Here is a 230,686-nt window from a genome sequence, read left to right as displayed (position 1 = left end):
AACAGGTTCATGGAAACATGTTGCTGCCATGACTGCATATCTGTTCGGTTTGGCTTATTTGGCATCGTTTGTTACCTATCAAATTGCTTCCCACTATTGGGGTTAAAGCAAGAAAGGAGGTTGTATATGATTCAATATCTGATTATTGCGGTTGTAGTGAGTTGGAGTGCGGTTGTTGTTTTTAAGAAAGTATTTCCAAAAACAGCAAATTCAGTCTTTTCATCACTCTCTGTATTTTGTGAAAAGCAGGGTTGGACAACTTTGGCAAAATGGCTTAAACCAAAAATGACCTTTGGTTGTGCTGGTGGTTGTGGTTGTTCAAGCGAAGATAAACCTACCAATACTGTTCAAGAAATTAAGCCGATTAAATGGCAATAAATTTAGTATTTCCTGTTTCGTTTAAAAAGCCATCATATTGATGGCTTTTTTACGCACTGACACAAAAAAAGATGAATAAAGTTCAAACTGAAAAAGCATTCAAAACAGCAAAGTGCTAACATTTTTGCCATTCTGTCGATTGATAAATTGTGGGGCAAAAATGTTAATACAACGTGGTGGATTAAAAGTTGTCGCAGGCTTAGGAATATCAGGTGTATCTGCTGTTAATTTCCTGCATGAACAAGGCTACCAAGTTGCAGTAACGGACTCTCGTCCAACCCCTCCTGGTCATGACCAGATTCCAGCTGGCGTTAAAACCAGTTTTGGTCAACTTGACCAAGAATTATTATTACAAGCAGAAGAAATTATTTTAAGCCCAGGCCTTGCACCACAATTACCAGAAATTCAGGCAGCTATTGCTCAAGGGATTTCAGTAGTAGGCGACATTCAACTATTACGCCGTGCGACCGAAGTGCCTATTGTGGCTATTACGGGTTCTAATGCCAAAAGTACCGTAACGACTCTAATTGGTTTAATGGCTAAAGATGCGGGTAAAAAAGTTGCTGTGGGTGGAAACCTAGGACGCCCAGCTTTAGACTTGCTAAAAGACCAACCAGAGTTGCTTGTACTTGAGCTATCAAGTTTTCAGTTGGAAACCACCTCACATTTAAATGCTGAGGTTGCTGTGGTTCTTAACATGAGTGAAGATCACTTAGATCGTCATGGCGATATGTGGGGTTATCACCAAGCAAAACACCGTATTTTCCAAGGCGTTAAAAAAGTTATATTTAACCGTGATGATGCTTTAAGTCGCCCTCTTGTTCCAGATACAACTCCAATGCAAAGCTTTGGTCTAAATGCACCAGACTTAAATCAATATGGTGTTTTAAGAGAGGGTGATGGCACGCTTTGGCTTGCACGTGGTTTGCAGCGTTTAATTAAAAGCTCAGATTTATATATTCAAGGCATGCACAACGTAGCCAATGCTTTAGCTTGTTTGGCATTAGGTGAAGCAATTGGTTTGCCAATGGAATCTATGCTTGAAACCTTAAAACAATTTAAAGGATTAGAGCACCGCTGTGAGTATGTGAGAACAGTACATGATGTACGTTATTATAATGACTCTAAAGGGACTAACGTTGGTGCTACACTTGCAGCAATTGATGGTTTAGGGGCTGCAATTGAGGTTAAAAAAGGTAAGGTTGCCTTGATTTTAGGTGGGCAGGGTAAAGGTCAGGATTTTGCTCCATTACGTTCTTCTATCGAAAAATATGCCAAAGTTGTGGTATTGATTGGTGAGGATGCACCTGTTATCGAACAGGCTATTCAAGGCGCAACCAAAATTTTGCATGCAGCAACACTTAAAGAAGCTGTAGAGCTGTGTCAACGTGAAACACAAGCTGAAGATGTGGTGTTGTTATCACCAGCCTGTGCAAGTTTTGATATGTTTAAAAGTTATAATGACCGTGGTCAGCAGTTTGTTGCCTGTGTCAATTCGTTGGTTTAAAGAAAACATGATTAGGAATGTAGTATGGCAGGCTTAGCTCAGACCACAATCCAGAAAATCAATCATTGGTATGAACGGATATTGCCTAAATGGCCAGCGGAAGTGACGCCACGTAATGTCTTGATTTTCTGTGTCGTTGCATTGTTGTGTATCGGTTCAGTGATGGTGGCGTCTGCTTCGATGCCCTATGCTGAATATATGCATGAAAACCCGTTTCACTATGTGATTCGTCATGGTATTTCGATTGTCGCTGCGGCTGTGGTGGCATATTTGACCTATCGAATATCACTCAATACGTGGTTTAAAAATACTTTCCCGCTGTGGTTGTTGACCATGGTTCTGTTACTTGCTGCTTTGGTGGTAGGTTCAGAAGTGAACGGTTCTACACGTTGGATTAAGATCGGTGGCTTTACTTTACAGCCAACCGAGGTTGCCAAAGTCATGATGGCAATCTTTACCGCAGACTACGTTGTGCGCCGTGCCAAAGAAGTTCGTACTCATTGGAAAGGCTTATTACGTTTAAGTGGGGTTATGGCAATTACGGTTGGTTTGATTATTGCTGAGCCTGACTTGGGTGCTACGATCGTAATTGTATTGATGATGGTCGGGGTATTCTTTTTAGCTGGTGCACCGCCAACACAGTTCTTAATTATGTTAGGTGCGATTGTAACCGGTATTGTCTTTTTGATTTTGTTTGAACCATATCGTTTCCAGCGTTTGATTTCATTTACTGACCCATGGGCAGATCCATTAGGGGTAGGATACCAGTTATCAAATGCATTAATGGCCTTTGGTCGTGGTGAATGGTTTGGTACAGGCCTAGGACATAGTGTCCAAAAGCTATCTTATTTACCTGAAGCGCATACTGACTTTATGTTGGCGGTGTTAGGTGAAGAGTTTGGTTTCTTTGGTATTTCAATTGTCATTGGTTTGTCTTTCTTGATGTTGGCATGCTGTATCAAAATTGGTCATCGTGCATTGAAACATCATTATCTTCGTGCAGGTTATCTGGCTTACGGTATCAGTATTATTTTCTTGCTCCAGATCTTGGTAAATGCGGGCATGAATATGGGGTTGATGCCGACTAAAGGTTTGACTCTGCCATTTATTAGTTATGGTGGTACATCTTTAATGATGTGTGCTGCGATGATTAGCTTGATCTTAAAGATTGATGCTTCAACCCAAGAAGTAAACCCAGAAAGGGAAGAATCAAACTTTTAGTTGAACATTAGGCATGAGAAAACCCGATTTGATATCGGGTTTTTTTATTTATAGATAGGTTCCGCTGAGCTCTTGTCCATGTGGAATTAAATCAACATTCCACTGTGCTACAGCTTGCTTGAGCATCACTTTAGGCTGGTCTAAATCAACATGAGGTTGTCCCAATGCTCGTACTGCTTGTTGTAGTAATTGAGGCGCTTTAGATAAATCGAGTGCTTGAGCAAGGTTTTGTTTAGAGAGCTTTTGCCCTTGATCATTCATGGCGAGAGGGAGGTGCATATAGCTCAGTTTAGGGTATCCTAAGAGCTCGCCAAGCCAGATCTGACGTTCAGTGTTATCTAATAGGTCTGAGCCTCGAACGACATGGGTGATGCCTTGCAGATAATCATCCACGACGACAGCAAGTTGATAGTTAATAATCCCATCACGGCGTTTAAGAACAAAGTCTCCAAGGTCATGTTGTAGATTAGAACAATGAAGTCCTTGCAGTCGGTCATCAAAACAGATTGGTTGATCTTTAACTTTTACCCGAATTGCTTGGTCTTTAAAATCAAGATTAAGATTGCGGCATGTGCCCGCATAGATTGCATTTGAACCCAGCATTTTGCGTGTACATTGACAAGCATAGATTAGACCCTCTTTTTTAAGTTGATCTAATACACTCTCGTAAATGTCTAAACGGTTTTTTTGAAAGATGATTTCTGCATCGGGTTCGAACTGGAAGGCTTCCAGTGAGGTGAGGATATGCTCTTCACTGCCCGGATAAATACGAGGGATATCTGTGTCTTCGACACGAACCAGCCATTTGCCTCGGTGAGCTTTAGCATCACAATAACTGGCGACGGCGGTAATGAGTGATCCAAAATGCAAAGGGCCGGTTGGCGAGGGCGCAAACCGACCTGAGTATGAAAAGCTAGGCTTTTCTTGAGTAGCTACAGCGGTCATATTAACCGTTATTTTGCTTCTCTTTAATTTCTGCCAAAGTTTTGCAGTCAATACATAACGTTGCAGTTGGACGTGCTTCTAAACGACGTAAACCGATTTCGATACCACATGTTTCACAGAAACCGTAGTCTTCGTTTTTAATTGCTTCCATAGATTGTTCGATTTTACGAATCAACTTACGTTCACGGTCACGTGTACGCAATTCAATTGCAAACTCTTCTTCTTGGGTAGCACGGTCATTTACATCTGGCAATGCAGTTGATTCGTCTTGCATCGTATTCAACGTACGATCAACTTCAGACATTAATTCAGCTTTCCATGCTTGCAGAATTTGTCGGAAATGCTCGAGCTGTCCTTCAGACATGTACTCTTCATTTTTCTTAGGTTGATAAGGTGCAATACCAAATAAACTTGCAGTTGTGCCTATGTCAGAAGTTTTAGGTTTCACTTTACGTGCACGTTTTGCAGAAGCTTTGTCACCTTCCACTACAACTTCTGTATGTTCATCCAAAACTTGGTTGTGGTTGTCATTCGCCATAATAGGGCATTCCTCATCATACACGTATTATCTATACGCAAAAAATATGGTGATATGCAAGTGTTTTTATAGAAAACCATCGATGGGATTTTCCCATCGGGTCGTCATCATATAGATTTTTCCTGCAAGATGATAGTCATTCCGTCCCGTAAATATTTTCAAAACGTGTTTACCCTAGTCATAATTGCATATAAGCATATATGAAATAGAGCTAATAGCCTGAAATATTGGTATTTATAAGGCCTTGAAAATTTTCAAGACGGAAGACTTCTGTTTCAAAACTACCATCGTTTTTTAGACGAATGTAACGGTAGCCGGGAGCATTTTGGTCTAGGGCAAACTCATTACTAAACGGTTTAAACTGAACGCTTGTTGAGGGGGTCGAGAAAAATTCGATCCCTTGCCAAGTGTTTAGTGAGTCTTGGTGAACGTGCCCGCAGATTAAAGCTTTTACATTCTTAAATGGAGCTAATGTGGTAAGCAAAGCATTAGAATTTTGTAACTTGTGATGATCAATCCATTTAGATTTCATTGCAAAAGGATGATGATGACAAGCCAATAAAACAGGGTTATCTGAAAATTCTTCGAGTAATGTCGCTAAATTTTGTAGTTGTTCTGGCGACAGGTGCCCATTAATCTGACCTTTTACTGCACTATTTAATAAAATAACGCGCCAGTTTCCTAAACAAATGACCACAGGTTCCTGATGATTTTCTTTATGTAATGGAAAATGATCAACGTTATCATGATTGCCCAGTGTCTGAAAAAATGGCAGACCTAACGTTTGCATATATTGAATATAACGTTTGTAGGTATTAGGCGTTGGTGCTTGAGCCAAATCTCCAGTGTGGATAATGGCATCAGCTTCAGGATGTTTTTTCAGGATCTGTTGAATAATGGCATGAAAACTTTCTTCAGGATTCATCCCCACAAATTCTAAGTGTGGATACTCCAATAAGTGGGTATCGGTAATTTGTATAATGACATGGTCTTTTTGTGAAAGTGTTGAGACTTGAAAAGTCACCGTCCTACCTCGTCGGATTTTATTATCGTTGTGATGTGTTGAGATAGCCATTGTAACGCCATAATGACAGGGGCATTTCTCAAACGTCCTTGACTCAATAATGTTGATATTTCGCTGTAGTCAAACAGGTGTAAAAGAATATTTTCACCTTCATCAGGCATGCCAAAAACCCCACCTTTTGATGGTAAGTTTGTTTCAGCAGCATATAAGTGAAATAGTTCTGAACACGCCCCAGCAGATGGATAAAAGCTAAATAGATGATGTAAATGATTAACTGTGCATCCTGACTCTTCAAGTGTTTCACGGCGAATACAGCTCTCTGGCGTTTCATCTCCATCCAATACACCAGCAATTACTTCCAATTGCCACGGTGAATCGGGATCATTAATTGCACCTACACGAAATTGTTCAATCAGCGCAAACTGTTGTCTTTGATCGTTGTAGAGTAGAACGCCAGCCGCTTCAGGCCGATGAATCAGTTCACGTTGTAATACATGAGTATATTCAGTTTGATTAAATAGACGATGTCGAAGGCTGACTTTTTCAACTTGAATAAAACCACGGAATAGAGATTCACGTGATGTTACTTCGACATCTTTAGATGTATAACTTGGACGTTCAACAATACTCATGATTCGATCAGGACGAAATCTATTTATTTCATCCTAACCGAGAATCATGGCTAGGCAAGTGTTTTTTTTGAATATTTACACTTTATGATACAGTTTTTGACCTTGCTCTTGATAAACCTCTTTCATGGCTTTGAGGCCTTCTTCAACCTCTGAATTGCTATTAGTGAGGTTGTTGGCATAGTCACGAACATTCTGGGTGATTTTCATCGAACAGAATTTTGGTCCACACATTGAACAGAAGTGAGCAGATTTATGAGCCTCTTTTGGTAAGGTTTCATCATGCATGCTACGTGCTGTGTCAGGGTCTAGACTTAAGTTGAATTGATCATCCCAACGGAATTCAAAACGTGCTTTTGACAAAGCATTATCGCGAACTTGAGCACCCGGATGTCCTTTCGCAAGGTCAGCAGCATGTGCCGCAAGCTTGTAGGTAATAATTCCGTCTTTAACATCTTTTTTGTTTGGTAAACCTAAGTGTTCTTTTGGTGTCACATAACAAAGCATCGCTGTGCCGTACCAACCAATCATGGCTGCGCCAATTGCAGAAGTGATGTGGTCATAACCCGGAGCGATATCAGTCGTTAATGGCCCAAGTGTATAGAATGGTGCTTCTTTACACACTTCTAGCTGAAGGTCCATGTTTTCTTTAATCATGTGCATTGGTACATGACCAGGGCCTTCAATCATGACTTGAACATCATGTTCCCATGCACGGTGTGTAAGTTCACCTAGGGTTTTAAGTTCGCTGAACTGTGCTTCGTCATTCGCATCTTGAATACAACCCGGACGTAAGCCATCACCTAAGCTAAATGAAACGTCATAGGCTTTCATGATTTCACAGATTTCATCGAAATGAGTGTATAAGAAGTTTTCTTCATGATGTGCTAGACACCACTGCGCCATGATTGAACCACCACGAGACACAATACCTGTTAAACGGTTTGCTGTAAGTGGCACATAACGAAGCAATACACCTGCGTGAATCGTGAAGTAGTCAACACCTTGCTCAGCTTGTTCAATCAGTGTGTCTTTGAAGATTTCCCATGTTAGATCTTCTGCAACACCATCAACTTTTTCAAGCGCTTGATAAATAGGTACGGTACCGATTGGAACAGGTGAATTACGAATAATCCATTCACGTGTTTCATGAATGTTTTTACCTGTCGACAAATCCATAATGGTGTCGGCACCCCAACGCGTTGCCCACGTCATTTTGGCAACTTCTTCGTCAATTGAAGAACCCAGCGCTGAGTTACCAATGTTGGCATTAATTTTAACCAAGAAATTACGGCCAATAATCATTGGCTCAAGTTCTGGGTGGTTAATGTTGGCAGGAATGATCGCACGACCTTCAGCAACTTCTTGTCGAACAAATTCAGGTGTAATTTCTTTTAAGTTTTTTGCACCAAAATTTTGTCCAGCATGTTGACGCATATCAACACCTTCACGCTGGCGTTGATTCTCACGAATTGCAATATATTCCATTTCAGGTGTGATAATACCTTGCTTGGCATAGTGCATTTGAGTGACATTTTTGCCAGCTTTAGCGCGGCGTGGGTTTTGAATATGAGCAAAACGAATGTCAGCGGTGCGAATGTCTTTTAAACGTTCTTGACCAAAAGTTGAAGTTAAACCAGAAAGTACATCAGTATCGTTACGTTCTTCAATCCAGTTTTGGCGAACTGAAGGTAAACCTTTGTCTAAATCAATTTGAACATTTGGATCTGTATAAACACCTGAAGTGTCATAGACCATAACAGGGGGATTATGTTCACCGCCCAGACCAGTAGGGGTATCTGTTAAAGAAATTTCTCGCATTGGAACCTGAATATCAGGACGAGAGCCTTCAATATAAACTTTTTTAGAAGCGGGTAAGATGCGGGTTAAATCTTTTGCATCTTGTTCATGTTGCGCTGAAATTTCAGCAGAAGAGAGATTCGTTAACTGGTTCATTACATGATCCTTATGAATAACATCAACGAATCAAGCACGACCAAAAACGATGGCGGATTTATCTTTACTAGATAAATTTAAGGCTTAAGTTTTCAGATGGCTTGATTCCTACGCAGGTCTTAACCTGATCAGGTTCAACGGTACTCATGTTCAAACTTGTGTTGCGATAACACGAAATTTACACAATCTCAGCGAGTTATTACTCGCGCTCCGTCAAGCGATTTACAGACTAACATGTTTTAGGTTGGGTGGCATTGTCAATTTGTATCTATACAAACCGCATCCATATGGCAGTCACGATACACTTCAGTGTTCCATGGGGAGTCTAATTTTAATAGCTGCTCAAGTTGTTCATGAGTCATCTGATAATTTGATTTTTTATTGCCATTCTTATCAGTTAAATCTATTTTAAATTGCTTATTACGCTCCTCTACAGGTGTGGCAATAAACTTAAGAAATAGTTGAGCAGGTTTGGCTAAACTCGACTGATTCTGTGTAGACAGAAATTGAATTTGTTGAAGCGCATCTTTATCAAACCATGTGTTTGGTGCATATTCATCTGACACAGGCGTGTTATCGAGACCAAAGAAAATAAAATAGCGATATTCGTTAAAGAGTAGTTTTGCATCACTAATAAAATGGCTTTTTGGATACTTTTGAATAAATTTTTCCCAAAATAATGCACGTTCAGTGAGCTCTTTCCAAGAAATAGCCAACGCACCATCGTTATAAAAAATATTTTGATTGTCTTTCGCCATACGAGTTAAAAAATCTTTTTGGTCAGCAGGTAAGGCTTTAGAAAAAACATCAACTAAATAGTTTGGCTGACGTCGATAGGTAAACATGCCTTCGCCTTGATAGAGTAGTTCAATATAGGCTTGACCTTCATGTTGAAGTAAATATTGATCACGTGGGCTCAGTTGGCCGAAGAGTTTTTTCTGACTTTGAATGACCTTTTTAAGGTCTTGTTGTTTATGTTCTAAAACAGCATAGCCAAAAGCTTCAAACGCTCTACCTGTTTTTTCAGTGTAGTCTTGTTTTAGGAAACGCTGATACATGGCTGTTGATGCATCAATCAGCTTAAGCTGTTCATCATTTTTTAAAGACGGAACACAGGTTTTAAGCTTTTCATTAATTTGATTTAAGTCTTCTATTTTGCTGTTTTGATTAATCGTGTGCATAGCTACCATAATTTGTAAGCAGCTACTGTCTTGTTTTTGAGTGGCCTTTTGCTCAGTTGATTTTTGCTCTTTAGATATAGTCTGATCTTGCTCTGATGTTTTATTACATCCAGCTAAAAGTAGTGCGCTGCACATACTCATCATTAGAACTTTTTTCATCATTGTATTTTTATCAAAGTGAATATTGCTCAAATTATAACTCGGAAAAAGATTGCATCATTGTTAGAAATCTTTATTATTAGGTAGGTCGGTCTACTTAAGTTAAAGCTATGAATGATAAAACAGCAAGACAGAAAATTCTCGATGCCGCTTCAACTTTGTTTTATAACGATGGCATTACTGCAACTGGAATTAACTCGGTTACGGCTAAAGCAGATGTTGCTAAGATGTCGCTTTATAATAATTTTTCTTCAAAAGGTGAGCTTGTCGATGCCTACATTGCTGCACGCCATCAAGAGTGGCTTGATCTCTACCAAAAGCGTTTAGAAAAAATAAAAACAGCTAAAGAAGCCATTTTGGCCGTATTTGATGCCTATCAAGACCATGCGGAATTTGCCTATGAAAAAGGCTTTCGAGGTTGCGGGTTATTGAATGCTGCGGCTGAGTTTCCTGCAAATAGTGCAGGGCGAAGTTCGGTAAGACAGCATAAAGAAGAAGTCGAGGCTATTGTTGCTGAACATTTAAAAAAATTGATATCAGACTCACAGCGGATTAGCTATGTGGCTACGCAACTTTCTTTTCTTTTAGAAGGTTCTATGGCACGAGCAGGCTTAGAAGGCAACAGTCGTCAACTTCTATTAGCAAAACAAATGGCAGAAGATATTTTAAATAGAGAATGCCCACATGATTAGCCTCATTAAAAATAGTAGTTATGGAGGCACAATTGCGATTTTAGTTGCCTCTGTTTTGTGGGGAACAACAGGTACTGCGGCCGCATTTGCTCCGACACTTGGTCCACTTGCTATTGGCGCCGTAGCGATGGGTGGAGGAGGTCTTTTACAAGCTTTGGTTGCATCACGAGCGATACGTGAAAACCGACAATTTATAAGAGAAAATCTTTTAATACTGCTTTTAGGTGTAGCGGCGGTTGGTATTTATCCTTTGGCTTTTTATTCCTCAATGCATTATGCAGGCATTACGATTGGCACCGTGGTTTCAATTGGTTCGGCTCCACTGATTGCAGCCATTTTAGAGCGATTCTTTGATCGCAAAGCTTTGTCTGCCATCTGGTTTCTAAGTTTTATTTGCGGTGTGCTTGGCGTAACAATGTTGTCGATGGGTGAAAGTCATGCAGTTCTAGACGGTACAAATCAATGGAATAAATACTTCGGTATTTTTCTTGGTCTTGTCGCAGCTACAACTTATTCGCTTTATTCATGGGCTGCAAAAAGATTAATAGATCGGGGTGTTGCCTCTAAAGCTGCAATGGGCATGATTATGGGTGGTGGGGCAGTTGTTTTGCTTCCTACTTTGTTGGTTACAGGTGGTGGGTTACTACAAAGCTCAACCAATCTACTTGTGGCTGGTTATATGATGCTAATTCCTATGTTTTTGGGTTATTTACTTTTTGGATTTGGTCTAAAAACAGTAAATGCCAGCAAAGCGACCACCTTAACTTTATTTGAACCTTTAGTTGCTGCGATTTTTGCCATTGTGTTGGTGGGTGAGCATGTTTCATGGTTGGGTTGGATAGGCATGCTTTTGATTTTTATTTGTATTTTAATATTGTCAAAAACTGAGAACGCTTAAAAAAACTAAAACTTTTAATGGCTTGAGTTTGATTCGAATTTTTCTTAGTCTAAAAGGCAAGTTTTATCGTTGATTTGAACAATGAAAATAAAATTAATGGTCGCTGTTGGCCTTTGGAGTTTTGCATCTTCGAGTTTTGCTCTAGATTTGGTTGAGACTTATGAGCGCGCAAAACAAAATGATCCGACATGGCAAGCCAATCAACAACAATTTGAAGCAGATCAACTTAATTTAGGCTTGGCAACGGGAGCGTTATTACCTACCGTTACACTGTCTGGAAACATTACTCGTAATCGACAAACTGTAAAGCGTTCAAACTTTCCAGGTGTTGACCAAGAAGGACTTTCTGATGCTTTGGTGAGTAATACCTCAACGACTCGGCAAGCGACCTTAACAGCACGTCAGCCATTGTTTCGAATGGATGCTTGGGAAGGTTATAAACAAGTTAAAACTTCGGTTGCCTTAAGTGAAATTACCTTAAGGCTGCAAAAACAAGACCATGTTTTAAATGTAGCAGAAGCCTATTTTAATGTGTTGCGTCAGCAGGCATTGAGTGTTGCATACCTACAAGAAGAAAAAGCTTTGCTTGAGCAGCTTAATATGATGAATGCCAAACTCAAAGAAGGTTTGGTGGCGCGTAGTGATGTGAGTGAAGCAAATGCTCAATATCAAAATGCCAGAGCCAATCGTATTTCAACCAATGTTCAATTACTTTTAGCCCAAGAACAGCTGTCTGAATATATTGGTTCTTATCAAGATAAGCTTGCTGTATTACGAAGTGACTTTAGTTTTCAAAAGCCTTATCCAGCAGAACTTAATGACTGGCTTTCTTTGGCCCAGCAAAAAAATCTAAAGATCCAGCAAGCCCGTTTACAGCAACAATATAGTGAAGATCAGCGCCGTGTAGAAAAAGCCGCGCTTTATCCTCAAATAGATGCTGTGGCGAGCTATGGTTATACCAAACAGACCCCAGAGACTCTTATTTCGACGGACGGAAAATTTGATCAGGTTGGGGTAGAAATGAACTGGAATTTATTTAATGGCGGGCGTACTCGAACATCCATTAAAAAAGCGACTGTAGAAGCCAGTAAAGCCCAAGCTCAACTTGATGCGGCCATCCGCCGTGCCAATGTCGATGTGAAAAGTGCATTTATGCAGGTTGATACAGACCAAGCCAAACTCGAAGCAAGAAAAGCTGCAATGGATTCATCTTCTTTAGTTTCGCAAGCCTCGAAAGCGAGCTATAACGAAGGCTTAAAAAGTATGGTTGATGTTTTATTGGCCCAGCGTAATGCTTTTTCTGCAAAACAGGATTATCTTAATGCTCAATATGACTATTTATTGAATGTGCTTCGTTTAAAAGCTGCGATAGGCCAGCTCGGTGAAAAAGATCTGGTTGAGCTTAATAGCTGGTTAACTTATCAGTAATAAAATGCTTTTATCTGAAATTTAATTTTGTCATAAAAACTTAATGATTGCTGTGTTTTAATGCTCAATCATTTTATTCCTGCGCCATCATGTTGGAGGCTTCCCTTGAGTCCAAGTAATCCGGTGTTAACCCATCATATTTCTTCTCAATTTAATGAAGATTTGCAAGATGTAAACACAAAGTTTATGACCATGGGTGGCTTGGTCGAACAACAGGTCGCAAATGCAATTCATTCTTTGCTTGATACAGACGCAAATTTAGCGATTGATGTTCAATTTAAAGATAATGCAGTCAATCAATATGAACGTGATATTGATGAAGGCTTGACGTTAATTTTGGCGCGTCGTCATCCAGCAGCGATTGACTTGCGTATGGTTATTGCCATGAGTAAAGCCAATACTGACCTTGAGCGTATTGGTGACGAAGCTGCAAAAATTGCCCGTATTGCACAGAACCTTTGTGAAGAGGGTGGTTCGCCTCGTGGCTACATGGAAACACGTCATATTGGTAACCAAGTTCGTGTCATGATTCATGATGCACTTGATGCTTTTGCACGTTTAGATGCAGATCAAGCTTTACGTGTACTTTTAGCCGATGCTGACATCGACCGTGAATATCAGTCAGCAACACGTACATTAATGACCTATATGATTGAAGATCCGCGTCATATTGCTCGTGTTATTAATGTTATGTGGGTTCTACGTTCTTTGGAGCGTATTGGTGACCATGCACGTAACATTGCTGAGCAAGTTATTTATATGGCAAAAGGCTTTGATGCTCGTCATACTAAAATTGAAGAAATTGAAGCTAAAGTCCACGAAAAGTAATTTTGAGCTGAAATATTGAAAGGCCTTGTTTGAAACAAGGCCTTTTTTATTTGTTTAAAAATAATAGATAAAAAAATGTCCCGAACTTTGGGGGGAAGTTCAGGACAGAAAATCAAGTGCATAAACACGACAGGGATCGTGTTCTTCTTGCTATGAATTGATATTAAGTTCTTTACTTTTTGATGTCATGTAGAGTCCTGTTCGCTCTATGTAAGGCTTTTTATGCTTGTGTAAGTTTCACGTAAAAAAAGGCAGGTCTATGTGTATAGGACCCGCCTTTTTAAATAATGAAGAAGCTAAAACAAACCGATTATTCTGGTTTCCAGCCTTCAGCTTTTTCTACGCTTTCATCATTGTTAAAGAACTTCTCACGTTGTTCTTCAAGGAACTTCTTCGCATCTGGTTCAAACACGTTTAAGCGTTTTTCATTAATCAGCGTAGTTTGGTGTTTTAACCATTCTTGCCATGCTTGCTTAGAAACATTTTCAAAAAAATCTTGGCCTTTAGCACCTGGGAAAGGAGCGAAGTCTAAACCTTCCATTTCCTTTTGATATTTACGGCAAAATACTTGTCGACTCATGGTTTATCCTTAAGCGTATAACTGTTCTAAACGTGTATGGGCACGAGCAATCGCAGCTTCAACCTGTTTTGGTGAAGTTCCGCCAATATGATCACGTGCATTTACAGAAGCTTCTAGTGTTAAGGCTTTATCAAACACATCTGCTGTAATTAAGTCAGAGAATTGTTGTAATTGCTCAAGTGTTAACTCAGATAAATCTTTTTCTTCAGCAACACCTAATGCAACAGCTTTACCTACAATTTCATGAGCATCACGGAAAGCAACGCCTTTTTTCACTAGGTAGTCAGCAAGATCGGTTGCTGTTGAGAATCCACGAAGTGCAGCTTCACGCATAATTTCAATATTTGGAACTAATGCAGGAATCATATCTGCGAAAGCCATGAGTGAACCACGAACCGTATCGATTGCATCAAATAAAGGTTCTTTGTCTTCTTGGTTGTCTTTGTTGTACGCCAATGGTTGACCTTTCATGAGCGTAAGCAAGCTAATTAAGTCACCAAATACACGGCCAGATTTACCACGAATAAGCTCTGGAACATCTGGGTTTTTCTTCTGCGGCATAATTGAAGAACCAGTACAGAAGCGGTCAGGAATGTTCACAAATTTGAACTGTGCAGAAGTCCAAAGAATCAGTTCTTCTGACATGCGTGATAAATGCATCATGATTAAAGATGCAGCTGCATTAAATTCAATAGCAAAGTCACGGTCAGATACAGCATCGAGAGAGTTTTCAGATACAGCTTCAAAACCTAAAAGTTCTGCTGTGTAAGCACGGTCAATCGGGTAAGTAGTACCTGCAAGAGCCGCAGAACCAAGTGGCATACGGTTAACGCGCTTACGACAATCTTGAAGACGTTCAGAGTCACGAATCAACATTTCAAACCATGCTAACAAGTGATGACCAAAAGTCACAGGCTGAGCAGTTTGTAGGTGTGTAAAGCCCGGCATAATGGTATTTACATTTTTGGCAGCCAAGCCTAACAAGCCTTTTTGTAAACGTTCTAATAATTTTAAAATATCATCAATTTCGTCGCGTAGGTAAAGACGAATATCAGTTGCAACCTGATCGTTACGGCTACGACCTGTATGTAATTTTTTACCTGTAATGCCAATACGTTGAGTCAAACGTGATTCAATGTTCATGTGAACATCTTCAAGATCGATGCGCCACTCAAAGTTTCCAGCCTCAATTTCTGAGCGAATGGTGCTTAAACCTTCAATAATGTCATCGCGTTCTGCTTCTGTGAGTACGCCAACTTTCGCAAGCATGGTAGCATGCGCAATCGAACCAGCGATGTCTTGCTTATAAAAACGTTGGTCAAACTGAACAGAGGCGGTAAATTCGGCTACAAAAGCGTCCGTCGCTTCAGAAAAACGACCACCCCACATACCTGAGGTTTGGTCTGGGGTTACTGAATTAGGGGGATTTGAAGATGTGGTCATGGTGGCTCAGTAAAATAAAAAAGAGTATATCACTTGCCGAAGCTCAACAAACAAAGTTGTTTCCTACAGCATATCGAAATCAAAATTCCTCCTATTTTTTTACGAAAAACGGGCGTTGGCAACACTTATTCGAATTAATTATCGCAAGTAATGTTTTGGCTCTGGTCTTAGCATTGGCTGAAGCACAGTCTTGGCAAGCCTTGAGCGGGGGAAGGCTTTTTCAATACATCGTTTTTATTAACTGGGTAATATTGTCCTTTTTTGCCTTGGTTGAGCGTTTTCAAGCTTTTTTTAACACTTTACGTCAAGAATTTGCCTTGGCTATTGGCTTTATCATGTTGCAAGGTATTGTTGTTTTAACCACCTTAATGAGTAATTTTTTTCAGTTTGGTCTTTTAAATAAACATGCTTCTTTAACGCAGGGATGGAGCATTTATTTTACCAATGTGCCTTTATATCTAAGCTATGGAATATTACTCGGGGCTTTCTGCCTACGTTATTTATATGTCAGAGAACAGTGGTTACATCAGCAATATGCAGAATTAAATGCCCGTATTCAGGCCATGCAAGCGCGAATTCATCCTCATTTTTTATTTAATAGTCTAAATAATGTAGTCAGTTTAATTGCGATAGATCCAGATAAAGCAGAAAGCATGCTTATTAGTCTGTCACGTTTATTTCGTGCCAGCTTTCAAGAATTGAAATTGGTGAGTCTGTATGAAGAAATCGAGCTAAGTAAACAATATTTAATGATTGAACAGGTCCGTTTGGGGGAGCGTTTAAAAGTAGATTGGAAAGTCGAGCTTTCACCTGTGCAACTCAAACAGATCACCATTCCTTTATTGACATTACAACCTTTGTTAGAGAATAGTATTTTTCATGGGGTAGAACCAATGATGGGTAAGGCAACCATAGGGGTATTGGTTGAAATATTGCAAAATCAGGTCAGTATAGTCATTACCAACCCATATACAGACGATACAATAAATTCAAGGAAAGGGCATGGAATCGCGCTTGAAAATGTTAAGCAGCGCCTGAAAGCATATTATGGGAGTTCCGTAAGATTTCAGGTTTATAAAGGTGAAACCTTATATACCACCGTTATGAGCTATCAATATCAAACAAAATAATAAGTTAGTCAGAGTTAACCATAAAAAAATGGATCAAGTTAACGGTGACAAGGAGGATGAATGAAGGTGCTGATTTGTGATGACGAACCACTTGCAGTGGAGCGATTATCACGTTTAGTTTCAAAGATGGGACATGAAGTTGTATCAACGGCTCATCATGGACAAGAAGCCTTGGAACAGGCGCGGCTTCATCAACCGGATGTAATTTTACTTGATATTCAAATGCCAGGTATGAATGGTCTTGTCTGTGCGGAACAGATAAGTCAGCTCAATCCTCGACCTGCGATTGTATTTTGTACGGCCTATGACCAACATGCATTGGAAGCATTTAAGTCTCAAGCTCAAGCTTATCTTCTTAAACCCATTGATTCTCAAGAACTTGAACAAGTTTTTAGTCAATTGACTCAGCTTACTCAAGCACAACTAAATGCTTTACCACAACATGATTTTTTACATGATCTAAAAACAAAGAGACACCAAATTGCTGCAAAAACCTATCGTGGGGTTGAGCTAATTCCAGTTGAAAATATTTATTATTTTTTAGCCGATCAGAAATATGTCACGGTGCGTCATCAAAATGGCAGTGTATTAATTGATGAAACTTTAAAAGAGCTTGAAACCGAATTTGCAGATCAATTCATTCGTATTCATCGAAATGCATTGGTTGCAATTGCATATTTAGATGGACTGGAGCTCGTTAGCTCTGGGCAATATCAGGTTCGTTTACGTGGACTAGATGAGCGACTTTCTGTGAGTCGTCGACATTTATCTATGCTTAGAGAGCGGATCCATCAGCTCTAAAGTTAAAAAGAGTTATCTTGGGCGTGCGAGATTTTACTTGCAATTTTAAGGGATCAAGTTAAGTTTAGGGTGTATCGTTTGACCAGCCCATGCTTGAATTTATGAAAACCTTGAAAATTGCTACACGACAAAGCCCACTTGCTCTTTGGCAGGCAGAATATATTCGTGCCCGATTACAGGAGCTTCACCCAGATTTAACGGTGGAGTTGGTTAAATTTGTCACTCAGGGCGATAAAATCTTAGATACGCCTTTAGCAAAAATTGGTGGGAAAGGGCTATTTGTTAAAGAGTTAGAAGCAGCACTTTTAGATGGGCGTGCAGATTTAGCTGTACATTCAATGAAAGATGTTCCGATGGCTTTGCCAGAAGGTCTAAGCTTGGCAGTAATTTGTGAACGTGAAGATCCATTAGATGCTTTTGTTTCAAATACTTTTGAAAAATTTGCTGACCTACCTCAAGGTGCAAAAGTGGGCACATCAAGTTTACGCCGTAAATCCCAAATTTTAAAACAACGTCCTGATTTGCAAATTATTGACTTGCGTGGAAATGTTGGCACACGTTTAGCGAAACTAGATGATGGTCAATATGACGCTATTATTTTAGCTAGCGCTGGTTTGAAACGTTTAGGTTTGTCAGAACGCATTCGTCATTGTTTAACACCAGACATTAGTTTGCCTGCGGTGGGTCAAGGTGCGTTGGGCTTGGAATGCCGTGCAGCTGACCAAGATGTATTAGCTTTAATTCAACCACTATTGCACGAAAAAACAGATGTTTGTGTACGTGCTGAGCGTGCTTTTAATGCCTATCTTGAAGGTGGTTGTCAGGTTCCAATTGCAGGTTATGCCACACTACAAAATGGACAAATCCATATTGAAGGTCGTGTCGGAAGTCCTGATGGGCAAACATTATTACGTGCTGAACTGACAGATGAAGCTAGCAATGCTCATCAACTGGGTGAAAACCTTGCTCGAAACTTACTTGATCAAGGTGCGGGTGAGCTATTAAAGGCTCTTTACTAAACCATGTTGTTTATTAATACTCGACCTGATTCTCGTGCAGCTGAATTAACAGATGCTTTGCAAAATGAAGGTTATCAAGTTGAGTCTTTACCTCTTTTAGAACTTGTTGCCAAACCCTTTTCCGAACATTTATTTCAGCTTTACCAACAATTAGTTAAAGCACAAGCTATTGTTGTGGTCAGCCCAACTGCTGTTGATGTAGGGGTGCAGTACTTAATACAAAGTGGTTTAAAGCTAGATAACTTAAAACATATTCAGTGGATTGCGGTCGGGCAGGCTACTGCTAATCGCCTTCATGAATATGGCGTTGACGCACATATTCCAGATGTGGAAACTTCTGAGGGAATGTTAAACCTGCCGATTCTTCATAATATGAATCAGGCTGGTAGTGTCGCTTTCTGGCGAGGAGAGGGTGGACGTCAATTTATGATGGAAACTTTGCAGCAGCAAGGTATTCAGATTTTAAATTTCATTTTATATCATCGGCAATGCCCAGAAACCTCATGTTCTACATTCAAACATCTGACACAGAATTCAAATTATAATTTAGAAAAATGGCTGGTCTTAATTACCAGTGAGGCCAGCTGGAAATATTGGTTAGAGCTTTGTTTAAAAAATAATGTACAACCTGATTGTGTATATTTGGTTTTAGGTCCACGTCTTTTCCAAATTGTTAAAGAATATCGCGATCAACAACAGGCTCATTTTCACATTATTCAACTTGAAAATTTATCGCCTTCGGGGATGATTCATCACATTCAGGCATTATAAGGATTCGTATGAGAAAACTTGTTTCTATCATCATTTTACTGGGCATGGCTTGGTTGGCTAAGCTCAGTTACGATATGTGGCAAATTTCTCGTACTGTTCCCGAGCTTAAGCAAAGTCTGCTTCAATCAGAACAGCACTATGCCAATCTAAATGATCAATTGGTTGCTTTACAGCGACAACTACAGAATCAACCTGTAAATACAGGCGATAAACTAAGTTCAGTAGCTCACCCAGATGCTCCACCGACAGGTATTGCTCCTACAGTTTTAATTAAACAAAAGTTAGATTTAATTCAATTTGCAATTGATCAGCAGCAATTGATTTATGCAGTTGATCAATTAAATCAGTTGCAGCTATCTCTCGTGCACTATGAAATTGCTCCAGCATTGCAACATAGTTTGAACCAATCGCTTGAGCAGGATAAGCAAGCAGTTCAACAATTCACTTTGGCTCAAAATCAGCGCCATCAATTGATCGATGATTTATTGCAGACGATTGATAAAAATATTCAGCAAGCTTTAGCTCAGCCTAAGCTTGAGATGGATCAATCCGAGTCTGTGTCTTGGTGGAAAAAATGGTTCCGCATAGAAAAAGTAGAAACGCCGTCTATTAATTTAATGAATCGAAGTGTGGTACTCAAAGAAGTACAATTAAGACTATTAATTGCTGAACAGGCACTCAATCAAGGCAAAATGACAGAGTACCAAAACGAGTTGCAATCTGTGATGCAAAAGCTAGATGAAATGCCTGATGCAACGAGTCAACAGTTAAAAAAACGTATTGCTAAAGTGGCACATTTATCTATCGTGCCTGTTCCTAAATTATCTACACTTGGTCTAATTGGCTCATAAGGAGGAGATATGAAACACCTCCTGTCGGTTTATTTCGTAATTAGTTTAATACTCTTTGCCGCTTTAGCTTTATTGAGTTATGGCTATGGAATGGGGTATGTCTACATCTACTGGCGACAATTGCAGTTGCAAACAAATGTTTGGGGATTAACCCTTGCTTTTGTGGTAATGAGCTTTATTGCTCAATTTATATGGCTTTGGGTTAAACGCTATTCCTCTCGTGAGCAGAGGAAAAGTGAAAATATCTTCCAGTTTAAAAACCTTCATCCCTATGAACAATTAGGTATTGTCTGGTTATTAGAGGCCGCCGAAGATCAACGTGTATTTATTGAACGTGTTTTTACTCAGTCAGCGCTTTTAAAAAATATTATTGATGCCAAATTTCTGGTTTTAAGTGGAGACTATCCAAAAGCATTGGCTGCTTTAGATCAATCACCACCTATGGCATTTGAATTGGCAGAGTTAGAACGAATCGAAATCTTTTTAGCCCAAAACGAAGCTGAACGTGCATTAACTCATCTTGAGTTTTTATACCAGCATCAGTTATCGCCTTGGCTTGAAGAAATAGAAACAGCCTACCAGCAAAGATTAACTGCCTTATGGGGGCAATTGGCGTTGCAACACCCATGGGTGTATTTACGGTCAATGAAGTATGGTTTGCTAGATGCTGAGCACCGTGATTTATGGTTACAGCAACTCCTTCAGCAGTTTGATGAAGCTTCTGTTGATGATCTGCATGCTTTGCAACAACGTTATCTAGATTTAGAGTCTGAAATTCAAACTCGACCTTATAGCAGTAAGTTGTTATGGCTCAAACTATTGGCGCGTATGCCTGATATGAGCATGCAGCACGCAGCCTTAACACTACACTTATTAAAAGAACAGTTCGATCCAGAAGTTTTTTATCTGTGGTTTCAGCAACAACTGCTTAAACAGGTTCCAGACTATGCAGATGTCGAAGAAAAAATTATCGAGTTTGAAAATCAATATATGAATTTGCCTGTTTTAACTTTTGCAAAATGGCATGTCTATATGGCAACTGGACGTCAAGCAGAGGCTGAAACATTATTATCATTATATCCAGATAATATTTTAATGAGCTATTTACGTATTAAGTCTACGCTTAATGAAGATGAAGTATTAATCAAACAGTTAAACCTAATCTTTGAAAATGATGCGAATTTTTTAAAATTTAAAATATGAGGCAAAAATGAAAGAACTGTCTGTCTACCCGATAATATATGAACAGAAAGTCGCATGGGGAGATATGGATGCTTTCGGTCATGTCAATAATGTACAATATTATCGATATATTGAAAGCTCACGTATTTTATATATGGAAGCTATAAATATATTAACCCCACAATTATATACCGTTGTAGCCTCAAGTCAGTGTAAATATTTAAAGCCAGTTTTTTATCCAGATGTACTGAAAGTCGGTGTTCGCGTGGAAGAGCTCCGTAATAGTGCATTCCGTATGGCTTATATATTGTGGAGCGAGACACAACAACAAATCGTGGCTACTGGTGAAGCGGTTATGGTCTGCGTAGATAAATTAACAGAACGAAAATGTGAAATACCTCAGGAAATAAAACAAAAAATTATTGAGCTAGAAAAATCTGTTGGGCATGACTTAATACATTTATCTTAAATAAATATTAATAAAATATATTTCATTTATAATTGATAATGTAATTAAAAGGTAATTTTTTTAGTTATTCTGATGAACACGGCTTTCAAACTATTGCTTATTGAATAGATTATAAATAATATTGGTCTTGATTTTATGTTTTTAAATTTTGTCTGTATTATTTTGAATTGTCTGTAAGACTGGAGTATTTATTAATGAAACCGGATATCAGTGAATTATCTGTTGAAGAGTTAAAACGCTTACAAGAAGAAGCGGAAGCTTTAATTGCAAGTAAAAAAGATCAAGCAATCGAAGATGCTTATAATCAAATTATCGAGATCGCTGAAAATGTAGGTTTTAGTGTTGAACAACTTCTTGAGTTTGGTGCTCAAAAACGTAAGAAAACAACACGTAAATCTGTTGAGCCACGTTACCGCAACAAAAACAATTCTGAAGAGACTTGGACTGGCCGTGGTAAACAACCACGCTGGTTAGTTGCTGAAATTGAAAAAGGCGCAAAACTTGAAGATTTCTTAATCTAATTGTATTGCCGATTTAAAAAGCCAGGCAGATTTGCCTGGTTTTTTTATGCATAAAAATATCTAAAGTGTGTTTTGAAAATTATTTAAGAAATTGGGTGTTTAAATTCATCTTTAAATAGATTGTTGAGATCAAATTTGCATTTAGTTCTTTTAGCACTCGGTTTTCATGATTTTGTCATACGTTCAACTTATAGTCTTAATACCGAAGCCAAGCCCGATTGCTTGGTTTTTTTATATGAAGTGAATTGGCGATGTTGAAAAAGTATGCATAATGTCAGACTAGGGAGCTACTCTCAAAATAAGGACGATAATTTGCATGTTGGTAAGGCTGAATGAAGAAAAAGTCTAAGCAATGGAAGTGGTGGTTATTTGCACTCATTGCATTTTTAATTTTTATTATTTTACAGATCCCGGCGACGTGGCTAATTTCTAAATTTTCAAAGAATAATCAAACTCTACACAATGTAAGTGGAAATATCTGGCAAGGCCAAGCAGATTGGCGGCGTGGTACTTTGAGAGGCTCGATTCATTGGAAAACTAGACCTCTTGACCTGTTTTTATTACGGTTCGCTGCTGATGTAGATATCCATAGTGGAAATACCCAATTATCTGGGGTAATGGGCTATGGCGTGGGTAAAAAAGTAATTGTAAAAGCTATGAATGGTCAGGTTGCACCTGAAACATTAAAACAAATTGTGAACTGGCAATGGCCTGTGAATAGTATCCAGTTAAAAGATATTAATTTTAATTATAAAAAAGAGCAGGGTTTCGCCGCAGTTGATGGTCAATTGCATTGGGGTGGCGGTGCTTTGATTTATAATATTGGTGATCGTCAAGACCGGATGAATATGCCTTCTTTAAATGGGCAACTAACGGATCAAAACGGTCAATTACAAGTTGATATACGTGATCAACGCAGTCAAAAAATGGCGAATCTTTTATTAGATGCCAACATGATGCTTGATGTGCAGCTTACGCAAAGATTATTACTGAATATTCCATCTTATGATGGAAAAGCTGGTTTAGATACATTTGTCATTAGTTCTCGTCAGCCCTTAATACAAGGGGGTAACTAATGAAAGTGTGGATTGAGAAATTACAGCATCTACAATGGCAAAAATTAGATCGGTTAAGTGTGGTTGTATTTGCCGTTTTAATTCTATGGCTGTGCTGGAAATTGGCTTCATTATTTTGGTGGGTGATTGCACCTCCTCAAATGATGCAGTTTGATCGGGTAGAGTTAGGATCACAGCAACCACAAATTCCTAACATTAGTACTTTTTCGCTTTTTAATGAACCTTCAGCTAATGCAGCTCAGGAAAATGTCAACCTAGAATTACAAGGCGTGATGTTGGGTTATCCGAACCGTTTTTCTTCGGCTGTTATTAAGCTTGATAATACTGCTGACAGGTATCGGGTGGGAGAAACAATAGGGTCTACCTCTTATCAGTTGGCAGAAGTTTATTGGGATCACGTGATATTGCGTCAAGGTAATGGAAGTACGCGTGAGCTTCAGTTTAAAGGTTTGCCAAACGGTTTATATCAACCTATGACGCCAGATGCCTCACAACCAACTGCAACTGCGCCTCAGTCGTCGGCACCTGTTAATACGACTCAAGAGGCGTTAGGGCAGGCTATTCAGCAAATGCAGGGGAACCGTGAACAATATCTACGTGATATGGGTGTAAGCGGGAACTCAAGCGAAGGTTTTGAAGTTACAGAACGTACACCCACTGCGCTTAGAAATAAGTTAGGTTTAAGGCCGGGTGACCGGATTGTTTCCTTAAACGGTCAAACGGTTGGGCAAGGGCAAACGGATGTGCAGTTGCTTGAACAGGCTCGTCGAGCTGGGCAAGTGAAATTAGAAATAAAACGTGGTGATCAAGTGATGACCATACAACAAAATTTTTAGTGATAACACGTCACCATAAGAGTTAGGAATTATCGCAAGTTATGGCTTTATTGAATCATCAACGTCCACTTTGGGCATTACTTGCAGCAGCTCCATTGATTGCGACAGTGAGCAGCAGCGTCTATGCCCAGACATGGAAGATCAATTTACGTGATGCTGACTTAACTGCATTTATTAATGAAGTTGCAGACATTACGGGGAAAAACTTTGCAGTAGATCCGCGAGTGCGTGGCAATGTCACAGTAATATCGAATAAACCCCTTAATAAAGATGAAGTTTATGATCTATTTCTTGGGGTGTTAAATGTAAATGGGGTGGTGGCAATTCCTTCAGGGAACACCATCAAGCTTGTGCCAGATAGTAATGTTAAGAATTCGGGAATCCCTTACGATTCTAGAAATAGACTGCGTGGTGATCAAATTGTCACTCGAGTCATTTGGCTTGAAAATACAAATCCAAATGATTTAATTCCAGCACTTCGTCCTTTAATGCCACAATTTGCACATATGGCTGCGATAGCAGGCACTAATGCGCTAATTGTTTCGGACCGAGCTGCAAATATCTATCAACTTGAAAATATCATTCGTAACCTCGACGGTACGGGGCAAAATGATATTGAGGCAATAAGTCTCCAATCGAGCCAAGCGGAAGAAATCATTACTCAACTTGAGGCAATGAGCGCTACGGGGGCATCTAAAGATTTTAACGGAGCCCGTATCCGTATTATTGCAGACAACCGAACGAATCGTATTTTAGTAAAGGGCGATCCTGAAACACGTAAACGTATTCGCCACATGATCGAAATGCTGGATGTGCCTTCAGCAGACCGTTTAGGCGGTTTAAAAGTTTTTCGATTAAAATATGCTAGTGCAAAAAACTTATCTGAGATTTTACAAGGCCTCGTAACAGGACAAGCTGTTTCTTCGTCAAATAGCAATAATTCTTCTAACTCATCGAATCCGATCAATAATTTGATGGGTAATAACCAAAATTCCAGTTCAAATACCTCTGGTTCAAATGGTAGCTCAATTTCTACGCCATCTATTAACCTAAATGGTAATTCAAATAATAGTAATCAGAACAGTATCTCTAGCTTTAGTCAAAATGGTGTGAGCATTATCGCGGATAATGCCCAAAACTCGTTAGTGGTTAAAGCTGATCCTCAATTAATGCGCGAAATTGAATCTGCTATTCAGCAGCTTGATGTTCGCCGTCAGCAAGTTTTGATTGAAGCTGCAATTATTGAAGTTTCAGGGGATGATGCGGATCAACTTGGAATCCAATGGGCGCTAGGTGATTTATCTAGTGGGATTGGTTTGCTTAGCTTTAGTAATGTTGGTGCTAGTTTATCTTCTATTGCTGCTGGTTATTTATCGGGTGGCTCGGCTGGAGCAGCGTCTGCTATTGCTGGTGGAGCCAATAAAGGTAACGGTGCAACTTTGGCTTTGGGTAATTTTGAGAATTCCCGTAAGGCTTACGGTGCCTTGATTCAAGCACTCAAAAGCAACACTAAATCAAACTTATTGTCGACCCCATCTATTGTGACGATGGATAATGAAGAGGCTTATATCGTTGTCGGTCAGAACGTTCCCTTTGTAACAGGATCGGTCACTACAAACAGTACAGGTATCAATCCATATACAACTGTTGAACGTAAAGATGTGGGTGTGACATTAAAAGTTGTTCCACATATCGGTGAAGGCGGTACGGTTCGTCTTGAAGTAGAGCAAGAAGTTTCGAATGTTCAGACTAGTAAAGGGCAAGCGGCCGATTTAATTACCAATAAACGTGCGATTAAAACTGCTGTATTGGCCGAACATGGACAAACAGTGGTTTTAGGTGGTTTGGTGTCTGATGATGTTGAGCTTAGTCGTCAAGGCATTCCTGGGTTAAGCAGTATTCCATATGTAGGCAGATTATTCCGATCAGACAGTAGAAGTAATACGAAGCGTAATCTTCTCGTCTTTATTCATCCAACAATTGTGGGTGATGCGAATGATGTGCGTCGTTTGTCTCAGCAGCGCTACAACCAGCTTTACAGCTTGCAATTGGCGATGGATAGAAATGGTAACTTTGCCAAACTGCCCGAACAGGTTGATGATGTCTATAATCAAAAAATGACTCCGCCAAACATTACCTCTCAGCCAAAAAATTATCAGCAGGTTCCTTCAGGTGGCAAAAGCTCGACAGTAATAACACCTGTGGCTGTAGAGCCATCGGTTCAAAGACAAACATTACAGTTGCCTGAACCTGAAGTTAATCGTACTAAAAATACCGTAACAACAACGACACTGCGTCCAAGCACAGCACCGTAGTAGCATGTTATGATTGATAAAAAATGAATAGGACATACGCATGACTTGGAAATTACAAGCAATTACTGGCGAGATTACTGGCCAAGAAATTAGTGTTGATCGTGATATGTTAGTCGGGCGCCATCAAGATGCTGATGTATTGTTGCAAGCCGCTGAAATTTCACGTCGCCACGCTGCATTACTTTTAAAAGATCAATTGCTATGGGTGCAAGACCTTAATTCATCAAATGGTACATTCATAAACGATATTCGTATTGAGCAAGAAAAGCAGCTGCATGATGGTGATATTGTTCAATTTGCTAGCTTTAAATTTTCTGTATTAGCGCCTGCGAAAGAAATATTAGATTTACCTGAAATCGAAGCAGAACCAGTGCAAACTGCTGCACTAACACAAGACTTAAGTGATCAAGGAATGCCAAGTCTTGCGGAGCGTGCTGCAGAAACAGAAGTTCGTCGTGATGGTATGCCACAGAATGTTTCTATACCAAAGCCTGCACCTATTCCAGAGGGTGTGGATGTCAATGTAAAACAACCATCACCTGTTGCCTTTGAGGAGCCTGTTTCTCGTGTTGCTGAAGAAAAAGAGCAACAGAAGAATGCCTCAGTTGGTTTAATCACTATTATTATTTTAGTAATTTTAGCTTTATTAGCATGGTTATTCTTTAAATAATCCGTTGCTGCTTTTACAATCAAGGCATGCTAAAAGCATGCCTTTTTAATTTTGAGAAGAAAAAGATGTCTGTTGCACAACTGAGTAAGCGCGATTTAATTTTATTTGATCTAGATGGAACACTGGTTGATTCTGCTGCTGATTTGTATCGGTCTATGAATTTAAGTTTAGAAGCGCTCAGTTGGCCTTTGGTAACAGAAGCTCAGATTCGAGAGTGGGTGGGTAAGGGAGCTTCAAAACTCTGTGAAAGTGTTCTTTTACATATTTTTGGAAAATTAGATGCTGAACAGCATAAAGTCCTCTTGCAGAAGTTTGTTGACATATACGGTGCTGAACTTTGTGTGAATACTCATATTTATCCTGGTGTAACTGAGTTTTTAAAGCATTGTAAAACTTTGAATATACATATGGCATGTGTTACCAATAAGCCTGTGCAACTTGCTCAAGGGTTACTTGATGCATTAGAACTTTCTTCTTATTTTCAAGTTGTACTTGGAGGCGATAGCTTGCCAGAGAGAAAGCCACACCCATTGCCTTTGTTGCATTGCATGCAAAGTCTAAAAATATCTGCATCACAATCATTAATGATTGGCGATTCAAGCAATGATATTGAGGCTGCGCGTCGTGCGGGAATTGATTGTATTGTGGTTAGCTATGGCTATAATCATGGAGAAAATATCTATGATTGCAAGCCTCAGCAAGTGGTTGATAGTTTGGCTGAGTTAATTATCTAATGAGTGAAATGGAGATCAGCATGAATAAGCGTATGGTTTTTCGATGGCGTGTCTAAATCGAAACTAGAAAAACACACTTTTAAATCGAAACCATATTAGAGAAAAATTCATGACTACTTTAGCGCAATTTGAACAGCTTAAAGCATCAGGTTACAACACTATTCCAGTTTATCGTCAGCGTTTAGCAGATACGGAAACACCTTTATCTGTTTTTGCTCGTTTTAAGGAGCAAAAACAAGCTTATTTATTTGAGTCGGTTGAAGGTGGTGAAAACTGGGCGCGTTACTCCATGATTGGTTTGGGTGAATCGACAGTTTTTTCATGCAATGCAGGCGTTTTATCTATACAGCATGCTGATGGTTCGATCACACAAGAAGATTGTCTAGATCCATTTGAATATATTCGTGAATTCCAGAAGCAATTTACAGTTCCACCAGCTGAGCTTTTACCAGACTTACCAAGTTTTACTGGCGGGCTGGTTGGTTATTTAGGCTATGATGCGGTTCGCTACATAGAGCCACGTTTAAAAAATGTTCCTGCGGCTGATCCAATTACATTGCCGGATTTATGGTTAATGCTCTCAAAAACGGTCATTGTCTTTGATAACCTTAAAGATACTCTTTTTTTAATTGTTCATGCTGATACAGCACAGCCAAATGCTTATGAAGATGCGCAGCAAAAGTTAGATCAATTGGAACAGTTGTTGGCTACACCAGTTAGTTTGCAAGCTAAGCCGCATACACCCCCACATTTTGAATCGATTACGGGTAAAGCGAAATTTCTTGAGACCATAGAAAAGGTTAAAGAATATATTCGTGCGGGTGATGTTATGCAGGTTGTTCCTGGTCAACGTATGGTTTCCGACTTTGATGGAGAGGCTTTACAGGTTTACCGTGCTTTACGCCATTTAAATCCTTCGCCTTATTTGTTCTTAGTACAAGGTCAAACAATTACGGATCAAAAACCATTCCATATTGTAGGGTCATCACCTGAAATTCTCTCTCGTCTTGAAAATGGTATTGCGACAGTTCGCCCGTTGGCTGGTACGAGACCGCGCGGAAAAACTAAAGAAGAAGATGTCGCTTTAGAAAAAGACTTACTTTCTGATGAGAAAGAAATCGCAGAGCATTTAATGTTGATTGACCTTGGTCGAAATGATGTTGGGCGAGTTTCTAAAATTGGTAAGGTCAAAGTGACTGATCAGATGGTCATTGAGCGCTATTCGCATGTCATGCACATCGTTTCAAATGTACAAGGTGAAGTGCGTGATGATATCGATGCACTAGACGTATTTAAGGCAACTTTTCCAGCAGGTACTTTGTCTGGCGCACCGAAAATTCGTGCAATGGAAATTATTGACGAAGTAGAGCCTGTGAAAAGAGGTGTTTTTGGTGGGGCAGTGGGGTATTTAGGATGGCATGGTGAAATGGATATGTCGATTGCAATCCGTACGTGTGTAATCCGTGATAAAAAAGTGTATGTACAGGCTGGAGCGGGCTTAGTTGCTGACTCAAATCCTGAATCAGAATGGAATGAAACCCAAATAAAAGCTCGCGCAGTGATCAAAGCGGTTGAATTATCGTCAAACGGATTGATTTTATGAGTTTTTAGCAGTTTTTTTTAAAAAACTGCTTGCATCGTTTGGAAGTTTTGCTAAACTGCACACCGTTCCGATACGAAACGTACGAAACACTAAGAAGCGCCGGCATAGCTCAGTTGGTAGAGCAACTGACTTGTAATCAGTAGGTCCACAGTTCGAATCCGTGTGCCGGCACCATCTAAAGTGTGAAGTTGTTAAGTGTAGGATAACACTGAAATAAGTGTGATATGGTGAGATTCCCGAGCGGTCAAAGGGGGCGGACTGTAACTCCGCTACGAAAGTTTCGAAGGTTCGAATCCTTCTCTCACCACCATTAACTTCGATTGAAGTGCTAAGTATACCAGCATCGTGCGGGAGTAGCTCAGTTGGTAGAGCGGCAGCCTTCCAAGCTGCATGTCGCGAGTTCGACCCTCGTCTCCCGCTCCATCGAAGGATAATCGCTCTTATAGCTCAGTGGTAGAGCACTCCCTTGGTAAGGGAGAGGTCTCGAGTTCAAATCTCGATAAGAGCTCCAGATACAGTTTAGTAGATTTTCTACAAAGATTTAAAAAGCAGGCTTATTAGTCTGCTTTTCAAGTATTGGGTGTTTGATTTTTTAGGCGATATGTCGATGCTGAGTCTTGCTCAGAATTGTGTTCGACGTAAACGAGGACTATAAACATGGCTAAGGCTAAGTTTGAACGTAATAAGCCACACGTAAACGTGGGCACAATTGGTCACGTTGACCATGGTAAAACAACTTTAACTGCTGCGATTGCAACTATTTGTGCAAAAACTTACGGCGGTGAAGCGAAAGATTACTCACAAATCGACTCAGCACCTGAAGAAAAAGCACGTGGTATTACAATTAATACTTCACACGTAGAATACGATTCTCCAATCCGTCACTACGCTCACGTAGACTGCCCGGGCCACGCCGATTATGTTAAAAACATGATTACTGGTGCTGCTCAGATGGACGGCGCGATCCTTGTATGTGCTGCGACTGATGGTCCAATGCCACAAACTCGTGAACACATCCTTCTTTCTCGTCAGGTTGGTGTACCTTACATCATCGTATTCTTGAACAAGTGTGACCTTGTTGATGATGAAGAATTACTTGAATTAGTAGAAATGGAAGTTCGTGAACTTCTTTCTACTTATGACTTCCCAGGTGATGACACTCCTGTTATCCGTGGTTCAGCTCTTGCTGCTCTTAACGGTGATGCTGGTCAATATGGCGAGTCTTCAGTTCTTGCTCTTGTTGAAGCGCTTGACTCTTACATTCCAGAACCAGAACGTGCTATCGACAAAGCATTCTTAATGCCAATCGAAGACGTATTCTCAATTTCTGGTCGTGGTACTGTAGTAACAGGCCGTGTAGAAGCTGGTATCGTTAAAGTTGGTGAAGAAGTAGAGATCGTTGGTATTAAAGATACAGTTAAAACAACTGTAACTGGCGTAGAAATGTTCCGTAAACTTCTTGACGAAGGTCGTGCGGGCGAGAACTGTGGTGTTCTTTTACGTGGTACTAAGCGTGAAGACGTACAACGTGGTCAAGTACTTGCTAAACCAGGTACAATCAAGCCGCACACTAAATTCGATGCAGAAGTATACGTACTTTCTAAAGAAGAAGGTGGTCGTCATACTCCATTCCTTAACGGTTACCGTCCACAGTTCTACTTCCGTACAACTGACGTAACTGGCGCAATCCAATTACAAGACGGCGTTGAAATGGTTATGCCAGGTGACAACGTTGAAATGTCAGTAGAATTAATCCACCCAATCGCAATGGACCCAGGTCTACGTTTTGCGATCCGTGAAGGTGGTCGTACTGTAGGTGCTGGTGTTGTTGCGAAAGTAACTGCATAAGCATAATATAGTGACGGATTACGTCTCAGGTTGAGGGCTTTGGCTCTCAACTTGCATTATAGGTCAGTAGTTCAATTGGTAGAGCGTCGGTCTCCAAAACCGAATGTTGGGGGTTCGAGTCCCTCCTGACCTGCCATATTTTGAAATAAAAAGCTTGATGCTGGCTTAGTTGTTCATATAATAAGTCGCGAGTTCTACGACGAGTACAAAAATGTCGAATGATAAATCGCGTGACGCATTGAGCGACGCGCCAATTCCTCAAAGAAATAATTCTGCTGAAGTTGTTCGTTCTGGTTCGCCTCTAGATATTGTTCTATGGGTGATTGCAATTGCATTCTTGCTTTTAGCTACTATGGTGAATCAGTATTTACCAGCGTATTGGGCACCTGCAAATAATATTTGGGTGCGCGTTGGGGCAATTTTTGCTTGTATCGTTGTGGCTTTAGGTTTATTATACGCCACCCATCAAGGTAAAGGCTTCGTTCGTTTGCTAAAAGATGCACGAGTCGAATTGCGTCGAGTAACTTGGCCAACAAAACAAGAAACAGTCACTACATCGTGGCAGGTTCTATTGGTTGTAGTTGTTGCATCATTGGTTTTATGGTGCTTTGACTATGGTTTGGGTTGGTTAATTAAGTTGATTATCGGGTAAAAGAGCTATGAAACGTTGGTACATTATTCATGCCTACTCTGGCTATGAAAAACAAGTGTTGCGTTCGCTTACAGAACGAATCCAGCGTAGCGCTGTTGCTGATAGCTTTGGTGATGTCCTTGTTCCTACCGAAGAAGTGGTAGAAATGAAGGATGGTAAGAAACGTAAATCTGAGCGTAAATTCTTTCCTGGCTATGTATTAGTCGAAATGGAAATGAATGATGATACTTGGCATATCGTTAAAGAATGTCCAAAGGTTCTAGGTTTCATTGGTGGTACACCTGAAAAACCAGCACCAATCACTCAGCGCGAAGCAGATGCGATTCTTGCGCGTGTACGTAATACAGGTGAAGCACCACGTCCTAAGACGATGTTTGAGCCTGGTGAAGAATTACTTGTTATTGACGGTCCATTCACAGACTTTAAAGGTGTGGTGGAAGAAGTTCAATACGAAAAGTCACGTTTAACGTTGACTATTAATGTATTTAATCGACCAACTCAGGTTGAACTCGAATTTCGCCAAGTCGAAAAAACGATTTAATCTTAATTGGTTGAAAAGCGCCCGATTTTATCGGGCATTGTTGTTGTAACAGTAGTGTTGCGTAAAGATTGGGGAGCCTAGCGGCGTTCGTACCCAGAGGTATTTTAAAATGGCTAAGAAGATTGACGGCTATATCAAGCTGCAAGTTCCAGCTGGTAAAGCAAATCCATCTCCACCAATTGGTCCTGCATTAGGTCAACGTGGTGTAAACATCATGGCATTCTGTAAAGAATTCAATGCTGCTACACAAAAAGTTGAACCAGGCCTTCCAATTCCTGTAGTGATTACTGTGTACAACGACAAGTCGTTCACATTCATCATGAAAACTCCTCCAGCTTCTATTCTTCTTAAGAAAGCTGCTGGTATCCAAAAGGGTTCATCTGTACCAAACAAAACTAAAGTTGGTAAGTTGACTCGTGCTCAGTTAGAAGAAATTGCGACTACTAAAGAACCAGATTTAACTGGTGCTGATTTAGACGCACGTGTACGTACCATTGCTGGTTCTGCGCGTTCTATGGGCTTGGAAGTGGAGCTATAAGACATGGCAAAGTTAACTAAACGTCAAAAAGCCATTGCTGCTGCTGTTGACGCAAACAAAGTTTACACTTTGGAAGAAGCAGTGCAAGTTCTTAACAGCCTACCTGCTGCGAAATTCAAAGAATCTTTGGATGTAGCTGTAAATCTTGGTGTAGACCCACGTAAATCTGATCAGGTTGTTCGTGGTGCGACTACATTACCTGCTGGTACTGGTAAAACTGTACGTGTAGCTGTATTTGCTCAAGGCGCGCAAGCAGAAGCTGCTAAAGAAGCTGGTGCTGATGTTGTAGGTTTTGATGACCTTGCTGAAAGCATCCAAGGTGGAAACCTTGACTTTGATGTTGTAATCGCTGCTCCTGACGCTATGCGTGTTGTTGGTAAGCTCGGTACAATTCTTGGTCCACGTGGTTTAATGCCAAACCCTAAAGTTGGTACTGTAACTCCTGACGTAGCGAATGCTGTTAAAAACGCTAAATCTGGTCAGGCTCGTTACCGTGTAGACAAAGCGGGTATTATCCATGCTGCGATCGGTCAATTAGGCTTTGAAGCTGCTGCTATCCGTCAAAACGTTGAAACCTTAGTTGCTGACTTGAAAAAGTTAAAACCTGCAACTTCTAAAGGTGTATACATCAAAAAGATCACTTTGAGCTCAACTATGGGTCCTGGTCTTACTGTTGATGTAAGCAACGTTTCTAACTAAGTTTAAAACTTGGTCAAGAATTTTAAAGTCCTGATTGAGGGCAGGGTATAAAAATCATAGGTTTTTATACCCATTCAAAGTATTGCTTTGTTTCCTCACTCATCAGGCGGACTTTGAATTGATAAATGTAAATTTATCAGCGTCAAAGACCACAGGCGAAGAGACTTCTTTTGAATATCTTCTTAATAACCCAGCCTGCGTAGACGCGGTGGTGTGATTTATTCCTCCTCCGCGTGCAAGTCAAATCCTTATTGACTTGCGAATTGGGAGTGTACTTTTTTGAGTACATAAATCACCGTTAGGAGGTTTTACAATGGCTCTTCTTATTGAAAGCAAAAAACAGATCGTTGCTGAAGTGGCTCAAACTGCTTCTACAGCGTTCGCTGCCGTTGTTGCTGACTATCAAGGTTTAACCGTTGAGCAATTAACTACTCTTCGTGTTGAAGCTCGTAAACTAGGTGTTGCTACACGTGTTGTACGTAACACTTTGGCTAAGCGTGCTCTTCAAGATACGCAATTTGCAATCTTGAATGACAACCTTGTTGGCCCAACAATCTTAGCATTCTCAACTTCTGAAGACGATATGGGTGCAGCTGCACGCTTGTTTGAAGAATTTGCTAAAACTAACAAAGCATTTGAATTAAAAGCTGCTGCATTTGACGGCAAACTTTATCAAGGTGCTGATGTTAGCGTTATCGCAAATCTTCCAAACCAAGAAAAAGCGCTTACTATGCTCGCATCTGTTCTTCAAGCTCCTATTTCGAAATTGGGTCGCTTACTTACAGCGCTTCAAGAGAAAAACGAGTCAGAAGCTGCTTAAGCTTAAATCTACTTCCACACCATTCAATACCCATTTGGAGTTAATCTCATGGCTTTAACAAACGAAGAAATCCTAAACGCAGTTGCTGAAAAAACTGTTCTTGAACTTGTTGAACTTATTTCTGCTTTTGAAGAAAAATTCAACGTATCTGCTGCTGCTGTAGCTGTAGCTGCTGCTCCTGCTGCTGCTGCTGCTGAAGAACAATCTGAATTCAACGTTGAGTTGACTTCTTTTGGTGCTAACAAAGTAGCTGTAATTAAGGCAGTTCGTGAAGCAACTGGCCTTGGTCTTAAAGAAGCTAAAGACCTAGTTGAAGGTGCTCCACAAGTTCTTAAAGAAGGCGTTTCTAAAGAAGAAGGCGAAGAACTTAAGAAGAAACTTGAAGAAGCTGGTGCTACAGTTACACTTAAGTAATTGTAAAAGGAGTCGGTTTTTAAATCGGCTCCATAAAATGGCTGATGGCTCTTGGGTCATCAGCCTTTTTGCGTTACAATAATCGGCTCGATTTTTGTTTGTTCTGTACAATAACTGTTATATTTCAGAAGAATCAAAGTAATTTCAAATGCTTACCAATATTTTTCTTTTTAAAAAATATTGTTAAGCGTTTTAATACCACTAAAAATTGCAGCATTTGTAAACAGTGGTGGCCATATCGGCCTGTGTAATTCCTTCTGAGCCCGTTCTGCAGGCGGGCTTGGTTTACTTTCCGAGGACTCCAGATGGCATACTCATATACCGAAAAGAAACGGATCCGTAAGAATTTTGGTAAATTGCCCCAAGTAATGGAAGCACCGTACTTACTTTCGATTCAGGTCGATTCGTATAGAACGTTCTTGCAAGGTGGCAAATCTCCAAAAAACCGCGAAGATATCGGTCTCCAAGCCGCATTTCGTTCAGTTTTTCCTATAGAAAGTTATTCTGGCAATGCTGCTTTAGAATTTGTTGAGTATAGCCTTGGTAAGCCTGAGTTTGATGTGCGTGAATGTATTTTACGTGGTTCGACTTATGCGGCACCAATGCGCGTAAAAATTCGTTTGATTATTAAAGATCGCGAAACTAAATCTATTAAAGACGTACGTGAACAAGAAGTCTACATGGGTGAAATGCCACTCATGACAGACAATGGTACCTTTGTTATCAATGGTACTGAGCGTGTAATTGTATCTCAATTACATCGTTCACCTGGTGTGTTCTTCGATCACGATAAAGGCAAAACACATTCAAGTGGTAAAGTACTTTATTCTGCACGTATTATTCCTTACCGTGGTTCATGGTTAGATTTCGAATTTGATGCTAAAGATTTAGTTTACGTACGTATTGACCGTCGTCGTAAATTATTAGCAACTGTTGTGTTGCGTGCATTAGGTTATAACAATGAACAAATCTTGAATTTGTTCTATGAGAAAGTGCCTGTATATCTTGATATGGGTAGCTATCAAATTGACCTCGTTCCAGATCGTCTGCGTGGCGAAATGGCGCAATTTGATATTGCTGACAATGACGGTAAAATCATTGTTGAACAAGGTAAACGTATTAATGCACGTCACGTACGTCAAATGGAAGCTTCTGGTTTAGCTAAGCTATCAGTTCCTGATGAGTACTTGTATGAGCGTATCACTGCTGAAGACATTACTTTACGTAATGGTGATGTGATTGCTGCAAATACATTGTTAAGCCATGAAGTTATGGTGAAACTGGCAGAAGGCGGCGTTAAACAATTCAATATCTTGTTTACGAACGATATTGACCGTGGTTCATTTGTTGCTGACTCATTACGTGCTGACACAACATCTGGTCGTGAAGAAGCATTAGTTGAAATCTATAAAGTAATGCGTCCAGGCGAGCCACCAACAAAAGAAGCTGCTGAAAACTTATTTAATAACTTATTCTTCTCTTCTGAACGTTATGACTTATCTCCAGTAGGTCGTATGAAGTTCAACCGTCGTTTGGGTCGTCCATACGAAGTTGGTACTGACCAGAAGTCACGTGAAGTAGAAGGTATTTTATCGCACGAAGATATCATCGATGTATTACGTACATTAGTTGAAATCCGTAACGGTAAAGGTGAAGTCGACGATATCGATCACTTAGGTAACCGTCGTGTACGTTCTGTTGGTGAAATGACTGAAAACCAATTCCGTGTTGGTTTAGTTCGTGTTGAGCGTGCTGTTAAAGAACGTTTAAGCCAAGCAGAAACAGATAATTTGTCTCCGCAAGATCTCATTAACGCAAAACCAGTTGCAGCTGCAATCAAAGAATTCTTTGGTTCAAGCCAATTGTCTCAGTTTATGGATCAAAACAACCCATTATCTGAAATTACACATAAACGTCGTGTTTCAGCGCTTGGACCTGGTGGTTTAACGCGTGAACGTGCGGGCTTTGAAGTACGTGACGTACATCAAACTCACTATGGTCGTGTATGTCCAATTGAAACGCCTGAAGGTCCAAACATTGGTTTGATCAACTCGCTTTCTGTTTATGCAAAAGCAAATGATTTTGGTTTCTTGGAAACACCTTACCGTAAAGTGGTAGATGGCCGAGTAACTGATGCTGTTGAATATCTTTCTGCTATTGAAGAAGTAGGTACTGTTATTGCACAGGCCGATTCTGCTGTAGATAAAGATGGTAACTTAACAGAAGAGTTTGTTTCTGTTCGTCATCAAGGTGAATTCGTACGTATTCCACCTGAAAAAGTGACGCATATGGATGTATCTGCACAGCAGGTTGTATCTGTAGCTGCATCGCTTATTCCATTCCTTGAACACGATGACGCGAACCGTGCATTAATGGGTTCAAACATGCAACGTCAGGCCGTTCCTACTCTACGTGCGGATAAACCGCTTGTAGGTACAGGTATGGAAGCGAACGTAGCACGTGACTCTGGGGTATGTGTGATCGCAAACCGTGGTGGTGCGATTGAATATGTAGATGCTTCTCGTATCGTTATTCGTGTAAACGAAGATGAAATGATTGCAGGTGAGGCTGGTGTAGATATTTACAACCTCATTAAATATACACGTTCTAACCAAAACACTTGTATTAACCAAAATATTATCGTGAATTTGGGCGACAAAGTTGCTCGCGGTGACATTTTGGCAGACGGTCCGTCAACAGATATGGGTGAGCTTGCGCTTGGTCAAAACATGCGTGTAGCGTTCATGACGTGGAATGGTTACAACTACGAAGACTCGATCTTGTTATCTGAGCGTGTACTTCAGGAAGACCGTTTAACTTCTATTCATATTCAAGAATTATCATGTGTAGCGCGTGATACTAAGTTAGGTGCAGAAGAAATTACTGCCGATATTCCTAACGTAGGTGAAGCTGCACTTTCTAAACTTGATGAATCAGGTATCGTTTATATCGGTGCTGAAGTTACTGCTGGTGACATCCTTGTTGGTAAAGTAACGCCTAAAGGTGAAACTCAGTTAACTCCTGAAGAAAAATTGCTTCGTGCAATCTTCGGTGAGAAAGCAGCTGACGTTAAAGACTCATCTTTACGTGTTCCATCTGGTACTAAAGGTACAGTTATCGATGTTCAAGTCTTCACTCGTGATGGCTTAGAGAAAGATGACCGTGCGTTAGCAATTGAAAAAGCACAGCTTGACTCTTACCGTAAAGACTTGAAAGAAGAATACAAGATCTTTGAAGAAGCAGCTCGTGAGCGTGTAATTCGTTTGCTTAAAGGCCAAGAATCTAACGGTGGTGGTTCGACTAAACGTGGCGACAAACTTGTTGAAGATATGTTGTCTGGTTTAGAGCTTGTTGACTTACTTGAAATCCAACCTACAGACGAAGCAATTGCTGAACGTTTATCTCAAATTCAAGTGTTCTTGAAAGAGAAGAGCGCAGAAATTGATGAGAAGTTTGCAGAGAAGAAACGTAAGCTTTCGACTGGTGATGAGTTAACAACAGGCGTTCTGAAAGTTGTTAAAGTTTACCTAGCAGTTAAACGTCGCATTCAGCCTGGTGATAAAATGGCTGGTCGTCACGGTAACAAAGGTGTTGTATCTAACATTTTACCTGTTGAAGACATGCCACACGATGCGAACGGTGTACCAGTAGATATCGTATTGAACCCATTGGGTGTACCATCTCGTATGAACGTGGGTCAGATTCTTGAGACTCACTTGGGTATGGCGGCTAAAGGGCTTGGCGATAAAATCGAAAAAATGTTGAAAGAACAGCGTACAGTTTTAGAACTTCGCGAATTCTTAGACAAGATTTATAACAAAGTTGGTGGCGAGCAAGAAGATCTTGATAGCTTAACTGATGCTGAAGTTTTAGCTCTTTCTGGCAACTTGCGTGCTGGTGTGCCTTTAGCTACTCCTGTATTTGATGGTGCTGAAGAAAGCCAAATTAAAGACTTACTTGAATTAGCTGACATTTCACGTACTGGTCAAACAGTATTGTTTGATGGTCGTACGGGTGAACAGTTTGATCGTCCTGTAACTGTAGGTTACATGTACATGCTCAAATTGAACCACTTGGTTGATGACAAAATGCATGCGCGTTCAACTGGTTCTTACTCACTTGTTACACAACAACCGCTTGGTGGTAAAGCACAGTTCGGTGGTCAGCGTTTCGGTGAGATGGAGGTCTGGGCACTTGAAGCTTACGGCGCAGCATATACTCTTCAAGAGATGTTAACTGTTAAGTCGGATGACGTTGAAGGTCGTACACGCATCTATAAGAATATTGTAGATGGTAACCATTATATGGATCCGGGTATGCCTGAATCGTTCAACGTATTGACCAAAGAGATCCGTTCTTTAGGTATCAACATTGAACTGAAAAATGGTGACTAAGTCGTAAGACTCACGATTTTTTAGGAAAAAACAATATTTGTGACCCAGTCGGGTAAGCGTTGCTTCCCGACACACGGAGAAAAAAATTGAAAGACTTGCTCGATATCATGCGTAAGAAAACGGACTCAGATGGTCATGCACCAATTGAGTTTGACCGTATCCGTATTGGTCTTGCGTCACCAGAAATGATTAAGTCATGGTCTCATGGTGAAGTTAAAAAACCTGAGACAATTAACTACCGTACTTTTAAACCAGAACGTGACGGTTTGTTCTGTGCCAAAATTTTTGGTCCAGTAAAAGATTACGAATGCTTGTGTGGTAAATACAAGCGTATGAAATACAAAGGCGTCATTTGTGAAAAATGTGGCGTTGAAGTAACTACAGCGAAAGTTCGTCGTGAACGTATGGGTCACATTGAACTCGCTTCTCCAGTTGCACATATCTGGTTCTTAAAATCGTTACCATCTCGTATCGGTTTATTACTTGATATGACGCTTCGTGATATCGAACGCGTATTGTATTTCGAATCATACGTTGTAACTGATCCTGGTATGACTCCGTTTGAAAAGTATCAACTTTTAACAGACGAAGAATACTTCAATGCACTTGAAGAGCACGGTGATGAATTCACTGCGAAAATGGGTGCAGAAGCGATTCAGGACTTATTAAAAGATATCGATCTTGAAGCTGAAATCGCACGTTTACGTGAAGAAATTCCTCAGACAACTTCTGAAACGAAGTTGAAAAAAGCGTCTAAACGCTTGAAATTGATGGAAGCATTCAACGATTCAAACAACAAGCCAGAATGGATGGTGATGAATGTACTTCCTGTACTTCCACCTGATTTACGTCCATTGGTTCCACTTGAAGGTGGTCGTTTCGCGACTTCTGACTTGAACGATTTATATCGTCGTGTCATTAACCGTAACAACCGTTTGAAGCGTCTTCTTGATCTTGCAGCACCAGACATTATCGTACGTAACGAAAAACGTATGTTACAAGAGTCTGTAGATGCATTGCTTGATAACGGTCGTCGTGGTCGTGCAATTACCGGTTCTAACAAACGTCCATTAAAATCTTTGGCAGATATGATCAAAGGTAAACAAGGTCGTTTCCGTCAGAACTTACTTGGTAAGCGTGTTGACTATTCTGGTCGTTCGGTAATTACTGTAGGTCCTACTTTACGTCTTCACCAATGTGGTCTTCCGAAGAAAATGGCACTTGAATTATTCAAGCCATTTATTTTTGCGAAACTACAAGCTTCAGGTCAAGCAACAACCATTAAAGCTGCGAAGAAAATGGTTGAGCGCGAGACTCCAGAAGTTTGGGACGTTCTTGCTTCTGTAATTCGTCAACATCCAGTAATGTTGAACCGTGCGCCAACACTTCACCGTTTAGGTCTTCAAGCATTTGAACCTATTCTTATTGAAGGTAAGGCAATCCGTCTTCACCCACTCGTTTGTGCTGCGTTTAACGCCGACTTCGATGGTGACCAAATGGCGGTACACGTTCCATTGACACTTGAAGCACAGTTAGAAGCTCGTGCATTGATGATGTCAACAAACAACATCTTGTCACCAGCGAATGGTGAGCCGATCATCGTTCCTTCTCAGGACGTTGTCTTGGGTCTTTACTACATCACGCGTGATGCAGTAAATGCTAAAGGCGAAGGCATGGTGTTTGCTGATACTCACGAAGTAAACCGTGCACTTGCAACTGGTCAGGTTGCGATCCATGCTCGTGTTAAAGTACGTGTGCATCAAACTGTTATCAATGAAAATGGTGAACGTGAACACGGAACTATTATTGTTGATACGACACCAGGTCGTTGTTTGCTTTGGGAAGTTGTTCCACAAGGCTTAAGCTTTGACATGATCAACCTTGAGATGACTAAAAAGAATATCTCGAAGTTAATCAACTCTTGCTACCGTAAACTTGGTTTGAAAGATACTGTTATCTTTGCTGACCAATTAATGTACTTGGGCTTCCGTCAAGCGACTCGTTCAGGTGTATCTGTAGGTATGGAAGACATGTTAATTCCACCTACTAAGCACACAATTATTGATAAAGCTGAAACAGAAGTTCGTGAAATCGAACAACAGTTCGAACAAGGTTTCGTAACTGCTGGTGAGCGTTATAACAAAGTTGTCGATATCTGGGCGCGTACAAACGACCAAGTTGCTAAAGCGATGATGGATAACCTGTCTTATACACTTGTGAAAAACAAACAAGGTGAAGACGAGAAACAAAAATCATTCAACAGCATCTATATGATGTCTGACTCTGGTGCCCGTGGTAGTGCGGCGCAGATTCGTCAGCTTGCTGGTATGCGTGGCTTGATGGCAAAACCGGATGGTTCGATTATCGAAACACCGATTAAAGCGAACTTCCGTGAAGGTTTAACAGTACTTCAGTACTTTATTTCAACACACGGTGCGCGTAAAGGTTTGGCCGATACAGCATTAAAAACTGCGAACTCTGGTTACTTGACTCGTCGTCTTGTAGACGTAGCGCAAGATTTGGTAATTACCGAACCTGACTGTGGTACAGCTGGTGGTTTGGTGATGACTCCATTCATTCAAGGTGGTGATGTCATCGAGCCATTACGTGACCGCGTATTAGGTCGTGTAACTGCTGAAGACGTACGTCGTGCATCTGATGATGAAGTTGTATTACCTCGTGGTACGTTAATTGACGAAAAAATCGCAGCTCATCTTGAAGAAGCGGGTGTGGATGAAGTCAAAGTACGTTCAGTAATTGCTTGTGAATCTGCTTTTGGTGTATGTGCTAGATGTTATGGCCGTGACCTTGCACGTGGTCACTTGGTTAACCCAGGTGAATCAGTTGGTGTAATGGCAGCACAATCTATTGGTGAACCAGGTACACAGTTAACGATGCGTACGTTCCACGTTGGTGGTGCTGCGAGCCGAACTTCTGCTGCAAACAGTGTTCAAGTACGTAACAAAGGTACTGTACGTTTCCATAACGTGAAAACTGTACAACATGCAAAAGGCCACTTGGTTTCAGTTTCACGTTCAGGTGAAATTGGTATTGCCGATGATTTAGGTCGTGAGCGCGAGCGTTATAAACTTCCTTACGGTGCAAGCATCTTGTTGAAAGATGGTGAAGCTGTAGAAGCTGGCGGTATCGTAGCGACTTGGGATCCGCATACACATCCATTGGTAACAGAAGTTGCTGGTAAAGCACGTTTCAGCCAAATCGCTGATGGTGTAACTGCAACATCGAAAACTGATGATGCAACTGGTATGACTACTGTTGAAATCTTGCCTGTAACAGCTCGTCCTGCTTCTGGTAAAGATTTACGTCCTGCAATCGTGTTGGATACAACAGATGGCGGCGAACAGTTCTACTTCTTGCCACAAAACACTATCGTAACTGTTCGTGATGGCGAAACGATTGGTGTGGGTGACGTAATTGGTCGTGTACCACAAGAAACATCACGTACTCGTGATATTACCGGTGGTCTTCCGCGTGTAGCTGACTTATTCGAAGCACGTAAACCGAAAGAACATGCAATTCTTGCTGAAGTTTCAGGTGTTGTAAGCTTCGGTAAAGAAACTAAGGGTAAAAACCGTTTAGTAATTACCCCAGATGATGGTTCTGAGATTTACGAAGAATTGATTCCAAAATGGCGTCAAATCAACGTGTTCGAAGGCGAGCATGTGAACCGTGGTGAAACAGTTTCTGATGGTCCACAAAACCCGCACGACATCTTACGTTTGAAAGGTGAAGTTGCATTAACTAACTACATCGTGAACGAAGTTCAAGACGTATACCGTCTCCAAGGTGTAAAAATCAACGACAAACATATTGAAGTTATCGTACGTCAAATGTTGCGTAAAGTTGATATCACTGATGGCGGCGATACAAGCTTCATCAAAGGCGAGCAAGTGGATTACATCCGCGTTGTTCAAGAGAACCAAGCTGTCTTGGCTCAAAACAAGTTCCCTGCGAAGTTTGAACGTCAATTGATGGGTATTACGAAAGCATCGCTTTCTACAGACTCGTTCATCTCTGCTGCATCGTTCCAGGAAACAACTCGTGTGTTAACTGAAGCTGCTGTAACAGGTAAAGAAGATGATTTACGTGGCTTGAAAGAAAACGTTGTAGTGGGTCGCTTGATTCCAGCTGGTACTGGTCTTGCATACCACTTAGAGCGTCGTCGTCAAGAAGCAGAAGCTGCTGAACATGAACTTCACAATGATTTCAGTGAAGTAGACCAAGCATTTAGCCAAGCATTAAACTCAGAACAATTCTAAGTTTAGACTGGCACTAAAAAAGGCACCTCAGGGTGCCTTTTTTATTTATATGTATTTATAACAATTAAAAGTGGTAATTACATAAACATATTAAAGAGCCATTATTTTATTACTTAAGCGGGATAAACGCTCCACAAAAACAGATTAGGCTACATGCTTATGAAGACTGGAGTAAATCTAATGAAAAAAATGATGATGATTGTGAGTGTAGGCTTGATGTCAACAACTTTGTTAGTTGGTTGCCAAAATGCAAGCCCAGAGAGTAAACGTATTGGTTCGGCTGCGATTGGTGGTGGTGCAGGTGGTGCTGTAGGTAAACATGTAGGCGGTAATATTGGCGCAGGTTTAGGAGCGGCTCTCGGTGCTGGCGTTGCAGCTAACGCAAAAGGATCTAGTAGTAAAACCGTGCGTAATAGTGCAATCGGTGCCGGTGTGGGTGCGGTGTTAGGTGGCGCAATCATTGGTGGCGATGCTGGTGCTGCTACAGGTGGAGCACTTGGTGGTAGTGCGGGCGCAGCTTATGAAGAGAAAAAAGGGAAGTACTAAAAGTATTCCTAATAATGTTTAAACCTAGAAGTCTTTAACATGTTAGAGACTTCTTTTTTATGTCTTTTTTATAATTAAAATTTTGTTTGATGAGTATAAATAGATGGGCTTTACAAAATATCAATCGATTAGGACAGATGAATAACACAATCTGATCAAATTCCTCATAAAAGAGGATTATTCTTTTTATTAGAACAGGTAGTAGGAGTATGGCCATGAAAAAAACAATAGGATTAGTTTCTGCTTTAATGTTGTCTACGCTTATGTTTACGGGTTGTCAAAATATGAGTCCGTCTGACCAGCGTATTGGTGCAGCAGCAGCAGGTGGAGCACTGGGTGGTGGCTTAGGTAACCATGTAGGTGGTGGTGTCGGTGCTGGCTTAGGTGCAGCGGTAGGTGCTGGTGTTGGTTCAAATAGCCAAGGCGGTAGTAAGCAAACCACGACTAAGAGTGCGATCGGAGCTGGTATCGGTTCTGTGGTAGGTAAAGCAATATTGGGTGGTGACTCTGGTGCTGCAATTGGCGGTGCGATCGGTGGTGGTGCTGGTGCAGCGATTGAAGAAAAAAGATAACACAGTATTGATTGAATAAAAATAAGCGCTTTTTAGCGCTTATTTTTATTGAGGGAAAGGTTTTGCTTTTTTACGTCGGATATAAAGCGTTTTTTTAACTTCGGCAATTCTTACCCCAGATTCATCAAAAATGTTTAGATGATAAGTTCTTAAAACAGGGTCGTAGTTTTCGGCAAGCTCACGTATTTGCTCAATCTCAGCTAAATCTACTCGAATATCTGCATATACCGTACTTCGACCAGGGGAAAGAAAATTAATTTCAGCAGCTTTATCCCAAACAATATATTTTGATCCGAGATGATGCAGCAGAATCATCATGTAAAATGGATCAACCATTGAATAAAGACTGCCCCCAAAATGTGTTCCGACCAAGTTTTGGTTTTTCCAGGTCAGCGGCATTTTCACACGTACATGGCAAAGTTCTAAATTCATGATTTCAATATAAATCCCTGCACCACGATAAGGTGGGTAGTGATTAAATAGAAATTTTGAAATCGTAGGATTGTTCTGAAGTCTTCTTAAAATAGCCATAATAGTCAATTTTTTTTATTGAAACAGTATTCATACTAGATAAGTATCATCTTTTTTACATTGATGGCAATGCTCTATCCGACTAACGACATGATCGATTGAAAAACAAGATAGGAAATGATTATGCAGCCAAAAGTTCATACAGTAACAACAAGTGACCAACAAACGCTTTGTGCCAAAACATGGGGCGACGAAAAAAATACACCGTTGGTTTTAGTACATGGTTATCCTGACAATCAAGAAGTATGGGAATCAATCATTGAAAATTTAATCAATGATTTTTACATTGTCACTTATGATGTACGTGGGGCGGGTTTGTCGTCTATACCAAAACGTATACGCGATTACCGTTTAGAGCGGTTATCTCTAGATTTACAAGAAGTGGTTGATGAATTATTACCAAATCGTCAATTCCATATGGCTGCACACGATTGGGGTTCAATTCAATCTTGGGAGTCGGTAACTGAGCCTAAATTTAAAGGACGGTTATTATCATACACAACCATTTCTGGGCCATGTCTTGACCATGCTGCTTTATTTTTGCGTGATAAATTTAAATCTTCACCAGCTCAGATCCTAAAAATATTAACCAAATCTTGGTATATCGGTGCATTCCATCTTCCTTTGTTAGCACCAACAGTATGGTCTCTTTTTAGCCCTGAAAAATGGGGGAAAGTCCTGACTCAGCTAGAGAGAAAAAGTAATTTACCTTTAAATAATAATATTAATGCAGATGGTAAATATGGCATTAATTTATATCGAGCAAATTTTATTCCTCGTTTAACTGGCCCTCGTCAGCGTTATGCTCAATGTCCAGTCAAAGCCGTTATTTTAAAATATGACACTTTTGTGAGCCCCGAATATATTACTGAGGCTATGCCAAAGTGGGTGGAAAATTTTGAATATGTAGAGCTTGAAGCAAATCACTGGGCAATTCTAAGTGAGCCGGCAAAAATTGCAGATCATATTCGTCAGTTTATTAAGGCCCAAGCTTAATCATTGAGTGACTGCATAAAACTGTTAATTCGGCGATATTTTCGGCTTCATAGGTCTGAATCTGATAGAATGTCGCCTTTTGTTTTGCTCTGAATTTATTCATGAATGCTGTCGTTATTGCGATTGCAGTGATGTTTTTATTATCACTGGCGCGCGTTTCTGTCGTACTGACTTTAGTGGTTTCTGCCATTGTAGGCGGCCTCGTAGCAGGTTTAAGCCTTTCTCAAACCGTTGATGCCTTTAACGCTGGTCTTGGTGATGGTGCTGAAGTTGCACTTGCCTATGCTGTGTTAGGGGCATTTGCTCTGGCACTTTCAAAATCTGGTTTACCTGATTTGCTTGCCCATAAACTGATTGGTTTGTTGGGAATGGAAGCTGGAAAAAGCCGCGAAACGAAAGTGAAATATCTACTGTTAGGTATTTTACTCATCGCTGCTATTTTCTCTCAGAACCTAATTCCGGTTCATATTGCCTTTATTCCTGTACTCGTTCCGCCATTATTACGGGTAATGAACCATTTAAAGTTAGATCGTCGAGCAGCAGCCTGTGTGCTTACGCTAGGTTTAGTCGGAACTTATATTTTTCTTCCGGTTGGATTTGGTGCAATTTTCCTTGAACAAATTTTGATGGGGAATATCAACAAAGTTGGCGCAGCGTATGGCTTGCATGTAGAGCGTGGCATGATGTCAATTGGCATGGCTATTCCAGTTTTGGGAATGGTTTTAGGTACTTTGGTTGCTGTATTTATTAGCTACCGTAAACCAAGAATTTATGCTGATCGCGCTATTACACCAACTACAACGATTGATTTAGATAAACCTCTTCGTGCAACAGCGCAAGATGAAACAGCTGACTTAAAAGCAGATGCAGAAGAGTTAAAGCATGAGGCAGAGCAAGCACCCGTAATTGCAAAGAAAACGATCTATATGGCATTGCTTGCAATTGGCCTGACACTGGCTGCACAGCTCTATTCGGGTTCAATGATTTTGGGTGGTTTAGTCGGTTTTGCTGTTCTATCTACTGCCGGAATTTTTAAGTGGCAAGATGCAGATGATGTCTTTGTACAAGGCATGCGAATGATGGCCTTGGTAGGTTTCATTATGATTTCTGCTGCCGGCTTTGCATCGGTAATGACGCATACTGGGGATATCAATCAACTGGTCAAAGGTGTGGTTGAAATCATTGGGGATAATCGAGCACTTGCAGCTTTCTTAATGCTTTGTATTGGTTTATTTGTCACGATTGGTATTGGTTCATCTTTCTCAAGTGTGCCTGTATTAGCCGTTATTTATGTGCCTTTATGTGTACAGTTTGGATTTTCACCATTAGCGACGATTGCCCTTATTGGGACAGCAGCAGCATTAGGTGATGCAGGTTCGCCAGCTTCTGATTCAACTTTAGGACCAACCGCTGGTTTAGGCGTAGATGGGCAACATGACCATATATGGGATACGGTTGTACCTACATTTATTCATTTTAATATTCCGCTATTAATTTTTGGCTGGATTGCTGCAATGGTTTTATAGATTTTTTATAAAATATTAAATGATTAACCTTCTTAATGATGATCTTTAGATTTAAATTAAGAAGGTTTTTTGTTGGTTAAATAAAAGATGTATTTAAAATAAATTATATTAAAACACTCAGAATTATAAAGTATATTGAAATGGTTGGTAATATAAAATAATCTTGATTAATAAGGTTGGAATAAAAACCAATTAAAATAGTTGGTTAATATATAATTTTATTTAAAACAGTTATTTAAAAATAAATGGTAAATTAATTTTATAATGTGTATTGCATGATTTTAAAATACATGTTTATTATAAATATAAATAAGTTTGGAGATATTAAAGTGTTCAAAAAAGTTTTGGTTGTTGCATTAATGGGGATGTCTTCTTTTACTTTTGCTGGTAACTGGCAAGTGAAATTTGGTGGAAGTGTTATCGCTCCTTCGGAAGACACGACACTTGCTGAAAACACTGTAGTTAAAGCAGATCATGAATATGCATTTACACCATCGGTAGAATACTTTTTTAGTCAATCTCCATTTTCGGCAGAGTTATTATTAGCAGCACCTGTTAACCATGATGTGTTGTTAAATGGAAATAAGGTAGCGAGTCTTAAACAGTTACCACCAACGATTACTGCTAAATATCATTTTAAAAATTCGACTCGTTTTACGCCATATATTGGTGTTGGTGCAACAGCATTTATTGCTTGGGATGAAGATGGCATTGTAAAAGATGTGAAAGAAGATTTTGGTGTGGCAGGACAAGTTGGTTTTAATTTCCAACCTGCGGATGCTAAAAACTGGGGAGTATTTGTAGATGTTCGTTATGCTGATTTAAGCCCAGAAGTTACTTTAAATGATGGGACTAAGTTTGATCTAGATATTAATCCGTTTGTTTACACTTTAGGTTATAGCTATAAATTTTAAGCATAATAATAAATAGAAAAAATATAATAATAAACCTAGACTCAGGCACCTCACATATATTTTATGTGAGGTTTTTTTATGGATTTTATTTGCACTAAAAAAAGCATAAAACAGACAGTTTTATACATATCTTATGCTAATTTTTTTCTAAACTAATTTCTATTCATTACAAAACATGGGAATAAAATTATGAACAAAAAATTAGCGCTTTGTTTAGCACTTTTTAGTGGTATTGCCTTTACACAGAGTTTGCAAGCCGCAAGTTTCTCATGTGACGCTGCAAAAACGAAAACGGAAAAGAGTATTTGTAAAAACCGTTCTTTAAATGATGCCGATGTGAAAATGGCGACGACCTATCAAATTGTTCTGCATGCTTTACCAATGGGCGGACGGGACAACCAAAAAGATGCTCAGCAACAATGGTTGAAAAAGAGAAATGCCTGTGCGGCTGGTGTAAGTTGTATTAGCAAAGCTTATCAACAACGACAACAGCAGTTAGATGCAATATTGCAAGATAGAGTGTTAAGCCACGGTCCATTTTAATTAGAGTAAAAATTTTTAATATTCAGGATTGAAAAATTCTAGAAGTACTCCATTCATAAAGCATTCGAGAACAAACAGACTTCAAAATTTAAGGAGTGATTTATGAGTGAACAAGCATCACAAAATTATAGTTTCCAAGCGGAAGTTGCACAGCTTTTACATTTAGTGACGCATTCTCTCTATTCTAACCCTGAGATTTTCTTACGCGAGCTGATCTCTAATGCATCAGATGCATGTGATAAGTTGCGTTTTGAAGGAATTAATCATCCTGAATATTATGAAAATGATCCCGATTTACATGTACGAGTCATTTTAAATAAAGAAAATAAAACTTTAACGATTTCTGATAACGGTATTGGCTTAAATCAGCAAGAAGCGATTGATAACTTAGGTACGATTGCAAAATCGGGTACTAAAGATTTCATGTCAAAATTGACTGGTGATCAAAAAGCAGATGCTCAGTTGATTGGTCAATTTGGTGTTGGCTTTTACTCAGGTTTTATTGTTGCCGATAAAATTACCGTGGAATCACGCCGTGCGGGTCTAGATGCATCTGAAGGGGTGCGTTGGATTAGCGGTGGTACAGGCGAGTTTGAAGTTCAGCAAATTGATAAGGCTTCACGTGGTACCGACATTATTCTTCACTTGCGTGATGACGCGCTTGATTACTTAGAATCTTATAAAGTTAAGCAGATCGTTAATAAATACTCTGATCACATTAGCTTGCCAATTGAAATGCAAAAAGAAGTTTGGCAAGAAGAAGAGGTTGCTGAAGGTGAAGAGCCTAAAGGCGGCCAAATGGTTAAAACTGGCGAGTGGGAAGCAATCAACTCAGCCAGCGCTTTATGGACACGTAACAAGAGCGAAGTGACTGAAGAGCAGTATGTTGAGTTCTATAAAAACTTAACGCATGACTTTGAAGCGCCACTGGCTTGGGCGCATAACCGTGTTGAAGGTAGTACCGAATATACGCAGTTACTTTATATTCCAAGTAAAGCACCGCATGATATTTTTACTCGTGAAGCCAAAGCGGGTATTAAGCTCTATGTAAAACGTGTCTTTATTATGGATGATGCGGACAATTTAATTCCTAATTATCTACGTTTTGTTCAAGGTGTGGTGGACAGCGCTGATTTACCACTCAATGTCAGCCGTGAGTTGTTGCAAGAAAGCCGTGATGTTAAAACGATTCGTGAAGGTAATGCACGCCGCGTATTAACTGTACTTGATGGCTTGGCTAAATCGGAAGATGAAAAAGACCAAGAAAAATTCAAGACATTCTATAGTGAGTTTGGTTCAGTACTTAAAGAAGGCTTGGGCGAAGACTTTGGTAACCGCGAACGTATTTTAAAATTATTACGTTATGCGACATCAACAAACGATGAAGTAACAACTTCTTTTGCTGACTATAAGGCTCGCATGAAAGAAGGCCAAAAAGCTATCTACTATGTGACTGCTGACAGCTTAGCGGCAGCGAAAAACTCACCGCAGCTTGAGTTGTTCAAGAAAAAAGGCATTGAAGTATTATTAATGGCTGAACGTGTTGACGAATGGGCAATGAATTTTGTTCAAGAGTTTGACGGTACACCATTAAAGAATGTCTCTAAAGGCGCGGTGGACTTAGGTGACTTACAAGATGCTGAAGAGAAAAAGGCACTTGAGCAAGCAGCTGAACAGTTTAAGCCGGTTGTTGAGAAACTAAGTGACTCATTGAAAGCCAAAACGCAAGAAGTGCGTGTAACAACGCGTTTAGTTGATTCCCCTGCATGTTTAGTGACAAGTGAAGGTGAATTATCGCCTCAACTTATTCGTATGCTTAAACAAGCAGGGCAGGCAGTACCAGAAATCAAACCAATTTTAGAAATTAACCCTGAGCACCCATTGGTGAAGAAACTCGAAAGTTCAGAACAGTTTGATGACTTGGCTAACGTCATTTTTGATCAGGCTGTTATTGCTGAAGGTGGTTTACCGGAAGACCCAGCAGCTTATGTAAAACGTATTAATAGCTTATTGCTGAAATAATTCAGTTTAAAAAAAAGCCTCTGAACTCTCAGGGGCTTTTTTTGTGGATAAAGAAAGAGTTATCCACAATTTGATAATTTTTGTTTAAAAATTAGCTTCGAGATTCATTTGAACACTGAGCTGATGTTTCGAATCATCATCAATATGGTTAAAAAAGTTAAGGTCATTTTGCATAAAAAGCCAATTTCGCCACACAGGCTGGCGCCATGAAATATAAGGCCCCCAACTATTTAACCGAATGTCATTTTTGGTATATACGCCACCACTATAGACACCATAAGTAAGATGATTATCCTTTAAAAATTGATACTGCTGAAAAGTCCAATTTCCCCAACTATAATCTTCATTTTCACTCTTATTCACATTAAATTTATTAGCGAAAAGAGTGTTATCTTGCATTTTCTGCGTTAAGTTTAACGTCGTTTCGGTGTAGTTCCGGCTAGTAGAGCCGTAGCGAAATACCTGTTCTGTATCCAAACTAATGTTATGTCTTAAATTCCATTTTTTCTTTGCCAAAAATTGTACATAAACATCGTTTTCTGAGTTTGAACCTAAATCAAGATTATTTTCAAAAGGCATCCAGGTTGAAATGGTCGCCCAGCTTGCACTCAGTGGATTATTTGTCGAAACCTGTGTCGATGAGGTTTTCTTCTTTTTCTTACCGAAGGCCTTATAAGTCTGTTCAGGCTGAGTCGCACGTTTCCATAACGTATCATTTCCAAATACAGCCATTAGTTCTTGAATTAAGGCGACATCGGGTAAAGCATCATTTGTCTCTATTTCACAAGGAGAGAGTGAAAGTGATTGTCTTTTTACTTTAGTAAAATTCGTAGAAGAATAAGGATAACGCCGTGACCGTTGGTGCTTGAACGTATTATAAAAAAATTGAGTATGCGGAATTAAAGCCAATACGCCTAAACTATAAATACAAACTAAGGCAGCTGATTTGTATTGAAATGAAAAAGGGGAGAATTGATTCATTTTTAAGGAGAAGGAATCAAAAATAAAAATTAGAACAATACTTTAAAAGGCTAAGCTTAAAAATTTATTTAAAAGTGTTTTATTATTCATCACCTTGGATGGGTTCCAAGGTGATGTTTGGCAGCTTAAAAAAGAGCTTCTAAGCGCAAGAATGTACTGACAAAATGGTTGCGATCTTCACGGTGATCATTAAAGTAATTTACATCTCCTTGAACAAAGAACCATTCACGTAAAACAGGTTGGCGCCATGAAACAAATGGTCCCCAACTATTTAAACGCAAGTCATTGTCGTTGTAATAACCACCTGTATAAATACCATAATTAAAACGGTTATTTGCAAAGAAACTATGTTCACGGAAAACCCTATTTTCCCAACTTAGATCATCATCTTGATCATCGGCATAAGTTAAGCTGAACTGATTTGATAAAATCGGTTGATTTGGTCTGGCATGGGTAAGTTCAAGATTGGTACGTAAGTAGTTTTCACTGTCTATGCCGTAACGATAAATTTGCTCAGCATAAAATTTAAAATCATTACGGAGTTGCCAATTTCTTGATGCTTTTAAACGAACATAAATATCGTCTCCAGAACGGATACCTAAGTCAGCATCTGTTTCAAAAGGCAATTTTTTCGAGAAGTCTGACCAACGTAAAGCAATAGAACTGTTGTCATCTCGAGTTTGTTTACCATTTAACTTCTTATTGGAGTCTTGATTTGGGTTTTGGTTAATATTGGCCGGACTGTTATTAAATTCGTTATCTAAAGAATCATCACCAAAGACCACACTTAGACGTTTTTCTAGCGTTGGTAATTTAATCCTGCCTCGTATTCTGGGCTTAATTTCAAAATTATCGTATTCATTCCAATAGTTATCGACCATTACGCGGATGGTTGCAGTAGCTGGTTTCTGTGGATCGACTTCTCCAAACCAGTTATCAATTTTTTCAGAAGTACGATCGGCCCAATTACGAATTTTCTTTTGCTTACGGTCAACCCAGGTTTGATCTTCTGTTTGTTCGGTAGGGGGAACAATAGGTTGACTAGACTGCTCTGGAAAAATGGTTGGGGTCGCATCTACCCAACGGGGGATCTGATCTAACAGATTTTCATCTGTTGTAGCTTCGGTTTGAACTCCAGATGACAAACCTTCTACTTGTTGGTTTTGAGAGGAAGAGCTCGTTTCTGCATGAGCAATGCATACCGAACCAATTCCAAGAGTTAAAAGTGCAAAAAGCTGCCGATAAGGCATTACGTGAAATGTTTTCATATCTATCTTTATGTTTTGTTGTTGTTTCCACTTTTGTTGATTTTTCTAATAAAATCAAGAGGAGACACAAAAGTTAAGTAAATTTAACTTTTTTTACATATTTGAAATAAATGAAAAAGTTTATGCTAGTAGCGATTATTTTTAACCAAAAAAAATCCCCCAATTAAGGGGGATGATAGATCAAGGAAACTTCAAATTCCGATCATTAAACACATAAAAAACAGAACATTACAGCGCGAATATTCTAAGAAGCAATCATAAACTGATTTTAAACAATTAGATAGTTCTTTTTTTAGAACGCTCTATTGCTAAAATGGTGATAAAACATACGATTTCATCACATTTTCAATTGTGTTGATTTATTTCTGTGGAATATCACATGATTCATCATCACAAACAGCAGCATCATCTTGCTCGACTGCTTCAGCATTTGCTTTAAGTTGTGCTTGCTCTAAGACTTTTAAAAAGACGTCACGTGGTTGAGCACCGGCGAGTGCAATTCGTTGATCAAATACAAAAAATGGCACACCTGTAACATTTAACTGCTCTTTAGCAATCTTTTCGTCATGACGAACAAAGTCAGATAGTTCATTAGTATCTAATACAAATTCAACTTCCGCATTATCAAGACCAATACGAGAAGCAATTTCTTCTACAACTTCACGTTCACCAATTGCGAGACCTTCGGTCATATAAGCATGGAAAAAAGCTTCTTTTGCTTGGTTGCCTAAGCCTTTGCTTTGCGCAAGGTGAATAATACGGTGTGCATTGAAACTATTGCCAGAATTCGCTTTTTGCCATTGGAAATCAATACCTTCAGAGGCAGCCATGGCAGCAATATTGCGCTCCATTTCTTCCATCTCTTCATAGGTACGGCCATATTTTTTAGCTAAACGTTCTGTATTTGATGTGTCATGTTTTGCTGGCGCATCAGGATCTAATTCAAAACTATGCCAGTGAATTTCAAGCTCAATACCTGCTTCAGCAGCTACATGTTCAAGGCGTTTTTTGCCGATATAACAGAAAGGGCAAACTACATCAGACCAGACATCAACACGCATGGGAGAATCTCATAAATTTTAATTACCCATCATAATAGGGATGATGCACAAGGATTTAAAGCTTTGAGTAGCGAATACAGTGTTGCGTATTGTGAAATAAATGGCATATAAAGAAGAATAAGCTCTATTTTATAACTATAAAGAGCAAAACTATAAAAAGGGAAATAGGAGGTGTGTATGCGCCGAGTTTTGATTGCAATTGCAAGTCTGATTGTTGTCGTAAGCATTATTTTTTTCACCTATCAACACATCAAACAGCAACAAGCCAAAGATAGTAGTCAAATGTTTGATGTGGTCATGACTGAAAAAATGAACCAGCTTTATGAACAAGCGCAAGACTGGTCTAAACCTGTCGAGCTTAATATTCACGATAAACGGTTGGCAGGACACTATAAGCAAATTTCAGAATTTCTTTTAAGTTATTGGATTCAAAATATTAATGCACGAAATGCATATTTAAGAGAACTCAAAGCAGCCAAATGGGATACTTTTTTAAATGTTGATCGTCTAGATCTTGATAAAAAGCAAAAGTTTGTAGAAACCGAGAAGATGTTAGCCGATGTCCGTATGGCTTCAGATCAGTATCAAAGTGAATATGAAAAAATTCATAAAACTTTCTTAGCAAAGGTTCAAGAATTATCTGTTGATGCAGAGATGAGACAACTTCTTGAAATGAAATTAGGAACTCAGCAAAAAGCTGATCAAGATCATGCAATTTTTATGATTGAGCTACAAATTTTAGATAAAGCAGAAGAAATGTTTAAACTTCTAAAAAATTATGAATGGCAAAAGAAAGATCAGATGATTCTTTTTCATGAAAATGCTCAGGTCAAAAAGTTTAATGGGCTTTATCAAGATGTTCTAAAACTGAATGCAAAAATTGAAAAAATTAAGAAAAAGAATGTAGCTGCACTCGAAGGAGATTTAAAAGATTAAGCGTGGCATGAGCATCAAAAATTATGGTTTGGTGCTCTCGGTTTTTCCTTTGGCTAAAAAAGATTGTAATAAACTTTGAGAAGTTTGTAGTTTGTTTAATTGTTCAGACACATGCATGAGTTCAGTTTGCAGTTTTTCTTGAACCACTGAGCACAGCGTAAATACGCGTTCATCTAAATCAAAACAAGGCAGTAAGGCTTGAATGTCTTTTAAGTGCATGCCCGCATCATTTAATATTTTAATTTTCTTAATATTTTCAATATCTTTTTGCGTATAACTTCGATAGTTATTACTCGCTCGAAGAGGCTGTATAAGCCCTAAGCTCTCGTAATAACGCAGCATACGCGGGCTAACTTCTGTGAGTTCGGCAACTTTGGCAAGGTTCATAAAATGGGGTTGACCTTAACAGTGGTGTCATAGTTTAGCATGTTTATATCTTTCAAAATGGTACTTGTTCCATGATCAGAAAACTCATTTTATTGGTGTTATTCGGATTAATGTCATTTGTTGCAAATGCCAAAACACTTGAACTTCAGGAGAAGAACATGCGTCAAATATTTGTGCTCCATGGTTACTCTGCTTCTATAGATGATCACTGGTTTTTAGATTTAAAACATCAAATAGAAGATGAACATACGACTGTTACCTTAATTCCATTTCCAGATTCTGAGCATCCAGATGTGGATGCTTGGCAGAAGGTTTTAGATCAACAGATCCCTAAGGTGGATGAGAATACCTATTTTGTTGCGCACAGTTTAGGGGTGATTACGTTACTGCACTTTTTGCAAAAACATGATTACCAGAATATTGGTGGAATGATTTTAGTATCTGGATTTTCTGGTCCAATTTCAGACTTTTCTCCACTCGATGCCTATATAACAAAAAGTAAAGTCGATACGAACTATTTTAAGGACATAAAGAAAAAGCTGGTGTATTTATCTGATAATGATGATTTGGTTCCACCAAAACTGACAATTGAATTGGCGAAAGAAATTGATGCGCCGTACATTACGGTTCCTAATGGTGGGCACTTTTTGGGTAGAGAAGGTTATACGACGTTTCCACAAGTTGTGAATTCTTTAAAAGAGATGTTAAATGATTAATAAAAATCCCCGTATTGAGCGGGGATTTTTTAATCTTTATTGAAAGTTTGTAATTCTTATTCGTAGTCTATTAAGGTTGGTAAATGATATCCATGACTTTCGCAGGTAAAGCGATAATATCGAAAGTTAAGGTAAACGGAAGCAGTGGTAAATTTGCTAGTTTCTCCTTAGTGGATAAGGGAACTTTTCCGCTCTTATCGTGAAGATATTGGATTTTAACGTGATATGGCTTGGATAAAGGGGTTATTGTTTTAAGATTTTTTACAGGAGGATAAACAGTTCCTTCAAGATTTAAATCAAATTTATGTGGTTCTAATTTCTTTGCACAGCCACATGGAACTACACCATATTGTTTAAATAAAGCTGATTCTTTCTCGTTCAATTTTCCATTAGGTGGGGTGTAAGAGAATCTAATATGTCCGTAAAAACGGTTACTATTCGAAGCTGGGGCATTAAAGTCTAGCTCATTACTGATTTGAATATATTGTGGATTTAGCTGGCTAATTAATTTAATGAAATCGTTACCACCTTTATTAATGACATAACTATATTTTTTTCCTGCGATAACAATACTATCTTCAGGTTCATTGGGTAAGGATATGGATGGTTTACCGAATGCGATTACATCATCTTCAACTAAAGTGATCCATTCATGGCCTGCGTCATATTTTGTAAATAGCTCTCGCGTATTTTCACCAATAATTCGATTACTCGCACAACCAGTGAGAAAGAAACTGATTAGTAAACAGCTCATGATAATGTTCTGATTTAATATTTTAAAGTTCATTATTTCTGTTGAATTCAAGCGATTTATAAAAGGCTGACTATAAACAAAAAATCGTAGTATTTAAATCTAACAATAGGATCTGACTTAGCCACATTCAGACTAATTTCTAAAATATTTTTATAAAATCTCTTACTTTTACATTAAAAATTTTAATTATATTTACCGTTTATCTGAGCATTACTGAATCAAATTCGACTTTGTTGTAGCCTATTTATAGATACTTTTAATTTAATCATCATCTTTTAGTTGAAATAGGGTGAGTGATTTTTGGAGCAAGTTATGAACTTTCTAAAACAATCAGCCTTCATTGCTGCATTTGCTTTTATGGGTTTACCGACTGTTCAAGCAGAAGAAGTGGCTACTTTACCAACAATTCGTGTTATGGCTGAATCTGAGCTACGTGAAGAAGTAGGATTTGTACCTTTCCAAGAAGATAAAAAAGTGCGTCAGGCTCTGCAACATCATGAGTATAAAACGCATTACGATATACAAAATGCTTTAGTCCCTGAAGGCATGACTACAGTAGATTATCAGCCAGTTATGGCACAGCCTGATTTATCTCAACTTTCTCCATTCTTACAACAATACATTTTAGCGGTAGCAGGTGGAATACAATCTTCTGATCCAACCAATGGTATCTTTGTAATGTTAAAAGATTTGAATATTAATCGAAGTAATGTCGATGCTTATCGTGAGGGTACGATGAAAGTAAATATTCAAGATATTAGAGATTTACAGCAGCAAATTAAAGATGGTCTTCAAGGCCATTAAAAAAATCCCCGCATTGAGCGGGGATTTTTTTATCTTGGTGTTAATTAAACACGTTCGATCACTGTTGCAATACCTTGTCCAAGGCCGATACACATGGTCGCAAGACCGATTTGAGTATCTTGTTGTTCCATTACGTTTAACAACGTAGTGGTGATACGCGCACCAGAACAGCCTAGTGGGTGACCCAAAGCAATCGCACCACCATTTAAGTTAATGATGTCTTGCTTGTCATAAATACCTAAGCCCTTCATTACTGATAAGCCTTGAGCAGCGAATGCTTCGTTTAATTCGATAGTTTGAATATCAGCCATCGTTAAACCAGCGCGTTTAAGCGCTTTTTGAGTTGCTGGAACTGGACCATAACCCATGATTGCAGCATCGCAACCTGCAACTGCCATAGAGCGAATCACAGCGCGTGGTTTTAAACCTAACGCTTGTGCGCGCTCAGCAGACATAAGCAACATTGCAGAAGCACCGTCAGACAAAGCTGAAGATGTAGCCGCAGTTACCGTACCGCCTTTCGGATCGAATACAGGACGTAATGCTTTGAACGACTCAAGGTTTGCGTCTGGACGAATTACTTCGTCGATGTCACAAAGGATTTTAAAGCCATTTGCATCGTGACCTTCAACACCAACGATTTCGTTTTTGAAACGACCTTCTTGAGTTGCAGCCCAAGCACGGCGGTGAGATTCAACACCAAAAGCGTCTTGCTCTTCACGGCTAATACCATTCATGCGACCTAACATTTCAGCAGTTAAGCCCATCATGTTAGATGCTTTTGCATAGTGTTTAGATGCTTCTGGGTTTAGGTCGATGCCGTGCATCATACCTACATGGCCCATGTGCTCTACACCACCAATAATGAAGATATCACCTTGGTTAGTTGCAATCTGTGCAGCAGCAGTATGAAGTGCTTGCATAGATGAACCACAAAGACGGTTTACAGTTTGACCTGCTACAGTTTTTGGTAAGTCAGCCAATAAGCCGATGTTACGACCAATGTTCATACCTTGTTCTAAAGTCTGGTTTACACAGCCCCAGATCAGATCTTCAACTTCATTGGTGTCAAACTGGTTACGAGCAACGAGTGCACGAACCAACTCAGCAGATAAGCTGTCAGCACGTACATTGCGGAACATACCGTTTTTGGTTTTACCCATTGCAGAACGTACGCCATCAACGATGACAACGTCACGTGGATTTAAAGTAGCCATTCACGTTGCTCCTTAACCGTAGAATTTTTTGTTGTTAGCAGCCATGTCACGCAACATTTGTGGCGCTTCATAAGCCTTACCTAAGTGCGCATATTTGTCGCAAAGTGCAACATATTCAGCAACACCTGTCTGGTCGATATAACGACATGGACCACCACGGAATGGAGGGAAACCTACACCCATAATCATTGCCATGTCTGCTTCAGCAGCAGTTGCAACGATGTTGTCTTCTAAGCAACGAACTGTTTCGTTACAGAAAGCAAGCATCATGCGGTCAATGATTTCTTGGTTATCAAACTCGCGTTTTTCACCCGTTACGAAAGGAGCAATGATTTCATACGCTGTTGGATCAACAGTTTTTGCTTTCTTGCCTTTCTTATCGAGTTCATATTTGTAGAAACCAACGTCATTCTTTTGACCAAGACGCTTAGCTTCGTACATTGCTTGGATTGAACCTTTGTAGTCTGGCTTCATACGGTCTGGGAAACCTTCAGCCATAACTTCTGCACCGTGAACACCAGTGTCGATACCAACAACGTCGATGAGGTAAGCGGGACCCATTGGCCAGCCAAACTTAGACATTACATTGTCAACTTGCTGGAAGTCTGCGCCGTCTTTTACAAGAAGGTCAAACGCACCAAAGTAAGGGAACAATACACGGTTAACCAAGAACCCTGGGCAGTCATTTACAACGATTGGTGTTTTACCCATTTTTTGAGCAAGAACAACAGTAGTTGCAATCGCTTCTTCAGAAGTCTTTTCACCACGAATGACTTCTACAAGCGGCATCATGTGAACTGGGTTGAAGAAGTGCATACCAACGAAGTTTTCAGGACGCTGTAATGCTTTCGCTAAACGTGTAATTGAAATTGTAGACGTGTTAGACGCAATAATCGTGTTTTCACGAACATACTTTTCAGTATCTGCAAGAACGATTTCTTTAACTTTTGGATTTTCTGTAACCGCTTCGATCACGATATCAACTTCTTTAAACTCATCGTAGCTTAAAGTAGGACGGATACGTGCAAGGGTTTCACCCATTTGCGCAGGTTTCATTTTCTTACGTTCAACTTGTTTAGTTAACAAGCCGTTCGCTTCTGACATACCTAGTGCAAGTTGTGGGTTACCAATATCTTTCATGATAATTGGAGTGCCTTTGCTTGCCGCTTGGTAAGCAATACCACCACCCATGATACCAGCGCCAAGTACGGCTGCTTGGTTTACAGGGTGAGCACCTTTTTCATGTTTTTTAGCAGTTTTCTTAACAACTTGGTCATTGAGGAATAAACCAATCAATGCACCAGCTTGTGGAGTAATCGCAGCTTTAGCAAAACCTTCAGCTTCAGCTTTTAATGCTTCGTCACGCGCAAGGCTTGCACCTGCTTGTAATGAATCAAGTAATAATTTTGGAGCAGGGTATTGAGCAGGATTTGCTTTAGCAAGTACGGCACCTTTTGCTGTGTTGAACGCCATCATTTGTTCAAGTGGGTTCAATTTTACAGCATCAAGTTTTTCTTGACGTTTAGCTTTCCAATTCAAACGACCAGAAATTGCTTGCTTAACTAAGTCAGTTGCAGCTTCAAGTAATTTATCAGCAGCTACAACCGCATCTACAGCACCATCTTTAAGGGCAGCAGCCGGTTTTTTAGGAGCAGCCATCGCCATCCATTCAACCGCGTTGTCGATACCAATAAGACGGCTTAAACGTACGCTACCGCCAAAACCTGGGTAAATACCAAGTTTAATTTCTGGTAAGCCCACTTGCGCAGCTTCTGACATCACACGATAGTCACACACTAAACACATTTCAAAACCGCCGCCTAACGCCATACCGTTAATAGCAACAACTTTTGGAATTTCTAAATCTTCAAAGCTATTGAAGATTTCATGAACAGGCATAAGCCAGTCAACAATCGCTTTTTCGCCTTGAGCGAAGTTTTCACCAAATTCGGTAATGTCTGCCCCAACAATAAATGTTGATTTGCCCGACGTAACAACTAAGCCTTTAATATCGTTATTTGCTTTTACCGCAGCAATAGCAGCTTGGAAATCTTCAATTGTTGCACGGTTAAATTTATTGACCGACTCACCTTGTAAGTCAAAGCGGAATTCTGCAATTCCGTCCGAAAGCATTTGGACGGTAATGGCATTGCCAGCGTGGATCATGCCTGATCTCCTTGGTTTTGGAGGACTTCTAAGTTGATGTTATGAAGCGTGTGCACAGCTTTGGTACACATCTATGCTTCGCTAATCTTACGATAACTATATCTAAAAAAAACCTGACAAGTTGTATCAAGCCGTGACGCAAGGGTCATCTTATTTATTATTCAATTCATCTGTATTAAATGCATAAAAGAAATCATAAAGATAGCTGCTAATCAAAGGCTTTTGTTTTGCTTTAAATTTTTCTTTATAAAGCTCTGGAATTATCAAGCTTTCTTATAAAAATTATGAAAATTCAAAAGTTAATTTTTTGTCAAAAAAGTCAATTGTTCAATTTTTATCTTAAAAAAGCTAATAAAAATAACAACAAGTTTTAACTTCTTAAAGTGCTTAAAAATACTGAGGGTTCTTTTATTTTTTATAAAAATATGAGGCCTATTATTTGACTTAATTTTTTACATTCGCTTTTTATAAGTCAATTTTGTTAAAATTTGTGCCAATTAAATAAACTTCCGGTTTCTATTGCCTTAAATATAAGGTGAAGTTGCCCCTAATCTTTTGAAAGAGTAGCAATATGATTAAGTGGATCATATTAGCGATTTTTGTGATATCAGCATTGTATATCCAGCTTCGCGGCAAAGTGCGTCACTCGTTTTATCGTCAATTTTTTGACCATTCAACCTTGCTCGCACCGATTAACTTTTTAATGTACATCTTTTCAAAGGTGCCGAATCAACCTTATATCGACACCCAGCATTTTAAAGATTTAAAAGTGTTGGATGAAAATTGGGAAATGATTCGTGATGAAGCAAAAGCTTTATATGACCAAGGTGGGATCAAAGCTTCAAGTACATATAACGACTTAGGTTTTAACTCATTCTTTAAAACAGGTTGGAAGCGTTTTTACTTAAAATGGTACGAGTCAAGCCATCCGTCTGCTGCTGAGCTTTGCCCAAAAACCACAGCTCTTCTTAAAACATTGCCGACAATTAAAGCAGCAATGTTTACCGAGCTTGCACCTGACAGCCGTTTGGTAAGACACCGTGACCCATATGCAGGTTCACTGCGTTATCACTTGGGTTTAATTACGCCAAATGATGATCGTTGTTTTATTGATGTTGATGGTGAAAGATACTCTTGGCGAGATGGTCAAAGTGTCGTGTTTGATGAAACCTATATTCACTATGCTGAAAATAAGACGGATCAAAACCGCATTATTTTCTTTGCAGATGTTGAACGTCCAATGAAAGTGAAATGGATGGAACGTTTCAATCATTGGTTTGGTCGTAAAGTAATGACTGCTGCAAGTTCACCGAATGAAACAGGTGACCAAACAGGTAGTTTAAATAAAGCTTTTGGTTATGTTTATCAAATTCGCATTAAAGCTAAAGCATTAAAAGCTAAAAACCGTAAGTTGTATTACTTCTTAAAATGGTTATTAATGCTTGGGATTTTCTTCCTGATTTTTGTTCGACCATATATATTTTAATTAAAACGCCCGAAAGGGCGTTTTTTATTTTGATTATTTAAATAGTTTGCATTTATTTTTCCGCACTTAAAAAGATGATTATTAGAGCGGATAGTATTTTTATTTAAAATTTTAGGTGAATTTTATATTAATTATTGGGATGATAATGCGACTGGTAAATATATACCTTTCTTGTGCTTGATAAATTTAAAAAATTGTGTGGAATATAAATGAATACGGTGATGAAACAAGCTTTAGTAATAACTACATTCAATGCAGCATTAATATTGACTGGATGTGGGAAATCTAAGCCAGAACCAAAATCAAAAACAGATAAAGTTGAGACAGTTTCGGATTGGAGCTGTACGCATCCTGAGAATTTGAATCAGATTCAAACCTCATTAAAAAAAGAGTATTTGAAACAAATCGAACGCAGTTTAAGACAAAGTCAATATCAGGTTGATGCGGACATCCTTAATAAAATTAATCAAGGTTTGAAGTTTGAAATTAAAAGTATTCGCACTTTACCCTTAGAAGACGATAGTCAAAAAAATACACAATTAAGTTGTGAAAGCCAATTGGTCGTTTCATTTCCTAAAGGCTTACAAAAGCGTGCGGAAAAAGCATATATTGAAGAACAGCGCTATTCTGATGAAGAATCGGATGTACTCAATGACCATTTTTCTAATAATGATTCACCTTTGACCCTTGAAAATGATCAATTGAAAGGTGATTTTTTCTATAACATCACAAAAACAGATAAAGAGGGTTTGGTATTTAATTTGCCAAGTCAAAATACTGTGATTGAAGGAGTGGTTTTTGTTGCCACTAAAGCTGTGCAATATGCGGCTTATGTTGAAGAAAATCAACGTTATGAAAAAAGTCGTGTAGAGGATGATAAACAATCGGCAGAAAATTATAATGCACAGACTGAATTGGCACAGAAAGCCATGGATGTCCGTAAAAAAGAATTGGATAGCGACAAAGCTAAGCAAGTAGAACGCTTAAATCAGACTTGGGATAAATTGAATGCTGAGAAAAAAACTCAATTCAAACAAGATCAATCCGATTGGTTTGAAAAACGTGATGTTGAATGTAAGGTACTTGCACAAAAAAGTGTTGATGACATTGCTGAAAAAGATTTAGAAACTTATCAAAAACAATCGAATTACTGGACTGCTGAAATGAGTAAACAAAACCAAGAGATGCAATATACACAATGCTTTACCCAAAAAACTATAGAGCGAACGGTTTATTTAAATAATTTAAATTAATCTGAAATTCTCTATAAATACTTGGTCAATCGTATTTAAAATGGATGGGATTGACCAATTATAGGTAATTACTCGGACTTTATAAGTGAGAGTTTTAACCCAGTAATGATAGATAAATAGTTTTATTTATTACGCCCGAAAGGGCGTTTTTTTATGCTGTACAGTACTTAATAGATTTTGTGACTCATTTCACAGTGCTGGCAATTTGTTACAACTATTAAAAGCCAAAGAGCAATTTTGATTCTACAATGGCGCGGTTTTTTCGAAGACTGGTTAGCGGAAGTAGGTTTTAAAATGGCTCATGCTCATCACGCAGTTCATGCACATGTTCATCATATCGAAGAGAGAAAAGAAGAAAGCTCTCAGGATGATTTAAAAATGAAAGTGATGTTAAGACAAGCAGCTTCGTCGACTGAAAAACATAAAAAATCTGATGTGAAAAGTCATCAATCTGAAGATCAAAATATTAATTTGCATAAGTTCTCAAGTAAGCTTGAAAGTATATCTGCCAACCATAGTAAAGAGAAATGCGCCAAGAATATTCGCATTGCTTTACAAGCAGCAGGCGCAGATGTGTCTAAGCATCCAGTAGCAGCTTCAGACTGGGGACATACACTTGAGAAGAACGGTTATAAGAAAATTAAACCTGCTTTTAATCGTCCTCAAGAAGGCGATATTTATATTATTGAGCGAACAAGTGGCCACACATATGGTCATATTGCGGGATATACAGGGAATGGCTGGTTCTCAGATTTTCGTCAAAAAACCTATGCGGTCTATAAAGAAAAAGATGTGAAATATAGCTACTATCGCCTCGATTCTTAAGCGAGTACGACATAGTTTGTCGGGGCATATCCAAATCTGTTTCCAAATTTGGCTTCTGGCACAGTAAAGCACTTGAAAACTAGGGTTGAAAACATCACATTAGGTATTCAGTATTAAGCCATGTCTGCCGATAGTGAATCAAAACGCTCGTCCCCATATTGAAAAAATTTTAGCCCACATGACCCAACTTCCAGGTGTTTATAAAATGCTAGGGAAAGAGGGCGAATTGTTATATGTCGGCAAAGCAAAAAACCTAAAGAATCGGGTATCGAGTTATTTTGTTAAAACCATTGAGCATCCTAAAACTCAGGCTTTAGTTGCCAGAATTTATGATATTGAAACGTTAGTCACTCGTTCAGAAACTGAAGCATTACTTCTCGAGCAAAACTTAATTAAGCAACATCGTCCGCCTTATAACATCATGCTGCGGGACGATAAGTCATATGTCTATATTTTTGTGTCGGCAGATAAGCCGTATCCTCGGCTTGCTAGTGGTCGCGGCAAAGGGAAGCACCAAATTGGTAAGTTCTTTGGACCTTATCCAAGTGCCTATAGTGCCCGTGATACTTTACTCGTTCTACAAAAGCTTTTTAATGTACGTCAGTGTGAAAATAGCTACTTTGCGCAGCGCAAGCGCCCGTGTTTGCAATATCAGATCAAACGTTGTTCTGCACCTTGTGTAGGGCTGATTTCACCCGAAGATTATAAAGAAGACATTAATAATAGTATTCGCTTTTTGCAAGGTGATACGAAAGAGCTGAATCAAGAGCTCATTGCCAAAATGGAACAAGCAGCAGCAGAACTTGAATTTGAAAAAGCTGTTTTTTACCGTGATCGACTATCTTTATTGCGTGAAGTTCAAGCACAACAAGCTGTGTTTAAAGTCAAAGGTGAGGCGGATATTCTAGCCATTGCATATCAGGCTGGTGTGACATGCGTACAGATTATGTATGTACGCAATGGACGAATGCTAGGTGGAAAAAGCTATTTCCCTGACATGCTTGGTGATGATCTTGGGCAAATGCTGAGTGACTTTATGGCAAACTTTTACTTTCAAGTTGCAGATGAAGTACCCAATGAACTGATTGTGAACATTGCATTGCCTGACCGTAAAGAATTAGAAGAAGCGTTGGCACAGCAGTTTGGCAAAAAGGTTCAGATTAAGAGTAATGTTCGAGAAACTCGTGCCGAGTGGCTAGAGTTAGCTGAAATGAATGTTCAACATGCCATTAAGGGGCAGTTGAGTAACCATTTAGAACTCAATGAACGTTTCCATCAGTTAGAGCAAGTGATTGGAAGACCCGTTGATCGCATCGAATGTTTTGATATTAGCCATACCATGGGCGAAGCTCCAATTGCGTCGTGTGTGGTGTTTGACCAAGGTGGTGCTCGTAAGCGTGACTATCGCCAATTTGCCATTCAAGACATTACCGCAGGCGATGACTATGCTGCTATGCGCCAAGCCTTAACACGCCGTTATAAAAAAGCCATATTGCCTGATCTGTTGTTGATTGATGGTGGTAAAGGTCAGCTTCACATGGCGATGGAAGTTATGCAAGAGCTTGGGCTCGATGCTTTTATGGTGGGGGTATCGAAAGGTGAAGGGCGTAAACCGGGCCTTGAGACCCTGCATTTTACAGATGGCACGAAAATCCAGTTGCCAGAGGACAATAAAGCATTGCACTTGATTCAACAGGTACGTGATGAAGCCCATCGCTTCGCAATTACTAAACACCGAGCTAAACGTGATAAACGCCGTAGCACTTCAGTTTTAGAAGCGATTCCAGGATTAGGTCCAAAGCGCCGTCGAGATTTATTAACTCATTTTGGTGGGATTCAAGGTGTTTTAAAAGCATCTGAAAAAGAGCTTACGCTTGTACCTGGTTTTGGTGAAATGATGGCTCGAACGATTTATAAAATTCTGCATGAATAAGCATCGTTTTAAAGACGGAGTGACAAAATAGCTCGCCAATTACTAAAGGATTGACCATTCACATTCCAAACAAAATGAGGAAAGATCGTCCCTAATAACACTTTTGTTTTAGGGAAAGGAATGTCTTTGCTGCAATTGTTTGAAGAAATAAAACAAAAGGAATGGATTGAAATACCTGAAGGGTGGTTGCAAGGACGAACAGTGTTTGGCGGTCTTGTTGCGGGATTGCTGATGCAAAAAGCGTGCGGCAATATTCAAGATCCAAATAAAAGATTATTGAGTTGTAGTGTTACTTTTGTGGGGCCTGTACAGCAGGGGCTTGCTCAATTGACTGTTGAAATTTTAAGGGAAGGGAAGTCGGTCACTACACTTGAAACCCGTTTATGGCAAGATGGCGCGGTACAAACCATTTTGGTTGCAAGCTTTGGTGTGCCTCGTGCGTCGAATATTGAAGTACGACAAGAACCTATGGTTCTAGTTTATGCACCACCCGAAGATTTACAACCGATTCCTTTTGCTAGACAAATGCCAGAATGCTATCAACATTTTGATGTATGCTGGGCAGAAGGTCATTATCCTGTTACAGGAAGTCAGTATGCTGACTTTGGAGGATGGTCAAGGTTCTCTCCAGAGAAGCATGAAAATCGTCAAATGACATTGCCAGATTTAATTGTTTTGATGGATATTTGGCCACCTGGTGTATTGCCGATGTTTAAACAAGTTGCTCCTGCAAGTTCTTTAACTTGGCACATTACCTATGTCCATCCATTTCCACATCAATTATGTGACTGGTTTAAATATAAAGTGGTGACTGAATATGCTGGTGAAGGTTATTCGACGGAATATGCCCATCTTTGGGACCAAAATGATCATTTAATTGCAATTTTACGGCAAACTGTTACGGTATTTACCTAAGCAGTCCACTTCCTCGATTCATATATTTCGTATAAAGTGGCTGTTACAGATAGATACAATATTGAAGAATGTATTTTTGTCTGTTACAAGATGCATGAAGACTAAATTGGCGGTGTTTATGACCACAGGGCGAATCCTGAATATCCCAAATATCCTAACGTTGGCGCGTATCGCGCTTATTCCTGTATTTTTGGTGATTGCGTATTGGCCGCCTGCAATGGGTATTGGTGAGCAAGCAGGAAATATGAGTCGTCATATTATCTTGACGGCTATTTTTGTGTTGGCTGCCATTACCGATTGGTTTGATGGCTATTTGGCACGAACTTTAAACCAGACTTCAGCATTTGGCCGTTTTTTAGATCCAGTTGCAGATAAGCTCATGGTGGCGGCAGCACTTATTGTTTTGGTGCAGTGGAATCCAACCATTTCAATGGCTTTTGCGGCAATTGTCATTATTTCACGGGAAATTACAGTTTCTGCTTTACGTGAGTGGATGGCAGAACTTGGTGCAAGAACGAGCGTAGCTGTATCAACAGTAGGTAAATATAAAACAGCTTTTCAGATGATTGCCATTAGTGTGTTCTTACTCAATTGGCAGCCTTTAGAAATGTTGGCTTATGCGTTGTTATATACAGCAGTCATTTTAACTTTATGGTCAATGTTTATTTACCTTAAAGCAGCTTGGCCATATTTAAAGCAACCTTAAGCTCAGATTGAATGATTAAGCCTTTCTATAATGAAAGGCTTTTTTATTTTCAAAAGTGCAAGAATCGGGTCGTCATGGGGCTTTAGCTACTTTAATGTAAGATATAAGTGCTAAGGAGGTGACACATGCAAATGCTTTCTTCTCGGCAATTTGCTGTAATTGCCAATGTAATTGAATATTTATATGAACATTTAGATCAGCAACCGAGTCTGGACGATGTTGCGAGCCATATGAACTTAAGTTCAGGTTATATCCAACGTCAGTTTCAGGAATGGGTAGGTATTAGCCCGAAAAAATTTGTCCAATATATGAGTTTGCAGCAGGCTAAATATTATTTGCTACAAAAGCGAAGCTTATTAGAAACTGCTTTAAACACTGGTTTGTCGGGTACTGGTCGTTTGCACGATCTGTTTATTCAGCTCGAAGGGATGACACCTGGTGAGTATAAACAGCAAGGCGAAGGTGTGATTCTTAATTATTCGGTTGAGACCAGTCCATTTGGTGAGCTGTTGGTGGTAAGTAGTGAAAAAGGCATATGTTCTATACGGTTTATCGAAACTCACGACAATATTGAAGATTTAATTAAACAGTATTTTCCAAAAGCCCAATTGAAAAATCAGTCACCGATTTGGCATCAACAAGTTGCAGAGTGGTTCGAACAAGATTTTTCAGAACACTTACAGCAGAAACTTCCTCTTAATTTGGCTGGAACTCCATTCCAGTTGCAAGTCTGGGAAGCTTTACTGACCATTCCAGAAGGTCAATTACGAACCTATCAAGATATTGCTGAGCAAATTGGCAAACCTAAAGCAGTTCGAGCCGTTGCCACCGCAATTGGACAAAATCCGATTGCATATTTGATTCCCTGTCATCGAGTGATCCGCGCAACAGGAATGGTGGGAGAATATCATTGGCAAAAGGGGCGTAAATTGGCATTGTTAGCTTGGGAGATGTCAAAGCAACATGGAGAGACCGTATGACCTTGGATTTATTTTCTCCAGAGCCTTGTGAGAATTTATTACCCTACGATGGTGAAGTTCAGGACTATGGTTGTATTTTAAGCCCTGAAGAAGCTGAACAATATTTTCACTATCTTTACCAGCACCTCGCATGGAAACATGACGAGGCTAAGTTGTATGGCAAGCACTTTATTACAGCTCGAAAAGTTGCATGGTATGGAGATGATTACTATCAATATAAATATTCAGGTGTCGCACGTGATTCTTTGCCATGGGACAAAGCACTCGCCAAACTAAAACAACAGGTAGAGCAAATACTTTCAGAGAAATTTAATTCTTGCTTAGCAAATCTCTATGAAGATGGAACTCAAGGTATGGCTTGGCACAGTGATTCGGATGTATCTTTGGCAAAAACCACAACAATCGCTTCTTTAAGCTTTGGTGCTACCCGAAAATTTTCTTTTAGACATATTCAAAGTAAAGAGAAAGTTGAATTGTGGCTCCAACCAGGTCAACTCATTGTGATGCGTGGTGAGACTCAACAGTATTGGCAACACCGTTTAAATCGTTCAACAAAAATTTTACAACCACGTATTAATCTTACTTTTCGGCAATTTCAGTTCTTATAAAAATTGGGCAAGAAAAAAGCCCATGATGGCAACATGAGCTTATTCCTCTGAGGGGGATGCTTCTATTGATGAGCTGCTGATGAAAAGAATCACCAATAGGAGCTAAAATCATAATATGAGAATATTGTGAGATATTCAATATTTTAAAGTGTAAGAAAAGGTTAAATTATCATAAGGTGGGGTTTTAGATTTCACCTTTTTCAGATAGCTCCATAAAACGTTGCTCAATAAGTGCTGCATTTTCTTGTAAAATTTCGATGAGCTTTTCAACATTTAAAAAATCAAAACGATTTTTAGAGGCAACTAAAGTTAAAGCTAAAGGCACTTCTTTGTTTGAAAAACGTACTGGAACGGCAAGGCCAGAAACATTTGGGTCAATCTCACCTTGTGAGAAATAGAAGCCTTGTTTTTTAATTTTACGCATACGCTGAATAAAGCTAGGTTCATCTTCAGCAAAACCTGATTGTTTTAATTCTTGCTGATAACGATGATAGTAATCTTGCATCCGTTGTTTACTTAAATGCGAAACCATCGTTTTTGGAGATGACCCAACGTAAATCGGTCTTGGGCAGCCTCGACCATACGAGAGTAGTTCAGTGTCTTTAAATATTTCATGATGAATGTCGATGCAATAGTCATCATTTAAATAAGTGAGCAAGCAGCACAGTTCGGTGCGCTCTACAATATTTCGCATAAACGGTGTGCTGATTTGAACTAATGGGTCTGTTGTGCGAGATATATAGTCAAGAACTGCAATTTTTGAGCCTAAGGTATAATCGCCAGATGTCCCATTAATGCGTTTTAATAGATCAGTAGACACTAGTTCTTTGAGGTAACGGTAACTGGTTGGTTTAGACAAGCCAAGTTCTTCGCAAATAATATCGACATTAATGACTGGACGCGAAACTGAAAATAGGTCCAGTACGGTTAAAATTTTGCCAAAACTTGAAATTGCCATAGTGTCTTGTTCGTATCCTTTAACAATGAGTCATCTTTGAGTTTTTATAACAGAAAAAAAGAGAATTTGTCTCAATTCTAAAATAAATGCCTGATTTGAGTATTTTACTCTGACAAAGAGAAAACTTCTCTTGGCTAATACATCATATACGATAATTAAAAAACATATCAAATTATCAAATAGAGATATTTTAGTTGACTAAATTGCTTTATTTTGAAAAAATTGCCAAACAAAATATCTAATCGAGAAATTAGTCGGTTCTAGGCGAATTTCTTGATACCTCTTCTTTCCAAAGTTTGGCCGTTTAAATAGCGCCCAAATTGAAATCATCTGGGCCAATCAGGCAGGATGTGGAAAAATCATTGTATTGAAGGATGCTCCTCATCTCATTTGCTTTTAGGCAAATGGCAAAGTTTTGTTGTCTCTAGAAAGACAATTGAACATTGAAGGGCATGCTCATCAGTTCAAATCTGTATTTGAGATGAGTTCATGTTATTAAAGCAAATACTGGCGTTTCGCCCGAGTAGGCTTGATCTGATCTTTGCAATAAAAACATTTATTGCTGGAATGTTGGCGTTATTTGTTTCATTTGAATTAGATCTGATTAACCCGATGTGGTCGATTGGTACAGTCCTGATTATTGCCAATCCTTATTCAGGAATGGTGTCCTCTAAGTGTGTCTATCGTGTTATAGGAACGATGGGTGGGGCAGTAGTTGCCTTAACGCTAACGCCACATCTCATTAATACACCTTGGTTGTTTACCGTGGTGTTGTCGTTGTGGGTGGGTTTTGCACTTTATGTGTCTTTACTTGACCGGACTCCACGCAGTTATGCTTTTATGCTGGCGGGTTACTCGACAGCCATGATTGTCTTTAATGCGATTACGTATATTGATCAATACAATATTTTTGATATTGCTTTAGCTCGGGTCATTGAGATTTCGATTGGGGTGATTTCAAGTGCTGTGGTTTCTGCCACGATTCTTCCAATGCACATTGGTTCTGCGATTAAGCAGCGCGTGATCAAAACGCTTAAAGATACAGAAAATCTGTTTGCTAATTTATTAACTGCTGATCCTCAGCAGAACAATACTCAACTTTTAGCCACTATTACCCGTGATACCACAGATATTCATGCTTTGGCAGTACATTTGAGTTATGAGAAGGGTGAATTGCATGGCATGACCAAGCCTTTGCAGGAAATGCTTCATCAAATCTCAATGGTCGTTGCTAATCTGGTCGCTTTATCTGAACGTATTAAGCAGCTTCAAGAACTTCGGTTTATCGAAACTCATTCAGAAAAACTGCAACAGCTCTCAGCACATGTTGTTCATTTTCTGGAGCAAAAAGATTTAATTATTGATGAAAATATTTTGCAGTTACCAGATGAGTTTGAAAGTGATTTCTTGAGTTTGATGGAATCGGCTTCGACACATCAGCAAGTTTTGGTCGCAGCTATGAAAATGGATGTACGCCATTTCATTAGCAATGTTTTAGCGGTTAAAGTCTTGTGGCAAAGAATTCAGCAAGGCAATAAAGAAATCCCTGACAACATTACGCCAATGACCACCAAATATCCAAGTTTACACCGTGACCATGGTGTGGCTATTCGAGGTGGCATTAGTGCAGTTCTTATTACATTTATTGTGACTGGGGTCTGGATTATTTCGGGATGGAAAGCTGGATTTATGATGGCGCAAATGGGCGCAGTAACAGCCTGTATTTTAACGGCCTTAGATAATCCCGTTCCGGTTTTACGCATTTTTATCTGGGGCAGTATTGCTTCAGCAGTTTTAGTCTTTGTTTATGCATTTGGTATTTTCCCTCATGTCACCACATTCTGGGAACTTGGACTGGTTCTATTGCCGATGTTCCTGTTTGCTGTGTCTATGATGGCCAATCAAATGCTTATGCCAGTAGGTATGGTGTTGGGTATTAATACCATGATGGGCCTAAATCTACACAATGCTTATAGCATGGATGCGGTGTCTTATCTTGATGGTTCTTTTGCCATGATTTTAGGTGTCTTAGTGTCTTTAGTTGTTATCGACGTTGTTCGTGCAATGTCTCCAGACACGAGTGCCAGCCGTATTCTGGCCTTGCATTATCGTGCAATGAGACAAGCGATCTATTTGCCTTATGGTCTTGATTTTAAAGTTCACCTACGCAGTATGCTGGACCGAATTGGAATTCTTAACAGTAAAGTAGTGCAATCTAATGAGATTAAAACCTCAATTCATCAAGCATTGATTGAGTCGAGCAGTATTGTCGATTTAAGTAGATTACAAGAACTGGCAAATCAGTCTCCGCAAAATTCAGAACTGGCTCATCACATCGGAAATTTGCAACAAAATCTAGATGAATTGTTTAGAGCCAAAGAAAATGATGTAGATAATACGGTGGCTTTGGTTGAGCAAATCCATCACGGTTTATTTGAATTAAAACAGCTTGCTTCAAATATTGAAGATATGACGATGCGACAAAGATTACTCATTTCACTTAACAATATTGCTTATAGCATGTGTCATGTTTCATCAGATCAAATGAATGAGAACAGTACCTTGAGAGGAGCGACAGCAAATGGGTGAGTTTAATGTTTATGGTATTTACGTGCCTTCTTTGCTCGTTCAAGCCCTCTTGGCATATATATGTTTTCGTGGGTTAAGTCCTTTGACCAACAAGTGGATTGCACAAGGCTGGATTGCATTACCTAGTATTTTCAATTTGTGCTTTTACCTTTTATTGCTTTTGGTAATACATCAAATTTTTGTTGGGGTGGGTGCATAGAGATGATTGCGAAATTAAAGATTGAGTTAGGTGAGTGAAATGAATCAGGTGGATTTGAAAAAGGTCATCCGTCCAGTAATTTTGATTGTCGCATTAATGGTGGCGGTCTATACCATTGTGCATTTGTGGAACTACTATAATGCAGCGCCGTGGACACGCGATGGTCGAGTGCGTGGTGATGTTATTCAAGTATCTTCGGATGTCGCTGGCCTTGTCACAGAAGTATTGGTTCAAGATAACCAGACTGTAAAAAAAGGTCAGGTGCTCTTTAAAATTGATGTTTCTCGTCGAGCTTTAGATGTAGAGCAGGCCAAATCGGATTTAGCAAAAGCAAACGCTGCCTTTGCTCAAGCGCAGGCGGGTTTGGCACAAGCAAAAGCGAACTTGATTAAATCGGCCAGTAATATCAAATTGGCCGAGAAAAATGCTGGTCGTTACTCGAACCTAATGGATGGCGCTATCTCTAAACAAGAACAAGACCAGGTGTTTGCCACACGTGATCAATCCCTTGCAGAGCATGAGCAACTCCAAGCAGCAATTCAGCAGGCGGAAGCAACTGTTAAGCAACAACAGGCCCTCATTGAGGTTGCAACGAGCAATTTGCATTTGGCCGAGCTTAATATGCATCGTGCTGCGGTAATTGCTCCAGCTGATGGTACGTTATCTAACTTTGATATGCGCCCAGGTAACTATGTTCAAGTTGGACAGGCTGTTGCAGCATTGCTTGATCGTAAACAGCTCTATGTGGTGGGTTACTTTGAAGAGACTAAGTTAAATCGTATTCATGTAGGCGATCAGGCTACTGTGCAATTAATGGGTGATAACCAGAAAATTAAAGGTCATGTACAAGGTATTGCATCGGGTATTGAAGATCGTGAGCGTTCAAGCAGTTCTAAGCTTCTTGCTAATGTAAATCCAACTTTTAGTTGGGTTCGTTTAGCACAGCGTGTGCCTGTGAAGATTGTATTAGATGAAACACCGAAGAATGAACTTGCTTTTGTTTCTGGACGAACTGCGACTGTGCATATCGTTGAAAAATAAAATCGAAGTGATTTAATTAAAAAAAGCATGTAGTTTTAATTACATGCTTTTTTGTTTTATGGCGTTAATCCAACTGGATTTCGATACCAACTCTGAATGAGTAGTGCAGCAGCAAAACTATCAGCCGAGAGCTTTTTTGCTCGACCTTGTTCTTGGTAAAAACCTAGCTCTTCTCTCGCTTCACGTGTAGTTAAGCGCTCATCTACCATCAACGTTTCTATGTTGGTTTGATGACGTAAACGTCTCGCAAATTTGCGGGCACGTGTAGAGAGTTCAGACTCGCTATCATCCATATTTAATGGCAGGCCAACCAAAAATAAATTCGGTTGCCATTCTTTCACAATTTTTAAGAGTTGATCCCAATTTGGGATGCCATCTTTCATAACAAATAGAGGGAGAGGGTTGGCACTTTCAATTGAAGACTGGCCAATCGCCATTCCCATTTTTTGAGTACCAAAGTCAAAAGCCATAATCGATTTTGATTGTGTTTCGGTCATTAAGCGTGTCCGATTTCAGATGCTAACCATGCACGATCTACACCAATTTTTTTATAAGCTGCATCCCAACGGTCGTCATAAGGCAGGTTAAAAATCAGATCCATATCGGCATCACAAATGAGCCAGTCACCACGCGTGATTTCGTCTTCTAACTGATTTTTGCTCCAGCTCGCATAGCCTAAAGCGATTTGATATCGACCTACGCCTTCATTATGGGCAATCGCGTCTAGAATATCTTTACTGGTGGTAATACAAACATTTTCACCTACAGCAATAGATGAATGCCATGTTGGTTGTCCAGTATGAAGAACAAATCCAGCTTCAGGACGTAATGGCCCACCTTGTAAAACCGCATGTGGATTTACATTGTCTGCTTCAATGTCGAGATCATTGAGTAATTCTTTAATTTGAATACCAGAAGGACGATTAATAATAATGCCTTGAGCACCTTCTTCATCATGACGGGCAAGATAAATTACAGTGTTTGCGAAAAAGTCATCTGCCATTTCTGGCGGGGCAATCAGACAACGGTGAGTCAGATATTGTTTGGTCACCTAAGCGGTTCTCCCTCAAAAAATGTCACTAGAGGGCCTCTCGACCCTTTTATCTATATAGGTTCTTTTTATCAACATACAAGAGTTAATCGGATTTCGCCAATCTTTTTCTCTCATTTTCTTTATTAATTTGAAGAAGCCTGAAATTTAAGTTGGCGTAATTGTTTAGCATGCTGCAAGGTTGTTTCATTAATTTCCACACCCCCTGACATGCGAGCTAACTCAAAAATGATTTGATTTTCATCAAGTTCTACAATTGTACTGCTGGCTGGGTCAGTTTGTTGTTTTTTCACTAATAAATGCTGATCAGACTGTGCAGCAACTTGTGCTTGGTGAGTAATACATAATAGTTGAACATGTTGTGCCAAGTCAGCAAGTAAACGTCCTACAACTTCTGCGGTACCACCACTAATCCCGACATCAATCTCATCAAACACCAAAACTTCAGATTCAGTTTTTTCTGCATTCATGACTTGCATTACGAGGGCAATACGAGAAAGCTCACCACCTGAGGCCACTCGTGCCAATGGCTGTGGAGGAATACCTTTATTGGCAGTAAATAAAAGTTGAATAAAGCTTAAACCCTCTGCACCTGGCTGCTCTAATGGTTCGAACTTAAACTCGAAGTGTGCCTCTGGTAGCGCTAAAGGTTTCACTTGTTCAGTTAATTGTTTCGCAAGAGGCGCGGCAGCTTCACGACGAATATTGTCTAAATGCTGAGCTTTTTCTAAAAACTCCTCATGCGATTTTTCAACTTGTTCTGCCAATGTTTCTGGGTCTTCAAGTTGATGCAATTGCTCAAGCTCACTCTGCCAAGTTTCGTATTCTTCTTTAAGTGTTTCCGGTTGAGTACGGTATTTACGTGCCAGACGATGGAAAACTTCCAATTTGGAATTTAGTTCTTCCATCCGTTCAGGATCAAAACTTTGACGATCTATAAATTGACGCAAGTTTGCCGTTGCATCGTCTATTTCACTTTGAGCATTCAGTAAAGAATTATAGATCTCAGAAAGTTGTTCGCTGCGCCCCGCATGGGACTCTAATCTGCGAATAATCGAAGATATTTCTTGGGTAATGTTCTGCTCAGCCTCATCTAAGACATTTAAGCTAAAGCTACAGTCTTGCATGATATGTTCATGATGACTAAGTCGATCAAACTCTTGCTCAATTTCTTTATAGTCGGTTTGAATGACTTCTTCGAGTTCTTCAATTTGGTGCTCTAAAGTACCAATCCGTTGTAGACGGGTTGCTTGTGCATCTAAGGCTGCTTGGTGCAAACGAATGGTACGTTGCCATGAGCTATAGGTTTCACGGACATCATTCGCTTCAACGTAAAAATTGTTATAACGATCTAGCCAATGCTTTGGATAAGGCGGTTCAAGCAGCTGCTGCTGGCTGTGTTGACTATAGAGTTGAACCAGCAAACGCCCTAATTCTTTAAGTTCAGATAGACTGCTCGGGCGTCCATTAACCCATGCCTTACTACGGCCAGTTGCAAAAATAACACGACGTAAATGAATTTCCCCAGAATCATCATCTAGCTCGTGGTCTTGGAGCCATTTTGCTTCAGGACTATTATTCTGATAGGTAAAAACCGCGGTAATATCCGCTTTGTCCGAACCATAACGGACATAATTTGTATCTGTACGTTCCCCGAGGCAGGCAGAGAGTGCATCCAGTAATAATGATTTTCCGGCACCTGTTTCGCCTGTTAGAACATTAAATCCTTGTTCTATATCAATAGCCAAATGATCAGCTAATGCAAAATTAATTAAAGTTAAATGTGTGAGCATAAACGCATCCAACGCGCCAAATTATGGGTTAAAGATAGAGAAGTTTTGAATTTGCTACAAGTGATCTATTATTCTAACTGAAATTATAGAACAGCAAGATTGCGGATATTTACAATGAAAAAAACATTCAGCTTACCGAAACCACCCATAGGGATGGTCAATCGTCATAAAAAAAACAATCCTGCGGAAATGAATAAAATTTTAAATAAACATTTTAATGCATTTAAACAAGCAGCTGCACAAGGTGATTATGCCAAAGCTTATCAACATGTTAAACAAGCTGTTAGCTTAGTCCCTAAGCATCCGGGAGCTTTATCTGACTTGGCTTATACCGAATTACGCTTAGGCCGTTATAACGAAGCCTATCAACATTATTTACAAGCGATTCAGGCCAGTGGAACTAACGTAAATACAAACTTATATGATGGACTCACAGAGGTTTGTCATCATTTAAATAAAAAAGAAGAAACAATCAAATTTGGACGCTTAGCAATTACAACAAAAAAAGAGCTAGCCAAGAGCGAACCTATTTTATCGATTCCAGATCATGCACCACCAACATTTAGTGCAAACCCTGAAGAAAATATTATTGCCTTCTCATTATTTGGGGCAAATCCTCGCTATTGTGAAACCTCTATTTTAAATACTCAGCTAGCCAAACAGATTTATCCAGAATGGACGTGTCGATTTTATGTCGATGATAGTGTGCCAGTACTGGTACAACAGCGGTTAAAAGAAAAGGGTGTGCAAGTCATTCAAGTTACAGATTCTCAAAAACAACTATCTGGCCTGTTTTGGCGCTTTTTTGTGATGGATGATCCTACAATTAAACGCTTTCTAATACGTGATGCTGACTCTATTGTGTCGCACCGCGAAAAGGCGGCTGTAGATGCATGGCTCAAGAGTGATAAATGGTTTCATTTAATGCGCGATAATTATTCTCATACTGAGTTAATTTTGGCTGGAATGTGGGGCGGGTGTACAGGGATTTTTCATAATATTGAAGCACATATCAGGGATTATGTTGCCACTGGACGTTATCTGGATAATCGGGTGATGGATCAACATTATTTGCGTTATTGTATTTGGCCGACTTTAAAGCAGAGTGTGCTTATACACGATAGCCAGCAATTCGATTCAGATGCTATCGATTTTCCAGCTTATGATCTGGCGTTAATGCAAAACGACAGTGAAAATTTTCATGTAGGAATGAATGACGGTTCACCGGTAATTGCTACAGCAGTTGTCCATCCAACGGCGCAAAAAGTGTGTTGGATACTCCTAGATGAAAATCAGGTCGAAGTTTGCAGATACGATGCAATTGTGTCGAATAGTCGAAATATTGAGATTAACTTACCTTATGCTTTTGCCAAAAAAATTCAGGCACAGCAGTGGAAATTACAAGTCTATCCGTATGAAAACTGATTGATTAGTTATTTAGGCACAATTAAACTACATTCATCATAATTTATATAAATACGGCATTATCTGGAGAATCTGCATGAGTTCAACCCAATTTGATCATGTAACGGTCATCAAAAAATCAAACGTTTATTTTGGTGGAGCATGTATCAGCCATACCGTGCAATTTGAAGATGGAACTAAAAAAACATTAGGTGTTATTTTGCCGACTGAGCAAGCTTTAACTTTTGAAACGCATGTTCCTGAGCGTATGGAAATTATTTCAGGCGAATGTCGCGTAACAATTGCGGACAGCACTGAAAGTGAATTGTTCCGTGCAGGCCAATCATTTTATGTACCGGGCAACAGTCTTTTTAAAATCGAAACTGACGAAGTACTCGATTATGTATGCCATTTAGAAGGCTAAGAAATTCCTGGTCAAATCGGGTACACTATGCCCAAAGAAATCCTGTGAAGTTGGCTTTGCAGGATTTTTATTTTTTTGCTCAAACGTTGTTAGAGGTCATGCATGGCAAAACAGGAATATTATTATGGCGTTCATTCAGTGGAGTCATTGTTAGAACTTGAGCCGGAGCGTGTGCTAACCCTGTTTACTTTAAAAGGACGGGATGATCAGCGTTTGCAAAAGATTTTGCAATTGGCAGAGCCTTTTGGAATCAGTGTACAAAAAGCAAGCCGCGATAGCCTTGAGAAACTTGCAGGTTTACCATTTCATCAAGGTGTAGTTGCCGCAGTACGTCCACATCCTGTCTTGAATGAGCAAGATCTTGATCAAGTTTTAAGAGAAACTCCAGATGCCTTGTTGTTGGCATTGGATCAGGTGACAGACCCGCATAACTTAGGGGCCTGCATTCGTACCGCCGCTGCGATGGGCGTGCAAGCTGTTATTGTGCCTCGTGATCGTTCTGCAAGTTTAACGCCAACTGCTCGTAAGGTTGCAGCGGGTGGAGCCGAGAAAGTTAAATTTATTCAAGTCACAAATTTAGCTCGTACATTGGCTCATCTTAAAGAAACAACTCATGTCCGCGTAATTGGTACTATGCTTGATGAAAGTGCATTGCCACTTCAAAAGTGTGATTTCTCTGGCGCAGTTGTAATTGTAATGGGAGCTGAAGACACTGGTTTGCGTCCTATTACACAGGCGCAGTGTGATCATAAAGTTTATATTCCGATGTCAGGAAATCTACAAAGTCTAAATGTCAGCGTAGCGACAGGTATGGCACTTTATGAGGCTTGCCGTCAGCGTTCTGAGGTATAATCTCGCTGCCTTTCTAGTTTTTAAGTCATCTTGATATGTCTCCCCGTAAGCAAGGTTATTTCTTTGTATTGGTGACCATGTGCATTTGGGGCGGGTTTACGCTTTTTGCCCGTTTAAATGCACAGTGGCATATCAGTGCTTGGGACATTGCCGCACTGCGTTTCGCTATAGCCTTCCTAATTTTAATGCCCATTTTAATCTATAAAAAAGATCTCACTTTTTTATGGAGTAAGCATGCTGTTATTTTGGCCTTGATTGGCGGGGTCATTTATTGTCTCACCGTCTATACCGCTTTTCTCTATGCTCCCGCTGCGCATGCTGCAATTTTCTTAAATGGTTGTATCCCAATTTGTACTGCTTTTGCAGCATACATTTTATTTAGGCAACCGTTTGATAAGCATACATGGGTGAGTCTGGTAATTATGATTACTGCCTTGGCTCTCATGAGTGTTGTGATGTTGCAAGGTAATGCTTCTGCTTTTGGCGTGGGTGATTTGCTTCTTTTTATTAGTGCGATTTGGTGGGGGATTTTCACTGTATTACTTAAACAGTGGAAACTTTCTGCATGGCACTCTATGGCAAGTGTTGCGATTTGGTCTGCAATTATTTACTTACCCATCTATGCTCTATTTTTACCAAAGCATTTCATGGAAGTCAGTCCTGTCCATTTAGCGATACAGGGCATTTTCCATGGTGTGTTTGTGGTTATTATTGCAACTCTGACTTATGTAGCCGCGATTCAGCGACTTGGCGCTTTTAAAACAGGAAGTATTGTAACTTTGGCGCCGTTTATTGCTGCTATTTTAGCTGTACCTTTACTCGGTGAAGCATTAAGCCCATCTATTGTTGTGGGCTTGGTCGGAATGGGAATCGGCGCCTTACAACCTTGGCGATGGTTCCGACCAGATAGCTTGGCACAACAAATTAAGCAGCAAAATAATCTAAATTAGTTTGCACGCTTCAAATAGCTTTGATGTAACGGCTCTAATTGCTGATGTAAATGTTCGAGTAATCCATCATTAAAGACAATATCATTGGCAAGTTCGCGTTTACGTTCGCGTGGCATTTGCGCTGCAATAATTTTCTGAATTTGTTCTTGGTTTTGCCCATCACGTTGGCTTGCACGCTGAATTTGAGTTTGTTCACTCGCATCAACTAATAAGGTGTGGTTCACCAATTCATGCTGGTTGGTTTCAAACAGTAGTGGTGAAACTAAAATCACATAAGAACTTTTTGGGTTTTGCAACTGCTGAATAATAGATTGGCGAATAGCTGGATGCGTAATTTTTTCGAGTGTTTGTCTTGCTTCAGGATTTTGAAAAATATATTCGCGTAGGGCACGACGATCGAGATTACCATCGGATTGAAGCACCCAGTCTCCAAAAGTTTGTTGGATTTTTTGCAGGGCAGGTTGGCCTTTCTCAACCACTTCGCGAGCAACGATGTCGGCATCGACGACTTGTATTCCTTGGGATTCAAACCATTGTGTTGCAGCAGATTTTCCACTGCCAATACCACCTGTGACTCCCAGAATAAAAGCCATCTTAACCTCCCAAATAGATTTTCATAATCTGGTCACCCCATAGAAAGGCAACCCAACCTGCAATGGCAATGTAGGGCCCAAATGCAAAGGGCTGATTGTCATTGCGTAATTTTAATAAAATGATGCCAATAATTGCACCTAGTAAAGATGACAATAGCACAATTAATGGCAGCATCAATGGTCCCATCCACGCGCCTAATGCGGCAAGCAACTTAAAGTCACCGTAGCCCATGCCTTCTTTGCCTGTAATCACTTTAAATAAGTAATACACAATCCAAAGACATAAAAAACCAATCAAGTAACCCCAAATGGCTGAGTTAGGCGAGGTGTAAATATTAAAGGTGTTAATGCCTAGACCAAGCGCAGCCAAAGGTAGGGTAAAACGGTCGGGTAGCAGCTGAGTATCAAAGTCTATAAAGGTGAGGGCAATCAGGACCCAAGTCAGGACTAGGCCGAAAAGCATTTGTACGGTTGGACCAAACACCAGGACCACAACCAGTGAACATACCATTGTTAATATTTCAACCGCTGGATAACGAATGCTGATCAGATGCTGGCAATGACCACATTTACCTTTTAAAACCAACCAACTGATGACTGGGATATTTTGATACCAACGGATGGGCTGATGGCATTCTGGACATGATGAAGCAGGCTTGCTTAAAGTCAGTTTTTCATGATCAATGATTGGTTGTTCAGGATCGAGTAGCATTTGACATTCTTGCTGCCAATCTTGTTCCATCATTTTTGGGGTGCGATAAATCACCACATTCAGAAAGCTACCAATACACAGGCTCAATAATGCAACTGCAATATAAAGTGCAGTTAAGTTTTGAATAAAATAAGCAATAATTTCTTGCATTATACAACTGAGCCCATTTGGAAAATTGGAAGATACATAGCAATCACCAGACCGCCTACAAGTACCCCTAAAATTGCCATAATTAAAGGTTCCATCATTGAAGTTAAGCCATCAACGGCATTATCAACTTCATTTTCATAGTACGTTGCAACTTTATCGAGCATACTGTCTAGTGCACCAGATTCTTCACCAATTGCGACCATTTGTATAGCCATAGATGGAAAACGATTTGAAACGCGCATCGCAAATTGGAGTTGTTGTCCTGTTGCAACATCTTCACGAATTTTCATGACGGCTTGTTCGTAAATGACATTGTTAGTTGCACCAGCCGTTGATTCAAGCGCATCGATGAGAGGAACACCAGCTGCAAAAGTTGTTGCTAAAGTACGGCTGTAACGGGCAATAATCGCCTTATAAACCAGATCACCAAAGATAGGTAGTTTCAGGGCAAGTTTGTCTAAACCATCACGGAATTTTTTACTGCGCTTTTTAGCTTCCAGAAATGCGGCAATGATTGCACCGATCACAATAATCAGAATGAACCAGTATTCCTGCATCCATTTCGACATATTTACGACCATTTGTGTAAAAGCAGGTAGATCTGCGCCAAAGGAAGAAAACAGATCTTGGAATACGGGAACTACTTTAACCATCAAAATAATGGTAACAACCACAGCAACCACAATAACCGTTGCTGGATATTTCATAGCTTTCTTAATTTTCTGCTTAAGCAATTCACTTTTTTCTTTGTAAATTGCCACACGGTCCAGCATGGTTTCAAGCGCGCCAGACTGTTCGCCAGACTCTACAAGAGAGCAAAACAGTTTATCGAAGTGCTGAGGATACTTTCTTAGAGCTGACGCAAAAGTACTACCACCTTCAACTTCACCTTTAATACCGAGTACCACCTCGCGCATAGCTGGGTTTTCTAGACCTTCTGCCACAATTTCAAAACCTTGTACCAGTGGGACACCAGCTTTCATCATAGTTGCAAGTTGTCGCGTGAAAATCGTGATATCGAGCGTTGATACTTTTTTCTTAAATAAACCTTCAAGAATATTTTTACGCTTTTCCCGAATATTACGAACAGTTACACCTTGCTTGCGTAGGGTGACTTTGGCTAAAGCCATATTTTTAGCCGGAAGTTCCCCCTTAATTTTTACGCCTTTACGGTCAACCCCATCATAAGCAAAAGTCGGCATCAATTGTGCCTTTTTGACAGTCATGACATTATCCTTATTTTAAATTGTCTTTTATTCACTGGTTACGCGATTGACTTCTTGTAAAGAAGTAACACCTTGCATAACTTTCTTTAAACCTGAGCGACGTAGATTATTAAACCCCAGTTTTTCAGAAGCAGCAGCGATTTCTAAAGCATTGCCATCTTCCATAATAATCTTGGAAATCTCAGGTGTGACTTTCATTACTTCATAAATACCAACTCGACCTTTGTAACCCTCACGACATTCTGGACAACCGACTGGTTGAAAAACTTGAAAATCGGGATGTGTCAGATCTTGTTCAGTAAAACCCATTTCCAATAGGCTTTGTTTAGGGATGTCAGTAGGTACTTTACATTGAGAACATAGTCGACGTGCCAAACGCTGAGCAATGACCAGATTGACCGATGTCGCAATATTGAAAGACGGAACCCCCATATTGCGTAGACGAGTCAATGTTTCAGGAGCACTGTTGGTATGTAGCGTGGACATCACCATATGACCTGTCTGAGCTGCTTTAATCGCGATTTCAGCTGTTTCTAAATCACGAATCTCGCCGACCATAATAATGTCAGGGTCCTGACGTAAAAATGACTTAAGTGCAGCTGAAAAAGTCAGACCTACCTTAGGGTTCACGTTAACCTGATTAATGCCTTCAAGGTTAATTTCGACTGGATCTTCGGCAGTAGAAATATTAGAACTTTCAGTATTTAAGATATTGAGGCCTGTATATAAAGATACTGTTTTACCAGAACCTGTCGGACCTGTGATTAAAAGCATACCTTGTGGCTTATCTAATGCTTCCATAAAGAGCGCTTTTTGCTCTTCTTCATATCCTAGAGCATCAATTCCCAGCATAGCACTCGATGGATCGAGAATACGTAGAACTAGCTTTTCACCAAATAAGGTCGGAAGAGAGTTCACACGAAAATCAATTGCTTTAGATTTTGATAGCTTGAGCTTGATACGACCATCTTGAGGGACACGCTTTTCAGAAATGTCCATTTGAGACATCACTTTTAAGCGTGAAGCCAAACGATTAGCCAGTTGCAGAGGTGGATTTGCAATTTGACGCAAAACGCCATCGACCCGATAACGGACCCGATACGATTTTTCATAAGGTTCGAAATGTAAATCAGAAGCCCCCATACGAATCGCATCAATCAATAACTTGTTAATATATTTAACAATAGGTGCTTCATCGCCTTGTGGAGTATCCTCATCCTCTTCTGGAGCAGTTGAGGTATCAAGATCTACATCTAGATCAAACTCTTCATCACTAAACTCGAAATTACTTTCTTCAGTAAATTGCTGTACCAGAATTTTCTCGAGTTTATGGTGCTCGACAATAACCGGCTCAACCATAAGCTTGCTGTTGAAGCGAATAGCATCAATAGCATCAATATTGCTGGGATTACTGGTTGCAACATATAAAATCTGTCCTCTTTGTACGAGAGGCAAGATCCGATGTTTTAAAATCAGTTTCTGATCGACCAAATCTTTAGGAATCTGGCTAGTATCGTAAACGTCCAGATCAAAATATGGTTCAGCAAATTCAATAGAAATTGTTTCAGCTAATAAAGAAGGGGAGAGATTAACCTCTTCAATCAGGTACGCAACAGTATCCTGTTTAGCTCTTTTTGCTGCATCTAGTGCTGCTTGCATGGTCGCTGCCGACACATGTTTTTCTTCAACTAATCGTCGAAAAAACCCCGAAAATTTTGGAGATGTATGTATGACTGACATCTGCCTACCTGTGCTCATATGTTTATAATTGGTATATAAAAAATTATACTTTTGTTATCTAAAATTACTACCTGAGAAAATGATGCTCTCGTCTTGATCCATATATTAAAGCTTGAACCAGTCGAAGTTTTTATTCATTAATTTTTAAAAGGTGGAGCTTTAGTCTTAATAAAGTTTTATGACTGTTTTCAAATAGTAGAAAAGATATGAGCAAAGCCGTTAAAGAAAAGTATCTGAAATTTGTAGAAATGCGTGTAGAATGTGCTGCATTTTTGATGAAAGGTGAGCCGTATGTCGGGTTCGACGATTACGCCTTGGGTAGTTGGCAACTGGAAAATGAACCCAATGCGTGCCAATGCCAAACAACTTATAGAAGAATTTAAACAACTATTGCAACAAAACGAAATTGCAGATGAAAGCTGCCATGTCGGAGTTGCTCCGGTTTCTATTGCACTTGCAATGGTACAAACACAATTGCAAGATGCTGCAAAAACAGTATATACAGTTGCACAAGATGTATCACGTGTAGCAGGTACAGGTGCCTATACTGGTGAAGTCAGTGCAGAATTATTAAAAGATAGCCAAATTAATTTTGTATTGGTGGGTCACTCTGAACGCCGTGATTTGTTAGGTGATAACGTTGAAATTTTGAAGGCAAAACTCCAAAATTCTTTAAATGCAGGCTTAACTGTCATTTATTGTGTGGGTGAAAGTCTCGAACAACGTGAACAAGATTTGGCAGAGCAGGTTGTATTGCAACAAATTTGTGATATAGCTCCTGTAGTGACTGCAGAGCAATGGCAAAAGCAAATTGTAATTGCTTATGAGCCAATCTGGGCAATTGGTACAGGTAAAACTGCTTCACCACAAGATGCACAGGCAATGCATGCTAAAATCCGTGAAGGTTTAAGTCAGATTACTTCTGCGGGTCCAGACATTGCGATTTTATATGGCGGTAGTGTAAAAGCTGAGAATGCAGTCGAGTTGGCAGCATGTCCAGATATTAATGGCGCGTTGGTTGGAGGTGCTTCGTTAAATGCAGCATCTTTTTACCAAATCGTACATGCCTTTGCACAAAGTAAATAACGAGGATAGGGTATGCACTCTTTTGTACTGATCGTACATATTATTTTAGCGGTACTGATGATTGGCTTGATTCTAGTCCAACACGGTAAAGGTGCGGATGCTGGTGCTTCTTTCGGTGGCGGCGGAGCAGCAACTGTATTTGGCGCATCGGGTTCAGCTAATTTCCTTACTCGCCTTACTGCTATTTTAACGGCACTGTTTTTTGTGACGAGTTTAACCTTGGCTGTTTTTGCGAAAAAACAGACTACTGAGGCATATAGTTTGAAATCTGTACAAACAACAGCACCAATTCAAACAACATCGCCTGAAACTTCACCAAATGCACCAAAAACGGGTCAATAATTCGAAATAGGGCTTTCCTTTTATAATTGGAAGGACTAGAATGCGTCCCACAAGCTGCGGTGGTGGTGGAATTGGTAGACACGCTACCTTGAGGTGGTAGTGCCTTCGGGCGTGGGGGTTCAAGTCCCCCCTTCCGCACCAACTTTGAACCAGAAAGTTGAGTGCAAGCAGTTTTTTGATGCGGGATGGAGCAGTCTGGTAGCTCGTCGGGCTCATAACCCGAAGGTCGTTGGTTCAAATCCAGCTCCCGCTACCAAATTGATTAAGGTGCAACTTAATCAAACAGTATCTAGAAAGTTTACATTGACTTTATTTGATATTTGTATATAATTTTTGCACGTTGATGCGGGATGGAGCAGTCTGGTAGCTCGTCGGGCTCATAACCCGAAGGTCGTTGGTTCAAATCCAGCTCCCGCTACCAAGTTTCTTAAAAGAGGCTCACAGACAAGTGGGCCTTTTTGCACAGTGGACTATTGTTTTCTGTGCTACATAGGGGCGATTAACGCCCTTTTTTATTGGTTATCGTATCGCTATCGTGTAGTTTCGACATCAATTGGTCAAATAGTCATGCTTCACTATAGTAGGTCTGTGTCGGTTAAAACAACCGATTGAATCGCACGAGAATGACGAGAGTAAATGAAATTATCAAATAAATCCCAAGCATTGCATGACTTAATTGTTCCTGCAGTACAAGCATGTGGTGTCGACCTTTGGGGAATCGAGTTTCTCCCACAAGGTAAACGTTCATTATTGCGTATTTATATCGACAAAGCGGTAAGTGAAGAAGATGCTGAGCCAGTACTTAATGAAGATGGTGAAGTAGAACTAGGCCGTGGTATTGGTGTACAAGATTGTGTGCGTGTAACACAACAAGTTGGCGCAATGCTGGATGTTCATGATCCAATTTCAGGTGAGTATTCATTAGAAGTTTCTTCACCAGGTTGGGATCGTCCATTTTTTCAACTAGAACAGTTACAAGGCTACATCGGACAACAAATTGCTTTGCGTTTGATTGCAGCAGTAGAAAACCGTCGTAAATTTCAAGCAAAGCTTATTGCAGTAGACCTTGAAAATGAAGAAATTCAGGTTGAAGTTGATGGGAAGCACGTGCTTGAGATCGACAGCAACAATATCGATAAAGCAAACTTGATCTATCAAGATTAAATTTATTAAATTTTATAAGAAATCGGTAGGTGACTTATGGGCCGCGAAATTCTTACCGTTGTTGAAACGGTTAGTAATGAAAAAGGTGTTAGTCGTGAAGCGATCTTCGAGGCTTTAGAACAAGCTCTAGTTGCTGCAACGAAGAAAAGATTTTACGAAGGTACGCATGCTGAAGAAGCTCAGCTTCGTGTAGAAATTGATCGTAAAACTGGTGATTACAGCACATTCCGTCAATGGACTGTTGTGGCAGATGAAGATCATGAAATGCCAGCTTGCCAAGATGCGATTTCTGACCTTGACCCATCTAAATGGTCAATTGGTGATGTTCGTGAACTCGAAGTAGAATCTATTGAGTTTGGTCGTATCGCTGCACAAATTGCAAAACAAGTTATCGTACAAAAAATTCGTGAAGCTGAGCGTGCTTTAGTTGCTGATGCATACGAGTCTAAAGTTGGTGAGTTAATTTACGGTGAAGTGAAAAAACAAACCAAAGATGGCTTTATTATTGATTTAGGCGACAACGCTGAAGCTTATCTTGCGCGCGAAGAAATGATTCCTAAAGAAATTCTTCGCCCGAAACAACGTATGAACGCTATTTTATACAATGTGAACCGTGAAGGTCGTGGCGCTCAGTTGTTGTTATCACGCGCTAAGCCTGAAATGTTAATTGCTTTAATGAAAAAAGAAATTCCTGAGATTTCTGAAGAAATTATTGAAATTAAAGCAGCGGCACGTCAACCAGGCGTTCGTGCTAAAATCGCAGTGAAAACAAATGACCATCGTATTGACCCTGTAGGTGCTTGTATTGGTATGCGTGGTACGCGTATTCAAGCAGTACAACAAGAGTTAAACGGTGAACGTATTGATGTAGTGGTCTGGTCTGATGATCCAGCTCAGTACATTGCAAGTGCATTAGAACCAGCTGATGTTTCAGGCATCGTGCTTGATGAAGATGCAAGAAGTGCCGATATTATTTTTGCAACCAGCGATCAATTGGCTCGCGCGATTGGCTCACAAGGCCAAAATGTTCGCTTGGCTTCTGATTTAACTGGCTACAAACTCGACATGATGCTTGAAGAAGAGTATCGTGCTCGTCAGCAAAATGAAGCTCAGCAATATCTTGATATGTTTGTATCACGTCTCGATATTGAAGAAGATTTAGCAATGGCATTGGTGGAAATGGGCTTTACCTCTTTAGAAGAGATTGCTTATGTTCCCGCTGAAACTTTTGACGAAATTGAGCTTGATGCTGAATTGGTTGAGTTATTGCAAAGTCGTGCAAAAGAAGCAGCACTTACTGATGCTTTGAAACAGCAAGAAAATATTCAAGAACCGAGCGCAGACCTTCTCACTATGGAAGGCATGACTTCTGAGATCGCTTACTCGCTTGCCGCTCGCGGTATTATTACTGTCGATGATTTGGCAGATCAAGCTACTGACGATATCTCTGATATTGAAGGACTTGATCATGAAAAAGCAGGTCAATTGATCATGAAAGCTCGCGAATCATGGTTTAACTAGGAGATGAAATATGACGGACAAGTCGATTAAAGAGTTAGCTCTCAGTGTAGAACGTCCTGTTGAGAAGCTCCTAGAACAGGCTCGTGAAGCAGGTTTGCCTCAACGTACAGCAGACGACATTATTACCACTGAACAACAGGATACTTTAGTCAATCATTTGAAAAAAGTGCATGGTCAGGAAAGTGGTAACACAGGAAAAATTGCGTTGAAACGTAAAACAACCAGTACCGCTAAAGTTGCAAGTACTTCAGGTAAAGCAAAAACAATTAACGTAGAAGTACGTAAAAAACAGGTTTTTGCTAAACCAAACCCTGAACAAATTGCAGCTGAAGCTAAAGCACGTGCAGAAGCTGAAGCTAAAGCACGTGTAGAACAGCAAACGCGTGACACTGCCCAGCAAAACGCGCGTCTTCAAACAGAGCAAAAAGCAAAAGCAACTTTAGATGCGATGCGTGCTGCTCATCAACAAGATAGCGCTGCTCAGACAGCTCCTAAAGCTGCTGTAGTAGTGAAAAAACGTGGTGGTGGTACAGTAAAACCTGCACCAAAACCAGCAGAAACATTAGAGCAAAAGAAAGCTCGTGAAGCACAAACAGCTCAGTTGAAAGCAACTGAAGAAGCTGCGCGTCGTAAAGCGGCTGAAGAAGCTCAGCAACGTACACTTGAGCAAATGCGCAAAATGGCGTCTAAGTATTCAAGTGACGAAGCTACTACCACAATTCGTGTGATTGATGATTCTCCACTTGCTTCAGGTCTAGTAGGCCAAGCTTATGAAGATTCATTCAAGCAAGAAGACCGTGAAATTAAACGCGGTGGCGCAACCACTAACCCTCGTGCGGGTAAAAAAGGTGGTCGTCGTGGTCAAGAAGAGCAAAGCTTTGTTAACCATAACAAACGTGGTTTAAAATCAAGCCAAGCTAATAAGCACGGATTTGAAAAACCAGTTAAAAAGCAAGTTTATGATGTAGAAATCGGTTCAAGCATTGTTGTTGCCGATCTTGCTCAAAAAATGGCGATTAAAGTACGTGAAGTTATCAAAACACTTATGAAAATGGGTGAGTTGGTTAATCAGGAACAAGCTATTGACCAAGATACAGCAGCACTTGTTGTTGAAGAAATGGGCCATAACCCTGTTTTAGTTTCTGATACTCAAGCGGAAGATAACTTGCTTGAAGCGGCTGAAGAAGCTCGTGGTGAGCAAACAACTCGTCCGCCAGTTGTTACCATTATGGGTCACGTTGACCATGGTAAAACATCATTGCTTGACCGTATCCGTCGTTCGAAAGTGGCGGCAGGTGAAGCAGGTGGTATTACCCAGCATATTGGTGCATATCACGTTGAAACAGACAAAGGAATCATTACATTCCTTGATACACCGGGACATGCTGCGTTTACTTCAATGCGTGCACGTGGTGCTAAAGCAACAGATATCGTGGTATTAGTTGTTGCGGCAGATGACGGTGTAATGCCACAAACTGCAGAAGCAATTGACCATGCGCGTGCAGCAGGAACTCCAATTATTGTTGCAATCAACAAAATGGATAAAGAATCTGCTGATCCAGACCGTGTGTTAAATGAATTAACAACGAAACAAATCGTTCCAGAAGAATGGGGTGGTGATGTTCCGATTGCTAAGGTTTCTGCACACAGTGGACAAGGTATTGATGAACTCCTTGACTTAATTCTTATTCAATCAGAATTGATGGAATTAAAAGCATCTGCTGAAGGTGCTGCACAAGGTGTTGTTATTGAAGCGCGTGTTGATAAAGGCCGTGGTGCAGTAACTTCTATTCTTGTTCAAAACGGTACATTAAACATTGGTGACCTCGTTCTTGCAGGTTCGTCATATGGTCGTGTCCGTGCAATGTCTGATGAAAATGGTAAGCCGATTAAATCAGCAGGACCATCTATTCCGGTAGAAATTCTGGGTCTTCCAGATGCTCCAATGGCAGGTGATGAAGTTCTTGTTGTAAATGACGAGAAGAAAGCGCGTGAAGTTGCTGATGCTCGTGCTGACCGTGAACGTCAAAAACGTATTGATCGTCAAAGCGCAATGCGCCTTGAAAATATCATGTCGTCAATGGGCAAAAAAGATGTTCCTACAGTGAACGTTGTTTTAAGAACAGACGTACGTGGTACTTTAGAAGCATTGAATGCAGCTTTACATGAATTATCTACTGATGAAGTAAAAGTTCGTGTAATTAGTTCGGGTGTTGGCGCGATTACTGAGTCTGATGTGATTCTTGCTGAATCTTCAGAAGCTGTATTGTTAGGCTTTAACGTTCGTGCTGATACAACTGCTCGTCAGAGAAGTGACCAAGACGGTATCGATATTCGTTACTACAGCATCATCTATGAATTAATTGATGATGTGAAAGATGCCATGAGCGGTAAACTTGCTCCTGAACATCGTGAAACTATCTTGGGTGTTGCTGAAGTACGTGAAGTATTCCACTCAAGTAAGTTTGGCGCAGCAGCAGGCTGTATGGTACTTGAAGGTGTATTGCATCGTAATAAACCGATTCGCGTATTACGTGATGACGTGGTTGTGTTCCAAGGTGAGCTTGAATCTCTTCGTCGCTATAAAGAAGTGGTTGAAGAAGTTCGTGCCGGTATGGAATGTGGTCTTGCGGTGAAAGGTTATAAAGACATCAAAGTGAAAGATAAAATTGAAGTCTATGATGTTCAATTGATTAAACGGAGTCTTTAATGGCGGGTAGCCAACGCTTAAAGCGCATGGCGGATTCAGTTCAACGCGAGTTGTCTGAGCTGATTCGTCAAGAGCTTAAAGATCCTCGCTTAGGTGGTCTAGTGACCATCTCTGCGGTGAAAGTCAGTGCAGACATGGGTTATGCTGAAGTTTATGTCACCGTAATGGGACGTGAGCTTGGCGATGAGCAAAGTGAAGCAGCAAATAAAGAAACTTTAGATGTATTAAATAAAGCTTCTGGTTTCTTGCGTCATGAATTGAGCCGTCGTATCAAGACACGTATTACGCCAAGATTGCGTTTCCATTATGACAAGACGAATGCTTATGGTAACTATATGTTTGGTTTGATCGAAAAAGCGGTAAATGATTTACCGAAACGCGATTCAGACGAAGAACAGTAATATAAAAAATAAAAAAGCCACCTTCGGGTGGCTTTTTTATTGATGGACTTTTTCCTAGTCTTTAGGAGGGTCCATAGGCGGTTTATTTTGCGAGAAACGCTGGCCAATTTTATAACGGTCCCAAGGCAAGGGGCGTTCAATTGACTCAGGAACTTCTCCACTCAATGAGCGCAAACGTAAATGTAGCGCAGCTTGAGCAATTAAATTTGCTGAAACCGGTGCGGTGATAAAAGCTAAAAGTGTGATCAGTAGCTCGGCAAAACCAAAGCGGCCTTGAAAAGCAAAAAAGATCATAGATGCAATCAAAAAGCTGCCTAATCCTAACGTACTCGATTTTGTGGGTGCATGTAAGCGCATGAATAAGTCAGGCAAGCGCACCATGCCAATCGAGCCGACTAACATAAAGAAAGCACCAAAAACCAGAAAGACTGAAACAATAATTTCCATTACGAACTGCATTTTGATCTCTCCTTAATCGATTACATGACCGGTTGTGAAGTAACGTGCTAAGGCTGCTGTAGATACGAAACCTAGCATTGCAACCAGTAGGGCTCCTTCAAATAAAGAGGTCGTCATCCAATAAATGCCTAAAACAACAATGAGGCAAGTTGCATTTAAGAAGAGAGTATCAAGTGCTAAAAGCCGATCTACAATTGATGGGCCTATGACTAATCTGAAGAGGCAAAGTAGCATAGAGATGGTAATGGCAATTGAGCTAATACCTAGAGCATAGGGTAGAATGGTCATGCACTTGCCTCCGTTTTGCTTTTTACATCAAAAATTTCCATAAGTGGAATTTCATAACGTTGTTTGATGTCTTCAATATCAGATTCGGTATTATCTGTGCTCAAAGCATGAACCAGAATATCTCCACGTTCCTGATCAATACCCGCAGAAACCGTACCCGGCGTTGTTGTGATGATCATTGCCAGTAAAGTATTAACCTGCTCATGTTCCGTTTCTAATGGCACACGATACCATTTTGGATGTAAATTTTTGGTAGGTCCCAAAACGAGCTTTGCCACTCGAAAGTTAGAAATGACAATATCCCAAAGAACCACAAAGCATAATTTAATAGCTGGTTGCCAGTGAATATGCGGTGTACGGGTGATAAACGGTTTAACTAAACGAGGAATAATTAAACCCAGCAGTACTGCCGTCAGAATGTCACTAGCATCAAGACTATGTGAAAGCATCAGCCAAAATAAAATGATAAGAACGGAAACAAATGGATGTGGAAACCAGCGTTCAAGCAAATGAGATAACTGCATTTTTATGGCTCCATAGGTTTCAATTGACTTTCATCAACAATGGTAGGCGTTTGTAGTTTGTCCTGTTGCTGAATTTGTCGAAGTTTATATTCCGAAATATGTTCACCATTGAAGGTATCTTTCGAAATAATATCTGGAACGAGGTAAGCATTATGATCTTCAACCTCACCACCATATTTAGTTTCTGGCAGGTAAGCAGGGTCAAATGGTTGTACGCTGATAGCTTCACCATTTTTATCTACTTTAAGAATAGTGCGTTGGTAAAGTGCGTGGTCTTGAATCTGCTGAGCGGTACTTAATGTGTAATGCTGAATTGGTGCAGCAAAGACGACATAAGCGATTAAGCTGGCAAGTAACACATAAATTACTTGATCATTACGTGGTGGTGCTCGTTCTGGTAATGCTCGATAAAGAATATAAGCCGGATGGATTGGATCTTCCTCTGGTGGTGTTGCTCGCCAGAACAAGATAAAACCAACTCGCGTTAGAGCAATAATACTTAATAGGCTCACAACAAGCACAACCCCAATGATCCAACCTTGATAGCTGGCTTCGACTGTCGCTTGTAAAATAAATACCTTTCCAAGAAAACCACTAAAAGGTGGTAAACCCGCGAGCATCATGGCAATCAAGAAATAAGTCACCATAGCTGCTTTTTCTTGTTTGATTCTTGGGGCAACTTTTAAATGATCTTTAAAATCGCCACGTTGTGAAGTTATCCATCCACAAAATAGATAAAAGGCCGCGCCAATTAGCGTACTGTGCACTAAGTAATATAAAGCACCAGACCATGCTTGTGTATTTGACATGGCAATTGCTGTGAGCAATGTACCAATTGAAGAAAGTACCATAAAACCGACAAAGCGACGTAAACGATCTGCTCCAATTGCTGCAATCACACCGTAAAGTGAAGTAATCAAACCAATTGGAAGTAACCAGCTTTTTAAAATTTCTTGGCTAAGAGCATCGTCAAATACTGTTCCATTTACACGCAAAATCGAATAGATCCCGACCTTGGTCATAATGGTGAAAATTGCAGCCACAGGTGTACTTGCAACAGCATAAGTTTTTGGTAGCCAAAAACCTACAGGAAGCATCGCTGCTTTAATGCCAAACACTACAAATAAAAGCAGGGCGCCTGCTACGGCTAATTTGTGTTGATCTGCTTCAAGTGTCGGAATAAGGCGTGAAACATCCGCCATGTTGAGGCTGCCTACACTGCCATAAATCATACCAAGGCCGATTAAGAATAGGGCAGAGGCTAGAAGATTGATAATGACATAGTGAACGCCAAGCTGAAAACGTGGTTTGCCTTGCCCATGTAAAAGCAAAACATACGAAGCCATCAACAAGATTTCAAAAAAGACGAAAAGGTTAAATAAATCGCCTGTTAAAAATGCTCCGCAGATACCCATTAATAAGAAATGCACCATGGCATGGAAATAGCGACCACGGGTATCCCAATTGTCGCTTGCATACCATAGAACTGGAACGACTAACGCGTAGGTCAGTACCAGCATAAATGCAGAAAGACGATCTAATACGAGCACAATACCAAACGGTGCTGACCATTCACTCAGCTGGTAAATGGTAATTTGGCCTGTACTTGCAAAGCTTAAATATACAATTGCGGTAACTAATCCAGCAATTGCAGAAACAAGACTAATGCCACGGCGCCAAGGTTGTCGCCAGTCCTCTTTTAAAGCCCCTGCACCTGGGTTGCCTAGCAGTAATAAGATAAAAGCAGTAAATGCCGGAATGAGAATGCTAAAAATCGGCGCATGTTCTTGCCAGAAAGATAAAAAATCAAACATTACGGCTCATCCTCACGTGGGTCGTATGTTGGAGAGATGTCTTCTTTAGCATCAACATGATCACTACCTGATTCATAACGGCTACGCAGTGCCAGTTGTACAATAAAAGCGGTGGTTGCAAAACCGATCACAATGGCTGTTAACACCAGCGCTTGAGGAAGTGGATCGGTTATTTTTGTTGTTTCAGTTAAAATTGCGGGTGAGCTAATTTGTAATCGGCCCATCGCAAATAAAAATAGGTTTACAGCATAGCCAATTACCGCTAATCCAAGCACGACAGGGAAAGTACGAGCACGTAAAATCAGATAAATACCTGTGGCAACAAGTAAACCAATCGCAGAAGCCAATAAGAATTCTAAACTGATCATGATGATTCCTCCCGATGTGGTACTACAGGACCAGACATACTTGAGTGGCGAGAGTCTCCCAATACCGAGATGAGCAACATCGTTGCACCAACCACGGTGATATAAACCCCTAAGTCAAAACTCGCAGCCGAAGCCAAATGTAGTTTTCCTAAAATTGGTAATTCAACATACACGTGCGCGCTAGTCAGGAATGGGCGTAACCAGAACCATGCAGCTACACCAGTAAGCCCAGCAATGGTTAACCCTGAACCAATCCACACTTCATAAAGACGACCTGATTTTGCTTTAAGTAATTGTTCTGTCTGGTCTTGACCTAGCGCAATATATTGAATGATTAACGCCATTGAGGTGATTAGACCTGCAATAAAGCCACCACCTGGATAGTTATGGCCTCGCATAAAGATATAAACACTTACGACAAGCGCCAATGGCAATACCCAAGAGGCTGTAATACGGAACATGAGCGGAGATGGATTAAAACGGTAGGTGAGACCTTGAGTTATGGTTGTACCATGTACACGCATACCATCCATGAGGCAAAGTGAACCAATAGCAGCAATGCCTAGTACTGTAATTTCACCAAAGGTATCGAAACCACGGAAGTCAACTAAAATGACATTTACAATATTTGAGCCACCACCAAGTGGTAAAGACTGCTGCGCAAAGAACCATGAAATCGAATTATGATCACGGGTTAAAATCAGCCACGCAATCCAGCCTATTCCTAAGCCTCCAACAATCGCTAAAGCAGCATCTCTTAAGCGTCTAGAGCGAAGAGATTCATACGGTGTTAACTGTGGAAGTAAAGATAAACTCATTAGTAACAGAACGGTGGTTACAACATCCACGGTAATTTGAGTCAGTGCCAAATCTGGCGCTGACATGGTGACAAACACCATCGTTACCACTAGACCAATTGCACCACTAATAAGGACTGCTTTAATACGCTCATGATGGAACCACAGCATCATCCAGCAACCTGAGAACAGGGTTAGCCATAGAACGATGGCAATCCATGGGGCATGAGTAAGTTCACGTGTGCCTGTAGTGAGCCCTTGATTAAGGAGCGGCATAGTGACCATGATGACGCTAAAAGCAATGATCAAGAACAAGTAACTTTGCAATGAACCATTTTCAGTTTTTTGTTTAATTTTTCGGCTAGTAAGCAATAGATGTTTTAAAAATAAATCAAATAAAATGCGGCCTTGCAATCTACCAAGACGTGGGTCAAGGTCAATTTTACGAATCATGCCATCTTTTGCCAAAGCAAAATAGAACAGTGAGCCGCCGACTAAAGCAATAATACTCATCACAAGAGGAGCATTGAATCCGTGCCAAATCGCAAGATGAGTTCCTGCAAATTCTGGTTGCATCAAGCTTGCTCTGGTTACGCTATTTACCAGTGGTTCTACCAACAAAGAAGGTAAAACACCAACCAAGATACATAGCACAGCAAGAAGAAGGGCTGGTGCGCGCATGCCCATTGGCGGTTCATGTGCATCTTTATTTGGCACTTGCTTACCAATCGGACCGTCAAAAAACACGCCGTGCACTAAGCGAATTGAATAACTCACTGCAAAAATACCAGCAAGCGTTGCAATGATGCTGGCAAAGATAACTGCTGAACCGGAAAGATTCGCCAATAGCTCGGTAAAGAACATCTCTTTAGAAATAAAGCCATTGGTCAGTGGTACACCTGCCATAGAGGCAGCGGTGATCATGGTTAATGTGGCAGTGAAAGGGAGTAATTGCCAAATACCACTGAGTTTTCGAAGATCACGTGTACCTGTTTCATGGTCAATGATCCCTGCAATCATAAAGAGTGCAGCTTTAAATGTTGCATGGTTAATAATATGAAAAATAGCAGCAGCAACTGCTAAAGGCGAACCGATACCAAGTAAACAAACAATGAGCCCTAAATGGCTAATCGTTGAATAGGCTAACAGCCCTTTTAAATCTTCTTTAAAAATGGCAAAACATGCTGCCATACAAAGTGTAAACAGGCCGATAAATGTCACGATATTGTGATAGATCGCAGCGCCGACAAAAATTGGCAGTAAGCGGGCAAGTAGAAAAATCCCGGCTTTTACCATGGTCGCAGAGTGTAGGTAAGCAGACACCGGAGTTGGTGCTGCCATTGCATTTGGTAACCAAAAATGGAATGGGAACTGTGCACTCTTTGTAAATGCACCAAGCAAAATAAGTAATAGCATTGGAACAAATAGAGTATGAGCTTGAATGGCGTCTTTCATGCCCATGATGTCACTAATTTCATAGGTTCCAGTGATTTGTCCTAATAGAACAAATCCACCCAATAACGCCAAACCACCCATTCCTGTAATAGTGAGCGCCATTCGAGAGCCGCGTTGCGCAGCTTCATAATGACTCCAGTAACCTACTAACAAAAAAGATGAAATACTGGTGAGCTCCCAAAAGACTAATAAAATAATAAGATTATTAGAGAGCGAAATACCCAGCATTGCTGCCATAAACAGCATGAGTAAAGCATAGAGTTTGCTTAAAGAATTTTTAGGGCCAAGATAGTAATAGGCGTATATGTAAATGAGGGTACCGATACCGGTAATAAGTAAAGAGAATAGTAAACCAAGAGCATCGAGTCTGAAGCTTAGATTAATTCCTAATTGAGGTAACCAATCCCAGCTTTGTTGAATGCTTGCACCACCAAGCACAGTTTTAGCTTGAGTCAGTAATAAACCAAAACTGGTTAAACTGACTCCAATTGCCCCTAAAGCCGTTACTCCACGCGAGAACCGTTGAAGCAATGAAACAAGGGTGGTGCCTAATATTAACGGTAATAAGATAATTATCGGTAGCACACTCGTATCCATATGTGATTTAGGCCGAAACCTAAAGGTGAATTTTTAATTTCAGAATAGATAGGAATTCAAAGAGAGTTCCAAGACTTTGTTATTCTGAAAACCCAACCAAATTAGAAAATAAAGCGAGAAACAAGTTGTATTGCGCAACTTGAAGAATAAAAACGCAAAATGAAATTTATTGTACACTAAAAAAGCAGTAAAAATCTGATGTTATTACATGTAGTAACAACATCTAGTTATTTTTAAAGCTAAAAAACCTGACTTAACCATATATTTTGTGACTCTGCTTTTTAATTATAAAAAGAGAGCCGATTGATTATAAAATTTAAACAGAAGGGCTTTCTTCTGGTGTGTCTCCTGCATGAATCATGCGTAGCAATTCGTTTTTTTGTTGTTCATTTAAACCCTGAATTTGCTGAAATAAAACATCAACCTGTGCTGGAGAGGGAGTAGGGTCTATTAAGCTTGGAAGCTGCGTTTCAATATGTGGAACTAATGACTCGCTTCTTTGGAGTAATGTATAGATGTGTTCAAGCTGGTGTTTGGTGGTATTTAAATCAAGATGACTAATTTTACCATGCTCTAATTTTAAACATTGATAGGCCGAGGCATGTTCTAGTAACTCTTCACGACTTCCAGTTGCAATAATTTGTAAGCGTGGAAATGCTTGATGTAGTTTGTTTAAAATTTCTGAACAATGCTGTGCATCGAGTTGTGCGTCAATTTGATCGATCAATAAAATTCCTTCCCCTTCAAGGCAAGGATTTAGGCTTAACGGATTGAGTAAACAGAGCCTGCGGGCAATATCGCCTACTAAAGCAATCCATGTTTTTGTGGTGTTGGAAAGTTGCTGAAAAGGTAGGATTTGGCCATCATAGTCAGCCATAAGTTGAAGCCTAGGCTGATATTGCAAATATAAGTCTTTGAGCTCAGGCAAAACAATATTTAATGCATTTTTAAGAGCGTAGAGGTTAGGTGTGGTGAGCTGTTTAGGGTGCTCAGATAACTCTTTTTGAAGCTCATTTAATAGTTCTGTCTGATCTTGTGGATCTGATTGCTTAGATTTAATGCGTTGTACGAGATGTGCAGCTTGAGCATTTTCGATATCGCTAATTTCGCGTAGCCATTCAAAAAAACGAGTGAAGGTTGTGAACGGAACTGGACTAATATCATAGGCTGAAATGGCTTGAGTTATGCCGGGTAAATTTTTATTGAGCAGATTAATATCATTTACAAATCGCTCGGCTGGGTAGTAAGCGATTAAGGGTAACCCTTGTAATGGATCTTTTTTGATGACTTGTTGATAAAGGGCCATAGTTTGGTCAAGTTGTTGAGTTTCAACTTGGCTGATTCCAATGCCATTTGAATTTAGGGTTTTAAAAAGCTTCCAGCTACACAGCGAAGAATCTACCTCTTGTGCAGAAGTACTTTCTGGTAAAGAGCCAATTTCTGGTGGAACTTGAAGGGTCACTTCGATTTTTGACTGTAGACGCGATTGAGTAATGTCTTGGTCAGGCATAACAATACCGGGACTACGTAAATCTTTAAAACGGGCAGGGAACCAAGTTAGAGCATGGTAAGTATGTTTGAGCAACATACTTTTACCCGTTGCTTGTTCACCTAAAATTAAGGTAATCGGCTGTTTTTCATATTGAAACTGTATTTTAAGATCGTGAAACAGAGCAATATGTTTAAATTGGATAGATTCAAGTTGCATAGGCTCACCTAATTATGAGCGCTTCAACCAACCGATTGACGAAGACTTAAAGGCGCCCTTAGTTTTAATTGTTGTATCAGATCATAAAGATGATGGATATTTAGACTTACTTTAGCACGAGTACAGGCAACGTAAAGTAATCTTAACTCTTCATCACTAATTTTGTGTTCTAAGCCATTAATTTTAAATTGATAGTCATCTTCAATATGAACGCGATTCCATTCTAGCCCTTTCGCTTTATGAGCTGTAGAGATGACATAGTCAGCCTGCTCAAGTGGAGTAATCTTTGCAAGTGCTTTTTTTAGCGGGTCAGTGCCGTGATCATCAACCAGTTTAACCAATGGCTTAATGTCACTACCTTCATTGGTTTCACAGTACTCATGTACATCGTGCCATGAGTTAAACCATGCCAATTCAGGAACGTCAGTAACTCGTTTTCCTTGCTTTAAGAGGCTGGCAGCGTCTACAAAACGGTTTAGTTTTTGATGATCCGCCTGCAAACTCACTTTGTCGCCGTGAACTAAGCCTGCTAATAAAAGTTCCATTGCACGAGCATTGGTGCGGCATAAAATCGCATCACGCATTTTGGTATGCGGTTTATTCACTACACTTGATTTCTGGTTTGGATTACCAAGTAAGGGAACAGTTTCATTTAAACCGCCCAGCAGTGCATTGGCCACATCGGCAATCGTTTCGCCAAAACGAAAAGAAGTGGTTAACCGAGATTCCGGCAAGGGCAATTGTTGCATGGCATTAATTGCACCACGCCAAGCGTAGATTTGTTGATGCGCATCACCGACATAAATAACTTGAGTATTTTTTTGGCGAAGCAAAATGCCTAGCATTAGAGGGTCAGCATCTTGTGCTTCATCAAACAAGACGTAGTCAGTAGGAATGTTTGGCTCAGACAATGCCCAAAGTTTGAGATAAATGTCATGCCCAATACCAGCTTGATGGTTTTGGTCAATCGATTCTAACCAACGTCGTTCCACAGCAGGGTAAAGGTGATTTTGTAATTCGATAATATCGTCTGGATGCAACCAGTTGGGCGCCTGAATATGTCGAGGTGCCGGATATTGAGAGCTTGTTGAACAGAAATAGCTCACTGCATTTGCGACAAGACTCGCTAGACGGCTTGGCATTAAGACATATTTTTCGTAACGCCCGCCCATCATGCGTCGCAGCGTAATGGGTTCTAGTCGATATTCTTTAGCAATAAAGCTTGGACTTAGTCGTGGTAGACGTAATTTATCAGTCACACCGCGCGGTACACTACGAAAAGCAAGCGAGTGAAAAGTACGGCAGTCTACATTACGATGAAATTTATTTTGTGCTTCACCAGCAATAGCTTTGTTAAATGCTAGATACATACCACGCCGTTCAGGCATGGCATCGCTAATCATTTGTAAAGTGGTGGTTTTACCTGTGCCCGCATAGGCAATCACTTTAAATGATTGCCCAAGACGTGCGTTATCTATGGCAATTGCTTGCTCATAGGTTGCTTTAGGTTTTTCAATATTCGACACTGAGTGATTTTAAACCTTGTTGCGGTTAGCTTTTTCAACTAAACCAGATAAACCCTGACGACGAGCTAATTCGTCAATAATAAGTTGTGGATTAAGATCGAAATAACCCAACATCACAATAGTATGGAACCACAAATCTGCTGTTTCATAAACGAGATCGTTTAAGTGAGCTTCTGAATCCTGTGCAGCAAAATCTTTAGCAGCAATAATTGCTTCTACACTTTCTTCACCCACTTTTTCTAAGATTTTATTGATGCCTTTTTTGTAGAGGCTTGCAACATATGAAGTATCAGCTTCAGCTTGCTTGCGCTCTTGCATCAATTGCCCTAAGTGAGCAAGTACATCGACTTGTTCAGTGGTGTGAGCATGATCGTGGCTTTCAGTTTTAGCTTTATCACCATAAATTGCAGTAGGATCTTTTAATTGTGCATCGACAATTTCCCAACCCTGTGGTGTGAGTTTACGATAGAAACAAGACTCACGACCCGTATGGCATGCAATACCACCGTGTTGTTCAATTTGTAGAATAATTACGTCGCCGTCACAGTCCAGACGAATTTCATAAACTGTTTGAAAGTGGCCTGATTCTTCACCCTTGTGCCAAAGTTTTTGGCGAGAGCGAGAGAAATAAACAGCCTGATTTTTTTCTGCTGTGAGCGCGAGTGCTTCACGGTTCATCCACGCCACCATCAAAATACGTCCGGTTTGATGATGTTGAGCAATGGCAGGGATAAGACCTTGTTCGTTAAATTTTACTTCATCGAGCCATTGCGTGTTATTCATGAGGAATCACCAAAGAAATATGAACTATAAATTGATTTCAATCAGATGCTAAAAAATAGCTTGTATAGTGTACGGCATCAACGTCGCTTTGCGGAAAAATTCTTTGTCCTTTTTGTCTTTGTCAGCGGAACGAACATCTTGTAACGCTTACCAGTCAGTATCTTATTCAAGTGGCTAAGACGTGAGGATATTTGAAATCTCAATCAAATTTTGATCTGGATCGCGAATATAAACTGAAAGAATAGGGTGCATTGCACCCGTACGTTCAACGGGGCCTTCTTCAATTGTAATATTTAATTGATTAAGGTGCGCAATCACTTCGGAAATGGGAGTTTCTGAAATAAAACACAGGTCAGCAGATCCGGGAGTTGGCTGTAATGCCTTAGGTTCAAACTCATTACCTTGCTGGTGTAAATTTATTTTTTGATTTCCGAACTGTAGAGCCTTTCTATCACCTTTAAAAGTGATGACCTCAAACCCTAATACAGTTTGATAGAAATTACAGGTGGTTTCAATATTTGAGACGGTTAAAACAAGATGATCAAGATGGCTGATTTTCATGTGTTATTCACTATCATTTAGTTGGGTTAATAGTCAGACAAAGATTCGCTTTTTAAATTGAAAGCACGGCTTTCTTTAGGTAATTGAGCCACTCGATCATAATCAATTTGCTGAAATGGACCAGTCTTTAAACCTGAAATTGTGATTGCCATTTCTTTTCGAAAATAGTGGATTTGATATATCCAAGGGAAAACTAAATCTCTTAAGCCTCCAGCCCACCAATGTTCAGATTGATAAAGTGGTGTTAATAAGCGACTAAGAAATTGATAAAACTGGGTGGGTGAGCGGCGAAGCTGGTGGTAGTGCTGCCAGAGTAGGGGCCAATCAATCTTTTGATTCTTTTGAGCATGTTGCAATGATTGAGAAAAAGCCCAAGCATCCAATAATGCCATATTTGCGCCTTGCCCCAACTGTGGGCTCATTGCGTGAGCGGCATCGCCAATCACTCCAATTCTGCCTTGACCAAATTGAGTCATGACGACATCACGGTAATTTGCAGATAGCCATTTAGGTTGAGTTGGACTGTTATACAAAATCTCTTTTAACCATTCTGCAACTTTGGGCCAGCGCTCTGAGACTTGTTTTAACCAAATTTGTTTAGCTTGCTCATCTTGCAGAAAGCTTTGTAATTGTGGAGTAGGTAAACTCCAGAAGATACTCGAAAGGCGCTGCTTAGGTTCTGTTGGAATTGCTCCTGTAGGAAGAATTCCCATCATAATTTTCGAGTGATCATAAAATTGATGCAAAATTTCAGAATCGAGTACTTGGCACTCAGGTACGATACTCCATGCAGCGCCCCAAGGATAGGCTTGGTCAACCTTAACCCATGCTTTGGGGCGTAATTGGCTGCGAGCACCATTGGCAATAAGTACAGCATCAAAGCGAGCATCAAACTTTTGATTTTGATGATTTCCGAATAGCTGAACTTCATTGTTATGTTCTTCAAAACTCTCAACAGAATGGTTCATACGCCAAGTAATTTGGCTCGAATACTCACTAAGCTTTTGGGTGAGCGCATGACATAAAGTAGCTCGGTGTATACCTAAACCATAGAGGGTTGTAGATGCTTCGTGATAGTGGCTGTTGACTAAAAGACGCTTGTTGGGAAGTTGCCCCTCTAAACCTGTTACTTTTGCTCCTAATGTTAGAGCCTTATCGAGCACACCTAAATGTTCAAAAACTGCTAAGCCCGCAGGTTGTAGTAATAAGCCTGCACCTACTGGAGATAACTCATCAACTTGTTCAAAAATAGTAACGTCATTACCTTCACGGGCGAGCAAAATTGCACTGGCTAAACCTGCGGTACCGGCACCGATAATCGCAAAATGAGGTGTTTTCATTGTTTGTTCTTTTGATGCATTTATAGATTCAATTTAGCAATCAACGAATAGCTGATCTATAATTTTTTTTGAAAATTAAAGTTTTTACATAAAAAAATCCCTTGTGCGGGCAAGGGATTTTAAACTTATTTCAATATACGCCAAAGCGCTAATAAACTGCTTAGCACAATTAAAATAATAGAAACAAACCAAGGACTAATAATCGCGATGGTGAGTAAAATCAGCATGCTACTACCGAACATCCAACTGCGGCGTTGTTGATGTTCCATTTGCAAACGAAGTTGCTGCATTTCGCGTAACTGACGGTCTTGCCAAGCAGACTGATTTTTTAAACCATTTAAACTGTCAACAATTAAGCTTGGGAAATCTTGAGCACCTAAAAGCAGGTCAGGTAATTGCTGTCCTAACTCTTTTATATTTTTGACTGGGTTCATGTTGGCCTTGACCCATTCAGTCAAAATTGGTTTTGCCAATTTCCAGATGTCGAGCTGCGGGTAAAGATCGGTCCCTAGGCCTTCGACATGCACTAAAGTTTTTAGCAACAACATAAGTTGTGGTGGAATCTCTAAATGGAAGCGACGGGCAATATCCATCACTTGAATCAAGATGCCAGCAAAATCAAGTTGATCCATTGGCTTAGACACCATTGGCCCAACCGTGCGACGCATTTCACGCGATAGCGCATCTTGGTCTGTACCCGGTGGAATCCAGCCCGCTTGATGCACAATTTGAATGAGCTGCATAAAGTTGCTGTTCATTACAGCAAGCAACATGCGGGCAATGGTCATCTGGTCATGCTTAGACAACTCGCCCATAATTGCACAGTCGAGTGCAATAAAGCGTGGATTGCTTGGATTAATTGTTTCTACAAAGACATTGCCGGGATGCATGTCGGCATGGAAAAAGTTATCGCGGAATACTTGCGTAAAGAAAATGGTTAATCCTTTTTCTGCAAGTTGTGCGCGGTCCATGCCTAGACGGTCAAAGGTTGCCGTATCTGAAATAGGAACACCTGTAATGCGCTCTGCCACCATGACATCTTTGGTGTCCATGTAGACTTCAGGCACATACATCATGGTTGAGCCAGTAAAATAATGGCGCATACGACGAGTGTTATCTGCTTCGATACTCAAGTCCAGCTCATTTAAAATAATCTGGCGGTAATCTTGAATAATTTCAGAGAGATGCAAGGCACGAGCAGCTTCAAGGCGGCTTTCTAGTGTGTTGCCTAACCATGCCAAAATTTCAAAGTCTTGCAAAATTTGGTTGCGAATGTCGGGGCGAGTCACCTTAATAACGACTTCACGACCATCGTGCAAAGCAGCAGTATGAACTTGTGCAATTGAAGCAGCAGCTAATGGCTGGTCATCAAATCGTGCAAACAAGGTATTTACGTCAGCTTTTAATGATTCTTGAATACGTTGTTTGGCAACATTGCTATCAAAAGGTTTTACCTGATCTTGAAGTAAGACCAATTGAGCGAGTATTTCAGGTGGAATTAAATCACGTCGAGTTGACAGTAATTGTCCAAGCTTAATTGCAAGCGGCCCCATCTCTTCCAAAGCTTCTTTGAGCTTTAAAGGATTTTTACGTTCGCGACTAGACCATGCAGCTGGGTGCATTTTAATAACACTTAATGCACGTTGAGCTTTAACTGGTAATTCATCCGCAGGGAACAACGTATCGAGTCTATAGTGCGCTGCAATACGCCAAAGTTCGAGTAAACGTGAAACGTGCGGAATCATATACAGTCTTACCTAGTCTTGAGAGGGTTGTAGTTGTGTGTTGAGTTGCTGCAATCTTGCTTCTAGACGGTCAATGTCTTGATTAAGCTTGCGAGTTGCTTGAGTTAAATCGTCCATTTCCCAACGAGGGGCAAATAGACCGCTATCTTCTTTTAATGCGTCTTCTGCAAAAAATAGATGACTTTGAAGAGAGCGTTTTAAATGTTTTGGTGCAAGTTGAATCTTGCCAATTTCGTGGGCGAGTTGAGGACCGACCCATCTGGATAAGTGCGAAGCTAAATCTGGTTCAGCTTGCTGCATAATCTTTTGAATATCCTGTAGCAGGTGGTAATCACCTTGCAATGGGATATTGCCAATCTGATCTGGATCGCTGACCAACAATTTAATCAGTTCGACGACATCTTTAACATGCAAAGTTGCTGTTGCTTCAGAAATTTTGAATTGCGCATCAAAAGGGCGTTGTTCAAAAATAGAAGGCTTTTCACTGTGCCCTGTTGCAGTAGGTTCAAGTCGTACTTTTTCTTGGTCAAAGAATACATCGACAGAAAGCTGCGGACTATCAAGCACAACACGCAGCATTTTGTCCTGTAACTGATTAAGCTGAATGCGTGTAACCGCATCCAGATCGATCAGATGATGAATGATACGTTCGACTGCACCGAGTGCCAGAATCGACCACATATCGTTATCCCTTACAGTTTGAAGCCACGGTGAACGGCAACGATACCAGCAGTAAGGTTGTGATAGTCACAGTTCTGGAAGCCAGCATTTTCCATCATACCTTTTAAGGTGCGTTGGTCTGGATGCATACGAATTGATTCAGCCAAATATTTATAACTTTCTGAGTCATTCGCAACCAATTTACCCATAATCGGTAAAGCAGTGAATGAATAGAGGTCATAAAGTTTTGAGAATGGCTCAAATACAGGTTTAGAAAATTCAAGAATAAGTAAACGACCACCTGGCTTCAACACACGGAACATAGAAGCAAGCGCTGCATCTTTATCTGTCACGTTACGTAAACCAAAGCTAATGGTGAGTAAGTCAAAGCTGTTATCTGCAAAAGGCTCTAAAGTTTCTGCATTGGCAAGTACGAAGTCAACGTTGGTACAGCCTGCATCAATTAGGCGGTCGCGACCAACATTAAGCATAGATTCGTTAATGTCTGAAAGAACGACATGGCCTTGAGGACCAACTTCACGGCTAAATACTTTTGCTAAGTCGCCTGTACCACCAGCAATATCTAACACGTGTTGACCACGGCGTACGCCAGACATGTTAATTGCGAAGCGTTTCCATAGGCGGTGAATACCAAATGACATTAAGTCATTCATCAAGTCATATTTGCTTGCCACCGAGTGGAATACTTCTGCAACTTTTTGAGCTTTATCTTCAGTTCTAACTGTTGAATAACCGAAGTGGGTGGTTTCACCAACGTTGCCAGTATTGCCAGCACCACGAGGTAAATTATATTTCGGTACAGAACCATTAACCGGTGTGTCGGTTAAGGTTTGTTGTAAAGATTGTTGTTGCCCTTGAGGGGTACCTGACGGTAAAGGTGAGCTTAGGAATGGGCTAACTTTGTCTGAACTTTGTGCCTGCTCAGTTGGAGATGTTGGCTTTTGGTTTTCGTTAGACATATTGTCTCTCCTAGACTCAAACTCAAGTGAAACGGAATAAGTTCTGCATGATGACAGATTTTGTCTATTTTTACAGGCATCATCATGCAAATATAATGAATAAAATCTCAACTTCGTAAGGTTGATTTTTTCTCTGTGCCGACCTTATCACACTCTAAACGGATTCGGATGCCCTGAATGTACATTTTCAATAATTTGGCGTTCTTTTTCAGTAAAAGTCCTGATAAAGTTCTCGGCTGATTTTAACGGTTTCATCGCACTAAAACCATCTTGGATAAAATCATACATCAATTCGAAGTGATATTTTTGGGCAATGCCTTTACACATTTTAAAAGCCGTAAACATCATAAATGAGCGCATGTATTTATCGAGTGCTGCGCCTAAATCATCAAGAAGAGCAAGCTGTTGATAACGAGCTTCTGCCTGATCAAGCTTGATTAAGGTTAAACGCATAATCTCATCAGTGAGTACTGTATCTGCTGGATAGTCCTCAAGAAGCTGCATAGCTACTTGCTCATCAAGTTGAGTTGCAAGTACAGCTAAACTTACCGATTTAGTGCCAGTTTTAATTGCATTTTCAGGCAATACTTTTTCGGCTTTATGGGCATATTTTAATAAGCGTTCAATTTGAGCCGCCAGAGCATCAAACTCTGGACCACCATATAAACGATTTAAAAAATACTCTGACATGAGTTTATGTTCAGGCAAGTTAAAAAAGTCGTGATGTGTATCTTTCATCCGCTCTTTTAGCCATGTTTGTACATCTTGCAAACGCTGGGCAAGCACTGGATTATCGTGATAATTAAATGTTTTATATTGTTGTAAAAGATCATCAAAAGCAGCGAGTTTAGACATTTAAGGCTCTAATTGGGCTATTTGCAAAAAATCATAAGAGGCATTGTAACCTTGTACTATGGCGAGTAGATGTAAAAAAAATGATTCATGCGTCAATTCTTAGACAGATTTTTGTCGCAATGACATAATTTGTATAGCAATTCATCATTTAACCGCATAAGTTAAAGATCATCGAAATTAAACAATAAAATATTAGAGCCGTGGACTATGAGTGAACAACAACCAAAATTTGAAATTCGAGATGAAGAACAGCTTTCAGTTGACTTGATTGAAGCACAATATGCGTTAAAAGAAAGTCGGGGAAAACCCAACGCTAAAAGCACACTCATTTTAATGAGTGGTATTGAGCTGGCAGGTAAAGGGGAAGCGGTTAAGCAGCTTCGTGAGTGGTTAGACCCTAGATATTTGCGAGTCAAAGCAGATGCGCCACGTGTGCTGACAGATACAGAAGCATTTTGGCAATCTTATTCGGAGTTTATTCCTACCGAAGGTCAAATCGTGGTGATGTTTGGTAATTGGTATAGCGATTTGCTCGTAACAGCGACGCATGTGTCTGAGCCTTTAGATGAAGCACGCTTTGATGCTTATGTTGAAAATATGCGGGCATTTGAACAGGATTTGAAAAATAACTATGTCGATGTGGTTAAAGTCTGGTTCGATCTTTCATGGAAATCACTACAAAAACGTTTAGACAAAATTGACCCGTCTGAGCAACACTGGCATAAGCTTCACGGTCTAGATTGGCGTAATAAAAAACAATATGACACTTTGCAAAAGTTACGCCGTCGCTTTACCGACGATTGGTACATTATTGATGGCGAAGATGAAAAGCAACGTGATCAGTTTTTTGCTCAGTACCTTTTACAACACATGCGCCAACTTCCAGACCATGAAACTGAAGTTAAAGGAAAATGGCAGCAGGCAAAAATTCCAGAGAGTTTATTAAAGCCTTCTAATGAACCACTTGAAAAAGCCGAATACAAAAAAGAGCTCGATAAACTAAGCAAAAAAATTGCTGATGCAATGCGTTTCGATAAACGCAATGTCGTCATTGCTTTTGAGGGAATGGATGCTGCTGGTAAAGGAGGGGCAATTAAGCGAATTGTTAAAAACCTAGACCCGCGTGAATATGATATTCACTGTATTGGAGCACCTGAACGCTTTGAAGCACGACATCCTTACTTATGGCGCTTTTGGAACCGCATTAATGAAGCCGAGAAAATCACAATCTTTGATCGGACATGGTATGGGCGTGTACTTGTTGAACGTGTTGAAGGTTTTGCTTCACCTTTAGAGTGGCAGCGTGCCTATGACGAAATTAATCGTTTTGAAAGAGATTTATTTGATAGCCAAACGATTGTGGTAAAAATTTGGCTTGCGATTAGCAAAGATGAGCAAGAGCAGCGCTTTAAGGCTAGAGAAGAGACACCGCATAAACGTTTTAAAATTACCGCAGAAGATTGGCGTAATCGTGATAAGTGGGATGATTATTTAAAAGCGGCGGCAGATATGTTTGAGCGAACCAGTACTGACTACGCACCTTGGTATATTGTTGCAACTGATGATAAATATACGGCACGTCTAGAAGTATTAAGGGCGGTTTTAAAACAGCTGAGAGCAGATTAAGCTCTCAGCCATAAGGCATAGATTAATTTACAATGGTGGTGCGGCTTTTTTGCTGAATACGCTTTGCAAGATTGTAACTGTCAGTAAGATGCGTTTCTGCTATTTTTTTCATCATGAAATAGCCTAAACTAGCTGCTACAATTTGTCCGCCTAGCGGTATAAATTTAGTCACCTGTTTCGTTACGATTTTGCCAAAAAAGCCGTTAAATGTTTTTTTAACAGTCGTGCGTGCCACTACAAAGCCTGAAAATTCAAAACCACGTTTACGTAGTTCATCCCAGTGAATTGTTTTAGTTTTTGGGTCATAGACACTTACGTGTTCAGGGGCTAAACCGAAACGGGAATTGATATCTGGAATCAGGTACGACAAAATTCCTAAATCTATCACTACGTCAAAAAAAGGAATCGGTACAATTGCCGCGCCTGCTGAGACGTAAGCTCTTTTTTTGATGAGATCATGGCACTCATCGCGAATTTGTTCCAGATTTAGGCTAGGATCAATATAGTCAGGAATCTTGTCAATTTTCATAATGTCTACCTGTATAAATTTCTTGATGGCGTCATTCAAACCAAGTGTAAGTGACACCTGAAGTTAAATTATGCTGTGTTTAAACCAACGTGACATAGTCAGATTCAGTTGTATAGTAATGAATGTTTATGATTTTGTGCATAAATTATGCAAGCAGGAAATGAAATAAATGGGGATCCATGTTATTCAAAGTCAACGTATTGATGTGTTGTTGCAAGGTGTATTAGCGTCTACATCTCAAGCTTCAACGCATCCTTTACAGGTTTTGAAAACCCAACATTTTATTGTTCCAAGTCCTGCAGTCGAGCAGTGGCTGATACAAAAACTTGCAGAACAGCAAGGCATGAGTGCCAATTACCAGTTTCACCAACGAGTACGTGGCTTTCAGTGGTATGCCTACCAGCAAGTTTTAACTGCGCATAAAGAACAGGTCCGTAAAGCCAACATCCCACGTTTGATTTTTAAATGGCGGGTTCATCAGGCTTTGCATGAGTTTATTCAACCTGACACGATGAGCATAGACACATCACATCCTTTACATTCTATTGTTCAGCGTATTTATGACAGTGCAGATCGACTCGAACAAGGCATAGATAAACAATTAAAAAAACAAAAAATGTTGTACTGGGTCGCTGAGCAGGTTGCTGATTTATTTAGCAACTATATGATTTATCGTGGACAGTGCCAGCGTGGTTGTGAAAATGGTTGCACTTGTCCTGAAAACTGGTTGTCTGCTTGGGGGCAGGGTCGAGCACTTGATATTGAAAAATATATTGTACAAAAAGATGAAGAAGTGACTGCTTTTGCATTGCACCAAACTGAGGAGCTAGAACGCTGGCAGCGTTGGTTGTGGCAGCAACATTTTCATGATGATTTTGTGCAGATGCAGCAAATTGATGCGTTGTTCTGGCAAGAGTTAGATCATCCGGACCGTAGTAAGCGCGCTATTTCAAGATTACCTAATCAAGTAGTGATCTTTACGTTATTAGATTTGCCGCCAAGCCAGTTACAGTTCTTGCGCCGTTTAGGCCAATATATTGATGTCTTGATTTTGCATTATAACCCGTCACAAGAATATTGGGCCGATAGTGTCGATCCACTGTGGAAGCAGCGTTATGACCTAGGGGTAAAAGAGCGTTTTATTGCGAAAAACCCGAAGGCGACTGATGCTGAAATTAGCGATTTCTTTAATAAATTTACACTCAATTTTAATGCTGAAGCGCGTGAGTCCAGACATCCGCTTTTAACCAGATTGGGTAAACAAGCCCGCGACCACTTTTCACTATTATCGAATTTGTCTACGGGTGAAGAAGGTAAGTGGGTTGATGCTTTTGTGGATGATTTCCCAGAAAGTTTACTCGGTAAAGTTCAGTCAGATATTTTGCATTTAGTGGAGCCCCAAGCTAAACAATATGAGCTTGGCCCAGATGATGACTCTATCCAGATTCATGTTTGTCATTCGACTTTACGTCAACTTGAAGTATTAAAAGAGCAATTGATTGGTTGGTTGGCTAAACCGCATGAGCAGCCGCGCCGTCCAAACGATATTTTAGTTTTAGTTCCTAATTTGGCTGACATAGAGCCTTTAATTCGAAGTGTATTTCCCGCTACTGCCACTGAGCAAGGTGTACATTTGCCAGTGAAAATTGCAGGTGTTGCATCACTCGATGCACTGAATGCATGGCGTGCTGTAATTGGGCGTATTCAACTGATGCAGGGACGTTTTAGCTTTGATGATTTTGCTGACTGGTTAAGCTTACATGCGACTCAGCAACGTTACGAACTTGAATATGTTCAGGTTGAGCGAATTTTAAATTTACTCGCCGATGCAGGCTTTAAACGAGGGCTTGATGCAGAACATCTCAAGCGAAGTTTGTGTGAAGGGGATGATGATTATCGATATAGCTTTAAATTTGCCTTAGAACGATTGGCTCTTGGTATTGCCGTGCCTGTGCATGCGACATTTAATCAGGTGTTGAGTTATGCCAAAGTTCAACCGGGTGATTTTGAGCTGATTGGTACACTCATTCAAATTTATCAAGATTTGAATGAGCGCCGTGATTGGCTGACGCTGCATGAGCAGGGGAAAGTCTACACGGTTGAATATTGGCTTCAGGTATTGGGCAAAGATATTGTTGAGTTTGAACAGGTCGGTGTTGCTGCTTTAAAAGCTGTTCGAGAAATTGTTAAGAAACAAGAGCGAATGTTGACGCTCGCAAGCTATTACGCCGAGACAGAAACAGGAACTTTGCGCAAAATTACCTTACCCCTGCCTTATATTATTGAAGAAATTCAGCGAACTTTAGAAAGCCAAAGTGCACAAGCTGAACCAACAGGGCAGATTACCTTTGCTCAAATTGGACATATTCGGCCGTTACCTTATCGCTTAATGGTCATGCTAAATCTGGATGCAGGGCAATTTCCAAACCGTGATACCCATGTGCCATTTGATTTAATGGATGCACTGCGTCAACAGTTAGGTGACCGCTCTCGACTTGAAGATGATCAAGGTGCTTTTTTAGATGCTTTATTATTAGCCCAAGACAATTTATGGCTGTTTTATAACGGTTTTGATGTGAATGATGGTGAGGTACGAGAACCTTCCAGTATTCTTCAAGAGTTCCGTGAACACCTTGCCCTGATTGTGAAAGCTGAAGATGGTGTACCTGAGAACGTAGTTGTGGAAGGGATTGAGATTCCATCACAGTTAATACAACTCTATCACTTACATGACTTACAGCCCTTCGACCCGAAAGGTTTTACTGTAGAAAAAAGTGTTATCCGCTATCAAGATCACTGGTTTAAGGTCGCTTCACAAATTCAGCAAGTCTCAGGAAATCGTCAACCTTGGGCCAATACGACCTATCCGCTACAAGCCCCTGATATGCTGGTTTTAGAGAGCCAGCAGTGGATACAGGATGTGACGTTCCCTGCACGTTTATATTTGAAAACTTTAGGGGTAGAAAACTTAGGAAGTGTCGGAGTGCTCGACCAAAATGAACCGTTATTATTAGATGGTTTAGGGCGCTATACGATTCGACATTTTTTACAGCAATCTGAACAGCACGCACAACCAGAAGTATTAATTGATCAGTTGCCTGTAGGCAAAGTCAAATATAGCGCATGGCAACAAGGTGTGTTTGAGCAAGAATGTTTGCTTGAACGCCTTCACAATTATGCACCAGCAGTGACACCAACGACTCAGCGTATTTGGCGAATTGCTAAACAGCTTCATATGAATATTACGGTTCCGAAGTCTGAAACTCAGGATTGGGTGAGTATGGAGCCTTCAAGCGCCCGAGCAAAAAGACGTGCGAAAGTCTGGTTGGAACACTTACTTTGGTTAGCTTATTTGAATGAGGGAAGTGCAGGAGCTGAAAAACGTCGTATTGTGGTTTTTAGCGATCAAACTGTGATTTGTAGTGGGGTTAGTTCTGAGCAAGCTCGGCAATATTTACAGCCATGGTTTAAAATCTGGCGTCATGCACAGCAACAACCATTGGTTCTACCAGCAGCCTTATTATTAAAACCATTAGAAAAAGCCAAAGCATATCAGTGGGAAACAACAAATCAGGCAGAAAAAGCAAAACTGGATGAGAAGAGCTACACTGAGCTGTTAAAATACTGGAATGAAACAGGGTCATTTACCACAATGGATATGACTCAAAATGAAGCTTGCAAGTTGCATCGAGACTGGAGCTTTATTTTACAAGAACAAGATGCGCAAGCTTTGCTTCAACATGCTTGTGATGAGTTTGCATATGATTTGTATCATCCGGTTTTTCAATTTCAACATTCGGAGTAAGACATGAACTCAAGAGTACAGGTGTCTTATCAACCTATTATTGATATTGAATTTAGTGGCTTACACTTAATTGAAGCTTCGGCAGGTACAGGAAAAACCTATACCTTATCAAGTTTGATGGTCCGTATCTTTCTTGAAAAGTACTTGCCCCGACAAGTCATTGCGACCACGTTTACCCGTGCTGCCGCTGCTGAGTTAAAAAGTCGTATTCGCGCCCGTCTGGTCGAAACGTATCGTTACTTAGAGACCAAACGCAGTTTTACAGAACACGAATTAATGACGCAGGCTGAGCAAGAGCCTGACTTATTACTCCAACATATTTTAAAAAGCTTTGCGACGCGTATTGCATATGCGTGTGAACGTTTAAAACTGGTCATCGATCAGTTAGACGAGTTATTTGTCGGAACACTCGATAGCTTTAGCCAAAAATTGTTACGTGAGTTTGCCTTTGAGAGTGGCAAAATTGAACGTGCTCAAATTACTGATGATGCCAAAACTTATAGTCGACAACTAATTCATGATGTTTTGCGTGAATGGATACAGTCTCAACCTCAGACCGTGATTGATGCGTTGTATCTGGCAGGTGAGTTAAAAAGTGTCGATAGTTTTGTCAAACTTGTCGAAGACTCACTGAATTTTAGTTCTGCTCATTTTAAACTTCCTGAAAAACCAACCATTCAGTTTGAACAACTTGCTCAGCTCAAACAGTTGGCGACAGAAATTGACTTAAGCCTTTTAGAGAACTATTACCAGCTTGATGGCGAACACTATAAGCATGTGAGCGGCACAATATTTCGTAATGGGGCGTTTAACAAATTATTTAGCGAGTGCTTACCTCAGCTTTTGCAAGTTCTAACGCAAAGCGACAGCATTTTGGTTTTTGATGGGTCTTTGACTGTACAACGTGAGCTTGTTTTTAAGTTTTTAGGTCAACTTGCCGATCAGAAAGTTTTCAAGAAATGTCCTGCTGAAATTTCAGATGGTTTCTATCAGCATCCTTGTATTAAACAGATTCAACAGCTATTTGGCGTACTGAAAAATTACGCTGAGCAGTTCGACCAGCTTCATATTTTTTTAAAAGCCTATTTATGTGTTGAGGTTAAAAAACGTTTACCACAGGTTTTACAAAATAAAGGTGAAACTACTTTTTCTCAGCAAATTCGTACACTTTCTGAAGCTTTAAAAGGTGAACAGGGGCAGCGTTTTGCTGTATTTGTTCAGGCACGTTATCCCTTAATTTTGGTCGATGAATTTCAGGACACTAACCAAGATCAAGACGATATGCTGGCGAGCATTTGGCGTCATCCAGAGCGCTACCAAAAAGGTTGCATGATTATGGTGGGTGACCGTAAACAGGCGATTTACGGTTTCCGCGGTGGGGATATGCTCACCTTCTTAAATGCCTATAAAGATATTCAAGCTAAACATGGCCGTGAATATAAGTTAATTCATAACCATCGTTCCGTTGCTGATCTGGTTGAAGTGGTCGATGCCTTATTTCAACGACAAATTGATTTCGGCGAAGAGGTTCAATATGACCCAATTCGAGCGGGAACTCGGCCTCATCCTGTACTGATTGAGCAGAACAATCATAATCCTCATCCTTTACGCTGGCTCATGCTTAAAGATAAAGAAAGTGAGGCACAGCAAGTTGCTTGGAAGATTCGAGATCTACTCAACCAGTCACATGCTGGACAGCTATATTTTCAAAAAGAGGCTCAGACTCAAACCTTAAACGAAGATGATATTGCGGTATTGTCCCGTAATCATGATGGACTTGATAAAGTTCAATTTGAGCTAGAGTGTTTAGGAATTCGGGTTAACAGGCCATCGAAAAGAAGTGTTTTCGATTGCACAGTTGCTCAAGACGTTGGTGCTTTGTTGACTGCCATACTTCATCCTTACGATGAGGCAAAAGTGAAACGAGCTTTAATTAGCCGTCTATTTGCTATGGATTTAAAACAACTCTTGCAGCTTGAGCAGACAGCCGAAGGGTTAAGCCAGTTTATGACCGGTTTTGACGTCATTCGTGAGTTGTGGTCCGCTCAAGGCTTTTTAGTGGCATGGCAACAATGCTTAATCCAGTTTGATATATGGCAAAACTTGGTCGCTGCCCAAAGTAAAGATAATGAACGAGTTGTGGTGAACTTGCGTCATTTGACTGAAATTTTGAGTCAGCACAGTGAGAAATACTCAGGCGCGCAAAACCTCTATCATTGGTACCTCAAACAGTTGGGTTCTCCTCTGGATCGTGATTGGGAGTTAGAGCGTAAATTGTCGAGTGAAGCTGGTGTTCAGCTCATGACAATTCACCAGTCAAAAGGACTGGAATTTAAGATTGTATTTTTATTAGGTGCAGACAAGCCCTTTCGAGAAAATAACAAAACTCTGAATTTTTCGACCCAAGATGTAGTCCAACCAGACTCAAGTCAGACCTTGACTCAACGTGTCGTTGCGATTGCTGATAAAACTTATTTGAATGAAGTTGAACTTAAGCAACACGAAGAACGAGCGCTTGCTGAACAGAATCGCCTTTGGTATGTCGCTTTAACGCGAGCAAGCCACCGCGTCTATGCACTTTTACAAGATATTGACGGTAAATCAGTATCAGGCCTCGCGTTTTGGAAAAATAGGACTGAGCCTTTTCAACACCGTTGCTGTACGGATGAAATGGTTTTGGAGCAGATTCCACAGGCAATTCATTTAGCCAAACAAACAAGTATTATTCAAATACAGGCAGAACGGTTTCCTGAACAACGTTTTTATTCGAGAGGTAAAACCAGTTTCAGTTACTTGGCACAGCATTTAAAACATAAGGCTGGGACAGATTTATTGGCCAGTCAGAGCAATGATGCTGTGTTAGCAGAGGATGAGCTGGATTTAATCAACACTGCTGAAGCAATCAGTGCTCAGCCGATTGACTGGATCAAGAGTAACTTCCCGCGAGGAACGCTTGCTGGTAATTTTTTGCATGAAATCTTTGAGCATATCGATTTTCAGTGTTCAGATGACTGGGTAAGTGAAATACGTCGTCGTTTTAAAAATGACTATAGTAGTCTTTGGCAAGATTTACTTAATAAATATAACGAGAGCTTCCCAGAGCAAGAAGATGCCGAAAATCTGCTTTACCAGTCAGTTGCAGAGTGGCTGAAAGATATTTTGCGAACGCCGCTTTATCAAGGTTTCCGACTAAATCAGCTTCAACAAGAGCAGTATTTGTCAGAGTTTCCTTTTTATTTGGCGTTGTCAGATCGGGTTCTAGCGATGACACGTATTCAGCAGCTTTTCGCTGAGTATGGGTTGAATATGCCTGAATTACTTGAAGCACGTTCGGCACGTTACCTCAATGGTTCTATCGATTTAGTTTATTTTGATGGGCAGCGTTACCACATTGCCGATTATAAAAGTAATTACTTAGGTGATGATCTTGCAGATTATCGTAGCGATAGCATTGCCCAAAGCATGTCTTTAGCAAGTTATTGGCTACAGGCAGGTCTATATCTCGTTGCATTACATCGCTATTTGCAAGTCAAAATGCAGGATTACCAAATTGAGCAACACTTAGGTGGGGCAACTTATCTTTATTTACGTGGCATGAATGGTGAAGCTGAGCAGGGCTATTATTACTGGCAGCCTAGCATTGAGTTTATTCTGCGTCTTGATGCCATTTTAGGGTATTTTGCTGAGGATAAAATTGCATGAAAAATGCTGATAAAGTATGTAATTTTAATATTAACAAATATTTGGCATGTGGATAAGCCTGTCTATAACCATGTGGACAAGCGTGTGGAAAACTAGGTGGATAAGTGTGTGGACAATCTAAATAGCTCTGAACAGGCCGATTTAAGCTGGTTAACAACGTGGAGTAACTTCTTAAATCAGGCTCCATTTACTGAGCAATCGCAAGTGTCAGAAGCCACTTCTTACTTGCAGCAGCTTATTGAAGCGAGCTTACAAGGCGATAGCTGTATCGATGTCAGTTCTGAGCAAATTGCAGCACTTGGTCAGCTTGCTATATCTGCCGATCAAGCAACCTCAAATGTTGCCCCATGCGTCTATGATGAGCAGGGGTTGGCATTATACCGATATTGGCACCTAGAGCAACGACTTGCAGAACAAATTTGTCGATTAAAGCAACAATTAATTCAACCAGTATCTTGTGATGACCATTTAGACCTACTCACAGACCCGCATCAACAGGCAGCTTTACAAATGGTTGCTCGACAGAGCCTGAGTATCATTACGGGTGGGCCAGGTACGGGTAAGACCTATACGCTTGCACGTATTATTGCTGTGCTTAGCCAAGCGATTCCGAATATTCGTGTAGCGATGGCTGCTCCAACAGGTAAAGCTGCACAGCGCATGCAAGAAGCCTTACAGAACTCGTTTAATGACCCTAAATTGCTTGAGTCTGGATTAATTAGTGAAGAACTAAGGAATCAGGGAACACAAACAATTCACCGTTTGTTGGGAATGGGACATAGCCAAACACCACGGTTTAATCAAAAACAACCGCTTCCTTATGACGTGATTGTCGTGGATGAGGCTTCCATGCTGGATTTAAATCTAGCTACTCTTCTATTTGAAGCAGTGCCAGAGTCTTGTCGAATTATTTTATTAGGTGATGCAAATCAGCTCGCTTCCGTCGACGTCGGAGCGGTTCTTGCTGACTTGCAACAAATACAGGTACTCGCCGCTAACAGAGTACAATTACAAACCAGTCGCCGTTTTGCTGAAGGGGCGTTGATTGGGCAGGTGGCTAAATTTATTCAGGCACAAACCTATCAACAAGATCATGCAGCGGTTTTGCAACAGTTTGAAATCGACATTGTTCAGGTTTCAGAGTTACGTTCAATTCCTTTAGAAGTTGATATGCCCGATGTGGTTCAGCTTGAGTATTTGCCGGAAGGGAATCACGCAGAAGTCGAAATTTACTATCAGAAGCTCATGCTCGGTTTCCAAGGATATGTAAAAAGCCTAAAAAATTATTTAAAAGAAGAACGCTCGATTGAACAAGTCCAAAACATAGTAAAAGCATTTGATGACTACCGTATTTTAACGGCTGTTCGTCATGGTCCATTTGGGTTACAGCAGTTAAATCAATATGCGCAGCGTTGGATACAGCAACAACTTTCAATAGTGACAGCAGGGGGATGGTATGTTGGCCGTCCGGTAATGATGACTTATAACGACTATCAGCTCGGTATTTCAAATGGTGACATTGGTTTGTGTTTTGAACATAGAACTCAGCCGCAGCAATTTGAAGTATATTTTCCAAGTTTGAATAAATGGGTCGCGGCAAATCGATTACCTAAAAGTATTCAAAGTGCATTCGCTTTAACGATTCATAAATCGCAAGGGTCTGAATTTACACACACTGCTGTCGTTTTAGATCAAGCCGCAAAGAATTTATTAAGCCAAGAGCTTATTTACACTGCGATTACACGTGCTAAAAAAGTAGTAAGTCTTTTGGTTCATCCCGAAGCTTTACTACAGTCCTTTACAGTTCGTACGACACGAAAAAGTGGTTTAGTTCAGAAAGTTAATCGGTTAGTTCGTTAAGCCAAACTTAATATTTTCACCCTTGTAAGAAAAAGCTTACATAGATTCGAGATATTTGCTGCTAGAGTACACCCCACGTTTTTGAGATTATAAACGCACAACGAGCTTGGCAAGGAATGTCGGGCAAAATCGCACAATAACAATAGCTTAAGTCGAGAGACTGCGAACTTACAATGACGTAGGTGTATAAAGAGGAAACTTACAGCCGCTAAGCCTTGTAGTTTTGGGAGAGACTACAGGGCTTTTTTATATTCTCAATTTTATTTACTTCTAAAAATTATCAGAAAAGTTCGGATTTAAGCCAATATTGAGCGTGGTTTCTCTTAAAAAATTATATCAATAATATCAATATATTTATCTGTAATATGATTTTTAAACAGCCATTTTTCCTGTGAATTGTTAAGTTAAATGTTATACAGAACTGTACGATAATGGGGCAAAAACCGTTATTTATTAAATATTAGACAGACCTGTACGTTTTTGCTTACATGATGATAAGAAAAATACTACTTTTCTTCATAATTGGATATGTCACAATACATCACATAAGGAAATAGAAACAAAACAACGGAAGTCAGTTAAAACAACAAGAAGGATGTGACTAGCATCTCACCAACGATAATAAAAATAGAAATAACACGATAAACAAAAACTACAGCGCAAAAAACCCAAGCAGAAATGCTTGGGTTTTTTATTTAATTTACACTAAGTTCGTTTCATGAGCATCGCTGCCAAACAAAGATCGGCGCTGATCTCTAGGAATGCGTGGGCATTGTGTTGAAATCTGATAAAGCACATTGGCTAAAGCAGGAAGGTGAGTTCCCACGACCGATTTTCCCGTTGTTAATAGAGAAACACTGATATCTCTTTCAGGGTCGGCCCAACATAAAATGTTGGAGAATCCTAAATGACCAAAAGCTTGCCCCGTCATTGGACCAAAAAGGCCTACAGGATTGCTACCTAACATTGGACCTAAGGCATAGCGCATTGGAATTAATAAAGTACGGTCAATGTTAACGCCTGTGGTCGGCAGTGTTGCCCTGAAAATCGTTTTCTCACTGAATATTTGCTGACCGCCGTAGCTTCCACCACTTAAAAGCATTTCAAAGAAACGTCCAGCTTGTTCTGCACTCGTATAAATGTTGCCGGCTGGGCAAATTGTGTCCATGAAACGACTATCGTTAGTCACATCAACTGCAAGTTGCAACCCTCCACCCAACACATGATTTAGATAGTGATCGGTACCAAGCCGAGGGTGTAGACCTGTTGCACAGTTTAAGGCCACTTGTGAGCGGTATTCTGGTTTTAAGCCATAATTGAAATAAGGCATTCCCATTGGTTTTTCGATAGTTTGATGCACAAACTCACGTAAATCTTGCCCAGTCACCCGTTCAATGACTTCCCCTAAAATATAACCTGCCGTAACCGCATGATAGGCAAGATGGTTGCCGGCAGGAGACACAGGCTTGGCAGCATATAAACGTTTTAAAATTTCATCTTTATTAAATAGGAGTTCGGGCGTAACATCGCCATCAATATAGGGAATTCCGCCACGGTGTGCTAATAAATGAAACAGGGTTGCACGGCGCTTACCATTTACGCCGTATTCCGGAATATAGTAGCTCACAGGATCAAGCAAATTGATTTCGCCTTTTTCATCTAGTAGATGAATCAGCATGGCCGTGATCATCTTAGATGCTGAAAACAGACAAACGGGCGTATCTGGAGTCGCAATCAGGGCATTCTCTTGTAGTCCTTCTGGAGAGTTCCCTTGAGCATATCCAATGCTTCTGTTCAGCAAAACTTTACCTTGTCTACGTAAGCAGAAGGTAATGAGTGGATAATTTCCGGTTTTATATAGTGCTTCTATACTGTTCCAGATTTTTTGAACCTGGCGCTCAGTCATTCCACCCTGTTCAGCAGCAACTTCATCTTGACGACGAATAACTTGCTCAATATTGTCCGGTACTGGACAAGTGTTGGTTGAAAAAAATTTCACACGTCCCTCGCGCTTCTTTCTTTTTATGCAAAGCTAGTGTGCAGGGTTAACATGCTCGTGTCAGTGTCTAAAATGACAAGTTACTGAAAACTATTTTGCAATCCACCTATAGATACCTTAAAATAGGCAACTTGCTGTAGTGATGCACGGCAGTCAGTTGCCTCAACTGATTCATATCGTTTACTTTTTTAAGCATCTCGGAGAAATCGAATGGCTTTAACTAATGCAGACCGCGCAGAGATCATTGCTAAATTTGCTCGCGCTGAAAATGACACTGGTTCACCAGAAGTACAAGTAGCTTTATTGACTGCTCAAATCAATGATTTACAAGGTCACTTTAAAGCTCACAAACACGACCATCACAGCCGTCGTGGTTTGATCCGTATGGTTAACCAACGTCGTAAATTGCTCGACTACTTAAATGGTAAAGACCACGGTCGTTACACTGCTTTGATCGGTGCTTTAGGTTTACGTCGTTAATTCGATTTTCACTTTGTTTTCGCTATTTCGCATGTCGCAATGCTTTATCGCTGAAAAGAGAGTTTCACTTAATTTTAGATTAAGTGATGTTTAGAAGGGGCGCTTGTGCGCTCCTTCTTTGCGTTTAATATTATTTAAAATTTTTGGCCTAGTGTGATGGCTTCTAAGCTTTGTCATTTATCTACCAACAGTTGTAGTCTGAATGCCAAACCTTAGGGGTCTCACTAGAATAAAATTAGGAAAATACAATACATGTCAATGTTTAATATCGTTCGTAAAGAATTCCAATTCGGTCAACATCAAGTCGTTTTAGAAACGGGTCGCGTTGCACGTCAAGCAAACACAGTTTTAATTACAATGGGTGGCGTAACTGTTTTAGTTGCAGTTGTTGCTCAACCTAAAGCAAAAGCGGGTCAAGACTTTTTCCCGTTAACAGTTAACTATCAAGAAAAACAATATGCAGCTGGTCGTATCCCTGGTGGTTACGGTAAGCGTGAAGGCCGTGCTTCTGAAGCTGAAACTTTAATTTCACGTCTTATTGACCGTCCAATTCGTCCATTGTTCCCAGAAGGTTACTTCAACGAAATCCAAGTAACAGCAACAGTTGTTTCTTCTGACAAAACTATGGATGCTGATATTGCAGCAATGCTTGGTACATCAGCAGCATTATCTATTGCTGGTACTCCTTTCCGTGGTCCAATCGGTGGCGCACGTGTTGGTTTAATCAACGGTGAATATGTTCTTAACCCGAACTTTGAACAGTTGAAAGAAAGTGATCTTGACCTTGTTGTTGCTGGTACAGAATCTGCTGTATTAATGGTTGAATCTGAAGCTAAAGAGCTTTCAGAAGACCAAATGCTTGGTGCTGTGCTTTTCGGTCATGACGAAATGCAAATCGCGATTCAAGCAATTAAAGAATTTGCTGCTGCTGCTGGTGCAGTTGAATCAACTTGGGTTGCTCCAAGCAAAAACGAAGCACTTCTTGAGCAATTAAAAGCAGCTTTCGAAGCTAAAATTTCTGAAGCATATACAATTGCGGTTAAACAAGACCGTTATGCAGCACTTGATGCACTTTATGCAGAAGCTGTAGCTCAGTTCGTTCCTGAAAATGACGAAACTGGTATTGCTGATGAAGTAAATGAATTATTTGAAGACCTTAAATATCGTACAGTACGTGACAACATCTTGTCAGGTAAACCACGTATTGATGGCCGTGATACTAAAACTGTTCGTGGTATCGACGTTCAAGTTGGTGTATTAGACCGCGCTCACGGTTCTGCATTATTTACACGTGGTGAAACTCAAGCGTTGGTAACAACAACTTTGGGTAATACTCGTGATGCATTAATGGTTGATACATTGTCAGGTACTAAAACTGACAACTTCATGTTGCACTACAACTTCCCTGCATACTCTGTAGGTGAAACTGGTCGTGAGTCTGGCCCTAAGCGTCGTGAAATCGGTCATGGTCGTTTAGCACGTCGTGGTGTTCAAGCTGTTCTTCCTGCTGCTGACCGCTTCCCGTACGTAATCCGTATCGTATCTGACATTACTGAATCTAACGGTTCATCTTCAATGGCTTCTGTATGTGGTGCTTCATTATCACTTATGGATGCGGGTGTTCCACTTAAAGCACCAGTTGCTGGTATCGCAATGGGCTTAGTGAAAGAAGGCGAGCGTTTTGCAGTACTTTCTGACATCTTGGGTGACGAAGATCACTTAGGTGATATGGACTTTAAAGTAGCAGGTTCTGCAAACGGTATTACTGCGCTTCAAATGGACATCAAGATTGAAGGTATCACTGAAGAAATTATGGAAGTTGCATTAAACCAAGCATTTGCTGGTCGTATGCACATCCTGAATGAAATGAATAAAGTCATTTCACGTGCTCGTGCTGAAATCAGCGCACATGCACCGACATTTGAAGTGATTAACATCAATCCAGACAAGATCCGTGATGTTATTGGTAAAGGTGGCGCAACGATTCGTGCCATTACTGAAGAAACTAAAGCTGCAATTGATATTGAAGATAACGGTACAGTTCGCGTATTTGGTGAAACTAAAGCTGCTGCTCGTGCTGCGATTGCAAAAATTCAAGCACTTACTGCTGAAGTTGAACCAGGTAAGATCTATGAAGGTAAAGTAATCCGTATTGTAGAATTCGGTGCGTTTGTAAACATCATGCCGGGTACTGATGGTCTTCTTCACATTTCGCAAATTTCAAACGAACGTATTGCGAACGTGACTGACGTTCTTAAAGAAGGTCAAGAAGTGAAAGTACAAGTTGCTGATGTTGATAATCGTGGTCGTATTAAATTGACTATGAAAGACATCGAACAAGCATAATTGTTTGAATGACACGAAAAAGTCCGCTTGATGCGGACTTTTTTTATGGCATGATGCAAGTAATACAAAAACAGATCGTTGTGGTATGCAGGTTTATTATTTTTATCGCCATCAAAGTGACGGCTATGTCTTTTTAAGCCGCGAACAGCATAGTGAACATGTTCTGGAGTTTTTCTGGATTGATAGTGTCAGAACGGATGTGGTTAACCATAACGAAGAATGGCAACAAGAGATTCATAAGCTTTCAGGTGTGGTTATTAATGAGTTTCATATGCGGGATATTGCCAACATTGAACATCCCTGTGCATTTGACACGCTTGAAGAATATGACCTGTTAATTTTTAAGAAATTGGTTACGCCTGACGATGAAATTAAGCATGCAGAATCACAAGATAGTGTTTTTGGTTTAGCAACGACGCCGATTAGTTTTATTTTGACACCTGATGTGCTGATTAGTGTGCGCGAGCAGGGGAATAAGTCGATTGAAAACTATATTCAACGTCTCGAAAATATTTTATGTAAAACTTTAGAAGAACAAAACAAAACCCGTAAATTACCGAATTCACCCGTCGATTTATCATTACGCTTGTTAAATAGTATGGTTGATGGTTATCTTGATATCCGCTCGCCATTGACGAGAAGAGTAGAGCATTGGCAACAACAACTATTGCAGGGTAATCGTCGTTTTAAACAATGGCACCAGTTGTTCCATGAGAATATGGCCTTTCAGCAGGTCGAAAATTTATGTGAAGAACAAATCGAAACCCTTCAAGAGTTTCGGGATGAAATTGTAGAAAATTACCATCATGTTGTTGGCAGTCACATCCATAATTCTCAAGATATTTTACTGGTTCGTTTAAATGATTTAATGAGTCATGTGGAACGTATTCAGAAACATACTTTGCGGTTACGTAGCGCAATTCAGTCGGCCATTGATTTACATTTTTCTGCTATTGCAAACCAAACTAATGAAAACATGCGGATTCTTGCGATTATCACGGCAGTATTTGCGCCGCTTACCCTTTTAACGGGCATTTATGGAATGAACTTTGAGTTTATTCCTGGTCTTAAATCACCTGTTGGTTTCTGGATTATGTTGGGTGCCATGCTGATTAGTACAATTTTTCTGTTGTACTATTTTTATCGGCAGCACTTGGTTGGGCGTGGTGAAAAAAGTGTGATTGATTTACTGGCTCAACAGCATCGGCAAGATCGGATGAATTTGTTTTGGTTTTTGGAATATGAGCCGATTAAACAGACTGTGAAGGAGTTGGAGAAGATTACTCGGTTAAAATAATTTTTATTTTTATTGAATTTTTTCCAAAATTTGTTCGAGCTAATCGTCATCCACAACCTGAGCGAGAAAAAGCAAACATCGTTTGCTTCGAGCATAAGACAAACGAAGTGCGTAGCTTACGTTCAAATATAAATTTGACCTTAGTACGCACTTCAATATCTCTGGTTTTGGCCTTGCGTAGCTTCGCTACTCATGCCAAAACAAAAGTAACGTAATTAGCTGATGGAATAGACAATGAGTGCCAGTAGGACTCCGTCGTGACTATCTAATCTAATGAAAATGCTTCAACTGTTTTCTAAGTTGTTGTACTTCATCAATCAAATCTAACATCACCGCAACTGCTGCCAAACTTGCGTCAAAGTCACGTTGCAGACGATAAGCTTTACGTGCACGTGCTACATCTTCACCGATAAATTGGTGTGCTTCGGGCGTATTGTCGACAGATAAAATGTCATATTCAATTAACTGAATAATCCAGTCAGGGCTTTGACCACAAGCTTGAGCAAATTGTTGTAGATCAAATGTAGATTGTTCATCAACGACCTCCGCACTAAAGGTATGGCCGTCATATACAATTTCGCGATAATGAATGGTTGTCATGATCTTGCTCCCTAATGAGATGAACGAGGTTCGAATGAAGCGAAGGCTTCAGCCAGTTGCTGATAAGCTTGTTTTTCTTTTTCAGAATGCGCTGGTGGGAATACAATATTTAAAATTAAATAGAGATGGCCTGGCGTTTTATTTGGTATCCCTTTGTCTTTTAAACGTAGCTGTTGTCCTTGTTTTGCGTTGTGAGGTAAATTGACGTTTAAAGGTCCAGCTGGTGTTTTTACTTCAATACCCTGACCTAATGCAGCTTCCCACGGCGCCACATCTACAGTCAAATATACATCACTACCTTCAACATGAACGCGGTCTGTATCTTTATACTGAATTTCAATATAAAGATCGCCGTTGGCACCGCCATTGATACCACTTTGTCCTTGTCCACTTAAGCGGATTTGCTGACCTTCTTTCATACCTTTTGGTATTTTCACCTGTAAGGTTTTGCGTTGAACTTCAGGCTCGCCATAAGCATTCATGGTCGGGATTTGCAGGGTAATCTGTTGCGTTGATCCATGATAGGCAATATCAAGATCAACCTCTATGCTGGCATGTTGGTCTTCACCGCGATAACTACGCTGTTGTCTCTGGTACTGTTGCTGACCACCACCAAATCCTGCACCAAAGCGTCCAAATAAATCTTCAAAACCGCTAAAGTCTGCTTGTTCACCACCTGTAAAGCCTTGGCGATAAAACTGTGCTCCATCAAAACCACCTTGTGCAGCACCCTGACCAAAGTTATTAAAACCTTGAGGGTGATCTAACATCTGGTCATATTCAGCTTTTTTTTCTGCATTGCTTAACGTGTCATAGGCAACATTAATGGCCTGCATCTTTTCTTCCGCATCTTTTTCTTTGCTGATGTCAGGATGATATTTACGGGCTAGTTTCCGATAAGCTTTTTTAATTTCATCAGCAGAGGCTTTGCGTGTAACCCCTAATTCTTCATAATAATTTTTTGCCATAATGTTTTATCACGATGGAGTTGTTTATTTCATTATGAAACGATTTTTAGAGTTTTCAATAAGCTAGATTGTATAAGAGTTGTTCTATTCCAAAATGAAATTGATAGAAAAAGGTATAGGCAAATGAGGCCCATACCTTTCATGATTTAGATGGAACTTTGATATAAGCCATACAGGGCAATAAGTAAAAGTAATAAACCGCATAGCCCTAATATTTTTGGATATAAATGACTGTTAGAGAGGCGACGGAAGAATATATAAACCAAAGATAAGGTGAGGAAGTCTAAAACAATCCATGTCAGGGTGAGTATGGTTAGACTTAAATTTAAGTGAGGGGTAATAGAGACGAATTGCGGAAAGAAAGCCGAGAAAAAAATAATATCTTTAGGGTTTGAAATACCCACGAGAAAGCCTTTTTTAAAACCACCATTTTGTGCTGAAACTGTTTGTATTGCTTCTGGATGAGGTGCTTGAATCACTTCTTTAAGAATACTAAAACCCAAATAACCAATATATAGGCAGCCTAGAATACGAATGATATTGAGATAACTATCGTTAACACTTAGTACTCCCTTTAAAACGAGTACTGAAATAAAAATTAAGACAAGAGATGCTAGATTTGTACCAAAAATGGTTTCAAGCGCTTTTTTATAGCCTCCTTTAAGTCCAGCGCTTGCAACTAAAATCATTACGGGGCCAGGGGTCGCAATCATAATAATTACGCTAAAAATAAAGAGGAAATAATCAAAATAATTCATGGCGTTTTAAGCATCTATTTATAGGCTATAAAGTAGCCTTATATTATCCTATTTAAAATAAAATATTGAAAACTATCATCAAAAGTACAGACAAATAAAAAGGCGGTATATCCGCCTTTTTATAAATTTTAATGATTAACTCAAATGTTCACCAAATAATGCTAAAGCTTCTTCAGCAGTAAAGGTGTATTGAGTATTACAGAACTGACAATCCATACGAATTGGGTTCTGTTCTTCTAAGGTTTCATGAACAGCGTCTACACCAATTTGAATCAGCGCATTTGCACAGCGTTCTTTTGAACATGTACAACCAAATTTTAGTGCTTCAATTTCTGGTAAACGAACTTCTTCTTCGTTATATAAACGATATAAAATTTCGTTTGCATCTAAATTGGTCAGCTCTTCGGCTTTTAATGTTTCGGTCAACATTGTCAAACGTGGCCATAAATCTTCATCGACTAAGTTTTGCTCTTCTTCATCATGACGTGGTAAAAGCTGAATCAGTAAACCACCAGAGCGTTTGGTTGTACTTGCTAACACAATGCGAGTTGGAATTTGTGCAGACAAATCGTAATACTGCATTAAACAGCCAGCTAAAGTTTTTTGATCAAGAGGGACAATCCCTTGATAACGCTCGCCAAATTCAGGTTCAATATTAATAAATAAAACTGGATTAACTAAAGCGCCAAGAACTGTACTACTGTCTGTTGCTTCGATGAAGCGTGGGTCCGTTTCGTAATCAGCTAGAGCACGTACTTCACCCAAATGATTACATTCAGCCATTGCCCACTTAAAGGTGCCGCTAGCCTGGATTTGCAAGCTGATACGGCCTTTGATTTTTAGTGTACTTGCAAGTAATGCAGTCGCACTCAACATTTCACCTAACAGAATTTTAACCGCAGGCATATAGTCACGTTGAGCTAAGATAGTTTGTAGTGCCTCTTCTAGATGAACTACTTCCCCACGAACCGGAAAGTTCTCAATATAAAAGCGTTGGCGTAAATCAGACATAATATTCTCCAGGGCCCTAAGCAGAGTATAACTATTTCGTTTTAATCAAGCTTAGGAAATGCAGCGAAGCCGCAAGCCGGACAGGGGCAGCTTTGTGCCCATTGTCCAATTATTTAGGCAATGTGAATAAGTCCTTAATATAGCCATTTTCTGAAATCTCAAGTTATTCTAGATGATCTCTTGTAATGTCGATGCGATTTGGCTGTAAATGACGCTTTAAATTCACATCATGTTTTGATGTAGCCTGTTGCTGCGCATCACTTTCAAACAAATGTTCAAGTTCGGCTAAGGCATTACGATGTGTTTCAAAGATCTTCTGTTCATCAGTATAAATACTTTGCTGCTGTATGAGCAATTTCTCATCATAATCCCGAAAGATTTCGATATTGTTATAGGCTTGTTCATCTGAGATACCGAGTTCTCGTAAGGCGCGATAAGCCATTCCTAATGAAGATAAATACGTTTCACGCCAAATGTATTCAACGCCTAAATCTCTTAAAAGATGTACATGGTGACGGTCACGAGCACGAGCTAATAACTTTAAGTTTGGATAATTTAATCTGAGATGGCGAGCGACATTCATTGAATCTTCGACATCATCAATCGCTAAAATAAATACTTTGGCTTTTTCAATACCCGCGGAACGCAATAAATCTGGCTGGGTCACATCGCCATAATAAAGCTTGCCGCCATAGCGTCGAACAAAGTCTACTTGATGAAGATTATTGTCGATTGCGGTAAAGCCCAAATGTTGCAGGCGGGCAATACGCGCGATAATTTGTCCAAATCGACCAAAACCAGCAATGATAATCGGGTTATCCTGCTGAGGAATTTCATCGTACTCAGGTGGACGTTCTTTATTAAACAGAGGAATGACCTTGGTTGCCATAATCCAGTAAATCACTGGGGTAAGTACCATCGACAATGTGACAATAAGGGTCACTGGCTCTAATAGAGCTTGAGTTAAAATTTTCTCACTTTTTGCAAGACTCAAAATTACAAAAGCAAATTCTCCGCCTTGTGCCAAGCAAGTACCCAAAAGTAAACTATTGTTCCAACTGTATTTTTTATAGCGGGCAATGACAGTCAATATCAGTGTTTTGATGAGCAATAAGCCGACTGCTCCACCAATAATAAGTAAAGGCATTTCAATCAGTAGTGAAAGTTGAGTGGTCATACCCACGGTCATAAAGAATAAGCCAAGTAGTAAACCTTTAAACGGTGCAATACTCGCTTCAACTTCGTGACGAAATTCTGAATCTGCTAATAATACGCCTGTGAGGAATGCGCCTAACGTCGTGCTAATTCCTAAAGTGTCCATAAGCAAAACAACGGCAAGGATAATAAATAATCCTACTGCTGTAATAAGTTCAGTCGCTCCACTTTTTGCAACAAAGCGGAAGAATGGACGCATCACATAGCGACTAAACAGGAAGAGGCCCGTAAAGGTTGCAATAATAGCTGCAAAATAAGCGATCCCATGATGGGTTGATTCTGTTCCTGCCAATAATGGAATGATGGCAAGTAAGGGAATCGCCGCTATATCTTGAAAGAGTAAAATCGAAAAAGACTGCTGACCATAAGTGGTGTTGAGTTGCTGCTTTTCAGTCAGAAGCTGTAATACAAAAGCGGTGGAAGATAGTGCAAGGGCAAAACCAATGACAAAGCTGACAGAAAGCTGCTGTTGAAACAGTAATAGTATGATCAGCATAAGTACGCCACCGCTAATGAGGACTTGCAGACTTCCCATTACAAAAATAGAGTCACGCATTTCCCACAACCGCTGTGGTCTTAGTTCTAAACCAATCAGGAACATCAATAAAATGACACCGAATTCGGCAAGTTCCATAATTGCTTCAGGGTCATGTGCAATATTTAAAACACTAGGACCTAGAAGTATTCCTGTAAATAAATAACCTAAAACTGTTGCTATCCCTAGGCGTTTGCCAAGAGGGACTAAAATCAGAGAAGCTCCAAGAAAGATTGTTGCTTGCAGTAGGAATGACATTCATTGCCTCGAATGTATTAGTCTCTTTTAAGTGTAAAGCCAAAAAGGCTTCTTCACACCATGATATTCAAATCATCTAATTAAATTCTTGCGGATCGACATCAATTGATAGCCTGAGTTGATGCTGTCTTGGTGCATGAACCAATTGAGACCACCATTGTCTTAAGTAAAAATGTAGGCGAGCACGGTCAGCAGATAAAATCACCATGTGGGCACGGTAGCGTCCCGCTTTACGTTCCATTGGCGCTGGAATAGGTCCCCAAATATCAACAATTTCACCAGCGATTTGACGAAGTTGCTCGGCTGCTTCATTTAAAAATTGTAAGGTATAGTCACGATCTTTAGATTCTGCACGTATTAGTACTGCATAGCGATAAGGTGGCAGCAAAGCTACTTTACGTTCAGCCAGCGTTTGTTTGGCAACTGCGCGATAATCTTTTTCAATGAGCGTGGTGAGTAATGGATGGTCAGGTCTTAATGTTTGTAAATAAACATGGCCTTTGTGTTCACCACGACCTGCACGACCAGCGACTTGTACAATCAGCTGCGCCGTACGTTCTGGCGCACGGATGTCTACACTGAGTAAACCTGCATCAATATCTAAAATGGCAACTAATGTGACATGTGGAAAATGATGGCCTTTTGCCAACATTTGAGTGCCGAGTAAAATTGTTGGTTTGTTTTGATGAATACGGTCATAGATTTTTTGCCAGCTTCCGACACGACTGGTACTGTCACGATCGACCCGAATGACATCATGATCTGGAAATAGTTCTTGTAAGTGCTCTTCAACCTTAGCGGTTCCTGCACCTAAAGTTTTTAAGCTTTTTTGCTGACATTCAGGGCAATGATCGGGTAAGCGATGAATGGTTCCGCAGTGATGGCAGTGTAAATAAGAATAAGGCTGAGTGTGCAACGTAAAATGCGCGTCGCAATGCGGGCAATTTGCTTGCCATCCACAGCTTTCACAAACCAGTACAGGTGCATAGCCACGACGGTTTAAAAAGATTAAAACCTGTTCTTTTCTAGCTAATGTATGTTTGATTTGTTCAATAAGGGGCTGGCTGATTCCATGCTGTTTTTTGACAATTTTAAGGTCAATCAAATGCATTTTAGGCAAAAGTGCATGTCCAGCACGTTTGTTGAGTTGCAGTGCAGTTAATTTGCCAGTTTCGACCAAATAATAACTATCAATACTTGGCGTTGCTGAACCTAAAATAACAGGGCAGCTTTGCAAGTGACCGCGGTAGAGTGCGACATCACGCGCATGATATCGGAAGCCTTCCTGCTGTTTATAAGACAGGTCGTGTTCTTCATCTAAAATGATGAGGCCTAAACGTGGCAGGGGTGTATAGATGGCAGAGCGTGTTCCTAAAATAATAGACGCTTTTCCGGTCTGTGCCTGTTGCCATGCTTGTAGGCGTTTGGAGTCATTTAAGCCAGAGTGCAATAAAGCAATATCACAGTTAAAACGAGACTTAAAACGTGAAATCGTTTGAGGGGTTAAACCAATTTCAGGTACTAACACCAATACTTGTTTACCTTGCTTTAGCACCTCGTGCATGATGTGCAGATAAACTTCAGTTTTACCACTTCCTGTTAAACCATCTAGCAAAAAGGCTTGGTATTGATGCTGTGCATTTACGACGTGCTGAGTTGCTTTCTTTTGGTCTTCATTGAGCGTGAGCGGCATTTGTGCCAATTGAACAGGTGTGGGGCTAAAGTCATGTGGTTCGAGCGTGCAGTCAACCAGTCCTTTCTTTTGAAGTGCTTTAAGTGTTGCTGTTTCTACACCACTTAAATTGAGAATATTTTCTGTAGTTCCGGCAGGATGTAATTTTAAAATTTGATAAGCATCTTGTTGCTTAACAGAACGCTTTAGTAGGGCTTCAACATTGTCACAGGGTGTGATTTTCCAAAGATGGAACAAGACATCCATCGGTTTGCCCTGACGCAATAACGCGGGTAGGGCGGTTTGCATGACCTCACCAATTGGAAATTGGTAATATTGTGCGGACCATGTCAATAAACTTAAAACTTGTTCATCTAAAATTGGTTCTTCATCTAAAAGTTCAGAAATGGCTTTAAGCTGAAATTTGCCTGTAAATGGCTCATGTGGATTTACTTTTTCTGTAATGATGCCAATTAAGCTTTGGCGTCCAAATGAAATAGCGACGCGTGAGCCTACGTGAGCCCGTTCATATTGCGCTTGGGTGAGTGTATAGTCAAAAGTGTCGTACAGATGCACAGGTACGGCTACACGCACACGATAAACAACTGAATCAGGCTTTGGCGTTATGGTCATAGAGGCTCATTTCGTCAATTTTAAAAAACGGCATAGCGTCGTGAAGAGGACTTGGGTATTCTACACAGGCTATAGAACGAATATGAATGATTGCGTAGCATAGATGCAACAGCAGCGACTATTATTTTTGGAAAATTAGAACATTACCATGCCTGCATATCAATTTACTGCCATTGATGCTTCAGGGAAGCAGCAAAAAGGAGTGCTTGAAGGAGATTCAGCACGCCAGATTCGCCAACAATTACGCGATAAAGCATGGACACCAATTAGTGTTGACCCTGTTGAACAAAAAGATAAACATCAGAGTCAGGGGTTATTCCAAAAAAAGTTCAGTGCTTATGATTTGGCACTCATGACCAGACAACTTTCTGTTTTGGTTGCAGCGGCCATTCCTCTAGAAGAAGCTTTACGTGCGGTGAGCAGGCAAAGTGAAAAACCGCATGTGCAAAACCTTTTATTATCTGTCCGTTCTCGCGTTTTAGAAGGGCATTCACTCGCACAAGGGATGCAGCAATCTGGACGGTTTCCTGACCTCTATATTGCAACGGTCGCCGCTGGTGAGCGTTCTGGGCATTTAGATCTGATTTTAGATCAGCTCTCTGATTACACCGAAAACCGTTTTGCCATGCAAAAGAAAGTTCAGGGCGCTATGATTTACCCAATCATTTTAATGCTGATGTCTTTTGGTATTGTGATGGGCTTAATGACTTATGTTGTGCCAGAGATTGTAAAAACGTTTGACCAAAGTAAAGATGCCTTGCCATGGATTACAGTTGCTTTAATGAAAGCCAGTGATTTTATCCGTCATGCTTGGGTGTTTATTATTATTTTTGCAGTTGTGGGAATTGTCGCATTCGTACGATTTTTAAAAACGACTGCTGGGCACTATGCTTTTGATCGATTAACACTCAAATTGCCATTATTCGGTAAACTGTCACGTGGTATTAATTCTGCACGATTTGCCAGTACTTTATCTATTTTGACTCGTTCAGGCGTACCTTTGGTCGATGCCTTAAAGATTGGTGCAGCAGTGACCAGTAATTGGGTCATACGAGATTCAATTGCCCATGCAGCTGAGCGTGTTACCGAAGGTGGTAACTTGGGTACACAACTTGAGCGCAGTGGTTATTTCCCACCAATGATGGTACAAATGATTCGAAGTGGTGAGGCATCAGGCGAACTGGACCGTATGTTAGAACGTGCATCGACCATGCAAGACCGTGAGGTTACAACATTCATTTCAACCTTACTGGCATTACTTGAACCACTTATGCTGGTTCTAATGGCAAGCATTGTACTGGTTATTGTAATCGCGGTTATGCTGCCAATCGTAAATATGAACAATATGATTTAATAACTTTGATATTAGAGATAATGATGAAGATGGTCATGAAACAAAAAGAGCACGTTAAGGATGCTCAAAAAACCTCAAGCGTAGCTTTCGGACTTGCGGCACGTTCGAGCGGTGCTCGAATGAAACGTGCCTCAGGATTTACCCTCATTGAAGTCATGGTCGTGATTGTAATTTTAGGCGTGTTAGCAGCGTTAATCGTACCAAATGTCATGGGGCGTAGTGAAAAAGCTAAAATTGATACCACTCAAATTACTTTAAAAGGTGTGGCTGGTGCTTTAGATCAGTACAAGCTTGATAATGGACATTTCCCAACCATGCAAGAAGGCGGGCTAGATGCTTTAGTTAATCAACCTGCAACAGCGAAAAACTGGATGCCGGGTGGCTATGTAAAAGGTGGTTATCCTAAAGACAGTTGGAAAAATGATATTCAATATGTCATTCCTGGGGCAGATGGTCGCGCTTTTGATTTGTATTCATTTGGAGCAGATGGCAAAGATGGTGGTGAGGGTAATGATGCGGACATTTATTATCAGCCTTAATTGAAAATATAATAGAGATTATCAATTTAGTTAAAATGATAAACCGATAAATTCGAATTGATAATCTCTCTCAATCAGAAAAATATAATAAACAACTGAAAAATATAAATTAAAATTAATAATGATATTTGAGATTTATAATAAGAATTATTCCCATATTTAATAGTTACAAGAAAGTTAAAATGTAGAGAGAAATAAGCTATATATTTAAATGAAAGCTTTGCATAATAAATAAAAAGCACTTTATTCAATTAAAAAGGAGAGATTAAATGAAAGCATTTCTCATATTAGATGAACTGACTCAGTTCCATTGGGTAATGCTCAAATCTGTCCTATTGATTTTGGGTTTATTGCCAATTGCTGAATTTTCATTAAAGTTATGGTTGAGTACAGAGGGAAGTAGCCAAATTATGATTGGTTTCTTTGCATTAAGTATTGTGAGTTCATGGTTGATGGTGAGCTTCTTTACCGCATTAAAAGCGAGTGTCTGGCAAGCTAAACAAATATCTACTAAATATGAGCAATTACTGTTTAAAGCTTATCGTTATGTACCCATGGTCTTTTTATCAAGCCTAGTTGCTTATTTATCTTTGGAACTATCTATTGCTTTTTAATCATATTTTAAAACCAGATTTTTAAATAAAACGTAGAGTGAATATCTACGTTTTATTTTTTTAGTTAAGCAGGTTGTACTAATATTGCCGTGATTTTACGAACCACAGGTAAGACTAAAAGTAACGTTGGAAAAGCGATTAACCAAGAAATTGCCCATGCAGACATCCAAACATAAAGGGAAAATTCTTCTAGTCCTAAACTTCGTAATGTACTAATCATCGAAACCACAAAAGTCATAATGATGGATAGAAGAAAAGGTAAAACGATAGATGTATAGCGATTTGGAAGTTTTTTAAAACTAGACAAAGATTTTGAGATTTGCATTGTTGACTCCGTAAACCAACAAACGCCAGTGCCATTCAAAAATATAAAAATATTTTGAACAAATAGCTCCAAGCATTGTTGGAGGTATGTTGGCACGTTGATTGACGTAAACGTTTACGGCTTTTTGATGAGCAGATTTAATTTAGCATGAATTTTGAAAACTGGAAATAAAAAGAGGGTGTTTCTTTATTTGTACATATTATATGCTTCAAATCAGATATTTAAGAACATGAGAAAAAGCAAATGGAACAAATCGAGTGGAATGATTTTTTAAAAGTAGAGCTTCGTGTTGGTAAAATTATTCAAGCTGAAGTTTTCGAAAAGGCACGTAAACCTGCCTATATTTTACATGTAGATTTTGGTGAAGAATTGGGTATACGTAAATCAAGTGCTCAAATTACCAAGCTCTATGAGCCACAAGATTTGATTGGTAAGTTAGTGGTTGCTGTAGTGAATTTCCCTAAAAAACAAATAGGGCCTATTCAGTCAGAATGTTTGGTGACAGGGTTTCATAACGCAGATGGGGACGTTGCACTTTGTATCCCAGAGTTTGAAGTTCCTCTGGGTACAAAGCTATTATAATTTAGCGACGTGATTTAAAAGAAACGTCAACTTTACGTGGACGATACACCCAACCTAAAATCAGCAGTAATACTGCAAATCCTAACACTGGATAATCACCTAAACGGTTATAAAGAGTTTGACCTTGCATTGCAGGTAAATCGCCTCTCAAGACAAACTCTTTATCGAGCGGTGCTTGTTCAGTGATATGACCATTTTGATCAATAAAAGCTGTTACACCTGTGTTGGTTGCACGAATAAACCAGCGACCATTTTCTTTAGCACGCATCTGCACCATCTGTAAATGTTGCCATGGCCCAGCAGTACCCGTAAACCAAGCGTCATTAGATACAGTCACTAAAAAGTCGCTGTCTTCTGCATTGCGTCGGGTAAGGTTTGGATAAGCCACTTCATAACAAATCGCAGCAGCAAGCGCATGCCCTTTGATCATGAGTGGTTTTTGGTTACTCTCGCCACGTGAAAAACCGCTCATGCTAATATCATTTTGCATGGCTGGTAATACCCATGAGAGTAAACCTGATAATGGAATATATTCACCAAAAGGAACAAGACGCTGCTTTTTATAAAGACCGCTTGAATCGCTACCAGACGCCATAATGCTGTTGTAATACAGTGGGCTACCAACTTCATGAGATTTGGTAACATCCCAGTAAGGAATTCCGGTTACCCATGCAGTGTGGTTCTTTTTCGCTTGTGCATCCATTGCATCCAAAAACGGTTCAATGTCAGTTTGGAAGAGTGGAATTGATGATTCAGGCCATACAATTAAGTCACGACCCCATTCAGATTGAGTCAGACCTGCATAAATTTCTAATGTTCTGACTTGATATTCAGTCAGCCATTTTAAATCTTGTGGAATGTTGCCTTGAATGAGAGAAACGCTAAGTGGTTTAGCAGCTTTAGGTTTTACAAACTGTATATATGATGCTCCCCATGCGCCTAAAACCAATAGGGCAGATGGGATAACCCAGAAAATACGCTTGCGCAGAACTTCAACTAAAGCACACGCTAATACAATAACAACGAAGGAAATTGCATAAATACCGAATAGAGGTGCGTAACCATCGAGTAGACGTTCAGTAAAAGCGTAACCGACAAACAGCCATGGGAAACCTGTAAATACCCAAGTTTTTGCCCACTCGAAAACAATCCAGAGCGGCGCAAAAGTCAGGGGTGTTTCAGGGAAGAAACGTCGGTAAACCCAAGTCTGAAGTGCGGTAAATAAACCCATCACAAGGGCCATAACAGCAATCATACATACGCTTAGAAAAGCATTGGTATCGCCATATACATGGATGGAAGTGTAGAGCCAAAAAGCGCCTACAAACCATAAGCCGAAGCCATAGCTCCAGCCAATAGCAAATGCTTGTTTGGCCGAACGTTTATGTAGTGATGCATAGAGTAGGGCTGGAGATAAAATTGCCAGCCACCACCAATAATAAGGTGCCAGTGAAAAACTGAACACGGCACCTGAAAATAAAGCAATGAGTAAAGGAAAAATTAAAGGAAGCTGTTTTTGTTGTTGCGAAGAATCTAACAGCTTTTCAAAGTATGCTCTCATTGACGTACAGCTCGAATCAGATGAATAGTGCGGGCATCTGCTTCAACGATTGTAAATAACCAATTTCCAAGTTCAACAGTTTGACCTTGTAAATCACTTACCAGACCAATCTCTTGAAGCAATAAACCGCCGACAGTTTCTACTTCATCGTCAGAAAAATCAGCATCTAAAACAGTATTGAAATGTTCGATTGGTGTAAGTGCTTGCACCATCCATGCATTTGCTACCGTATGGTCATTGTCAGGAACAATGTACTGAGCATCTTCATCAGCAGTGTCATGTTCGTCTTCAATCTCGCCAACGATTTCTTCAAGAATATCTTCGAGCGTAACAAGACCAGCCGTTGAACCATATTCATCAATCACAATAGCAATGTGAGTCTGAGTATGTTTCAACATGCGTAGAACCTGATCGGAACGCGCACTTTCTGGAACAAATAAGGGTTGACGCATAAGAACTCGAATATCGACTTTGGTATTCGGTTCGGTTAGAAACGGCAGTAAATCTTTTGCGAGCAAAATCCCGACAACATTATCAGGCTGATCAGAAGAGAAGACTGGAAAGCGTGAGTGAGCAGACTCGACCAATACATCAAGAATATCAAGTAACTGATCATCTTCTTGCAAACTGATCATTGCTGTTCGTGGTGTCATGACTTCACGAATTTTTGTAGCTGGAAGGTCAAGAACACCTTCAAGCATGGCAACAGTATCTGGTTCTAAAAAGCGACGTGAATTTTGGACTAATTTTAATAATTCATCACGGGTTTCTGGTGCTGTGCCTAACCATTTTCGTAAGCCGCGCATTCCCCACGACGGACTTGGTTCCTCTTGCATGATCTTTCCTAAAGACTCAATCTATCAAATGAATACTTTGAATCATACCGAAGAAAACATGCTTATGCATCTATAAAACAAGCTAAAAGACAAAACGTATATTGTTATGTAAAAGCCAGTTACAGTTAACAGCGCAGTAATTTGTTTATGCTAAAATGTGAAAATTCTATTTGTTCGAGTTTGTTATGTCAGAGCAACCCATTTCACCTACTGTACAACTCAATACGCGTGGTTTACGTTGTCCGGAACCTGTCATGATGTTGCATCAAGCCATCCGAAAATCTAAATCTGGCGATGTGGTTGAAGTGTTCGCAACAGATAATTCGACCTCGTGGGATATTCCTAAATTTTGTATGCATTTAGGCCATGAGTTACTTTTGCAAGAAGAACGCTTAGATGAAAATGGTCATAAAGAATTTCATTATTTGGTGAAGAAAGGGTAATAGAATAATAAGGCTTCTAATAATGACTATTAGAAGCCATTAATAATTCAAATTTAATTTGAAATGATAATTTTTTACAAATAAGAATCGTTATATAGTTTATAAAATTAAGTATAAATGACGTATAAAAATGAATGATTATTTTGTGAAACGAAGCTTATTTATTTGTCTTTGGTTTTTCTCTATTGCTGGTTTATTAAATCTAGAAACCCCTTGGTTATCTGAAACTCTTGCCACCATTATTTTAGTTACTCTTATTATTTTTGGCTCAATTCTGTTGGGTTATAGAAATACATATTTTGCTCCCGAACCGAAAATAAAGATGAGTCTGATTTTACATACAGGTTTTATGGGGCTTATGTTAGTTGTTGATTTATTGTTTGGTAAGTCAGTTTGGTACTTCGATTTAGCGCGAAACTTTGGTTTTCTTGGCCTGTTTTTATTAGGCTCATTTATTTTCTATAAAAAGAACTTGAATTTAAATGTAGCAAAAATACGGCCTTTTCAATAAGCAAATTCCAATAAAAAAAGCCCCGAATAATCGGGGCTTTTTATTACATATTAGGGTATGAGCCGCGACTAAAGCGGCGCAAGGACTATCCAAATTACATATTTGGATAGTTAGGACCACCGCCGCCTTCTGGCGTTACCCATGTGATGTTTTGAGATGGGTCTTTAATGTCACAAGTCTTACAGTGAACACAGTTTGCTGCGTTAATCTGGAAGCGTTTAGAGCCATCATTATCTTCCATGATTTCATAAACACCAGCAGGGCAGTAGCGCTGTGCAGGCTCATCCCATTTCGGTAAGTTTACGTTGACTGGAATTGAAGGATCAGTAAGCTTCAAGTGAGCTGGCTGGTTTTCTTCATGTACAGTGTTTGAGATAAACACAGAAGATAAACGGTCAAATGTAAGCTTGCCATCCGGTTTTGGATAGTTTGGCTTGAAGCTCGTTGCATCAACAGTTTTCAATACAGCGAAGTCTTGCTTCAAGTCATGTAAAGTGAATGGCACTTTAAAGACATTTTGGTCGATAAAGTTAAATGCACCACCAATCCATTGACCAAATTTATGCATTGCTGGGCCAAAGTTACGAGAGTTATAAAGCTCTTCTTTTAACCAGCTGTTGTTGAATTTGTCAGTGTATGAAGTTAATTCTTTAGTGAATAAATCTTCGCCTTCAGTAACGCGAGCAATCGCAAGGTCACCACCTTTTTCTACACCAGCAGCAATCGCTTCAAATACCGCTTCACCACATAACATGCCTGATTTCATGGCAGTGTGTGAGCCTTTGATTTTTGCAAAGTTCAAGAAACCTGCGTCATCACCAATCAAGCAACCGCCCGGGAAAGTCAATTTAGGCAATGAGTTGAAACCGCCTTTCACTACAGCACGTGCGCCGTAAGAAATACGTTTACCACCTTCTAAATACTGTTTAATCAGTGGGTGAGTTTTCCAGCGCTGCATTTCCATGAATGGATACATGTGTGGATTTTCATAAGACAAGTCCACGATCATACCCAAAGTCACTTGGTTGTTTTCAGCGTGGTATAACCACCAACCACCAGAAGAACCAGTTTCGGCCAATGGCCAACCAGCACCGTGCATCACTAAGCCCGGTTTATGTTTTGCTGGGTCAATTTCCCAAAGCTCTTTAATCCCGATACCGTAGTGCTGTGGATCAGCATCTTTATCAAGGTTGTATTTAGCAATGAGGCGTTTGCCTAAGTGACCACGGCAACCTTCAGCAAAGAGGGTGTATTTAGCGTGAAGTTCATAGCCTGGAGTAAAGTTATGCGTTGGTTCGCCATCTTTACCAATACCCATGTCACCAGTTTGAATACCTTTTACCGTACCGTCTTCATGGTAAAGCACTTCAGATGCAGCAAAACCAGGGAAGATAGAAACTTCTAGTTCTTCAGCTTTTTGACCTAACCAACGAACAACGTTACCTAGTGAAATAACATAGTTACCATCATTGTGCATGGTTTTAGGAACCATCCAGTGAGGTGCTTCTTTAGAAGTGGTTTCTGAAAGTAAGAAGAATGTCTTGTCTTCAGTTACAGGTACGTTAAGAGGCGCGCCTTCTTCTTTCCAGTTCGGGAAAAGTTCATTGATGGCACGTGGCTCAAGCACAGCACCAGACAAGATATGCGCACCTACTTCAGAGCCTTTTTCAACTACACAAACAGAAAGATCGGGTAAGTTTTTTTCAATCGCTAATTGACGGATCTTAATCGCAGCAGACAGACCGGCAGGTCCTGCACCTACGATGACAACGTCAAACTCCATCGATTCACGTTCGATGTGTTCCATGTAGGACTCCTCAATACTTAAAGGTGGCAACCGTCATATTCAGAAATTCGGTGCTGCCGTGAGTGTTTTAATCCATAGGCGCAAATATGCTATTGTGCCTTTTATCGTTTTGGCTAGTATAGTTTTAAACCATGATCTAGCCAATTGGCTGAGTCGTCATATTTTTTCGTCAGCAAGGCATAAACTATGGTAAATCAAAATAATTCCCCATCGGATATGGGAAAAATACCGTTATCTGATGATAAAAACTTAATGAACATTGCACAATACTTAAAAGGTGTACAGCAAAGTCACAAAAGGTCAATTCCACCTTTAGAGCAGTGGCATCCAAAGCATTGCGGCAAAATGGATTTGACGGTTAAAGCCAATGGAGAATGGTGGCACGAAGGTCAATTAATTAAGCGCCAAGCCCTATTAGATCTATTTACCAAAGTCCTATGGAAAGAAGAAGGGAAATTCTACCTGAAAACCCCCGTAGAACAAATTGAAATTGAGGTTGAAGATGAACCTTTATTAGTCAATCAGGTCGATCAAGTTGAAATTTCAGGTGATCAATTTTTACAACTGACCACGACTAATCAAGATGTGATTTTGGTTGATGCTGAACATCCAATTTTTATGCGTGAATATGCAGGGGAGTTACGTCCTTATGTGCATGTCCGATTTGGAATTAATGCGCTTATTCAACGCCAGTCTTTTTATCACTTAGTGAACTATGGAACACTCATCGAAAAAGAGAATGGGGAAACAGTTTTAGAGTTAAAAAGTGGTAATTTGCTCTTGCAATTAGGCACTTGAGGTTTAAGCTTTAGGAAGTGAAATTTTCTGACACTTCAGTACAGCTATGACCGCCATACAACCTCTATTTACCGATCTAGAACCTATGCCTAAAGCATCAGCAGATGCCCCAATTGGTATTTTTGATTCGGGAATTGGAGGAATGTCTGTTGCAGCAGAAATAGCTAGATATTTGCCAAACGAACGCATTGTGTATTATGCCGATACGGCCTATGTTCCTTATGGCCCACGTTCTGATGAAGAAATTAGAGAGCTCACAGCTCGCGCAGTCGATTGGTTATACCGCCAAGGTTGTAAAATTGCAGTCGTAGCATGTAATACGGCTTCAGCATTTAGCCTTGACCATTTACGTGAGCATTATGGTGAACACTTTCCAATCGTAGGGTTAGTTCCAGCATTAAAACCTGCCGTATTACAGACACGTTCTAAAGTAGTTGCTGTGTTGGCCACACCTGCTACTTTTCGTGGACAACTGATTAAAGATGTTGTCGAGAAGTTTGCTGTTCCAGCAGGAGTTAAAGTCATGACTTTAACCAGTCTTGAACTTGTTCCTTGTGTAGAAGCGGGACAGCAAATGGGAGAGGCGTGTTTAACGGCATTAAAAGAAGTTTTACAGCCTGCCGCTGAGCAAGGTGCAGACTATTTAGTGCTCGGTTGTACGCATTATCCTTTCTTAAATGAAGCAATTCATCATCTTTTTGATAACCAATTCACACTGGTTGATTCGGGATTCGCAGTTGCCCGACAAACAGCCCGTATTTTAATAAAAAATGCGTTATTATGTGACCAAATAGGTCAGAATGTTGCACGTATTGAATGTTACGTCAGCGGAAATAATGCTGACGCACTGCAACCTGTTTTACAACATATGATTCCACAAGAGTTAACTTGGACACTTCATAATCTGAACTGATCTTTTAGCATCATTTAGAAAATAGTGTTTTTTTATATTTATTATTTTATTTGGGGCGGTTCATGATCTTGGCTGATTTTAAGTCACATAGAGATCATGAGGCGAAAGGGTATTGTTATGCTCGATACACGCTATCAGATTTTTATTTCAACGTCTGGCCGCGATATGCAGCCAGAGCGAATGGTTTTGTCTCAAACCTTGGTGGGGATGGGGTTCTTTGCTTGGGGGCTAGAACATCGAACACCTTTAACAACTACACTTGCACGTCGACAGATTGATGAATGTGATTATGTAATCTTACTTCTGGGTAGTCAGTATGGAGAACAATCGATTTCTGGTGTGAGTTATCTGTCTTTAGAATATGAATATGCGTTAAGTCAGGCTAAACCTATTATTGTGTTTATGCATGAACAGCCTGAAAGTCGTGAAATAGTTTTACAAGAAACACAGCCACAACTTAAAGATAAATTTCTCGCATTTAGAAAAAAGTTATTACACGAAGCAAAGCATATTTTTTACTTTAAAACTCCACGTGAATTGGAGTTGGCTGTCCGTTTAAATATACCTTTAATGGTTGAGCAACATATGGGACAAGGTTGGGTTCCTGCTCATCAAGCTCAGCAGTTAGAAGATGAAATTAGACTCTTAAGAAGTAAAATTTTGCATTTAGAACAGCGAGTAACCGAGCCATCAATACAGTTAAAGGAAGTTGCACCGCAAGATATTTTTGCATTTGAATATCAGATTCAAGCATTTCAGGATGGCAACTTTAAAGAGCTTAAACGACAACGACAAATGACGTGGTCTCAGTTGTTGAGCGTGCTGGCAAAGCGCTTTGAAACAGCTGTGCCAGAAGAAAATTTTGGAATTTGTCTGAATGAATATTTAAATCAGGCAGGCTTAGAAGATGCTCGTCAGGAATTACCTCGTGCACATGCAGTGGCCTGTGCACAGATTAATCATCAGGCACTGTTTCGAATTAAAAATCAAATGCAATCACAAGGTTGGATTGTCCCAACACAAACTGAGCAATCATATGGCCTCTGGAAACTAACCACTAAAGCCCAAAAGATACTGCTTAGTTATAAATGGAACCATCGAGGCGTTCGATTAAAAGCTTAGAGCGATTCAATTTATATATGACACTGAAAACTGTTACATTAGTGTCATAAGATGAACTGAAAGGCATTTACACATGTCGTTTGAACAAAAACCGAAAGTTACTGTCATTTTAGCGAATTTAGGCACACCAGATGAGGCGACTGTGCCTGCGGTGCGCCGTTTTTTAAAACAGTTTTTATCTGATTCACGCGTGATTGAAATACCAAAATTCATCTGGTGGATTATTTTAAATCTGTTTGTTTTACCTTTTCGCCCGAAAAGAGTAGCGCATGCCTATGCTTCGGTATGGTCAGCAGATTCGCCAATGCGCGAAATTGTGTTTGAACAAACCAAACGTGTGCAGGCTTATTTAGAACAAGAAAATAAACAGTTTGATTTAACCGTTTTACCCGCAATGACTTATGGTAATCCGGGTATTGATGCAGTTTTAGAAAAATTGGCGACGAACCCGCAAGAGCATGTCATTTTATTGCCTTTGTTTCCTCAATATTCTGCAACGTCTACAGCGCCGTTATATGATGCATTTGCCAAGTGGATTCCAGCTCAGCGGAACTTGCCGGGTCTGACCATTATTAAAGACTATTATCAGCATCCTATGTTTATTCAAGCCTTGGCAGAAAGCGTTTTAGCCTACCAAGAGCAGCATGGTAAACCTGAAAAACTATTGATGTCATTTCACGGGATTCCACAGCCATATGCAGACAAAGGTGACCCTTATGCAGATCGTTGTCGCATTACAGCAAAGTTAGTTGCTGAAGCCTTACATTTAAAAGAGGATGAATGGGCAATTAGCTTCCAATCACGTTTTGGAAAACAAGAATGGGTGAAGCCTTATACAGACCAGCTTTTACAAGATTGGGCGAAGCAAGGTGTTAAGTCTGTTCAGGTATTAAGCCCAGCTTTTTCTGCCGATTGTTTAGAAACACTTGAAGAGTTAGCCATTCAAAATGCAGAGTTGTTTCAAGAAGCAGGTGGTGGTAGCTATGCTTATATTCCAGCTTTAAATAGCGATCAGGCTCATATTGATTTGCTTGCAGGTTTAGTTCAGGCTAATCTTGATGCCCTTACCCATACCTTAGCCCACCGTTAATTGCGTTTTAGCCAGAGGTTCTTATGCTGCAAGTCAAAATTGTTCCCGTTACTGCATTTGCTCAAAATTGTTCCCTTGTTTGGGACAGTGAAACGAAAGAAGCAGTTTTGATTGATGCAGGTGGCGATGCTGCGGTTTTGAAAAAAGAAGTAGAAGCCTTAGGTTTAAAAGTGAAGGCTCTGTGGCTAACTCATGGGCATTTAGATCATGCTGGAGCGGTAGGCGAGCTTGCCAAAGAATGGAGCGTTCCTGTTATTGGCCCGCATAAAGAAGATCAGTTCTGGCTAGATATGATTCAGGAAGTATCAGCACGTTATGGTTTTCCAATTCCACAACCTGTCAAAGTCGATCAATGGCTTGAAGGTGGTGAAGTACTAAAATTGGGTGAAGATGAATTTGAAGTACGCTTTGCTCCAGGGCATACGCCAGGTCACGTAGTTTTCTATAATAAAAACCATGGCTTACTTTGGACAGGCGATGTTCTGTTTAAAGGTTCGATTGGACGCACAGACTTCCCACGTGGTAATCATGAGCAGTTAATTGAATCGATTAAACGTGAGTGTTTTAGTTTGCCAGATGATACTCAGTTTATTTCTGGACATGGTCCAATGAGTACCATTGGCTATGAAAAGCAATTTAACCCGTTTGTCGCGGGTAAAGCAGGTTAATCTTCATAATCATCTTCATTTTGACTACCCTTGTTTTGCTGAGGAGCATCTTGGGTAGGCAGTCTATATTCATCATTTGCCCAAGCGCCTAAATCAATTAATTTACAACGTTCAGAACAAAATGGACGAAATTCATTGCCTTCCCAAACACTTGGTTCACCACAACGTGGGCAGGGAAATGTACGTGGCATAAAGCGATATCCTCAAAGTGAAGAGAAATAGATTAGGCAAAAGTCAGGTGACTTGTTAGACTTATGCCGATTTTTATTTAGTTTGATGTGATTATGCCGATTCGTCAATTTCAAGCACAACGTATGCAAGCGCCTCGCGATTTTATTCCAATTGAAAATACCCCGATTTGTGTAGAAATTGGAGCGGGCAAGGGCAAACATGCTTTGCTTTTTAGTGGGCAACAGCCACAGCACACGTTGTATGCAATTGAACGAACCCGAGAAAAATTCTTGGCAATGCAAAAACAGCATGGTTTGGAACCAAGAGATAACTTGGTGCCTGTACATGCAGATGCTTTACCTTGGGTAGTGCATGCTTTGCATCCAGCTCAGGTTGAACATTTCTTTATTCTCTACCCAAACCCAGAACCACATAATCCAGCACAGCGCTGGTTAAACATGCCATTTTTTGAGTTCTTAATTTCGCGTCTGCAAACAGGTGGAACCATTACTCTCGCAAGTAATATTCCCGAATATATTGAAGAAGCAGAGCAGCAGTTATTAAATGTATGGAAGCTGCCTTACCAAAAAGAAAAAATTGCTCAAACCTCTGCACGTACTCATTTTGAAATTAAGTATTTAGACCGCGGTGAGCTTTGTCAGCAACTCATAATGACTAAGCCTGAGGGTTATAAAACTCGATTTGATGAGTTTGCGCCATTGCAAGGGCAAACACATGGCGAATAAGCGGGTTGCCATTATTGGAGCAGGTCCAGCAGGTCTTATGGCTGCTGAGGTGCTTAGCCAATACGCTTATGATATTGATGTCTATGAACAAAAGCCTTCAGCGGCACGTAAGTTTCTGATGGCAGGTAAAACTGGGTTAAACATCTCGCACGCCGAACCTTTAGCACAGTTTATTGAACGTTATGACCATGCAGAATGGCTCAAACCGTGGGTTGAAAAATGGGATGCAGTCTGGATTCAAAGCTGGATGAAAAGCTTGGGAATTGAATCTTATGTGGGCACCTCAGGTCGCATTTTCCCTGTCGAAATGAAAGCTGCTCCTTTACTGCGTGCTTGGCTCAAGCGCTTAGCAGAACAACAAGTTAAATTCTTTTATCGTCATCGTTGCATTAATTTACAAGGTACAACGGTGACTTTAGAAAACCAAAATAATCAAAGTACTGAAACTTTTACCCAGCAATACGATGCGGTTGTATTGGCTTGTGGTGCGGTGTCGTGGTCTCAATTGGGTAGTGATGGTGCTTGGCAGCAATGGATAGATCAATCCAGTATTGAACCTTTTCAAGCAAGTAATGCAGGGGTATTGCACACTTGGTCAGCTTTTATGGAAAGCTGTTTTGGTGAACCTTTAAAGCGTATTAATGCGTGGGTTGAGCCTAGCCAAGTTATTCATGGCGATATTGTGATTACTCACTATGGTTTAGAAAGTGGTGTTATTTATAAACTTGGACGTGCTTTACGAGAACAGCAAAAACAAGGGAAAAGCTTAAATCTATTTTTAGATTTATTGCCCGATGTAGAGTTGTTCCAGTTAATTAAAAAATTGCAGGCTGGTAAAAAACAATCGCTCACTAATATCTGGCGTAAAGCAGGCTTAGACACAGCTAAAATTAACCTAATTAGAGAAGTCGTTGATAAAGCGTTATGGAGCCAACCAGAGACTATGGCTCAGCAAATTAAAGCACTTCAAATCAAGTTAGATGGCTTTAGGCCTATTGAAGAGGCGATTAGTTGTGCTGGTGGTATTAAGCAAAAAGCATTAACTGAGAACTTGAGCCTTAAACAAATCTCAGGTGTGTTTTGTTGTGGTGAAATGCTAGATTGGGATGCTCCTACAGGTGGATATTTACTTACAGCATGCTTTGCTACAGGGCGAGCGGCTGGTGAAGGTGTACATTCATTCTTAGAAAAATAACAGCGAATTTGGTGCTATTTTTGATATGTGAAAAGTGTTATTTTTGAGCGATCAATAATAATAGGATTTACGAGAACATGTCTCAAGCATCACCAGTTTATCAAGGAAGTTGTTTGTGCCAAGGTATTCGCTATGAAATTAAAGGCGATATCGGGGATATCATTCAATGCCATTGTCAACGTTGCCGAAAATCCAATGGAACAGCATTTGCCACCAATGCTCCTGTTAAAAGTACAGATTTTAAAATTACCCAAGGTGAAGACTTAGTCAAAAAATTCGCTGTGGAAGGTGTATACCGTTGGTTCTGTAGCGAATGTGGTTCACCTTTGATTAGTTCGCGTGATGCGCAGCCTGAACTGTATCGTGTAAGAATTGGGACACTGGATACACCATTAGACCAAAAACCGACAATGCATATTTTTGCTGCCTCTAAGGCAGAGTGGGAATGCATTCGTGACGATTTACCGCAATACGATGAACGTCCATGATTTTACAAAGTATGTTTAAATCAAATTCAAGATGATCTAATATACTTAAAACGGGGAGATGGCATTCCTCCCCTGAAAAACCGCCGTATTGGCTAATGATGCCTACGTTACCCTCATGTATTTATATATTGCTGGGTACGTAGGTTATTGCGTACTCTGCTTATTTTTGGAGTACGCCATGTCATATTTCCCTTCATTATTTTTTGCTCTTTTAGCGTCTATCTAAAGGGGTGGTCCTATGTATTACTCTCTACTTTCAATTGCTTTAGGCTCAGTTCTAGGGGCATGGTTACGTTGGTTTTTAGGTTTAAAACTTAACCCGATTTACCCGCAAATTCCACTTGGTACTGTCACTGTTAATTTGGTCGGTGGTTTTATTATTGGTTTTGCGATTGCCTACTTTTCTCAAAGTGATTTAAGTCCGAACTATAAGCTTTTTGTGATTACTGGTTTTTGTGGTGCTTTAACGACGTTTTCAACATTCTCTATTGAGATTGTGACTTTATTGCAAAGTGGTAAGTTGGGAATGGCGATGTTGGGAATTTCCATTCATTTAATTGGATCGTTAATTTTTACGTGTTTGGGATTGGCGACTTATTATTGGGTAGCAGGCAATTGATTTTGGCTGAGTAGATACAAGCATGACTTTTTAGGTATTTGCGGCGGGGTTTTACCGTTTAGTTATTTAATGGGAGTAGCTAATTCTGTTACTTTGGTTTCGCCCAAAGTAACCAAAAGCATCTGTCATTCGCAGAACCTGTTCACTGTAAGCATTTATCTTAAGCGTTGTAAAAACTATCTTTTATAGAAACCACGCAGGCTGCGAATGACGTTGTCGAGTATCGAATATAAGAGATTAATCAAATAATTTAATTAATAATTAGCCATTTACTATCGTGACAGACGGCAGGGATGCCGTCGTTTCGCTGTGCTACATGGATGTAGCATCAGCGGAACAATGGGTTTTGTTACTTTTGCCCTCAAAAGTGAGGCATTGCCTATTAACAGGCTTTAGAAAATCTCATAATTTGAGGCTGTGTAAAAAAATGATTAAGCTTTTTCAGCCAAAGCCTGACCTTCAAACTTCACACCATCCCAACCATTTTGCATAAACTGACGAATATTTTGATGGTCAGCGCCCTCAGGCGTAGCCAATACAGATGCGTAGTGTTCTGCAAATAAACTTAAAGTTTGAGCTTGGTCTAAACCTTGTAACTTGGCAAAAGAGAGAACTTTTGCACTGCCTTGATTTTCAGTCGCAGCGTTATGCTGTGCGCCATTTTGAAAAGCCGTTGGAGTATGTTGGTAACGTGCTTCAATATGAGCTAAAACGTCTGAAAATTTTGCTGTGCCTGCTTGTAATTGTGCAAGTAACTCTTGTGCCATTATCTTAAACTTCCTATTAAATGAGGGTTCAAGCATAGCATCGAATAGCAACTTTGAAAGCTCGGTGAATGCAAAAAAATGATGAGTTGTGGGAAAAATAAGAAGAGTTTTTATACAAGTTGTGGATAAGTTCTCTTTTATACACAACATAAAAAGATCGAAAAAATACACATAAAAAAAGAAGCCTAAGTGGAGGAGATAGTCTTAGGCTTCCAATGATTTAAGTGTATTGGTCAAATCTTAACGTAAGATTAACTCTTACGATTAAAGCGAGCGAAGCGTTTATTAAAGGTTGCAACGCGGCCTTCATTACTTGCTTGACGTACTTCACTTGTGTAGAAAGGGTGAGATGCACTTGAAATATCAAGGGTTACATAAGGATAGACTTTTCCTTGGTATTCTTTGGTTTGTTTAGACTGAAGAGTACTACCAATTAAGAAGTACACGTCTGCATTGGTGTCATGAAATAACACTTGTTGATAAGCAGGATGAATATCTTTACGCATGAGAGGTTGTCCTAAATTATTTTTGATTAAAGAAATGTTATAACATAACAATTGAAAAGTCAATGTAACCCCTAAAAGGCTACATTGATCAGTAAATTAAGTTAGTTAGAAGGTGGGACAAGCTCTTCAAATAGTCCATTCAAATTGTCATGAACTTTTAAGTGAATTAGGTTCCAGTAGTGTCCTGAAATGGTCCTGTTGACCATCAAAGTGTCTGGTGAAGGCTTAAAGACATCCCAGTACTTCAAAGATTTTTTCACAAGCAGCATGCCATCATGATGTGATGAGTTCTCTGCAAAATCATAAGTGGTGGTAAGCGGACGTAATAACACTTCAATCCAGAGTTTATAAAGATCGCTCGGGAATTTGCCTTTTTCGGCTAGTGAATGTAGCTCAAGTAACTCAGTTTCAATCAAATCGATATTTTCATGACGAGCTGCATTTACTAAGCGTTTAAAGCTATACACAATTTCATTTGAAAGTGTTTTAACACTGCCGTAGTCATAAATAATGACACTACCATCTTGGCGGAAGGCAAAGTTACCCGGGTGAGGGTCGCAGTGAAAACGTTTTAGAAAGAACATTTCCTGACCTAAAGCACGAATCAAACGACGTCCAATCGTATTTCGAATTTCGATAGGCCAAGCGCTGGCTGTTTCAATGCTGTCACCTTGTTCAAGGCTCAAGGTTAAAATACGTCTTGAAGAATAATCTTTATAAACAGTAGGGATGATAATTTTGTCATCTAACTGGCTATGAAAGATTTTAAAAACTTCAAGGTTTTGAGCCTCGATTTCATAGTTAAGTTCTGCTGAAAGACTATCCTGAATTTCTGTAAAAAGCTGATCTTGTAGCTTTTTATCAATTTTAAGTACACCCATTAAACGAAGGGCTAAACGCACTTGTTTTAAGTCACTTTCACAGGCCTCATCAACACCTGGATATTGCACTTTCACTACAACTTGTTCGCCACTAGGTAAGGTAGCTTTGTGAACTTGACCAATTGAAGCAGCTGCAAAAGGTTCTTGATCAAAAGATTTAAAGGCAACATTGAGCGGTTTTCCAAGCTCACGTTCAACTTGTTGCTGAATGGCAGCAAAAGGCATGGCTGGAGCTTGGCGTTGTAACTTTGAAATTGCTTTAGCGACTTCGGGTGGGAAAATATCTTTATATTGAGATGCAATTTGGCCGACCTTCATGACGGCACCTTTCATTTCACCTAAGGTGTCGGCAATTTGCAAACCAATATCCTGAAATAACTTGGTTTTTGAAGCCAGCTTTTGCTCTTCGTCTGCGGTCAAGTTTCGAATCGAGTTAGAAACGGTTTTCGTTGCAATGCTCGCGGTCATTCCTGCAAGTTTCATAAATCGTTTGCCGGGTGAACTTGCATTCTTTGCCATATCTTCGATACCTCATTGACTACAACATAATATTGCCTAGTTTTGATCATAGGTGACAAAGCTTAAAAAGCCTATATGAAATTGTTTATCTCATGTAAGAAAATTTTCGAAAAACAAAATGTTATTTTTATAGTAAAAAATATGAAAAGCTTGTGAAAATCCATTTCATAAACAAAGCTTTAATATCTATAAAGTGTCTGTTTTTTTGGTGCTAATGTGAATGGCAGGTTAAATAAAAATAGAGATAACAAAAGTTATGACAAGTTTAAGTTCAGCCCATGGGCGGTCTCAGGCGGTTCCTTTATCTGTGTTTGAGCAGTCAAAAGATGCGCATATTATTCGTTCTGATGAAGAAGCAATTGAGGTTGCCAAACAACTTGCGAAAGAGTTCGCACATGAAGCATCCGATCGAGACAAGGAGCGCCGTTTACCCCTAAATGAAATTCAACAGTTCTCACAAAGCGGCTTATGGGCCATTACGGTTCCTAAACAATTTGGTGGTGCACAAGTCAAATATCGAACTTTGGCTGAGGTCATCAAAACAATTGCGAGTGTTGATCCATCTCTTGCACAACTTCCCCAAAATCACTTGGCTTTTATTGAACATTTACGTCTTGATGCAGGCCCAGAACAACAACAGTTCTTCTTTAACTTAGTGTTGAGAGGGATTCGTTTTGGCAATGCATTTTCGGAAAAACATAGCAAAACGGTGGCTGACCTCACTACCACATTAAAAAAGACCGAGCATGGTTATGAAATTAATGGAAAGAAGTTTTTTGCAACTGGCGCATTGCTTGCACATTGGGTTCCAATTGTCGCTGTGAATGAACAGGGGCAGCCTTATGCGGCGCTAGTTCCTCGGGAAACTTCAGGGGTTAATATTATTAATGACTGGTCTGGTTTCGGGCAAAGAACCACAGCCAGTGGGACCGTTGAACTTAATCAAGTGCCAGTACGTGAAGAATATCTAATTCCGATTTATCAGGCTTTCGAACGTCCTACACCAGCAGGTGCAATTTCACAATTTATTCAAGCTGCTGTTGATGCTGGTATTGCACGTGGTGCAATTGAAGAAACAATCCACTATGTCAAAAATCATAGCCGTGCATGGGTCGATTCAGGTTTGGAAAAAGCCAGTGATGATCCCTATACGATTGCAAACATTGGTGATTTAAAAATAAAACTTCGTGCAGCAGAAGCGGTATTGGATTTAGCAGGAGATGCGATTGATCAGGCGATTGCCGACACGACAGAAGAGCATGTAAATCAAGCGACATTACTAGTTGCAGAAGCAAAAGTACTCACTACAGAAGTTGCGATTTTAGCAGCGAATAAGCTTTTTGAGTTGTCTGGAACACGTTCTACTTTGTCAGAGCTTAATCTGGACCGCCATTGGCGTAATGCGCGTACTCATACCTTGCATGATCCAGTGCGTTGGAAATATCACATTGTCGGTAATTATTACCTCAATGGCATCCATCCACCTCGTCATGCATGGAGCTAAAGTGAATAAAAAATAAGATTAGGAGAATAAAGATGACAATTACCCAAATTGAATTAGAAGAGCTATCGGTAGGCGCCGATTATGAAAAAGTGGCAAGTAGATTTCGTCCAGTTTTTGAAAAAATTGCCCAAGGTGCAATTCAACGGGAAAAAGAACGAATCTTGCCTTTTGAACCTATTCAGTGGTTAAAAGAACTCAAATTAGGTGCGGTACGTGTTCCGGTTAAATATGGTGGAGATGGGGTGTCATTGCCGCAACTTTTCCAGCTTCTAGCAGAATTGGCGCAAGCAGACTCGAATATTGTGCAAGCATTGCGTGGACACTTTGCTTTTGTTGAAGACCGTTTGGTTGCGCATAAAGAGCATTCGCAGGAAGTCTGGTTTCAGCGTTTTGTACAAGGTGATTTAGTTGGAAACGCATGGACCGAAGTTGGAAATGTACAGATTGGCGATGTCGTTACCCGAGTAACCAAAGATGCTTCGGGTAACTTGGTGGTGAATGGTGAAAAGTACTATTCGACAGGAAGTATTTTTGCTGACTGGATCGATTTATTTGCTTACGATGAAGTGAATGACCGTCATGTGATTGCTGCTATTTATCGTCATGAAACAGGGGTGAGTGTGATTGATGATTGGGATGGCTTTGGTCAAAAGACAACGGGCAGTGGTACTTTAAAAGTACATCAGGTTCATTTACCAGCTTCGCACCTTATTCCATTTGACCAGCGTTTTAAATATCAGACCGCTTTCTATCAGGTTGTCCACCTTGCAACTCTAACAGGGATTGCGCATGCTGCGGTCGAAACTTTTAGCCAAGAAATACGTGAGCGAAAGCGTATTTTTAGTCATGGTAATGGTGACCTTGTTCGTCACGACCCACAAGTTCTACAGGTGGTGGGTAAAGCCTCTGCTCAAGCCTATGGAAGTCTAGCAATTACGATTAAAACAGCAGAAGCCTTACAGAAGGCTTATGAAAGTCACTTTAGTGAGTTAGAGGTGAAAGAACATCAGTTTAATGTAGATGCAGAACTTGAGTCGGCACAAGGGCAGGTGGTGATTTCTAATTTGGTACTGGATTTAACGAGTCAGTTATTTAATGCTTTAGGTGCATCGGCAAGTAGTCAGGTTAAACAACTCGACCGTTTCTGGCGTAATGCACGAACGGTATCTTCACATAATCCGCTCATCTATAAAGAAAAAGTGATTGGCGATTGGGAAGTAAACCGTACCGATTTACCCTTTGTCTGGCAAATTGGAGCAAGCCCTCGGGCAAAGTCTGCATAAAATAAAAAAGCCGATATTTCATCGGCTTTTTTATTAGGTCTGGCTTAAACGTTTGGTATTTAAATAAAGCCTTGAAAGTAATAAAACACAAGCAATGCTCAAACCAATAATCAAACCTAGCCACACACCAGCCACGCCCCAATGGGTATAACGCGCTAAATAAAGCCCAATAGGGAAAGCAATCACCCAATACGCCATAAGCGTAATCCACATAGGTGCTTGAGTATCTTGCATACCTCTTAAACAGCCTGCGGCACTTACTTGTAATGCATCCATCAACTGATATGCCATTGCAAACCAAAGTAAATACATCGCAACAGGAGCTACGTTTAAGTCTTGAGTATAAATCGAGATAATTTGTTCACGGCCTAAAGCAATAAAAGTCATGGTTAATATGGCAAAAAATATTGCTGTGCTCAGACCAATTTTTTGTACTTGGTACATTGAAGCCCAGTTCTTTTCACCATAATAAGTACCGACACGGATGGTTAAGGCAATGGCTAGTGAAAGCGGAATCATAAACAGCACAGAGGTAACGGAAATTGCGACTTGGTGTGCAGCAATAAACACTTCACCAAGAGGGCTAAGGACCAATGCACCTGTACTAAAAATACTAATCTCAAAGAACACAGCTAAACCGATTGGTAGACCAAGCTGTAAAATTCTTTTAACTAAAGCCATATTAATTTTATCAAATCGGCCAAAAATAGACGTGTTTTGATAAGCTGAAGCTTTATAAATATATCCTGCTAATGTAATTAACATGAGCCATTGTAAAATGGAGGTTGCAAAACCACAGCCAGCGCTACCTAATGCAGGTATTGGCCCTAATCCATGCATAAAAATCATGTTAAGAGGGACCAATACAACTAAAGCTAATAGGCTAATAGCTGTGACAGGGCGTGGATGGCCTAATGCTTCTGAATAGCCACGTAGCGCTGCGTACATAGTCACAGCGGGCATACCTAAACCAATTGCATGCAAGAACAAGCTTGCTTTAGGTCGTAAGCTCTCTGGTACGCCGAACACATGCAAGAAAAACGGCATAAGCTGCAAAATGAGCATTGCCAGTACACCTAAAATGACAGCAACCCACAATGACTGACGAACAACGACAGGGATCTGCTCTGTATTTCTTGCGCCTTTTGCTTCAGCGACCAAAGGTGTTGTTGCAATCATAATGCCGCTGAACAGGAGCATGATTGGAACCCATAAACCGACCCCTACAGCAATTGCTGCTAAATCGGTTGCAGATAAATGCCCAGCCATAATAGTGTCAATTAACCCGAATCCTGCTTGAGCAAACTGGGTAATTAAAATCGGTAGCATTAAGTGGAAGAGTTGTTTTAATTCAGACCGAAAAGATGTGACATTCGACACAAAAGGTACTCTTTTTAAATATAAAAATGAAGCTAACGCTGCAAAGTGAGTACTACACCGACAAAGATGATGACTCCACCAAGAAACCGTTGCCATGTAACAGGTGTCTTTTCTGTGCCCAACCAACCAAAATGATCAAGTAACATAGAAATAACGATTTGCCCAAAAACGACTAGTCCTGTAAAGGTTAAAAAACCAAGCTTAGGTGCAGTATAAATGCTCATGCTGATTGCATAAACCCCAAGAAATCCTCCAGTCCAAAGAAGCCATGGAATATTTGATATTTCACTTAAAGAGGGCTTCTCAGCACTTTGAAAGAAAACCATAATGGCTAAAACAATAGTACCTATGAAAAATGATAATAAAGCTGCTTGTAAGGGTGAGTGTAGTTGCTCGCGCAGTTGAGCATTAATTGCGGTCTGAAAAGCCATGGCAACACCGATTCCCATAGCTAAGGGTAAGATCAGGAAAAGTTGACTAGAGAATTTCATCATTTTTATCAGTATTTAAGAATGTTTAAATTTAGTCTAAAGCAATTAAGGTATGTTTTCATAAGCCCATTGATGCAGTCATGTTAAAATAGAAATATTGTGTAAATTGGACCTGCTCCTTGGCCGTATTAAACCCTGCTTCTGTTCCTCTATCTTTATATATCCATATGCCTTGGTGCGTGCGTAAATGTCCATATTGTGACTTTAACTCGCATGCAGTACCAGACGGAGCACTTTCGTCAGAACTTGAGCAAACCTATTTAAAAGCATTGGTCGCCGACTTTGAAACTCAACTAGAGATGGCACAGGGACGCCCAATTCATAGTGTGTTTATTGGTGGTGGAACCCCTTCACTGATTTCGGCACAGGGTTATGTATGGTTGTTTGCAGAACTTAAGTCATTGCTTAAATTTGAAGATGGCTGTGAAATTACCTTAGAGGCAAATCCGGGAACGGTAGAGCATGACCCATTTGCAGGGTATTTAGAGGCAGGCATTAATCGCTTGTCTATTGGTGTCCAGAGCTTTAATACCGATCATTTGCAAAAGCTTGGACGTATTCATTCTGCAAACAATGCAAGTGAAGCGATTCAACAAGCAAAGCAGGCTGGCTTTAAGCGAGTGAATGTAGACTTAATGCATGGTTTGCCTGAGCAAACGCTAGAGCAGGCGCTCTATGATCTCAAACTTGCTGTAGAAAGTGGCGCAACTCATATTAGTTGGTATCAACTCACCATTGAACCCAATACCGTTTTCTTCCGTACCCAGCCCGTTTTACCGCAAGATGAAATGCTTGAAGACATTCAAGAGCAGGGTGAGGCATATCTTAAGGCAAATGGTTTTATAAATTATGAAGTTTCGGCATGGCGTAAAGAGCTGCCTTCAGCACATAATTTGAATTATTGGGAATTTGGTGATTATCTTGCGATTGGTGCAGGTGCACATGGTAAAGTGACACGACCAGATGGTGTGTATCGTTTCCAAAAAACTCGTTTGCCAAAAGACTATTTAGCTAAGGTTCCAGCCGAACATCTGCAAATGAAAAAGATTGAAGCAGAAGAGCTACCTTTTGAATTTATGATGAATGCTTTACGTCTAAATGATGGTGTAAACGCTGAGTTATATGAACAGCGTACAGGCTTAAGCTTAGATCATTTAAATGAGGTACTCATCTCACTGCGAGCTAGAAAGCTACTGGTAGAGGATAGTTCTCGTTTGGCTTGTACAGAGCAGGGACATATTTTCTTAAACTCGGTACTAGAAGAGTTCTTGTAAAGAAGCAAACTAAAAAGCCGCACTATGAGATGCGGCTTTTTTGATTTTAGCGAGTGGTGTAGCCACCATTTGCAAAAATTGTTTGACCGGTAATCCACCAACCATCGGTTACTAGAAAACGAACTAATGGCTCAATATCTTCAATTTTGGTGAGCCCACCTAAAGCTGAAGCTGATTTGTGGTAAGCCACTGCCTCGGCAGATTCCTGTCCATAAAAGAATGGTGTATCCATTGGGCCAGGGGCAACCGCAGTCACAGAAATCTGACGATCACCAAATTCTTTTGATGCAGCACGGGTGTAATGCTCAACAGGAGCTTTTAAACCCTCATAGGTTGAATAGAGCCCAGTGTAAGCTGCAAGAAGAGAAGTCACGATTGAGCAGATCTTACCGCCGTTATTTAAATGACGACCAGCCGATTGAATAAAGAAATAGGCAATTTTTGAGTTGATATCGCTCATGCTATCAAACTCTTGTTCTGTGGTATCTAAAAATGATTTCTTTAAAACCTTTCCAACTGTATTAATGGCAATATCAATTCCGCCAAAATGCTGCTTAGTATCTAAGAAGAGCTTTTCAATATTATCAATATCCGTTAGGTCTGCTTGAATTAAAACAGCGTCTACACCGAATGCAGTTACATCCGCGAGTGTCTTTTCTGCATCTGCTCGAGTTTCAGCGCTATTGTAGTGAATTGCAATTTTTGCACCTTGTTCTGCAAATTTACGGCTAATAAGTCCGCCTAAGTTTTTTGCACCGCCCGTAATCAGTACAACTTTATCTTTCAGAGTATGAGTTGTCATGATGATTGTTCCTATGATGACTTGTTTTAATGTGTTTTTAGTCTAGATTGGCGGTAATTTTTGATCAATTATGCTAGTTTGGTTTAACTATTCAGAAAATACGAACAATTAAATGGATCGGTTGCAGCAATTTTTTATTTTTTCGGAAGTAGCTAAACGACAAAGCTTTAGTGAGGTAGCAAATCAGCTTGATTTACCTCGCTCTACAGTGACGAGTGCAATTCAACAATTAGAAACTCACTATGGGGTACGCTTATTCCATAGAACTACACGCAAAGTAAGTCTCACTCAAGATGGACAAAGAATATTGCCCGAATGTCAAAACCTATTATTTGACTATGAACAGCTTGAACAACTCATACAGACACAAAAGCAGCATTACCGTGGCACGCTAAAAATTTCAATGCCCAGCCGAATCGTGCATCAAGTGATTATTCCTGAACTTCCCGATTTTTATAGCCGCTATCCAGACATTCATTTACAGCTCAATAGTTCTGATGACATTACTGATTTGATCGAGAAGGGAATTGATTGTGTTGTTCGGGTGGGGCAGCTAGATAATAGTAGCTTGATCGCTAAGTTCGTCGGTAACTTGATTATGGTGAACTGTGCAAGTCCCCATTATTTAGAACAATACGGTATTCCTGAACAATTAGAAGATTTATCTCAGCACAAACTCATTAACTACGCAGGAGCCGTAGGAGAAAAACAGGGTATATTTTTATATCAAAATGGAACAGTAATGATCGATAGTGCTTTAAGTGTAAATAATACAGAAGCCTATGTTGCCGCGGCTTGTGCTGGCTTAGGGATTATTCAACTTCCATACTACGATGTTCAGGATAAAATAGAGCAAGGAAGCTTGGTTGAAGTGTTAAGTGCACATACTGCTCAATCTTTGCCACTCAATATTTTGTATCCGAACCGAAGTTATATTCCTAAACGTTTAGAAATCTTTATGAATTGGGTTAAAGAGATTTTATATAAGAAATGTATCGTCATCTTTTAGTCATGAAACTAAAATAAGATAACAATAAAAAAAGCCTCTCGCAGTGAGAGGCTTTTTAGAATTTGGTGGGTCGTCCGCGACTCGAACGCGGGACCAACGGATTAAAAGTCCGCTGCTCTACCAACTGAGCTAACGACCCAAATAGGTTCAAAACAGATAAGTGGTGGGTCGTCCGCGACTCGAACGCGGGACCAACGGATTAAAAGTCCGCTGCTCTACCAACTGAGCTAACGACCCGTATCGTTTTGATGTCGCGTATTTTAGCAAGTTATTCAACTAACACAAGAGGTAAATCAAAAACATTTGCATGATTGCCTATAAAAAGCACGATTTCCTCTTGTTTAGCTAAAAAATGAACTAAAAACGGTATTTATATGCCTGAATGTTGTCAAAAATTTCAGTTGTGACATCACAATAACTGTTCGTACCAGGTAATAAAGCGAGTAAACGTTCAGAAGTTTTGCTTGGATTAAACGAATCTTCCTTCAATTTATTCTTTTGATATTTAAAAGTACCTGTTGTTTCAACTTTAGCTTGCACTCGTAAGAACACGGGTACTGCATAAGCAGGAAGGCATTTTTTAAATATAGTGACCATTTCGGTTAAATCAGACTCATTTAACTCAGCGCCATCAGCAAGTGTGATTGCTGCCATACCAGCACGACCATTGGTATTTGGAATTTCTACCCCATAAACCACCGCTTCAGCGATCTTGTCATATTCACAAACCATGTTCTCAACTTCAGTAGTAGATACATTTTCGCCTTTCCAGCGGAAGGTATCGCCTAAGCGGTCAACAAACTGAGCATGACGGAAACCAATATTACGAACAAGGTCACCTGTGTTGAAATATGAGTCACCTTTTTTAAAGACATCTTTCATAATCACAGATTTATTCTTTTCTGGATCTGTATAGCCGTCAAAAGGCGAGCGACTGGTAATTTTACCCACTAGCAAACCAATTTCACCGGCTTTAACTTTTTTACACCAGCCCTTTTTATCGCGGACAGGTTCATTTTTCTCTTTATCAAACTCAATAATGGCATATGGCGTAGGAGAGAAGCCTACTGTGTTGTCAAAGTTAAAAATATTACTAAACCCGACATTGCCTTCACTTGATGCATAAAGCTCAAGAACTTCTTGCACGCCAAAACGTTGTTTGAACTTATCCCAGATGTTTGGACGCATGCCATTACCAATCATTTTGGTTACGCGGTGGGCACGGTCAATTTCTGTAGGAGGGGCATCCATTAAGTAACGGCAAAGCTCTCCTACATAGCCAATTGCAGAGGCATTAAATTTCTGAACATCTTTCCAGAATGCGCTGGTTGAATATTTACGTCGAATTGCAAGGGTAGAACTTCCCGCAATCACACCACACCAGCAAACTACGACACCAGTTGCATGGTAAAGCGGTAAAGTTACATACATCACATCATCTGGGCCAAGGTTTAAAATGTGCCCATAGGTGCCATATGCAAGTGTCCAGCGACTGTGTTTGAAAATAACAGCCTTCGGTAAACCTGTGGTACCCGAAGTATAAATATAAAACAGGCCATCATTTCCATGAACAGACTGCGTAGTCGATGGGTTAAATTTTGGAAATTGATCAATTTCTATTGCAAGATTGGCATAACCTTGAGGTGCTGTTCCCGCATCTTGACGTGTAGCCTGATCTGCAAACCAATGGAAACGGTCTTTAGGAACATTTAGGTCCTGACGAATTTCATCAATTACAGTTCGAACTTCTTCACCTGCAATTACAGCAATTGGTTTTACAAGATTGATACTATGAGCGAGGACCTTGCCTACTTGAGAGGTATTAACAAGTGCAATCGTTACCCCAATTTTAGCTAAACCTACAATCGTGGCAATAAGTTCAGAACGGTTCTCAACCATTACGGCAATCACGTCGCCTTTTTGTGCGCCAAGAGATAGATAATAGTGAGAAATCTGGTTAGCCCATTCGTTTAAAGCTTCATATGAATAACGTTGATCTTCAAATAATAAAGCAATGCCTTGCGGATTTCGCTTAACAGCTTTTTCAAAAGCTACACCTAATCCCGTTGGTGTATTTGCTGTTCTTAAGTAAGCCTGTTTAAGACCATTCAGGATATGGGGTACTTTGGGGATGAAGCTAGGAAGTCTTGTTGCAACATCACCAAGCGTAATGATATCGGTCTGTGTTGTCTGGCTCATATCAATCCTATTTATTTTTCGATCAATCCAAAAAAGGTTGCGTTAGCAAAAGTACAGTGTTTTTCATGGTTCACCATGCTTTTAAAACTTTTCTTCTAGTGCAATCAACCTAATTGGTTAAAAATAACAAAAAAAACCTAGTCATCGAAATGACTAGGTTTGTTTAAATTAGCTGCAATTGAGCAAATGATTTACTCAGCTACAGGATTTGCTTTCTTTGGTGGACGACCACGTGGGCGACGAGGAGGACGACTTGGTTTGTCCTGATCTGCCTTAGAATCATCTGATTCAACTTCTGTAGTAGCTTCCGTTGGTGCTACAGCCTGTTCTGCGGCAGCTTTTGCTCTTGCAGATGCTTTAGGCTGTTTAACAACCGGAGCTTCAACTACTGTTGTCGCTGGTGTTTCTTCTGCGTTTGTTTCACTTTGAGCTACTTCAGCCACTTGATCAAGCTCAAGCGGTTGTTGTTTTGACTCAACAGGTGCTTGTGTTTCAGCAGCAGGAGCAACAACCGTTTCTTCAACAGCTGAAGCTACAGGTGCAGCTTCTTCCGGTGCAGCGTGTTGTTGTTTAACTTGCTCAAAAGCTTGTTCAGCAGCAAGTTTTGCTAAACGACGACGCTCACGTGGATCATTAGCAACACGTGGTGTTTGCTCTTTTTGTGGCGTCAATGCAAGTACAGGCGCAGGCTCTGCTTCTTGCGATGGCTTGTTGCTTGGAAGCTCTGCATCACGAGTAACAGGCTTTTTGTCTTCAGCATCAGACACGACTTCTGTTGCTAGCGTACTAGCGTACTGTTCAGCAAACTTCTGCAATGCACGATTGAATGTTGGAACTAAACCAAACTGTTCAATCAGTACTGTGCAGTCTTCACCATAAACATGACGAATCAAGCTACCAATCGTATATTGCGCCAACGTTGGAATTTGCGATGGGGCAATTGATGGTACCGCAGCTTTAGCACGTTTCGCGTTGCGTTGTTCACGGCGACGCATACGAGGGTCATTGCTCGCACGTTGAATTTGCGGTTGAGCTTTGTTGTCTGCAGGAGGAGTCGTCGTTTCTTCTGCTTTGGCAGTGACTGCTTCTTCTACAACTGCAACAGGTGCTGGAGCTGGCTCTTGAGCGACTTCAACAACAGGTGCTGTTTCAGTGCGTTCAACAGGTTGCTCTGGAGTCAAAGCAATAATTTCGCTTTGTGCCTGATCAACATTGATTACTAAGGCTGTATTCATGACTTCATGCTTTGGAGCATCAATCAAATCAACCTTAATTTGTTTCTCATCAACAACTACTGGTGCCGCCGGTGCATTTTGATTTTCATTCAATACACTTGGATCGCGGTGGCGATTTGGACGGTTCGGACGTTGTTGATTATTACGGTCACGACGCGGCACGGCATTTTCAGTTTGTTGTCCATCATTTTGATGTTGTTGATGTGACTGATCTGGGTGCTGACGTTTTTGTTGACGTTTTAACTCACGTTGTTCTTGACGTGATAACTGTACAACTTCTTCATGAACCTGTTGTGGTTGTTGCTGTTGTTGTGGCTCTTGAGCATGGTGATGTTGTTCACGTTGCTCTTTGTGCTTACGTTTTTTGTTGTTTGGACGTTGTTGTACTTTATCGTCTTTTTCAACATTTTCACGAACTTCTTGTTTAGCAGGAGACTGTGAAATGTAAGCATTATTAGATGGAGCCGCAACAGTTTCAGCAACTGGCGGTACTGCAACTTGTCCAAACTGGCCACGGCTTACGGCGCCAGTATTGACCATTTGTTCAATTGTCGCAGCAGCATTTTGTGCTGAACGAGATTGATCAATAGTTTTAGCTTGTTTTTGAACAAAAAGGTTCTCTAACCATGCAAGAGGGCTTGCTGCTTTTTGAGTGCTTGGCTGAGCAGCAGAAGGTTGAGCTGCTTGATTTGCTTTCTTTTGACCAGCCGCGTTATTTGCAGCAGGTGCTGCATGAGCATGGCCATGATCAGCTTCTTCTAAATGCCATTCAGAAGATTCATAACCTAACTCTTTCTCACTTGAACGAGTTGCTTCTGTACGCTCATAGCTAGATGGTGCAAATCCATCCGGATTGTACTGAATTTCATAGTGAGGTGTTTCTAAGTGTGGGTGAGGTAAAACAGTCACACGAACACCAGAAGTTTGTTCTAAATAAACAAGGCTATGACGTTTTTCATTGAGTAAGAATGCTGCAATTTCAACAGGAACTTCTACTTGTACTTCACCATGACGTTCACGAAGTGCAATTTCTTCTACTTTACGCATAATTGAAAGCGAAAGTGAACGTAAGTCACGCACCATACCCGTGCCATGACAGCGTGGGCAAACATATCCAGTTGCTTCTTCAAGTGATGGGCGTAAGCGTTGACGGCTCATTTCCATTAAGCCAAAACGAGAGAGTTGGCCAAACTGGATACGCGCACGGTCGCTTTGTGTTGCTTCACGAAGTTTTGCTTCAACCATACGTTGGTTGCGTTCTTTAGTCATATCGATGAAGTCGATAACAACTAAACCACCAATGTCACGAAGACGAAGTTGGCGAGCAATTTCTTCTGCTGCTTCTAGGTTTGTATTAAGCGCAGTTTCTTCAACGTCATGTCCACGAGTCGATTTCGCGGAGTTAATGTCGATTGAAACTAAAGCTTCAGTCTGGTCAATTACGATTGAACCACCAGAAGGAAGTTTTACTTCACGCTCGTAAGCAGTTTGAATTTGGCTTTCAATACCAAAATGAGCAAACAACGGTTCGTTTAAAGTATAAGTTTTAAGTTTGTCTAATTGACGTGGCATAACTGCTTTAACAAAGTTATACGCTTCGTTATAGGCTTGCTCGCTATCAATTAAAATTTCTGCAACGTCATCACGTAAGTAATCGCGGATAGCACGAGTAACTACGCCAGCTTCTTGATGAACAAGCATTGGAGACGGACCAGAACTTGCAGTGCCTTGGATTTGTGCCCAAAGGTCAAGCAAATGCTGTAAATCTAACTGTAATTCTTCTTGAGTACGGCCAATACCTGCGGTACGCACAATAACACTCATGCCGCGAGGTAAATTTAAAGAAGCTAAAATTTCTTTTAATTCTTCACGTACAGAACCTGAAATTTGACGGCTAATACCACCGCCTTTCGGGTTGTTTGGCATAAGAACCAAATAACGTCCTGCAAGTGAGATGAATGTAGAAAGGGCAGCGCCTTTGTTACCACGTTCTTCTTTTTCAACCTGAACAAGTAATTCAGTACCTTCAGTGATGAGTTCACGAATGTTTGAAGTTTGTCGCGGGTCTGCTTGGAAATAACTATTCGCAATTTCGCGCATAGACAAGAAGCCTTGACGGCCTGCGCCATATTCAACAAACACAGCTTCTAAAGAAGGTTCTACGCGGGTTACATGGCCTTTATAGATATTGGATTTTTTCTGTTCTCGGGTACGATTTTCTAAATCAAAATCGTAAAGACGATTACCAGTGATAAGTGCAACGCGGACTTCTTCTGCGTGAGTTGCATTAATCAACATACGTTTCATGGGTGTGACACCTAATAGTGACCCACACAAACATATCGCACAAACTTAAAGGTTCTGAACGAACATCGAACATGACGGATCATTTCCCAGATCTCAAAATATTTGTGGTCTGAGTCATCTGTTACCGGCTACATTTAGCCTTAACTTCGATTCTCGTCTGTGATGTAGGCAATACTGCTTCAACCTTTAAATCGGACTTCCTTAGTGCTTCACTGGCGGGTGAGCGGTACATTGGTTAATGACTTTCACTGTCATTGAGCGCGAAGTGACTTCTTTTTGGAAGTTTGATACGGAATGTTCATCGTATCGGTGCTTTCGGCAGTTCCAATGCATCAACGCTTTAGCCTGAAGGCAACATTAAGGAGCGATTTGTCTGATGTGTATCAGTTTACGTTCCATAACCAACTAGAGTTGGTAACATATTTTTTTGAACAAACTGAATTAAACGCAACAGTTTGTCATTTTGCCGATATAATAAGCCTTCGGCGTCGGCATAATTCTTTAGGACCTATCCGAGCTGATGGTGAAAGCATCATTTTGATTGAGGTTTCAATCAGGGAAATTCCCTATTAGATGTTCACTTACGGCGGTATCCGTGCGCTGACTATATCAAACCTTGCAGCATCTGCCTATGGGCTAAGCTTAGATTTCTTGTGAAAAAACTAAGCTAAACGGTCATTTATTAATCAAATTTAGCAAAATTTCAGGTTTAAATATTAGTATGAATTCTACACAGCAATGGCAAAGTGTCACTTGGTTTGAGGTGGATGAACATCAAGCAGGACAGCGAATTGATAATTTCCTGTTCTCGCGTTTAAAAGGTGTACCTAAAAGTCGTATTTATCGTTTGATTCGTGAAAGTCAGGTTCGAGTAAATAAAAAACGTGTTAAAGCTGAGACTAAACTTGAGATTGGTGATCAGATTCGTGTTGCTCCAATTCGTTACGAACAAAAAGACGAAACAGCCGCTCCGGTCAGTGACAGTGTGGCACAAGGCCTATTAAGCCGTGTGGTCTATGAAGATGAAGGTTTGTTAGTTGTAAATAAACCATCAGGTATTGCTGTCCATGGTGGTAGTGGTATGGCATATGGTTTGATTGAGGCACTACGTGCAGCGACAGGCAAAAAATATTTAGAACTTATTCATCGTATTGACCGTGATACTTCTGGTCTGGTCATGATTAGTAAAAAACGTAGCACATTAAAACAACTACAAGATATGTTGCGTGAGCACAAAATTCGTAAAACCTATGCAGCGATTGTTAAAGGTCAAGTGAGCTTAGATAAACAGCTGATTGATGCGCCTTTATTGAGATATGAGCTGGCAAATGGCGAGCGTCGTGTACGTGTGACTAAAGATGGTAAACCAAGTAAAACCGAATGGGTTGTAGCAGAGCGCTTTAAAAATGCGACTCTGGTTCATGCATCACCTTTATCTGGCCGTACTCATCAGATTCGTGTGCATGGTTTAAGCATTGGACACCCGTTGATTGGTGACGATAAATATGGACACACGACTGAGTACACTGGCCCTGAAGCACGTCGTTTATGTTTACATGCGATGCGTTTAGATATTCCAGGTTATCCACCGATTGAAGCACCTTTACCAGAAGACATGACCCAGTTATTAAAGGCTTTGAGAGTGGCAAAATGAGTCTAAAAACTGAATTAGTTATTTTCGACTGGGATGGGACTTTATATAACTCTGTTGGACAGATTGTTGCTAGCTTGCAACATGCAGCAGAACAACATGAATTGCCTTTAACAGATGAAGCAGCAAAAAGCATTATTGGTTTAGGCTTGCCGGAAGTTATGCAAACCCTATTTCCAGAAGCGCCTGAGTTACATGATTCAATTTTAAAAGCATATGGCGATCACTATATTGCAAATTCTACAAATGATGCATGGTTCGATGGTATTGCTGAGCTACTACATGATTTAAAAGCGCAAGGTTTAAAACTTGCAGTCGCAACGGGGAAAAACCGTCGTGGGCTAGATCGTGTAATCGCAAAAACCCAGAGTACTCATCTTTTTGATGTGACTCGAGCAGCTAATGAAACCAGATCGAAACCAGATCCACTCATGTTGCAAGAAATCTTAGCTGTCACTGGAGTAAGCGTTGAGCGTGCAGTAATGATTGGTGATAGTAGCTATGATCTTGAGATGGCTCAGCGGTTAAACATGCCACGAATTGGTGTGGGCTATGGTGTGCATTCGATCGAAATTCTACAACAGTTTCAGCCTTTAACGATTGCTAAAGATGTACCTGAGCTGCACAACTTTTTAAGAGAGTATGCAAAGTTATCTACGGTAGATGTTGCATAATTTAGAATAATATAAGAAGGGGGATTTATTCCCTCTTATTGTATGTCTAATAACAATAAGAAGAGAAAAATGAGTCGTTCTATTCGTCTATTAAATCTTTTACAACAACTTCGAGAAGCCCGTTATCCAATCACTGCACAAGTTCTCGCTGAACGTATGGGAATTAGTGTCCGAAGTGTCTATCGCGATATCGATAGCTTACGTGAGCAGGGTGTAGCAATTGAGGCATCGGCAGGTATAGGTTTTCAGCTTAAAGAAGATATTGTACTGCCACCAATGACACTCAATGAAAATGAAGTCGAAGCTATTTTTCTGGCATTGTATTGGTTAAAGAGTGTGCCAGATCAATCGTTACAATCGGCATCTACATCTGTATTAGCTAAATTGAATTCTGTTTTGCCCGAGCATCGGCAATATTTATTACAGCAAACGACTTTAAGAGCATTTAATACGTGGCTGCCTGTAGATGAAAATCGAGTCGAACAGGTGCGTTTAGCCATTCGGCAGCAAGTCAAAATTTCGGTGCATTATCATGATGAGCAGCAACGAAGTAGTGTCCGAACCTTGTGGCCTTTTGCCTTGGGATATTTTAATGACAAAATTGTGTTGGCTGCCTGGTGTGAACTCAGGCAGGATTTTAGACATTTTAGACTTGATCGTATTCAACAGCTGAGTTTAAGCCAAGAATTATATCCATCATTTAAGCAAAAACTATTTGAGCAGTGGTGGACACAAGAGTCGAAGACTACTGACAAAAACTGACAAAGAGGTTTTGTAGACTAGGTTCCACGATAAACAAGGAGCCATAAAAATGAGCCTTAAACTTTATACTAACAAAGAATCACGTGGTGTTGTGGTCGACTGGCTTTTAGTCGAATTAGGTGTTGAGTGTGAACGTATTGAAGTCGAATACAAGACTGAAATGAAAACACCAGAATATCTAAAAATTAACCCTTTTGGAAAAGTGCCAGTATTGGTAGATGGTGATGTCGTGATTTATGAGCTAGGTGCAATCTGTGCTTATCTTGCTGATAAATTTTTCGATAAAGGTTTAGCTCCTGCACTAGATGATCCTAAACGCGGTTTGTACTATCGCTGGTTATTTTTGATGGCAGGCCCATGGGAAGCTGCTGGTGTTGATAAAGCTCTCGGAATAGATGTATCGCCTGAGCAAAAAATGTTTGTGGGTTATGGTGATTACAACGATGCCTACCAAGCTTTAGTGCAAGGGCTTAGTGAAGCAAATCCGTATGTGTGTGGCGAACAATTTACCGCCGCAGATGTAAGCGTTGGAGCAATGCTGTTATGGCAATTGAAAATGGGAGCGATTGAATCTCATCCTGCCATTACGCGTTATGTTGAAACCATCAAACAACGTGAAGGCTTAAAACAAAGCTCGATGGGCTCATTGTTGTAAACCTCTGCTGTTCAGAGTCACCCATTTGGGTGACTTTTTTATTTCCTAAATACAAGTTTTAGTTGGTAAGAAAGCCAGCAGCAACGTTAATACAGATCGCTAAAATGGTGGTATTAAATCCAAAAGACAACACCGCATGAAATAAGTTTAAAAGACGCATGTGTTTGGTTGTAATCGAAACATCGGCAGTTTGGGCAGAGGTGCCAATAATATAACTAAAATATAGAAAATCAGGATAAGTGGGCTGTTTTGTTCCCGGAAAATCTAAACCACCATTTTCTTCATTTCTAGATAAAGCCATATAAAAATCATGGGCATAATGGAGGGCAAAAACGGTATGCATAAAAAGCCATGCAGAAACAATAGTGAGTAAAGCTAAAGCCACATGGCCTAACTTTGCAGCATGATTAGAAGGAAGCTGTGAGAGCTGTATTAAAATAGCAACTAGGCACATGGTTAAAGCCAATAGAACAATCAGCATAATGACCCATTTGCTTTCATCTTGTTTTTTAGCTTGCTGCTGCATTTGTGAGTGATCAGCACTTTTCATGAGCTGCCAAACATGTAGTAAATATATACTAATCGAAGTATTCCAGCTGACTAATAAAATAGTTGACCATTTCCATGAGGTGAACCATGTCAGAATACTTGCTGTGATAAATCCTATAAATAAAGCAATAAAGAAATGAGGGCGGTTTAGTACACTACGTCCAAGATGTTGAAATACTGCAACCATTTTCCTAATCTCCTTTTACCAAATGGTAAATATATTATTTTTTATTAAATGGTGAAAATAATATCTAGTTTTATATGGATTTTATTCCAAGTTTTTTAAATTGTATTTAAGAGATATTTACTTTTACCGAGTAGGTAAAATAGAACAAAAGCGCGGGCTAAACTGTTTATAAAAAGTATAAAATAAATAAAAAATATTATTTACTTATACCTTTTATAAAGGTGTCCTTATTAATCATAGGCTTAAAATAAAATATAGCTTTTCTGATTAGGTGTGAGTTAAGTTTTTATCCAGATGAAATACTTTAGTGAGTTGATCAATAAATTTTTGAACCCCTAAAGACTGTGAATTTCTACGGTAATTTACGAATAAATCCAATGTCGGTAACTCGACATCAAGAGGGCGGACTACTGTATTTTTGATGCCTAAAGGTGCAACGTAAGCAGGTAAAATTGTACAACCTAATCCAGAACCAAGAGAGTTAATATTAAACAACATGCTATCTGCTTTTTGAACAATATTGAGGTCAATATTGTGAGTTTTGGCAAAGTCTAAAATCGTGTTATGTAATGTTTGTGACTGCTCGGCAGCAGGAATAATAAAGTCAACGCCTTGTAACGCATGAACAGGAATTCGTTCATATTGAGTAAGTGGATGATTTTTAGGAAGTAAAAAAATCAAGGGTTCAGTCAAAACAAATTGGCTTTGGATCTCATCACTATCTGTATTTTCTCGAGTAAAGGTAATGTCTAACTCACCTTTTTTTAAGGATTTAAGTTGTTCAGTATTGTTTAGATTAGATAGTTCAATGATGAGATCGGGGTGTTGTAATCGCAGATTAGGAAGAACGTAAGGAAAAATTTTCATTTCTGCAATGGGAACAAAACCGATACGGAGCAGTTGCTGTTTAGCCTTAGAAACCTGTCGTGCCAGAGCAACTGCTTTTTCAGCTTGAGCAAGGGTCAGGCGAGCATGTTCTAAAAAGACTTCACCTTCTTCGGTTAATTCAACTTTACGTTTAGTGCGATTTAAAAGTCGTACACCAACATCTTCTTCTAAATCTTTAATCTGTTGGCTAAGGGAGGGTTGTGCGGTAAAAAGTTTAAGGGCGGCTTTACTAAAATTTAATTCTTCAGCAACGGTAATGAAATATCGGAGATGGCGTAGTTCCATAAGACTAATCCAAAAAATGTCTTACTATGATTTATGTGAAGTATAAAGCATAAAGGGATATAGCGTGAAGGTGATTTAGGTATTTATAAAATAAATGGAATTTCCATTTTCATTAAACATTTAATATATAAATCTAAGTTCAAGTAATTCATAAAATATATTAATTAGGGTCGTTTAAATACATTATTTTTACTTAATCAAAGAAATATTTAAATGTTTTAAATATTAGTATAGGTGATTCTCATATTATGCAAAAATGAAGAAATATAAAATAATATTATAAAATATAAATTCTTTAAGAATGAGTTGGATTTAAGTGTTACTAAATATTTTGTTCTATAAGCTCACAAAACATTTGAAGTTAGAAAAGGAGGGCTTACCAAAGCAAAACCAAGTAACTCATCCCCAATTTCACGTGACTAATTATTGTTATGTTATACAAGCAGTCTTAATAAGAATGGTAATTATCGACGCATAAACCCAACACATCTATGTATTTTTTATGGCAATCTAATTCAACTTATGTTGGCTGTGACCACAATAAAAGGGATATTTATATGATAAATAAGTGTAAGTGCCATAGCTTAATTTGTTTTAATTGTTAAGATAGAAACCTGAACACATCCATTCTGCCGATGCTAAAACATAGAAAAGCCCATGAAAGACAAGCCGACATTAACATATCAATTGCCGACTCAGTCCTGTTGGACGCATACATGGATAAAACCTCCTTTTTATCATCCCGAGTCAGGGCGTGAATCTGATACACGTTTTTATAACCAACAGCCTAAATCACCGGCTAGAGGCTCAAAAGAGCTATTACGTTGGTTAGTTACACGTGAGTCTTTTACATGGAAAGTTGATATTCAAAATGAATACGATACTCGTGTAAATACGGCTGTGGCCTTGCCTCAAAATCGTCCTCAGGCGGACTTAGATGATTGGCAAGTTTGGTTTGTTGGGCATGCAACGGTATTGATTCAGATCGGGCCTTATAACTTTATTACCGATCCAGTATGGTGTGATTATGCAAGCCCTTCACAGGGTCGTGGACCTCGCCGTGTGTGTCCAGCAGGTTTTGCATTAGAACAATTACCGACGATTCATGGTGTTCTACTCAGTCATAATCATTATGATCATATGGATTTGGCTACGCTTGAATGGCTACATAAAAAATTCGCAATGCCGATTTACACTGGACTCGGGAATGGCTTTTACCTACCCAAAGAGTTTCATGTGATTGAGATGGATTGGTGGCAAGAAATTCCCTATCACGAACTAAGAATAATCTATACACCTGCACAGCATGGCTCTGGACGTGGCTTACGTGACCAGAATAAAGCTCTCTGGGGCGGCTTTTCGGTTGTAGCGAAAACAGGGCATTGTTTCTTTGCTGGTGATACGGGTTATGCGGGGCATTTTAAGCAAATTCATGCTCGTTATGGCGCACCACGTGTTGCTTTGCTTCCGATCGGAGCTTATGAACCTCGCAAGTTAATGAGTTATGTTCATATGAACCCTCAAGATGCTGTACATGCACATTTAGATTTGCAAGCTCATCGTTCTGTTGCGATTCATTATCGAACTTTTCAGTTGACCGACGAAGACCGAGAAGATCCTGAACATGCGCTAGCTCAAGCGATTAAAGCTTCATCGAAACTTGCGAATCCTTTTTATTGCATTCGAGAAGGGCATAAATTGACTGTATAAAAGTACATCATTTTATATTTAATTTAAAAAGCCAGTTCAATTTGAACTGGCTTTTATCATTCTGACTTAAATTAAGCTAAGTCAAAACGATCTAGATTCGTGACTTTAGTCCATGCCGCTACAAAGTCTTGAACAAATTTTTCTTTACCATCTGCTTGAGCATAAACTTCTACCAGTGCACGTAAGATTGAGTTTGAACCGAATACTAAATCATTGCGTGTTGCAGTAAATTTTACAGTGCCTGTTTTACGGTCTTTGCCTTCAAATACTTCGCCTGATGAATCAACAGGTGCCCATACAGTAGACATGTCGAGTAAGTTCGTGAAGAAGTCTGTGCTGAGTACACCAACCTGCTGAGTGAATACGCCGTGTTGCGAACCATCCCAGTTAGTGCCTAGAACACGTAGACCACCAATCAATGCGGTTAACTCAGGTGCAGTCAAAGTCAGTTGCTGTGCTTTATCAATTAATAATGCTTCAGTTGCTGCATTGACGCCCTCTTTTTTCCAGTTTCTAAAACCATCGGCAAGGCCGCGGAGCAATTGGAAAGATTCGACATCAGTTTGACTTTGTAATGCATCAACACGACCAGAGGCAAATGGAACGCTAATGTTGAAACCGGCCGCTTGAGCAGCTTGCTCTACACCAATGTTACCTGCTAGCACAATGAGATCAGCCAATGACAGTTGAGTTGAGCCTTTGATTTCTTCAATTTTAGTTAAAGTTTTAACAGCTTTTTGGTTGACTTCCCAATCACGTTGCGGAGATAAAGCAATACGTGCGCCGTTTGCTCCACCACGCTTGTCTCCACCACGGAAAGTTGACGCTGAAGCCCAACCAAGAGAAACCAACTCACCAGCAGATAGTCCTAGTGCAACAATTTTTGCTTTTGCATCAGCAATGCTGGCAGCCGATGGTGCAACGCTAGCAGCAGGTAATGGATCTTGCCAAATTAAATCTTCAGCTGGAACTTCAGGGCCTAAATAACGTGCTTTTGGTCCCATATCGCGGTGAGTTAATTTGAACCATGCGCGAGCAAAAGCATTGGCGAAGGCTTGTGGATCGTTAAGGAAGCGACGAGAGATTTTTTCAAACTCAGGATCAAAACGTAAGGTCAAATCTGTAGTCAGCATTGTTGGCTTACGTTTAATTGATGGATCGAATGGATCAGGAATGATCGCTTCAGCATCTGCTGCTACCCATTGAATTGCACCAGCAGGTGAACGTTCTTGTACCCACTCGTATTTGAATAGGTTTTCAAAGAAGTAATTGCTCCACTGTGTTGGAGTTTGTGACCAAATGACTTCTAAGCCAGAAGTGATCGCGTCTTTACCAACACCTGTACCAAAGCTATTTGACCAACCAAAGCCCATCTGTTCAATTGGCGCGCCTTCAGGATCAGCCTGAACATGGTCAGCAGAGGCAGCACCGTGGGTTTTACCTAAAGTATGACCACCTGCAATCAATGCAACAATTTCTTCGTCATCCATTGCCATGTTGCCGAAAGTCGCACGAATAAATGGTGCAGCCGATTTTGGATCGCCACTAGCTTGTGGACCCTCAGGGTTTACATAAATTAGACCCATTTCGGTTGCAGCGAGATTGCTGCCTTCCAATGCTTCAGAGTTTCGATGAGCTAACCATTCTTTTTCATCGCCCCAGTTTACATCGTTATCTGGTTCCCAAACGTCTTCACGACCCGCACCAAAACCAAAGGTACGGAAGCCAGAAGACTCAAGCGCAATGTTACCGGCAAGAATAAATAAATCTGCCCACGATATTTTTTGACCATATTTTTGTTTAACTGGCCATAGCAAACGGCGTGCTTTATCTAAGCTCGCATTGTCAGGCCAACTATTTAATGGCGCAAAACGTTGCTGACCGCGACCAGCACCACCACGGCCATCGCCCATACGATATGTGCCGGCAGCATGCCATGCTAAACGAATAAATAAGCCTGTATAATTTCCCCAATCGGCTGGCCACCAATCTTGAGAATCGGTTAATACATTTTTGATATCAGCTTTGAGGGTGTAGTAGTCGAGTTTTTTAAACTCTTGACGATAATTAAAATCTTTACCGAGTGGATTAGAACGTTCTGAATGTTGATTGAGTAGGTCGACGCGTAGTTGTTTTGGCCACCAGTGTAAACTAGGCGTGCCACCACCGATCGTTACTTGGGGTTTTGAGTTATGTCCTGAAAAAGGGCATTTTGATTCGTCTGACATGATTATATTCTCTCTGGGTAATAATTATTGAGCTCTTGATAAAGTAGTAGGGCTCATTTTCCTGGACTTCTGGTTTAAAAACTCATGTTTATCAAATAAAGAAATGAGTGAGAAAATGATGAGAGAAACCGTTTAAAAAGTCTTTTCACCAAGATTTCGGCTCATTATTTTTAATTTAATAATGCATCAAATTCCTTTAGTTGTTATTCCTCCAATTTACTGTATGAAGGTTAAAAAACAAGAGGAAAAATAAGATGAAGTTTGAAAATAATGATGCATAGAATTACCTCTTCAATTGCTGGAACAACTTAAGATCTTTGAATAACGCTCTTTAAATATAGTAGAAGTAGAGGATTTATTTTTCAAATGGATTAAATTGCAAATATTAATTTAAAAAACCGATTGAAGTTTCGTTTAAAAAGTAGGGTATCAGCGAGAGTGAAAAAAAATTTTATATTTAGTTTTATTAGGTTATTTGAAAGAAAAAAGGAGAGCATGGCTCTCCTTTTTTTAAATATTAAACATTTACGATTCGATTTGATTTGACCATATCGGCTAGGCCGTGAGTTTTAAAATAGTACTCAAGCCAGCTTTTCACAATGAGTGGGTTATTCATTTTCATAACATCATCAAGTAATTTTTGTGCATCTGTCATAGGTACATGACAAATTGCTTTTCGTACTCGCAAAATGTTACTCGAACTCATCGAAAGGGTATTAAAGCCCATTGCCATGAGTAAAATTGCCGATAATGGGTCACCTGCCATTTCACCACAAATACTGATTGGTTTTTTGTGGTCATGGCATTCTTTAACCAAGCGAGTTAAAGCACGTAGAATAGATGGGTGGAAATGCGAGTAAACGTTTGCCACATGTGGATTATTACGATCAACCGCGAGTAAATATTGGGTTAAGTCATTTGAACCGACTGAGAAGAAATCGACGAGTTCAGCAAACTCATCAATTTGTAGCAATACGCTTGGCACCTCAACCATAATTCCAATTTTAGGCTTGGTAATTTTAACTTGCTCTTCTTCTTGCACCGCAATCCAGTCACGCTCAAGTAAATAAAGTACTTCTTCGACTTCACTTACTGTAGTCACCATTGGCAATAAAATATGCAAATTATTTAGACCAATACTAGCTTTGAGCATGGCGCGAATTTGTGACGAGAAAATCTCAGGATGATCAAGCGTGAAACGAATACCGCGCCAGCCTAATGCCGAGTTTTCTTCTTCGATACTGAAGTAAGGCAAGTCTTTATCGGCACCAATATCGAGAGTTCGCATCACCACAGGTTTGTTGGCGAAGTGGCTTAATTGTTGACGATAAATTGCACGTTGTTCTTCTTCACCTGGGAAGCGTTCCCGTAACATGAATGGAATTTCGCTTCGGTATAGGCCCACACCTTGCGCGCCACGTTGTACTCCGCGGACGACATCAATCATGAGACCTGTATTCACATAAAGCTGAACAGATACACCATCTGGCGTAATCGCTTCTTTGGTCTCGTATTGTTTGAGATCTTTTGCAATCTGTTCATCTTCTTTTTGAATTTCTTTATAACGTTGGCGTAAACGACGTGGCGGATTAACAAAAACACGGCCCTGATAGGCATCCACAATCATTTCCGCATCATCAAGTGTGTTAACAGGCAGTTCGGTTACACCAACTACGGTTGGAATACCTAATGCACGAGCCACAATCACCATATGTGAATTGGCTGCACCTTCTGATGTCACAATTGCTGCAATATTGTCTACTGGCAGCTCTACGAGTGCCGCAGTACTAATTTCTTCACCAATTAAAATACTGTCTGGGCTCAGTTCACGGTGGCTAGAATCTTCTTCTTGCAACGAAGCTAAAATACGTCGGCCTAAATCTTTAAGATCGGAAACTCGCTCACGAAGATAGTCATCTTCCATTTGCGCAAATAGGGCAGTATGTTTTTCAATCACACGGCGTACTGCACCTTGTGCCCAATGCCCGTCACGAATAAGTTCTTTAATTTCGGCTGGTAATGCATTTTCATCTAGCATTCTTAAGAAAACACTAAATAAAGCGCGTTCTTCTGCCATTAATGAATCATGCATTTTTTCATCTAAAGAACGAATCTCTGAACGAACTGATGAAATGGCTTGATCTAGAAGTCGAAGTTCATGACTAATATCTTCTGCTTCACGGTCAGGTACTGAGGCTAAATCGGCAGGTGGATATAAAATAATAGCACGACCTAAAGCAACACCGCCTGCACCTGAAGCACCTTGAAAGGTTTTATAGGCAGGGCCATTACTTGGTTTACGAAATACGTCAATATTTCCAACCGCGTGAGCGTGTGCAATAACCCCAGAAAGCTGAGCACACAGAGTGACTAAAAATGACTCGGCTGCTTCGCTAAAATCTTGAGGAAGTTTGTTTTGTACAACCAAAACGCCCATAACCTTACGGCGATACATGACAGGTACGCCAAGGAATGAGTTATAAATTTCTTCGCCCGTTTCAGGTAAATACAAGAAACGCTCATGCTTTGGTGCGTTGTCAAGGTTAACAATTTCTTCACGTTGCCCAACCAGACCGACCAAGCCTTCACCGAGTTGCAGTGAAACATGGCCCACAGATTCTGGATTTAAGCCTTTAGAGGCCATCAAAACATAGCGCTGGTTGCGTTCATCGAGTAAATAAATAGAGCAAACATCCACTTTCATGGCTTCAGCAACCTGATTGACCATGATGTCTAACGATTCATGCAAACTGACGGACGCATTAACCTCTTGGACAATGCGCCGTAAAGTGTCGAGTTGCATGTTTGACATGGATGTATACTCCAGTATTTTTTTAGACTATGAATGTATTTATAACAGCACTTTTAATAAAAATCATTTGCTAGATAAATGATTTTTAGGGTAATTGTTGCATCGGCAACTGTGTACACAACTCCACCATGGCTTTGCGATAAACATCACGCTTGAAGTTCACCACTTGACCAAGGGGATACCAATAGCTAACCCACTGCCATTCATCGAATTCGGGTGGGTCGGAGAGGTTTAACTGAATATTTTTTGCATGTGCAGTTAATTTCAGTAAAAACCATTTTTGTTTCTGTCCGATACATACGGGGTCAGAGTCTGACCGAATGTACCGATGTGGCAAACGATAACGCAGCCATCCTTTGGTTTGCGCAATAATCTGGACATGTTCGGGCAATAAGCCGATTTCTTCTCTCAGTTCTCGAAAAAGTGCCTGTTCAGGAGTTTCTCCAAACTGAATGCCTCCTTGTGGAAATTGCCAAGCATTGTGACCAATGCGCTTTGCCCATAAAACCTGTCCATCATCGTTTGCCAAAATGATCCCGACATTCGGTCGGAAACCTTCTGAGTCGATCATTTGGCTACCTAAATATTGTCTATATCGTTGACTTTAATCGCGGGGACAAACACTTTTTTATGTCCAGCTCGAAAAGATCAAAGTAAAATGTTTAAATTGCTACGATCTTAACGAATTTCTATCGACTAGCGGAGATAGATTTACATTTTTTTTCTTAAATTTCAGTTTAAACGAGAATTTTCATGAAACTGGCGTTGTTTGATTTAGACCATACCTTGTTAAATACCGATTCAGACCACTCGTGGGGTGAATTTTTAGTCAATGAAGGTTTGGTTGATCCGGTTCATCATCGTCAGATGAATGATAAATTTTATGAAGATTACAAAGCAGGACAACTTGACCCATATGCTTATAATGAATTTGTCTTTGGATTTTTAACAAAGCACGACAATAATTATTTAACTGAACTTCACCAGTTGTTCATGCAAAAAGTGATTCGCCCACAAATGCGTCCTAAAGGTTTTGATGCAATCAAAAAACATCAAGATTTAGGTCATACGATTGTCGGAATTACTGCAACAAGTGATTTTATTACTGCACCAATTTTCCGTGAATTTGGAATTACAGAAATTTTGGCAACCAATGCTGAAGTTGCTGAGGGGAAATATACAGGTAAAGTTGCTGGTTTGGCGTGTTACCAAAAGGGCAAACTTGCACGTCTAGATGATTGGTTGGAAGGTCGTGGCGTATCTGAGTCTTGGGCGTATTCAGATTCAATCAATGACCGTTTTTTACTTGAATATGCAACCCATGCGATTGCGGTAAATCCTGATGATCGTCTAGAAAAGTTAGCTCAAGAGCACAACTGGGAAATTCAGGACTGGTCGATTTAAGATGATCGAGTGGGAAGAGCTATGGGTTAGATAAGCTCTTCCAACTTTTAATTAATTATATTTAAATTATTTTTTTATATTTCTTGAAAATCTTAAACCAAAAATAAATATTGATAAGTTCAATAAAAAGAAATTTTAAAAATGAGGTAATTAATGTCAAAAACACCACAGATTAAATTACCAAAACAACTTTGGAATGATCAAAGTATTGATTTAACACGCCATCGCTATCAGGGAAAATTACTGAGTAAAAGTGAAGGCTTTAAATTAGGTAAGGCTCAACGTAAAAAAGTACCGCGTGAACAGTTGTCAAAGCTTTCTGAACGACCACAAGGTACAACTGCCTTAACGATCTATGATTGGAGTAATCAAGGACGGTTAGAGAAACTCAAACCGATTCGTGCAAAACGGATGAGTATTTCACCATTTACATTTTATCGTGGCATGCCTTCTTTGATGTTATTTGACCAAGCATGGGAGCAAGAAAATACAGGTTTATTTCAACAGATTTGTGGTGATTGTCATTTAAGTAATTTTGGTGGTTTTGCAAGTCCAGAACGTAATCTGTTATTTGGAATTAATGATTTCGATGAAACTTTAGTTGCCCCATTTGAATGGGACGTAAAGCGTTTAGTAACCAGTTTTGTGATAGCAGCACGTGATATTAATCTTGCAGATAAAGTGGGTTTAAGGGCAATTAAAATAATGCTGAATAGTTACCGTCAGCACTTATTAGAAAATGCAAAACTTTCGCCACTACAAGTTTGGTATGAAAAGATTGATGCCATTACCTTATTAGAAAATACTGAATGCCGAAAACTCAGAAAGAAAAGCGAAAAGGATCTTGATTCTGCGCAGAAAAAAACGGTGTATTCTGTTTTGCCGAAGCTTACCCAGCAAGATCAAGATACAGGATTGCGTCATTTTGTAGATGATCTACCGTTATTGTGGCACCCCAGCGCAGATGAACCATTTAGTAAAGATGTTGATGTATTCTTTCAACAATACCGTGATTCTTTGAAATATGATCGCCAAGTACTTTTTGATCGTTATCAATGTACAGATGTGGCCTTTAAAGTGGTTGGTATTGGAAGTGTTGGTACCAGATCTGCGATTGCATTATTTCAAGATGCAGATCGGGAGCCGTTAATTTTACAAATGAAAGAAGCGAATCCATCAATTCTTAGTCCGTTATTTGTAGAAAAAGTAAATCACGAAGGTGAACGTGTAATACATGGTCAGCAACTCATGCAGGCCGCAAGTGATATATTTCTTGGATTTTCCTCAATATCAACTCAACATTTTCATGTACGTCAGCTACGCGATATGAAAATCTCTTTTAATCTTAATGATATGGATGAAGAGTATTTCTATAAGTATGCTGAAGATTGTGGCTTGGCTTTAGCGCATGCCCATGCAAAATCTGGAAATGCAGATGTACTTATGGGATATCTTGGAGAGGGCGATACGATTGTAAATGTATTACAAACGTATGCAGAAGAATATGCAGAGCGCAATCTAAACGACTATCAGCTATTTATGAATGAAATTGCTGATAGTAAGATTCAGCTCGCTGGAGAGGATGCGCTTTAATAAATTACTTAACTTTGCCTGTGGTATACCAAATATTTGGGTCAGGGTTTTGTTGATGCCAAAGCTTAAATTGAGCCCGCCATTGCTGAAAGGGTGCCGACAAAGTAGGGCGTGGGTCATCACTTAAACTATAAGCCATACCTTCTACCAACCATTTGGGTTTAGTCATCATTGCTATATTTCCCCATTCTTCGGCTTGTCGGTGATGAATAAGCTCATGGGTGATGTAGAAATCTTTCCAGCCACGCGGTGCAACCAATAACCCCAAATTACCAACAGCTTTAGCGGCTGCTTTTTCCATACCAAAGGTATTTGCACATTGTGGAGTTGAGCAAAAAACCATAGTGGGTTGTTGATGAAAAGCACCTACTTTATCTTGGGTCTCTTTTAATGCCTGATTATAAAGTATCTTTGCAAGAGGCTCTGTCTTTGGATCATCTACACATATCTGACCATCACACTGTAATAATAACAGGTGATGGGCGAAAACAACACGTATCGGTTTAAACCAAATAAATGTAACTAGAACTAACACAGCTAAAGTTATGAAGCCGTATAAACCGATTTTAATTATCTTTGAATATTGATTCTTCACGATCATGAATCTTAAGTGAAAAGTATAATGATAGTAGAGAAAAGGATATATATTTACAGTATCATTTCTAATCAATATATAACTTTATTAATTAAAATAGCATGGCTAAAAACAAGCGCACTAAAAATGAAAGTAGTAGTGGTTTCTTTCAAGAGTTTATAGATCAGCTCATTACCGCTATTTTTGGTGAATTACTTATTTATATCATTGCTTTACTGTTTATGAGTGCATTTGGCGGAATTATTTTCGCTGCTATATGTTTCAGTTGGGGCGTTCTGTTTCTACTACTACCTTTTGCTGTTTTAATTTATATCCTTTTTAAAAAATATAGTCGTTAATTCAATTATTCCTGCATCATTTTAATTAGTTCTTGCATAGCTCTAGATTGAGTACGTGCAGGATGCCACACCATGCCTAATTGGCGATTCATTTCTACATCTAAATCAAGTTGCTGCATATCTTGATTCAGTAGAGTTTTTGGTAGTACTGACCAACCTAAACCAATCGACACCAACATACGAATTGACTCAAGAGGGTTATTACTCATTGTGATTTTTGGTTTAAGCCCTTGTTTTTCAAACTCAGCTAATGTGATTTGAGCTGTATAAGTTTGTGCAGCGGGCAATAGGCTTGGGTATTCAATTAAATCTTGTAAGGTCAGATGCTCTTTTTGTGCAAGTGGGTGAAATGGCGCAGCAACAAAAACTAAAGGATCATTCCAGATTGTAATGTAGTTAAGGCGCTCATCCCCTGAAGGAGGAAGTGTTAAAAATGCTAACTCTAAATCACCAGCAAGTACTTGTTCATGGGCTTGCTCTGAATCAACAAAATGCACGTCTAAAGTAACCTGCGGAAATTGTTGAACAAAGTGTTTAAGTGGGGACGGTAAATGATGTAAACCAATATGGTGACTCGTACCGACTTTTAAACGGCCTTGTACCTGAGTTTGTTCATGGCTAAGCGTATGGTGAATATCACCCAGCTCATTTAACCAGTTTTTAACTTTTGGTAATAATGAATGTGCAGCATGAGTTGCCTGTACACCTCGGCCTGCGGACTCAAATAGTTTTACACCAAAATATTCTTCTAAGCTGTGAATTCGTTTGGTAACAGCAGGTTGAGTAATAAATAATTGATCTGCTGCCACAGAGATAGACCCTGTTTCCATAACTTTTACAAAAGCTTCAAAGGCTGCAAGATTCATAATACAACTCAACTTGGAATAGAAAAATCGAGGGGCTAAAGTTGCCGAGCCAAAATCGTATCATGCTTGCAGCAAAACGAGTGAGAAAGTTGTGAATTACCGCACTAATCTTAGCCTAAGCCGTTGTTTCTTTTTCGGCTAAGGCTGATACGCGGCGATCTTTAGCTGCCCAAACTTTTTCATGAAAGAAAAAAGCAAAGGCTTGTACGGTTGGTTCGAGCATGCTTAGAGTCAAAGCCATCCAGATATTACCTGTTACAAAGTATGCAACTATCATTGCTACACTAATATGCATAATGTAATAGCTGAAGGTTTTCTTTAAGGTACGTTGATTATTTATAACGAATTTTTGAATATTAGCCATGATCATTCTCTTTAGCCACTTTGATATTTTTAGTATAGAGATGAGAGTATAAGATTAAAAATTGATTATGCAAATGATAATCATTAACAAAAACGATTTATTAAATTTGTGGTATCTCAAAGGAATTATAATTTATTCCAAAAAGTTTTCTAATTTATAAAAATGATAAATTAGATTTATGTGAAACTCTGGCTATAATCGAAGAAAGATTAGAATTACCCAGTCCAATGGAGCAAGACGACATGGCAGGCAAAACTTTATATGACAAATTGTGGGATGACCACGTTGTTTCACAGCGTGATGATGGCTCATGTTTACTTTATATTGACCGTCATTTATTGCATGAAGTGACTAGTCCACAAGCATTTGAAGGTTTGCAACTTGCAGGTCGTCAACCATGGCGTTTAAGTGCAAACGTTGCTACACCGGACCATAACGTTCCAACGTCTAAAAAAGAACGTGACCAAGGTATCGCAGGTATTGAAGATGATACGTCTCGTATCCAAGTTCAAACCTTAGATGACAACTGTAAAGCTTTTAATATTGTTGAATTCAGCATTAATGATATCCGTCAGGGTATTGTGCATGTGGTTGGTCCTGAACAGGGTTTAACTTTGCCGGGCATGACAGTTGTATGTGGTGATTCACATACAGCTACTCACGGTGCTTTCGGTTGTTTGGCGCATGGTATTGGAACATCTGAAGTTGAACATGTGTTAGCAACACAATGTTTGATCCAGAAAAAATCTAAAAACATGTTAGTACGTGTAGATGGCGTATTAGGCAAAGGCGTAACACCAAAAGATGTTGTGTTGGCAATCATTGCTAAAATTGGTACTGCTGGTGGTACAGGCTATGCAATTGAATTCGGTGGCCAAGTTTTCCGTGATATGTCGATTGAAGGACGTATGACGGTATGTAACATGGCGATTGAAGCTGGTGCTCGTGTCGGTATGGTTGCTGTTGATGATAAAACTGTTGAATACGTGCAAGGCCGTAGCTACGCACCAAAAGGTGAGCAATGGGAACAAGCAGTTGCTTACTGGGACACTTTGCATTCAGATGAAGATGCAGTGTTTGATGCAGTCGTTGAATTAAATGGTGCAGAGATCGAGCCACAAGTGTCTTGGGGAACTTCACCTGAGATGGTTATTCCGGTCACAGAAGCTGTACCAACTTTAGAACAAGCGAAAGATGACGTTCAACGTAATGACTGGACGCGTGCTTATCAATATATGGGCTTAAATGCAGGTCAAGCATTAGCTGATATTCAACTTGATCGTGTCTTTATTGGTTCTTGCACTAATTCTCGTATTGAAGATATTCGTGCTGCGGCTGAAGTGGTTAAAGGCCGTAAAGTAGCCTCTAGCATTAAGCAAGCCATGATTGTTCCGGGTTCAGGTTTAGTTAAACAACAGGCAGAAAAAGAAGGCTTGGATAAAATCTTCTTAGAAGCTGGTTTTGAATGGCGTGAACCAGGTTGTTCAATGTGTTTAGCAATGAATGCAGATAAGTTACAACCAGGTGAACACTGTGCATCGACGTCTAACCGTAACTTTGAAGGTCGTCAAGGCAATGGCGGTCGTACTCACTTGGTGAGCCCAGCAATGGCGGCAGCGGCTGCAATCGCAGGTCACTTTGTTGATGTTCGTTCATTTTAATTCGGTCTGGAGCAAACCATGAAAGCTTATACAGTTGAACAAGGTATCGTTGCACCATTAGATCGTGCCAATGTTGATACAGATTTAATTATTCCAAAACAGTTTTTGAAATCAATCAAACGTACTGGTTTTGGCGATAACTTATTTGATGAACTTCGTTATTTAGATGAAGGTTATCCGGGACAAGATAACTCGGTACGTCCAAAAAATCCGGATTTCGTTTTGAACCAGCCACGTTATCAAGGTGCAAATGTTTTAATTGCTCGTACTAACTTTGGTTGTGGTTCAAGCCGTGAGCATGCACCTTGGGCATTAAATGAATACGGTTTCCGTACTGTTATTGCACCAAGCTTTGCTGATATTTTCTTTAATAACTGTTTTAAAAATGGCATGTTACCTGTCATTTTGTCAGAAGAAATTGTTGATCAGTTATTTAAAGAATGTGCGGCAAATGAAGGATATCAATTAACAATTGATTTAGCTGCTCAGGAAGTACGTACGCCAACAGGTGAAGCTTTTAAATTTGAAGTTGACCCATTTCGCAAGCATTGCTTGTTAAATGGCTTGGATGATATTGGTTTAACGCTTCAAAATGCCGATGCAATTCGTGCTTATGAAGAAAAAACTAAACAAGTTCGTCCTTGGGTATTCCAAGAGTTAAATTAACCTTTTGGTACATTTTAAACATAGCCATGGCGTAGTGTTCAAACTCTTGCTAACATGCTAAAGCATAAAAACACCTTAAAATTATGCACTAGATGAGGATTGGGCTTGAACAATGAAGAGGAACGTTACTCATAGCTTTTTGTTGAGCCTGTGCGCAATAACACTCAGTGCTTGTCAGAGCACGTACAATGTAGTGGATACTGTCCGTATTAAGCAGGCTGAACAAGAAAATTTGGGGCAGAATGCAGCAATATATTGTTCGGGCGCGAAGAGTTGTGAATTTGAACGACTAAATGATATTACTGTAGTGGATGCGCAAACACGACGAATTAGTAATCAGGCAATTCATCAAGGAATTGTAAGATTGCATGGTTCAGTGCTTGGTCAAACCAACAGTTTATATTTATCTGTGCCCGCTAAACAATATGAAGTGGTGATCCGTTTCTATCCGATTTCTCCAGATCGGGCAGAAACATTTCATGTGATTCACCAGTTTAATGCCAACCATCGCTATACATTTAAAATGTACCGAGACAAATCTAACCGTTCGGGTAGTTTGCTCAATGTTTCTGTACCAGATCCATTATGTGTCGATTTAGATCAGGATGGGCGTGTAATTCGCCGTTTTTGTCGACCATTTGATGTAACAACAGGGCTAGGCGAGTTCCTTGAACAGAAAAAACTAACACCGCGGTAAATATAACGCTGCTTGTTTTTGGAAAATGGAAAAAGTTCATGTCTAAACAGATTTTAATTTTAGCTGGTGATGGTATTGGTCCTGAAATTGTTGGGGCAGCAGAAAAAGTATTAAATACAGTAAATGAAAAATTTAATTTATCGTTAACTTGGGAACATGGCCTATTGGGCGGCGCAGCAATTGATGCGCATGGTGAACCGTATCCAGCTGTAACGAGTGAACAAGCAAAAAAAGCTGATGCAATTTTATTAGGGGCTGTAGGTGGACCAAAATGGGATGCGATTGAGCGCTCTATTCGTCCTGAGCGTGGTCTTTTAAAAATTCGTAGTGAACTTGACTTGTTTGCTAACTTGCGCCCAGCGATTTTATATCCGCAATTAGCAGATGCTTCTAGCTTAAAACCTGAAATCGTTGCTGGTTTAGATATTTTAATTGTTCGTGAATTGACTGGCGGTATCTATTTCGGTCAGCCACGTGGTATTCGTGAACTCGAAAACGGCGAAAAACAAGGCTATAACACAGACGTTTATTCTGAAAGCGAAATTAAGCGCATTGCAAAAGTGGCTTTTGAACTTGCAGGGTTACGTGGTGGTAAAGTTTGTTCGGTCGATAAAGCGAACGTTTTAGAGGTTACAGAACTTTGGAAGCAAACAGTTACTGATTTACAGCAAGCAAGTTATTCAAACATTCAGCTTTCACATATGTATGTAGATAATGCTGCAATGCAACTTGTACGTGCGCCTAAACAGTTTGACGTGATCGTAACGGGTAACTTATTTGGCGATATCTTATCTGATGAAGCAGCAATGCTTACAGGTTCAATCGGTATGTTGCCATCTGCATCGTTAGATGAAAATGGTAAAGGTATGTATGAGCCTTGCCATGGTTCTGCGCCTGACATTGCGGGTCAAAATGTGGCTAACCCATTAGCAACTATTCTTTCTGTTGCAATGATGCTTCGTTATACCTTCCGTGAAGAAGCTGCTGCAAAAGCAATTGAAGATGCGGTAGGTCAAGTACTTGATCAAGGCTTGCGTACAGCAGATATTATGTCTGAAGGCATGACAAAAGTTGGTACAGCTGAAATGGGTGAGGCAGTTGTCGCTGCTCTTGCTTAAAAACTTTTTATAAAAAACGCAGCTCAACGCTGCGTTTTTTTGTGCCTATGTTTTAGCAGGCTTTACCTTCATATTGAATAGACTCGGCAATATCATTCTTCAGCTGAAAAATAACTTTGCAGTTGAAATTTAAATCGTAAGAATTGCCACCCAAATTACCTGATTGTATAGCCACGGAATTACCTCTCATGTCGACATTAGTCACCATCGGGATTGGAATGTTTAATGGCCGTAAAATCGTATAGATGAGTTGATTGGATGTTTTTTGTGGAGTATTTGCGACTTGAAAACCAAGACTTCGTAGATTTATATCTTGCCGAATGGTGTTCGATGATTTGCCTAGAAAGCCCTTTAAATATTCTTGTAAATCTATAGATTGGCGTGGATGGCTAGTACAACCGCTCACATTCATTATGATTAAACAAAGTAGGCCAATTTGACATCGGGTATCTATATTCATTTTTATCTCAATAAAAAATTATATTTATTATTAAAGAACAATAGGTTGGATTTGAATGCTTGTAAAGTAAAAAAGGAAGATTATGATAAATAGAAGGTAAATTTGTCTTACGATTTATCATTACATTCAAACCGTTTTAATAATAATTTCATAGAAAACTTAAGGAAGAAAAGTATGAGAAAAATAGTTTTTGCTTTTTTATGTAGCTTTGGAATGACTGCGGTCTATGCAGATAATTGCGATAGTGCCCGAAATACTTACGATGATATTTACTGTACAAATAAAATTTATGCGAGCGCTGATGCAGATCTGAATAAGAACTATCAAGCATTGCGAGTAAAATTAAATACGGCGCAAAAAAATATTCTTAAAAAATCTCAGCTCGCGTGGATACGTCAACGTGATGCAGATTGTACAGATTCAAATAGGAATAGCGTAGACGTACAATGTCGTTTACAGACAACGCAAGAAAGAAACCATTGGCTGCAAGAAAGACTGCGTGAATGCCAAACGGTGGGATGTAAAACCAGTCGCTTAAGTGAATAAACAACGCAATAAAAAAGCCACATCATAAAGTGGCTTTTTTGCATTCACTAATTAGCGAGCACGATACGTAATACGACCTTTAGTGAGGTCATATGGAGTCATTTCGACTTTTACACTGTCGCCAGTAAGAATACGAATATAGTGTTTACGCATTTTACCAGAAATGTGTGCAATAACTTCGTGACCGTTTTCAAGACGTACACGGAACATCGTATTAGGAAGCGTTTCGGTGACAACGCCTTCGAACTCAATGAGTTCCTCTTTATTGGCCATAGCCTACCTGATGATCAAATTGGAAAGGCGCAAATTATAGTCAATTTATTTAAAAAAAACAAGATAGACATCCTTTTGCTAAAGCATCTGGTTAAAGTATGACTAATAAAAAAAGATGTAATTTTTTTCATAAAAGAAGAGTAATTCTGTTGTCAGTTTGGTCAATCAACGCTAATCTAAAATCATAGTTATTAGGGACTGTTAATTGCGTAAAGGTCAACAGCCCTAAATATCAATGAAGTATCTACATGGAAGGGCACTGCGTGGGTCAGCTAACAGATGCATCAGTTGTATTACGCTTTGGCTATCAAGCGATTCGTCGTGCGGGTTTGCCAACAGAAGAAATATTAACCAAAGCGGGAGTTGCTTTAAATCAGGTTGATACAAATGCACGTACACCGTTAAGTGCACAGTACGCCTTTTGGACTGCCGCTCAGGAAGTCAGTAAAGATCCAGATATCGGTTTGCATTTAGGCGAGCATTTGCCTTTGTACCGTGGTCAGGTCATTGAACATCTATTTATTAGTAGTGAAACTTTTGGTGAAGGGCTAAAACGGGCTTTAGCTTATCAGCGACTCATTAGTGACGCATTTGATGCGAAACTAGTCATTGAAGAAGGGCGTTGTTATTTAACCAATGGTCAACAGATCGGTGCTGATAATCTTGTTAATCGTCACTTCTCTGAATGTGCAATTTCAGGCATCCTTAGATTTTTTAAATTTATTACCGAAGGGCAATTTCATCCCATCTTCATCGATTTTAATTTTAGCGAAGGTGCTTCTGAGGATGAATATTTCCGAGTGTATGGCTGCCCAGTCAGTTTAGGTCAGAAAGAGACACGTTTATATTTTGATCCAGCTATTCTAGATTTTCAGCTTTGGCAAGCAGAGCCTGAGTTATTGCAGTTGCATGAGCAGCTCGCGATTGAAAAACTACAGGAATTAGCTCGTTATGATTTAGTGGGTGAAGTTCGTCGCGCAATTGGTTCAACGTTGGAAAGTGGAGAAACAACCTTAGAAACGGTTGCAGCTCAGTTGAATATTACTCCACGTCGCTTACGTACTCAGCTAAGTGAAGCCAATACTAGTTTTCAGCAAATCTTGTCAGATTATCGCTGTCGATTAGCTAAAAAACTTTTGGCAAATACCAATGAGAGTGTTGAGCGTATTGTGTATTTAACTGGCTTCTCTGAGCCAAGTACGTTCTACCGCGCATTTAAGCGTTGGACGAATGAGACACCGGTTGAGTACCGTAAGCGTAAACAACACCGGTAGAAACATACAGCATTGGGCTAAGCTTACTCAGGTAAGTTTAGCCAATGTGGCCCAAGCGGTGGCTGTGGCAAATCAAACTGCTCAGGATAATTACACTGAATAAAATAAAGACCGTCAGGTGGGGCTGTTACTCCTGCCGCTTTACGATCCTGTGCAGCAAACATTGTATCGATATGATCAATTTCATACATACCTTGACCAATTTCAAGTAAGCATCCAACAATGTTGCGAACCATATGGTGTAAAAAACCATCTGCTTCAATATCTAAAACTAAATAGCGCCCGTGTTCAAATAAACGGCAATGTTTTACATGTCGAACAGGTTGATTTGATTGGCACGCTGCTGCACGGAAGCTTTCAAAGTTATGAGTGCCTTCAAATTTACTTGCCGCTTCAATCATCTTTTTCACATCTAACTTTTGGTAAACGTGAGTAACCTGTTTATGTAGGAGTGCAGGGCGATGTGGCGTGTTATATATAATGTAGCGGTAACGTCGAGCAGTTGCTTTAAAGCGGGCATGAAAACTTTCATCCATCAGCTTAATCCACTGAATGGAAATATCTTTAGGCAGCTGACTATTTGCCCCTCTTAACCACCCTGTCTCTGGACGAATGGCATGAGTATCGAAGTGTGCCACCATATTTGTCGCATGTACTCCTGCATCGGTACGACCAGCACCATGGAGTGCTATAGGTTCATTTGCGACTTTGCTAAGCACACGTTCAATAGTTTCTTGTACGCTGGCAACGCCTGGCTGTTGTGTTTGCCAACCTCGATATTGAACTCCACTAAATTCAATACCGACTGCATAACGTTGCATGGCTTTACCTCTATTTAATGCAAATTTTCGTTCCAATGGCTGAACCATTGTTCTGGGGTTGGGTATTTTAAATAGATTTGAAGTGCTTTTGCATAAAGATCTGCATGACTATGCGCATCATTAATGACAATTTTTGCAGTTTTGGCCCAAGCACTAATTGCATAACGTTGGTCAATGCCGCCAAAGGTCACCTGTGTCGCCAAGATTGGAACGCAGCCATGAGCATACAGTTCATCTAAGGTTGCCAATAATTCAGGGTTAACTGCGATATTGCCTGTACCAAAGCCTTGTAACACCAAGAAGTGTGGTGGGGCAGGAAGTAAGTGACGTAATTGCTGTACCAAGTGCTGTGTTGCAATCGGTTGCATCATCCAGTTTAAAATCTGGAATGAAGCCGCTTTTTCAATTTGAGCATCTTGTACGATCAATTCATTTTGCTGAGGCGTAAACTCAACTTCACTACTTAAACCTGAAAATGCATCGAGTTCAGTCGTATGCGTTTTTAATGCAGTTTGTGCATGGAATACTTGATGATGGAATGCAAGATACGCACCTACAGGTAGGGCAATCACTTGTTCTAATGCAAGATATAAGTTCTCAATTGCATCAGTAAATTCACGAGTATTATCACCTTGAACATTGAGTAACGGGTATTGGCTACCAGTAATCACAATATGACAGCTTTGGCCTAAAAAGCGAGCTAGGGTTGCAGCAGCATAACTAAGAGTATCTGTACCATGAATAACGACGAAGTGCTGATAACCTTCGAGTTGGAGCTGTTGTATACGTTGAATAAGACGTAGCCAATCGGGCGCTGTACAAGCGCTGCTATCTACAATATTTGGGGCAGCAAAACAGTCAACCGTTAAGTGGGGGGGTATAACTTTTTCAAGTTGAGGCAAGAATTGGTCATATGGCATAGGCGCTAAAGGTTCACCTACACAGCCAAAAGTACCACCCATATAAAATAAGGCAATTTTTTTCATCTTTTTCAGGCACAAAAGCAGTCATCTTTGACTGCTTATGGTAAAACGATCGGCCTTAAGAAGCTATGCGATTTAGTAGGTTTTTCGCGCGTTGTTGTTGCTCTGTGTTGAATTTTTGCTCATTACTTGCCAACAAGGCGTGTGCTGCTGGGTAAGCGCCTAACTTGATGTACTGCTCTGCAAGTTGTAAGTCGAGTTCATTTTCATCTAACTGTTTTAATTCTGGAAATGCGTCTAGAAGTGGATCCTCTATTTGAGTTTGAGTCGCCTCTTCATTGACTGCCTCTATATGGTTTTGAGTTTCAGTCTCTGGTGTTGTAACTAAAGCTGGCTCATCTAACGAAAACTCAAGAGGGGTGATAGAAGTTGCTTCTAATGGCGCTTGTTCTACGAGTTTAAGTTCATCTAATGATGGAGCTTGTTCAACAGATTTTGTCTCTGAACTTGAAGGATTTAAGTCAAGGTTAAAATCTAATGCATTGACGCTATTTTCTTGATCTGCTTTTACCTCTAGTGCTTGAGTTTTTTCCTCAGTTTTATGCAGAGGCGCCAAGTCAAAAGAAAACTCTAAATCAGCTAGCTCATTTGTCTCTTGAGGTGACGATACTTCTGGTACTTGCTGAGATGTTGATACTGCTGGTTCATATACAGGTTGGCTGGTAGTTTCGGTAGCAGCGGTTTTTTCGAGTGAAAAGTTAAATTCTAAAGGTTTAACTTCAACAGCAGGTTCTTGTTTTACCGGTGTATAGTCTTTCTGCAAGTCATCAAAAGAAGCTTCAGAAGAACTTGTTGTTAACTGATCAAACTGAGCTGTAGTGTCTGGTGTATTTTTGGGTTCTTCGTATGTTTGAGCTTGAGGAAAATCGATGGTATCAGATTGGCTAGATGACTCATGTTCTGTTTTTCGTAATGTCTCATATTCTTTTTGTCTAGCTTCTGCTTGAGTCACTATTTCATTTAATGCCAAGCTACGAATATGGCTAATCAGTTGTGTTATAGCAAACTCATCTTTTTGTGCAATATGAACTTCAAGTAACAATAAATAAAGCGCATGCTGAGTATTGTCTTTTTTTAACGCCTGATTGACTTGAGCTTCAGCAGCTGAATATTGCTTTTCTTGAATGAGCTGTTGAATTTTTTGACGTACAGCTTCTGGAACAGGAGTGCTTTGTGGAACAGGTGGAAGAGTGTCTTCTACTACATTTACTTTGCTTTTTTCACGCGAGTTTTTACTCGATTTAGAGCTCGCTTTTTTATTGGTTTTTTTGTTTACCGTTTTAGGAGAAGTGGCCTCTTGTTTCTGGCTATTCTCGCGTTTTTTAAAAATAACAGCGACCACGAGTAATATGATGAACGGAATCACATATAACATTACTTTCCCCTTAAAAAATAAATATTTGCAATATAAAGCGAGCTAACTCTGGTTTTAACTTAATGTTTTTGTTTGTGAGTTTGTTGCTGTGCTTTTAACTGCTGTTGTAACTCTGCCAAACGTGCATTCAAAAGTTGAATACGCTGGTCTTTTAAACGTAAAGTTTGATTTAGTTTGGTTACATTCCTTTGTAATGTAACGTTTTTTTCTCTTTTTGTCATAACTTTTACTGCTAACTCAGTATTGTTTTGACTTTGTTGTGTGCTCTTTTTAGCACTTCCATGTGTAGAATTTTGGCTGTTTTCAGCCACGATACTCATTTCTGCTTGTTGCAATCGGTATTTAGCCTGGCCAGAAGATGATTTTGCAGTATGCGTTATTTCTGTTTTTGATTTATTTTGCTGAGTTTTAGCAACAGGAGGGTGTGTGAGTTTTAGAGAAATTCCCTGACGTAAACGGTTTACATCACCTTGAATAAAAGCATGCTGGTTTTGTTTTTGGATATCATTCATGACCTTTGCAACTGGCTGTTTGGTTTTCGCTGCAATACGATTAGCAATGCTCCATAAAGATTCATTATGTTGTACTAAATATTTACCTGAAGTTACTGGTCCTTTAGATGGACTTAGGGTTTGTTTCTTTGCAGTATTTTGACTGATATTTTTGGATGGAACAGGCTTCTTTTGTCCTGCTAAATTTTTAACGGTTGTCTTTGGCGAAGTATGGGCATTTGACTTAGTGATAGTGGGTTTGGTTTGTGCCTGATCGGGCGCCGTACCTGTTACAACTTGTTGAGCTGCTAGAGCTGAAGCGTTTTCACTAAGTGAGGGTGTTGAATTCGTATTTAATGCAGAGGCAGTGCCAGAGCTGATATTAAGATTTTGTTCACTATTAGAGTTTGTTGTAGTTGGGGTCGAAGTTGATGAAGCATATTGGGTGCTTTCTGGCAGATTTAATGCAATATCCTTCTCATTAACAACAAACTGAGGAGATAAAGTACTTTCGTTATTTTCAGTCTTTTTTATCGGAGAAGGTTTAATTACAGTTTTAATATGCTGTAAACGCGTTGCAGAACCTTCACTGATTTTCACAACAATATTGAGCTCAGGATCATTAACAGGTCGGGAAGAGGTAATCACAATAACCCCAGAACCTTGACCATTTTGGCGTGTATAAAAATTAAGATTTCCCGGAGGCTGATGAGTTACACCCAAAGCGCTTAAATCTTCAGGAGTCGCTAAACTCACTTGTAATGTAGCGTTGGGGTCAGCTTGTTGGAAATTCATTTCTGCATATAACAAATCCCCGGGCGCAGACTGAATTTGTATAGGGTCTAATGTAATCGCATAAAGAGAAGGCGAAGACATAATGGTGAAAATGGCAATTTTTAATTTGTTATAAACAGTCATCTCAATCCATGACCTAATAAGTCGTAAAGTCGTTCAAAATTATACAATAATGAAATGTAAATAAATTGTAAAATTTTTACAAACCAGTTACGAAAAAGCCGATCTAATGTGATCGGCTTTTCGTTTTGACTGAATAATTCAGACCAAATTATGAGCTCTTGTATTCTACTAAGATACGTAACATACGACGTAAAGGTTCAGCAGCACCCCAAAGTAACTGATCACCTACTGTGAATGCGCCTAAATATTCTTTACCCATATTAAGTTTGCGCAAACGGCCAACAGGTACAGTTAAGGTACCAGTTACAGCCACAGGTGTAAGGTCAGTCATAGACGCTTCACGAGTGTTTGGTACAACTTTCGCCCATTGGTTTGAAGTACGAATCATATCTTCGATTTCATCAAGCGGAACATCTTTTTTCAACTTGATTGTCAGTGCTTGAGAGTGGCAACGCATCGCGCCAATACGGACACAGTGGCCATCGATCGGAACAATTTGTGAATTACCCAAGATCTTGTTGGTTTCAACCTGACCTTTCCACTCTTCTTTTGACTGACCGCTTTCGAGCTGTTTATCAATATAAGGAATCAACGATCCAGCTAATGGCACGCCAAAGTTAGCAGATGGGAAACCTTCGCCACGTTGTAATTCAGCAACTTGGCGATCGATATCCAAAATCGCAGATTTAGGATCATCTAACAATGTTTTGGTATTGTTATATAAGTAGCCCATACCAGTAATTAGCTCACGCATGTTTTGTGCGCCAGCGCCTGATGCTGCTTGATACGTCATAGCAGTCATCCACTCCACCAAATTGTTTTGGAAAAGTGAACCTACACCCATCAACATAAGCGATACTGTACAGTTACCGCCTACGAAAGTTTTGGTGCCGTTAACCAAGCCGTCTTTAATAACGTTAAGGTTTACTGGGTCAAGAACGATGATCGCATCATCTGACATACGTAAAGTAGAGGCTGCATCAATCCAGTAGCCATCCCAACCAGTCGCTTTTAACTGTGGGAAAACTTCAGACGTATAGTCACCACCTTGACAGGTAATAATGACATCCATTTGCTTCAGACTATTAATGTCTGTAGCTTCCATAAGTGCTGGGGCAGTCTTACCACCAAATGAAGGAGCTTCACCACCTGCATTACTGGTAGAGAAATAAAATGGCTCAATATGAGCAAAATCATTCTCTTCAACCATACGTTGCATAAGGACGGAACCGACCATCCCGCGCCAACCGACCAGACCTACTTTCATGTCATTTTGCCTCGGTGCGTTAAAATTGTTAGGGGGAGTTGAGTGTATCAAAAGTGTCCACAACTGCAAGCGTTACAGAAACAAAACACCATGTTTATTGAGTAGAATATCTTGTTTATGTTACATACAAAATTGATAAAGATGACAAAAAATTTAAAAACCAAATCATCTTAAAAGAGAAAATTCAATGATTTATGTCGAAGTTCTAGCTGGTCTGGTGATTTGGTTAAGTTTCTGGTCACTTATTCCTCGTGATGAGTGGTGGTTTCGTGGCGCCGATTTTCCTCGTTTGCAGATTCTATTTGTTGGTCTATTAGCCTTTGTTGGTATGCTGTTTTGGCCTGGCGAATGGAATCTATGGCGTGAAATAGTGCTTGCTGTGCTTATGGCGGCCATCGCCTATCAGCTTAAAATGGTTCTGCCTTATACCTTGCTCTGGAGAAAACAGGTTAAACAGGTCAAATCATCTCAGTTAGACCAACAAAAGCAAATTTCATTAATTGTATCGAATGTTCTAACCCCAAATGATAAATATCATTTACTGCTTGAACAGATCAGGACATTAAAACCAGATTTGTTACTTACATTGGAAAGTGATAAGACGTGGGAAAAGGCTTTAAAAGAAATTGAAGAAGATTATCCTTATCGCGTTCCCGTGCCTTTAGATAATTTATACGGCATGCATTTATATAGTCGATTACCTCTATCGAATACTGAAGTTAAATTTATTTTAAGTGATGAAATTCCCTCTATTCATACTACTGTGACCTTACGATCTGGTATGCCAGTTCAACTCTATTGTTTGCATCCTAAACCACCGAGTCCAACCGAGGCGAAAGATTCGACTTTACGTGATGCAGAGCTTTTAATTGTTGGCGACCAGATTAAAGACTTAGATGAAAGCTGTATTGTGATGGGCGATTTAAATGATGTAGCGTGGTCACGTACTACGCGGCTGTTCCAGCGGATTAGTGGGCTACTTGACCCACGAGTTGGGCGACATTTCATTAATACGTTTCATGCAGATTATCCATTGCTGCGTTGGTCTTTAGATCATATTTTTCATAGTACCGATTTTGGTTTAGTTAAAATGCAGCGTTTACCACATATTGGATCTGATCATTTTCCTGTATATGTTGTTTTGCAGACTGGCCGAATATTTGAACATATTCAAGAGGAATTAGAACAAACTCAAACCGATGAAGAAGAGGCTCAAAGCGCCATACAAGAAGGGATTGCAAAGGCTGAAAAAGAAGAAAAAATTGTGACTGATAAAATTGCACAGCCTTATAAATAAAAAGAATATAAAAATTGATGTAAGCAATATCGTACAAAGATTTGAGTCTAGGGCGAATAGGCAGGGGGGGATAAAAACCTTATTCTACATTCATCGGCACACGGAAACGGGAATGGACAATCCCACGTAAGGATACACAAAGCTGATATGGAATAGCATCACGGATTAGATGTTGGAACGGAAACGATAAAAATAACGATTAACCTGAAAGCACAACCTCATTTACCCGAGTTTTGCAGGACGCAGAACTCGGGTTAATATTTTATATATAGAATATTTAATTTATCGTAAAAAAAAGAAATATTTTTAAGTTAATCTTAATTTTAAAATCTATCTAATGATAGGTAAGCACTCATGTATATCTAAGTAATTTTCAATGAAAATAGATACAATTTTTTTTTCAGATAAGTTTCTGTTTTTATAGATTATTGATGAATAAATATGGGTTTTCATCTGTTTAGAGATAAATTGGGGTTGTTTAATTAGCAAATCTCAATAGAATGTGCCGATCGTTGACATGTTGGATCGTCAACAGGCATTGTTGTTTATCTCGTCAGATCGGCGAGTTGTGATTTGTTTGTACATTTAAATTTCTGTTTGGAAATTACTGTACATATTGAGGTTTCACTCTTAGTTAGTGGTCTTCTCCCTCTCATATTTGATACTTTGCGGTGCATAAGGATTGTCTTATGAAGAATTTTAAATTTAGCCTTGCTTGGCAAATTTTAATTGCTTTAATCCTAGGGATAGTTGTCGGGGCTGTTTTACATAATCAGCCTGAAATCAAAGACAGTATTGTAACTAATGTTCTTACGCCACTTGGTAAGATTTTCATTAGCCTGATTAAAATGATTGTTATTCCAATCGTTTTCTCTACCTTAATTTTAGGTATTGCAGGTGTTGGCAGTACGAAAAGTTTAGGGCGACTTGGTTTTAAAACCATTCTCTATTTTGAAATTATTACCACTATTGCCATTTTGGTGGGCTTAGTTGCAGCGAATATCTTCCATCCAGGTTCAGGCATTGATATGTCTCAACTGGTTCAAACTGATATTTCTCAATATAAGCATACAACTGAAGAAGTTCAGTCACAGTCTCATGGCATCATGCAGACAATATTATCGCTTATCCCAACGAACATTATTAGTTCAATGGCGCATGGCGAAATGTTACCTGTGATTTTCTTTGCTGTGTTATTTGGTATTGGTTTGTCTTCATTACCAGCAACAACTAAAGATCCATTATTAAACGTATTTCATGCTGTATCGGAAACAATGTTCCGTGTAACGCACATCATCATGAAATATGCGCCAGTGGGTGTGTTTGGTTTGATTGCAGTAACGGTTGCAAACTTCGGTTTCGCTTCGCTTATCCCTTTAGGCAAGTTAGTCGTGTTGGTATATGGCGCGATCTTGTTCTTTGCTTTGGTGGTACTTGGTTTAACTGCAAAAATGTTCAGCATCAATATCTTTACTTTGTTTAAGATTTTGAAAGATGAATTAATTTTGGCATATTCAACTGCAAGCTCTGAAACAGTTTTACCGCGTATTATGCAAAAGATGGAAGCTTATGGCGCGCCTAAAGCAATTTCTAGTTTTGTAATCCCAACAGGTTATTCATTTAACCTTGACGGTTCTACGCTTTACCAAAGTATCGCGGCAATCTTTATTGCACAGCTTTACGGTATTGAAATGTCAATTAGCCAACAGGTCATTTTAGTTGTAACTTTAATGATTACTTCTAAAGGTATTGCGGGTGTTCCTGGCGTATCGTTTGTTGTGTTATTAGCAACATTAGGTAGTGTTGGTATTCCTGTAGAAGGCTTGGCATTTATTGCTGGTGTTGACCGTATCATGGATATGGCACGTACCGCGTTGAACGTTGTAGGTAATGCACTTGCAGTACTTGTGATTAGTAAATGGGAAAAACAATACGACTATGAAAAAGCAGCAGCTTATGAAGCATCGCTTAAATAAAGCTGACTTTTTATTGTTGTAATAAAAACCCGCGTTGATCGCGGGTTTTTTTATGAGGTTATTTCAGTACAGATTCATATAACGCCAGTGTCTGATCACACATGTCTTTCAGGCTAAACATAGTAACAGGGGCAACGACTTGAGGTTGTTCAATATGCTGTTCCACTGTTTCAAGTAAAGCCTTTTCATTTCCTACTTCAACAAGACCTTGTGAATAGACATTTGATAAAATTTCGGCCACGCCTCCACGGTTCCAGCCAATGACTGGAGTACCGACTGAGAGCGCTTCTAATGCTGTTCTGCCAAATGTTTCTGCTTGATTGGATAGAGAGAGCACAATATCGCTAAAAGCGAGCCATTCGCGAATATCTGAGCGATGTCCTACAAAGGTAATTTTATCTGCGAGTCCTTTGCTTTGAATGGTGCTTTGCAACTCACTTAAATAGGCCTGTTTTTTAGCATCGGCACCACCAACAACCACAGCATGTAGTTGAGGATATTGTTCACCTAGTTTTTGCATCAATTCAATTAAGCTTTCATGGCCCTTTAAACGTGTAATACGACCAGGCAAGCAAAGTAAAAACTTATTTTCGAGTTCAGGAAAGTCATTAAAAACTTGATTAAACCATTGTGCTGATGGCTGATAACTATGTGGAAACGCGGCTGGATCAATTCCTCGATAAATCCGAACAATATCTTGGGGAGGGCAGTTTTTATAATGGTCAGTGATGTATTTAACTACACTCTCTGAAACAGCAATCACTTTTTCGGCCTGAGTCATAATTGCACTATAACGATTGACTGAATAAAAGCCATGCACCGTGCTAATGAGGTGAGGGCGTTTGTTCGAAGGTATTTTTCTTAAAGCAAAGTGAGTCAGCCAAGCAGGTACGCGTGAGCGTACATGAACAATATCGGGTTGATGCTGTTCAATCAGCTGGCGTAAAGGGCGGATTTGCCACAAGCTTGAAAGTGCTTTTTTATGAATGGGTAGCGTTAAATGAGTAGAACCTTCAGCTTCGAGCTGTGAGACCAAACGGCCACCATTTGAAACAACCAATGATTGGTGGCCTTGTGCAACGAGCGCACGTGCAATTTCTAGTGTGCCGCGTTCTACGCCACCGCTATTGAGTTCTGGGAGAAGTTGCATCACTTTCATTGTTTTTTGCCTTTAGGTTGTAGCAAAGCGGGGTCTTACGGTTTATTCATTCAATAGGTGGAGTTTACTCCTTACTTTTGTTTTGGCAAAAGTAACAAAACCATTTGTTGGACTAACGACACATCCATGATGTCGTAGTCCAACAGGCGACATCCTTGTCGCCTTCGCACGATAGTACATACTGGTGTTTATTTAAATGTTTATAACTACAGTGTGGTCATTACAGAAGATTATTTAATAGATCTCTTCATATCCCTCAGGACGTGTCTTAAATCGACGGTGGAACCACATATATTGAGTCGGTGCGATGCGAAGTTGATTTTCAATAATTTTATTGACGCGTGTTGCATCATCGACTTCGTCTTCGCTTGGCATATTGTCGACCGCAGGTTCAATCAGAACGTGATATTTCGGGTTCTTAATATCTCCATGGCGATAGAAATATAAAGGCACGGCGACTGCTTTTGAGATTTTTAATAAGCGGCGGTGGGCAGTGACTGTGGCAGCAGGTACGCCAAAAAATGGTGCCATAACACCTTGTTTAAGTCCAAAGTCTTGGTCGGGGCTATACCAAATTGCATCGCCATCTTTAAGGTGGCGAATTAAACCACGCATATCATCATGATCGATTTGTGCTTTATAAATCGTGCCACGGCAACGATAAATGAGCATATCGAGCAATGGGTTATTTTGAGGCCGATAGACAACATCTGGTTCAAAATACTGAGCACAAACATAGCCGCCTGCATCAAGAAGCGTGCTGTGAGTCCCCAGTAATAAAACACCTTTGCCCTGAGCTTGGGCATTGGTAATGTGCTCTAAACCTTCAATCGTGACTCGGTTTTTAAACCAGCGTGGGCTGTACCATGCATTTAAGGTTTCAAATACCCCAAGCATCATATCGACGAAAACTTGTTGAGCTTGTTGTTGAACCTTATCCGCAGACCATTCAGGAAAGCAGACTTCTAAATTACGAATAGTGGTTTTACGGCGTGATTTTAGATATTTCCAAGCCAGATGAGCTACGCCATGCGCCAGACGCCATTGTATGGCCCAAGGTAAAATAGCCAAAAGCATTAAAAAGACAATAGCAATCCAAACACCCCAATATTTAGGCAATAAAAAGGACCATTGAAATTCACCGGGCGTATAAGGCTGCTTTTGGCTCATAACGATATAAAGAGTTCAAAAAGTTAAAACAGGCAAAAGTGTATCACGAACTGAATTTATCGTCGTAATACACTGTTCAATTGAGTGTTAAGAGAGGATGAAATAAGAAGCTTGAGTTATCGGCGATTTTCTAAAAGAATTTTAACAGCGAGTCCTGCCAGTACAGTTCCCATGAGCCAACGTTGTATATTTGCCCAAAGAGGTTTTTGTTGTAGAAAAAGGGCAATGCTACCCGCAGAAAGTACAATAAGCGCATTTACTGAAACGCTGACAAAAATTTGAATCGTACCGAGTTGAATTGATTGCCACAAAATACTGCCTTGTTGTGGATGAATAAACTGTGGCAGTAAAGATAAATACATAATGGCAATTTTCGGATTAAGCAGGTTGGTCGCAAAACCCATTAAAAAAAGTTTAGCAGGGGAATCTACTGATAAATCTTTTACATTGAAAATCGGAGCGGCATTTGGACGTAGGGCTTTCCATGCAAGCCAGAGTAAATAAATTGCACCAGCAATACGAATCGTGTCGTAAGCATAAGGAACAGCAACAATTAACGCCGTAATACCAAAAGATGCGCAAAGCATATAAAAGATAAAGCCTACAGCTACCCCACCTAAAGAGATAAATCCAGCAGTTTTCCCTTGGCAAATTGAGCGGGAAATAAGGTAAATCATATTGGGACCAGGAGTGAGTACCATCGCCAAACAAATTAGTCCAAATGCTAAAATTTGAGAAAGCTCCAGCATGCCAAAACACTCCAATATTATTATGCTGTTAGATATAACATAATTATTTTTATAAGTCCTATATTCAAGCACAAGGCTATTTTAAAATACTAAAAATAGCCAAGATATAATCCATGATAGGAATGTGATTTATAAGCTTTAAGTTTTTCAAAGCTTATATTCACAATATAAAAAAAGAACCTGCTTAATTTAAGAAGGCTCTTTTTTAGGGGCTTTTAGGAAAGTAAAACGAATTAGTTTCCTTTGCTCATTTGTTCAAGCACGTCCCAACGTTCCAATTTTTCAAGCAGTAATTCTTCAATTTCTGCTAGGCGTTGGCTTGCTTGGGTCGCAGCATCAGCATCTTTAACAAACCATGAACCATCTGCAAGTTTCTCAGAAAGTTCTGCTTGTTCAACTTCCAGTTTCTCGATTTCAGCGGGTAATTGTTCAAGTTCACGCTGATCTTTATAACTCAGTTTGACCTTTTTAACGGTACTTTGGGCAGCAGCTTTTTCGGCTTCAGCTTTTGCTTGAGCTTTTTTAACGTCAGATTTCTGATCGACTACTTTGTCATCTGGACGTTGCTGCAAATAGTCTTGGTAGCCACCGATGTATTCTGCAATATTACCTTTACCATCAAATACCCATGTAGATGTTACTACGTTATCCATAAATGCACGATCATGGCTAATGAGAAGCAATGTGCCTTTGTAATCAGATAACATTTCTTCTAGAAGCTCTAGAGTCACCATATCCAAATCATTGGTTGGCTCATCCATTACAATTAGATTCGACGGTTTGAGTAGCAATTTAGCCAGTAAGATTCGATTTCGTTCACCACCAGAAAGTGCTTTTACTGGAGTACGAGCACGTTCAGGTGAAAATAAGAAGTCTTGAAGGTAGCTGTAGATATGACGACGGTTGCCATTTACATCAACGAAGTCAGAGCCTTCTGAAACGTTTGCCATTACCGTTTTTTCAAGGTCTAGGGCATTACGTAACTGGTCAAAATAGGCAACTTCTAACTGTGTACCTGTTTTAACTGAACCGCCATGTTCGATTTCACCTAAAATGGCTTTAATCAACGTCGTTTTACCTACGCCGTTATCACCTACCAAGCCAATACGATCGCCACGCATAACAAGGGTAGAGAAATCTTTGATCAGTAAGTTATCATCGTAAGCAACGCTTAAATGTTCGATATCAAATACTAATTTACCTGAACGATTTGCATCTTGAGTTGCCATACTCACTTTGCCTTGTTGTGAGCGGCGTGCTTTCGATTCTTCACGTAAAGCTTTTAAAGCACGAACACGGCCTTCATTACGGGTACGACGTGCTTTAATGCCTTGGCGAATCCAAGCTTCTTCTTCAGCTAACTTTTTATCAAATAAAGCATTCTGTTTTTCTTCTGCTTCCATTTGCTGAGCTTTTAGCTCTAAATAGCGAGAATAATTGCCTTCATAACCTCGTAGAATGCCGCGGTCGAGTTCCACAATTCGAGTTGCAATGCTATCTACAAAAGAACGGTCATGCGAAATAAATAGAAGCGTTAAATTATTTTGATCTAATAAAAACTTTTCTAACCATTCAATACTTTCAACATCTAAATGGTTCGTTGGTTCATCTAGAAGTAATACGTCTGGCTGTGTTAAAAGAGCGCGAGCCAATAAAACACGGCGTTTACGTCCACCTGACAGGTCTGCTAAGTCTGCATTTGGATCAAGCCCCATTTTACTTAAAAGAGCATTTACCTTATTTTCTAATGCCCAACCATCTAGTTGGTCTAGCTTATGCTGAAGGTTACCCATGCGATCACAGGCTTCCATATCTCCTAACATACAAGCATCGGTCGCTTCATGATAAGCTCTGAGTACTTCAGAAGCTTCTCCTGCACCATCTGCCACAATGTCAGCTACTTTGCCAGAGTCCATTGGAACGTCTTGGGCTAACATTGAAACAGTTAGACCATTTTGAATGGAAACTTCACCAGAATCTGGTAATAGGCTTCCCTCGATCAGTTTAAGTAAAGTAGACTTACCTTCACCATTACGCCCAATTAAACAGACTCGTTCGCCACGTTCTAGATTAAAGTTCGCGCCATCGAGTAGGGCAGGTCCGCCAAAAGCAAGTTGGACATCCCTTAGGGTAATATAGGCCATAATGTTTTCCAGAATCTCAAATGAGGATTTAAATGACTAAACCACCATATCATGATGATCAAGCGTCATTGTCCGCACCCATTGAAGATTTGCAAGTGCGAATTACATTTTTGGATGATTTAGTTGAAGAATTAAATCAACAACTCGCTATTCAGACCCAAGAAATAGCTGATTTAAAAAAACAAATGCAATTTCTTTATCAACGTGTGGAATCATCGGATTTATCTGAAGGTATTGCACCTTTTGACCCATTAACCAATAAACCTCCTCACTACTAATAAAATGGCAAGTTCAATACTTGCCATTTTATTAGGGAATATCTTCAATTTTACTTAAAAACAATGTAATACGATTTTCCCTTTTGTTGTGCCGCTTTCAATTTGCTGATGAACTCGTTTTAAATTTTCAGCATTAATTGGACTTATAACCTCGGTTACGGTCGTTTTGATTTTTCCTTCGTCAACCAGCTTGCTGACTTCATTTAATAGTTCACTTTGTTTTTGCATATCTTCAGTCTGGAACAGTGAACGTGTAAACATAAACTCCCAATGCACCGATACAGACTTCGATTTAAAAGGCTTAATATCTAACTGGGCCGGATCATCAATTAAGCCAAAATGACCTTGTGGCGCAATCAACTCTACGATATCTGATAAATGCTGATCTGTTTGAGTGGTTGAGAATACATATAAAGGTGCAGTTAAGCCTAATTGTTTGATTTGGGCTGCTAAAGGCTCCCGATGATCTAATACATAGTCGGCACCAAGTTGCTTAACCCATTCTTTAGTTTCGGCTCTTGAAGCTGTCGCAATAATCGTTAGGTTAGTCAACTGTTTAAGAAGTTGAATTGTGATTGAGCCTACACCACCAGCTCCGCCAATCACTAATATTGATGTATTTTCTGGGGCAACTTTGGGTACTTGTAACCGATCAAATAGCATTTCCCATGCTGTGATAGCAGTTAAAGGAAGAGCCGCTGCTTCAGTTGCTTCTAAAGTTTTTGGTTTATGCCCCACAATACGTTCATCAACCAATTGCAATTCACTATTACTGCCTTGGCGATTGAGTGCACCTGCATACCAGACTGCATCTCCGACTTTAAATTGCGAGACTTGATCTCCAATCGCTTCAACGATGCCTACCGCATCCCAACCAAGAGTCTTCCACTGATTATTTTCTGGGCTTACATTGTTGCGAATTTTTGTATCAACCGGATTAACTGAAATCGCCTGAACGCGAACAAGTAAATCACGACCTTCTGCAACGGGAGTGTCGAGTTCAATATTAACGAGTGCTTCTGGTGACGTAATGGGACCTGCTTTTTGATATGCCACAGCTTTCATAATAATAATTCCTCTTGTTGAGAGTTTGATCATAACGTAAGCTTAAAAATAGTGACTACAGACAAATAACGCTCATAGTGTCAAAAAGGATACTGTAAAATGGCAAAACTACGACATTCAAGTTTTGATTGCTCTCCAGGTTGTTCAGTGGAGGCGGCCATTAGTTTGATTGACGGAAAGTGGAAATGCGTCATTCTTTGGCATTTATTTAATGAAGGCACCTTACGGTTTAATGAAATTCGAAAGCGTGTTCCAAGCATTACTCAAAGAATGCTGACAAATCAGTTACGTGAGTTAGAGCAAGACGGAATTATTCATCGGGAAGTTTACCCTCAGGTCCCACCTAAAGTGGAATATTGCCTGACCGAATTAGGGCAAAGTCTTGAGCAAATTTTATTTGCTTTAAAACTGTGGGGTGATGCCCATATCGACCGATTTGGAAAGTTGACACTTGTTAATGATGGTCAGAACTCTTAACTATATTTGAGTGACAATATTGCAATTTGCACAGTGAAATACCGATATTTGGGGTCTTGCGATCTTATCGGGCATTATTTTTCTGATGTAACTTGCGTTTTCTGGTCAGCTTATGCAACTCTAATAAAAGAGATTAATAGGTTTTGCTATGGACAATATGGGAATTTGGGTTACCGTTATCATTGTTCTTTTCGTACTAGGCTCCATTTTTGGTTTAAGAGTGAGCCCACGTGAAAAGGCACTTGGTATTATGCGTGATAAAGCCCGAAAAATAGGGTTACATCCACGTGTAATTGTTGCACCTGAATGGACACATGTTCCAATGGCTACTGAAAAACGTGCCAGCATGGTTGCTTATTATAGTGTACTGATTCCCGATGCCCGTTTATCTTTAATGCGTGCTCGTGTTGTAGACGGCAAATTAAAAGTGGTTCAGGGTGATGAGAAATTTAATGATTCTCCCATTGCATTAAAAGGGATTTATGCTATTGATATGCAGGCAAACTGTGTAGGGCTTTATTGGGATGAGGAATCAGACCTGAGAGCAACACAATTAGATGAGATGAAGGCTTATCTGTTGACCTTGGCTAAAGCCTGATTTTTAAATTTATTGGTATAGGAATAACATTTTATATGGCGAATACCTCGCGCTCTGCATCTCAAAGCACAGCATCTACTGCACCTGCTGCACATAAACGTGCCTTAGTGATTGTGGAGTCGCCTGCCAAAGCGAAAACCATCAATAAATATTTGGGTTCGCAATTCATTGTAAAGTCTTCTGTAGGTCACGTACGTGACTTGCCAACAGGTGGCAGTAAATCAACAGAGAAAAAGCCGGCTGCCCGGACTAAACTCACCGAAGCTGAAAAAGAACAAAAAGCTAGTCAGGCTTTAGTTAATCGTATGGGCGTTGATCCTGAGCATGGTTGGCAAGCTCATTACGAAGTTCTGCCTGGTAAAGAAAATGTTGTAGCTGAACTCAAAAAGCTCGCCAAAGATGCCGATGCAATCTATCTCGCAACGGACTTGGATAGAGAAGGGGAAGCCATTGCTTGGCACCTAAGAGAAGTGATTGGTGGCGATGACAGCCGTTATCACCGCGTGGTATTTAACGAAATTACTAAAAATGCCATTCAAGAAGCATTTAAACAGCCAACACGTCTAGATTTAAACCGTGTAAATGCTCAGCAAGCACGCCGTTTCTTAGACCGTGTCGTGGGCTTTATGGTTTCGCCATTACTTTGGGAAAAAATTGCCCGTGGTTTATCTGCTGGACGTGTGCAGTCAGTAGCAGTAAAACTGGTTGTAGAACGTGAGCGAGAAATTCGTGCTTTTATTCCAGAAGAATATTGGCAAGTTTTTGCAGATACCCAAGCGAAAAAAGATGACATACGTCTTGAAGCATTTAGACAGGCTGGTAAAACCCTTAAACTGAAAAATAAAGCTGAAACTGATGCTTTATTAGATGTTTTAAAAGGTGCTGAATATAAAGTTGCACAGCGTGAAGATAAACCAACTAAGGTTAATCCAAGCGCACCTTATATTACTTCAACTCTGCAACAGGCTGCGAGTACACGTTTAGGCTTTTCTGTGAAGAAAACCATGATGTTGGCTCAGCGTTTATATGAAGCTGGTTTTATTACCTATATGCGTACTGACTCAACTTTCTTGAGTGATGATGCAGTAAGCATGGTACGTGCGCATATTGAAAGCCAATATGGTGAAAAATATTTACCGGCAAAGCCAAACCGCTATGGGAACAAAGCGGGTGCTCAAGAAGCCCATGAAGCGATTCGTCCGTCAAATGTTGCACTAACAGGTGATCAGCTTGCGGGTGTAGAGCGTGATGCTCAACGTCTCTATGATTTGATCTGGCGTCAGTTTGTTGCGTGTCAAATGACACCAGCAGAATATTTGTCTTCTACGTTGATTGTTGAAGCAGCGAATGTTGAGCTAAAGGCGAAAGGCCGTACGCTTGTATTTGAAGGCTTTACTAAAGTACGTGGAGCGAATAAGTCAGATGACGATATTATTTTACCTGCTATTAAAGTAGGCGAAATTTTAAAGTTAGAAAAGTTAGATCCAAGTCAGCACTTTACTAAACCACCTGCACGTTTTACTGAAGCATCTTTGGTTAAAGAGCTTGAAAAACGTAGTATTGGTCGTCCTTCGACTTATGCAGCGATTATTTCTACTATTCAGGAACGTGGTTACGTTAAGTTAGAAAACCGTCGTCTTTTCGCCGAAAAAATGGGTGAGATTGTGACGGATCGTCTTGATGAAAGTTTTAATAACTTGATGAACTATGCGTTTACGGCAGACCTTGAAGGACAGCTTGATAAAGTTGCAACAGGCGAGCGTAACTGGAAAGAGTTACTAGATACTTTCTACGGCGACTTTAAGAAACGTCTTACTAATGCTCAAGGTGAGCATGGCATGCGCCGTAACCAACCGGTTGAAGTACCAGCAGTGCATTGCCCTGAATGCTCACGTCCAATGCAAATTCGTACGGGTACAACAGGTGTATTCTTAGGGTGTTCTGGCTATAACTTGCCGCCTAAAGAGCGTTGTAAGGGTACACTGAACTTAACACCTGTTGAGTCTTTAGCTGCGTTATCTGATGATGATGGTGCTGAAACTGCTGACTTGATGTCAAAGCATCGCTGTGCAAAATGTGGCACTGCCATGGACAGCTATGTGATTGATGGTGGCCGTAAACTGCACGTATGTGGTAATAACCCTGACTGCGATGGTTTTGAGCTTGAAGAAGGTGAGTTCAAGATTAAGGGGTATGATGGGCCAACGATCCCATGTGATAAATGTGATGGTGAAATGCAGCTTAAGACTGGTCGTTTTGGCCCGTATTTCGCTTGTACAAGCTGTGACAATACCCGTAAAGTCTTGAAAAGTGGTCAACCTGCACCTCCACGTGTAGAACCAATCAAGATGGAACATTTACGTTCAGCGAAACATGATGACTTCTTTGTATTGCGTGACGGTGCAGCTGGCTTATTCTTGGCAGCGAGTAAATTCCCGAAAATTCGTGAAACACGTGCACCAAAAGTTGCAGAGTTACGTAGTGTGGCAGCTCAGCTTGATCCAAAATATCAATTTATTTTACAAGCGCCAGATGTAGACCCTGAAGGTAATCCAACAATTGTGAAATTCAGTCGTAAGAATCAATCACAATATGTCGGTTCGGAAACCCCAGAAGGTAAACAAACCAAATGGAGCCTAGTTTACCAAGATGGTAAATGGGTTGAGGGCTAACCAAGTCCACCATAAAAAATGCTAGCTCAGCTAGCATTTTTTATATCTAAAACAATAAAAGAAAATTTTAATTTTATGGGGAATAAGAATGTGGAAAAACATTCGGGTCTTATGTTTATTAATTATTTTATTGATTGTTGCTGTTCAAGCATGGCGAGATCAAAATCAAGATTGGAATCGACCAGTTGTAGTCGTTTTACATCCAGTTAATGCAGATGGTTTAGAGACAACACAGGCCTATATCCATCAGTTGAAAAACGAAGATTTTTGGGCAATTAACAGCTATTTAAGTGAGTGGTCACAGCATTATCGTGGACAATCAGGAAACTTTACAATTCGCTTAGGACAACAGTTGCAGCAACGACCACCCGAGGTTCCTCAAAATGCCAATATTTTGCATGTTATGTGGTGGAGCTTAAAATTTCGTTTCTATGCATGGCGACAAAAACAACCTGAAGACAGTGGAGCATCACTTAAACTTTATTTAAATTATTATGATCCTAACTACCAAAAAGTCTTAATCCATTCAACTGCTTTAGAAAAAGGTCGTATTGGTAGTGTGAATTTATTTGCGACCAAGACACAAGCTTCACAAAATCAGGTTGTGATTGTTCATGAGCTATTACATGGCTTTGGGGCACAAGACAAATATGATTTAAAAACAGGACAACCTATTTACCCTTTAGGTTATGCTCAACCTGAAAAAGTGCCTCTATATCCACAAACTAATGCCGAAATCATGGGTGGTCGAATGCCTTTGTCTGAGCAGAGCAGTAAAATGCCGAATGGCTTACATGAAACAATAATAGGTTTACCTACAGCTCAAGAAATTGGCTGGGTGAAATAAAACTGTGGATAAATACTGCTTTATCCACATCAATTGTTAAGAAACGATGCAGATTTTATACAGACAAAAAATGTGAAGTGCATCACTATTATTAGGTAGATGAAATTCTAATACCTGATAATAAGAGTAGCCATGATGAAAACTGTAGGTAATGATTTAGTACGTAATCAGTTACATGCTGACCGTAAATGGTATTTGATATTGGGCTTTGTGCTTATTGGTTTTGGCCTGATTTTATTTAGTTCATTGCCATTTGCGACCTTTTCTGTTGTTTTTTTATTTGGAATACTCATGATGGTCGGCGGTGTTTTGCATCTCGTCGCGGCTATGAGTGTTTTTAAAGGCGCAAGCCGATGGTTATGGGCACTGTTTGGTGTACTTTATTTAATGGCTGGTTATTATGCGTTTTCTACTCCAGTCACAACAGCAGTGGTGCTGACGAGCCTATTATCTATAGCGCTGATCATTGCTGGTGCTATACGTACTATAAATGCAATTTTACTTAAGCCAATTACTGGATGGGGCTGGACCCTGTTCTCAGGGTTATTGACGCTCGCTACAGGTATTTTAATTTTAGTTTCTAAAGATTCACCTTTTTGGGTATTGGGAATGTTCCTTGCTATTGATATTTTATTTCAGGGAATTAACTTTCTAGGTTTGGCTTCAGCCATTAAGCATCTTCCTTCTAGTTCAAAAACAGTATCTTAAAAAGCAATATTCAACCAAAGAGCACTTTAAGTGCTCTTTTTGTTTTTAGGATAGGCAGACCCATCTGTTGTCTCGGTCTGTTAAACTATATCTTGGTGTTTTAGCGATATGTGTTATGAGTCTTGCAAAATTAATTAATGAACTAAATGCTCAGCAAAAAAAAGCAGCCACTACGTCTGCGCAAAACTGTTTAGTTTTGGCGGGCGCTGGTTGTGGCAAGACTAAAACCATTGTTGCTCGTGCAGCTTATTTAATTGATCAAGGCTTGCCAGCGAATCAAATCCAGATTTTAACGTTTACTCGTCGTGCTGCGAGTGAAATTGTTGCGAGAGTAGAACAACATGTGGGAGCACAGGCAAAGGGTCTGCGAGCTTCAACTTTTCATACTTTTTGTATGTATTTACTGCGCCGTAACCCACAAGCTTTTGGGTTAAATCAATTTAGTATTATTGATCGTGATGATCAGTTGCTTATGTTTCGCTTATTAAGAGGTAAAGATAAAGATAACGTCTTGCCCAAAGCCGCAGAGCTGTGTGATTTATATTCTTATGCGAGAAATACTCAAACAAAGCTTTCTGAAGCATTAATCAAACAGCTTCCAGATGCATATGAGCATAAGACTCAAATTGCAGATTTAATGAAAACCTATGAGCAGCGTAAACGAGAACGTAATTTTTTAGATTACGACGATATCTTGTCAATTGTGGCTGTCCATTTACAAAATTCAGAAGCCTTAACGAATTGGGTGGCAGGTTTTTGTCAGGCATTGCTAGTTGATGAAATGCAAGATACCAATCCTTTGCAATGGGCTTTATTGCAACCATTGATTGGCAAAGTGAAGCTGTTTTGTGTTGGTGATGATGCCCAGTCGATTTATGGTTTTCGCGGTGCAGACTTTGAAAATATCCATTCTTTTAAAGAACGGATACCTGACGCAGTTATTCATACACTGGATTTAAATTATCGTTCGACTCAAGAAATCTTGGATTTATCAAACTGGTTGTTGGCGCATAGCCCAATCGATTATAAAAAACAGCTGCAAGCTCATCGAGGGCAAGGACAAAAGCCTCAGCTACACCTATTTGGTAATGAGTATGAAGAAGCAAACTGGATTGCACAGGACTTAATAACGCGACATCAGCAAGGTGCAAGCTGGTACGACCATATGGTTTTGGTCCGTTCAGGCTATAGTGCGCGATATCTGGAAGGGGCCTTTATTGCTGCTGAAGTGCCTTATCGTTTTATTGGTGGGGTAAAACTTCTTGAATCTGCACACGTGAAAGACGTGCTTAGCTTGCTACGCATTGTGAGCAATCCTCACGATGATTTGGCGTGGATGCGTTTTTTAACCTTGTGGGATGGTATTGGTGACGTTGGTGCAAGTAAGCTCGCGCAAGAGTTGATGGGAATTGTTGACGTTGAAGAGCGCTGTAACCGTCTAGAACGTCATGGGAAAGTCCCTTTACAAGCGATTTTAATTTTAAAACAGTTAGATGTATTACAGCAGCATGTTGAAGCAAGCATTGGATTGGCACTTGATGCTTTAGGTGAACAACTAGAACAAAATTATAAAACTAAAGATTGGTCACGCCGATTAAAAGACTTTGATTTAGTCAAACAACTTGCACGTAAACATGCATCTTTAGGTGAATTCCTCGAAGAATATGTTCTTGAACCTATTTCAGTTTCTGAAATTGAGAAAGCTGCTGATCAGGATTTAGTGACGTTAATTACGATTCATTCCGCTAAAGGTGCTGAACAGAAAGTCTGCTATGTACCTCATGTATCTCCAAATCAATATCCTTATGCAAGGGCACAGGGCGATTTTGATGATGTCGAAGAAGAGCGCCGCGTATTGTATGTTGCATTAACACGTGCAGAGAATGAATTAATTTTGACTAAGCAAAATCTCAATACATGGTCAGAAGATAATTATGACGAACAAGGTCGTAAAATCGAAAGTTATTTCCTAAATGACCTTCCTGCACATTTAGTTCAGGCAAAGATTCATAGGCAAGTACCTCAGCCATTTGCTAAAAAGCAATGGAACCGTTCACCTACAGTAAATTTAGGTTTTGGTATCGATCTGGATTAAACTACTGTATAAGACACTGTGATTACTTAAATATATTGGCTACTCCCTTTAATTGCCAATTAAGGTTAGAAAATGAAGATATTAGTTCGTAATTTAGATCGTGCTGTGAGTGAAACTGAAATTTTAGATTTATTCAAAGCATTTGGTAAAGTTGAAACGTGTGTTCTTGTTACTGATAAAGACACAGGTAAATCGAAAGGTTTTGGTTTTGTTGAAATGCCTAACCCACGTGAAGCAATTAAGGCCATTAAAGGCTTAAATCTGCTTAAAGTTAAAGGTAATGGAATTCGCGTTAAAGCAGCTGAAGAATAAGTCTTTAGTGTGAAAAAACAGCTTTTAGCTCTTTCGATTGTAACGCCAAATGGTACTCGCATCGCTGAAGGTATCAAAACACTTGAAGTGCGTTCATGGGTACCTACAAAACTGCCAATCAAAGATCTATTAATTGTCGAGAACCAAAATTTTTTGGTTAAAGATACTGATGAAGAAGAGGGAGTTGCTGTCGCTTTGGTTGATGTCGACTCTATTCATGCTTGGCGAAATGATGAAATTGAGCCCGCATGTGCAACTGCTTGGGACGAAGGGTATTTTGCTTGGGTTTTAAGTAATGTTCGTCCTATAAAGCAGCCTTTAAAAACTTTAGCTAAACGTAAAATTTATCAAGTTGAGCTGGATTTACCATAAATAACGTTGATTTTATTAATGGAGTCGTTAAGCTAAAGATTAGCTGTTGCAATAGCGATTTTAAAACAGGAAAGTTTAGTTATGTCACGTGTTGCTCGTTATCATGCCGATCGTACCAATCAGAAGCTCTATTTTGCGCGCTTAGCGTGTCAACATGCAGAACAGACCGATCATGTGCAGCAGATACAAGCTTACCGTGAAGCAGCTGTATTTCATTTACATGGCGCAATGTTAGCTTTCTTACAAGAACTCGTACGTTATTACCGTTTAAATGAATTGCAACCCACTTTAAAATCTATTGAAGAACATATGGCGGCAAAAGGACAAGTTTCTCCAGAAGTGTCCGTTTTGCAACAATTGGCGAAAGATGGTTTTGTTGCAGAGCTCAAACGAGCTTACCGTATGTGTCAATATGCACCAGAACCTAAAGAGCCGACCCCAGAAGAAGAAACATCTTCTAATCTTATTATCAAAGTAACTCAAGGTCCTCAATCTTGGTTGCCAGATGTTAAGATTTTGCGTGAATGGCATCGTGAATTAAGCCATTTAATTGATGGTTTTCGTAATGAAATGGTCGAGTTCTAAAATTAAACTGCCCGAACGCTTGAAATTTAATCCGGGTGTGCCTATATAAATAAGACAAGAGATGCAAAGTGCAAGGGTGCTTTGCCACCATGTTGAAACATGGAGGAAATATATGTCTATACAGCAATTGAAAGAGTTATTTGGAAATCAAGAAGCCGTTTTGGAATTAGTCCAACTCGAAGGTGGCGAACTCGCCTTGCGTAATGCAGGTTCTGAGAATGAACCCTTGGTTAAAATTCAATTTAGCGATGAAGTAAAAGCAATCTTGGGTGAGCAAACTCCAGTTGTTGCTCAGCATATGATTCAGGCTGCACTATTTGGACTGCTCGAAAAGCAGGTAAATGAATGGCAGGCTGAGGTACTAGACGAACAGCCTAAATTCTTAAGTTAAAAAAAGCGTACTCTTGAGTACGCTTTTTATATGGGTTAATGAATAGTTGACTGATGGGCAAGCTCGATCTGATTTAATATATGATGGCTCATATTCTTTGCCATTTCCTCTTTGGCATAGAACACTTCACCAATATTTTCATCTCTGATTACCGCGGCTTCTTCTTTACTTTCTGCGCAAATTAATACCTGAATTTGAGGGTTTAATTGCTTAGCGATCGCCACAATACGGTGAATATCTAAAATATCCATAGGTGAGATCACCAAGAGTCTTGCATGCATGATGTGTGCTTGAATTAAAACACCTGGTTCGGTTGCAACACCACTCACAGCAGCAATATTCGACTGACGTAGCTTTTCTACGATTTCACGATTCTCTTCAGCAATAACGACTTTAATATTTTCATTAATTAAATTTTCAGTAATACGTCGTCCCACACCGCCATATCCAACAATCACAACCTGATCGCGTAAGTAAGCCTGATCAACTTCATCGGGTAACATGGCTAATGGGTCACCACTACGTTCAAGAAGTCGGGCTAGGTGAGAGCGCTCACGAATCCAGCGTTGTACAGGCTCAATGGCAGAGAATATAAAAGAGTTCAGCGTTATCGAAAATAAAGCACCAGCTAAAATCAGATTTTGTGCTTCTAAGCTTAATAAGCCTAATGAGACGCCGAGAGTCGCTAAAATAAATGAGAATTCACCAATTTGGGCCAAACTCGCGCCAACTGTAAGTGCTGTATTAAGTGGATAGCGAAAGAATAAAACCAAAGCCATTGCAGCAAGTGTTTTACCTATCATAATAATTGCGATAACGGCCAAAATATGGAGTGGACGTTCAACAAGAATATGTGGATCAAACAGCATACCCACAGAAACAAAAAACAGAATTGAGAAAATTTCACGTAGTGGAAGTGTTTCTTCTTCTGCGCGGTGGCTAAAGTCTGACTCTTTAACAACCATCCCCGCAAAGAAAGCCCCTAATGCCATTGAAACCCCAAAAATGGCATAAGACCCGTAAGCAATTGAAACAGCAGCTGCAACAACAGTAAGGGTGAATAACTCTCTTGAACCTAAACGAGCAACAAACTGCATAATAATAGGTACAACACGTTTACCTACAATCAGCATAAAGGCAATAAAGCCAATTACTTTTAATAAAGTGAGTCCAAGGGTTAACCAGATATTACCATCTGCACCTTCTGGTGCTTTCCCGCCGAGTAAAACTGCTGTAGCTGGAAGGAGTACTAAAACAAGTACCATCACTAAATCTTCGACTAACAGCCAACCCACAGCAATTTTGCCGTTAACTGAGTCTAAAAGACCTCGGTCTCCTAAAGCTTTTAATAATACAACAGTACTCGCACACGACAGACTTAAGCCAAAAACGAGTGCCGAACCAAAGCTCCATCCCCAGAGCATGGATACACCAACCCCTAATAGGGTAGCGACCGCAATTTGTAAAATCGCACCTGGTACAGCAATACGCCGAACCAGCAGCAAGTCATTTAATGAAAAGTGCATTCCTACACCAAACATCAGGAACATGACCCCGAGTTCTGCAAGCTGATTAGCAAGATGAATATCTGCTTCTATACCGGGTGTATTTGGGCTAATAATAATTCCGGCAATTAAATAGCCGATAAGAGGAGGAAGTCGTAATCGGGCTGCAAGATAACCAAAAAAGAGGGCAACACCGAAACCAACAGCAAGTAAAACAATTAAATCTACGTCATGCGGCACTAAAAACTCCTTTTACGTGAGTTAGGCTAAAGACAAGCATAAAAAATGCCAAGGCGAAATATGTGGAAAGTTTAACAAAAAAAAGCGAGCTATAAAAAAAATGCAAAAAAAAACGACTTCATTGTGAAGTCGTTTTTTTTCGAGGCTAAAATTATTTGATTTTAGCTTCTTTGAAAATCACGTGTTGACGGATTTTTGGATCAAATTTTTTGATTTCCATTTTTTCCGGCATAGTACGTTTGTTTTTAGTCGTGGTATAGAAATAACCTGTACCAGCTGTAGAAACGAGACGAATCTTATCACGCATTGTTCAGACTCCTTAGATCTTTTGACCTTGAGCACGAAGGTCTGCAACAACCTTTTCGATACCCAATTTGTCAATAATACGCATACCTTTAGTGGTTAAACGAAGACGTACAAAACGTTTTTCGCTTTCTAACCAGAAACGGTGGTGGTGCAGGTTCGGCTCGAACCGGCGCTTGGTTTTGTTGTTGGCGTGTGAGACGTTGTTACCAACGACTGGACGCTTGCCGGTAACTTGGCAAACCTTAGACATGGTGTAACTCCATTGATTCAGCCAACAGCAAATCTGTGGCCAGTCATACTAAATGTAAACGGATGAATTCATTCAAGGGGCGTTTTATACCAAAAATACGATTAAAAGACAAGCGGAATTGGTAAAAACGAGGCATGATTTAGTATAACAGATCATGCCTTGATCAGTTAGCGCAACAAGGTTTTCGAAATGAAACGATGAATGGGCTTATTGAACGGTGGAAGAATGTATTTAAGGCTATAAAGTTTTGGATTAGACATCACCGAACGTTCATGAGAAAGGCTAAAAAAGCCCTCTGGTCCGTGATATTTCCCCATACCTGATGCACCAATTCCCCCAAACGGTAAATCATCTTGAGCCACATGGGTAATCACCATGTTGATTCCGAAATGCCCTGAGTGGGTATGCTGTGCAATATAGTCAGCACGTGCCTGATCATAGTCAAAATAATACATCGCTAAAGGACGTGGGCGACTATTAATGAATTCGACAACTTCTTCTATTTGGTCATATTCTAAAATTGGTAGGATCGGACCAAAAATTTCATTTTGCATAATATCCATTGCAGTTGTTACGCCTGTAACTAAAGTCGGTGCAATTTTACGGACATCATCTAAAATTTCATTTTGAGGATTAATTTCAATAATACGAGCACCTTGATCGCGGGCATTTTCAAGATAGCCCTGAATGCGGTTGTATTGCTTGTCATTAATAATAGACGTGTAATCTTGATTATTGCGGAAATGCGGATACATGCCAGCCACAATCAATTTAAAGTTTTCGATGAACTCGGCAGTTTTCCCGCGCGGCAAGAAAATATGGTCAGGTGCAACACAGGTTTGACCCGCGTTCCATAATTTTCCTACAGCAATACGTTGAGCTACATCTTTCATATCCATAGATGCATGCACAAGAGCAGGAGATTTTCCGCCTAATTCAAGAATAACAGGAACCAGATTTTGAGCTGCGGCTGCCATCACTGTTTTTCCAACAGAAGTTGAGCCTGTGAAAATCATTTTGTCAAAAGGCAAATGACTAAAAGCATCTGAAATAACGCCGCCACCATTTACTACAGCAACTAATTCTTGTGGGAACGCTTCTGCTAATGCACTTTCAAGAACTCGTCCAAAGTTAGGAGAGGCACTCGAAATTTTGATCATGGCATGGTTGCCCGCTGCCAGTGCACAAATTAATGGCCCAACTGAAAGAAGTAATGGGTAATTCCATGGTGTAATAATACCGATTACACCCATAGGTTGATATTGTACCCAACCTTTTGCTGGCTGATGTAATACACTGATATGGCGTTTTGAAGGTTTCATCCACGCTGTCAGATGTTTACTGTAATATTTGATTTGTTCCAAACTGGTGAGTAGCTCACCAATTTTTGTTTCCATAACTGCACGATTGCCATAATCAAGGTTAATTGCGTCGGCAATCTGATCTTGATATTTTACCAAGACTCTTTTAAGACGAGCTAAACGATCAATACGCTCTTTAGCAGTGGGTACCGGATGACGTAAATAAGCAAGCTTTTGTTGTTCAAGCAAATCATGTAAATGCTTAACATCATAAGGAAGCTGAGTCTCTGGATTTGTTTTTGTTTGACTGTTCATCGGTACTTACCAAATACATTGATATATTTATTTTTTAGAGTAAATACTCTAAATAGTCAAGTCAGTTTATGTGTTCAAGTCTTAACCATGTGAATTATTAAAGGTTATTAAAATGTCTCAACCTAAAGCTCTGAAGACAAAAGACCGGATTTTACAAATCAGTTTGCAGCTTTTTAACGAGCGAGGTGAACGGTCAGTTACAACCAATCATATTGCTGCGGAGTTGGGTATCAGTCCCGGAAACTTGTATTATCATTTTCGGAATAAGCATGAAATCATTAAGGAATTAATGTATCAATATCAGGCCGAGACATTGGAAGTGCTTTCTTTACCTGACGATAGACCATTAACGACCAATGATAAAATCAACTATTTTCAGGTGCTCAGCGGCCAATTATGGAGCTACCGTTTTATTCATCGTGATGTTTATCATTTAGTTGAAAGTAACGAAGACTTTAAAAAGATTTATCCGCGTTTTGCCGGGCAGGTGATGCAGCAGGGGCAAAAGATTTATCAAGCCTTTGTAGATGCTGGTCTTATGAAAATGACGGCATCGGAAATTGAAGCCCTCATTATTAACCTCTGGATTGTATTAACAAACTGGACAAACTTTTTGTATATGTCTGGTCATATTAGTGACAATAACCATTTAGAAGAAAAATGGGTTTGGCAAGCATTACGCCAAATGGTTTTCCTTGAAGGCCCTTATCTTATGGGAGAAAGCCGAGCAACTTATGAGCAGTTGCTTGAATCTCTTGGCCCTTCAGATCTATTTGCTAGCTTATCGTCCTTAAAAGACGAATAGTTGTGCTTGTTTATTTAGGGCGCTAGAATACTCGGCCTATTAAAAGATTTATCTCAATTAAGTGATATTAACCAAATGAATATGACCACTGCCAATACAGCCCGTTTACTGATTACTTGTGAAGACAAGCCAGGGATCGTACAAGCGGTATCGAGCTTTTTGTATCACCAAGGTGCAAACATTACCGCGCTTGATCAGTATGCGACGGAAGCTCAGGGCGGACGTTATTTCATGCGTGTTGAATTTGAACTTGATCATTTACAGTCGCGTAAAGATGCATTAATTCAAACTTTTGCTGCGAACGTTGCTGAGCGTTACGGCATGCAATGGCGTCTTGCTTTCGTTAACGATGTTAAAAAAGTTGGTATTTTAGTTTCTAAAGTTGACCATGCATTGCTTGAGTTGTTATGGCGTCATGCACGTGGTTCGTTACCTTGCGAAATTACTCATGTCATTTCTAATCATGAAGATTTACGTGAATCTGTTGAAAACTTCGGTATTCCATTTACTGTAATTAAAGTTACTAAAGACAATAAAGCTGAAGCTTATGCGCAAATTGATGAAATGATGCAAGGCAATGATTTATTAGTTCTTGCACGTTATATGCAGATTTTAAGCGAAGATTTTGTTGCGAAATGGGAAATGAAAATCATCAATATTCACCATTCTTTCTTGCCAGCTTTCGTGGGTGCCAATCCATATAAGCAAGCTTATGAAAAAGGTGTGAAGTTGATTGGTGCGACAGCTCACTATGTGACAGCTGACCTTGACCAAGGTCCAATTATTGAGCAAGACGTTGAGCGTGTGAGCCACGACTATAATGTTGAGCAATTACGTGAGCTAGGTGAAGATGTAGAGCGTAATGTATTAGCTCGCGCAGTGAAGTGGCATTTAGAAGATCGTATTATTGTTGATGGTAATAAGACCGTTGTTTTTTAAATAACAGTTATTCTAAAAAAGCACGCTTCTTGCGTGTTTTTTTATATTTAAAATAAAATTGAAATAATATAACATATCAATAATAAATGGGATTATCATAAAAATAGATCTGTTCATGGTGTAAATAGCTCAACTATTTAAGTTTGGCTAAACAAATTGTGAACACTGGATATCTATTGATGTAACTATGAGAAAACTAAAGTAAAGACACTCAGCAAGCATGAAGCTATGACACAGAGTAAATGTTTTTCTCAAAAAATAGTTGCAAATGAAAACACTTCTCATTTATTATTGTGGCACTTTATTGTTCTATCCGATGTTTGAAATCGTTTCTATAAATAGAAATCTGAAATCATCATCCATTAGGTAATTAGATTCTTATGAGTCAATCTTCCGCAGCCTTAAACGCTCCCAATCCGATGAAAAAGAAAGTCATCACAGCACTAATTGCAGTTGCAATTGGTCATATCGGGGTCTTATGGGCAGTTAGCCATATTAAGCCTGCTGAATTAAAGCCAATCGATAAGAAACCTTTACAGGTACGTTTCGTAAAAATTCAAGAGCAACCTAAACCACTACCTCCTAAACCAAAGGAACCGCCTAAAAAGCCGGAACCTAAGAAAGAGGTAAAAGAAGTTAAAGTTGTTGAAAAGCCTGTGACACCACCGAAAAAAGTGGAAAAAATTCAACAGGTGAAAAAAGCTGAAACACCAAAAGAAACAGTAAAGACAGAACCTAAAGTTGAAACCAAAGTGGTGACAACGACTGTTTCTGAAAAAGTCGTTGAAAAACCAAAGCCAGTAGTACAAGAAGCACCTAAAGCTCAACCCGCCCCAGATCCATCACCAAAACGAGTTTCAATTGGTGGTTCGGGTGTACAGTGGAGTCGTTCACCACGTTTAACAGTTTCTTCAAAAGATTTACAAGGCGAAGCACGCTCTGTCATGGTACTGATTGAAGCCGATGAAAAAGGCAAGATTATTAATGTACGAGTGACGAGAAGTAGTGGTATTCCAAGTCTAGATGACAAAGTTGTCCGTGCTGTTCGCGGTGCGAAATTTAAACCTTATATGGAAAATGGTGTTGCTTATCCAATTAAAGCAGAGCAACCCTTTGATTTAACCCCTTAAATGAATTTGAGTCCCAACGGCTAACCTTAATCAGGAGTTCATATGAACTTTTCAATCTATTGGCAACATGCAGATGCAGTGAGTAAAACCCTGTATTTCATCTTATTGGCAATGTCGATTGCTACCTGGACAGTTTTCATCTTACGTTTGATGGGGACTCGCCAATTAAAGCAACAAGCTTATGCTCAACTTTCTCAGGCTATCGCTTCGCTAAAAGCAAAGTTACAACCTTTAAGTTTTGAGCAGCGTAAAGCGGTTGCGGAGCAGGCTCTACTTCGTCAAATTTCTGCTGAAAAAGTCAATGCTGAAAAAGGTATTTCTGTTTTAGGAACAATTGCTTCAATTGCACCATTCGTTGGTTTGTTTGGTACGGTATGGGGTATTTTCCATGCACTTGTTGCAGTCGGTAAAAGTGGACAAGCAGGTTTGGCTCAAGTGGCTACACCAGTAGGTGAGGCGCTTATTATGACGGGCCTTGGTCTTGCAGTTGCGATTCCTGCGGTATTGGCTTATAACATTTGTGTACGCGCTAACCGTGGTCTTGCTCATGATTTACAAGATCAAGCGCACAGCTTATTAATTGATACGATGTTGCAGCAAGACTCAACTGTAAAGTCTGATGTTAAAACTGCACAGCAAAGTTATGTTGGAGGTCAAGCTTAATGGCTTTTCAATTGGGTGAAGACCACGATAGTGGCATAAATGAGATGAACCTCATTCCGCTAATCGACATTATGTTGGTGTTAATGATCATCTTTTTGGTCACAGCAACAGTTGCCAACCCATCGATTCCATTAACGCTTCCTAAAACAACTGCTGAAATTATTGATCCACCACCAAAAGCAATTACGATTAGTATTAATGCAAATGGTGAAGTGGCTTGGGATACTCAAGTAATTAGCCTTGATGAGCTTCAAAAACGTTTTCAAGAAGCAGGTCAAGGTGATGTTAAACCAACAGTTCAGCTTCGTGCAGATAAAGAGTCGAAGTACGATACTGTTGCACAGGTAATGTCTCGCGCCAGTGAAGCCGGACTGAGCGATATTGCCTTTGTCAGTGAAAACTAAAATTTAGTTTACCTAATAAAAAAGCAACCAAATCGGTTGCTTTTTTATTGCTCTAATTTATTGATCTTTCATAAGATGCTGGAATTTACTATATAGCTTGAGCAACTTAGGTGGAATCGCAAAGTTGCAATAACCTTGTGAAGGATTCTTTGCATAGTAATTCTGATGATATTCTTCGGCTGGGTAGAACGTCGGAACAGGAGACAATTCAGTCACAATATCAAGATCATCATCTTTTAACGTTTGAATCGTATGTTCCGCTGCTTGCTTTTGCTCTTCATTATAGTAATAAATAACAGAGCGGTATTGCGTGCCGATATCATTACCTTGGCGATTTAAAGTCGTTGGATCGTGAGTCGCGAAGAATACATCGAGTAACTGGGAGTATGTTACTTGCTCTTCATCAAAATCAACCAAGATCACCTCAGCGTGCTGAGTATCTCCTTGACATACTTGCTCGTAGGTAGGGTTAGTGGTGTGCCCACCTGCGTAACCACTAGTTACTTTTTCTACACCGCGTATTTGTAAAAATACAGCTTCGACGCACCAAAAACAGCCGCCGCCAAATAATGCCTGTTGCATTGTTTTTCCCTCTATTTCCTGCCTATTACAATAGGGTTTATGTATTTAAAATACAAAGTAAAGCATGTATAAAAAAGTAAAGAAAAGTGCATTACTTATTTCATTTAGCTTTAGGTAAACCTTGTCGAACGATTTGAGAGAAGTGTTCACTACTCTGATCGGAAAGCTGTTCAAAATTTTCAGTACGTGGATTGATATGTGCAATTTGATACCACTGTTTTAAACTGACATTTTGATTAAGAGCTTTAAGATCATATAAATAATTAGGTAAATAACCTGAAGCAATTAGACGATAATCTTTAGGAAGTTGATATGGGTTAATCGCTTGAACCATATCAAAAATTAGAGTTGTACAGTTACTCGTGAGCGTATTGTACCACTCTGGTTTTGTACGCAACTCATCTGATTTTTTAAGATATTCTAAAAATAAAGCTTTTTGCTCAGATCGTGGCATATTGATAGGAAAATTATAAACTTGCTCTTTGCGGATATTGCTACGCGTATAGACAATATCTTTCTCATCAGAAGCAATTAAGCTCAGTTCATATTTTCTAAAAAAACCACCAATTGCCGAAAACTCTTCAGTTTTTTCTTTGCGAATCTCGATTGAGAAGACTAAAGGTTGTTGGTGTGCAAATTCGAAGCTGACCAGTGTATGGGCAATTTGTGGCCCCATCCAGTAAGAGGCAATGATGTTTATGCCATTCAACTGGTTAAGGTCAAAAGTTCGAGTTTCCCAGCGAACATCATAAGTTCCATCGGGATGCCAGTTGAAGTTACGGACATTATGCAAAGTGATTACATCGCCGTGCTTTTCATAGCTCAGCATATTGGCAACTTCAGGGTTCCAGTCACGGTCTTGACGTGCAGTAATCGAAAAATACCAAACGAGAGAGCAGGCAAATGCTAAAAGGTAAATCAGGATGTCTGTACGGCGGCTAACAAGATGGCCTTCAACATATAGACCTGCCATACTCAGCGCAAAAGCAATCCAGATGCCAATGAGTATGCGGCTGCCTAACCAGCCAAAAGGTTGTTGAACCCAGAGCGCTACGCATACCCAAATACTAGAGAACACAATAAACAGCGTGAATAGACTATGTAACAGCCCAAAAAGTAGAGCAATAATAAATTCACGTGTTCCGATATTGTGCATAGGCATCCATAGAATTATTTTTTATAAGTGGCAAACTCGAATGAAGTTCCTGATTTTTCATCAACTTGCTGTTCACTTGCAGTTTTATGAAATTCACTCGGTATTGTTGGATAATGTGCATCACCTTGCACATCTAAGTCAACATGAGTAAGTTCAAGACGGTCTGCAATTGACAAAGTTTGCTTGAAGATCTCACCGCCACCAATGATGAACAATGCCTGCTTTTCAGTATTTTTTACATCTTCTAAAGCTGCATTTAAAGCATCTTCAATTGAATAGGCAATTTTAACACCGTCAAATTGCCAGTTAATGTCACGAGTAATAATCCAGTTCACACGGTTTGGTAGAGCACGGCCCATGGACTCAAGGGTTTTACGACCCATCACAACCACACCGCCTTGTGTGATTTCTTTAAAGTGTTTTAAGTCGGCAGAAATATGCCATGGCAACGCGTTGCCTTTACCGATACAGTGGTTTTTGTCCATTGCCACAACGTGAACAACTTCTACATTTTGCCATGCCATAATCTTATTCTCTAAACCGTAACCTAATGAAATTTGAGTCGTCGTTATACTGCAACTGGTGCTTTAATTGCAGGATGCGATTCATAACCTACAATTTCAACATCTTCAAATTTGAAATCAAATAAGTCTTTTATTTCTGGATTTAGTTTCAATTGGCAGAGCGGTAAAGGCTCACGTGTCAATTGAAGTTGTGCTTGCTCAAAATGGTTGGCATAAAGATGTGTATCACCACCAGTCCATACAAAATCACCGACTCCTAAACCGCACACTTGAGCAATCATATGGGTGAGTAGAGCATAGCTTGCAATGTTAAAAGGCACACCTAAAAACACATCTGCACTACGTTGATAAAGTTGGCATGACAATTTGTTATTTTGTACGAAAAATTGAAAAAGCGTGTGGCAAGGTGGTAAGGCTACTTGCCCAGCTTCGTTCGGGTTCCAACCAGAGATAATTAAACGACGTGAGTTTGGGTTGGTTTTAATTTCATTAATTAACCATTTAATTTGGTCAAAACCATCTTGGTTATAAGTGCCATCCGCATTTTTGGTTGCGCCAAAATTACGCCATTGGTGGCCATAAACTGGACCAAGCTCATGCTCTGGGCGGCCAAAACGAGCAGTTTGTTCTGCTGTTGCCCATTCATCCCAAATTGAAACTTTATTATCTTTTAGATATTGGACGTTGGTGTCGCCTTTTAAAAACCAAAGTAACTCAATCACAATAGAACGGAAGTGAACTTTTTTTGTGGTGAGTAAAGGAAAACCTTTAGAGAGATCAAAACGCATTTGATGACCAAATACAGAACGGGTTCCTGTGCCTGTACGGTCGCCTTTGTCACCGCCATTATCAAGGATATGTTGTAGTAGGTCTAAATATGCACGCATAACACTCTCGAGTTCGGATTAATTCCATAAAATAAAAGGGGGAGATAGCTCAATGATAAATAATTACGCAATAGAGCTGCTTCATCATGAACCATTGAAGATGATACCTGTTGTAGCTCAAGATGAAAATCTAAAAATAGTTCTATGACATTTCAATAGACGTAATTATTCAAATCGTTTAGCACGATTTTGATGTATCGAAACAAGAAAAAAGCCAACCAGTACAAAGCCTAAAGCTTGTATAGCAAGAATCCATTTATGCTGAGCAGGAAGTAGATACATCAAAATAACAACGATCAAAATAGGATAGATGCTGCTTAAAAATCTAAAGCTCGATTTGTCTGATGTGTTATTTGAAATTTTGCTATTTAAGTAATGTCCAACATGTAAACCAAAACCGAAAATAAGGCTAAGAATAGTATAAGTCGGTGATAAAGGCTGGGCTTGATTGGCTACATAAATTGCAGCACAAACCGCAATAATGAAAATGAGTTTGATATGGCGCGGAGCGTTGTACCAATAAGCCAACATGAAAACCAGACCTATTTCTTAAAAAGTGATTGAGGTGAAAAAATAAAAGCAGCAAGTGCCATAAAAGCAATTCCTTGCACACCCCAGATCAGCAAGTTCGGCATCGCTTTAACAAAAATAAGGGCAAACAAAAGGGCAATAGGGATCCAAGTAAGTAAACGGTAGAGTAAACCAGTCGGGTTGCTTTGAGCGAAATGCAATTTAAAGTAACGACAGATTAAAAAAATTACCCCAGTTCCAGTAAACATTAGAATCGTATCTAAAGGCAGTGGTTGGTATTGATATAGCGCAATACAAATAAGTAGCGTAATAATCAAAATCACTAATTTTTTAAATGTTGGGACTTGCGTGTTAAACCAGAATTCCAGCATGGTATATCTTCATCTTGGGAGAGTAAAAACTGTAGCATAAAAAAAGAAAAGAGGAGCCGAAACTCCTCTAATTTAGATATTAACTATTCTTTTGTGGACCCCAGTCATAAATTTTCTTTTGATAGGCATACCACATCATCCAAAGGCCAATCAGTAACATTGGAATTGTTAGAATCTGTCCTTTCGTCATCCAACCAAAAAGAATGAAACCTTGGTCGGCATCTGGTTGGCGGAAGAATTCCATAACAAAGCGGGCAACGCCATATCCCATTAAGAATAGGGCAGAAACGGCCATCCGAGGACGCGGTTTTGAACTAAACCACCACAGAACAATGAATAGAATCAAACCTTCACAAAGTGCTTGATAGATTTGTGATGGATGGCGAACTAGGTGTAACGGATCTGTTGGGAATATCATACCGAATGGATAATTTGGGTCAGTTACCGCACGACCATATAACTCTCCACCAATAAAGTTACCAATGCGTCCGAACATTAAGCCAGTTGGTACACAAGGGGCAATAAAGTCGAGCGTTTGGAACCATGTTTTTTGGTATTTTTTACACCAAAATAGCATAGCAACCATAACACCGAGAAAGCCGCCGTGAAAACTCATGCCACCTGTCCAGACTTGGAATAACCAAATCGGATTTTCGAGGAATTTATCAAACTCATAGAAAAGGACATAGCCGACACGACCGCCCAGAACAACACCTAGGGCACCATAGAACACTAGGTCGGAAACCATTTCTGATGTCCAGCCATCACGTTGTTTGGCACGGTAGGAAGCAAGCCCCCAAGCACATAAAAATGCCAATAAATACATGAGTCCATACCAATGGACTTGAAGAGGTCCTAGATGTATTGCGACCGGATCGATATTAGGATAGGTCAGCATTGCTGCTCCTTGATCTTACGTTTTGACAGATTGTAGCGGAATGATGTGAAAAATGTTGTACATTCAATGTGTAAAGATAGGGAACAAGAATCAATGTGTATTGTGGCTTTAGCATGGCATGTTCTGGATGATATGCCCTTGTGTCTTATGTCAAATCGGGATGAATTTTATCATCGTCCAACAGCTTTATTGCATCAGTGGGAACATACTCCGATTGTTGCGGGACAAGATTTGCAGTCGGGTGGCACGTGGATGGGCGTTACGCCTCAAGGTCGATGGGCTGTTTTAACCAACTTCCGTGATGGGCGAGATCAAAAGTCTTATGAGACTTCTCGGGGGCATTTGGTGCAGGCTTTTTTAGAATCTGATTTATTGCCGATTCGATTTGCTCAACAATTAGAACAGCAGCAACAGAATTTTGCTGGCTTTAACTTGTTTATGGGAAATGCTGATCAAGCGGTTTATATGAGTAACCGTGGTGAAGCTCCGCAAGTATTGGCTAACGGTGTGTATGTGGTTTCGAATGGCTTGATGTCTGAACATTGGGAAAAAACTAAACATTTACGAACTCGTTTTACACAAGAGTTTTTGCCTATGCTTCAGCATCAGACAGAAGAGTTAACTTTGCAACATGCGGCGTGGGATATTCTGGAAGATGAGCGTAAAGTCACAACGGCTTTATTACCGAATACTGGCATTCAAGCAGAGATGGAAGAGTTATTGTCATCTACCTTTATTCAAAGTCCTGTGTATGGCACACGCTGTTCGAATTTTCTAAGAATGACCAATAATGAATGGCTTTGGTTTGAAAAGACCCAACAAGGTGAACATAGCGGTCAAATTGTTCAGCAGCAAATTCTTTTAAATCGATAGCAATTAAAATGCCGATCAATTGACCGGCATTTTTAACCTTCTACAAATTAGCCTGCGATCACACCGCCATCTTTACGGGTAATCACAACAGTTGCTGAACGTGGACGTGCAGTTTTATTGCTTGGGTCTTTTTGAGTTGCTGGCCAGTTACTGTCTGGTGTTGCGTAACTTTTCGAGTCTTCACCAGGGTGTTGAACATTAATAAAAATAGCTTTGTGGTCAGGTGTCATGGCAATACCTGTAATTTCACATTGCTTTGGTCCAACCAAGAAACGTCGTAATGTTGAGTCTGTAACTTTAGCACCGACTAGCGTTTGTTGGCCATTTGACGTAGTGGCAGCAGCGCCATCACCAATTTGACCTGGTAGTGCTGCAAGCATCATACAGTTGGTGACATCGGTGTAAGCGCCATCATCTGTTTGAATCCAAAGTACGCCACGTGGGTCAAACCACATCCCGTCTGGAGATGACAAATCATTATTGTCTGTCAGACCCGATAAGTTGATATTTGAAGCCATAGATGCTTCTGCGCCAAATAAGTAGATATCCCATTTGAAAGTTTCAGCAGTCGTTTTGTCATCAGT

213 protein-coding genes, 10 tRNA genes, 2 pseudogenes and 2 riboswitches (2 of these 227 cut by a window edge) are annotated in these 230,686 nt (G+C 40.0%); of the genes and pseudogenes, 131 read left to right on the top strand and 94 right to left on the bottom strand.

Going from position 1 to position 230,686, the window contains the following annotated elements; all coding sequences use genetic code 11:
• The 4 genes from feoB to ftsW form a co-directional block, all read left to right on the top strand.
• A protein-coding gene (gene feoB, locus MJX77_RS04130; protein ID WP_005301651.1) for a ferrous iron transporter B crosses the window boundary here: on the top strand, positions 1–106 show its 3' portion. It extends 1,748 nt beyond the left edge of the window; the window shows 106 of its 1,854 coding nt (coding positions 1,749–1,854); its start codon lies beyond the left edge, outside the window; it ends in the stop codon at positions 104–106.
• Between the two features lie 20 nt (positions 107–126).
• Positions 127–378, top strand: coding sequence for a DUF6587 family protein (locus MJX77_RS04125; protein ID WP_013199125.1), 252 nt, complete (start codon positions 127–129; stop codon positions 376–378).
• 160 nt (positions 379–538) lie between these two features.
• Positions 539–1,885 carry a UDP-N-acetylmuramoyl-L-alanine--D-glutamate ligase gene (gene murD, locus MJX77_RS04120; protein ID WP_151767116.1) on the top strand — a complete coding sequence of 449 codons (1,347 nt, stop codon included), beginning with the start codon at positions 539–541 and terminating at the stop codon, positions 1,883–1,885.
• Between the two features lie 24 nt (positions 1,886–1,909).
• Positions 1,910–3,106 carry a putative lipid II flippase FtsW gene (ftsW, locus tag MJX77_RS04115; RefSeq protein ID WP_004795141.1) on the top strand — a complete coding sequence of 399 codons (1,197 nt, stop codon included), beginning with the start codon at positions 1,910–1,912 and terminating at the stop codon, positions 3,104–3,106.
• A 48-nt stretch (positions 3,107–3,154) separates the two neighbouring features.
• Here the strand turns inward: ftsW and gluQRS are convergent, their stop codons facing one another.
• From gluQRS to MJX77_RS04085, 6 genes are all read right to left on the bottom strand, one after another.
• On the bottom strand, positions 3,155–4,051 hold the full coding sequence (gene gluQRS / locus MJX77_RS04110; RefSeq protein WP_252060608.1) for a tRNA glutamyl-Q(34) synthetase GluQRS: 897 nt from the start codon (positions 4,049–4,051) through the stop codon (positions 3,155–3,157).
• Position 4,052: 1 nt separating this feature from the next.
• The gene (gene dksA / locus MJX77_RS04105; protein WP_002121205.1) at positions 4,053–4,589 is read right to left on the bottom strand and encodes an RNA polymerase-binding protein DksA; all 537 of its coding nucleotides are present in this window, start codon (positions 4,587–4,589) and stop codon (positions 4,053–4,055) included.
• Positions 4,590–4,800: 211 nt separating this feature from the next.
• Complete coding sequence (gene cpdA / locus MJX77_RS04100) at positions 4,801–5,613, bottom strand: 3',5'-cyclic-AMP phosphodiesterase (RefSeq protein ID WP_252060607.1); 813 nt, start codon at positions 5,611–5,613, stop codon at positions 4,801–4,803.
• Positions 5,610–6,245: an NUDIX domain-containing protein gene (locus tag MJX77_RS04095; protein ID WP_005301669.1), complete on the bottom strand. Its 636-nt coding sequence runs from the start codon at positions 6,243–6,245 to the stop codon at positions 5,610–5,612. The genes cpdA and MJX77_RS04095 overlap by 4 nt, the downstream gene beginning before the upstream one ends.
• Positions 6,246–6,320: 75 nt before the next feature.
• On the bottom strand, positions 6,321–8,198 hold the full coding sequence (gene thiC, locus MJX77_RS04090; protein ID WP_004795134.1) for a phosphomethylpyrimidine synthase ThiC: 1,878 nt from the start codon (positions 8,196–8,198) through the stop codon (positions 6,321–6,323).
• A gap of 88 nt (positions 8,199–8,286) precedes the next feature.
• Positions 8,287–8,421, bottom strand: a riboswitch (TPP riboswitch).
• A gap of 34 nt (positions 8,422–8,455) precedes the next feature.
• Positions 8,456–9,541: a hypothetical protein gene (locus MJX77_RS04085; RefSeq protein ID WP_252060606.1), complete on the bottom strand. Its 1,086-nt coding sequence runs from the start codon at positions 9,539–9,541 to the stop codon at positions 8,456–8,458.
• A 107-nt stretch (positions 9,542–9,648) separates the two neighbouring features.
• On the opposite strand from MJX77_RS04085, the gene MJX77_RS04080 reads away from it, so the two are divergent.
• The 4 genes from MJX77_RS04080 (at position 9,649) to phoU (ending at position 13,384) form a co-directional block, all read left to right on the top strand.
• Positions 9,649–10,230: a TetR/AcrR family transcriptional regulator gene (locus tag MJX77_RS04080; RefSeq protein WP_151767120.1), complete on the top strand. Its 582-nt coding sequence runs from the start codon at positions 9,649–9,651 to the stop codon at positions 10,228–10,230.
• Positions 10,223–11,128, top strand: a complete 906-nt coding sequence (locus MJX77_RS04075) for a DMT family transporter (RefSeq protein WP_252060605.1) — start codon at positions 10,223–10,225, stop codon at positions 11,126–11,128. The genes MJX77_RS04080 and MJX77_RS04075 overlap by 8 nt, the downstream gene beginning before the upstream one ends.
• 81 nt (positions 11,129–11,209) lie before the next feature.
• A complete protein-coding gene (gene abuO / locus MJX77_RS04065; RefSeq protein WP_502806538.1) occupies positions 11,210–12,556 on the top strand; it encodes a multidrug efflux outer membrane protein AbuO in 1,347 nt (448 codons plus the stop codon).
• A 105-nt stretch (positions 12,557–12,661) separates the two neighbouring features.
• Positions 12,662–13,384: a phosphate signaling complex protein PhoU gene (gene phoU / locus MJX77_RS04060; RefSeq protein ID WP_013199117.1), complete on the top strand. Its 723-nt coding sequence runs from the start codon at positions 12,662–12,664 to the stop codon at positions 13,382–13,384.
• 310 nt (positions 13,385–13,694) lie between these two features.
• Here the strand turns inward: phoU and MJX77_RS04055 are convergent, their stop codons facing one another.
• Complete coding sequence (locus MJX77_RS04055; RefSeq protein ID WP_004795121.1) at positions 13,695–13,964, bottom strand: oxidative damage protection protein; 270 nt, start codon at positions 13,962–13,964, stop codon at positions 13,695–13,697.
• A 9-nt stretch (positions 13,965–13,973) separates the two neighbouring features.
• On the bottom strand, positions 13,974–15,407 hold the full coding sequence (argH, locus tag MJX77_RS04050; protein WP_252060603.1) for an argininosuccinate lyase: 1,434 nt from the start codon (positions 15,405–15,407) through the stop codon (positions 13,974–13,976).
• On the opposite strand from argH, the gene MJX77_RS04045 reads away from it, so the two are divergent.
• The 30 genes from MJX77_RS04045 (at position 15,398) to MJX77_RS03900 (ending at position 44,689) form a co-directional block, all read left to right on the top strand.
• Positions 15,398–16,537, top strand: a complete 1,140-nt coding sequence (locus MJX77_RS04045; protein WP_252060602.1) for a sensor histidine kinase — start codon at positions 15,398–15,400, stop codon at positions 16,535–16,537. The genes argH and MJX77_RS04045 overlap by 10 nt on opposite strands.
• Positions 16,538–16,597: 60 nt before the next feature.
• Positions 16,598–17,338, top strand: coding sequence for a LytR/AlgR family response regulator transcription factor (locus tag MJX77_RS04040; RefSeq protein ID WP_252060601.1), 741 nt, complete (start codon positions 16,598–16,600; stop codon positions 17,336–17,338).
• 101 nt (positions 17,339–17,439) lie between these two features.
• Entirely contained in the window at positions 17,440–18,357 is a 918-nt protein-coding gene (gene hemC / locus MJX77_RS04035; protein ID WP_252060600.1) for a hydroxymethylbilane synthase, read from the top strand.
• A gap of 3 nt (positions 18,358–18,360) precedes the next feature.
• Positions 18,361–19,128, top strand: coding sequence for a uroporphyrinogen-III synthase (locus MJX77_RS04030; protein WP_252060599.1), 768 nt, complete (start codon positions 18,361–18,363; stop codon positions 19,126–19,128).
• An 8-nt stretch (positions 19,129–19,136) separates the two neighbouring features.
• Positions 19,137–19,979 carry a hypothetical protein gene (locus tag MJX77_RS04025; RefSeq protein ID WP_252060598.1) on the top strand — a complete coding sequence of 281 codons (843 nt, stop codon included), beginning with the start codon at positions 19,137–19,139 and terminating at the stop codon, positions 19,977–19,979.
• Between the two features lie 9 nt (positions 19,980–19,988).
• Entirely contained in the window at positions 19,989–21,182 is a 1,194-nt protein-coding gene (locus MJX77_RS04020; RefSeq protein WP_252060597.1) for a heme biosynthesis protein HemY, read from the top strand.
• Positions 21,183–21,189: 7 nt separating this feature from the next.
• Positions 21,190–21,630 carry an acyl-CoA thioesterase gene (locus MJX77_RS04015; RefSeq protein WP_023274336.1) on the top strand — a complete coding sequence of 147 codons (441 nt, stop codon included), beginning with the start codon at positions 21,190–21,192 and terminating at the stop codon, positions 21,628–21,630.
• Between the two features lie 194 nt (positions 21,631–21,824).
• Positions 21,825–22,151: an H-NS histone family protein gene (locus MJX77_RS04010; protein WP_002053185.1), complete on the top strand. Its 327-nt coding sequence runs from the start codon at positions 21,825–21,827 to the stop codon at positions 22,149–22,151.
• Positions 22,152–22,483: 332 nt separating this feature from the next.
• A complete protein-coding gene (gene gspN / locus MJX77_RS04005) occupies positions 22,484–23,227 on the top strand; it encodes a type II secretion system protein N (RefSeq protein WP_005301710.1) in 744 nt (247 codons plus the stop codon).
• Entirely contained in the window at positions 23,227–24,063 is an 837-nt protein-coding gene (locus tag MJX77_RS04000) for a type II secretion system protein N (protein ID WP_005301713.1), read from the top strand. The genes gspN and MJX77_RS04000 overlap by 1 nt, the downstream gene beginning before the upstream one ends.
• A gap of 41 nt (positions 24,064–24,104) precedes the next feature.
• A complete protein-coding gene (gene gspD, locus MJX77_RS03995; protein WP_252060596.1) occupies positions 24,105–26,378 on the top strand; it encodes a type II secretion system secretin GspD in 2,274 nt (757 codons plus the stop codon).
• A gap of 40 nt (positions 26,379–26,418) precedes the next feature.
• Positions 26,419–27,048, top strand: coding sequence for an FHA domain-containing protein (locus MJX77_RS03990; protein WP_199987934.1), 630 nt, complete (start codon positions 26,419–26,421; stop codon positions 27,046–27,048).
• Positions 27,049–27,113: 65 nt separating this feature from the next.
• On the top strand, positions 27,114–27,782 hold the full coding sequence (locus MJX77_RS03985) for a phosphoglycolate phosphatase (protein ID WP_252060595.1): 669 nt from the start codon (positions 27,114–27,116) through the stop codon (positions 27,780–27,782).
• Between the two features lie 109 nt (positions 27,783–27,891).
• Positions 27,892–29,385, top strand: a complete 1,494-nt coding sequence (gene trpE, locus MJX77_RS03980) for an anthranilate synthase component I (protein ID WP_252060594.1) — start codon at positions 27,892–27,894, stop codon at positions 29,383–29,385.
• A gap of 98 nt (positions 29,386–29,483) precedes the next feature.
• Positions 29,484–29,559, top strand: a tRNA-Thr gene (locus tag MJX77_RS03975).
• 52 nt (positions 29,560–29,611) lie between these two features.
• Positions 29,612–29,695, top strand: a tRNA-Tyr gene (locus tag MJX77_RS03970).
• Positions 29,696–29,732: 37 nt separating this feature from the next.
• Positions 29,733–29,808 (top strand) — tRNA-Gly (locus MJX77_RS03965).
• A gap of 13 nt (positions 29,809–29,821) precedes the next feature.
• A tRNA-Thr gene (locus MJX77_RS03960) sits at positions 29,822–29,896 on the top strand.
• 146 nt (positions 29,897–30,042) lie between these two features.
• On the top strand, positions 30,043–31,233 hold the full coding sequence (gene tuf, locus MJX77_RS03955) for an elongation factor Tu (RefSeq protein WP_004794160.1): 1,191 nt from the start codon (positions 30,043–30,045) through the stop codon (positions 31,231–31,233).
• Positions 31,234–31,293: 60 nt separating this feature from the next.
• Positions 31,294–31,369, top strand: a tRNA-Trp gene (locus MJX77_RS03950).
• Positions 31,370–31,444: 75 nt separating this feature from the next.
• Complete coding sequence (gene secE / locus MJX77_RS03945) at positions 31,445–31,885, top strand: preprotein translocase subunit SecE (protein ID WP_004795106.1); 441 nt, start codon at positions 31,445–31,447, stop codon at positions 31,883–31,885.
• 7 nt (positions 31,886–31,892) lie between these two features.
• Positions 31,893–32,426: a transcription termination/antitermination protein NusG gene (gene nusG, locus MJX77_RS03940; protein ID WP_003654499.1), complete on the top strand. Its 534-nt coding sequence runs from the start codon at positions 31,893–31,895 to the stop codon at positions 32,424–32,426.
• A 109-nt stretch (positions 32,427–32,535) separates the two neighbouring features.
• Entirely contained in the window at positions 32,536–32,964 is a 429-nt protein-coding gene (rplK, locus tag MJX77_RS03935) for a 50S ribosomal protein L11 (RefSeq protein ID WP_001074682.1), read from the top strand.
• 3 nt (positions 32,965–32,967) lie between these two features.
• Positions 32,968–33,663 (top strand): 50S ribosomal protein L1, encoded by a 696-nt coding sequence (gene rplA / locus MJX77_RS03930; protein ID WP_252060593.1) that lies wholly within the window; start codon positions 32,968–32,970, stop codon positions 33,661–33,663.
• A 313-nt stretch (positions 33,664–33,976) separates the two neighbouring features.
• Positions 33,977–34,483 carry a 50S ribosomal protein L10 gene (rplJ, locus tag MJX77_RS03925; RefSeq protein ID WP_004699170.1) on the top strand — a complete coding sequence of 169 codons (507 nt, stop codon included), beginning with the start codon at positions 33,977–33,979 and terminating at the stop codon, positions 34,481–34,483.
• Between the two features lie 48 nt (positions 34,484–34,531).
• Positions 34,532–34,897 (top strand): 50S ribosomal protein L7/L12, encoded by a 366-nt coding sequence (gene rplL / locus MJX77_RS03920; protein ID WP_005037257.1) that lies wholly within the window; start codon positions 34,532–34,534, stop codon positions 34,895–34,897.
• A 305-nt stretch (positions 34,898–35,202) separates the two neighbouring features.
• A complete protein-coding gene (gene rpoB / locus MJX77_RS03915; RefSeq protein ID WP_005301734.1) occupies positions 35,203–39,291 on the top strand; it encodes a DNA-directed RNA polymerase subunit beta in 4,089 nt (1,362 codons plus the stop codon).
• Positions 39,292–39,377: 86 nt separating this feature from the next.
• Complete coding sequence (gene rpoC, locus MJX77_RS03910) at positions 39,378–43,571, top strand: DNA-directed RNA polymerase subunit beta' (RefSeq protein WP_013199106.1); 4,194 nt, start codon at positions 39,378–39,380, stop codon at positions 43,569–43,571.
• A gap of 180 nt (positions 43,572–43,751) precedes the next feature.
• Positions 43,752–44,117 (top strand): DNA transfer protein p32, encoded by a 366-nt coding sequence (locus MJX77_RS03905; RefSeq protein WP_252060592.1) that lies wholly within the window; start codon positions 43,752–43,754, stop codon positions 44,115–44,117.
• Positions 44,118–44,332: 215 nt separating this feature from the next.
• Entirely contained in the window at positions 44,333–44,689 is a 357-nt protein-coding gene (locus MJX77_RS03900; RefSeq protein WP_013199104.1) for a YMGG-like glycine zipper-containing protein, read from the top strand.
• A gap of 45 nt (positions 44,690–44,734) precedes the next feature.
• Here MJX77_RS03900 and MJX77_RS03895 read toward each other — a convergent pair whose 3' ends face one another.
• Positions 44,735–45,220, bottom strand: a complete 486-nt coding sequence (locus MJX77_RS03895; RefSeq protein ID WP_004795093.1) for a DUF4442 domain-containing protein — start codon at positions 45,218–45,220, stop codon at positions 44,735–44,737.
• Positions 45,221–45,337: 117 nt separating this feature from the next.
• Between MJX77_RS03895 and MJX77_RS03890 the strand changes: the two genes are divergently transcribed.
• From MJX77_RS03890 to htpG, 5 genes are all read left to right on the top strand, one after another.
• Positions 45,338–46,216 carry an alpha/beta fold hydrolase gene (locus MJX77_RS03890; RefSeq protein WP_107880609.1) on the top strand — a complete coding sequence of 293 codons (879 nt, stop codon included), beginning with the start codon at positions 45,338–45,340 and terminating at the stop codon, positions 46,214–46,216.
• A gap of 101 nt (positions 46,217–46,317) precedes the next feature.
• Positions 46,318–47,742, top strand: a complete 1,425-nt coding sequence (locus tag MJX77_RS03885; protein WP_005301747.1) for a Na+/H+ antiporter family protein — start codon at positions 46,318–46,320, stop codon at positions 47,740–47,742.
• Positions 47,743–48,071: 329 nt separating this feature from the next.
• Positions 48,072–48,656, top strand: a complete 585-nt coding sequence (locus MJX77_RS03880; protein WP_023274335.1) for an OmpW/AlkL family protein — start codon at positions 48,072–48,074, stop codon at positions 48,654–48,656.
• Between the two features lie 189 nt (positions 48,657–48,845).
• Complete coding sequence (locus MJX77_RS03875) at positions 48,846–49,199, top strand: lysozyme inhibitor LprI family protein (protein ID WP_005301752.1); 354 nt, start codon at positions 48,846–48,848, stop codon at positions 49,197–49,199.
• A 102-nt stretch (positions 49,200–49,301) separates the two neighbouring features.
• Positions 49,302–51,221, top strand: a complete 1,920-nt coding sequence (gene htpG / locus MJX77_RS03870; protein WP_252060591.1) for a molecular chaperone HtpG — start codon at positions 49,302–49,304, stop codon at positions 51,219–51,221.
• A gap of 84 nt (positions 51,222–51,305) precedes the next feature.
• On the opposite strand, the gene MJX77_RS03865 is transcribed toward htpG, so the two are convergent.
• The 3 genes from MJX77_RS03865 to MJX77_RS03855 form a co-directional block, all read right to left on the bottom strand.
• On the bottom strand, positions 51,306–52,202 hold the full coding sequence (locus tag MJX77_RS03865; RefSeq protein ID WP_252060590.1) for a selenocysteine synthase: 897 nt from the start codon (positions 52,200–52,202) through the stop codon (positions 51,306–51,308).
• 125 nt (positions 52,203–52,327) lie between these two features.
• Positions 52,328–53,470 (bottom strand): hypothetical protein, encoded by a 1,143-nt coding sequence (locus MJX77_RS03860; protein ID WP_192835748.1) that lies wholly within the window; start codon positions 53,468–53,470, stop codon positions 52,328–52,330.
• Between the two features lie 359 nt (positions 53,471–53,829).
• The gene (locus tag MJX77_RS03855) at positions 53,830–54,531 is read right to left on the bottom strand and encodes a DsbA family oxidoreductase (RefSeq protein ID WP_111855678.1); all 702 of its coding nucleotides are present in this window, start codon (positions 54,529–54,531) and stop codon (positions 53,830–53,832) included.
• Between the two features lie 177 nt (positions 54,532–54,708).
• Between MJX77_RS03855 and MJX77_RS03850 the strand changes: the two genes are divergently transcribed.
• Positions 54,709–55,467, top strand: coding sequence for a hypothetical protein (locus MJX77_RS03850; RefSeq protein ID WP_252060589.1), 759 nt, complete (start codon positions 54,709–54,711; stop codon positions 55,465–55,467).
• Positions 55,468–55,488: 21 nt separating this feature from the next.
• Here the strand turns inward: MJX77_RS03850 and MJX77_RS03845 are convergent, their stop codons facing one another.
• Positions 55,489–55,854: a MerR family transcriptional regulator gene (locus MJX77_RS03845; protein ID WP_252060588.1), complete on the bottom strand. Its 366-nt coding sequence runs from the start codon at positions 55,852–55,854 to the stop codon at positions 55,489–55,491.
• Between the two features lie 71 nt (positions 55,855–55,925).
• On the opposite strand from MJX77_RS03845, the gene MJX77_RS03840 reads away from it, so the two are divergent.
• Positions 55,926–56,570: an RBBP9/YdeN family alpha/beta hydrolase gene (locus MJX77_RS03840; RefSeq protein ID WP_252060587.1), complete on the top strand. Its 645-nt coding sequence runs from the start codon at positions 55,926–55,928 to the stop codon at positions 56,568–56,570.
• 70 nt (positions 56,571–56,640) lie between these two features.
• Here the strand turns inward: MJX77_RS03840 and MJX77_RS03835 are convergent, their stop codons facing one another.
• On the bottom strand, positions 56,641–57,357 hold the full coding sequence (locus tag MJX77_RS03835; protein WP_252060586.1) for a YidX family protein: 717 nt from the start codon (positions 57,355–57,357) through the stop codon (positions 56,641–56,643).
• A 279-nt stretch (positions 57,358–57,636) separates the two neighbouring features.
• Here MJX77_RS03835 and MJX77_RS03830 point away from each other — a divergent pair, with 279 nt between their 5' ends.
• On the top strand, positions 57,637–58,128 hold the full coding sequence (locus MJX77_RS03830) for a hypothetical protein (protein WP_252060585.1): 492 nt from the start codon (positions 57,637–57,639) through the stop codon (positions 58,126–58,128).
• 44 nt (positions 58,129–58,172) lie between these two features.
• Here the strand turns inward: MJX77_RS03830 and fadA are convergent, their stop codons facing one another.
• Positions 58,173–59,345 (bottom strand): acetyl-CoA C-acyltransferase FadA, encoded by a 1,173-nt coding sequence (fadA, locus tag MJX77_RS03825; protein WP_004795064.1) that lies wholly within the window; start codon positions 59,343–59,345, stop codon positions 58,173–58,175.
• 12 nt (positions 59,346–59,357) lie between these two features.
• Positions 59,358–61,511: a fatty acid oxidation complex subunit alpha FadB gene (fadB, locus tag MJX77_RS03820; RefSeq protein WP_252060584.1), complete on the bottom strand. Its 2,154-nt coding sequence runs from the start codon at positions 61,509–61,511 to the stop codon at positions 59,358–59,360.
• Between the two features lie 571 nt (positions 61,512–62,082).
• Between fadB and lpxO the strand changes: the two genes are divergently transcribed.
• From lpxO to MJX77_RS03770, 9 genes are all read left to right on the top strand, one after another.
• Complete coding sequence (gene lpxO, locus MJX77_RS03815; RefSeq protein WP_252060583.1) at positions 62,083–62,997, top strand: lipid A hydroxylase LpxO; 915 nt, start codon at positions 62,083–62,085, stop codon at positions 62,995–62,997.
• A gap of 90 nt (positions 62,998–63,087) precedes the next feature.
• The gene (locus MJX77_RS03810; protein ID WP_080645777.1) at positions 63,088–63,210 is read left to right on the top strand and encodes a hypothetical protein; all 123 of its coding nucleotides are present in this window, start codon (positions 63,088–63,090) and stop codon (positions 63,208–63,210) included.
• Positions 63,207–64,250, top strand: a complete 1,044-nt coding sequence (locus MJX77_RS03805) for a DUF1311 domain-containing protein (RefSeq protein WP_252060582.1) — start codon at positions 63,207–63,209, stop codon at positions 64,248–64,250. The genes MJX77_RS03810 and MJX77_RS03805 overlap by 4 nt, the downstream gene beginning before the upstream one ends.
• A gap of 294 nt (positions 64,251–64,544) precedes the next feature.
• The gene (locus MJX77_RS03800) at positions 64,545–65,075 is read left to right on the top strand and encodes a CHAP domain-containing protein (RefSeq protein WP_252061307.1); all 531 of its coding nucleotides are present in this window, start codon (positions 64,545–64,547) and stop codon (positions 65,073–65,075) included.
• 133 nt (positions 65,076–65,208) lie between these two features.
• The gene (gene uvrC, locus MJX77_RS03795) at positions 65,209–67,008 is read left to right on the top strand and encodes an excinuclease ABC subunit UvrC (protein WP_005301786.1); all 1,800 of its coding nucleotides are present in this window, start codon (positions 65,209–65,211) and stop codon (positions 67,006–67,008) included.
• Between the two features lie 120 nt (positions 67,009–67,128).
• Complete coding sequence (locus MJX77_RS03790; RefSeq protein ID WP_252060581.1) at positions 67,129–67,923, top strand: thioesterase family protein; 795 nt, start codon at positions 67,129–67,131, stop codon at positions 67,921–67,923.
• 118 nt (positions 67,924–68,041) lie between these two features.
• Positions 68,042–68,629 (top strand): CDP-diacylglycerol--glycerol-3-phosphate 3-phosphatidyltransferase, encoded by a 588-nt coding sequence (gene pgsA, locus MJX77_RS03785; RefSeq protein ID WP_004795051.1) that lies wholly within the window; start codon positions 68,042–68,044, stop codon positions 68,627–68,629.
• A gap of 125 nt (positions 68,630–68,754) precedes the next feature.
• On the top strand, positions 68,755–69,609 hold the full coding sequence (locus tag MJX77_RS03775) for a methylated-DNA--[protein]-cysteine S-methyltransferase (protein ID WP_111855656.1): 855 nt from the start codon (positions 68,755–68,757) through the stop codon (positions 69,607–69,609).
• Complete coding sequence (locus MJX77_RS03770) at positions 69,606–70,217, top strand: alpha-ketoglutarate-dependent dioxygenase AlkB family protein (protein WP_004795047.1); 612 nt, start codon at positions 69,606–69,608, stop codon at positions 70,215–70,217. The genes MJX77_RS03775 and MJX77_RS03770 overlap by 4 nt, the downstream gene beginning before the upstream one ends.
• 184 nt (positions 70,218–70,401) lie before the next feature.
• Here the strand turns inward: MJX77_RS03770 and MJX77_RS03765 are convergent, their stop codons facing one another.
• Positions 70,402–71,175, bottom strand: a complete 774-nt coding sequence (locus tag MJX77_RS03765) for an IclR family transcriptional regulator (RefSeq protein WP_004795045.1) — start codon at positions 71,173–71,175, stop codon at positions 70,402–70,404.
• Positions 71,176–71,542: 367 nt separating this feature from the next.
• On the opposite strand from MJX77_RS03765, the pseudogene MJX77_RS03760 reads away from it, so the two are divergent.
• The 4 genes and pseudogenes from MJX77_RS03760 (at position 71,543) to MJX77_RS03745 (ending at position 75,004) form a co-directional block, all read left to right on the top strand.
• A pseudogene (locus MJX77_RS03760) lies at positions 71,543–71,674 on the top strand (hypothetical protein).
• The gene (locus tag MJX77_RS03755) at positions 71,665–73,764 is read left to right on the top strand and encodes an FUSC family protein (protein ID WP_005301795.1); all 2,100 of its coding nucleotides are present in this window, start codon (positions 71,665–71,667) and stop codon (positions 73,762–73,764) included. Before MJX77_RS03760 ends, MJX77_RS03755 begins: the two are co-directional and overlap by 10 nt.
• Entirely contained in the window at positions 73,757–73,963 is a 207-nt protein-coding gene (locus MJX77_RS03750) for a DUF1656 domain-containing protein (protein WP_004795042.1), read from the top strand. Before MJX77_RS03755 ends, MJX77_RS03750 begins: the two co-directional genes overlap by 8 nt.
• A gap of 39 nt (positions 73,964–74,002) precedes the next feature.
• Positions 74,003–75,004 carry an HlyD family secretion protein gene (locus MJX77_RS03745; RefSeq protein WP_004795040.1) on the top strand — a complete coding sequence of 334 codons (1,002 nt, stop codon included), beginning with the start codon at positions 74,003–74,005 and terminating at the stop codon, positions 75,002–75,004.
• Between the two features lie 56 nt (positions 75,005–75,060).
• Here the strand turns inward: MJX77_RS03745 and ruvX are convergent, their stop codons facing one another.
• From ruvX to recN, 3 genes are all read right to left on the bottom strand, one after another.
• A complete protein-coding gene (gene ruvX, locus MJX77_RS03740; protein ID WP_004795038.1) occupies positions 75,061–75,501 on the bottom strand; it encodes a Holliday junction resolvase RuvX in 441 nt (146 codons plus the stop codon).
• A complete protein-coding gene (locus MJX77_RS03735) occupies positions 75,501–76,055 on the bottom strand; it encodes a YqgE/AlgH family protein (protein ID WP_003654562.1) in 555 nt (184 codons plus the stop codon). Before MJX77_RS03735 ends, ruvX begins: the two co-directional genes overlap by 1 nt.
• Positions 76,056–76,180: 125 nt before the next feature.
• Positions 76,181–77,848, bottom strand: a complete 1,668-nt coding sequence (recN, locus tag MJX77_RS03730; protein WP_252060580.1) for a DNA repair protein RecN — start codon at positions 77,846–77,848, stop codon at positions 76,181–76,183.
• A gap of 114 nt (positions 77,849–77,962) precedes the next feature.
• Between recN and MJX77_RS03725 the strand changes: the two genes are divergently transcribed.
• From MJX77_RS03725 to MJX77_RS03710, 4 genes are all read left to right on the top strand, one after another.
• Positions 77,963–79,273, top strand: coding sequence for a tetratricopeptide repeat protein (locus MJX77_RS03725; protein WP_252060579.1), 1,311 nt, complete (start codon positions 77,963–77,965; stop codon positions 79,271–79,273).
• A gap of 76 nt (positions 79,274–79,349) precedes the next feature.
• Positions 79,350–79,676 carry a pyrimidine/purine nucleoside phosphorylase gene (ppnP, locus tag MJX77_RS03720; RefSeq protein ID WP_004795031.1) on the top strand — a complete coding sequence of 109 codons (327 nt, stop codon included), beginning with the start codon at positions 79,350–79,352 and terminating at the stop codon, positions 79,674–79,676.
• A gap of 102 nt (positions 79,677–79,778) precedes the next feature.
• Positions 79,779–80,528 carry a 23S rRNA (guanosine(2251)-2'-O)-methyltransferase RlmB gene (rlmB, locus tag MJX77_RS03715; protein ID WP_151826698.1) on the top strand — a complete coding sequence of 250 codons (750 nt, stop codon included), beginning with the start codon at positions 79,779–79,781 and terminating at the stop codon, positions 80,526–80,528.
• 35 nt (positions 80,529–80,563) lie between these two features.
• A complete protein-coding gene (locus MJX77_RS03710; RefSeq protein ID WP_252060578.1) occupies positions 80,564–81,478 on the top strand; it encodes a DMT family transporter in 915 nt (304 codons plus the stop codon).
• Here the strand turns inward: MJX77_RS03710 and coaE are convergent.
• Genes coaE through pilB form a run of 4 tightly spaced genes read right to left on the bottom strand, consistent with a single transcriptional unit; the run spans position 81,475 to position 85,899 of the window.
• Positions 81,475–82,071 (bottom strand): dephospho-CoA kinase, encoded by a 597-nt coding sequence (coaE, locus tag MJX77_RS03705; RefSeq protein WP_151821432.1) that lies wholly within the window; start codon positions 82,069–82,071, stop codon positions 81,475–81,477. The two genes, MJX77_RS03710 and coaE, sit on opposite strands and share 4 nt — an antisense overlap.
• A 1-nt stretch (position 82,072) precedes the next feature.
• Positions 82,073–82,933, bottom strand: coding sequence for a prepilin peptidase (locus MJX77_RS19320; protein WP_286089233.1), 861 nt, complete (start codon positions 82,931–82,933; stop codon positions 82,073–82,075).
• Positions 82,933–84,159 carry a type II secretion system F family protein gene (locus tag MJX77_RS03690; protein WP_252060577.1) on the bottom strand — a complete coding sequence of 409 codons (1,227 nt, stop codon included), beginning with the start codon at positions 84,157–84,159 and terminating at the stop codon, positions 82,933–82,935. The genes MJX77_RS19320 and MJX77_RS03690 overlap by 1 nt, the downstream gene beginning before the upstream one ends.
• 27 nt (positions 84,160–84,186) lie before the next feature.
• On the bottom strand, positions 84,187–85,899 hold the full coding sequence (gene pilB, locus MJX77_RS03685; RefSeq protein ID WP_005301829.1) for a type IV-A pilus assembly ATPase PilB: 1,713 nt from the start codon (positions 85,897–85,899) through the stop codon (positions 84,187–84,189).
• A gap of 291 nt (positions 85,900–86,190) precedes the next feature.
• On the opposite strand from pilB, the gene tpiA reads away from it, so the two are divergent.
• The 9 genes from tpiA (at position 86,191) to MJX77_RS03640 (ending at position 93,123) form a co-directional block, all read left to right on the top strand.
• Positions 86,191–86,985, top strand: a complete 795-nt coding sequence (tpiA, locus tag MJX77_RS03680; RefSeq protein ID WP_005301831.1) for a triose-phosphate isomerase — start codon at positions 86,191–86,193, stop codon at positions 86,983–86,985.
• Between the two features lie 12 nt (positions 86,986–86,997).
• Entirely contained in the window at positions 86,998–87,327 is a 330-nt protein-coding gene (gene secG, locus MJX77_RS03675) for a preprotein translocase subunit SecG (protein WP_004795012.1), read from the top strand.
• Between the two features lie 56 nt (positions 87,328–87,383).
• Positions 87,384–87,468 (top strand) — tRNA-Leu (locus MJX77_RS03670).
• 38 nt (positions 87,469–87,506) lie between these two features.
• Positions 87,507–87,583 (top strand) — tRNA-Met (locus MJX77_RS03665).
• Between the two features lie 88 nt (positions 87,584–87,671).
• Positions 87,672–87,748, top strand: a tRNA-Met gene (locus MJX77_RS03660).
• Positions 87,749–87,963: 215 nt separating this feature from the next.
• On the top strand, positions 87,964–88,491 hold the full coding sequence (gene rimP, locus MJX77_RS03655; protein ID WP_004795010.1) for a ribosome maturation factor RimP: 528 nt from the start codon (positions 87,964–87,966) through the stop codon (positions 88,489–88,491).
• A 36-nt stretch (positions 88,492–88,527) separates the two neighbouring features.
• Positions 88,528–90,012 carry a transcription termination factor NusA gene (gene nusA / locus MJX77_RS03650; protein ID WP_003654584.1) on the top strand — a complete coding sequence of 495 codons (1,485 nt, stop codon included), beginning with the start codon at positions 88,528–88,530 and terminating at the stop codon, positions 90,010–90,012.
• 10 nt (positions 90,013–90,022) lie between these two features.
• Positions 90,023–92,722, top strand: a complete 2,700-nt coding sequence (infB, locus tag MJX77_RS03645; protein ID WP_005301836.1) for a translation initiation factor IF-2 — start codon at positions 90,023–90,025, stop codon at positions 92,720–92,722.
• Positions 92,722–93,123, top strand: coding sequence for a ribosome-binding factor A (locus tag MJX77_RS03640; RefSeq protein WP_005301838.1), 402 nt, complete (start codon positions 92,722–92,724; stop codon positions 93,121–93,123). The genes infB and MJX77_RS03640 overlap by 1 nt, the downstream gene beginning before the upstream one ends.
• Positions 93,124–93,177: 54 nt before the next feature.
• Here MJX77_RS03640 and MJX77_RS03635 read toward each other — a convergent pair whose 3' ends face one another.
• From MJX77_RS03635 to MJX77_RS03565, 15 genes are all read right to left on the bottom strand, one after another.
• The gene (locus MJX77_RS03635) at positions 93,178–93,582 is read right to left on the bottom strand and encodes a Na+/H+ antiporter subunit G (RefSeq protein ID WP_005301841.1); all 405 of its coding nucleotides are present in this window, start codon (positions 93,580–93,582) and stop codon (positions 93,178–93,180) included.
• 12 nt (positions 93,583–93,594) lie between these two features.
• Entirely contained in the window at positions 93,595–93,870 is a 276-nt protein-coding gene (locus MJX77_RS03630) for a monovalent cation/H+ antiporter subunit F (RefSeq protein WP_004795001.1), read from the bottom strand.
• Positions 93,867–94,394, bottom strand: coding sequence for a Na+/H+ antiporter subunit E (locus tag MJX77_RS03625; RefSeq protein WP_252060576.1), 528 nt, complete (start codon positions 94,392–94,394; stop codon positions 93,867–93,869). The genes MJX77_RS03630 and MJX77_RS03625 overlap by 4 nt, the downstream gene beginning before the upstream one ends.
• A 2-nt stretch (positions 94,395–94,396) precedes the next feature.
• Positions 94,397–96,208, bottom strand: a complete 1,812-nt coding sequence (locus tag MJX77_RS03620) for a monovalent cation/H+ antiporter subunit D (RefSeq protein ID WP_252060575.1) — start codon at positions 96,206–96,208, stop codon at positions 94,397–94,399.
• Positions 96,208–96,576 carry a Na+/H+ antiporter subunit C gene (locus MJX77_RS03615; protein ID WP_003654595.1) on the bottom strand — a complete coding sequence of 123 codons (369 nt, stop codon included), beginning with the start codon at positions 96,574–96,576 and terminating at the stop codon, positions 96,208–96,210. The genes MJX77_RS03620 and MJX77_RS03615 overlap by 1 nt, the downstream gene beginning before the upstream one ends.
• Positions 96,573–99,425 (bottom strand): monovalent cation/H+ antiporter subunit A, encoded by a 2,853-nt coding sequence (locus tag MJX77_RS03610; protein WP_252060574.1) that lies wholly within the window; start codon positions 99,423–99,425, stop codon positions 96,573–96,575. Before MJX77_RS03610 ends, MJX77_RS03615 begins: the two co-directional genes overlap by 4 nt.
• Before the next feature lie 316 nt (positions 99,426–99,741).
• The gene (locus tag MJX77_RS03605) at positions 99,742–101,133 is read right to left on the bottom strand and encodes an AAA family ATPase (RefSeq protein ID WP_252060573.1); all 1,392 of its coding nucleotides are present in this window, start codon (positions 101,131–101,133) and stop codon (positions 99,742–99,744) included.
• 23 nt (positions 101,134–101,156) lie between these two features.
• Entirely contained in the window at positions 101,157–102,659 is a 1,503-nt protein-coding gene (locus tag MJX77_RS03600) for a UvrD-helicase domain-containing protein (RefSeq protein WP_005301860.1), read from the bottom strand.
• A gap of 9 nt (positions 102,660–102,668) precedes the next feature.
• Positions 102,669–103,442 (bottom strand): bifunctional phosphoribosyl-AMP cyclohydrolase/phosphoribosyl-ATP diphosphatase HisIE, encoded by a 774-nt coding sequence (hisIE, locus tag MJX77_RS03595; RefSeq protein ID WP_005301863.1) that lies wholly within the window; start codon positions 103,440–103,442, stop codon positions 102,669–102,671.
• 174 nt (positions 103,443–103,616) lie between these two features.
• Complete coding sequence (locus tag MJX77_RS03590; protein WP_005301864.1) at positions 103,617–104,003, bottom strand: VOC family protein; 387 nt, start codon at positions 104,001–104,003, stop codon at positions 103,617–103,619.
• A 26-nt stretch (positions 104,004–104,029) separates the two neighbouring features.
• Complete coding sequence (locus tag MJX77_RS03585; RefSeq protein ID WP_252060572.1) at positions 104,030–105,343, bottom strand: FAD-dependent oxidoreductase; 1,314 nt, start codon at positions 105,341–105,343, stop codon at positions 104,030–104,032.
• A gap of 125 nt (positions 105,344–105,468) precedes the next feature.
• Positions 105,469–107,088: an ABC1 kinase family protein gene (locus tag MJX77_RS03580; RefSeq protein WP_252060571.1), complete on the bottom strand. Its 1,620-nt coding sequence runs from the start codon at positions 107,086–107,088 to the stop codon at positions 105,469–105,471.
• 12 nt (positions 107,089–107,100) lie between these two features.
• Positions 107,101–107,769, bottom strand: coding sequence for a ubiquinone biosynthesis accessory factor UbiJ (locus tag MJX77_RS03575; protein ID WP_252060570.1), 669 nt, complete (start codon positions 107,767–107,769; stop codon positions 107,101–107,103).
• An 11-nt stretch (positions 107,770–107,780) separates the two neighbouring features.
• Positions 107,781–108,728 carry a bifunctional demethylmenaquinone methyltransferase/2-methoxy-6-polyprenyl-1,4-benzoquinol methylase UbiE gene (gene ubiE, locus MJX77_RS03570; protein ID WP_005301878.1) on the bottom strand — a complete coding sequence of 316 codons (948 nt, stop codon included), beginning with the start codon at positions 108,726–108,728 and terminating at the stop codon, positions 107,781–107,783.
• Positions 108,729–108,875: 147 nt separating this feature from the next.
• Positions 108,876–109,583, bottom strand: coding sequence for a DUF8198 family protein (locus MJX77_RS03565; RefSeq protein ID WP_005301881.1), 708 nt, complete (start codon positions 109,581–109,583; stop codon positions 108,876–108,878).
• A 207-nt stretch (positions 109,584–109,790) separates the two neighbouring features.
• On the opposite strand from MJX77_RS03565, the gene pap reads away from it, so the two are divergent.
• Complete coding sequence (gene pap, locus MJX77_RS03560) at positions 109,791–111,209, top strand: polyphosphate:AMP phosphotransferase (protein WP_111855618.1); 1,419 nt, start codon at positions 109,791–109,793, stop codon at positions 111,207–111,209.
• 22 nt (positions 111,210–111,231) lie between these two features.
• Here the strand turns inward: pap and MJX77_RS03555 are convergent, their stop codons facing one another.
• Complete coding sequence (locus MJX77_RS03555; RefSeq protein WP_005301888.1) at positions 111,232–111,738, bottom strand: hypothetical protein; 507 nt, start codon at positions 111,736–111,738, stop codon at positions 111,232–111,234.
• A gap of 169 nt (positions 111,739–111,907) precedes the next feature.
• Here MJX77_RS03555 and MJX77_RS03550 point away from each other — a divergent pair, with 169 nt between their 5' ends.
• The 3 genes from MJX77_RS03550 to recD all read left to right on the top strand — a co-directional run bounded on the left by MJX77_RS03550 (position 111,908) and on the right by recD (position 121,105).
• Positions 111,908–115,543, top strand: a complete 3,636-nt coding sequence (locus MJX77_RS03550; RefSeq protein ID WP_252060569.1) for an exodeoxyribonuclease V subunit gamma — start codon at positions 111,908–111,910, stop codon at positions 115,541–115,543.
• A gap of 3 nt (positions 115,544–115,546) precedes the next feature.
• The gene (locus MJX77_RS03545) at positions 115,547–119,245 is read left to right on the top strand and encodes a UvrD-helicase domain-containing protein (RefSeq protein ID WP_252060568.1); all 3,699 of its coding nucleotides are present in this window, start codon (positions 115,547–115,549) and stop codon (positions 119,243–119,245) included.
• Between the two features lie 108 nt (positions 119,246–119,353).
• The gene (gene recD / locus MJX77_RS03540; RefSeq protein WP_252060567.1) at positions 119,354–121,105 is read left to right on the top strand and encodes an exodeoxyribonuclease V subunit alpha; all 1,752 of its coding nucleotides are present in this window, start codon (positions 119,354–119,356) and stop codon (positions 121,103–121,105) included.
• A 700-nt stretch (positions 121,106–121,805) separates the two neighbouring features.
• Here recD and MJX77_RS03535 read toward each other — a convergent pair.
• Positions 121,806–123,104, bottom strand: a complete 1,299-nt coding sequence (locus MJX77_RS03535) for a serine hydrolase domain-containing protein (RefSeq protein WP_252060566.1) — start codon at positions 123,102–123,104, stop codon at positions 121,806–121,808.
• 210 nt (positions 123,105–123,314) lie between these two features.
• Between MJX77_RS03535 and rpsO the strand changes: the two genes are divergently transcribed.
• From rpsO to MJX77_RS03520, 3 genes are all read left to right on the top strand, one after another.
• Complete coding sequence (gene rpsO / locus MJX77_RS03530) at positions 123,315–123,584, top strand: 30S ribosomal protein S15 (protein ID WP_002114951.1); 270 nt, start codon at positions 123,315–123,317, stop codon at positions 123,582–123,584.
• A gap of 258 nt (positions 123,585–123,842) precedes the next feature.
• Positions 123,843–125,930: a polyribonucleotide nucleotidyltransferase gene (pnp, locus tag MJX77_RS03525; RefSeq protein WP_174744975.1), complete on the top strand. Its 2,088-nt coding sequence runs from the start codon at positions 123,843–123,845 to the stop codon at positions 125,928–125,930.
• Between the two features lie 85 nt (positions 125,931–126,015).
• Positions 126,016–127,227, top strand: coding sequence for a magnesium transporter CorA family protein (locus MJX77_RS03520; RefSeq protein WP_005301909.1), 1,212 nt, complete (start codon positions 126,016–126,018; stop codon positions 127,225–127,227).
• A 270-nt stretch (positions 127,228–127,497) separates the two neighbouring features.
• Here the strand turns inward: MJX77_RS03520 and MJX77_RS03515 are convergent, their stop codons facing one another.
• The 6 genes from MJX77_RS03515 to MJX77_RS03490 all read right to left on the bottom strand — a co-directional run bounded on the left by MJX77_RS03515 (position 127,498) and on the right by MJX77_RS03490 (position 134,877).
• Positions 127,498–127,827, bottom strand: coding sequence for a chaperone modulator CbpM (locus MJX77_RS03515; RefSeq protein WP_005301912.1), 330 nt, complete (start codon positions 127,825–127,827; stop codon positions 127,498–127,500).
• An 11-nt stretch (positions 127,828–127,838) separates the two neighbouring features.
• The gene (locus MJX77_RS03510) at positions 127,839–128,795 is read right to left on the bottom strand and encodes a DnaJ C-terminal domain-containing protein (protein ID WP_013199061.1); all 957 of its coding nucleotides are present in this window, start codon (positions 128,793–128,795) and stop codon (positions 127,839–127,841) included.
• Positions 128,796–128,941: 146 nt separating this feature from the next.
• The gene (locus MJX77_RS03505; protein ID WP_252060565.1) at positions 128,942–129,553 is read right to left on the bottom strand and encodes a LysE family translocator; all 612 of its coding nucleotides are present in this window, start codon (positions 129,551–129,553) and stop codon (positions 128,942–128,944) included.
• 135 nt (positions 129,554–129,688) lie between these two features.
• Positions 129,689–130,564, bottom strand: a complete 876-nt coding sequence (gene hslO, locus MJX77_RS03500) for an Hsp33 family molecular chaperone HslO (protein ID WP_005301920.1) — start codon at positions 130,562–130,564, stop codon at positions 129,689–129,691.
• A gap of 163 nt (positions 130,565–130,727) precedes the next feature.
• On the bottom strand, positions 130,728–132,572 hold the full coding sequence (locus MJX77_RS03495) for a monovalent cation:proton antiporter-2 (CPA2) family protein (protein WP_252060564.1): 1,845 nt from the start codon (positions 132,570–132,572) through the stop codon (positions 130,728–130,730).
• 76 nt (positions 132,573–132,648) lie between these two features.
• On the bottom strand, positions 132,649–134,877 hold the full coding sequence (locus tag MJX77_RS03490; RefSeq protein ID WP_252060563.1) for a primosomal protein N': 2,229 nt from the start codon (positions 134,875–134,877) through the stop codon (positions 132,649–132,651).
• Between the two features lie 148 nt (positions 134,878–135,025).
• On the opposite strand from MJX77_RS03490, the gene gspF reads away from it, so the two are divergent.
• The 3 genes from gspF to MJX77_RS03475 all read left to right on the top strand — a co-directional run bounded on the left by gspF (position 135,026) and on the right by MJX77_RS03475 (position 137,384).
• Positions 135,026–136,231 (top strand): type II secretion system inner membrane protein GspF, encoded by a 1,206-nt coding sequence (gene gspF, locus MJX77_RS03485; RefSeq protein ID WP_005301929.1) that lies wholly within the window; start codon positions 135,026–135,028, stop codon positions 136,229–136,231.
• A 23-nt stretch (positions 136,232–136,254) separates the two neighbouring features.
• A complete protein-coding gene (gene gspG, locus MJX77_RS03480; RefSeq protein WP_107880652.1) occupies positions 136,255–136,770 on the top strand; it encodes a type II secretion system major pseudopilin GspG in 516 nt (171 codons plus the stop codon).
• 269 nt (positions 136,771–137,039) lie between these two features.
• The gene (locus MJX77_RS03475) at positions 137,040–137,384 is read left to right on the top strand and encodes a hypothetical protein (protein WP_252060562.1); all 345 of its coding nucleotides are present in this window, start codon (positions 137,040–137,042) and stop codon (positions 137,382–137,384) included.
• A gap of 64 nt (positions 137,385–137,448) precedes the next feature.
• On the opposite strand, the gene MJX77_RS03470 is transcribed toward MJX77_RS03475, so the two are convergent.
• Positions 137,449–137,709, bottom strand: coding sequence for a DUF2798 domain-containing protein (locus tag MJX77_RS03470; protein ID WP_252060561.1), 261 nt, complete (start codon positions 137,707–137,709; stop codon positions 137,449–137,451).
• Between the two features lie 243 nt (positions 137,710–137,952).
• Here MJX77_RS03470 and MJX77_RS03465 point away from each other — a divergent pair, with 243 nt between their 5' ends.
• A complete protein-coding gene (locus tag MJX77_RS03465; RefSeq protein WP_111855598.1) occupies positions 137,953–138,291 on the top strand; it encodes a tRNA-binding protein in 339 nt (112 codons plus the stop codon).
• Position 138,292: 1 nt separating this feature from the next.
• On the opposite strand, the gene lnt is transcribed toward MJX77_RS03465, so the two are convergent.
• Positions 138,293–139,852 carry an apolipoprotein N-acyltransferase gene (gene lnt / locus MJX77_RS03460; RefSeq protein ID WP_250374839.1) on the bottom strand — a complete coding sequence of 520 codons (1,560 nt, stop codon included), beginning with the start codon at positions 139,850–139,852 and terminating at the stop codon, positions 138,293–138,295.
• Positions 139,849–140,688, bottom strand: a complete 840-nt coding sequence (locus tag MJX77_RS03455; RefSeq protein ID WP_004794939.1) for a CorC family transporter — start codon at positions 140,686–140,688, stop codon at positions 139,849–139,851. Before MJX77_RS03455 ends, lnt begins: the two co-directional genes overlap by 4 nt.
• Positions 140,689–140,873: 185 nt before the next feature.
• Here MJX77_RS03455 and tusA point away from each other — a divergent pair, with 185 nt between their 5' ends.
• Together tusA and MJX77_RS03445 are read left to right on the top strand one after the other, a co-directional pair.
• The gene (gene tusA, locus MJX77_RS03450) at positions 140,874–141,131 is read left to right on the top strand and encodes a sulfurtransferase TusA (RefSeq protein WP_002053527.1); all 258 of its coding nucleotides are present in this window, start codon (positions 140,874–140,876) and stop codon (positions 141,129–141,131) included.
• A 130-nt stretch (positions 141,132–141,261) separates the two neighbouring features.
• Positions 141,262–141,642, top strand: coding sequence for a hypothetical protein (locus MJX77_RS03445; protein ID WP_252060560.1), 381 nt, complete (start codon positions 141,262–141,264; stop codon positions 141,640–141,642).
• 94 nt (positions 141,643–141,736) lie between these two features.
• On the opposite strand, the gene MJX77_RS03440 is transcribed toward MJX77_RS03445, so the two are convergent.
• Positions 141,737–143,449, bottom strand: coding sequence for an electron transfer flavoprotein-ubiquinone oxidoreductase (locus MJX77_RS03440; protein WP_004794933.1), 1,713 nt, complete (start codon positions 143,447–143,449; stop codon positions 141,737–141,739).
• Between the two features lie 186 nt (positions 143,450–143,635).
• On the opposite strand from MJX77_RS03440, the gene MJX77_RS03435 reads away from it, so the two are divergent.
• From MJX77_RS03435 to MJX77_RS03415, 5 genes are all read left to right on the top strand, one after another.
• Positions 143,636–144,247, top strand: coding sequence for a DUF1285 domain-containing protein (locus MJX77_RS03435; RefSeq protein ID WP_004794931.1), 612 nt, complete (start codon positions 143,636–143,638; stop codon positions 144,245–144,247).
• A 46-nt stretch (positions 144,248–144,293) separates the two neighbouring features.
• Positions 144,294–145,160, top strand: a complete 867-nt coding sequence (gene murI / locus MJX77_RS03430; RefSeq protein WP_013199052.1) for a glutamate racemase — start codon at positions 144,294–144,296, stop codon at positions 145,158–145,160.
• Between the two features lie 117 nt (positions 145,161–145,277).
• A complete protein-coding gene (locus MJX77_RS03425; protein ID WP_252060559.1) occupies positions 145,278–146,282 on the top strand; it encodes a DUF4062 domain-containing protein in 1,005 nt (334 codons plus the stop codon).
• 73 nt (positions 146,283–146,355) lie between these two features.
• The gene (hemH, locus tag MJX77_RS03420; protein WP_191900545.1) at positions 146,356–147,372 is read left to right on the top strand and encodes a ferrochelatase; all 1,017 of its coding nucleotides are present in this window, start codon (positions 146,356–146,358) and stop codon (positions 147,370–147,372) included.
• A 23-nt stretch (positions 147,373–147,395) separates the two neighbouring features.
• On the top strand, positions 147,396–148,040 hold the full coding sequence (locus MJX77_RS03415; protein WP_004794923.1) for an MBL fold metallo-hydrolase: 645 nt from the start codon (positions 147,396–147,398) through the stop codon (positions 148,038–148,040).
• Here the strand turns inward: MJX77_RS03415 and MJX77_RS03410 are convergent.
• Entirely contained in the window at positions 148,037–148,231 is a 195-nt protein-coding gene (locus tag MJX77_RS03410; RefSeq protein ID WP_004794921.1) for a DNA gyrase inhibitor YacG, read from the bottom strand. The two genes, MJX77_RS03415 and MJX77_RS03410, sit on opposite strands and share 4 nt — an antisense overlap.
• 87 nt (positions 148,232–148,318) lie before the next feature.
• Between MJX77_RS03410 and MJX77_RS03405 the strand changes: the two genes are divergently transcribed.
• The 4 genes from MJX77_RS03405 to crcB all read left to right on the top strand — a co-directional run bounded on the left by MJX77_RS03405 (position 148,319) and on the right by crcB (position 151,259).
• Entirely contained in the window at positions 148,319–148,957 is a 639-nt protein-coding gene (locus MJX77_RS03405; protein WP_199944953.1) for a class I SAM-dependent methyltransferase, read from the top strand.
• Positions 148,947–150,152: a TIGR03862 family flavoprotein gene (locus tag MJX77_RS03400; RefSeq protein WP_252060558.1), complete on the top strand. Its 1,206-nt coding sequence runs from the start codon at positions 148,947–148,949 to the stop codon at positions 150,150–150,152. Before MJX77_RS03405 ends, MJX77_RS03400 begins: the two co-directional genes overlap by 11 nt.
• Before the next feature lie 77 nt (positions 150,153–150,229).
• Positions 150,230–150,640, top strand: a complete 411-nt coding sequence (locus MJX77_RS03395) for a GFA family protein (RefSeq protein WP_107880663.1) — start codon at positions 150,230–150,232, stop codon at positions 150,638–150,640.
• Between the two features lie 45 nt (positions 150,641–150,685).
• Positions 150,686–150,752: riboswitch (Fluoride riboswitch) on the top strand.
• A 126-nt stretch (positions 150,753–150,878) separates the two neighbouring features.
• Positions 150,879–151,259, top strand: a complete 381-nt coding sequence (gene crcB / locus MJX77_RS03390; RefSeq protein WP_005301974.1) for a fluoride efflux transporter CrcB — start codon at positions 150,879–150,881, stop codon at positions 151,257–151,259.
• A gap of 431 nt (positions 151,260–151,690) precedes the next feature.
• Here the strand turns inward: crcB and MJX77_RS03385 are convergent, their stop codons facing one another.
• From MJX77_RS03385 to MJX77_RS03375, 3 genes are all read right to left on the bottom strand, one after another.
• A complete protein-coding gene (locus tag MJX77_RS03385) occupies positions 151,691–152,026 on the bottom strand; it encodes a HopJ type III effector protein (protein WP_252060557.1) in 336 nt (111 codons plus the stop codon).
• 251 nt (positions 152,027–152,277) lie between these two features.
• On the bottom strand, positions 152,278–152,532 hold the full coding sequence (locus MJX77_RS03380; RefSeq protein ID WP_252060556.1) for a type B 50S ribosomal protein L31: 255 nt from the start codon (positions 152,530–152,532) through the stop codon (positions 152,278–152,280).
• A 101-nt stretch (positions 152,533–152,633) separates the two neighbouring features.
• Positions 152,634–153,932 carry an ABC1 kinase family protein gene (locus tag MJX77_RS03375; RefSeq protein WP_252060555.1) on the bottom strand — a complete coding sequence of 433 codons (1,299 nt, stop codon included), beginning with the start codon at positions 153,930–153,932 and terminating at the stop codon, positions 152,634–152,636.
• A gap of 256 nt (positions 153,933–154,188) precedes the next feature.
• On the opposite strand from MJX77_RS03375, the gene MJX77_RS03370 reads away from it, so the two are divergent.
• Both MJX77_RS03370 and MJX77_RS03365 read left to right on the top strand, forming a co-directional pair.
• Entirely contained in the window at positions 154,189–155,436 is a 1,248-nt protein-coding gene (locus MJX77_RS03370; RefSeq protein ID WP_252060554.1) for an SfnB family sulfur acquisition oxidoreductase, read from the top strand.
• Between the two features lie 32 nt (positions 155,437–155,468).
• On the top strand, positions 155,469–156,719 hold the full coding sequence (locus MJX77_RS03365; RefSeq protein ID WP_005301987.1) for an acyl-CoA dehydrogenase family protein: 1,251 nt from the start codon (positions 155,469–155,471) through the stop codon (positions 156,717–156,719).
• Between the two features lie 33 nt (positions 156,720–156,752).
• Here MJX77_RS03365 and abeM read toward each other — a convergent pair whose 3' ends face one another.
• Both abeM and MJX77_RS03355 read right to left on the bottom strand, forming a co-directional pair.
• Complete coding sequence (gene abeM / locus MJX77_RS03360; protein WP_252060553.1) at positions 156,753–158,099, bottom strand: multidrug efflux MATE transporter AbeM; 1,347 nt, start codon at positions 158,097–158,099, stop codon at positions 156,753–156,755.
• 32 nt (positions 158,100–158,131) lie between these two features.
• Positions 158,132–158,593, bottom strand: a complete 462-nt coding sequence (locus tag MJX77_RS03355; RefSeq protein ID WP_004794898.1) for a DMT family transporter — start codon at positions 158,591–158,593, stop codon at positions 158,132–158,134.
• A gap of 116 nt (positions 158,594–158,709) precedes the next feature.
• On the opposite strand from MJX77_RS03355, the gene hemW reads away from it, so the two are divergent.
• Complete coding sequence (hemW, locus tag MJX77_RS03350; protein ID WP_252060552.1) at positions 158,710–159,864, top strand: radical SAM family heme chaperone HemW; 1,155 nt, start codon at positions 158,710–158,712, stop codon at positions 159,862–159,864.
• 46 nt (positions 159,865–159,910) lie between these two features.
• Here the strand turns inward: hemW and MJX77_RS03345 are convergent, their stop codons facing one another.
• Positions 159,911–160,666 (bottom strand): SDR family oxidoreductase, encoded by a 756-nt coding sequence (locus MJX77_RS03345; RefSeq protein WP_252060551.1) that lies wholly within the window; start codon positions 160,664–160,666, stop codon positions 159,911–159,913.
• A gap of 112 nt (positions 160,667–160,778) precedes the next feature.
• Between MJX77_RS03345 and MJX77_RS03340 the strand changes: the two genes are divergently transcribed.
• On the top strand, positions 160,779–161,675 hold the full coding sequence (locus MJX77_RS03340) for a LysR family transcriptional regulator (RefSeq protein ID WP_252060550.1): 897 nt from the start codon (positions 160,779–160,781) through the stop codon (positions 161,673–161,675).
• Positions 161,676–161,738: 63 nt separating this feature from the next.
• Here MJX77_RS03340 and MJX77_RS03335 read toward each other — a convergent pair.
• The 4 genes from MJX77_RS03335 to MJX77_RS03320 form a co-directional block, all read right to left on the bottom strand.
• Positions 161,739–161,814 (bottom strand) — tRNA-Lys (locus tag MJX77_RS03335).
• A 22-nt stretch (positions 161,815–161,836) separates the two neighbouring features.
• Positions 161,837–161,912 (bottom strand) — tRNA-Lys (locus MJX77_RS03330).
• A 120-nt stretch (positions 161,913–162,032) separates the two neighbouring features.
• Complete coding sequence (locus tag MJX77_RS03325; protein WP_252060549.1) at positions 162,033–163,874, bottom strand: long-chain-acyl-CoA synthetase; 1,842 nt, start codon at positions 163,872–163,874, stop codon at positions 162,033–162,035.
• A 191-nt stretch (positions 163,875–164,065) separates the two neighbouring features.
• Complete coding sequence (locus tag MJX77_RS03320; RefSeq protein ID WP_252060548.1) at positions 164,066–167,416, bottom strand: Rne/Rng family ribonuclease; 3,351 nt, start codon at positions 167,414–167,416, stop codon at positions 164,066–164,068.
• A gap of 721 nt (positions 167,417–168,137) precedes the next feature.
• On the opposite strand from MJX77_RS03320, the gene MJX77_RS03315 reads away from it, so the two are divergent.
• From MJX77_RS03315 to MJX77_RS03300, 4 genes are all read left to right on the top strand, one after another.
• Positions 168,138–169,070, top strand: coding sequence for an RluA family pseudouridine synthase (locus MJX77_RS03315; RefSeq protein ID WP_004794885.1), 933 nt, complete (start codon positions 168,138–168,140; stop codon positions 169,068–169,070).
• Entirely contained in the window at positions 169,067–169,741 is a 675-nt protein-coding gene (locus tag MJX77_RS03310) for an HAD-IA family hydrolase (protein ID WP_252060547.1), read from the top strand. The genes MJX77_RS03315 and MJX77_RS03310 overlap by 4 nt, the downstream gene beginning before the upstream one ends.
• Before the next feature lie 69 nt (positions 169,742–169,810).
• Positions 169,811–170,503 carry a helix-turn-helix transcriptional regulator gene (locus MJX77_RS03305; RefSeq protein ID WP_252060546.1) on the top strand — a complete coding sequence of 231 codons (693 nt, stop codon included), beginning with the start codon at positions 169,811–169,813 and terminating at the stop codon, positions 170,501–170,503.
• Positions 170,504–170,552: 49 nt separating this feature from the next.
• Complete coding sequence (locus tag MJX77_RS03300; RefSeq protein WP_250374825.1) at positions 170,553–171,158, top strand: glutathione S-transferase family protein; 606 nt, start codon at positions 170,553–170,555, stop codon at positions 171,156–171,158.
• Between the two features lie 58 nt (positions 171,159–171,216).
• On the opposite strand, the gene MJX77_RS03295 is transcribed toward MJX77_RS03300, so the two are convergent.
• A complete protein-coding gene (locus tag MJX77_RS03295; protein WP_252060545.1) occupies positions 171,217–171,894 on the bottom strand; it encodes a DUF1345 domain-containing protein in 678 nt (225 codons plus the stop codon).
• 267 nt (positions 171,895–172,161) lie between these two features.
• Entirely contained in the window at positions 172,162–173,067 is a 906-nt protein-coding gene (hcaR, locus tag MJX77_RS03290) for a DNA-binding transcriptional regulator HcaR (RefSeq protein ID WP_004794873.1), read from the bottom strand.
• 657 nt (positions 173,068–173,724) lie between these two features.
• Here hcaR and MJX77_RS03285 point away from each other — a divergent pair.
• Positions 173,725–174,777: an MBL fold metallo-hydrolase gene (locus MJX77_RS03285; RefSeq protein ID WP_005302032.1), complete on the top strand. Its 1,053-nt coding sequence runs from the start codon at positions 173,725–173,727 to the stop codon at positions 174,775–174,777.
• 71 nt (positions 174,778–174,848) lie between these two features.
• Here the strand turns inward: MJX77_RS03285 and katG are convergent, their stop codons facing one another.
• The 3 genes from katG to MJX77_RS03270 form a co-directional block, all read right to left on the bottom strand.
• A complete protein-coding gene (gene katG, locus MJX77_RS03280) occupies positions 174,849–177,005 on the bottom strand; it encodes a catalase/peroxidase HPI (protein ID WP_252060544.1) in 2,157 nt (718 codons plus the stop codon).
• Positions 177,006–177,522: 517 nt separating this feature from the next.
• Positions 177,523–179,817, bottom strand: a complete 2,295-nt coding sequence (ptsP, locus tag MJX77_RS03275; RefSeq protein ID WP_107880677.1) for a phosphoenolpyruvate--protein phosphotransferase — start codon at positions 179,815–179,817, stop codon at positions 177,523–177,525.
• Between the two features lie 85 nt (positions 179,818–179,902).
• Positions 179,903–180,388, bottom strand: coding sequence for an RNA pyrophosphohydrolase (locus tag MJX77_RS03270; RefSeq protein WP_004794866.1), 486 nt, complete (start codon positions 180,386–180,388; stop codon positions 179,903–179,905).
• 182 nt (positions 180,389–180,570) lie between these two features.
• Here MJX77_RS03270 and MJX77_RS03265 point away from each other — a divergent pair, with 182 nt between their 5' ends.
• Together MJX77_RS03265 and MJX77_RS03260 are read left to right on the top strand one after the other, a co-directional pair.
• Complete coding sequence (locus MJX77_RS03265; RefSeq protein WP_252060543.1) at positions 180,571–181,221, top strand: HAD family hydrolase; 651 nt, start codon at positions 180,571–180,573, stop codon at positions 181,219–181,221.
• A gap of 153 nt (positions 181,222–181,374) precedes the next feature.
• A complete protein-coding gene (locus MJX77_RS03260) occupies positions 181,375–182,814 on the top strand; it encodes a DUF2252 domain-containing protein (protein WP_252060542.1) in 1,440 nt (479 codons plus the stop codon).
• A 4-nt stretch (positions 182,815–182,818) separates the two neighbouring features.
• On the opposite strand, the gene MJX77_RS03255 is transcribed toward MJX77_RS03260, so the two are convergent.
• Positions 182,819–183,415, bottom strand: a complete 597-nt coding sequence (locus tag MJX77_RS03255; RefSeq protein ID WP_252060541.1) for a hypothetical protein — start codon at positions 183,413–183,415, stop codon at positions 182,819–182,821.
• A gap of 95 nt (positions 183,416–183,510) precedes the next feature.
• On the opposite strand from MJX77_RS03255, the gene MJX77_RS03250 reads away from it, so the two are divergent.
• Complete coding sequence (locus tag MJX77_RS03250) at positions 183,511–183,747, top strand: hypothetical protein (protein ID WP_151988873.1); 237 nt, start codon at positions 183,511–183,513, stop codon at positions 183,745–183,747.
• 5 nt (positions 183,748–183,752) lie between these two features.
• Here MJX77_RS03250 and MJX77_RS03245 read toward each other — a convergent pair whose 3' ends face one another.
• Positions 183,753–184,613 carry a LysR family transcriptional regulator gene (locus MJX77_RS03245; protein ID WP_049837940.1) on the bottom strand — a complete coding sequence of 287 codons (861 nt, stop codon included), beginning with the start codon at positions 184,611–184,613 and terminating at the stop codon, positions 183,753–183,755.
• A 115-nt stretch (positions 184,614–184,728) separates the two neighbouring features.
• On the bottom strand, positions 184,729–184,983 hold the full coding sequence (locus MJX77_RS03240; RefSeq protein WP_171056858.1) for a DUF2061 domain-containing protein: 255 nt from the start codon (positions 184,981–184,983) through the stop codon (positions 184,729–184,731).
• Between the two features lie 236 nt (positions 184,984–185,219).
• Here MJX77_RS03240 and leuC point away from each other — a divergent pair, with 236 nt between their 5' ends.
• The 4 genes from leuC (at position 185,220) to leuB (ending at position 189,119) form a co-directional block, all read left to right on the top strand.
• The gene (leuC, locus tag MJX77_RS03235) at positions 185,220–186,638 is read left to right on the top strand and encodes a 3-isopropylmalate dehydratase large subunit (protein WP_252060540.1); all 1,419 of its coding nucleotides are present in this window, start codon (positions 185,220–185,222) and stop codon (positions 186,636–186,638) included.
• 18 nt (positions 186,639–186,656) lie between these two features.
• Positions 186,657–187,304, top strand: a complete 648-nt coding sequence (gene leuD, locus MJX77_RS03230; RefSeq protein ID WP_003654711.1) for a 3-isopropylmalate dehydratase small subunit — start codon at positions 186,657–186,659, stop codon at positions 187,302–187,304.
• Positions 187,305–187,416: 112 nt separating this feature from the next.
• On the top strand, positions 187,417–188,001 hold the full coding sequence (locus MJX77_RS03225; protein WP_005302052.1) for a hypothetical protein: 585 nt from the start codon (positions 187,417–187,419) through the stop codon (positions 187,999–188,001).
• A 38-nt stretch (positions 188,002–188,039) separates the two neighbouring features.
• Positions 188,040–189,119 carry a 3-isopropylmalate dehydrogenase gene (gene leuB / locus MJX77_RS03220; RefSeq protein ID WP_252060539.1) on the top strand — a complete coding sequence of 360 codons (1,080 nt, stop codon included), beginning with the start codon at positions 188,040–188,042 and terminating at the stop codon, positions 189,117–189,119.
• Between the two features lie 52 nt (positions 189,120–189,171).
• On the opposite strand, the gene MJX77_RS03215 is transcribed toward leuB, so the two are convergent.
• Positions 189,172–189,579, bottom strand: a complete 408-nt coding sequence (locus tag MJX77_RS03215; RefSeq protein ID WP_252060538.1) for a hypothetical protein — start codon at positions 189,577–189,579, stop codon at positions 189,172–189,174.
• A 174-nt stretch (positions 189,580–189,753) separates the two neighbouring features.
• On the opposite strand from MJX77_RS03215, the gene MJX77_RS03210 reads away from it, so the two are divergent.
• Positions 189,754–190,125: a lysozyme inhibitor LprI family protein gene (locus tag MJX77_RS03210; protein ID WP_004794852.1), complete on the top strand. Its 372-nt coding sequence runs from the start codon at positions 189,754–189,756 to the stop codon at positions 190,123–190,125.
• A gap of 51 nt (positions 190,126–190,176) precedes the next feature.
• Here the strand turns inward: MJX77_RS03210 and infA are convergent, their stop codons facing one another.
• Positions 190,177–190,398: a translation initiation factor IF-1 gene (infA, locus tag MJX77_RS03205; RefSeq protein WP_001284370.1), complete on the bottom strand. Its 222-nt coding sequence runs from the start codon at positions 190,396–190,398 to the stop codon at positions 190,177–190,179.
• A gap of 263 nt (positions 190,399–190,661) precedes the next feature.
• Between infA and MJX77_RS03200 the strand changes: the two genes are divergently transcribed.
• Entirely contained in the window at positions 190,662–191,672 is a 1,011-nt protein-coding gene (locus tag MJX77_RS03200) for an AraC family transcriptional regulator (protein ID WP_005302061.1), read from the top strand.
• A gap of 23 nt (positions 191,673–191,695) precedes the next feature.
• Here the strand turns inward: MJX77_RS03200 and truA are convergent, their stop codons facing one another.
• From truA to asd, 5 genes are all read right to left on the bottom strand, one after another.
• The gene (gene truA / locus MJX77_RS03195; protein ID WP_004794850.1) at positions 191,696–192,493 is read right to left on the bottom strand and encodes a tRNA pseudouridine(38-40) synthase TruA; all 798 of its coding nucleotides are present in this window, start codon (positions 192,491–192,493) and stop codon (positions 191,696–191,698) included.
• A gap of 14 nt (positions 192,494–192,507) precedes the next feature.
• The gene (locus MJX77_RS03190; protein WP_252060537.1) at positions 192,508–193,479 is read right to left on the bottom strand and encodes an asparaginase; all 972 of its coding nucleotides are present in this window, start codon (positions 193,477–193,479) and stop codon (positions 192,508–192,510) included.
• A 55-nt stretch (positions 193,480–193,534) separates the two neighbouring features.
• The gene (fimV, locus tag MJX77_RS03185; RefSeq protein WP_252060536.1) at positions 193,535–194,851 is read right to left on the bottom strand and encodes a T4P machinery localization factor FimV; all 1,317 of its coding nucleotides are present in this window, start codon (positions 194,849–194,851) and stop codon (positions 193,535–193,537) included.
• Positions 194,852–194,910: 59 nt separating this feature from the next.
• Positions 194,911–196,260 (bottom strand): type IV pilus assembly protein FimV, encoded by a 1,350-nt coding sequence (locus tag MJX77_RS03180; protein WP_252060535.1) that lies wholly within the window; start codon positions 196,258–196,260, stop codon positions 194,911–194,913.
• A gap of 148 nt (positions 196,261–196,408) precedes the next feature.
• A complete protein-coding gene (gene asd / locus MJX77_RS03175; RefSeq protein WP_004794839.1) occupies positions 196,409–197,527 on the bottom strand; it encodes an aspartate-semialdehyde dehydrogenase in 1,119 nt (372 codons plus the stop codon).
• Positions 197,528–197,714: 187 nt separating this feature from the next.
• On the opposite strand from asd, the gene MJX77_RS03170 reads away from it, so the two are divergent.
• Both MJX77_RS03170 and gltP read left to right on the top strand, forming a co-directional pair.
• Positions 197,715–198,824 carry an endonuclease/exonuclease/phosphatase family protein gene (locus tag MJX77_RS03170; protein ID WP_252060534.1) on the top strand — a complete coding sequence of 370 codons (1,110 nt, stop codon included), beginning with the start codon at positions 197,715–197,717 and terminating at the stop codon, positions 198,822–198,824.
• A 689-nt stretch (positions 198,825–199,513) separates the two neighbouring features.
• Positions 199,514–200,800, top strand: coding sequence for a glutamate/aspartate:proton symporter GltP (gene gltP / locus MJX77_RS03165; RefSeq protein WP_004794835.1), 1,287 nt, complete (start codon positions 199,514–199,516; stop codon positions 200,798–200,800).
• 58 nt (positions 200,801–200,858) lie between these two features.
• Here gltP and MJX77_RS03160 read toward each other — a convergent pair whose 3' ends face one another.
• From MJX77_RS03160 to MJX77_RS03145, 4 genes are all read right to left on the bottom strand, one after another.
• On the bottom strand, positions 200,859–201,959 hold the full coding sequence (locus MJX77_RS03160) for a glycosyltransferase family 4 protein (protein ID WP_252060533.1): 1,101 nt from the start codon (positions 201,957–201,959) through the stop codon (positions 200,859–200,861).
• Positions 201,960–202,193: 234 nt separating this feature from the next.
• Positions 202,194–203,129, bottom strand: coding sequence for an LpxL/LpxP family acyltransferase (locus MJX77_RS03155; RefSeq protein ID WP_013199017.1), 936 nt, complete (start codon positions 203,127–203,129; stop codon positions 202,194–202,196).
• A gap of 116 nt (positions 203,130–203,245) precedes the next feature.
• Positions 203,246–203,878: a LysE family translocator gene (locus tag MJX77_RS03150; protein ID WP_004794830.1), complete on the bottom strand. Its 633-nt coding sequence runs from the start codon at positions 203,876–203,878 to the stop codon at positions 203,246–203,248.
• A 233-nt stretch (positions 203,879–204,111) separates the two neighbouring features.
• Positions 204,112–206,022: an ATP-binding cassette domain-containing protein gene (locus MJX77_RS03145; protein ID WP_191900523.1), complete on the bottom strand. Its 1,911-nt coding sequence runs from the start codon at positions 206,020–206,022 to the stop codon at positions 204,112–204,114.
• A 32-nt stretch (positions 206,023–206,054) separates the two neighbouring features.
• On the opposite strand from MJX77_RS03145, the gene MJX77_RS03140 reads away from it, so the two are divergent.
• Positions 206,055–206,300, top strand: coding sequence for a SlyX family protein (locus MJX77_RS03140; protein ID WP_005302092.1), 246 nt, complete (start codon positions 206,055–206,057; stop codon positions 206,298–206,300).
• Positions 206,301–206,354: 54 nt separating this feature from the next.
• Here MJX77_RS03140 and MJX77_RS03135 read toward each other — a convergent pair whose 3' ends face one another.
• Complete coding sequence (locus MJX77_RS03135) at positions 206,355–207,365, bottom strand: zinc-binding alcohol dehydrogenase family protein (protein WP_252060532.1); 1,011 nt, start codon at positions 207,363–207,365, stop codon at positions 206,355–206,357.
• 99 nt (positions 207,366–207,464) lie between these two features.
• On the opposite strand from MJX77_RS03135, the gene MJX77_RS03130 reads away from it, so the two are divergent.
• The 10 genes from MJX77_RS03130 (at position 207,465) to MJX77_RS03085 (ending at position 216,422) form a co-directional block, all read left to right on the top strand.
• Positions 207,465–207,842, top strand: coding sequence for a winged helix-turn-helix transcriptional regulator (locus MJX77_RS03130; protein ID WP_107880690.1), 378 nt, complete (start codon positions 207,465–207,467; stop codon positions 207,840–207,842).
• A gap of 148 nt (positions 207,843–207,990) precedes the next feature.
• Complete coding sequence (locus tag MJX77_RS03125) at positions 207,991–208,440, top strand: ammonium transporter (RefSeq protein ID WP_151988864.1); 450 nt, start codon at positions 207,991–207,993, stop codon at positions 208,438–208,440.
• A gap of 35 nt (positions 208,441–208,475) precedes the next feature.
• On the top strand, positions 208,476–211,112 hold the full coding sequence (topA, locus tag MJX77_RS03120) for a type I DNA topoisomerase (RefSeq protein WP_252060531.1): 2,637 nt from the start codon (positions 208,476–208,478) through the stop codon (positions 211,110–211,112).
• An 88-nt stretch (positions 211,113–211,200) separates the two neighbouring features.
• Positions 211,201–211,959: a hypothetical protein gene (locus MJX77_RS03115; protein ID WP_252060530.1), complete on the top strand. Its 759-nt coding sequence runs from the start codon at positions 211,201–211,203 to the stop codon at positions 211,957–211,959.
• A 135-nt stretch (positions 211,960–212,094) separates the two neighbouring features.
• Positions 212,095–212,667: an HdeD family acid-resistance protein gene (locus MJX77_RS03110; RefSeq protein ID WP_034596457.1), complete on the top strand. Its 573-nt coding sequence runs from the start codon at positions 212,095–212,097 to the stop codon at positions 212,665–212,667.
• A 115-nt stretch (positions 212,668–212,782) separates the two neighbouring features.
• The gene (locus MJX77_RS03105; RefSeq protein ID WP_224973968.1) at positions 212,783–214,762 is read left to right on the top strand and encodes an ATP-dependent helicase; all 1,980 of its coding nucleotides are present in this window, start codon (positions 212,783–212,785) and stop codon (positions 214,760–214,762) included.
• A gap of 72 nt (positions 214,763–214,834) precedes the next feature.
• Positions 214,835–215,074: an RNA recognition motif domain-containing protein gene (locus MJX77_RS03100; protein ID WP_151821247.1), complete on the top strand. Its 240-nt coding sequence runs from the start codon at positions 214,835–214,837 to the stop codon at positions 215,072–215,074.
• Between the two features lie 9 nt (positions 215,075–215,083).
• Positions 215,084–215,446, top strand: coding sequence for an ASCH domain-containing protein (locus tag MJX77_RS03095; RefSeq protein WP_252060529.1), 363 nt, complete (start codon positions 215,084–215,086; stop codon positions 215,444–215,446).
• Between the two features lie 81 nt (positions 215,447–215,527).
• Positions 215,528–216,031, top strand: a complete 504-nt coding sequence (locus MJX77_RS03090; RefSeq protein ID WP_252060528.1) for a DUF6586 family protein — start codon at positions 215,528–215,530, stop codon at positions 216,029–216,031.
• 112 nt (positions 216,032–216,143) lie between these two features.
• Entirely contained in the window at positions 216,144–216,422 is a 279-nt protein-coding gene (locus tag MJX77_RS03085) for a hypothetical protein (protein ID WP_002114792.1), read from the top strand.
• 35 nt (positions 216,423–216,457) lie between these two features.
• Here MJX77_RS03085 and MJX77_RS03080 read toward each other — a convergent pair whose 3' ends face one another.
• The 4 genes from MJX77_RS03080 to MJX77_RS03065 form a co-directional block, all read right to left on the bottom strand.
• Positions 216,458–218,167, bottom strand: a complete 1,710-nt coding sequence (locus tag MJX77_RS03080; protein WP_111855536.1) for a cation:proton antiporter — start codon at positions 218,165–218,167, stop codon at positions 216,458–216,460.
• A gap of 151 nt (positions 218,168–218,318) precedes the next feature.
• Complete coding sequence (gene rpmG, locus MJX77_RS03075) at positions 218,319–218,474, bottom strand: 50S ribosomal protein L33 (protein WP_003654787.1); 156 nt, start codon at positions 218,472–218,474, stop codon at positions 218,319–218,321.
• A 12-nt stretch (positions 218,475–218,486) separates the two neighbouring features.
• The gene (gene rpmB, locus MJX77_RS03070) at positions 218,487–218,723 is read right to left on the bottom strand and encodes a 50S ribosomal protein L28 (protein WP_000048256.1); all 237 of its coding nucleotides are present in this window, start codon (positions 218,721–218,723) and stop codon (positions 218,487–218,489) included.
• Positions 218,724–218,890: 167 nt separating this feature from the next.
• Positions 218,891–220,339: a coniferyl aldehyde dehydrogenase gene (locus MJX77_RS03065; protein WP_005302127.1), complete on the bottom strand. Its 1,449-nt coding sequence runs from the start codon at positions 220,337–220,339 to the stop codon at positions 218,891–218,893.
• A gap of 112 nt (positions 220,340–220,451) precedes the next feature.
• Between MJX77_RS03065 and MJX77_RS03060 the strand changes: the two genes are divergently transcribed.
• From MJX77_RS03060 to MJX77_RS03040, 5 genes are all read left to right on the top strand, one after another.
• Positions 220,452–221,144, top strand: coding sequence for a TetR/AcrR family transcriptional regulator (locus MJX77_RS03060; RefSeq protein ID WP_005302132.1), 693 nt, complete (start codon positions 220,452–220,454; stop codon positions 221,142–221,144).
• A gap of 75 nt (positions 221,145–221,219) precedes the next feature.
• Positions 221,220–222,083: a formyltetrahydrofolate deformylase gene (purU, locus tag MJX77_RS03055; protein WP_004794803.1), complete on the top strand. Its 864-nt coding sequence runs from the start codon at positions 221,220–221,222 to the stop codon at positions 222,081–222,083.
• Positions 222,084–222,463: 380 nt separating this feature from the next.
• Positions 222,464–223,213 carry an energy transducer TonB gene (locus tag MJX77_RS03050; RefSeq protein WP_013199006.1) on the top strand — a complete coding sequence of 250 codons (750 nt, stop codon included), beginning with the start codon at positions 222,464–222,466 and terminating at the stop codon, positions 223,211–223,213.
• Between the two features lie 42 nt (positions 223,214–223,255).
• On the top strand, positions 223,256–223,876 hold the full coding sequence (locus tag MJX77_RS03045) for a MotA/TolQ/ExbB proton channel family protein (protein ID WP_198307495.1): 621 nt from the start codon (positions 223,256–223,258) through the stop codon (positions 223,874–223,876).
• Entirely contained in the window at positions 223,876–224,280 is a 405-nt protein-coding gene (locus MJX77_RS03040) for an ExbD/TolR family protein (RefSeq protein WP_003654800.1), read from the top strand. Before MJX77_RS03045 ends, MJX77_RS03040 begins: the two co-directional genes overlap by 1 nt.
• A 57-nt stretch (positions 224,281–224,337) precedes the next feature.
• On the opposite strand, the gene msrA is transcribed toward MJX77_RS03040, so the two are convergent.
• From msrA to lgt, 7 genes and pseudogenes are all read right to left on the bottom strand, one after another.
• Positions 224,338–224,862 (bottom strand): peptide-methionine (S)-S-oxide reductase MsrA, encoded by a 525-nt coding sequence (msrA, locus tag MJX77_RS03035; RefSeq protein WP_005036987.1) that lies wholly within the window; start codon positions 224,860–224,862, stop codon positions 224,338–224,340.
• A gap of 100 nt (positions 224,863–224,962) precedes the next feature.
• Positions 224,963–226,018 carry an Lnb N-terminal periplasmic domain-containing protein gene (locus tag MJX77_RS03030; RefSeq protein WP_151766730.1) on the bottom strand — a complete coding sequence of 352 codons (1,056 nt, stop codon included), beginning with the start codon at positions 226,016–226,018 and terminating at the stop codon, positions 224,963–224,965.
• 14 nt (positions 226,019–226,032) lie between these two features.
• Positions 226,033–226,542, bottom strand: coding sequence for a dihydrofolate reductase (locus MJX77_RS03025; RefSeq protein ID WP_004794794.1), 510 nt, complete (start codon positions 226,540–226,542; stop codon positions 226,033–226,035).
• A 44-nt stretch (positions 226,543–226,586) separates the two neighbouring features.
• Entirely contained in the window at positions 226,587–227,429 is an 843-nt protein-coding gene (gene thyA, locus MJX77_RS03020; protein ID WP_252060527.1) for a thymidylate synthase, read from the bottom strand.
• A 167-nt stretch (positions 227,430–227,596) separates the two neighbouring features.
• A pseudogene (locus MJX77_RS03015) lies at positions 227,597–227,960 on the bottom strand (hypothetical protein); the annotation flags it as partial.
• A gap of 11 nt (positions 227,961–227,971) precedes the next feature.
• Positions 227,972–228,331, bottom strand: a complete 360-nt coding sequence (locus MJX77_RS03010; RefSeq protein WP_005302149.1) for a hypothetical protein — start codon at positions 228,329–228,331, stop codon at positions 227,972–227,974.
• A gap of 79 nt (positions 228,332–228,410) precedes the next feature.
• Positions 228,411–229,229 carry a prolipoprotein diacylglyceryl transferase gene (gene lgt / locus MJX77_RS03005; protein ID WP_005302151.1) on the bottom strand — a complete coding sequence of 273 codons (819 nt, stop codon included), beginning with the start codon at positions 229,227–229,229 and terminating at the stop codon, positions 228,411–228,413.
• 93 nt (positions 229,230–229,322) lie between these two features.
• On the opposite strand from lgt, the gene MJX77_RS03000 reads away from it, so the two are divergent.
• The gene (locus MJX77_RS03000; protein WP_199987312.1) at positions 229,323–230,102 is read left to right on the top strand and encodes an NRDE family protein; all 780 of its coding nucleotides are present in this window, start codon (positions 229,323–229,325) and stop codon (positions 230,100–230,102) included.
• A gap of 47 nt (positions 230,103–230,149) precedes the next feature.
• On the opposite strand, the gene MJX77_RS02995 is transcribed toward MJX77_RS03000, so the two are convergent.
• Positions 230,150–230,686: the final stretch of a PhoX family protein gene (locus tag MJX77_RS02995; RefSeq protein WP_252060526.1), read on the bottom strand. Its footprint extends 1,656 nt past the window's final position; 537 of the gene's 2,193 nt are visible here — the last part of the coding sequence; the start codon falls outside the window, past its right edge; it ends in the stop codon at positions 230,150–230,152.

The organism is Acinetobacter sp. AHP123 (assembly GCF_023757925.1).
GTDB classification, from domain to species: domain Bacteria; phylum Pseudomonadota; class Gammaproteobacteria; order Pseudomonadales; family Moraxellaceae; genus Acinetobacter; species Acinetobacter oleivorans.
This window is presented reverse-complemented; position numbering and strand designations above follow the sequence as displayed.

Excerpts from the sequence above, each read along its gene's own strand:
- MJX77_RS03555 (WP_005301888.1), bottom strand. The coding sequence starts at position 111,738 with ATGAAAATTGACAAGATTCCTGACTATATTGATCCTAGCCTAAATCTG.
- MJX77_RS03365 (WP_005301987.1), top strand. The coding sequence starts at position 155,469 with ATGACAATTACCCAAATTGAATTAGAAGAGCTATCGGTAGGCGCCGAT.
- pgsA (WP_004795051.1), top strand. The coding sequence starts at position 68,042 with ATGACCACAGGGCGAATCCTGAATATCCCAAATATCCTAACGTTGGCG.
- lnt (WP_250374839.1), bottom strand. The coding sequence starts at position 139,852 with ATGAGAGCATACTTTGAAAAGCTGTTAGATTCTTCGCAACAACAAAAA.
- hemH (WP_191900545.1), top strand. The coding sequence starts at position 146,356 with ATGTCGTTTGAACAAAAACCGAAAGTTACTGTCATTTTAGCGAATTTA.
- tuf (WP_004794160.1), top strand. The coding sequence starts at position 30,043 with ATGGCTAAGGCTAAGTTTGAACGTAATAAGCCACACGTAAACGTGGGC.
- MJX77_RS03865 (WP_252060590.1), bottom strand. The coding sequence starts at position 52,202 with ATGAATCAATTCTCCCCTTTTTCATTTCAATACAAATCAGCTGCCTTA.
- fadB (WP_252060584.1), bottom strand. The coding sequence starts at position 61,511 with ATGATCCACGCTGGCAATGCCATTACCGTCCAAATGCTTTCGGACGGA.
- hemC (WP_252060600.1), top strand. The coding sequence starts at position 17,440 with ATGAAAACCTTGAAAATTGCTACACGACAAAGCCCACTTGCTCTTTGG.
- MJX77_RS03835 (WP_252060586.1), bottom strand. The coding sequence starts at position 57,357 with ATGAACTTTAAAATATTAAATCAGAACATTATCATGAGCTGTTTACTA.
- MJX77_RS03100 (WP_151821247.1), top strand. The coding sequence starts at position 214,835 with ATGAAGATATTAGTTCGTAATTTAGATCGTGCTGTGAGTGAAACTGAA.
- MJX77_RS03470 (WP_252060561.1), bottom strand. The coding sequence starts at position 137,709 with ATGCAAATCTCAAAATCTTTGTCTAGTTTTAAAAAACTTCCAAATCGC.
- MJX77_RS04000 (WP_005301713.1), top strand. The coding sequence starts at position 23,227 with ATGAAAGTGTGGATTGAGAAATTACAGCATCTACAATGGCAAAAATTA.
- MJX77_RS03875 (WP_005301752.1), top strand. The coding sequence starts at position 48,846 with ATGAACAAAAAATTAGCGCTTTGTTTAGCACTTTTTAGTGGTATTGCC.
- MJX77_RS03040 (WP_003654800.1), top strand. The coding sequence starts at position 223,876 with ATGGCTTTTCAATTGGGTGAAGACCACGATAGTGGCATAAATGAGATG.
- MJX77_RS03515 (WP_005301912.1), bottom strand. The coding sequence starts at position 127,827 with ATGACAACCATTCATTATCGCGAAATTGTATATGACGGCCATACCTTT.
- MJX77_RS03060 (WP_005302132.1), top strand. The coding sequence starts at position 220,452 with ATGTCTCAACCTAAAGCTCTGAAGACAAAAGACCGGATTTTACAAATC.
- MJX77_RS03640 (WP_005301838.1), top strand. The coding sequence starts at position 92,722 with ATGGCGGGTAGCCAACGCTTAAAGCGCATGGCGGATTCAGTTCAACGC.
- MJX77_RS03520 (WP_005301909.1), top strand. The coding sequence starts at position 126,016 with ATGCAGGTTTATTATTTTTATCGCCATCAAAGTGACGGCTATGTCTTT.
- MJX77_RS03110 (WP_034596457.1), top strand. The coding sequence starts at position 212,095 with ATGAAAACTGTAGGTAATGATTTAGTACGTAATCAGTTACATGCTGAC.
- rpmG (WP_003654787.1), bottom strand. The coding sequence starts at position 218,474 with ATGCGTGATAAGATTCGTCTCGTTTCTACAGCTGGTACAGGTTATTTC.
- MJX77_RS03265 (WP_252060543.1), top strand. The coding sequence starts at position 180,571 with ATGAAACTGGCGTTGTTTGATTTAGACCATACCTTGTTAAATACCGAT.
- MJX77_RS03180 (WP_252060535.1), bottom strand. The coding sequence starts at position 196,260 with ATGACTGTTTATAACAAATTAAAAATTGCCATTTTCACCATTATGTCT.
- rpsO (WP_002114951.1), top strand. The coding sequence starts at position 123,315 with ATGGCTTTAACTAATGCAGACCGCGCAGAGATCATTGCTAAATTTGCT.
- purU (WP_004794803.1), top strand. The coding sequence starts at position 221,220 with ATGAATATGACCACTGCCAATACAGCCCGTTTACTGATTACTTGTGAA.
- MJX77_RS03440 (WP_004794933.1), bottom strand. The coding sequence starts at position 143,449 with ATGGAACACATCGAACGTGAATCGATGGAGTTTGACGTTGTCATCGTA.
- MJX77_RS03270 (WP_004794866.1), bottom strand. The coding sequence starts at position 180,388 with ATGATCGACTCAGAAGGTTTCCGACCGAATGTCGGGATCATTTTGGCA.
- MJX77_RS03745 (WP_004795040.1), top strand. The coding sequence starts at position 74,003 with ATGAATCAGGTGGATTTGAAAAAGGTCATCCGTCCAGTAATTTTGATT.
- MJX77_RS03790 (WP_252060581.1), top strand. The coding sequence starts at position 67,129 with ATGTCTTTGCTGCAATTGTTTGAAGAAATAAAACAAAAGGAATGGATT.
- MJX77_RS03155 (WP_013199017.1), bottom strand. The coding sequence starts at position 203,129 with ATGAGCCAAAAGCAGCCTTATACGCCCGGTGAATTTCAATGGTCCTTT.
- dksA (WP_002121205.1), bottom strand. The coding sequence starts at position 4,589 with ATGGCGAATGACAACCACAACCAAGTTTTGGATGAACATACAGAAGTT.
- MJX77_RS03355 (WP_004794898.1), bottom strand. The coding sequence starts at position 158,593 with ATGATGAAATTCTCTAGTCAACTTTTCCTGATCTTACCCTTAGCTATG.
- MJX77_RS03855 (WP_111855678.1), bottom strand. The coding sequence starts at position 54,531 with ATGCGTGTTGATGTCTGGTCTGATGTAGTTTGCCCTTTCTGTTATATC.
- MJX77_RS03010 (WP_005302149.1), bottom strand. The coding sequence starts at position 228,331 with ATGCTGGAATTCTGGTTTAACACGCAAGTCCCAACATTTAAAAAATTA.
- gltP (WP_004794835.1), top strand. The coding sequence starts at position 199,514 with ATGAAGAATTTTAAATTTAGCCTTGCTTGGCAAATTTTAATTGCTTTA.
- thyA (WP_252060527.1), bottom strand. The coding sequence starts at position 227,429 with ATGCGTGCATATTTAGACCTACTACAACATATCCTTGATAATGGCGGT.
- rplA (WP_252060593.1), top strand. The coding sequence starts at position 32,968 with ATGGCAAAGTTAACTAAACGTCAAAAAGCCATTGCTGCTGCTGTTGAC.
- gluQRS (WP_252060608.1), bottom strand. The coding sequence starts at position 4,051 with ATGACCGCTGTAGCTACTCAAGAAAAGCCTAGCTTTTCATACTCAGGT.
- MJX77_RS03325 (WP_252060549.1), bottom strand. The coding sequence starts at position 163,874 with ATGAGCCAGACAACACAGACCGATATCATTACGCTTGGTGATGTTGCA.
- MJX77_RS03160 (WP_252060533.1), bottom strand. The coding sequence starts at position 201,959 with ATGAAAGTGATGCAACTTCTCCCAGAACTCAATAGCGGTGGCGTAGAA.
- ptsP (WP_107880677.1), bottom strand. The coding sequence starts at position 179,817 with ATGTCAAACATGCAACTCGACACTTTACGGCGCATTGTCCAAGAGGTT.
- MJX77_RS04045 (WP_252060602.1), top strand. The coding sequence starts at position 15,398 with ATGTGGTCATGGTGGCTCAGTAAAATAAAAAAGAGTATATCACTTGCC.
- MJX77_RS03415 (WP_004794923.1), top strand. The coding sequence starts at position 147,396 with ATGCTGCAAGTCAAAATTGTTCCCGTTACTGCATTTGCTCAAAATTGT.
- MJX77_RS03130 (WP_107880690.1), top strand. The coding sequence starts at position 207,465 with ATGGCAAAACTACGACATTCAAGTTTTGATTGCTCTCCAGGTTGTTCA.
- MJX77_RS03890 (WP_107880609.1), top strand. The coding sequence starts at position 45,338 with ATGATTATGCAGCCAAAAGTTCATACAGTAACAACAAGTGACCAACAA.
- secG (WP_004795012.1), top strand. The coding sequence starts at position 86,998 with ATGCACTCTTTTGTACTGATCGTACATATTATTTTAGCGGTACTGATG.
- MJX77_RS03315 (WP_004794885.1), top strand. The coding sequence starts at position 168,138 with ATGAATTCTACACAGCAATGGCAAAGTGTCACTTGGTTTGAGGTGGAT.
- hcaR (WP_004794873.1), bottom strand. The coding sequence starts at position 173,067 with ATGGAACTACGCCATCTCCGATATTTCATTACCGTTGCTGAAGAATTA.
- asd (WP_004794839.1), bottom strand. The coding sequence starts at position 197,527 with ATGAAAGTAGGTCTGGTCGGTTGGCGCGGGATGGTCGGTTCCGTCCTT.
- MJX77_RS03135 (WP_252060532.1), bottom strand. The coding sequence starts at position 207,365 with ATGAAAGCTGTGGCATATCAAAAAGCAGGTCCCATTACGTCACCAGAA.
- infB (WP_005301836.1), top strand. The coding sequence starts at position 90,023 with ATGACGGACAAGTCGATTAAAGAGTTAGCTCTCAGTGTAGAACGTCCT.
- leuD (WP_003654711.1), top strand. The coding sequence starts at position 186,657 with ATGAAAGCTTATACAGTTGAACAAGGTATCGTTGCACCATTAGATCGT.
- MJX77_RS03565 (WP_005301881.1), bottom strand. The coding sequence starts at position 109,583 with ATGTCTAAACTCGCTGCTTTTGATGATCTTTTACAACAATATAAAACA.
- MJX77_RS04020 (WP_252060597.1), top strand. The coding sequence starts at position 19,989 with ATGAAACACCTCCTGTCGGTTTATTTCGTAATTAGTTTAATACTCTTT.
- MJX77_RS03250 (WP_151988873.1), top strand. The coding sequence starts at position 183,511 with ATGGCTAAAAACAAGCGCACTAAAAATGAAAGTAGTAGTGGTTTCTTT.
- rplJ (WP_004699170.1), top strand. The coding sequence starts at position 33,977 with ATGGCTCTTCTTATTGAAAGCAAAAAACAGATCGTTGCTGAAGTGGCT.
- MJX77_RS04055 (WP_004795121.1), bottom strand. The coding sequence starts at position 13,964 with ATGAGTCGACAAGTATTTTGCCGTAAATATCAAAAGGAAATGGAAGGT.
- crcB (WP_005301974.1), top strand. The coding sequence starts at position 150,879 with ATGTATTACTCTCTACTTTCAATTGCTTTAGGCTCAGTTCTAGGGGCA.
- MJX77_RS03190 (WP_252060537.1), bottom strand. The coding sequence starts at position 193,479 with ATGAAAAAAATTGCCTTATTTTATATGGGTGGTACTTTTGGCTGTGTA.
- rpoB (WP_005301734.1), top strand. The coding sequence starts at position 35,203 with ATGGCATACTCATATACCGAAAAGAAACGGATCCGTAAGAATTTTGGT.
- MJX77_RS03895 (WP_004795093.1), bottom strand. The coding sequence starts at position 45,220 with ATGGCTATTTTAAGAAGACTTCAGAACAATCCTACGATTTCAAAATTT.
- MJX77_RS04080 (WP_151767120.1), top strand. The coding sequence starts at position 9,649 with ATGAATGATAAAACAGCAAGACAGAAAATTCTCGATGCCGCTTCAACT.
- MJX77_RS03900 (WP_013199104.1), top strand. The coding sequence starts at position 44,333 with ATGAAAAAAACAATAGGATTAGTTTCTGCTTTAATGTTGTCTACGCTT.
- MJX77_RS03140 (WP_005302092.1), top strand. The coding sequence starts at position 206,055 with ATGACTAAACCACCATATCATGATGATCAAGCGTCATTGTCCGCACCC.
- infA (WP_001284370.1), bottom strand. The coding sequence starts at position 190,398 with ATGGCCAATAAAGAGGAACTCATTGAGTTCGAAGGCGTTGTCACCGAA.
- MJX77_RS03755 (WP_005301795.1), top strand. The coding sequence starts at position 71,665 with ATGTTATTAAAGCAAATACTGGCGTTTCGCCCGAGTAGGCTTGATCTG.
- MJX77_RS03215 (WP_252060538.1), bottom strand. The coding sequence starts at position 189,579 with ATGAATATAGATACCCGATGTCAAATTGGCCTACTTTGTTTAATCATA.
- MJX77_RS04040 (WP_252060601.1), top strand. The coding sequence starts at position 16,598 with ATGAAGGTGCTGATTTGTGATGACGAACCACTTGCAGTGGAGCGATTA.
- MJX77_RS03585 (WP_252060572.1), bottom strand. The coding sequence starts at position 105,343 with ATGAAAACACCTCATTTTGCGATTATCGGTGCCGGTACCGCAGGTTTA.
- MJX77_RS03590 (WP_005301864.1), bottom strand. The coding sequence starts at position 104,003 with ATGAAAATCAGCCATCTTGATCATCTTGTTTTAACCGTCTCAAATATT.
- MJX77_RS03305 (WP_252060546.1), top strand. The coding sequence starts at position 169,811 with ATGAGTCGTTCTATTCGTCTATTAAATCTTTTACAACAACTTCGAGAA.
- MJX77_RS04125 (WP_013199125.1), top strand. The coding sequence starts at position 127 with ATGATTCAATATCTGATTATTGCGGTTGTAGTGAGTTGGAGTGCGGTT.
- MJX77_RS03635 (WP_005301841.1), bottom strand. The coding sequence starts at position 93,582 with ATGCAGTTCGTAATGGAAATTATTGTTTCAGTCTTTCTGGTTTTTGGT.
- MJX77_RS03445 (WP_252060560.1), top strand. The coding sequence starts at position 141,262 with ATGAATGATTATTTTGTGAAACGAAGCTTATTTATTTGTCTTTGGTTT.
- tpiA (WP_005301831.1), top strand. The coding sequence starts at position 86,191 with ATGTCGGGTTCGACGATTACGCCTTGGGTAGTTGGCAACTGGAAAATG.
- hslO (WP_005301920.1), bottom strand. The coding sequence starts at position 130,564 with ATGTCTGATTTACGCCAACGCTTTTATATTGAGAACTTTCCGGTTCGT.
- MJX77_RS03840 (WP_252060587.1), top strand. The coding sequence starts at position 55,926 with ATGATCAGAAAACTCATTTTATTGGTGTTATTCGGATTAATGTCATTT.
- MJX77_RS03775 (WP_111855656.1), top strand. The coding sequence starts at position 68,755 with ATGCAAATGCTTTCTTCTCGGCAATTTGCTGTAATTGCCAATGTAATT.
- MJX77_RS03025 (WP_004794794.1), bottom strand. The coding sequence starts at position 226,542 with ATGGCATGGCAAAATGTAGAAGTTGTTCACGTTGTGGCAATGGACAAA.
- MJX77_RS03575 (WP_252060570.1), bottom strand. The coding sequence starts at position 107,769 with ATGTGGTCGATTCTGGCACTCGGTGCAGTCGAACGTATCATTCATCAT.
- rpmB (WP_000048256.1), bottom strand. The coding sequence starts at position 218,723 with ATGTCTAAGGTTTGCCAAGTTACCGGCAAGCGTCCAGTCGTTGGTAAC.
- MJX77_RS03690 (WP_252060577.1), bottom strand. The coding sequence starts at position 84,159 with ATGACTGTCAAAAAGGCACAATTGATGCCGACTTTTGCTTATGATGGG.
- MJX77_RS03630 (WP_004795001.1), bottom strand. The coding sequence starts at position 93,870 with ATGACCATTCTACCCTATGCTCTAGGTATTAGCTCAATTGCCATTACC.
- MJX77_RS03030 (WP_151766730.1), bottom strand. The coding sequence starts at position 226,018 with ATGCACAATATCGGAACACGTGAATTTATTATTGCTCTACTTTTTGGG.
- lgt (WP_005302151.1), bottom strand. The coding sequence starts at position 229,229 with ATGCTGACCTATCCTAATATCGATCCGGTCGCAATACATCTAGGACCT.
- MJX77_RS03505 (WP_252060565.1), bottom strand. The coding sequence starts at position 129,553 with ATGAATTATTTTGATTATTTCCTCTTTATTTTTAGCGTAATTATTATG.
- MJX77_RS03170 (WP_252060534.1), top strand. The coding sequence starts at position 197,715 with ATGATTTATGTCGAAGTTCTAGCTGGTCTGGTGATTTGGTTAAGTTTC.
- MJX77_RS03395 (WP_107880663.1), top strand. The coding sequence starts at position 150,230 with ATGTCTCAAGCATCACCAGTTTATCAAGGAAGTTGTTTGTGCCAAGGT.
- MJX77_RS03580 (WP_252060571.1), bottom strand. The coding sequence starts at position 107,088 with ATGATTCCGCACGTTTCACGTTTACTCGAACTTTGGCGTATTGCAGCG.
- MJX77_RS03620 (WP_252060575.1), bottom strand. The coding sequence starts at position 96,208 with ATGTTTGATTTTTTATCTTTCTGGCAAGAACATGCGCCGATTTTTAGC.
- MJX77_RS19320 (WP_286089233.1), bottom strand. The coding sequence starts at position 82,933 with ATGCAAGAAATTATTGCTTATTTTATTCAAAACTTAACTGCACTTTAT.
- MJX77_RS03510 (WP_013199061.1), bottom strand. The coding sequence starts at position 128,795 with ATGGCAAAAAATTATTATGAAGAATTAGGGGTTACACGCAAAGCCTCT.
- MJX77_RS03465 (WP_111855598.1), top strand. The coding sequence starts at position 137,953 with ATGGAACAAATCGAGTGGAATGATTTTTTAAAAGTAGAGCTTCGTGTT.
- MJX77_RS03295 (WP_252060545.1), bottom strand. The coding sequence starts at position 171,894 with ATGGTTGCAGTATTTCAACATCTTGGACGTAGTGTACTAAACCGCCCT.
- MJX77_RS03090 (WP_252060528.1), top strand. The coding sequence starts at position 215,528 with ATGTCACGTGTTGCTCGTTATCATGCCGATCGTACCAATCAGAAGCTC.
- lpxO (WP_252060583.1), top strand. The coding sequence starts at position 62,083 with ATGATTAAGTGGATCATATTAGCGATTTTTGTGATATCAGCATTGTAT.
- MJX77_RS03050 (WP_013199006.1), top strand. The coding sequence starts at position 222,464 with ATGAGTCAATCTTCCGCAGCCTTAAACGCTCCCAATCCGATGAAAAAG.
- MJX77_RS03300 (WP_250374825.1), top strand. The coding sequence starts at position 170,553 with ATGAGCCTTAAACTTTATACTAACAAAGAATCACGTGGTGTTGTGGTC.
- ppnP (WP_004795031.1), top strand. The coding sequence starts at position 79,350 with ATGAGTTCAACCCAATTTGATCATGTAACGGTCATCAAAAAATCAAAC.
- MJX77_RS03065 (WP_005302127.1), bottom strand. The coding sequence starts at position 220,339 with ATGAACAGTCAAACAAAAACAAATCCAGAGACTCAGCTTCCTTATGAT.
- murD (WP_151767116.1), top strand. The coding sequence starts at position 539 with ATGTTAATACAACGTGGTGGATTAAAAGTTGTCGCAGGCTTAGGAATA.
- katG (WP_252060544.1), bottom strand. The coding sequence starts at position 177,005 with ATGTCAGACGAATCAAAATGCCCTTTTTCAGGACATAACTCAAAACCC.
- MJX77_RS04010 (WP_002053185.1), top strand. The coding sequence starts at position 21,825 with ATGAAACCGGATATCAGTGAATTATCTGTTGAAGAGTTAAAACGCTTA.
- MJX77_RS03885 (WP_005301747.1), top strand. The coding sequence starts at position 46,318 with ATGAATGCTGTCGTTATTGCGATTGCAGTGATGTTTTTATTATCACTG.
- MJX77_RS03105 (WP_224973968.1), top strand. The coding sequence starts at position 212,783 with ATGAGTCTTGCAAAATTAATTAATGAACTAAATGCTCAGCAAAAAAAA.
- MJX77_RS03490 (WP_252060563.1), bottom strand. The coding sequence starts at position 134,877 with ATGACCATAACGCCAAAGCCTGATTCAGTTGTTTATCGTGTGCGTGTA.
- nusA (WP_003654584.1), top strand. The coding sequence starts at position 88,528 with ATGGGCCGCGAAATTCTTACCGTTGTTGAAACGGTTAGTAATGAAAAA.
- MJX77_RS03240 (WP_171056858.1), bottom strand. The coding sequence starts at position 184,983 with ATGATCATGGCTAATATTCAAAAATTCGTTATAAATAATCAACGTACC.
- nusG (WP_003654499.1), top strand. The coding sequence starts at position 31,893 with ATGAAACGTTGGTACATTATTCATGCCTACTCTGGCTATGAAAAACAA.
- MJX77_RS04025 (WP_252060598.1), top strand. The coding sequence starts at position 19,137 with ATGAGAAAACTTGTTTCTATCATCATTTTACTGGGCATGGCTTGGTTG.
- gspG (WP_107880652.1), top strand. The coding sequence starts at position 136,255 with ATGAAGATGGTCATGAAACAAAAAGAGCACGTTAAGGATGCTCAAAAA.
- MJX77_RS03210 (WP_004794852.1), top strand. The coding sequence starts at position 189,754 with ATGAGAAAAATAGTTTTTGCTTTTTTATGTAGCTTTGGAATGACTGCG.
- rlmB (WP_151826698.1), top strand. The coding sequence starts at position 79,779 with ATGGCAAAACAGGAATATTATTATGGCGTTCATTCAGTGGAGTCATTG.
- MJX77_RS03725 (WP_252060579.1), top strand. The coding sequence starts at position 77,963 with ATGAAAAAAACATTCAGCTTACCGAAACCACCCATAGGGATGGTCAAT.
- MJX77_RS04095 (WP_005301669.1), bottom strand. The coding sequence starts at position 6,245 with ATGAGTATTGTTGAACGTCCAAGTTATACATCTAAAGATGTCGAAGTA.
- secE (WP_004795106.1), top strand. The coding sequence starts at position 31,445 with ATGTCGAATGATAAATCGCGTGACGCATTGAGCGACGCGCCAATTCCT.
- MJX77_RS03605 (WP_252060573.1), bottom strand. The coding sequence starts at position 101,133 with ATGCAACTTGAATCTATCCAATTTAAACATATTGCTCTGTTTCACGAT.
- MJX77_RS03545 (WP_252060568.1), top strand. The coding sequence starts at position 115,547 with ATGAACTCAAGAGTACAGGTGTCTTATCAACCTATTATTGATATTGAA.
- MJX77_RS03085 (WP_002114792.1), top strand. The coding sequence starts at position 216,144 with ATGTCTATACAGCAATTGAAAGAGTTATTTGGAAATCAAGAAGCCGTT.
- MJX77_RS03380 (WP_252060556.1), bottom strand. The coding sequence starts at position 152,532 with ATGCGTAAAGATATTCATCCTGCTTATCAACAAGTGTTATTTCATGAC.
- MJX77_RS03750 (WP_004795042.1), top strand. The coding sequence starts at position 73,757 with ATGGGTGAGTTTAATGTTTATGGTATTTACGTGCCTTCTTTGCTCGTT.
- MJX77_RS03425 (WP_252060559.1), top strand. The coding sequence starts at position 145,278 with ATGCTCGATACACGCTATCAGATTTTTATTTCAACGTCTGGCCGCGAT.
- MJX77_RS03125 (WP_151988864.1), top strand. The coding sequence starts at position 207,991 with ATGGACAATATGGGAATTTGGGTTACCGTTATCATTGTTCTTTTCGTA.
- gspD (WP_252060596.1), top strand. The coding sequence starts at position 24,105 with ATGGCTTTATTGAATCATCAACGTCCACTTTGGGCATTACTTGCAGCA.
- MJX77_RS03495 (WP_252060564.1), bottom strand. The coding sequence starts at position 132,572 with ATGTCATTCCTACTGCAAGCAACAATCTTTCTTGGAGCTTCTCTGATT.
- MJX77_RS03765 (WP_004795045.1), bottom strand. The coding sequence starts at position 71,175 with ATGGCAATTTCAAGTTTTGGCAAAATTTTAACCGTACTGGACCTATTT.
- MJX77_RS03145 (WP_191900523.1), bottom strand. The coding sequence starts at position 206,022 with ATGGCCTATATTACCCTAAGGGATGTCCAACTTGCTTTTGGCGGACCT.
- MJX77_RS03225 (WP_005302052.1), top strand. The coding sequence starts at position 187,417 with ATGAAGAGGAACGTTACTCATAGCTTTTTGTTGAGCCTGTGCGCAATA.
- MJX77_RS03710 (WP_252060578.1), top strand. The coding sequence starts at position 80,564 with ATGTCTCCCCGTAAGCAAGGTTATTTCTTTGTATTGGTGACCATGTGC.
- gspF (WP_005301929.1), top strand. The coding sequence starts at position 135,026 with ATGCCTGCATATCAATTTACTGCCATTGATGCTTCAGGGAAGCAGCAA.
- MJX77_RS03115 (WP_252060530.1), top strand. The coding sequence starts at position 211,201 with ATGTGGAAAAACATTCGGGTCTTATGTTTATTAATTATTTTATTGATT.
- MJX77_RS03625 (WP_252060576.1), bottom strand. The coding sequence starts at position 94,394 with ATGCAGTTATCTCATTTGCTTGAACGCTGGTTTCCACATCCATTTGTT.
- MJX77_RS03255 (WP_252060541.1), bottom strand. The coding sequence starts at position 183,415 with ATGATCGTGAAGAATCAATATTCAAAGATAATTAAAATCGGTTTATAC.
- MJX77_RS03045 (WP_198307495.1), top strand. The coding sequence starts at position 223,256 with ATGAACTTTTCAATCTATTGGCAACATGCAGATGCAGTGAGTAAAACC.
- rplK (WP_001074682.1), top strand. The coding sequence starts at position 32,536 with ATGGCTAAGAAGATTGACGGCTATATCAAGCTGCAAGTTCCAGCTGGT.
- MJX77_RS03475 (WP_252060562.1), top strand. The coding sequence starts at position 137,040 with ATGAAAGCATTTCTCATATTAGATGAACTGACTCAGTTCCATTGGGTA.
- MJX77_RS03770 (WP_004795047.1), top strand. The coding sequence starts at position 69,606 with ATGACCTTGGATTTATTTTCTCCAGAGCCTTGTGAGAATTTATTACCC.
- MJX77_RS03550 (WP_252060569.1), top strand. The coding sequence starts at position 111,908 with ATGGGGATCCATGTTATTCAAAGTCAACGTATTGATGTGTTGTTGCAA.
- MJX77_RS03400 (WP_252060558.1), top strand. The coding sequence starts at position 148,947 with ATGGCGAATAAGCGGGTTGCCATTATTGGAGCAGGTCCAGCAGGTCTT.
- MJX77_RS04075 (WP_252060605.1), top strand. The coding sequence starts at position 10,223 with ATGATTAGCCTCATTAAAAATAGTAGTTATGGAGGCACAATTGCGATT.
- rimP (WP_004795010.1), top strand. The coding sequence starts at position 87,964 with ATGAAATTATCAAATAAATCCCAAGCATTGCATGACTTAATTGTTCCT.
- topA (WP_252060531.1), top strand. The coding sequence starts at position 208,476 with ATGGCGAATACCTCGCGCTCTGCATCTCAAAGCACAGCATCTACTGCA.
- trpE (WP_252060594.1), top strand. The coding sequence starts at position 27,892 with ATGACTACTTTAGCGCAATTTGAACAGCTTAAAGCATCAGGTTACAAC.
- ubiE (WP_005301878.1), bottom strand. The coding sequence starts at position 108,728 with ATGTCTAACGAAAACCAAAAGCCAACATCTCCAACTGAGCAGGCACAA.
- MJX77_RS03985 (WP_252060595.1), top strand. The coding sequence starts at position 27,114 with ATGTCTGTTGCACAACTGAGTAAGCGCGATTTAATTTTATTTGATCTA.
- MJX77_RS04015 (WP_023274336.1), top strand. The coding sequence starts at position 21,190 with ATGAAAGAACTGTCTGTCTACCCGATAATATATGAACAGAAAGTCGCA.
- MJX77_RS03260 (WP_252060542.1), top strand. The coding sequence starts at position 181,375 with ATGTCAAAAACACCACAGATTAAATTACCAAAACAACTTTGGAATGAT.
- ruvX (WP_004795038.1), bottom strand. The coding sequence starts at position 75,501 with ATGACCGAAACACAATCAAAATCGATTATGGCTTTTGACTTTGGTACT.
- MJX77_RS03990 (WP_199987934.1), top strand. The coding sequence starts at position 26,419 with ATGACTTGGAAATTACAAGCAATTACTGGCGAGATTACTGGCCAAGAA.
- MJX77_RS03340 (WP_252060550.1), top strand. The coding sequence starts at position 160,779 with ATGGATCGGTTGCAGCAATTTTTTATTTTTTCGGAAGTAGCTAAACGA.
- hisIE (WP_005301863.1), bottom strand. The coding sequence starts at position 103,442 with ATGAATAACACGCAATGGCTCGATGAAGTAAAATTTAACGAACAAGGT.
- MJX77_RS03830 (WP_252060585.1), top strand. The coding sequence starts at position 57,637 with ATGAACTTTCTAAAACAATCAGCCTTCATTGCTGCATTTGCTTTTATG.
- MJX77_RS04085 (WP_252060606.1), bottom strand. The coding sequence starts at position 9,541 with ATGATGAAAAAAGTTCTAATGATGAGTATGTGCAGCGCACTACTTTTA.
- MJX77_RS03905 (WP_252060592.1), top strand. The coding sequence starts at position 43,752 with ATGAAAAAAATGATGATGATTGTGAGTGTAGGCTTGATGTCAACAACT.
- fadA (WP_004795064.1), bottom strand. The coding sequence starts at position 59,345 with ATGGCTACTTTAAATCCACGTGACGTTGTCATCGTTGATGGCGTACGT.
- MJX77_RS03375 (WP_252060555.1), bottom strand. The coding sequence starts at position 153,932 with ATGGCAAAGAATGCAAGTTCACCCGGCAAACGATTTATGAAACTTGCA.
- MJX77_RS03850 (WP_252060589.1), top strand. The coding sequence starts at position 54,709 with ATGCGCCGAGTTTTGATTGCAATTGCAAGTCTGATTGTTGTCGTAAGC.
- MJX77_RS03410 (WP_004794921.1), bottom strand. The coding sequence starts at position 148,231 with ATGCCACGTACATTTCCCTGCCCACGTTGTGGTGAACCAAGTGTTTGG.
- argH (WP_252060603.1), bottom strand. The coding sequence starts at position 15,407 with ATGACCACATCTTCAAATCCCCCTAATTCAGTAACCCCAGACCAAACC.
- MJX77_RS04030 (WP_252060599.1), top strand. The coding sequence starts at position 18,361 with ATGTTGTTTATTAATACTCGACCTGATTCTCGTGCAGCTGAATTAACA.
- rplL (WP_005037257.1), top strand. The coding sequence starts at position 34,532 with ATGGCTTTAACAAACGAAGAAATCCTAAACGCAGTTGCTGAAAAAACT.
- MJX77_RS03845 (WP_252060588.1), bottom strand. The coding sequence starts at position 55,854 with ATGAACCTTGCCAAAGTTGCCGAACTCACAGAAGTTAGCCCGCGTATG.
- htpG (WP_252060591.1), top strand. The coding sequence starts at position 49,302 with ATGAGTGAACAAGCATCACAAAATTATAGTTTCCAAGCGGAAGTTGCA.
- pilB (WP_005301829.1), bottom strand. The coding sequence starts at position 85,899 with ATGTCAGTCATACATACATCTCCAAAATTTTCGGGGTTTTTTCGACGA.
- coaE (WP_151821432.1), bottom strand. The coding sequence starts at position 82,071 with ATGGCTTTTATTCTGGGAGTCACAGGTGGTATTGGCAGTGGAAAATCT.
- MJX77_RS03455 (WP_004794939.1), bottom strand. The coding sequence starts at position 140,688 with ATGCAAGAGGAACCAAGTCCGTCGTGGGGAATGCGCGGCTTACGAAAA.
- ftsW (WP_004795141.1), top strand. The coding sequence starts at position 1,910 with ATGGCAGGCTTAGCTCAGACCACAATCCAGAAAATCAATCATTGGTAT.
- MJX77_RS03860 (WP_192835748.1), bottom strand. The coding sequence starts at position 53,470 with ATGAAAACATTTCACGTAATGCCTTATCGGCAGCTTTTTGCACTTTTA.
- abuO (WP_502806538.1), top strand. The coding sequence starts at position 11,210 with ATGAAAATAAAATTAATGGTCGCTGTTGGCCTTTGGAGTTTTGCATCT.
- pap (WP_111855618.1), top strand. The coding sequence starts at position 109,791 with ATGAGTGAACAACAACCAAAATTTGAAATTCGAGATGAAGAACAGCTT.
- MJX77_RS03320 (WP_252060548.1), bottom strand. The coding sequence starts at position 167,416 with ATGAAACGTATGTTGATTAATGCAACTCACGCAGAAGAAGTCCGCGTT.
- murI (WP_013199052.1), top strand. The coding sequence starts at position 144,294 with ATGACCGCCATACAACCTCTATTTACCGATCTAGAACCTATGCCTAAA.
- MJX77_RS03150 (WP_004794830.1), bottom strand. The coding sequence starts at position 203,878 with ATGCTGGAGCTTTCTCAAATTTTAGCATTTGGACTAATTTGTTTGGCG.
- MJX77_RS03610 (WP_252060574.1), bottom strand. The coding sequence starts at position 99,425 with ATGGATACGAGTGTGCTACCGATAATTATCTTATTACCGTTAATATTA.
- MJX77_RS03370 (WP_252060554.1), top strand. The coding sequence starts at position 154,189 with ATGACAAGTTTAAGTTCAGCCCATGGGCGGTCTCAGGCGGTTCCTTTA.
- truA (WP_004794850.1), bottom strand. The coding sequence starts at position 192,493 with ATGCAACGTTATGCAGTCGGTATTGAATTTAGTGGAGTTCAATATCGA.
- MJX77_RS03435 (WP_004794931.1), top strand. The coding sequence starts at position 143,636 with ATGGTAAATCAAAATAATTCCCCATCGGATATGGGAAAAATACCGTTA.
- gspN (WP_005301710.1), top strand. The coding sequence starts at position 22,484 with ATGAAGAAAAAGTCTAAGCAATGGAAGTGGTGGTTATTTGCACTCATT.
- MJX77_RS03800 (WP_252061307.1), top strand. The coding sequence starts at position 64,545 with ATGGCTCATGCTCATCACGCAGTTCATGCACATGTTCATCATATCGAA.
- fimV (WP_252060536.1), bottom strand. The coding sequence starts at position 194,851 with ATGTTATATGTGATTCCGTTCATCATATTACTCGTGGTCGCTGTTATT.
- MJX77_RS03805 (WP_252060582.1), top strand. The coding sequence starts at position 63,207 with ATGAATACGGTGATGAAACAAGCTTTAGTAATAACTACATTCAATGCA.
- tusA (WP_002053527.1), top strand. The coding sequence starts at position 140,874 with ATGTCAGAGCAACCCATTTCACCTACTGTACAACTCAATACGCGTGGT.
- leuC (WP_252060540.1), top strand. The coding sequence starts at position 185,220 with ATGGCAGGCAAAACTTTATATGACAAATTGTGGGATGACCACGTTGTT.
- MJX77_RS03310 (WP_252060547.1), top strand. The coding sequence starts at position 169,067 with ATGAGTCTAAAAACTGAATTAGTTATTTTCGACTGGGATGGGACTTTA.
- MJX77_RS03285 (WP_005302032.1), top strand. The coding sequence starts at position 173,725 with ATGAAAGACAAGCCGACATTAACATATCAATTGCCGACTCAGTCCTGT.
- MJX77_RS03615 (WP_003654595.1), bottom strand. The coding sequence starts at position 96,576 with ATGATCAGTTTAGAATTCTTATTGGCTTCTGCGATTGGTTTACTTGTT.
- recN (WP_252060580.1), bottom strand. The coding sequence starts at position 77,848 with ATGCTCACACATTTAACTTTAATTAATTTTGCATTAGCTGATCATTTG.
- MJX77_RS03385 (WP_252060557.1), bottom strand. The coding sequence starts at position 152,026 with ATGGCACAAGAGTTACTTGCACAATTACAAGCAGGCACAGCAAAATTT.
- MJX77_RS03245 (WP_049837940.1), bottom strand. The coding sequence starts at position 184,613 with ATGAATCTTGCAGCCTTTGAAGCTTTTGTAAAAGTTATGGAAACAGGG.
- MJX77_RS03000 (WP_199987312.1), top strand. The coding sequence starts at position 229,323 with ATGTGTATTGTGGCTTTAGCATGGCATGTTCTGGATGATATGCCCTTG.
- thiC (WP_004795134.1), bottom strand. The coding sequence starts at position 8,198 with ATGAACCAGTTAACGAATCTCTCTTCTGCTGAAATTTCAGCGCAACAT.
- msrA (WP_005036987.1), bottom strand. The coding sequence starts at position 224,862 with ATGCAACAGGCATTATTTGGCGGCGGCTGTTTTTGGTGCGTCGAAGCT.
- pnp (WP_174744975.1), top strand. The coding sequence starts at position 123,843 with ATGTTTAATATCGTTCGTAAAGAATTCCAATTCGGTCAACATCAAGTC.
- leuB (WP_252060539.1), top strand. The coding sequence starts at position 188,040 with ATGTCTAAACAGATTTTAATTTTAGCTGGTGATGGTATTGGTCCTGAA.
- MJX77_RS03345 (WP_252060551.1), bottom strand. The coding sequence starts at position 160,666 with ATGACAACTCATACTCTGAAAGATAAAGTTGTACTGATTACGGGCGGT.